A 230,686-nucleotide genomic window follows, 5' to 3' on the forward strand; every position below is an offset into this window, starting at 1 on the left:
AAGCGGTATTTGTATCACGTAAAACATGAGGATGTAAAGCAGGGTGACGATCATAACTTTTCCGGCGGCATTAAGCGCTCTGGAAATAACCATTGTGTATCCTAATAATACATAGGCGATGGAAATAATGTGAATGTAGGTTGTGCTGTTATCAATTACTTCGGGCACATCAGAAAAAATTCTGACAACAGGATCTGCCATAAAAATCCATCCAATTGCCACTGTAATCAAAAAGCACATATTGATCATGCCTGCTCTCCAGACCGATTTTTCGGCTCTTTCGGGTTGTTGGGCTCCTAAATTTTGTCCGGTTAAAATTCCCGCAGCATTTCCTATTCCCCAAGCCGGCGTAGTAACTATCGATGCAACGCGCTGTGCTATTATATAGCCTGCAAGAGCATTGCCTCCAAAATGAGAAACGATTTTGATCATAAACAGCCAGCTCGATGCAGGAATCAAATACTGGAGCATACCTCCAAAAGTAAGTCTGATTACTTTTTTAAAAGTTTCCTGATGAAGCGCCAGCTGCTCTTTTCCAATTTGAATAATGGTTGTTCCTTTAATCAAATGAAATGTCTGATAACAAACTCCTATAAAACGTGCCACCGCGGTAGCGATACCAACTCCTAATAGTCCAAATGCAGGTACTGGTCCCCATCCAAAAATAAGGAGAGGACACAAGAGAATATTTAATGCATTCGAAAGCCATAGCGTTCGCATTGCCATAGAGGCAGAACCGGCACCGCGAAGAATACCATTTAATGCAATACGGATTATAATAAAACCGCAGCTGGCAAACATTACTTTTGCATACAAACTCCCTTGTTCTATAACTGCTGGAGAAAGTCCTACCAGCCCAAGTATTTCATTACTCCATATAAAGCATATAATACTTATTAGAATACCGCAGATAACGCTTATGTTTATTACCTGCCCGGCTGTGATGCTTGCATCCTTAAAGTTCTGCTCGCCAACACGCCTTGCAATTAAAGTCGAAGCCGCAATGCTCAGACCAATTGAAACCGAATAAGAAAAGCTGATAACAGACTCTGTGGAACCCACAATAGAAACGGCTGCCGCGCCAAGTTTGCTCACAAAAAATAAGCTGGCACAAACAAAAACAGATTCCATTACCAGTTCTAAAACCATAGGAACGGCAAGCAATACAATTGCGCGATTAATACTGCCTGAAGTGAATTTTTTCTCTCGGCCTAATACAGCAGTAAAAAACAAATCAGTATAAGATTGAAGCCTTAAAACCACTACTTTCATGATTGGTGTTGTATTGTTTCGCTGATCTCTGTAAACTCGTTCATTTCATATTGCCTGATTACATAAAGCGGATTAGGCATTTTGCTTCCTTTTTTCGGCACGGCAAAACCAGTTTGTTCAGCATATCCGTTATTAAGAAGTTTCAAGCTGTTAATGTAAAATCGCTTAAACTCAGGCTCAAAAAGATTGTACTTTTCAAAGCGGTCTGTTAAATGCGGATTATCCTGTTTGTATTCTTCGATTGATCCTATAACGGTTTTCCAAAAAAGATGTTCATCATAATCCATATGAGTGTGTAGAATATCAGATAAGTATCTAAAAAAAGCATCAAAAACACCTATCAAAATAAACAAAGGTGTATTCTCTTTATTAGAGGATTGTATAAGACCGTCTTTAAGTTCATCTGGTAATTTTGCTTTGGCTTCTTCTGTTAAAACAATATCATCAACAAAATCTTTTATAATAATGCGTTGCGGAATTCCGTTTTTCATGACCAGAATAATATTCTCACCATGTGGCGTTACACATAAAGAATGCTGATAGTAAATATGGAGCAAAGGTTTTAAGTAGGCTTCCAGATATTGTTCCAGCCAGCTTTGCGTGCTAAGTCCGGAAACGTTTATAAGTTCCTGCAGAAAAGGAACGTCATTGTCATCGATATATAATAAAGACGCCATTGTCATTAGATTTTCTTCAGTTTTACGATATTTCTCGGCACTTTCTCTCCATAATGCGCCCAGCATTTCGCGATAATGATACGGACTGTCGGTTATGGAATTGTACTGCGGATGACGATACGAAACCGTAGCAACTTCTCCCAATAACACAACTTCTTTTTCCTCAAAATAAGGATCTTTATCAAGCATTTCTTTAACCCATTTTGTAACTCTTGGCGCAATATCCATTTGTTTTGGAGAGAGTCCGCGGATGTTTCCTGTACTCAAAATAGAGATTGCCGTTTTTACATAATGTTTAGAAGGATGACTTAAATTGAAGAAGGTTCGAATACTTTGCTGAGGCGAATATACATCGTCACTTTTACCCAAAATCACTAAATATTGGTTCGCGAAATCCTGATGAAACTGCAGTAAAATTTTATTGTTTAACTGCCATGGATGCACGGGTATAAAAACGTAATCTTCAACCACAAGTTCCATATTGCGGAGCTTTTCCTGAAATTTGTTATAAACTTCAACACCCAATTCATCGGCATAAAAATCATTAAAATTTATAGTTTCCAAAGCATTAAATGAGGCTCTTTTTTTATGAGCAGCAAGCCAGTACAAATCAGTATTTTTATTGGCTTCGGGAGCATAACTGTGATATTCGCTGTTGTTAAAACCAACACGTCCTTTATTCGCAATTACCCACGGATGACCTTCCATTTGATGTTCAATTGTCTGATAATCGGCTTGTGTAAGTGCAGCAGAACTCAATTTTTCTCTGGTATATAAATGTGCATCAGCATATAATGTATTGAGAAGTTCTTCTGTATATTTTGCCAATGTAAAGGAATCAATGCCAAAGGTTTTTTGCAATTCCATAAAAAAACAAAGAACATCTTTAGCAGGCGAGGCTGTTCCGTTTTCCCATCTTTGGATACTTTCTTTTTCAATATGCCAATATTCTAAAAGTCTTGGATAAGCTGAAAAAGTATAATAAACATCTGCAAGATCTGTTGTCAATTTAAAATGTGTAAGATCATCTTTACTGCCCATAATTTCAGGTTTGGCAACATCTTCATGCATTAATTCGGCTAAACTCTTAGCCAGCAGATTAAGATTTACCTTTTCCCAAACCTGAGCGGTAAAAACTTCTAAGTGTGGTATTGTTTCTATATTCATTTTAAATGCTATTAAATACTAATTTCGACTGCCTTTTCTGCAGCAATGCCCGAAAGATCAAAATCCTGAAAAGCAATTCTCTTTTCTAGTTTATATACTTCACGTTTTGCTACTTCATTAATGATATAAGAATTGCGGTAAGCGCCCATGCCTAAATCAGATGATATGTAGCTGTGCGTATGAATTTCTGCGTTTTGTACAAAAATTTCGCTGCCGTTAGTATCGATGGTGTAATTTCTTTTTACATCGTAACTGCCTGTCGAAGTTCTGCTGATGCGATGCTGAATATCTTTAAGAAATTGAGGTTCCTGATAATGATATCCCGTGCCTAAAATCACATAGTCAGCTTGGTCTGTAAACTTTTTGTGCTGTTCTACCTGTTCCAGATGCAGTTCATAATTATTGTGAATTCCAGCTGTTATATCATCCAATTGAATATTAGGTCTGATCTTTACACCAATATCATCGTTGTCTACACTAAGGGCATACATATAATCATAAATCTCATTCAACAAATCAAAGTTGACTCCTTTAAATTGTGATTTCTGACGATCCAGCATGACTTTTCGATCTGAAGACGACATTTGATGAAAATAGTCAATGTAATCCGGTGATGTATGCTCTAAAATAAGTTTAGAATATTCCATAGCAAAAAAGCGATCAGGACGGGAATACCAATTTAGTTTTAAGTTTTTAGGTCTGTTTTGAAGCAGATCAAAGAAAACTTCGGCAGCACTTTGTCCGGAACCAATTACAGTAACGGTATCCTGTTCTAATATTTCTTCTTTTCTAAAGAGATAGCTTGACGTATGACAAACTTTTTCCATTTCATTTAAATCAACAAAATCAGGAAGTATAGGCACAGTTCCAGTTCCCAATACTAATTTTTCGGCATAGTAAATTTTGGTCTGATCCTGATCTTTATGAAAAACATGCAGCTCATAAAGGCCGTCTTTATAATAAATTTCTCTTACGCTCGATGAAAAACGGCAGTTTTGCAGCTGTTTAATTACCCATTGGCAGTATAAATTGTACTCTTTGCGCAGGACGAAAAAGTTTTCACGGATGAAAAATTTATATAAGCGGTCTGTATTTTTAAGGAAATTTAAAAAACTGAATTTACTTGTAGGATCTGCCATAGATACACAGTCACATAAAAATGGAGTTTGAAGTGTTACATGGTCAAAAAGCAAACCTGGATGCCAGTTAAATTGCTCTCTTTGGTCAAAAAAAAGTGATGAAACGTCATCAACCGGTTCTAACAAAGCGGCTAAACCCAAATTAAAAGGTCCAATGCCAATGCCTATTAATGAATATACTTTACGATCTTCCATATTATTGGTTTATAAGATTATGTTCTGCTTCTGAGTTTATGATAATGTCTTTATTCTGCGGAAATTTTTCCCAATACCATTCGCGATAGCAGAAATTAAGATTTGAGGTTTTATGCGGCATTTCGATGACCTTATCGATTTTAAAGCCATGAAAAGCTTTGTTCATCATCGAAGCTCTGGAATCTACAGAACCTTCACCAACCATTCTGCCTACTTCACTTTGTGCAAAGACATAATCAATCATGCATTGTGTTGATGGTGAGACAAATTTTTGCTTAGGATCTGTCGGCGCAATAAATTGATGTGTTCCATAATCAGTAGGGAGAACATCATAATAATCACCCAGTACATCACGGGTCGGCCAGTAAACTTCAATATTAAAAGTGGGTTCGCCGTTGGCCATTCCTATGTAGCTGTACAAACCGTCACTCGGAAGAAGGGTTCTGTAATACGTTTCAAGTTCACGCAGAGGCCAATCCATTTTCCAGTTCGCTTTGGCGTGATCGCGATGAAACCATTCATGCAGCATTTCGAGATCATTTTCTAAATCAAGAGGACGCAGACTAATCGTTACATCTTCTTTAGGGAAATAGCGGTTGTAGACCAATTCTTTTCCTTTTGGATTTATCAATTGTTCTGAAAAAAAGCGTTTGTGTAAAACATTCGGAAAGTTGATACGTGTAACACCAGCCGGATTACCACCGCAGTCAATATCATTAAGTGCCGTAAGTAAATTGCCTTTTACTTTCCAATGTCTGCTTTCGAGAATAAACGTAACAAGACCGCTTTCGTCTTCTTTTTGCAAATCCTCTAAAGTGTCGTATAAAATAGTTAAGAGATTTTTTTCATCTGCAAGCTGGCTGGTGCCAAATGTATTTACAACTGCTAGTATATTGCCAACCCAGAAATAATGAAGCAATAAATTATACAAACGATCGTCTGGAATAAACATTTTTCCATTTTCAGACAAACCGGGTATAATCTCATTCAGCTGTTCTTCAAAAGATTTTCGGAACAAGAAACTTTGATTATCACGGAAAAATAGTTTTTCAGGCATAAAAGCCGCATCCAATTGTACAAGTGTGTTTTGCTGATGCCATTCGCAGAACATTCCCTGCTCATTGAACATTTTTACTACACCGCCCACAATAATATCGATGTATTTTTTAAACCAAAGTTCACTGGTTTTTTCCAGAGATAATCCGGTTTGCTGAGAAGCTTTTTGAATTACATTCTGCATTCTCGAAGGTTCTCCCAATATACTGTCCTGGCATAATGAAGCCAATAAACAGACATTCTTTTCTTTTTCGTTTATATTGATTTTAAACGGATTGTATCGCACACTGGTAGAAAAACTATCCAGTACATTTCCGTTATACGATACAGATATAAAGCCCGGATCGCAGATCAATTCGATATCTGGATAGGATTTCTTTACATTATCTCCCCAGGCTGTCTGCATTAGACGGGATACCTCATAACCTCTGTAAAGTTCATGATAATGATTTATGCGTTCTGCTCCGGTAATTTTTACATGGAGAGAAAATTTATACATATAATCGCTTTCATTATTATATACCGTTCTTACTGATGAGGTTGCTGTAAATTCTTTTCCAAATTCGCCTAAATCGATAAGCAGATTTTCTTTTACCAGCGTATCAAATGTGGTTTGTGATTTAAAATAAGCTGCTTCCCACGGATGAACGGGAAGTACTTTCCATTCTGCATATTTTTCCAGTAAATCGTGTACTTTTTTATCTCCATTGCTGGCTTCTACTACTGAATCTTTTGCAAAATCAGAAGGTAAAATATTGTCAACAGACTTTTCGGTAACCAGATTTGGATGTACTAAAAAATAATACAATTGAAACTGCCCGCCCGTTTCTGGCGCATATTTTAAAACTTCTGCTTCCGTAAAACCTTCACGTCCTTTTGTAAGCGGATGAAGTAAATGTCCTGCTGGAAACAATTGTTCAGCTTCTATAAAGGTCATTTCAGGTTTATTAAATTCCTGTCCCGAAGCTTGAAAATGCTCTAAAAACTGTGTAATTTTCTCTGTACTCAGCTGCATCCTTTTTTTGACATTTTTAGAATCTGCCAGCGGATACTGTTGTCTTACATGATTTGTAATTAATTCTAAAAGACGTTCTGCATCTATTTCTTTGATGGTTTCCATAGTAAGATCACGTTCCATTACCGGAAAATGATACAAATGTCTGAAGGTTTCAGATCTGTAACGTATTGGTGCATATACTTCAACTTTATCAACAGGAAAATCCAGTTTTAAATGAAGTTCATGATTGTACTTAGACATATATGATTTTAGTACAGGATCGTATTTAGGAATTCCTTCATAAAAACTGTTGTTGCCTAGTTCGCGAACACAACAGTTAAGTAAAATGGTAAACGTAATATCGACTGCTTCCTGAGCAATCTCTTTAGGAGAAGATGTAGTCATTTCCGTGTTTTTTTATAATTGAAAGGATATTATTGATGTGTGCGATTGTCGTTAATGGGTTCAAAATGGTAAACTTGAGATAAAAAATGCCATTTACTTTTGTGCTTGCCACTAGAACTTCACCGTTAAAAAACATTTTCTTTTTGATGTGTAAATTCATTTTGCAAGTATCTCCAGGCCAGCCGTCTAGTTTGTATCTAAAAACCAAAACACTTAAATCAGAATCTGTTAAGAGTTCAAAGTCTTTGTCGTTTTCCAGTATTTCAGCTGTTTGTTTGGTCGTTTCAATAATGGTATCGGTGTACTGCCCAAGTTTAGTTCTGCCCATATAACGCAGTGTACACCATAGTTTTAAAGCGTCAAAACGACGAGTGCTTTGTACCAGAGATTTGTTAATTTGTGCCGGAAGTTCATCGTAATCCTGTTCTTTAGGATTTAAATAATCGGCATGATGTTTTATGATATGAAGATGCTGTTTGTTTCTCACCATAAAAGCACTGCTGCAAATAGGCTGAAAGAAAGATTTATGATAATCAATTGTAACAGAATCAGCTTGTTCAATGCCGTTTAACAGATGTTTGTATGTATCTGTCAGCAATAACCCGCAGCCGTAAGCCGCGTCAACATGCATCCATAATTCATGTTCTTTTGCCAAAACTGAAATTTCAGATAATGGATCGATATTTCCGAAATCGGTTGTTCCGGCTGTAGCCACAATAGCAATAGGAATGTGGCCTTTTTCTTTTTCTTCAAGAATGGCCTCCTTTAATTTTTCAGCGTCCATTCTGTAACGGCTGTCTGTCACAACCTGAACAATAGACTGCTCGCCAAGACCTAGAATAGAAGCATTTTTTTGATTGCTGAAATGAGATTTCTCTGAAACAAAAATTCTGAATTTACTTGAATCCGGCGGACATCCATTTAATTTGATATTCCAGTTGAGGTATTTCAACGCAAAATAATCTCTGGCCAAAAGCAGTCCCATAAGGTTACTTTGTGATCCGCCGCCTGTAAAAATACCATCACAATCAGCATTGTATCCAATTTGTTCGCCAGTCCAGGCAATCAATTTTCTTTCTATAAATGTTCCGCCTGCGCTTTGGTCATATGTGTCTTGCGATGAGTTAATAGCGCTAATCAATACATCGGCCGCTAAAGCAGGAATTACAACAGGGCAGTTTAAGTGCGCTATATATTCTGGTAAATGATAAGCAGTGGCATGATTTACATAAATCTCATCTATCTCATCCCAAAGGGTTTCATAATCGTTAACGGGCTTATCTAAGTTTACAGCTTCAACTTTGTTCCTGATTTCATCAGGTTTAATACCGCTGAACGGGATTTTAGTATTTTCAAGAAAACCTGCTACACGTTTTTGAACTAATTCTATGGCATTGGCATATTCTGTTCCGGAATTTTCATGAAAAATATCCTGATAAAAATCGTCAGCGGTGCTTTTAACAAAGACATCCGGGGCATTGTCTAATAGGTTTTGCATAATGATAAGTTTTAGAATTGAGGTTATTTAAAATAAGTTACTTTGTTAGAAATCGGGGTTCTCTTTTTCTTGGATGGCTCAAGATCTTCTGGATAATAACCGACATAAATTAAACCGAGAGACTGCTCATTTTCGGCCAGATCAAATTGTTTTACGTAATCAACTGCACCTGCAGATGTACTCCAGTAACTCCCAATATCATGGGCAGTGCAGGAGAGGGCAATGTTTTGAACGGCACATGAAACGGCGGCAACTTCTTCCCATTCGGGCAGGTTAATTTTAGTATTGCGAACCATTACAACGCCAATAGCACAAGCTGAATTAAGCGGATATTCTTTTAGCAGATTGTACTTTTCCTCAGCTTCATCAGCAGAAAACTTTTCAAAATAAAAATCCCTGTAATAATCTGCCAGAAAAGATCCCAGCTGCTCTAAATAACGATCCTTAAAAACAATAAACCTCCATGGTTCGGTCATTTTATGGGTAGGCGCATAGGTCGCATTTATTAAAATTTCATTTAATAATTCATCGGGTATGTTCTGCTTTATAAACTCATCCGCATAAACACTTCGCCGTGTGCGGATGATTTTTGAAATATTTTGTCTATGTGTAAAATCCGATGCCTTGATTTTACTAGGTTTAGTGCTAATATTCATATTTTTTTAATAAATTTTTTAAGAAAATTCTTTTTTAAATTATAAAAATAAATACATTTGTAAGTAGATTTTATTTAGAATGAATAAAAACAGTAGGAACAAATGTAGAGATTAATCTTTATAAAAAAAATAAAACAGAAAAAAAATTATACGAAATTCTCTACATTGCCAAAATGTTATGGAATGATGTTTTATTTGTATATAGCTTGATTTTTAACGGTTTGTGTTTATTATTTGTCCCAATTTTTGTTAACTATTAAATAAACTAAAAAAATGAAATCACAATCATTAATTGAAGATGAGATACCAGTAAAAGAAAACTATGCTTATCAAATTCCTACAAGCCCGCTGATAGTGGAGGTTACGCCTCAGGAAAGAAACATTTTGTCTAATGTGGGCGCTTTGCTGGAAAAGGCATTTAAGAGCTATGAAAACCCAGATTATATAGAAGCGCTTCATCTGTATTCTTTTCAGCTTCTTCCAGAAAGAATAGCCAGAATTTTAAGCCGTTTTGGAACAGATTTTTCAGCTGACCAATATGGCGCTATTATTTTTAGAGGTCTTCTTGAAGTAGATCAGGATCATCTGGGACCGACTCCCGCGAATTGGCAGAGTGCTGATTACTCAAAACTCAATAAATACGGCTTTATTTGTTCCTTGCTGCATGGTGCAGTTCCTTCAAAACCGGTACAATATTATGCGCAGAGAAAGGGCGGGGGAATCCTTCATGCTGTTATTCCAGATGAAAATATGGCAGCTACACAAACAGGTTCGGGATCAAAAACAAATTTGTATGTTCATACAGAAGATGCTTTTCTTTTACATCAGGCTGATTTTTTAAGCTTTCTATATCTGCGAAATGAAGAAAGAGTTCCTTCTACACTTTACTCAGTAAGGTCGCATGGTAAGGTGAATAAGATAATGGAAAAGCTTTTTGATCCAATTTATCAATGTCCTAAAGATGCTAATTATCAGGAAGAAATTAATGATGGTCCGCTGGCTTCTGTTTTATATGGAAATAAAAAGCTGCCTTTTATTAGATTTGATGCTGCGGAGCAGATATTTAATGAAAAAGCCGGACAGACTCCAGAAGCTCTTTACAATTTAACAGAGTTTTGGAATGAGGCTAAAGAGCTGATTAATAGTAATTATATCCCAGATTCAGGTGATGTTATATTTGTGAATAATCATTTGTGTGCTCACGGAAGAAGTGCTTTTACAGCAGGGCAGAAAGAGGAGAATGGTAAGCTTGTACCATGTGAGAGACGACAAATGTTAAGAATGATGAGCAAAACCAGTTTAATTCATATAAGATCAATGACACATACCGATGATCCGTATTTTGTTATGGAAGAACATTTGGGAAAAGTTTTTGATCAGGCTTAACGGCTGAACTCAATTAATAAAAAAGAGATGTCAAACTATATTTGATATCTCTTTTTATATTAGTAAAAATGAATTTAAAGTTTTTGTATTCAGATTGTTATTATTTAATAATTTACATCATTTTTCCTTCTTTGGCATATTCTTTTTTAATTCCCTGAAGTAAATGATTAAGGTTGATGCTTTCATTTTTATCTTCTAAAGTTCTCAGGCAGGCATATTGAATAATATTGACAATATTAGCGCCGGTAATATCGTATTTTTTTGAAAGTTCATTAAGATTTACATCTTCAGCAATCTTAATTCCCTTAGGCAGATTATTTTGCCAAAGCTGTAAACGCTCGCCATAAGAAGGTACTTCAAACTCAATTATAGATTGAAATCTTCGGGTAAAAGCAGCATCAATATTGGTTTTGAAATTAGAGGCCAAGATTACTAATCCAGGATGATTTTCTATGCGCTGTAATAAATATGAAACTTCCTGATTGGCATATTTATCGTGAGCATCCCTGACATTGGTTCTTTTTCCAAAAATAGCATCGGCTTCATCAAAAAACAGAATCCAGTCTTTATCTGACGCTTTGTCAAAAAGAGAAGACAGATTTTTTTCGGTTTCGCCAATATATTTCGAAATTATCATCGACAAATCAATTCTGTAAACGTCTCTTTTTGTGTATTTTCCTAACAGAGAAACCGTAAGCGTTTTTCCTGTTCCCGGTGCGCCGTAAAACATAACTCTAAAACCGGGTTTTATTTTGCTTTTCATGTTCCAATCGTTAAATAGGATTTCGTTGAATTTAAGCCAGGTTTCGATTTCTTTAATTTGGTTTAAAGTGTTGGAATTGAGTACTAAATCGTTCCAGTCTAATTGAGTTTCTATTAATTGTGCTGGGAAAACACTGCTTAGCTGTGGTTTCAGAATTTTTCCGGTTATAAATTTTTCGATGTATTCGTCCTCTAAAATCAGCAGACCGCTAAGTTTAGGTTCACCATTGGGAACAGAATCTATTTTGATAATTCCTTTTTGATAAAGAAAAGACTGATTGTGTAAATAATTATAGAATAAAATTCGGTTATCGAGATCATTTCCGGCAATTAAAAACTGAGCTGTTTCTCCTGTTGGCAAAATACCGCGGTGATTTTTTGTTTTTATGCCGCCAAATTCGGGTAATTCACCACCGTTAGGTAAATATTCGGCAATAATCGAACTCAAAAAATCTGGCTTCACGTGAGGAACAAGAGCGAGTCCCAAAATTAGAATATCAATTTCGGTTAGATTATTTTCGATAATAAATTCGTCAATAAAACCATTTGAATCAATTTGATTTAAAACAGGTTTTTCCATTGGATTTTCGACCTGAAAAAGAGTATCAAGCTGAAATACGAATTGGTTTTTGATATAGGTAAATACATTTTCCATCTTTCTATACTAATGATTCGATTGAAAAAAAATCAAGTTTTGATTGTTTATAATTTCTGATTTTGTTCATGACAGCATTTCCATTATTAGAACCGCCGGCATTGGTGTTGCCTTCAATAGTTTCTATGGTATCAGCATGAACAGCAGTTACAATTCCGGTGTGAATCCAGTCGTTTGGTGTTTTTTGAAGAAGAAATATATCTCCTGGTTTTATCAAAGCCGAATTGGTTCTGGCAGTTTGATAACGGGTCAGTATCTTTTTCTGAAGACCAGTTGTGCCCACAGTATCACAGCTGTAAGTTAACGGCATTAGAATTTTAAAGTTTTTTCCCTGAATAGATACCGCCTGATCGATAATGGCCTGAACAAAACCCATACACCAAAACCATTCTGTTCCTTCATTTCCATCCATATAACTTCGAACCCATGGCCCCGTATTACTTTGGTTATTTATGACAAGTTCAAAAGGATGATTTTTAAGATGATTTTGTGCTGTATTTAGAATTAATTCCCTCAGATTGTTTCCGGATATTGGACTTTCAAAAGCTTTTTTGAGAGGCGACACGAGTTTATCAAACAGGTTTTGATCTACATTTCCGGTTTGAGGCAGACCATTGACTTTTTGAAAATTCAATACTGCTTTTTCTGTTGCCGGACCAAAATCGCCATCAATATCGGTTGCAGTTCCAGAGTTTGGATTCTGCATAGCAAATAAATTAAGCCAGGACTGAATTTTTTCAACGTCTTTCTTGTTATTATTTGCTCCTTTTCTTTGTTGTACCGCTTTAATAAGCAGTTCTTTTTGGTAGAATGTTTTTTGCATGATTAAAGTTTTTAGAAGTTACTGCATTACTTTTTCGTTCATGAAATCATATTTCTTTTTTTAATTGTCTTTATTAAAAATCATTTTAACTGAATTTTGAATTTCTTCAAACTTACCTATCAAAAAAAGTTCTTGCCATTTTGTTAAACCTTTGGTTTCTATTATTTTATCGAAGTATTCATCTATTGATAAATTTAAATTACTATAGCCATATCCGGATTTAAAATAATATAACTTATCTTTGATTTGATTATCAGTTTGTTTAAAAAATGCAATTTCTGTTTCATCAGAATTAAAATAATCAAAGGGTTTGGCCATCAGCATAAACTTGTTTTGTTCTTCATCATTACTTTCATTAAAGCGCCTCATCCAATACTCTTGATAGTTTTTTAGGTTTAAAAATTGGTCAATGTCAACAATATTGATTTCACCAAATAAATCTAAATCTCCATTTGCAGAATCCCATTGTATTTCTACACTTCCAATCTTATTGTAAAATGCCTTTATTGGGTCTGCGATGATTACATTATTTTCTTCTTCTAAAAATTTAATATAATGTTCAGGATAACCTGATTTTATTGAATACTTAGTAATATTTATATTCTTGTTTAAAATGAGTTCATTGATTAAACCAGAAATTGCTAAGAAATAATTTTTACTTTCCATAAATTCTAAATTTGAATTGTATATGTTGTTGTTCCTATAGTTATTGTTGTTCCATTTTTGCTTGTAAGTAAAGCAAAGTCTGAGATTGCGGCATCACTAGAATAACGCATTGAATTTGTTCCTTCTGTGGCTAAAGTTCCATAAACAGCATTGAGTGAGGATTGACTGTAAGGTAAATTACTTAAAAATCTTCTCGAATATGCTAGTTGTAGTCTTCTACCTATTCCTCTTCCAAATATTTCAGTAAATTCAGTTATAGAAGCACTACGTAAATTTAAAATTGCTGGTCCGGATGAGCTAGAGCCAGTTAGTGAAGGAGGTGGGTTTATTGGCCCTGACAGCCATCTGTCAACAGATCCGATAGGTGTTGTTTGTCCTGCTGGCGTAACGCTGCATTGCTGCCATTCAATAGTTATACTGCTTGGGAAATTTTGCATAGGTGCAGGATGATAATCAACTTTGGTTTCGTATTTCAATACTTTGTCAGCGTTTGCTGGATCTCTTAATTTGTTTAATGCTCTTTGTTCAATTTGTGCGACAGGAGTGTTAACAGAATTATCTGCTGGAACAAGATTATTTGGATCATTTCCTGGGCCATGTAATCTATCTGCAATAAGATGCATTCTATTCCAGCTGCGAATATCAATTAGTGAAGCTCTGTCTAATAAAGTTAACTGGTCCCAGCCTGGAGGGAAATTTGCTCCACGTCCAGGTGCTGATCCTACAGTATTACCAGGAAGAGTGGTTAAAGGATCAGCTTTAACAAGGGTTGGTCTTCCATTTGATGATGATGCTACTTGAAAATGGGTTGTAATTGCATTTTGGCCTGGTGCAAGTCCTAACGATTGTAAATCATCTTTAATCAATTTTAATTTATCCCTTAATTCACGCTCTTTAGCTTGTTTTGTTGCTGCTGGTGTTGGCGGTGTTGCATTTTCAAGTGCATAAAGCTGGCCAACAATAACATTTGCCGCGTTATAATTTTGTCTTGCATTTGAAATTTTAGTTAATTTTTCAGTTTTTTCAGGGCTGTCTGGAGTAGTTTGAGTTTCTGTCTGTTTAGTGTTTAAAAAATCTTCTAAACGCTGTCTTTGGCTGTATATGTTTATTACTCTCTGTCCATTTTGCTCTTCGATTTTGATAGTGTGGTTTTCTCCGTTAGAAAATGTAACAGGTGTGTTGAATCCTAACCAGCCAAAAATAGCATCTCTCGCACTTGCACCCATTGCCATAACCCTGTCTAACAATGCCATTCCAGTATCAACTGCTTTATTCACTAACCAAGTCAGTGCCTCATCAACCATTTGACGAACAGCAATAAGCATTTCGCCAATTCTTGCCCCAATACCAGTTAAACCAACCTGATTTGCCAAGAAACCTATTACGACAGGCATGGCTTGTCCCATGGTTCTTTCCAGATAATCTGCGGCTGTGGCGACATTGCCTCTTGCAAGATCGGCTACACCATTGACAAACGAGTTGACAACTTCCAGCATTTCACGCAGGTATTTGATAAAACTTTGTATCGCATTAAAAAACGCCATAGCACCGTTTATCACGGCCATAATTCCCGTTGGGTCTAACATGCTTAAAAGTCTGGCAGTAATTCTATTCACAATACGTTCCATGACAAAGTTTTTCACGGCATCGAGAACGGTATTCCATAAATTGCTAAGCTGTTCTTGTATTTTGTCCCAAATGGCAGCCATACCGCGTTCCTGTACATCTTTAATGAATGTCCAGATACCTTCGAGTGTATTAATCATACTGCGGATTCTGGCTACTCTTGCCGGGCCAATGCGCGGATGTGCGGCTAGTTTTTCCCAGATTTTTTCCATCGAGATATTCAGCACTTCCATAATCCAGGCAATAACACCTTTTAAAGAGAAATCAGTCAGCACCGGAATATTGGCATCTTTCAACTCGCTCATTAACCAGCCGGTTACACCATTTATTAAATGCGTAACAATATTGTCAAAGAACTGTACAAATCCTTGTTTAAGCGCTCGCAGTATATTTTTCAAGAAACCAATTGGATCTTTCTTAATGTCATCAATTGCTTCTAAGGCTCTAGTAATGATGTTTCCTATAAGATCGAATGGGAAATTCATGATTTCGAGAATGGCCATAATTACGATTCGAACAATTTCTGCCACAAAAGCAATTAGTCGGCCTATAGGTTCTCCAAATTTCTCAATGATTCTCATGAACGCATCTATCGGATGAATGAGGTCATCAATAGTCATAGAATCCCAAATATCAGTAAAGAGCTGTATGATAGATTGCGGCGTCATGTTGAGTGTCGCTACTGCGGCTTCAATTTCGCCTGTAATTCTGGCTATTGCGCCAGATTCAACCATTTGTGCATATTGTTCTTCACCGCCATCCATAAGGCTCATAAAGCCTTTTATCATATTGGGTACAGTGCGGGGTACGACTTCTTGTGTAAAAGGATCTTTTCCGATGATTACTTTAACAAGCGAATAACCTCTTACCGTTTTGGCCTGATCAGAAAGCCATCCTAATAGTGAATCCTTAACAAGTTCTAAAACTTTTAATGCTACGCCCGAAGCAAAATCCCAAACTCTTTGTAAAAATCCTCCAGCCTGAACAGCAAGTGCCGAAAGGTTATCGCTGATATTGGCAAGATTCGAAGGCTGAATAGCATTCCAGGCTGTAGTTATGAGTCCGCGGAGTTCACCTAATAGTGAATTGAAAGTTCCAACTTGCGTATCAAGCCAGTCGGCCGTTTTTTGCAGCGTGCCTTTTTCGCGCATTTGCTCAAGCTCAGTCTGCTTGTCTATCAGCAATAAGAAATCTTCTAATATTTCTACAGTTGTGGCAGTAACTTCTTTGTCACGCAGGGGATCGTATTTGATTATTTTTTTGAGAAGTGAATAGGCTTTGTTTTCGGCCAATAATGGTTCTGCAACTTCAATCAATGCTTCTTTTATCCAGGTTATGATTTGATCAACAAGTGAAGATGCGAAAGTAGTTACCCGATTTACCAAGTCATTAAATTTGGTTCTAACAACATCTATAAAAGTTGAAACTGAAGATTCGTCCCAAGCATCCTTAACCAGTTGGAGTAACGCATCCATACTTAGCCCTAGTTCACTCAAACGACTGTTGACCCAGTCAAAAACACGATCAATAATACCATATTCCTGTAATTTATCAAATATGGCTGTTCCAAAAGGAATCAATCCCATAAATCCTTCAATAAGATTGACGGCATTTCTTTCGACATTTACGTCATTCAAAGGATCATAACCCGCTACAACTGTAAGCAGTGTATAACCGGGAACATGTCTAACGTTGTCTTTTATAAAATCAGGAATCGCAAAGGACAATAATGATCCCTGAATCATTTCGGGAGCAGGGGAGACTGGTTCCGGTTTTTTTCTAATTGCAGCTCCCTGCTGTACAGTATGTGTTAATTCATGGGCGAGTAAATGCTTGCCGTCTTTTGAATTTGGATTGTATTTTCCTTCGTTAAAATAAATATTGTTTCCTGTTGCAAAAGCCTGCGCACCTAATTGTTTGTTCATTTGAACAGCATTAGAATCATTGTGAATACGGACATTGCTGAAATCAGCTCCGATGCCTGATTCCATTTCGGTTTTTACTTTTCCGGATAGAGGAGAGCCTCCGCCTTTACTGCTGTTTAATTTGGATTCTAAATTAGAATTATCACTAGGGCTTGCATCCCCGGAAGGACTTTTTTGCAGCTGCTTTTCATCGTCTTTGGCTTGTTTTTCTTCTTCTTTTTTCTTTTGTAGATTTTCTTCTTCTCCTTTATTTTGAATTAAAGGTTTGGGTGAAATTATGTTTTTTGAGGCAGTTTCTGTTTTTTTGACTTCTGTCTTATTCTGAATTTTTTCCTCTTTTTTCTGAATTTTTTCTTCCAGCTTATGCTGAATTAACGTTTTTGAGGCAGAAAAAACCGGATTGGTTTCTCGTTTTTCTGTTGTTCTGGAATCGAGTTTGTTTTGTATTAAATCCTCTTTTAACTGTACAACGGGTGTTATGGTTTGGGCTGCGGTTTTTTGCTGTACGTCTTTATTTTGCTCTTCTTGTTTTTGAACATCGCGCGCTAATTTCTTTTGCATTACGGGCGACGGCGAAAAGAAAGATTCAGTTTTTGCCGTTTGTTTATTGGCAGCTACCTGGTCAGCAACTCTATCGGCTTCAATTTCAAATTTATCGTTAGATTTTCCTATATTCAATTTTGCCTGAATGCCAAAAAAAGATTCCTTCCCCTTGTCATGGTGTGACGAGGAGTGCGAAGGATTCGTATTCGTTTTTTTGGTTAAAACTGGCATATTTGATTATTATATTTTATAGAAAATCATTTCGTTATCAGGTTGCATCAATGTCAACTCTTCCTGCTAAACTGCAATGTGTTGGATCGCCATTATATCCGCTTAAGACAATTTCTACATAATAAGTGCCATCAGTTAAATTAGAAACCGAAGTACTTCCTCCGGATAATGAAATTGAGGCGCTATGTTCTTTGCTGTCTATCAAAAATCTTTTTCTATATATATTTACTTCTATTGTGCTGGCAATATCCCTGCATCTTGGCGGACCATCCCAAGCTAAATTTGATGTTACTGTAACCGTTCCGCCATTACTAACAGTAAAATTATTAGACTCTCTTACCTGAGTTGTCCATCGGCTTATGTTCCAGGGCATTGTAGATAATTGAAGCATGTCCTTTTTTTGAACATTATTTTGGGCTTTACTTCCTGTTTGCTGTATTGTATGTGTAAGTTCATGCGCAAGCAAATGTTTACCTTCTTTAGACTCCGGGTTGTATTTTCCTTTATTGAAATAAACATCGCTGCCGTGTGTAAAAGCCTGTGCGCCCAGCTGTTCGCTCATTTGTACAGCTTTGCTGTCTGTGTGGATGTTTACATCGCTGAAATCGGCACCAAAACCAGATTCCATTTCCTGCTTTGTGTTTTTGTCCATAGCACTGCCGCCGCCTTTTGAGCTGTTGAGAGTATTTTCGACTCCTTCATTTACTGATTTTGATTCCTTAAACTTTGCCTGAACTGGTTTTTCGTCTTTTTTTTCTTCTTTCTTCTGAACCTTTTTGTCTTCGTTTTCGCAATCGGCACATTTTTTCTGCACTTTCTTGTCTTCTTCTTTTTCTCCCTTTTTCTGTACTTTTTTATCTTCTTCCTTATCGGATTTCTTTTGTACCTTTTTGTCTTCCTCTTTTTCTCCTTTTTTCTGTACCTTTTTATCTTCTTCCTTATCCGATTTCTTTTGCACTTTTTTATCTTCTTCTTTTTCTTTGCCCTTTTTTTGCAGAGGCTTTTCTTGTGCTAAATCTTGTTTTTGAACCGTTGAAATGGTTTCTGAAATAGGTTTTTGCTGTACAGCGTTTTCACTTTTAGATTGCAGTAAACCTCCTGTATTACGTTTGTTAACTACTTTGTCTGCAACATTATCTGCTTCAGTTTCGTATTTGTCTCCAACAGTGCCTGTGGTCAGCTTTTTTTGAACTTTTGGTCCAAAAAAAGTAGAAGGAGAGTGATTAACTGCTTTTTTTTGTTCAAATTCTCTCATGATTAGTCATTTTTACCATTTTGGATTACTAATTTGTTTCACTAAACAAACTGTGCATTACTCGCCACAATACCTTCTTTCTCTAATGCATTTTTTATTTGCCTGTACCAATACGGAAATATTTTAAAGAGCCGAAGTTCAATCTCGTCAACAACATATTTGTCATATTTTTTCATTCCAAAAAAATGAGAATACCCAATAGTATCTGCATATTTTCCCTGCTCTCTTATATTTTCTCCTTTCAATAGGATTGTAGGATTATTGTTTTTATAATTCAAGAGTGAGGCAAGAGTATATTGTTCTATTAAAATGCAGGTTTCATAACCTTCTTGTTTCAATACAGAAAAGCTTTGCCGGTTTTCTAAGTAAATTTTCTCCAAATCATAATAGCTTTTTATAAATTCATCGCGGAGCCTGAGATCATTAAAACCAAATATGCCGCAGTTATAGGAATAGCCTAAATTGGTATTCCAATAAGGTAATTTATTGGTGTATCTGGTAAATAATTCTACCTGTTTCCTGTAATGCATTTCATAAGTATCTTCCCTGCGTTCTACTATTACATCATCAAAACTAAAATCTATTTTTTTCCTGATAAATATGTCCGTGTCTATATGAACAAATGGTTTTGTCTGCAGTTCCATAGCATTAATTTTAGACTTCATCCAAAGCTCAATTTTATTCTCATTTTGAACTTTGGTAACAGCACAAGGAAGCATATACAGGAATTTAAAACCTATTTCATCTACATAAAGTTCAATTTCATCATACCACAAATGGCTGTATAAAATACTTAGAGCCGTCATGTAGATTGTTTCCTTTAGTTTGTCTCCCATATTCCATCTGTTATTCATTATAGGAAGCACATCAAGGCTGTAAATCATCTTGTGTCGTTGTTTCATATATAGCTTTTTATAGTTTTTTAAGCGATGCCTTCTTTTTCTAAAGCACTTTTTACTTCTTTGTACCAATACGGAAACAGTTTAAAAAGCCTGTTTTCTATTTCCTGAACAATGTCTATCCGGTATTTTTTTTGACCGGCAATGTGTGTGTAGCCAATTCTGTCTGCAAGCTGGCTGTTTTCGAATAAGTTTTTTTTCCAGAGCAGTAATGTTGGTTTAATATTTTTATGATGTAACAATGCGGCCAGATTATATTGCTCTAAAACAATACAGGGTTCTATTCTTGTTATTCCCGGATTATTATTTTTAATAAAAATTTCCTCTAAAGCATAGTAGGCTTTTAAAAACTCGTCCCGAAGTTCTAAGTCTCTAAAACCTAATACGCCGCAATTAAATGCATATCCCAGATCTGGTTTCCAATAATCTAAATCCTGAGTGTATTGATTAAAAAAATCCAGACGATATTGATACATACTGTACAGTTCGTAATCATTTTGTTCAACAATCACTTTATCAAAATCAAAGTTTATTTTCTTTTTTATAAAGGCATCATTATCAAGGTGAATAAAAGGTTTTGTTTGTTTTTCCATAACATCAATCTTCGATTTCATCCAAATTACAGAGTCTTCGTTGCTGCTGATTTTAGTCACCCTGCACGGAAGCATATACAAAAACTTATATGCAGTCTCGTCAGCATAAAGTTCAATATCCTTATACCATAAGTGGCTGTATAATATGCTTAGAGCTGTAGAATAAATCGTTTCTTTAAATTTATTGCCTTCGTTCCATCTATTATTGCTGATAGGAAATGCATCTAAGCTGTAAATTATTCTAGGCTCTTCCTTCATAAAATATTTTTTTTAATTGTATGAATTAAGTTTTTCTCTTCCAGAAAAGTCACATTGTTGTACAAAGAAGCTTTTCGGCTGTGTTTGTACAGTCGTCTCCATTGATAATCGACACCCTTAACTTCTGAGGTGTTGAGATGTATTTCGGTATTATGGTTTTTTTTACTTTCTTCAAACGAGGTATGCCAGACCATTTTACCCAGTAAAGGTGATTGTATATAGGTTGAATTGGAAAAATCCCTTGGAAAACTGTCTATATTAATTGAATTTTCTCCAACTCTGAAAATATGCACTAACGCTTCGCCATTTTTTGTTTTATAGTATTTGGAGAGATATTTTTTTGTTTCCAATTTGCTGATCATGGGCTGTAAATCCAGTTCGTTTTCAAAAATCAGATCTATATCATTAATGGTAATGTCATAATATTCGCGAAGATTGAGATAGTCTGCAACACCTCCGCAAAAGACTACTTTTGACATGTTTACATTATTGAATAAAAATTCTAACGCCATTTGCTGAAAGCTGCGAATGTTTTTTTTATCGTATTCTAAAAAAGAGGTGTTTTCAATATTCATGTTTTCAATTTTTACCAGTTAACATATATGATTCGTTTTTTCCAAGCCAATTTTATGATGCTCAAATTCCAGCTTAATTTGTCTAATAAAACATCTTGTGTTTTTCGCTCCATAGTTATTACAGGGCTTTCGTCTCCATTACTGTTCAGTTTTCCGGGACGCTGTAAAAATTCGTTTTGAAGCAATTCTGCCGATGATGTTTTCATTACATCCCAATTGCTCAAAACGGCTTCCAGCATTGCAGCAGCTTCTTTTTTCATTTCTTCAGAGAGTACAATGTTTCTTTCAATAGACTCGTTTATTGTAATATTGCATAAAAACTTTTCGAAGACCATAGCGTTTTCATAATCCTGTTCTTTTCCTGTGGCTGTATAGTGCAATAGGTGTGCGGCAGTTTCAGGATTATTGATAGTATTGTCTTTATTGAGCAGTTTACAATTTTCAAAAAGAGATTTCAAAAAGGGATGAATTAATACTAAACCCGCATTGTCGACATATAATTCGCTAATAGCTTTGTCTGCTATTTGTTCGTTTCTGCCTTTTTCTTTTTCAAAAGAAGATTCTTTTTTATCGATTACTTCTTCGTGGTTATTTGGTGTTTTTTCTTTTGATTGATTTGATAAGGGTTCGATATCTTTATTGCCATTGTTAACGGGCGTATCTTTATCTTTCAATACAATCAAATCAGGATCAGACGTTGTTTTTTCCTCAATTTTCCCTTTTTCTATTTCTGCCTTATTTTCTATTTCTTTCTCAGGTTTTATTGATGTTTGGTTTTTTGTGGAAGTTTGTATTCCTGTTTCTTTTTCTTTTAAAATGACTTTGTCTAGTTTTTTTTCGATAATCAAAACAACAGCATCAAGATCAGCCAGTAATTCCAATTCGTTTTGGTTTTCTGTCTGATTTTCAATTTCTTTTAGAAAAAGCGCTTTGTATTCTAAAAAGCTGTCTTTTTTATGAAATTCAAATACACTTTGAATTAATCTGGAAAGCTTTTGTTTTACAGTTGTATGGTTTGTTTCCAAAAGATTTAAAACAACTATTTCCCACATTAAAAATCTTTGATTCGGAATCAATTGATTTTTTGAAATACTTGTTTCAATCTGTTTTTTTATCGCTTCAATCCTGATTATTTTGGCACTATTCCCGGCACTATTTTTTTTAAGTACAATTCCTTTTTTAATAATGGTTACAATTTGGCTGTCACTAAATTGTTTGATGAACCTTGTTCTTGCAATTGGTTTCTGCATTGCATTTGCCCATTTAAAAGAGAAATTTTTATTATTCAGGATTTCGTTAAATGTTTTATTATCAATTATTTTAAAATCATTATTTAAAGTTATCCACCAAGGATTTGTACCTGTTTCCAGAAAATGAAAAAAGCCTTCTATTTCTTTTTCCTGCGGGTTGATGCGTTTATAGCCTTCAATATTTTTTTCTTCTTTTTCAAAAACTTCTTCGACTTGTCTGCTGATTTTTTTAAGAATCTGTTCTTTGAAATCTTTAAAATCCAAATTTTGATTTATGGCAATATCAAGGTTGAGTTTGTCTAATTGTATGCTGTGTGAAGGATTTTTTAAATCCAGTTCATTAAAGTAATTTTCTAAAATCGAGAATATTTCCTTTTGTAAAAACACATCAATATTGTCCTTGAGATAATATCCTTTTTCTTTAGAATTGGTATTTATCTCAAGGAAAACTTTATTGATAATATGTTTATTTGAACTAAGCACCAGCGGTAAGGTTTTCTATTTGTATGTTTAAGTTTGACAGGATAAAATCAATTTTTGCAAATACTTTTGTCATGCCGGACAAGAACTTTTTCAATGATCCGTCTGTATCTGTGTTGAATTTTATTTCTAGAAAACTTTTAAATAAATTGGTAAATAGAGATGATGTTCGCGTAATTTGTTCTTCAAATGCTTTAAGCGTTTTTGCATCCTGACATCTCAAAATAGTATAAAACAAGGAAGTATTCAGCGATATAAGTTTTTGTACCGCAGTAATCTGCTCAGCGTTCTGCGCTCTTACAGCAGAGGCAGTAACTGTCGATATAAAGTTGAAATATTCCTGTGTAAATAATTCAGGTAATTTATCATTTAAGGTACCGCTGATGTAGCTTTCAAGGTCATTTTGAACTTGTATAAATCTGTTTTCGGTTTCAGTAATGAAGCTGTTAGTTTGTCTGCTGAACTTATTTAAAGCAGAAATTTCTTTTAAATTAGAAATGGTTTCAATTGAACTTTTAACAAATTGTCCTGCACTTTCAAGACATGCATTTACTTCAACTGGTTTTTTAATCTCAATTAGTCTTGGACCATCGTTTACGGAGCCGCATTTGCCTTCCGCAGTTAGTAAAACAGAAATGGAAGATTCATTAAATAAAGCAATTGGTCTTGTGATTGGATCTTTTTTATCTGTTTTTATTATTTCCTTATTGATATCCCAAGTATAAGTTGCTGCATTTATCGAGTTGTTGATTAAGGTTAGAATTCCTGCCGCATCTATATTGAAAGTAAAACTTGCAGTAGGAAGGTCTAAAAGTGTAATTATAAGATTAGATGGTTTGCCGTCTATAAGAATGTTTACGCTTGCAGCACCCGGAGGTACATCGGCTGGATTAAACCGAACTATTCCTCCTTTTGTTATTGTAACACCATCGCCGGAAATAACAGCCCCTTTTATATTTGGTTCAAGAGTAAGTACAACCGGTTTTTCGTTTCTGCAAAAAGATATTCTGTTTGTTAATTTACCATCTATAAGTACTTTTGGATCTTCAATTTCAAAACTCACAGGATGAGTAACCTGAAAACCGCAGTTACCATTATCGGCATTCAGCGTAACATCAAATGTGAATTTCTTTTGCGATTCACCATTGTATTTGTAAATGTGTTTTATTTCGGTCTTGTCGTCAGTAACAGGATCGGTTTTGTCTCCAAAATTCCAGGTAAATTTATTACCTGCAAGATTGTCTCCTGTTACGGTAAAAGTAACTTCGGTTTCGCTGATTCCAGAAGGTTTTAAAGGAACTGCGATAAAATCGAATTTTGGTTTTTCGAAAATGGTTATCTTACAGTCAGTATCAAAATTGTTAACGGTAAAGGTTATCGTTTGACCAATTAACTCTTTGCTGACTAAATTTGGATCAAAAACAAGTACTCCCAATTCATTTACAGCTATTCCTCCGTTTTGATCTGGTCTGACATTAGCTTTTACAAATCCTCCAGCTGGAGATACTTTAAACGGCAGAGGAGGTGTTTTGCTGTCAAAACAAATTTTATCTACAGGTAAAGTAAGTCCAATATTGTTTTCATCACAGCATAGATACGGCAGTGAAAAATCGGCAACAATTGGATTTAAAATCGGGATGCCTTCAGCAAATTTTTCAAAGTCTCCCGTTAAAGAAGGTCTTCGGGTGTTATAATAGTAATAATACGGTACTTTTTCTTCCAGATAAATCATAATGAAAGTGCCGCCGGGAACTACGCCTGCTTTATGCTCGTAACCGTGGTTTTTGTTGAGGTAATACTGGGTGAAATTTTGAATGGTTTTATCCAGTTCATTAGCATTTACAGCCAGAATCATTATGTTGAATCCGAGACCGTTATCTAATCTAATCTGCTGAATCGCTTTTAGTGCTTCTTTGTAGTTGCGTCCCTGATGACCTTCAATTCTATAAAAGTCACTGTCAAGATGTATTTCGAGCGGTTTTTTAGTATTTAATAAATCATCGTGGTAACTAACATTGTTTCTTTGTAATCCTAAAATGGTTTTATCAAAATCCCAAGCTTTAATAAGCGAGTCGTTTACATTGTTGTAAAACGGAATGGCTTTTTTGCCCAATTTGCCCATTTGCAGAGAAGGTGTAATTTTTATAAAATCATATACTGGATTGTAGTTTTCTAATAATTCAGCAGTTCGCAAAATAAGACTGTACATTCTTTGTCTGGCTGTGTTTTCACCATAACATATTTGTATTTCATCTTTTACGTCTTTTTCTTCTGAATTTTTATCATCTGCAAAACAGTCATTACAAGTGCTACCGTTTCCTTCTGTAAGCAGCGATGATTTGTAAAAATCATGACGAAATTCAAAACAAGGTTCTGTTTTTATTAATTCGCCCAGGATTAAATGTTTTGGAAAAGCATTAATATCAGGTGAACAATAACTATCGTTTATGTTGAGTAAAAGTGCTTTGGTTTCGTTGTAAGTATCAACCAGATCGTTAAGCAGATCATATCGATATTGAAAATCGGGCGGAAGCACGGGGCCTCCTTCAAAATTAAACAGCTCAGATATCTTTTTTTGAACAGCATCCAGAACCAGAGGCATATTTAAACCTGTTAACAGCTTATTGTAACCATCCTGCAAGTTCTTTACAACATTGTTTTTGAAAATTCCTTTGGTAAAATTTTGTTTTATTGCTTCAAGATGAGCAAAATCTTCTTTTTTTAGTACAATTCTGTTTGATTTTATGTCTGGTAATGTATGATACAAATTGACATAATTGGTTTTGCCAATCATGCTGTCATGACTCATTATTTGTGCGGCAACGGCTTTACTGACAATTAAAACTTTATAATTGCCCACAATTTCCAATCCTTGGTTGTCACAAGAAAGACTCACGCAAAGGTCAGATTCTTTTTCATACGACTCCAGATACAAAAGAACTACGGCTTCTTTAAACTCAAATTTTGTATTTGTGTTAAATTCTGCTAAAGCAAAATAAGGGTCTTTTTCTTTTTTTTGCTGTTCTTCTGTCAATAGCTCAAAAAGAGGCAGTTGTTTGTTTGATCCATCACAAAAAAAGGGTTTATAAGCCGCTTTTGTATTATCATAGATTTTGCAGTGCGTATAGGTTTTGGAATCAAAATCGATTTTTTTGTTTCCTAATACATCTGCCTGATATAATTTAAAAAGATCACCATCAGTAGTTATACCAGTTCCCTGCGTTATTGTAATTGTTTTTTGAGACTCATTATAAGCGGGATAAAGTCCGCAAACTATACCAACGCCGCTCAGGTAAATGCGGGACAGGCGGTCCTGGTCGTCAAAAAAATCTACAACCTCATTAAGGTTTCCTTCTGTAAGTACCTGATTTTTTGTAAATCTACGGTATTGTGTTGTTATTGTTGAAAGTTTTGCTGACATGGCAATAGTTTTTATAGTGATCCTAAATTTGTTTTTCCTAGTATAATTTTATCTGACAATCGCTCGTTTTCATCACTGCAGTCAAATAGTCGTCCTGTTGGGTAAACATTATCCAGACTGGTTAATGCTTTTATAAAGCTGATTAATTGCGGTTCCGGCTGTTCCTGATTCAAATTTGTTTTGGCGAATAAATAGTCTTTATAGGTTTTTTCAAATTGAATAAGCTGGTTTTCTGCGGGATCTTTTACATCCTTTTCCCTGTAGCCAATCCAGCATATTTTTGCCAGAACGTGAGCCGGTAATTCTTCTTTAATTATTTTTTCTATATAATTTCTAAAATCGGTGTTGGCAAATCGCAGTGTATATCCCGGCAGTACTACGCTCACGCGATAGGAGTAAGGATCTATCGGTTCGCAATCACCGCACTCATCGGCGCAGATTGGCATGAAGGTATCTGGATTTACGGTTATCTGGTTTACATCCGGGCGAAGCATCATGTGCTCTACCAAAAACATTCCTTCTTCGGTAAAATCTTCTTTCATGAACTGAATTAAGTCCAGAATTGATTTTTCTAAATCCGCCAGATTAGTATAATATTCAAATCTGCGGGCAATAATGCGGTCTGGATTTTTCTTGTCATTAATTGCCGGATTTATAATGTCATAAGAATATTTTCCGGCATCTGACTGCTGTATTAAAATATTGTCGATAATGGACAAATCTTGTATTGTGCCGTTTTTAAAAGCTTCTTTTATTTTGTATTCGCGAGTCTGAATAATCTGTAATACAGCAAAATAAAGCTCTTTATTTGCAGCAGAAGTGTCAAAGTATTCAGCTGTTGAAGAAAGCACAATTTCATTATGAGTATCCAGAATACGCCATCTATAAACTGATTGATTATCTGAATCAATAAAATTGTACATTTCGACAAACGAATTAGAAAGATTCCTGCGGTTGTAATTTCGAATACCAATCAATCTCGAAATCCTTTTTTCTGCTCCCGAAACATTATTGGTATTCCATAAATTAGCAGTGGGCTGTTTGTAATAATCAAAGGCATTGCCACGCTCTTTGCTTACTACTTTATAATCTTTCAAAAAGTTTTCTTTGTCACGCAGTACTACCTGATCTGTAGTATTGCCGTAAATGGTTTTATTGACAAATACGTATTCTGAGAAATTTTCGGCAAAGCGGGACAAAAGATGGTCTAAAATTTTATTTCTTCGTTCAATAGTATTATCCTGCTGGTCAAAAAGCAGTTCTGTAATGCTGTCATCCGTGTAATTTTCATATCCGTTTACAATGTCATCAGCTCCTTCAATGTCTTTGACAACCTGAGTAAAAAGGGTTCGGGTTAAATTTCCGCTTACCGAAAGCAATTCGCTTATCTGACCCAGTTGTTTAAAATAACTTCCTAATATCTGGTCAAAAAATAAAAGATATCCTTTTAATTGTTTTGCTTTCGATTTGCGTTCAACAGATGCTCTGGAAGGAAGTCCAACTTCGCCAATACCATAAGTTTCAGGAAAATCATTTTGTATGGTGGTATAAAAATCGGTGTTAAGATATTCGCCATTTGGCACATCTAATTCTTTATCCTGACTGGCGTTGGTTGTAGCTTTGTCTTTTTCGGCTTTTATGGCATCTAAATAAATTTTTACCTGAGCCTGATTGATATTCAAAGGCAGTAATCCTTTGTTGTAATTGAAAACACTTTTAGCACAAATAACGGGTTTCTGGTAAGGGGCAAGACAGATAAGCCATTTGTTTTCCAAATCATCACCGCCGCAATTTCCTAAAGAAATATCTTTAATTAAAATTACATCCGGCACCGACATTATTATTCTCATAATATCTGAGAGGCGCACTTCGTTTCTCAAATCGGCTGTAAGGAGTTCTTCTGTATCAATAAAACCATTTTCTAAAGATGGACCGTCGAAGATTTCCAAAGTTGAATATCCTTTGTCAATCATTTGTTTGAGAGAATAAAAATTGACGGTTGTCGATAAGTAGCTTTCGAGAGCATGAATGACATTGGCATGAACCAGTTCTTCATCGGCTTCTGTATCAACTTCGATATCGGCACATATTTTTATAGGGTAGTCTACTACTTTTTTGATATCGACAAGATCTTCACAAAGGTTTCTGTTTGCATGATACTGCTTTCTTATTTTTTCTTTAACAGCTTCTATTTCTGAAGGTTTTGAGCTTTCAAAATCTACATAAAGATCATATAAGCCGTTGATGTCAAAAGATTTTCTTAGATTTCCCGGCAGATTTTGATAATCCTTAATGTCATAAGAAAGCTGATTTTTTTTGCAGTCCACATAAACTGTTTTCTCATGTTTGGCAAGCCAGCAGTTTCGAACGCCTTTTATGTCTATAAATAGTTTTCGGTAATCATTTTGTGTAACAGGACTTGATGACAATACTTCTGAAGCTTTAAAAAATTGTTTTGGAATGCCTTTATCGCTGTCATCAGACGCTAATATATTTTCTATCGGAAGATTGAGTCTCATGCCAAGATCAGAAATGGCGTAGCAAAGCATCTCCAGCATCGTAATACCCGGATCGTGCTCGTTAAAATCAGTCCAGAATTTACTGCCAAAAGACTCGATATATTCGATTCCTTTTTTTCTTAGATAAAAGAAATCCAAATCGTCCTCTGATGCTGATTTTTTAGGAATGGTGATATGTTGGTCTAGTAGCGGCATTTTTCAGGTTCTTCTTGAGTTATTTTTTTGCAAGTGTCTATTTTGGTACTGATAATATGGTTTTTAACAGAGACTAAAATGTTTTTTGGACTTGATGGTGACAGTGTAGTTTGAAAATCTAAAAGAGGTACATTGGCATCATTGTTTTCTGTATCGTCTAGGACTTTTGGATGTTCCTTATCTGTTTTTTTATCGATATAGATTGCCATTTCAAGCGTGGATAAGAAATCTACGTAATATAAATTTTCGATATATTCGATAACAATACTGCGCTGCAGTTCGACTCCAAATATGATTTGTTTAGAGGTATCAAATGCCCAGGGCGATAAAAATTTTATAAGATCTTCGTTGAGCTGCTTTTTATAAAAATTCTCATCGTATTGCGGATAAAACTTTACATTCAGTTTTATGATCACTTTTTCATAATCGGGGTTAATTACTTTTGCAGATACCTGCATGGAGTTTTTAGAATTAATAAAATTCTCAATGCTGTTCAACACAGCGGTGCTTACTCTTGGCTCATAAATATCAAATACATTTTTGTCTACAATGTCCTGAATTACAACCAGCGTTACTTTTCCCGGAGATAAAAACGAAGTTTCTGTACCCGAAATAAAAGTATGGTTAAGGCATTTTACTCTAAAAACATTTGGAAATTCCTGTAAAATAAGATGTTCATAATCCCAAAGTGTTATTGCTCTGTTTTTGTGGCGCAGGCGTTCGCTTACACGCAGATAATAGGAGGGATCTGACTCTAATGGTTTTCCGTCAAACGAATTAAAAGGCTGTTCGACGCTTTTAATCTGCGGTACTCTGGTAATTAATTTTGATATTGTTTTGGCAGGTAATGTGCTGTCTAAATGTGCTAAATTATTGTTGTTGTCAAAAAACTGGGCGGTAACAACCTGAGTTTTTACATCGATAACTTTGCAGACGGCATCGTATTTTTTGTGCATTTTTGCTTTTACCCAAATGGTATTAGCCGGAAACAGCGTATTGTCATTTGTTGCCTGTTTTGGAATGCCAAATTTTACGATACCTGATTTTAAAAAGTTATCGATGCCATTTACCAAAATATCCTTATCCAGATTTTTCCAGTAATTATCGCATAATATGTACCATTCAACTTTTTGTTTTCCTATAAAAGTGGGCACTTTGGTGTTTTCGCTTCCTTCTAATATTTGAAATAATAGTGAAATTTGCTGTAATGTTTCGGCATCCTGAAGTCCGATATAAAATTCGCCTCCATCGCAATAATCCGGAACCAGACAATTGGTAATTGGTGCAGCTTCTAAAATTTCTTTATTGATGGCTTGCTGTTTCAAATAAGAATGCTCTTCGCGCTGGCCAAAAGGAGCTTCATGAAACAATTTTATTCGGTTAGATTCGTAGGCAGAAACCTTAAAATCAATAGTTTCCTCAGCAGAATAATTCAGGCTTATGCTTTCTGCAACGGGTGTATAAGGTTCATTTGGAATCGGGGTTGACGGATCTTCTGCCACATTTAGTATGGCCAAAGTATAGATCTTCGGAAATAACGAATGTAAAAATGATTGATTTAAGGTCAATCGGATAGGACCGCTTTTGCCAAGTTCATAGGAGCCTTTTACATTTACTTTAGTTTCAAATACCTGATCCTTATCATCATCTACAAATAATTTGACCGCTTTATCTTGTTCATCCCAAACTTCTTTGTTTAAAACAGATAATGTTGCTTTAAAATAGCCGTCTACAACAATAGGGTCGGCTGTGTTTAATGTTCTTGAAGCATTAGCTGCGATTGCAGGTTCTGATTCTGGAGCGGTTCTTTTGGCAATTCCATCTTCAGGCTGGTTGATATTCATTCTGGCATTACTTGTTATTTGGGTGAATATCGCTGTATTGAAAATGTCTTTACTGATAGTTTCAAGAAAACTTTTTTTGTAGGCAGCATAATGCGTTTCAAAAGACAGCGGCGTGTTTTTCCACTTTATGTTAATTTCTGCGTCTGTCCATTTTTTAGAAAAAATTTCAGGATAATTTATTATAAAAGAACTGTTTTTTTCAGGCTGGGTTGTAAAAGGGAAAAAGGGTTTTGCCGCATTAAGCAGTCCGGTATCACTTTCTAATACTAGAGATTTTACATCCTTTACTTCAACTTTTGCCGTAATGCCGGTTATTGCTTTTGTAACTAAAGCTCTAAAAAGAGTATGTCCTTTTTGATCTTGCGTATTAATCAAAAACCGAATTACAGGCAGTTCTGTCGAGAAAAATTCGCCTAAAATTTTCTGATCGTAGTTCACAATTGCCGGATTATCTTTGGATATCTGAAAAACTAATCTTAATTGATTGCCGCCAATGTTTGAAGATTGATTTACATTTTTAAAAGCAATCGCTGTGCTGAGTTTAAAATTTCCAATCCATCCTTTTTTTCCACTATATAAAATGCTGATGTTTTCCAAAAGATCAGCTGTGTCGAATGGATGATGAAAACTTAAATCTCCATCAAAAGTTATGGTGATGTCAATGTTTCTGTCTCCTTCTTTAAGATTAAATAATTCTGAAGCTATTGCAAAACCTAACTTGGCATCGCTTAATTCCGGGTATTTCTTTTCCTCTGTGGTGTAGCCAAAAGGAAACCAATAAGGTGCGTCTTCTTTTAAAGGTTCTCCTTTTCCGTCAAGAGAATTGGCAATTTCGCTGTATTTTATTTCGCCTCGATCAACATCATTATATACACTTTTCAGGTAGGCTATATTGGCTTTATTGGCAATAAATTCTTCTATGGTTTTGTAGATTAATTTTTTACCGTCGGGATCTTTTCCTGCGTCAAGTTCTGTGTTAGCAGCGATTTTTTCTTCGGCAATTTTTTTTGCCAGTTCAAAAATAATATTGACTTTATCTGCTTTTGCAGGCAGTTTTTCAATTTGAAGTATGTCTTTATAGAAAAAATCTAAATGCTTTTTTGTGATGAGATTAAGTTTGTTTTGGGATAATTCCAATAATTTAAGGAAACACACAAACAAGGTTAGGTGAGGAGTAAGGTCCTGATTGATATTGGCTGTTGATAATGTTTTAGTAATGCTTTCTTTTAAAACAGCATATTCCTTTTCGGTTCTTTTTGGGATGCCATCCGGATGATTCTCTTTTGAAAATCCAAAATAGCTGAAAAATTCCTGCCAATTGCCTTCTGGCGTTTTATCGTTATCGGTCTCGAAAAAGTTGACTTCTTTGGCAAAATTATACGCAAATAACAGCCAGTCTTCAATAGTAAAATCATGAAGTTTTAAGTTGCCCGGCTCTAGTGCATCACTAAAGCGTTCTTCCTGGTTGACTCCATTTCTTTTAAAAATAACATTGTCTATTTGGCTGTTGGTACTCATTGCTTATAAACTTTAAATATTAGTGCCTTCTCCTTTGTAAAAGGGATAAACAAGATTGCTTCTTGAGTTTGTGCTTCTTATTCTGTAATCGATTATGACTAATAATTCTCCTTCTAAATCATCACTTTGCGTGATGTCGATTTTTTCAACATCAATTCTTGGTTCGTAATATAAAATCGCTGTTTTTATAAGTTCAGAAACATAGGTTTTGAGTGTTCTGTCTAATGTTTCAAAAAGCAGTTCATCCATATTACAGCCATATCTGGGCAGCATAATACGTTCACCGATTTTGGTAGAAAGCAATATCTCCAGACTGCTTTTAATGTCTGTCTCGTCAGATGTCATTACGACCGCTTTATTGTTCTTTTTGAACTCTGGCGGAAAACTCCATCCGGTACCTAAAAAAGCTTCTTTATTTTCCATGATTAACCTATTAAAACCGTTGGGCATCCTATTACAATTGTGCCTCCATGTGCGGTTGAATCTCCCATTCGTGCTGCTGGTTTTCCTCCAATCAGCACTGTACTGGAACCCGCAATGATACTATCCGGCGGACCTGTACAAACAATCATATCTCCCAAACAGGCTGCAGGCTGACCGCCTATTAAAACTGTAGGCGAGCCTGGCGGTAAAATTGGTCCGCCAACATGAGGAACAGTTGCTGTTACCATTGGGCAGACATGCATATCGTTAATTCTTGCGGCCGGTAATCCCATAATTATAATTATTAAGTTAGCTGTAATTATTTAACACATAGAAACATAGTTCTCTGCAGCTTTAAAAAAGGCGTTTCACTAATTTAAATGCACATATTGCAGCTATGTGTGGAAACTGGTTTCTTTTACTTTCTTTTTTCGACATAAAAAACTATGTTTCTATGTGTTTAAAAGATTTTTTAAATTAAAAGGAATAGAAATAATTTAATTTATCTGTACAATACTGCCTTTTACAATCGCCACTGCTGCCGATGACATTTCTGCGCCGGCATTGCCTTCGGCTTTAAATTGGGCAGTTGCTTTTAGATTTACATTCATGCCTTCAATTTTTACATCACCAGTTGCTTTTATTGAAATATCGCCCGCACTTTCCATTTTTATTCCTGCACTGTCAATTGTAATGATGTTCGAATTTTCGTCTTCAATAACTATTGAACCTTTGTCTTCGTCGAGTGTTATTTTTTTGCCTGCCGGAGTTTCAATAGCTATCGATTTTTTATCATCGTCAAAGAGCACTTTCATTTCACTTCTTGTAAAAATCCCTTTTTGATGATTATCGTCGGTTGCTTTTAGAGGAGCGGGTTTTGCGCTGCTGTGAAGCATTCCCAATACAATAGCATCATTTGGATCTTCGTTGATGAAACCGATAATTACTTCGTCTTCAATTTCCGGCCTGAAAAAAGTACCTCTGTTATCACCCGCGTCTAAGGCAGCTATTCTGCACCAAATACCTTGTTCATCATTATTGATAATTGGGATTTTAACCAAAATTCTGTCTTCACCATCGGGATCATCCTGAAGCTGGGTTACAATACCAATATGCAGTCCTTTTATGGATGGAATTATTCCTGAAGCCGACGGTGTATTGACATCATACGTTTCAGAAAACCATTCGGGATTTAATCCAAACTGCACGTTAACCGTCCAGTTTCCGTTTGCAATTTCATGGAAAACTCCCGTAATGTATGCTTTGCCGTTAAAGCGGTCTCCAACGCCTTCAAGCGTGATAATGGTGTTGGGTTTGACTGCGGGAATGCCTTGAAATTTTACTCTTCCGCGAACTTTTGAAAGCTGTTGGAATAATAATTTTGCATCGGCCCAATCTTGTAATTCAGTATCGGTAACATGACCGCCGTGGCGCAATTCTAAATTTTCAAGCTTTACTATATCAGATAAATCCGAAGAAGATAAATTTCCGTTTAGACTTACGCTTGGATCTTTGGCTTCAATTTCTAATAATTCCTGATTGGATGCATTCCAGCTGTAAGATGAAACTTTGGCAAACTGATTTCGGGCATCAATTTCAGCATCAAAATCAAGCATGCTCGAACCAAAAGCAACCGTTTCGACTGGTTCAGAAGTTAAATCTGGTTTTTTAATCGAAATTTTGCCATTTTCAACAAAACATAATTTTCCGTTTGCCTGCGCACGAGACACAATAAAATCCCAATCAGAAGTATTGTACTGTACTAACTCTTTGTGGCTATAATTAGTGCTTTCTACGTCTTTTTGCAATCCGTAAGTGCCTATAATGTCTTCAAAAGCGTCACTGTCTTTTACGTCATAAAAATATTTGCTTTTTCTGCCAATAGTCAGTTTTACCGCTTCGTCTTTGCATTCTACAATTAACAGGGAAGAATTATCTTTTATTTTTATGGAATGTTTTACCACAATTCCTTTGTAAATGGTTTCTTCATCACTGTGATAGCCCGCTTTTATTTCTATTTTTTTTCCCGGAATAAGCAAATCTTCATTGCTTAATTTAAAATCTTGTGCGGATGCATCTCCATCGGTTAAAACAATCTGCGCCATAGGTATTCTGTTCACCTCATTATGAACAACAATGCTCATAACCTGATAAACACCAGATAGTTCATTTCCTTCAATGAGCAGTTTGTGCGTAACTAAATCTGCACTTTTACTGGTTTGTATGACGCCGCTATTGTTCATCTATTGTTGTTTTTGCAGTGGAGGAAAAAATATTTTCTGGCCGATTTTTAATTTTCTGAAATTGATAAGTTTGTTGGCTTTTGCTACTTCGAGATAATATTTTGAATCGCCATAGATTTTAAAAGACATTAAAGGAAGCGTATCGCCCGCTTTTACAATTCTGGTATGCGTTAAATCTGGAGATTGATTGTTTTGCTGTTTTGCTCTTAATTCATCTTCAACGACACCTTTGAATTTTCCTTTTGCAATGGCTCTAATGGGCGTGCCATCTGGTCTGAAAAGTTTATACTCAATGGTCATTTCTGTGAGAGATCCTTTGAATAAAAGGCTTCCCCAGGCAATTTTTAAATAGTTTGGCTTATGTTCTGTGCCATTGTATTCTAAAATTACTTTTCTAAAATGCTCAATGTCTTCAATAACACCATTTTCTGTACTTTCTTTTCCGGCAATAACGCCAGTTCGGTCAAAAACAAAATCCAGTTCTAGTTCTTCGGGAGCAATTGCTGTAAACCTTGGTGCAGGACTGCTCGTTCCGGCGGCCTGAGTTGTATCTTGCTCGATTTTGTAATGAAACGTATATTTTTCGGGATTCATCAAAGTAACAAACTCTTCAATATCCGAAACAGGATTGTTGAATTGCGGATCGCTGTACGCAATAATCTTCAGTTTTTTTAATTCACCAGTTGTCATATCAGCGTTCTTTTTTACGTTCAATAATTTTCATTACTTGCTCGACACATTCAGCCACAGTATCTTTTTCATTTTTAGATGAAGATGAAGCAGCTGGTTTTGCACCCGAATTTGAGCTTTCGTTCACGTTTATTTTAATGTGAAGCTCTTTGATTTCAATTGGCATGATAAAATTATTTTTTATGAAGGGTGAAATAATTATAAGCAAGCTCAAAGCTTTCAACAACAATTTTGCTTTCCAGAGCACTAAAATCTTCAACTGCCCATTTTACGGGATAAGCATGTACCACTTTCCAGTGCATTAAAGGCTCATGATTCTGATTTAAGAGTTTTACAGTTAAATCGACGGGTTTAAACTCGAAATTTTCTAATGCTTTCCGGCACCATTCAATTACGTCAGAATCAATAAGAATTCCTCTTTTTAAAACCAAATTGGGATATTTGGTTTTTACAGGAAGTTTGTGTTTGAATCTGTTTTCTCCACCCTCGACAATTTCTTCCGTTTCAAGATCTACGGAGAGTCCTGATACGGATTGAAATTGATGGTCTTTTTCTTTCGTGCCCAGCTGATCAAATTCAACCAGAAAATGAAAACCTACGGGTGGATAATAGTTAGCCATGATTAGTCATTTTGAATAGACAAACCTTCATGAACCAATTCAATTGACTCGATGGCTACTTCGTTTCCATCGGCTTTTAAATCAGTTGACTGCACTTTTGTAGGCCATGCATTTTTTACTTTCCAGGTAATCACGGGTTCGTGTTCCTCGTTAAGTAATTTGATGGTAATATCCCTTCTTTCGATGGTGTTTAGTTTTACGGTATTCCACCATGCGTAATATTCATTATCGCTTTTAAAAGTGCCTCTTTTCATGGTAATGTTAGAGTACTTCTGCATGCCCGGCATTTTGATTTTGCTGTATTCCGGACTTGCACCCTGACGGTACTCAATAACTTCGGTTTCTACATCTAATCCGGAAACTTCTGTAAAACCTATTTTTGTTCCTCCCCAGTCAACTGAGAAATGAAACTTTGGTAACGGATAACTCATGATCTATATTTTTTAATGATGATTTAATTAAGATTCCTGCATTTTGTGAGAGAAACGAAGAATAATGAACTCAGCCGGACGAACTACTGCCAAACCAATTTCGATTATCATTTTACCGTCTAAAATATCCATTGCAGACATGGTTTGTCCCAATCCAATTCGTACATAAAAAGCTTGTTCTGGTTTGGCTCCTGCCAAAGCTCCGGCTCTCCATTGAAGAATTAAGAAATTCTCAATCATAGCTCTTACTCTTATCCAGGTATTGGCATCGTTTGGTTCAAAAACAAACTGTTCGGTTGCTTTTTTAATCGATTCTTCGGCCATATTAAAGAAGCGGCGAACGGGTACATAACGCCATTCACTATCATTACCGGCTAAGGTTCTTGACCCCCAAACCAAGGTTCCTTTGCCGGTAAATGTTCTGATAGCATTAATTGATTTACCTGCCACAGTATCAACATTTAAGTTGTCCTGAATGGTATTTGTTATTTTAACGGTTGGTTGTATTACATAATTCAGGCTTACATTTGCAGGTGCTTTCCATACGCCTCTGTCTCTGTCAACCCTTGCATAAACTCCTGCAATAGCAGAGCTTGGCGGAAGTGTAATTGGCAGATTGTAAATTTCAGTAAGTATCTTATTAAAAGTCGCATTGTCGATACTTTCTAAAGTGCTTAATTTTCTTCCGTTTAATTCCCCGTTATTGACATCTTTTCCGCTCACAGATTTAATTGCATCTAAAAGCGTAAGCAGATTTGCTTTAATACCAGAAAAATTGTTTGCAACTAACGTAATATCGTTTTGAGTGTTCAAATCAGTATAGTCAACCAATTTTTTTAATTCCTTATCAAAACTTACAGTGTCAGTTGATATAATTTTAAGCAGTTTTGCTGCTGCATTCTCGTCCTGTATTTTTTTCTTTAATGTTTTCAGGTTTTTATATACAGAGTCAATTTTATTTGAACCAGAAAAGTTAGCATTAAATGCAGTCAAAGCACCTGTAATGTTATTTGCAATAACCGCATCTTCATCAGATATTGTGCTGATAGCAGCATTTGCTTCGTCGTTGAGTGAGTTTCTTAAAAGAGATAAACTTTCTAGAGAAGTAAGCAGATCATTTAGTTTGGTCATGAAAGCCGTTTTTTTGGCAGGATCGCTTACGAAAGTTCCGCCAAGATCAAAGCCGGTTGCATCATTGCTGTACATTTGTAAAAACAAATCGCTTATTTGACCAGAAATGTTAAATGGAGCAACAGCAGTAACGTCAACCAATTTTGCTACAGTTGCGTCAATTCCTGTAGTTGCATTTTCAATAGGAGTTAACCCTGCAGCGATTTGATCGTAAGCTTTTGCTGTATAAGAGTAATGTTTTAAAATAATTTTAGTGCTGTCAAAAGCATAATCCAGAATGGTTTCCAGATGAGGATAATAAACAGCTCCGTATTTAATAGTGTCTTTTTCAGAGCTGATTTTATTTCTCAAATCATCTATATTAGGATCTGTCGGGCTTGATTCATCGTAACTTAAAGTATCGATTAAAGTAAATCTGTCCTGAAGATTCTGGCACTGCATTAAGGCACTGTTGTATAATCCGTAGAAATCAGTTGTCGTTATGCCTCTTACTTGTGTTGCATCCGGAAATACAATCAGAGTTGGTTCGTCTACCTTTTCTAATTCTGCTAATCCGTCGTTTAATGCAGCGCTGTTGTTAATTGCTGCAACCGGAGTATCTGTGTCATCTAAATCATTTCCATAACGCCCAACCGAAATAATGTAGCAGGGACCGCCGCCATTTGCAAAGAACAGCTGCAAAGAATAATACATTAAAAAAGGCTGTTTTGCAGTTGGCTGATCGACAACAATAGTTCTTGTGTCGCCATTATCGCCCGAAACATCATTAATGGTAACACTAATTGTTGTTTCTGGTTTTGCAAAGCCAAAAAAGCGTTCGTATTCTAAAAGAGACGTTATTCTTGTTGGTGTTAATTTCAAATCTCCATTAATCTTGTTTGTGGCTTTTTCTGTATAGCCGATAAAACAGGGAATCGCTGTCTCTACCTGGGCAACAGAAGGGGGAAATTTTACGATTTCCTCAACATATACTCCAGGCGTTTTGTAAGTTGTTGCCATAATTGATTTGTTTTTTAATTATTAAATAAATATTTCCGAATAGTAATCACTATTGATTTTTGTTATTGATTTTACAGATGGATTTGGATACTGGCTTTCTGCCGGCTGTGCAGGCGTAAAATCCGTAAGCGGGTCAATTTCTACAAAACCGGAGCGTGTTAATGGTTTTGCGGCGTTGGTTTTAATTTCGGTTCCTGCTTTACGGTTAATGTATTTCCAAAGCGTTTTCCGATTATCAAAATGAATTTTAAAATTCGGGCTCAGCATTTTGCCCAAATTATTTACAATATTTCCAGAGCTGTTGTCGCCCTTTGCGGTTAGAGAAATAACGCCAAATACATTTTGCTGTTCTGACGGTTCCAGTGCTGAAACTAAATAAGCAGTAGTTTCTTCAGATACTAAATATGCATTTGAAATAAGTTTATTGTCACTTATTTTTGGAAGATATTCAAACGAAACGGGTTCAGTTAATGGTTTTACATTACTGAAATGATATGCCTGAGTAAGAGCAAAATCAAGATTAGTATAATTTTCAAAGTGATAATCATTAATTTTAATTAAAAACGTAAGGTTCAGATTTGCAGGGATTTTTATAAATGGTTCAAATTCATCTTTTACTTTAGTATATATTCTAAAACCTGTTTTGGTTTTTTTGAATGTCATTTTATAGTTTTTAAGTACAGTATTGGTTTCTAAAGTGGGTATTAGTACCAGGAATGCATCTGTATTAAACTGCTGGAGCATTTTTTGTTTGTCAGCATTTGTCATACTGGCAAAAGTTTCTTCTCCGTTATTGAGAAAATAATTATGAAGAAACGTTACTTCAAACAACAATCCGTATGTGGCAGCAAAACTCATTGTTGATCTTTCTTTTTAGTTATACCGGTAAATTCGCCAATAAGCTGTCCTTCAGCCTGTACAATATTGCGTTCAATTTGTATCAGGCTTACTTTATATAAAGCCGATGGAAGCTGTTTGCCGCCCAATGTTCCCCATATATAATTTAGTTCTTCAAAAGTGGGAGTGTAGAGTTCAACCGTAAATCTAAAATTGTCTACATTGCTCATTGCGCTGCTGTTTCGGTTATAAATGGTATTGGCTTGTGTAAAAAGTTTTTTTCCCTGAAAAAATTCTATGATTTTTGAAATATCATTAAGAGAATTGATATACTTATCTCTATTAGCGCTAAACAGCAAATACAGGTTTAAATTGATAATGCTGTTTCTGTATATTGTTTTTGTATTTTCGACTGTATGATTTGGGAAGTTTTTTAAAGCAGCTTCTTCGTGAATATTGATTAACGTAAGAGCTACGCCATCTTTTAAAGGATCGTCTATATCATTACTTTGCGATTCTAAAAAAGCGATATTTTCTGGTACAACAGTTTTCTCTAACCCAATTTCTTCGAGATAGTTATTTACTTGTTCTGCAATTATTTGTATTACTTCAAAAATCATCTTTTGATAAAATTGTATAAGTATTAAATGAAATAGTATGAAAACGAATATGATTCATGGCGCAGATTGTAACTAGAATGGGGCTTCTGACTGTGCTTTTAAGATTTGACTAAATTATATAAATGCAGAGGTACCAGAAAAGGGGAAAATTCCCCTTTTTTAATTTATTTAACATATTGGTTTTTAGTTAGTTGTGTTTTGTTTTTTCAGCCTTTTAAAATCGGCCTGTTACCAGCCGTCAGTTTGGTTTTTTAAAGCTTAAAATATTTACATTTGATTGTGACAGATGAGACAGAAAGAAGTTTGTGTGATTCCTTTTTTAACTTATCTTCGCTGTTTATACATTTTTTGAATACATTTAAATACCTTAAAATCTAATCTGTGAAAAAAAATCATGATGCCGTAGAAGAAACTCAGCTTAAACGCGGGCTGACTAACCGACACATTCAGTTAATTGCCTTAGGCGGATCTATAGGAACAGGTCTTTTCCTGGGCATTGGTCCGGCGGCCGTATTGGCAGGACCTTCGGTTATTTTAGGATATGCTATTGCCGGAATTATCGCTTTCTTTATTATGAGACAGCTTGGCGAAATGGTTGTCGAAGAACCTGTGTCTGGAAGTTTCAGTTATTTTGCCTATAAATACTGCGGTTCTTTTGCGGGTTTTGCATCGGGTTGGAATTATTGGATTTTGTATATTCTCGTTAGTATGGCCGAACTTACAGCCATTGGCGTTTATGTGCAGTTTTGGTGGCCCGAAATTCCGCTTTGGGCATCCAGCTTGTTTTTCTTTTTGGTTATTAATGCTTTAAATTTTGCTTCTGTAAAAGTATACGGAGAAACAGAATTTTGGTTCTCAATTATAAAAGTTGCCGCCATTATTGCCATGATTCTTTTTGGTACATATTTATTAATAAGCGGTACAGGAGGAGAACACGCCAGTATTCATAATTTGTATAACGACGGTGGTTTTTTTCCAAAAGGAGTTTTTGAGAAAACGGCATCAGGAGATTTTCAAGGGTTATTGTCGGCAATGGCTTTGATTATGTTTTCTTTTGGCGGTTTAGAACTTATTGGAATTACCGCTGCCGAAGCAGAAAATCCAGAAAAAAACATTCCTAAAGCAACCAATCAGGTTATTTATAGAATCCTTATATTTTATGTTGGCGCATTGGTCATTTTATTTGCTTTGTCGCCGTGGAGACAAATTACAACAGACAGCAGTCCGTTTGTAATGGTTTTTCAAAACTTAAACGGAATGGAGTTTGAACTTTTTGGAAACAAAATATTTTTTACAAGCCTTATTGCAAATGTCCTTAACTTAATTGTATTAACTGCAGCTTTATCTGTATACAACAGCAGTGTGTACAGCAATTCCAGAATGTTGTTTGGTTTAGCAGATCAGGGTAGTGCTCCTAAGTTTTTAAAGAAGCTCAACAAACAATCAGTGCCGGTTAATGCTATTTTAGTTTCATCCTGTTTTGCCGCTGTTTGTATTTTAATAAATAAAGTAATTCCAGAAGAAGCTTTTAGTATTTTAATGTCTTTAGTAGTTTCTTGTCTGGTTATTAACTGGGTTATGATTTCATATACACACCTTCAGTTTAGACGTGCCAAAGACAAGGAAAACACAAAAACGAAATTTGCTTCTATATTTTATCCCGTAAGCAATTATATCTGTTTCATATTTTTATTGGGAATTTTATCCATCATGTGGATGACGAATATGAAGATATCTGTAGAATTAATTCCTATTTGGCTGTTGATTCTTTTTGTGTTTTATAAGGTTTTTAAAAAGAAAAATGACTAAGTTTTTACTATGATTGTTCTTCTATATAAATTTGTAGATGATCTTTGGAGACTGGCTTTTGATCGTCCAAAACAAAAAGAGCTGCCATTTACTCAAACAATTAGTGTAGTACAATATCCTGATAGAATTTTATTTGAAACCTATTATAAAATAATTAACTCATATTCTATAAGATCAAAAGAAATTACAATACTAGAAATCAATTCATCATCTTTTGAAATTGGTAAAACAATTCACAAACATCTTGATTTATCCAAAACTATAAAGAAATTTACAGATAAGGATAGAAAAGAAAATGATGAGGCTTACAAAAAAATTACAGGATTAAAATCTATAAAAGCTCAGATGAAAGATTCGCTTTATGTATCTATTAAGCGCCAAAATAATCAAATTACATTTTCGCCAACAATCAATGGAGGTACAGCTGGTAATCGAAAAGGATATCAATTTTTAAACGAAGAAGAAATTGTAATTGGAGATAATGAAGATTTCGAATCAATGGGAAAAGCACTAAAATTAGCATTGAAAAAATGTAGTTAAGCTTACTTAAATTTATGCCTCCCGCTGGCGCGAGCGTCTCGCTCGTGCGCTCAATGCACAAAATTATTTTAAATTATTTCTATAGATAATTATCGTAAACGTATTTGTTAATTAAAAACTTACGTTCACGAGCGAGACGCTCGCGCCAGCGGGGAGAATAGGTAATTTTTATGACATTGTTCATGTATAAAATTTGGCAAAGTTATTAATATAAAGAAAAAGCAAGCTACATTAAGTAGCTTGCTTTTTTAAATTACTATGGACATTCAGGCAAACTAAGTAGATTATTGCTTGTAGTACTATCATTTGCGGTTTTTAAATATTTGTATCCCGCAGAACTAATTGCAATTATAACGTTAACTCTGTTGTTTCCTTGACCTACATAAAAGTTCCATTTGTTAGATTCAATAGCTGAAATTGCTTCCGATTGACTGATTTTCCAACGGCTTCCGTTGTCATTAATACCACCGATATTCACGATTCGTTCATGAATATTTGTTCTATCAGATTTGTTTATACATCTGATCTCATGTAATGTTGCCATAACTAAATAATTTAAGGTTAAAAATCAAATTTATATTTTAGTGTTGGCTTCATATTACGGTTTTCCATATTTAGAATTAATTGAATAGCGATCGTTCCAATATGCAAAACGATAGCGTAAAAATTCTTTCTACTCGTTCCTATATTAAAAGAAAGGGTGTAATGTATTTATGTTAGGATAATTTAGGACACAGATTACAAATCCGCACATTTAGAATTAAAACTAATGATATCTATTTAAAGGAGTAGCTAGAATGAAATGCTCATATTTAAATGTCATAAATTGTTTATAAGTTATTTCAAGAGTAATGTACTCATCGTTTAATTGAATAAGTATACCCTCGTAGAAATTTTTTTCATAATTACCACCGGTAATTATAATAGCAATTAATTCGTTTATTTCATGCCTAAGTAAAGATGTAATAGCATTCATAATTTATGAATTAAATTTTATAAATCTTTATTATGTTGTTGATTTTTAATTGGTTAAATGTACGTGTTTTGAGTGATTTCCCAATAAGTATAAATACTGTTTTTGATTGCTTGTTAGTGTAATTTACTTCTTTATTTATTTATTATTCTTGCAGGCAAGAGTTTAAAAAACAGTAGAAATACGTATTGTATTGTAATATAAAATAGTTGTTTATTTGAGAAATTAAAAAATAAAGTTATGGATGAAACAACAGGAATTGTTCTATTATCTTATGATATAAACGATAAATGGGAAGATATTAAAAATACTCTAATTCATGAATATCGATATTCGGCTGTAGCATTAGATATAAGTAAAGTTTATTCTTTACCCAATACAACTTTACGTCATCAAAATAAACAAGTTTCGAGAGCAATAAAGGATATTGAAGAAGTTTGCATGAGACACAAGGTTACTCTTGAAAAAGCTGTTGCGGTTTTAATCTCTGAAGTAGCTTATTACAATGACAAATCATTATTTGTTAGGAGTAATTAAGGGAAATATTTTTGAAGAATATAAACTTTATTCGAAATAAAATGAGCTAATATAAAAATGAAAGAATTGATAACCACATTTTTCCATTCGTCAAATGAAAGATTGAAAAATCCTTTAATTTTTTCATTTTTAATATCTTGGATTGCTTTTAATTGGAAGTCAATTTTGACATTATTTTTATCTGATAAAAAAATTGAAGGAAGGATCTTGTATGTTACTGAAAATTTTAATAAAACTGAATCGACTATATATTATCCTCTAGCCTTTAGTTTAGGTTATGTTCTTTTTTTGCCATATTTTACTTGGCTAATTGAAAGTTTAGTGCGTTATGCAAAAGAAGGTCGTAAAGAAAACCTTTTAGATGAACAATTATCAGATTTAAAAAGTAAACAAAAAATAGCAAAAGAAGAGAGAAAATACGAACAAGAAAGGGCAGGAAATATTGAGATTTCTGAATTAAATACTAAGATAGATGATCTGACAATTGCAAATGAGGAAAAGCAAAAAACTATTGAAAGTCTTAGAATTGATTTGACTGAATTAAAAAAAGAGAAAAATAAACTTGAACAATATATTAGTTTAGAAAGTCCTGATAATGAAGAATATTCAGAAGAAAATAAAAAAAGCTTAGATGAGGAATATGAAAGTTTTTTGAAAACTGAAGTTTCTACTTATTTTGAACATATTGGTACCGAAATTAGCCAATTTAAGTCAATTCCAAAAAATACTGATCCAATTATAATCGAGAAGCTTTTATATAATGGATTAATTAGAAAAGTAGAGGATATAGAAAGTCAAAGAATTTATTATTTATTAACACAGAAAGGCAAATACTTTTGGAAAAACTATGTGTTATCTAAAAGTATCATATCTAAACATGAACTAGATTATCAGGACGATTTACCGTTTTAAAATAAAACTTCCTATACACAAATGTCTCTTGACTTTGTACTTATAATTTCCAAAACAAAAAAAGAGACTTTTGAAGTCTCTTTTTAATATATTTTTATAAACAATCATTTCCCAATCAATTTCTCCAACCTCACCATCATTTCCTCTTTCTCTTTCAACATCCTTTCATACAAATCAATTTTTTCTTCGTGAAGTTTTAAAATTTCTTGCAATGGATTAACATTATAAGTACCACCAGAATTACCGATGAATGCTTCATCATGAAAAGTATTAGAAATAATATTGATCGCTTGTTCTTCATCAAAATTCTGAAAAGCTTCAACAGGAATTTTCAATACAGCAGAAATTTGTTTCAAGAGGTTTTCTTCAATTACATCTTTTTGCTCGAGCATAGAAATTTTCTTTTGGTTCCAGTCTTCGCCCAGATCATAAGCCAAAGCTTCCTGCTTGATGTTAAGCATTTCTCTAAAACGTTTTACGTTTCTTCCCTGATGTATTTTCTGTTCCATAACGAATATTGATTTTTCTGAAGATTCAAAGATAAAGCCATTTGGTTTAAAATCGTCAGTTTCAAAGATAAAAAAATATTTCAAAAAGAGATTTTATTTGTAAGAATATTATATCTGTATTTCGAATACGTTATCCTTTTAAAAGCACATTACTTTGCCGGTAAATTTAAATGTTCTGACTATGAAAAAGGAAAAAATACTATTAAAAAACTGCTCTTGGGCAGGATATGTAACAGGAAATGCGTTTAAGGCAATTGATGATTTTTTTGCTTTTGCACATCTCGATTATTACAAACAAAATTTAAGTGAAGCCGTAATTTTGAGTTATAAAAAAAACATCTACAAAGAAAACAATCCTTCTGATGCTTTTGTTTTTTATACGGCTTTAAACTTTTTTACTAAAGTTTGTTACTGTCTGCAAGGCAAAAGCAAAAAATGGAAACTAAAAGAATCTCTGCGCTGCGAAAAAGTTTTTCATCTTTCATCTCTCACAAAAGTAGAATACGAGAATCCTTTTATAGTATTTCAAAAAGCATTTGATGAAATTGCGCTCGAAAAGTTTGAATTTTTTCTAAGTCAAATTCTGGAACATTCATTATCTCCTTTTGCCGGAGATCCAGAATCTGACATGGCGACACCTTATATTCATTTTATCAAAATGCTCGATGCAGCAGAATTAATACGAGAAAGGGGAGTTGAAAAAATCAAGAAAACGGTTGAGATTGATACAGAATAACATTATTGTCTAAACTTAATAAAAGCCAAAAAAAAATCTGCAGCAAGTGCAGATTTTTTTTTATTTAATACTACAGCTGTTATTCTGCAGCTACAATATTTACGGTGTTTAATGCGACATCATTTAGTAAACAGTCTGCTTCTTTTTCTTCAGCAAGTGTTTGAGTCAGCAATTTTGCAGCATCGTTTTCTCCCAGCGTTTTTGCAAATGCTGCAAGAGTTCCATAAGTTGCAATTTCATAATGCTCGATTTTTTGTGAAGCCGCAATAATTCCTGCATCACGAACTGCTCCAGGCTGTGTTTCTTCCAGAATACTGTCGCCTTCTTTAAGTAATCCTGCCATTGCTTCGCATTTTTTTCCTTCTGCTTTTTCACCAAGCAGTTCAAAAACTTTTTCAAGTCTTTTTACCTGATTTTGTGTTACGGCATGATGTTCTTTGATAGCAGAAGCAAGAGCTGCATCTGTAGCATTGTTCTGCATTTTTGGCAGCGCGCCAACCAGGGCATTTTCTGCCCAATAGATATCTTTAAGGCTGTCAACAAATAAAGCTTTTAATTCTGTGGCAGCATCGGCTGCAGGCTGTACAATTCCATCGTTAGGAGTTTTGTCTGCAGGTTTTGTATTATTTGGTTTTTCTGAATTTTTCATAGTTCTCTTATTTAGTTTTAATTGTATAGATTTGGTTCGCGTTCCCAAAATCTATGTTTTCCCATTGCTTGTATAAAATCTTTTGCAAATTTTTCACTTGCAGCTTCTTTAGTAACAATAAGCCCCTCATCATCATTAGTGATTTTAGATGCGAAATTTGCGGCACTTAATATAGAAACAGCTCTTCCATCGGCTCCAATTACTTTGCAGTGTTTGTAAGCATCACTTAAAAATTCATTTACTTCATCGCTTTCTGCCAAAACAGTCAACCCAACTCCATCTGGTATATAAACAGCATCAAACAATACCGATGATGCGGTAAGAAAACTGAAATCTGCGTGAATTTCCCCATCAGTATCCGAAATTACAGCTCCTAGATGCGGTGCCACAATACAGCCTTTTGCATCTTCCTGAAGCAATGCTTTTTTCATGTTAGATACTGCAGCTTCAGAAACTCCGTCGGCACAAATAATAGCGACTTTTCTTGATGCAATCGTTGGCGAATTAACTGGGTTTTTCAGCATGCTTAATGCATCAGATGATTTTACAGACTGCTCGACTGTGGTTGATTCCTGTTTTCCGTTTTCATTTTCAGGAGATACACCGTGATTCAGCGGTTTTTCTAAAACAGGAGGAACCGTTGCCCCAAGTCCAATGGCTACTTTTTCGGCCAGTTCTTGGTCTACTTGTGATAAAAGTCCAAGCATTCTTATTCTTATGGCTGTGGTTTCGACTTTTCCCAGTTCAAAACGAAGTGCTTTAACAATATGGCTTTTTTCTGCAGGGGTCTGGCTGTTGAAGAATAATTTTGCCTGCCCGAAGTGATCATTAAAACTTTCACTTCTTTCTCTTATTTTATGCGCATCGATGCGTTCATTAAAACTGGCAAATCCTCCTTCTGCAATTTTTGCCTGATACGGACAGCCGCCTCCAAGAGAATTAGGATGATAACTGACACGTCCGGTATTAATTTCCTGACGCATATGTCCGTCACGCTGATTATTATGTACAGGCGCTACGCTGCGGTTAATAGGGATTTCATGAAAATTAGGACTTCCTAATCTTGAAAGCTGTGTATCTGTATACGAAAACAGACGTCCTTGTAATAAAGGATCATTTGTAAAATCGATTCCAGGCACTACATGTCCGGGGTGAAAAGCAATTTGTTCTGTTTCTGCAAAAAAGTTGTCGGGGTTTTTGTTCAAAACCATTCTTCCAATAATAGTTACAGGCACCAGTTCTTCCGGCACCAGTTTAGTAGGATCCAGCAGATCAAATTCATATTTATTTTCATCTTCTGATGGAATGATCTGAACACCTAAGTCCCATTCCGGAAAGTTTCCTGCTTCGATTGCTTCCCAAAGATCCTGTCTGTGAAAGTCGGGATTTTTTCCTGAAATTTTCTGTGCTTCATCCCAGGCCACTGCATGAGTTCCTAATTTAGGTTTCCAGTGAAATTTTACAAACACAGATTCTCCTGCTTCATTGATTAACCTGAAAGTATGCACTCCAAAACCTTCCATCATACGGTAGCTTCTTGGAATAGCACGGTCAGACATCGCCCACATGATCATGTGCATGGATTCTGGCATTAGTGATATAAAATCCCAGAAAGTATCATGTGCAGAAGCGGCCTGCGGGATTTCGTTGTGTGGTTCTGGTTTTACCGCATGAATAAGGTCTGGAAATTTTGATGCATCCTGAATAAAGAATACAGGCACATTATTTCCAACAAGATCATAGATGCCTTCCTGCGTGTAAAATTTAACCGAAAATCCGCGCACATCACGTGCCAGATCTGTAGAACCACGAGATCCTGCAACTGTAGAGAATCTTGTAAAAACGGGAGTTTTAAGACCTTTTTCCTGTAGGAAACCTGCTTTGGTCAGTTCCGGTATTGGATTAGTGACTTCAAAGAAGCCATGTGCACCAGATCCCCTCGCGTGTACGATTCTTTCAGGAATTCTTTCGTGGTCAAAATGTGTGATTTTTTCTCTAAGAATAAAATCTTCCAGTAAGGAAGGACCTCTTTCTCCTGCTTTAAGAGAATTATTGTCGTCGTTAATCTTGACGCCCTGATCGGTGGTCAGAAACTTATTCGTGCCGTCTGATTTGTTGATCAGCAGATCTCGCTGCTTTTCATCCTGAAAATTTTTCATATGAGGTAATGTTATTAGTTAAAAATAGAACCTGAAAAGAAGTATAGAAATGCAGCCTCAATAAACTGTAAATCATTTTTCAGGCAATCAAATTTACCTCTACTATAATTGATTCAGTTATAGAATTACAATCTCATTTTACAGAATTAACGATTTTAAGTTATTGATATACAATTGTTTGTTTTTGTTTTGGAAAGTGTAATAATATAATAAAGCAGTACAATGATATAAAGTATTCCAATAAAGCTTGTATACCTTTAATTTCAAATTGGATATAAATAATACTATTTTTAAAATTAAATACTATGTTTAAAAAAGGCGAGAAAGTGCAGCAGGAATTTGGCGCACAGGTAATGAAAGTTATTGGTTTTGAACCGGACTTGATAGAGAATGTTGTCACAGAATGGGAGGATGAAGAAGGGACAATTGTAAAAGGAAAATTTATGGAATCTCAGTTGCAGCCTGCGGAAGATGAAAATCAGTAGTATGCAATTTTTTACACCTAAAATCATGAAAAAATTTTTACGCAATAATGGGCTTTCAATTTGTTTTTTGTTATTGTTTGCCGGCTCTTTTGCAGGACAGATTTTATTTGGATTTGCAGAACACAATAAAGATCTTTTAGAAGACGGTGCGCCGCAAATTACTCTATTTTCGTATTTCTCTACAGGACATTTTATAGAATCTACATTTGAAAATTGGGAAAGTGAATTTTTGCAGATGGCTTTGTTAGTGGTACTGACCATTTTTTTGCAGCAGAAAGGTTCTTCAGAATCTAAAGATTTAGATAAAGAAGAAGAAGTAGACAGAGAACCATCTGCTAAAAGAAAAAATGTTCCATGGCCAGTTACAAAAGGAGGGTTGATATTAGCTGTGTACAAGCATTCTCTAAGTATTGCTTTGTTTTTATTGTTTTTTATTTCAATGGCCGCACATTTTTACGGCAGTTTAAAAGATGAAAATGAGCAGCTCGCATTAAAAGGTCTGCCTCTTGAAACTGCCTCTGCATATATAAGAGATTCGCGGTTTTGGTTTGAGTCATTCCAGAACTGGCAGAGCGAATTTTTGTCGGTTTTTGCTATAGTCATTTTTTCCATTTATCTGAGACAGATCGGTTCTTCGCAGTCTAAACCTGTAGATGCTCCCCATATGCAGACAGGAGAATAATTTTACAAAAAAAAATCGATTATTGATTAAAGAATAAAGTGACGTTTTTTTACAAGTTTTTTCTGAATTTAAAGAGTTTTACTAATATTAATTTTCTACATTTACATGAATATCCAAATATCACAACAAATGCAGAACAATCTCCTGGCAAGCTTGAAAGAGCACCAAAACAAATTATTGACCACATGGTCTCAGCTTTTACAAGCAAACGGATCTACTGATGGAGCAACAGAAGAAGAAGAATCAAAGGAGTTCGCCGCTCTTTTTCTAGATGCTTTACAGCATTCAAACGGAAATACTGAATCACACGAATTTGAAAAAGTTCATGACTTGTTAATTGGAATTTCAAGTTCCAGAGGCAGACGTGGTTTTTCTCCCCGCGAAAATGCACAATATCTGATTGCTTTTAAAGAAGCAGCTTCTAAAATTCTTTCAGAAACAGCAACTGATTCTACAGAATTATACAACGCTAATTTGCAATTATCTACGCTGCTGGATAACATGACAATCTTAACTTTTGAATCGTATATGAAAGGACGTGAAGATGTCATTTCAAGACAGATTGACGAGATTAGTGAGATTTCGACACCGGTTATCCGTGTTTGGGATGGTGTTGTGGCACTTCCTATTATAGGAACCCTTGACAGTTCCAGAACACAGGTGGTAATGGAAAATCTTTTGCAGCAAATTGTAGATACAGGCAGTTCTATTGCCATACTTGACATTTCAGGTGTGCCGGCGGTAGATTCACTTGTAGCACAGCATCTTATAAAAACGGTGAGTGCAACGAGATTAATGGGAGCAGAGTGCATAATCAGCGGTATTCGCCCTGAAATTGCACAGACTGTTGTGCATTTAGGAATAGATCTTACTGGAATTATTACAAAAGCTTCGCTTGCAAGCGCTCTTCAAACAGCCTTTGAAATGTTACAGCTTACGGTTGTGAAAAGAAAATAACGAATTAAGATTACTGACATGGAAAGAATTCCAATACTCAAGATGGGAGATTTTCTGCTGGTTACCATACAGGTTGATTTGTATGACCAATTGGCTGAAAATCTTGAATCTGATTTAATAAATACTATAAACAAGAACAATTCAAAGGGCGTTTTGATTGATATATCAGCAGTTTCCATTATCGATTCCTTTATGGGAAGGATTTTGGGAAATATCGCCGTTATGTCAAAAATTATGGATGCACAGACAGTAGTGGTGGGCATGCAGCCTGCGGTTGCTATTACACTGGTTGAACTTGGATTATCTTTAAACGGTGTTATTAGTGCTTTAAATGTTGAGAAAGGCATGGATTTGCTTCGCGCGAAAATGTACAATGGCGATAACGAGGAGCAGACGTATGACGACAGCAACGAATAAAGAAGAACTGCTTATTGTAAAAGAGCAGGATGTAGTTCCATTACGCAACCGCGTAAAGGAGTATGGCGTAAAAATTGGAATGAGTATTTTAAATCAAACCAAATTGATTACTGCTACAAGCGAACTTGTCCGTAATCTTCTCAAATATGGAGGAGGAGGAAAGGTGATTATAGAATCTGTAAGCAACGGCCGTGATCTTGGAGTACGCGTAACTTTTATTGATAAAGGACCGGGCATAAAAGATATTTCTCTGGCCATGCAGGATGGCTACAGCACCGGAAAAAGTTTAGGCCTTGGCCTGCCGGGCACAAAAAGGCTGGTGAATGAATTTGATATACAAACAGAATTAGGAAATGGTACAACCGTTACTATAATAAAATGGAAAAATGGATAATACTTTTTCCGTTTACAAAATTGATGATCGGAGCCTTGTCGCGTTCATCAAAAGAGAAATACATAATTTAGCACTTCAGTTAGGATTCAAACCGCACAGAGCTGCTGAAACCGATATTATAATTGCCGAACTTACTTCTAATCTTATTAAATATGCAGGAGGCGGTGACTTGTTGTATCGGTCACATCATAATGGAAGCTGTAATGAGATAGAAATATATTGTCTTGATAAAGGAACTGGTATTGAAAATATTACCAAGATAATGAAGGACGGTTATTCTACCTCGAGCACATTGGGACAGGGAATTGGTGCTATTAAAAGATTAAGCAATGATTTTCAGATTTATTCAATGCGCGGATGGGGAACTGTTCAATATATTAAAATTTGTGATAAAACTGATCTTTGCATTCCAAATTCCAATACAGGGTTGGATATCTCGGCATTAAGCGTAAACTATCCCGGTGAGCGCGTGTGCGGAGATGGATATCATATTAAATATACCAGAAAAGGTTTCCAAATTTTTGTTGGAGACGGATTAGGCCACGGGGCAAATGCTCACGAAGCAGTAGAACAGGCAGTCAGGGCTTTTAAGCTATGCGCTGAAAATGATCCTGTAGCAGTGCTTCGTTATGTTCATGAACATGTTAAAAAAAGCAGGGGACTTGTCGCTACTATTGCAGCTGTTGATTTTGAAGCAGAGACCTGGAATATCTGCGGGATAGGTAATATAAATACACGTATCTACAACGGACTTGATAATAAAACCTATACCCCGTATAATGGTATTATAGGTCACAATATTCCCCGTACGATCAATAGCACAGTTGTTCCTTATCAAAAACATCAGATTATTATCATGCACAGCGATGGGCTTCGAACAAGATGGAATTTAAGCGAACTTAATTCTATAATTAAACAGAGTCCGGCCATTATTGCCTCTGCCTTGTATAAAGACAATGTGAGAGGAACTGATGATGCTACGGTTCTGGTTGGAAAAATTATTTAAGGCTTTATGAAGGAAATTGTAAAAATTAATCTAGACAATGAAATGGACCTCATACTGGCTCATAAACGGTCAATGAAAATTGCTGAAATGTGCGGTATGCCGCTTTCGGCTCAGACCCGTTTTTCTACAGCTGTTTCAGAAGTGGCACGATGCTCCATTGCCAATGGGAAAAATTCTGTGCTGGTTTTGGGAATTAATACCATTAGAGCAAGCCACAAAGAAATAATGGCCGTGCTTACCGATAAAGTCGATCTTAAAAAATGCAATCCTGAAGCCTATAAATATGCTGCCAAAATATCAGGCAATATAGAATATAATTATGCTGACAACAAATCAGTAACAACTTTAAGCCATCAAGTCCCGTCACCCGGGCTTCTTTCAGATGCAAAGATCAATACTCTGGCAGATTATTTCAAATACGAACCGCCAATTTCTGCTTATGATGAAATCAGAAAAAAGAATATTGAGCTTGTAGCACTTTCAGAAAAGCTGGGAGAAAGTGAGAACAGGTATAGAAACTTAGTGGATACAATTCCCGTTTTAATCTGCATCGTCAATGACCGAAACATGGTGCTGCTGGCAAATAATGCATTTGAATTTTATCTAAAAGTTCCTTTACTTTCTTTTGACAAAAAAAGCCTGAGCGCATTTATACATCATGACGATGTACAGCTGATTATTGAAGGATGGAGTAATGCAAAAAAAAACAGAGGAGATTTTTCTGCCGATATTCGTATTAAAAAAGAAGACATTTATATTTGGCATAATATTTCTATTATGCCAAATAAAGCCGAAGATGGTTCTGTAGGCAGCTGGCTTATTTATTTTGTAAATAATAATGCCCAAAAAATGATTGTTGAAGCGCTGAAGGATAATTCAGAGCTTAGAAAAATTCAGCTTGAGCTGGAAAGTGCCAACTCAAAATTACAATTCAAAAACAAGGAACTGGAACAGTTTGCCTTTATAACAAGTCATGATCTTCAGGAGCCGCTGCGAAAAATCATGATTATGATTTCAAGAGCTGCAGAACATTTGACCGAGCAGCAGAAAACGCTTTATTATTTTGATAAAATTACGATGGCAGCCGGCAGATTATCTAATTTGATTTCAGACGTTCTTAATTACTCCCGTGTCAATAATCATGATAAATTTACTGCAGAAGTTGATCTTAATGATATCGTTGCACAGACTTTAGAAGATTTGAGTCTTATTATTGAAGAAAAAAAAGCCGTTGTAAATTTAAGTCCGCTTCCAGCTGTTAATGGAATAGGGAGCCAGCTGCGCCAGCTGTTTTATAATTTAATAAATAATGCATTAAAATTTAATACAGCACACCCGGCAGTAAATATATCGTACCGTCTAATTTCAGCCCAAAGCAACACCTCTTTTGATCCTCAGGCTCCGTCAGGGAATTTTCATGTAATTTCAATTGAAGATAATGGAATTGGAATGGACAGCGAATATTCAGGACGAATTTTTGATATGTTCCAGCGCCTGCACCAAAGGGATCAGTACAGCGGGAATGGTATTGGGCTGGCCTTGTGCAAACGTATTATTGAAAACCATAACGGAACCATTAATTTTACCAGTATACCAGGAAAGGGAACAACTTTTTGGATCTACCTGCCAAAAAATTAAAGCTTGTATTTTATAGTCTTACGCCTGTTTATCAATTTATATAAGAGATTTTAGCCAGCGATTGTATTTTTTCTATCTGCTTTAAATGTCTTATAATATGATTAATGTAAAATTCAAAAGTATCGCCTAGTTTTAGAGTGATTAATCTTGAGATCGATATTTTAATTTTTACTTTGTTTAAACTTACATTTCGCGATTGTTTTAACAAATCAAGCAATTTGAACTGCTGCTTTATAAATTGGTCGACAACCGTTTTGTCAAGTTTTTCGTTTAAAGGATTTTTATCCTTAAAAGTTTTCATTTTGTTTAATTTTTCGTTAGGCAGCATGCTTTTTGCAAAGTAACTCCCTATTAATCCGCTTTTAAATTCAATTTCAGAACTGCTGTCAGCATTTTTGATTTTGTTTTCTATTTCCGGCAGATAAAAATTCCCGTACCTGTTTAAATGTTCCAGGCATTCGAGAATGTTCCAGGAAATTTCATCTTCTTTCCAGGTTAATACATTTAAATCATACCTTTTTAGTTTTTCCGCTTCCTGTATAATCTTTTCTGTCTGCTCTAAAAGAGCCGTAATAAATTTTTCTGACTGCATAAATTTAATTTTTATGTAAAGGTCAAAAAATAGATTTTATAAATCTTGATTGAAATCAAGACTTTTTCAGGCGTGATAAAGTTTCAGGACTCATTCTTAAATAATTTGCAATGTGCCTGTTTGGAATTTCCTGAAAAAGCTGCGGACTTCGTTTTAAGACTCTTTCATATCTTTCTTTCGGCGAATTTTTCAGAAGGTCAATTTCGCGTTCCAGCTGTTGGACTCCAAGATTTTCCAAAATTTCAATCCATAAAATCTGGTTGTTTTTCAAGGCTAAAAATTCATTAATCTGTTTTTTGGTTATCACTTTTAAAACTGTTTTTTTTATGGCTTGAATGCACAAATTAGAAGGTTGTTCCGTTAGAAAAGAATCAAGTGCTACGATTAAGTTTCCTGTATATCCAAATCTAATGTTTTGTTCATCGCTGCCATCCAAAACAAAAATTCTCATGCTGCCGCTTTCTATATAGTATAAATTGCTATCTATACTGCCATTTACTTTTAGGAATTCATTTCTATTAATGGTTACCTCTTTGTCTGAAAGCGCTATGATTTCTTTCATTTTGTCTTGTTTGTGGGTTAGGGATCAACTCTGATGACAAAAATCTATAATTAGATTTATATCACATCATAAATTTAGTTTTCTTTCAAACGGAATTTACTGAATTTCAAAATTAATAGTTGCTGATAGTATTAGAAAAAATCCGTAAGGCATAAATAATTCAAACTTAAAATAAATGATATCATGTAATTTATAGATAAGATTCTGTAAGAGGCAGATCTTTATTTGATTTAAATTTATGTCTGGAATGCAAAAATGTGAAAGTATAGGATAAAAAGCTGAATACTGCATTTCATCTTCAGGTTATCAGGTGTCAAACACATCATAAAAAATAGAAATACTGCTGTTAGATATCAGTGGTTTTTACTTGAAGATAATAATCCGAACCTTATAAAATGTAAATTCAATGACCGCCAACAATAAAAAACGTATTGCAATTATAGGAGGAGGTCCAAGCGGACTTTTTGTATATAAAAGATTGGTTGAATCTGGAAAGAATAATTTTGAAGTAGAGATCTTTGAACGTAAAGCACAGCTTGGTTCAGGAATGCCATACAGCAGTGAAGGTGCAAACAATGAACATATTACCAATGTTTCCGGTAATGAGGTTCCGGATATTGTAATTCCAATGTCTGAATGGGTTCACATTGCGCCTCCGGAACTTCTTGAAAGATTTAAAATTAATCCGCATAAATTTAACGATTACAAAGTATTTCCCCGATTGTTTTTTGGGGAATATCTTGCTGCACAATTTGAAATGCTGATCGAGGCGGGATCTAAAGCCGGAATCAGTTCAGAAATACATTTTCAAAGTGTAGTAACTGATATTAAGTATGATACAAAAAGCAGTACAGTAGAGATTCAAACCGAAGCAGGGCAGACAAAAGTATTTGATTCAGCTGTTATATGCACTGGACATAACTGGCCGAGAACTCATGAAGGAAAAATTCCGGGTTATTACGATGCTCCTTATCCTCCGCAAAAACTAGTGCAGAAGTTTAATCATACTGTTGCAGTTAAAGGCTCTTCTTTGACAGCGATAGATGCAGTGAGGACTATTGCAAGAAACAATGGTTCATTTGAATCAGACAAAGACGGGAACTTACTTTTTACTTTATTCCCTGAAAGCAGCGAATTTAAAATTATGATGCACTCGAAAAACGGTATGCTTCCTGCTGTACGATTCCATCTGGAAGATTCGCGGCTTTTCAATGATTCTTTATTAACCAGTGATGAAATAGAAGATCATAGAAAAAATAATAATGGTTTTTTGTCGCTGGATTTTGTATTTGAAAAGAATTTTAAAGAGATATTCCGTGACAGGGATTATGATTTTTATGAACGCATCAAAGATTTATCAATTGAAGATTTTGTTGAAGAAATGATGAAACTCCGCGAGCGTTTGGATCCCTTCCTGCTTTTAAGGGCTGAATATGCCGAGGCAGAAAAATCAATTAAGAGACAGGAATCGATTTATTGGAAAGAGATGCTTGGTGTGCTTAGTTTTGCCATGAACCATCCTGCAAAATATCTTTCAGCAGAAGACATGCAGCGGCTGCAGAAAGTCCTCATGCCGCTTATTTCAATTGTAATTGCCTTTATTCCGCAGAAATCCTGTGAAGAACTTCTCGCTCTTCATCATGCAGGTGTGCTTGATCTAATTTCTGTAGGCTCTGACAGTACAATAGAACCCCAGCTTAACGGCGGAATAGTATATCACTTCAGTGATGATGATCAGAAAAAACATTCAGTTTATTATAAAACATTTATTGACTGTGTAGGCCAGCCTCACCTTGAATACAATAATTTTCCTTTTAAATCACTGTTGTCACAGAAAGCCGTAAGTCCTGCACGTTTAAAATTTAAATCGAACCAAGCCGGTCATGCTGCCTTTATACTCAATGAGAATTTAGTAGAAAAAGATGAGGCTGGTGACTATTTTATGAATGTTTCAGGCATAGCCATAAATGACAATTTTCAAGTTATTGATCAGTACGGAGCCTATAATAAAAACCTGTACATTATGGCGGTGCCGTACATAGGCGGACTTAATCCTGATTATTCTGGCTTAGATTTTTGTGAAGCAGCTTCAATGCAGATTATTCAGAATTTCTTGCAGGATTAATTAATTTCTAGTCTTTTCTTGACTTAAAAATCAATACTGTAACTGATTTGCTGTAATCAAACAATTAGGCATGGAAAACATAAAATCAAAGAAATCACACTAAGGAACTTTTAATAAATTAATGTCTTAATTAGTAGAACACTGTTCAGACGGACATCATAACTATAATACGAAAAATCATGTACAAACACACTATTATATTCAAAACAGGGCAGTTGCTGCTTCCTGAAAAAACTGATCTCCATTTTGTCACAGATTTGCTGCACGTTGGACAGCTTGAACTTGATTATATAGGGAGCACCGCAGCCGTAAACAATAAAAATGCTGAAGAAGCCACGCTGCTGGTATTCCATTTTAATACAGATCAACAGCTGGATTACAGCATGCAGGAATCAGAAATTAACCATCTGCTGTCAGAGCTGCTTAAAAATGGGAATCCTAAAATCAGCACAAGCGGCAATGACATAAAGGTTGATCTTTAATATGGTATTAAAGAATAACTGATTAAAAACAGTAAACGCAGGAACTTTAAGAGATTATTAAAAAAAGAATAAAACTCGGGAGGCTTGCATGGACTGAAGAAGGAAAATTTTTTTTATTACCAAAAACACGTTGCAGATTATAATCTGCAACGTGTTTTTGCATAAATAACAATTAAGAAGGTAAAAATAGGAATAAATTTACAAGTGTTTAGTTTCTGAATTGGAGTACCAAATTAAATTAAAATCTTAAAAATTTTTCCAATGAGTGTATCAAAAGAAATCAAAAGAAATTCTGTCTTATTACTTTTATTTATACTAGTAATTTTTACAAACACTGCAGCGCAGGGCAATAAATCAAAACCCAACATCTTAGTCATTTTTGGAGATGATATAGGACAAACAAATATCAGTGCTTACTCCTTTGGGTTACTTGGTTATACAACACCAAATATTGACAGATTAGGCACAGAAGGTATGAAATTTATAGATTATTATTCTGAGAACAGCTGTACGGCTGGCAGGGCATCTTTTATAACAGGACAGAGCGCTAAGCGAACAGGACTGTCAAAAGTTGGTATCCCAGGTGCTCCAGTTGGATTACAGGAACGTGATATTACAATAGCACAGGCTCTTAAACCCTTAGGCTATGCAACTGGGCAGTTTGGTAAAAACCATCTTGGCGATCGTGATGAATTTCTTCCAACCAATCATGGGTTTGATGAATTTTTTGGAAATCTTTATCACTTAAATGCGGAAGAGGAACCAGAAAGACCCTATTGGCCGAAAGATGATCCTGCTTTTCTTAAATCTTATGCTCCTCGCGGTGTTCTTCATACGTATGCAGGAGGGAAAATTGAAGATACAGGTCCTTTGACTACAAAAAGAATGGAAACTATCGATGATGAAACTACTGCAGCTTGTATTGATTTTATAAAAAAACAGGCTCAGGGGAATAAACCATTTTTTACCTGGATGAATTTTACAAGAATGCATCTTTTTACTCATATTCGTGAATCAATGAAAGGGCAGAGCGGAATGAAAGGAAATGATTATGCTGATGGTATGATCGAAATGGATATGAATGTTGGAAAGATACTTCAAGCATTAGATGATTTAAAAATTGCAGAAAATACGATCGTTATTTTTACTACAGATAATGGCCCTAACCAGTTTTCATGGCCAGACGCTGCTACAACACCTTTTAGAAGTGAAAAAGACTCTAATTGGGAAGGAGCATTTCGTTCTCCCGCTTTTATTCGCTGGCCGGGTAATATCAAGGCAGGAAGCACTTCTACTGAAATAATTGCGGCGCTTGACTGGTTTCCTACACTCTTAGCTGCAGCTGGAGATACCAATATTAAAGAACGTCTGTTAAAAGGAACGTCTGTTAACGGCAAAAATTTTAAAGTACATTTGGATGGTTATAATCAATTGGATTATCTGACTGGAAAACAGCCAAAGGGAAATAGGATGGAATTTGCTTATTTTAATGATGATGCCGAATTAGTAGCATACAGATACGGAGACTGGAAAGGCGTTTTCAGGGAACAAAAAGCTCCGGGAGGATTCAAAGTATGGTATGAGCCATTCACTGACTTAAGAATTCCTAAACTGTTTAATCTAAGAATGGATCCCTATGAAAGAGCAGATATCGTTTCTGATCAGTATGATGATTTTAGAACTAAGAATGCATATTTAATGGGAGAAGTAACATTTCAGGCGGCGGCATTTTTAGAAACTTTTGTTGAATATCCGCCTAGCCAGCTTCCTGCGAGTTTCTCACTTGATCAGGTTGAAAATGCCGTAAATAAAAAGATAGAAGAAGGCATGAGAAAAAATAAAAAATAGATTACTGAAAAAATCCAAACAATACAGACTCCAGAAATAATTTAATTTTTGGAGTTTTTTTTATGTATAAATGTTTCTTTAACATCTGTTTTTTTGTTTTAAAGATTTAGTAAATATCTTTCCAATTTCAATTTTTGCAGTATCTCAAATTGCAAACGAATTAATTTCATCCTCTTCATTTTTAATTCATGTCTCAATAATTTTATTGTGACCAGTCAACTGTTGTTTTTCCTGAGCATTTACAGTAAAAATAGAGTAAAGAAATACCTGCTGAAAGGAGAAATAAAGATTTCATATAGTTTAGAACAAAAAAAGTGATTTCTCCCTAAAAGGTTCCATTGCATTTTTGCTTTGTATTATAAAAAGAAACTGTATAAAATGTCTATGCTTTTGATTGATAAATCCATCTTATAGAATCACATTATATATACATTTATTTTTCAGTTCAAATCCTATTATTCCATACTGAATTTTATTGAACAAGATTATTAATTATTGGTAATAGATTTTTGTTTTTATTGGGAGATTACCTGTTTAATCTCCCTTTGTTTTATGGTAAGATGATTTGAGATAATAATGATATCCAATTTATATGAAAAGAGAGAATTTTAAAATTAAAAAGAGCAATTGCTTAAAATTGCCCTTAATGTTTTTTTTGCTGTTATTTTTTTATGGCAGTAAAGGGTACTCCCAGAATAATGAAAAAACAAAAAGTGCTGCAGCAGTTATAGAAAGACTTGTCGGCCGTCGTGTCAATGAATTTGAACTGCATATTGTTGAAAACAACAATGAAAACAAAGATTGGTTTGAAATTGAAACTACAAACAATCTTGTAAAAATTAAAGCTTCAAATAACACCACAATCTGCTATGCCGCATACAACTTTCTGCGAGATATTGGAGCTGTTTTAGTGAGCTGGGAAGGAAACAGAATCAATCTTCCAAAGTCATGGCCTAAATATTCCAAAAAAGGAGACACTCCGTTTCCGTATAGGGAATATCTAAACGCCTGTACTTTTGGATATACCACGCCTTGGTGGGATTGGAAACGCTGGGAGCAGGAAATTGATTGGATGGCACTGCACGGAATTAATCTCCCAACCGCAATGGAAGGGCAGGAAGCAGTATGGCAGGAATTATGGAAAGAATACGGATTAACCAGCACGCAGTTAGAAAGTCATTTTGCAGGACCTGCATTTTTGCCATGGCAGCGCATGGGAAATATAAACAGTCTCGAAGGACCATTGCCGCAAGAATGGTTCAGTAAAAAAGAAGAACTGCAAAAAAAGATATTAGAAAGAATGCGCGCTTTAGATATGCATCCTGTTGTGCCGGCTTTTAGCGGTTATGTTCCAAAGGCTTTCGCCGAAAAACATCCCGAAGCCAAAATAACCGAACTCAATTCTTGGTCTGGCGGTGGTTTTGAAAGTACTTTTCTGCTCGATTCAAAAGATCCTTTGTTTAAAAAAATTGGAAAACGTTTTATAGAAATCTATATCAAAATGTACGGAAAGTCTAATTTTTATTTAGCCGATTCTTTTAATGAAATTGAACCGCCGGTTTCTGAACATAATAAATATGAAGAACTTGCCAATTACGGGAGTGCCATTTATGAAACTATTGAAGAAGCCGCTCCGGGAGCTGTTTGGGTAATGCAGGGATGGCTTTTTGGGGATAACAAAAATTTCTGGACAAAAGAAGCTACAAGCGCCTTTCTAAGCAAAGTACCCAATGACCGATTAATGGTTCAGGATTATGCCAATGATAGATATAAAGTATGGGAAAATCAGGAAGCATTTTACGGCAAACAATGGACTTACGGATATGTACATAATTATGGAGGATCAAATCCGGTATATGGAGATTTAAATTTCTACAAAAATGAATTAGTAAGTCTGCTCAAAAATCCGCATAGGGGAAATGTGGTTGGCTACGGCGCGATGCCCGAAGGATTAAACAACAATTCTATTGTTTATGAATTTATTTATGATCTTCCGTGGAGTAAGGGAGAGCAGTCTGTTAAAGACTGGCTTACAAATTATTTAAACGCAAGGTACGAACAAAAGACATCTGATTCTGTTTTTAAGGCTTGGGAATTATTATTAGAATCGGTTTACAGTACCAAATACTGGGAAACCAGATGGTGGAATGACAGGGCTGGAGCTTATTTACTGTTTAAAAGACCAACGGCGACAATTACAGAATTTAAAGGAAATCCCGGGGACAAGAAAAAACTAAAACAAGCTTTGGACATTTTAAAAGTGGAAGCTAAAAAATACGATAAAAAGAACTTTATACAATATGATTTAATCGATGCATCAAGACATTATTATTCACTTTCTATAGATGAAGACTTAGTTGAATGTGTAAAAGCCTATCAGCAAAAAGACATTACAAAAGGCGATCAGTTATTTAAAATTATAGAAAAGCAAGTTTTAGAAATAGATAAATCAATGTCTGGACAACCGCTAAACAGCTTGAATTATTGGGTTAAGTCGGCATCAGAATATGGAAGCACACCTGAAGTTTCTAAATTATACGTAAAAAATGCTAAAACATTAATTACACTTTGGGGCGGAGAAGGTCATTTGAATGATTATGCATCACGATCATGGCAGGGAATGTACAAAGGCTTTTACTGGCCAAGATGGAAAATGTTTTTGACAGCTTTAAAAAAGACTGCAGTCAATAATACACCATTTGATGAAACAAAAGAAAGAGAAGAAATTAAAAATTGGGAAATAAAATGGACAAAAAACAATTAAATGAAATCTCTCAATTGTAAATAATACGTAAATAAGCAGAAATAACAATCAACTGAAAACTAGAATGAAACAACAACAAACCATAATCTTAAAATATATGAAATGAAATTTTACGAAATCGATTAATTAGTAAGTTTTTAATTATAGAAATTTATAAAAATAACTTAGCGAACCCTTATTATCATTGACTTTATTGAAATTATCCATGTTTATGAATAACTTGTCCATTTGTTAACATTTCTTTACCATTAATTTCGTCAATACTATTTAACCAATTAACCAAACATTAAAATGGAAAAACTTAAACTTTTATTATTAGCCTTATTCTTTGGCTTCTCCATTAATACCTGGGCACAAAAAACAGATGTGACTGGTGTAGTTTTAGATGACAAAGGAATTCCACTTCCAGCCGCTAACGTACTAGAAAAAGGTACGAGTAATACTGTAACGACAGATTTTGATGGGAAATTTAAAATTTCGGTTTCAAACAAAAATGCAACTCTGGTATTTTCTTTTATAGGATTTGAAGATCAGCCAGTAAAATTAGACGGAGCAAAAACAAATCTTTCCATAAAGTTACAATCAGGAACTACTAACTTAGAGCAAGTTGTAGTAGTAGGTTATGGTAAAGGTTCTCGTAAAAACTTAACTACAGCTGTAACTTCTATAAAAGCAGATGAATTAAACCGAGGTGCTATCAGCGATGTTGGACAGCTTTTACAAGGTAAAGTTTCTGGTTTAAATATTTCGTCCAGCGGCGACCCTACAAAAACGGCTTCGGTAGTTTTACGTGGTGCATCTACATTAAATAGTTCGCAAGGTCCTTTTTATGTAATCGATGGAGTTCCTGGAGTAGATATTTCAATTATTTCTCCAGATGACATTGCTACGATCGATGTTTTAAAAGATGCCGCTGCAACAGCTATTTATGGTAACCGTGCTGCAAATGGCGTAATCATGGTAACTACAAAAAGAGGAAGTAAAGACAGAACACAGATTGCTTATAATGGATATTATGGTTTTGAAGAAGTTTCGAACGAACTGAATATGATGAATGCAGATCAGCTTAGAGCTTTTACGACTAAAAACAATCTGAACTTTACGCCGGAAAATGATAAAGGAGCTAATACAGACTGGCAGAAAGAAATTTTAAGATCAAGACGTGCCGTATCCAGCAGTCATAATATTTCGATGAGCGGCGGCGGCGAGCACGGAAATTATACGGCAAGTATTACTTCGATCCAAAAAGAAGGAGTATTGTTAAAAAGTGATTTCTCTCGTGTTATTGCCCGTTTATCTGTAGATCAATATGCTTTTGATGATAAACTTAAAATAGGTCTTAATGTTACCAACTCAACAAGTAATTATACCAATGTTCCACAACGTAATACAGTACTTTTACAAGCGGTAAGCCACCTTCCGGTTTCACCGGTAAGAAATCCTGACGGAAGTTTTTTCGAAAACTTTGTAAGCACAGGATATTTTAACCCAGTTGCTTTAATCGAGCATGGAACAGACGAAACAAAAACAAATAATCTTGTTGGAAACATTACTGCAGAATTAAAACTTCCTTGGGGTTTTACGTATAACTTAAATGTGGCACACCAAAGATTATCTACATCTCATGGAGAGTTTTATGACAGTTATTATTCAAGATACAATAGTGCGAATTTTTACAACAACCCAGATCCGCCTCAAACAAAAACATTAATTAATTTTGGTGTAAATGGTTCTGCACTAAGAAATTCGTATGATAATACAAACAACATTGTTGAGAGTTTCTTAAACTGGGATAAAACTTTAGGCGGCCATAAAATAAAAGCTGTTTTAGGATATTCATGGCAGGAAAACACTTATGGTGACGGATTCCAGGCAACTGCAACTAATTTTCCTGTAGATAATGTTGGATACAATAATCTTGCTTTGAGCAACTATACTTCTGTAAACGGATATGTTGTAAATTTTGGAGACAGTAAAGCGTATCAAAAAACACGTTTAATTGGAGAATTCGTTCGTTTAAACTATGGTTACAAAGACAAATACCTTTTACAGGGAACATTGAGAAGAGACGGAGGTTCTATGTTTGGAGCTAACAACCGCTGGGGATTTTTCCCTTCTGTGGGTGGAGCCTGGAGAGTTGACAAAGAAAACTTCATGAAAAATCAAAACTTCTTTACTGACTTAAAATTCAGAGGAAGTTATGGTGTAACAGGAAACTCATCAGGATTTAATGCTTATACAGCACAGTTTATCTCAGGAAGTGTTGGAACTTTTTATTACAACGGACAGCAAATTGGAGCTTACGGGCCAAATCAGGCAGCAAATCCAGATTTGAAATGGGAAAAAACAGCAACAGCAAATATTGGGGTTGACTTCTCTATCTTAAAAGGAAAAATTACAGGTTCTGTTGATGTTTACGACAAGAAAACAACTGATATGATTTTTAACTATGCTGTAAATCCAGTGCTTGTGCCAGTAGGAACAATTGTAGCAAACGGAGGAACAATGTCTAATAAAGGTATTGAGGTTAGTTTAGGAGCAACACCTGTAAAAACGGCAAATTTCAGCTGGTCTACCAATTTGAATCTGGCAAGCAACAAAAACAGAATCGTGAAATTGACAAATCCGTTATTTATTGGTGGAGATTCTATCAGAAGAGTACAGCCTGACGGAGGCGGACAAACAGGAAGTACTTTACAGATTTTTAAAGAAGGAAAACCTCTTGGACAGTTCTTTACCCTTAAATATGCAGGAAAAGATGCAAACGGTGTTTCACAGTACTACGATAAAAATGGAAATTTAACAACAACACCATTAAACGGAGTAGATTATCATTATGTGGGAGATGCACAGCCAAAACTATTATTAGGATGGGGAAATACGTTTACTTACAAAAAGTTTGATTTAAGTGTGTTCTTTAGAGGAGTATTCGGAAACAAAATTTTCAATGCAACACGTGCCGATTTATTTAGGCCAAGTACCGCAATGACCACAAATATTTTGGTTGATGCTCAGGACGAATCGCCAAATGATTTGAACTCTTATAAATACTCGTCAAGATTTATTGAAGACGGAAGTTATTTAAGATTAGACAACATGACTTTAGGGTACAATTTTGGTAAAGTCGGGAAATTTATACAAAGCGTTCGTGTTTACGAAACGATAAATAACCTTTTTGTAATTACCAAATATTCAGGAATTGATCCGGAAGTTGAACAAGGAGGAACCGCTCCGGGTGTAGATTCGAACAACTTTTATCCTAAAACCAGAACTTTTATGTTTGGTTTAAACGTAATTTTCTAAAAAGTAAACTGAAATTATCATGAAAAATATATTAAAATATCTTGGACTCCCAGTACTTGCAGCTGGTTTGTTATGGTCGTGCGAAGATCTTGATGTGCCTATTACAACGCAGTTAACACCAGAAGTTTTTCCTCAAAATTCAACACAATATATTCAGACAACCGGGCCGGTTTATGCTGCGTTTAGAGGTGAGTTTTCATTTGCCTGGTGGTGGTCGCAGTCGCTGTCTACAGACGAAGCAATACTTCCGGCAAGAGGTGGAAACTGGTTTGATAACCGAAATTATATTGCGATGCATTTTCACGATTGGAATGCAGATAACGGAATCGTTGGCAGTCTTTGGGACTGGACTTCAAAAGTTATTGGATTAAGCAATCAATCCATTTCAATTTTGAACCAGTCAATGCCGGAAGGATCAGATAAAGCAACTCTAATTTCTGAATTAAAAACCATGCGTGCCATTTCGTATTTTATGATGATGGACAGCTATGGAGATGTACCGTTAGACACTGTTTACGGAGATTTTACAGCTCATGCTAAAACACCTAGAAAAGAGGTTTTTAATTTTATTGAAAAAGAATTAAAGAAAGCAATTCCAAATTTGAACGCCGCATCTGGAGTTACAACTTACGGAAGACCAAATAAACAAACTGCCAATGCAATGCTTGCAAAATTATATTTGAATGCATCAGTGTATACAGGAACAGAACGTAACAACGATTGTATTGCAGCTTGTGACCAGGTAATTAATTCAGGATTATATTCAATTGAGCCAAGAGCGACTTACCTTCAGATGTTTTACCCTAACAACGGACCACAGATGAAAGAGTTCATTTTTGCGATTCCTTACGATCCTGCAGCCGTTACAGTAGGTTTCAACGGACAGATGTATCATGCACGTTATGATGTGCCACGTTCTGAAAGAGCAAAATTTGGTCTGCCTTTTACGCCTAGTGCACCTAGAAGTACCCTGCCAGAATTTTATGCTTATTTTAATGATGCGAATGACATTCGTAATAAACAATGGCTGACAGGTTTACAATACATGAATGATGGTGTAACACCTGTAATGGTTACAACAACTAAAAAAGGATACGATCAGTTTTACACGGGATCAGACGGAAGCGCAGCTTATACCTATCAGGTTAATTTGACGCCAAATATTATACCGCGCCAGAGTGCTACGCTGTTTGATTTAGGAAATGACGAAATTGCCTGGAATATGGGATATAGAAATATAAAATTCTATCCGGACAATACATCAACAAGCCGTAATCAAAATAATGATGTACCGTTTTTACGTTATTCAGATATACTTTTAATGAAAGCAGAAGCCATCTTACGCGGCGGAGCAGTAACACTGGGTCAAAGTTCAGATGCGCTGGTAAATATGGTTCGTTCTAACAGAACTACATCTGCAGCGTTGAGCGGTGTAACTTTAGAACAGCTTTATCAGGAAAGAAGCCGAGAATTTGCTCAGGAAGCTTGGCATAGAAATGATATGATCCGTTTTGGAAAATATGAAGGAGCATGGGGATACAAAACAAATACAGATGTTTACCGTCGTGTTTTCCCAATCCCAACAAATGCAATGGTTTTAAATCCGGCTCTAACTCAGAACGACGGATATTAAGATAACAATTTAGTTTAGTACGCGCCTTGTCAGCATTTTAATTTTAAAAGGAGAGGAGAGCAAAACTCTTCTCCTTTTTTACTAAGGTAAACTGATTTCGTAGTTGCTCATGAAAATCAGTTCAGTTTTTGTTTGTTTGAATGAACACAAAGCTTAGTTGAATGTCGTTTCGGAAAAATCATTGAAAGATTAAGCTTTGTAACATTCTTTAAGGTACTGTTTTGAGAATTTATTGTAATTCTCACAGGAAATCCTTTGCCTTAGATTTTCGATTCAAAAAAAATCAAAACAAACAATCCTGCTCAAAATCACTATTGCCCCATCAATACAAGAATAATGGAATTAAAAAAAATCTATACAATAGGACATATTGCAATAAGTCTAACACTTATTTTTTTAGTGTCATGCAGCGCCCAGAAAAAACTTTCTCTGCAAAAGAAACAAATTTCAGATATGGTTTATCCGCTGCTGGACACCGAAAATTCAAGATGGTTTTACTTTTCATCAGCAAGCCGTCCTTTTGGTATGGTAAATTTAAATCCCGATACAGAAATTAAAGGAGATTGGGGAGGCGGTTATAAATATACGACAGATACAGTTAAAGGTTTCAGCCACGTACACGAATGGCAGATGTCGGGTGTATCCGTAATGCCTGTAACCATTTCACAGGAAAATAAAAAAACTGTTTTCAAAGATTTTTACTCCAAATTCAGTCATGATACAGAAATCATAACACCAGGATATCATTCATTAAAACTCGATCGATATCAAATAACAGCAGAATTAACCAGCACACCAAGAGTTGGTTTTCATAAATATAGATTTCCCGAAAAAGCACAAAAAGCAGTTCTTTTTAATTTGAACACAATTTTGGGACCCTGCGAAAACACAAATGGCAAATTAGAAAAAAACAATGATTTTGAATTTTCAGGATCTTTAGTTTTAAGTACTAATTTCAGACGCCCAAAACCATTGACCGTATTTTTTAAAGTTAAAACAAGTGAGCCAATTTCTTCTGTCGAAAAAGACGATGTTACAGGAAATTATTTGATTCATTTTGATAAAACAAAAGAACAACTCTTAATGAAAGTCGGCATTTCTTATACCTCAATTGAGAATGCCAATAACAATATTGAAACAGAATTACCGCATTGGGACTTCAATAAAACAACTGCCGATTCTCGAAAAGAATGGAGCAACTTGTTAGGAAGAATAAAAATAGAAGGCGGAACAGAAACTGATCAAAGAAGATTTTACACTGATTTATGGCATGCTCTGCAGGGAAGAAAAATGATTAGTGATGCAAATGGAGCCTATCCTGATAATACAGGAGACATATTCAGGGTAGGACATTTGCCTTTAAAAGCAGACGGAAAACCAAAATTCAACCACTATAATTCAGATGCTTTTTGGGGAGCACAATGGACCATCAATAATCTTTGGGGATTGGTATATCCCGAAATTATGGAAGAATTTGTGTATTCGCTGATGCAGTATTACAAAGATGGAGGAATAATCCCGCGCGGGCCTTCTGGAGGAAATGATACGTATGTAATGACAGGAGCTTCGACAACACCCTTTATTGTCAGTGCAATTCAAAAAGGAATTGTAAAAGAAAATCTGGAAGAAATTTACATCGCACTCAAAAAAAATCATATCGCCGGCGGTATTATGGAAAAAGCCGGATATGAACACAATACTAATATTGGCGGAGGCTTAAAATATTATTTAGAAAAAGGATATGTGCCGTATCCGCTTCCAGACGGCAATTTCGGAAGCCACGAAGATGGTGCAAGCCAGACTCTGGAATATGCATATCAGGATTGGACTTTGGCACAGTTGGCTAAAAAACTCAATCATGAAAAAGATTATCAATATTTCATGAAAAGAGCCGAAAACTATAAAAATGTTTTTGATGCTCAAATAGGCTGGATGCGTCCGAAAAATGCAGACGGGAAATGGCGGGAAAATTACGATCCGTATCAATACGAAAACGGATTTATAGAATCAAACGGCGCGCAGTCAACGTGGTTTGTACCGCATGATATTTTAGGTCTGGCTGATTTAATGGGAGGAAAAGAAAAAGCAGCGGCAAAATTAAATGCGCAATTTGAAACCGCTAAAAAACAAAATTATACTTCTGGCACATCACACGATGGAGAATTACACCCGGAATTTAGCAGAATTCCTGTAAATTTCGGAAATCAGCCGTCTATGCAGACTTCTAATATCTTCACCATTTTAGGAAGACCAGATTTAACACAATATTGGACAAGAAACGTTGTAAAAGAAACCTTCAGCGGTTTATCGCCAGCAACAGGTTACAACGGAGATGAAGATCAGGGATTAATGGGAAGTCTGAATGTTTTGTTGAAATTAGGTTTGTTTCAAATGAACGGAGGAACAGACCAAGATGCTGTTTATCAAATAGGAAGTCCGATATTTAATAAAATTACAATAACATTAAATCCAAAATATTATTCAGGAAAAACATTTGTTATTAATGCTAAGAAAAATAGTCCTGAAAATGTGTATATCAAAGACCTAAAATACAACAATAAACACGTAAAAGACTTTACACTAACCCATAAAGAGATTACAAACGGCGGTGAACTGATCCTGCAGATGTCAGCAAGAAAGTAAAATAAAGAAGCAATGAAAATATACAGTAAAAATATACTTTTAGGAATATCACTTTTATTTGCGATAACTTCTTATGCCCAAAAAACAGTTTACCAATATGTAGACCCCATGATTGGATCTGAAGGAGTCGGCAGGGTTTTTATCGGGCCTTCCTGTCCGTACGGAATGGTAAAACCAAGTCCTGATTGTACAGTAAGTCCAAACAGCGGATGGCTTCCAATACCTAAAGAAATTACAGGATTCAGTCAGGTGCATGTCAGCGGAACCGGCGGCGGTCCAAAATACGGGAACATCTCAATTATGCCGTTTTCCGGAGCTTTAGATAAAATGGATCAGACTTCTTTCAGAGCAGAAGAAAATGTAAAATTGGGGTATTATGAAACGGTTTTCAAAGAAAACAATATTAAAACAGAAATAACGACTGGAGAAAAAGTTTCATTTTACAGAATAACCTATCCTAAAAATCAATCAAAAGAATTAAAAATTGACCCTGGATTTTTCCTTGGAGAAGAAAAGATTCCAGATGCCAGAGAAGCACAGCAGTTTGTAGGTTCTCAGATCGAAATAGTTTCAGATACCGAAGTAAGAGGTTACAGCCGAATTCGAGGAGGATGGAATAACGGACGTGCTTATACGGTTTATTTTTGGGCCGTTTTTGATCAGCCAATTGCAAAATATGTCACTTTTAAAGACGGTAAGTTTTACAACAATCAAAAAGCACAGTTTGATTCAGGAAAGAAAACCGGAGCATTGCTTTCTTTTGGAAATTCAGGAAAAGAAGAATTGAATGTCAAAATTGGAATTTCATTTTTGAGTGAATTAAAAGCCAAAAACAATATAGAAGTCGAAATCCCGCATTGGAATTTTAATACCGTTTTAGCCGCTTTAGAAAATAAATGGGAAGACTTATTAAACAGAATTAAATTATCTGATGATACTCCTTTGGAATACAAAAAAATGTTCTACACAGGTTTGTATCATACCATGATTATGCCGGTTGATCGTACAGGCGAAAATCCGTTATGGACCAATGATGAACCGTATTATGATGATTTTTATACGATTTGGGACACCTTTAGAACTTCAAGTCCGTTAATTACTTTAATAGATTCTAAGCGTAAAGTAGATATTATCAACGCGATGCTGAATATTTACAAACGCGAAGGATATATGCCAGAAGGAAGAAGCGGCAATGATAACGGACGAACTCAAGGCGGTTCTAACGCTGAGGTTGTAATTGCTGATGCTTTTGTAAAAAAACTAAAAGGAATAGATTACGAACTGGCTTTACAGGCTATGATTAAAGATGCTACAGTACCGCCCGGAGGAAATGAAGAAAGAGAAGGAAGAGGCGGACTGATAGATTATCTTAAATTAGGTTACGTTCCGTACGGCACAGATCGCGCAGGAAACCGAACAATCGATTACTCGTACAACGATTATAATATTGCCACAGTAGCCAAAGGTTTAGGAAAAACAGAATTATATAATCAATACATGAAACAGGCCGAAAGCTGGCAGAATTTATGGCGTGCCGATTATGAAAATAACGGCGCAAAAGGATTTATAATGCCAAAAGACAAAGACGGAAACTGGCTGGATGATGTCGTTTTCGGAGAATCAAAAATCCAAAAACCGACTTTCAAATATACACCTGTCATTATCGAATCGCCTTGGTATGTCTGTCATTGGTGTGTATTTTTCTACGAAGGAACTTCTTGGGAATATTCATTTAGTCTGCCGCATGATATTCCGGAATTAGTTAATAAATCAGGAGGAGAAAAAGCATTCGAAAAACGATTAGACATATTCTTCGATAATAATTTATTCAATGTTGCCAACGAGCCCTCATTCTTAACACCGTGTTTATACCACTGGATTGGGAAACCGTATTTAAGCAGTGATAGAATCAGAACCATTATCAAGGATAATTTCAATACATCAAGAGAAGGTCTTCCCGGCAACGACGATTCAGGAGCAATGTCTTCTTGGCTGGCTTTCCATATGATGGGATTGTATCCAAATGCGGGACAGCCTTATTATCTAATCAATACACCTTTGATTAAGGAAGTATTTGTAAAATTAGAGAACGGTAAAAGTTTTAAAATCACCACTAAAAAAATGAGTGATAAAAACAGATATATTAAAAGTGCTTTGCTAAACGGAAAACCATACAACAAAGCATGGATTTTACATGACGATATTAATAATGGAGGAGAACTGATTTTAGAAATGGATTCGAAACCTTCGGCTTGGGGAACAACAATTTTACCACCAGCAAAATAAAAATGATGAGTAAGATGAAAAATATATTTTTAGTTATTGTTTTCTGTGCCATTTATCAAGCTACAATCGCACAGAATTATGTTCCAACATTGAAAAATAACACCCAGCTGCATTATGTCTGCAAACTGCACGGACAAACCAGAACTTTACAGCTTACGGCCGAAATGTCAAAAAACGCATTGGCTTTTAAACTAGAAACAAGAGGCGTAAATAGTAAAATAGTAATGCTTCCTGAAGCAGTAAAAAACGGAAATGCTTTGAGTTTTAATCAGGGAGAATATGCGCCGGTTTTGAACTTAGAATCAAATGAAACGTTTTTTATGATTTCGCAGTCGGCTTATCAGGATTTGATCAAAAACAATTCATTTGTGTACAATAACACGACTTATGTTCTCGATAAAAGCGAAGATAAAAATGGAATTTCAATTGATGGAAAAACAGTTGATGCACTGCACGTAAAAGCACAGATAGACGAAACTGAAATGTGGATTATCAAAAATCCGGAGTTTCCTTTGATCTGTAAAATCATCAAGAACCCATTAGGAATTAATCCAACATTATTAAAAGTAGTAGATTAATAAAATTGGGATTGTTTTTCAAACACATAGAGACATAGGTTTCAATGCTTGCTAAAGGCGTATCACTTGCATAAATTCACATATAAGCTATGTGTTAGAAACTTAGTTTCTTTTTGCCATCTTTTTAGACAATTTAAAACTATGTTTCTATGTGTTTAAAATAAATTTAGTAAAAAAGAGGAAAAATATCAGTTAAAGAAATTTCACATTTTTAGTATTAATTGATAATTTCCAAACAATAGATATAATTCTTAGTAGATTGTTGAAAGTTGTTTTTAAATTTACAGGAATTACACTTAAACTTATAATATTTTAAATTATGAAACTATCTATCGTAACCTCTTTACTTTTTTGCTGTGTTTGTTTTGGACAGAATAATACAGACAACAGTTTGTATATGAAGTCAGACAAAATTACATATCTAACAGATATCGGCTCAGAATCAGGAGATTTATATAAAACAATCGGACATCACGGTCCGGCAGTTGAAAACGAGTGGATGGCATTGCGAATTTACTTTAGCGATAAAGTAGCAATTGACGTTTATTCTAAAGCCAGACCAGGTTTAGAATTAAGAAAAGCAAATTGGTACCCAACACCAGAACAGCAAAAAGAAGGCTGGGGAGCTGATTATTATAAAGTAGCTTCAACTGTTGGTTTAGGAGGAGTAAAACTTTGGGACGGAGAAAAAGTTGTCCCTTTAAATCCGGTAACCAATCGTTTGGCAAGAGTAGGGAAAACAGATACAACTTCCTGGATGGAAATGATTTCAAGAGGAGTGCCTTACAAAGGAAAAAAAGTAGACATTTTAGTTCGTGTCACAGTATTTTCAGGTAAAAGAGAAGCAAAAGTAGAAGCTGTTTCTTTAACTGGAGAAAAAGTACAATTTGCCACAGGAGTAAATTACTTTAAAGATTGTGCAACGAAAAAAGGTGCAGATTATATTGCAGTTTGGGGAAAACATCCGGAAGATGTGGCAGCTGAAATTGTTGAAGTTGGAGGAGCAATTAAATACAATCCGAAAGATTTTGAAAAAACTACAGACGACGGAACGCAGTATTTATTGATTTCTAAACCAGCAAAGAACTTAGAAACAACCATTTTATCTTCATGTGCAAGAGAAACAGAACTAAACACTTTAGATAAATTGGAAGCATACATTAAAAAATAATAGAATTATTCTTTAAGCAAGAACGCGGATTAAACGGATTTACTTCGTAAAGACGCGGATAAAAACGGATAATCTATTTATATTTTTTAAAAGATTAATAAAAACCGATTTTATCCGCGTCTTCGCGTTAGCGAATCTGTTTAGTCCGCGTCTGATTTTACAGGTTTTCTATTTTTAAAATAGGACAAATAAAGGATAATCATAAAAATAAAACCAACAAAATACATGTTTAGAACATCGGCTATACTAGTACTATTATTCTTTTTATATTCCTGCAAATCACAGCAGAACACTAAAAAAGAAGTTCAGATTGCTTTTATAGCTGATGCTCATTTACAAGACATTTTTGCCAAATTTGAAGACAGCAATTATCAGGGAATTCCAAATCCGGTAACGGGCGAATATGCCAATATCCGAACCATGAATTCGCAATTGCATTCGACCCGAATTTTCAATGAAAATTATTTCGCCTTTTTAGAAGCCTTAAATGACATTGTAAAAAGAGGCATCAAACAAGTCGTGCTTCCGGGCGATTTCAGCGACGATGGACAGCCTGTTCAAGTTCGCGGACTGCGAAAAATACTCAATGAATATTCTCAAAAATACGGACTTTCATTTTATGTAACCACAGGAAATCACGATGTGGTAAGGCCCTTTTCGCAGGATGCTGTTAAAACTGATTTCTTGGGTAAAGACGGAAAAGAACAGATTATCAGCAGTTCTCCAGATAATTTCAATAAAAATAAAACAGAACTCGAACCCATAATTACAGTCGATATAAAAAACTGGGGCTACAAAGAAACCATTAACGAAATGCGTGATTTTGGTTTCTTTCCAAAGAAGAGTGATGTGTATTGGGAAACTCCTTTTTCTAATTACAGCTATGAAAATTATAATTTTGGGGAAGCTCAAAAAGAATCCGTTTTAGAAAAAAGAACGTATCTAATAAAAAATACCAATTTGTATCTGCCAGATGCGAGTTATTTGGTTGAACCAATAAAAGGAATCTGGCTTTTGGCGATAGATGCAAATGCGTATGTTCCGAATGAAAAATTATCAGGAAAACCAAATGATCCGCATGATTTTTCGGGAGCGAATACAGGTTACAATAACGTTCTCATTTATAAAAATCACCTTTTAAATTGGGTCAAAAAAGTTGCCGCGGAAGCAAAACAAAAAGGAAAAGTGCTGATTGCTTTCAGTCATTATCCAATGATTGATTTTAATGACGATGCTTCGCCTGAATTAAAACAGCTTTTTGGAGCCAATAAAATGCAATTGCAAAGAGTTCCTGATGAAGAAGTCGCACAGCAATTTGCCGATGCCGGAATTCAGATTCATTTTGGCGGACACATGCACATCAACGACACCGGTGTTAGAACATCGGCAAAAGGAAATACATTGTTTAATATCCAGACGCCTTCGCTTGCAGCGTATATGCCGGCTTACAAAATATTGACCATTCATACTAATTCTGATCTCGAAGTAGAAACGGTTGTCATTGGCAAAGTCAATAAATTCAATAGTTTATTTCCTTTTTATGAACAAGAATATGCTCATTTAAAAGAAATTAAAAGCAAGGATATTTGGAATAATGAAATTCTGAAAGCCAAAGATTATGAGGATTTTACCAATTGGCATTTAAAAGAATTAGTGCGTTTGCGTTTTTTACCGGAAGATTTTCCGGCCGAATTTTTAAAATCAATTGTAAACCTTTCAGGAAAAGATTTATTGCTGATTAATAATGATAAAACCGAGATTGATTCCCTTTTGAAATCCAATTCTTTCACAATTTCTGATTTTGAATCGTGGACAGGATTTGATATGATTTTCGATTTTTACCGACTAAAAAGCGCCGATGAACTGGCCTTTTCAAAAATTGGAAAGAAAAGATTAAAACAATACGAACTGATATGCAGTCAGTTAAAAAAATCAAACGATCCTAAATTGGTTTTGTGGGCAGCAATATTCCTTAAAACCATGAACGGCGAGCCTTCAGATCATTTTAAAATTGATTTAAAAAACAACAAAATTGATAATTTATCTGTTAAATAATTTTGATATTTATTAAATCAAAAAGATTAAATTGCATTTATAATTTATTTCCATGAGACTAAAATCCCTTTTATTATTCTTGCTTTCGGCATTTTTTTATCATTCGTATTCACAGAATATAAAATTTGCGCATTATAATGATAATAACGGGTTGTCTCATAATTCGGTACGTCACATTGTACAGGATAAAAAAGGTTTCATGTGGTTTGGAACGTTTTCAGGGTTAAATCGTTTTGACGGTTATCAGTTCAAAAATTACATGAGTTCTACGCCTGGAAAAAACAAATTATACAATGATGACATTACGGCTTTAAAACTGGACGAAAAAGCCAATCAGTTATGGATTGGAACCCGAAAAGGATTAACGCTTTTTCAAATGGATACCCATGTTTTTACTACTTTTTTCCATAAAAAAGAAGATCCAAACAGTCTCCCGGATGATGAAGTCAGATCGGTTTATGTAGATAAATTCAAAAGAATCTGGGTAGGAACCAAGACCAAAGGAGTTTACTTATTCTTTTTGCAGGAAAACCGATTTGAAAAAATTGATCTAAAAGGTTTTGATTATGTAAAAGAAATTTTTGAAGACAAAAAAGGTAATATCTGGGTTGGAAGTTATGAAAAAGCGGGTGTAGCCAAAATTACTCTGGATACAAAAGGAGCAATTGTCAGAATTAATAATTACACGCTTTCTGTTCCAAATTCGAATATAAAAAATCCATATCTGAATTTCATCTACGAAGATGCCAAATCGGATATTTTTATCGGAACCCGTGAAGGATTGTATAAACTGGATAAAGCAAGCGATAAGTTTGTTAATCTGTATATTGACAATAAACAGGTTAGAGGTGCTTTAGGACCTTATTTTCTTTCAGTTGCACAAGCTCCTGACGGCAAATACTGGGTTGGTACTCTAGGCGGATTATTGGTTTGTGATCAATTAGAAGACATTCAAAATGGAAATTACAAATGGTATTATTCAATTTTATCAGATGATACTTCGCTGGTAGATAACCTGATTTCGGCACTTTATTTTGATGCTTCAGGCGTTTTATGGATTGGTACAGAAGACGGATTGGATAAATACGACCCTTATGAAAATCAGTTTACTTTAAACAAAGACATATCACGTTCTATTGGTAATCAAGCTCCTAGAATTAGAGGTTTTGCCAAAACGTATGACGAAAAAGTGATTGTTGCAACTTATCACAACGGACTTTTTATTTCCAATACAAAAGATTCGAAGCCGCTGCACAATACCGGTAAAGATATCGCGAGCATTTATTCTGATGACGGAAAGATTTTTTACTGCGGTCTTTGGGACGGAAACATTTTGGTGTACAACTACACTTCAAATTCTTCAAAGGAAATTAAAGCAGGATTCGAAAAATCGCCTGTTTTTGCTTTTTCTAAAATTACACCACATAAAATGATTGTAGGTTCATTTGGAGAAGGAGCTGTAATTCTCAATACTAAAACGCTTCAAGTCGAAACGTCAAGTAAACTTTTACCTAATTTTCAGATTAATGCGATAGAAAGAGATGCCAAAAACAACGTTTGGTTTGCCACAGAAACCGGAGTGGTGAAATACAATATCAATTCAGGAAAAATAGAAACCTATTCGTCACTTTTTGTCAAAGAAAAAGGAGTACCGCATGATGAAAATGTAAGCGATGTTTTAGTAGATGTAAAAGGAAAAATCTGGGCATCAACCCGTTTCGGATTGTGTTTGTTTAATCCGAAAAAGAATGAATTTGAACCTGTAAAAAATCTTAGAGAGCTTTCAGGAAAATGGATTACGGATATTCTTTCGGATGCCAATGGAAATCTTTGGCTCAATATCAACAACAATAATATTGCTTTTGTAAAATCCAATCTAAAAGATATTAGTATTTACCATGTAAACAGCGGTAACAGACTGGACGTTTTTAGTTCGAGCGGTTTCTTTTATTTTAATAATTCGAATATTTTTCTGGGAGGTAAAAACGGAATTATTTCTTTTTCGCCGCCGGCAATGAAAAGAAACAATTGGTCGCCACTGCCTGTAATTTCTGAATTTAAAATTCAGAACGAAGAAGTTTTTCCTGAAATGGAAATCAATGGGGAAATTCCGCTTTCAAAAGACCTCAATTATGGTAAAGAAATAGAATTAAGCCATAAAAACCGAAATTTCTCTCTTCAGTTTTCAGCTCCGTCTTTTGCAAATGAAAAACTTAATAAGTTTCAGTACATGCTGGAAGGTTTTGATAAACATTGGATTACGGCAAATAGTACCTCAAGAATAGTTCAGTATACCAACCTTTATCCGGGAAATTATACTTTTAAAATCAGATCCAGCAACAGCGACGGATATTGGAGCAAAACGGTTTCTTATAAAATAAAAATTCTGCCTCCTTTTTGGCTTACACCGACTTCTTTTTTAATGTTCTTTGCGATTTTATTTGGTGTCTTTTATTTCATTAGAAAAGAAATTAAAAACCGTATACGTTTAAAACAAGAACTGCTTACCGAGAAAGTAAACAGAGAGCATGATATAAAATTAAACAATGAGAAATTACGTTTCTTTACCAATATTTCGCATGAATTAAGAACGCCTTTAACCTTGATTTTAGGTCCGGCGAAACAGCTTTTAGACGAAAACAGCAACGCAACAGATTATGAAAAAAGCCGATATAATCTAATTTATCAAAATGCCAGCAGATTATTGAATCTTGTGAATCAGGTTTTGGATTTTAGAAAAGCACAGTCAGGCGAATTAAAGCTGAAAGTGACTAAAACGGATATTCTGGCGTATTCAAAAAATATCTTTGATTCCTTTAAGGAAATGGCTTATAACAAAAAGATTAAACTCAATTTTATTACCGAAGATGACGAAATAAACGGCTGGCTGGACAATGATAAATACGATAAAATCCTGTACAATCTTTTGTCGAATGCCTTAAAGTTTACCAACAAAAATGGAAACGTAGATTTATATGTTCGACTGAAAGACACAGTTGAAGATATTCTTGTCATCGAAGTTACCGATGATGGAATTGGGATTCCGTTAAAAAGTCAGGAGAAAATTTTTAAACGTTTTTATCAGGCGACCAATAGTAAAGCCAATAATACTGGTTCTGGAATTGGTTTGTCTTTAGTAAAATCTTTAGTGGCAATTCATAAAGGAACTATTTCTGTAGAAAGCACACAAGGAAAAGGAAGCACATTTAGAGTGGAAATTCCGATTGATCGTGAGTCTTATGAGCATAAAGAAGTATTTGAATATGCACTTAAAAATGACAATCTGAGCATGCTTATTCCTGAAAAAGCGGCGAAGAAAATTATTCAAAACACCGATTTAAAAGAAAAAATATTAGTAATAGAAGATAATAATGAACTTAGAAAATATCTGGTAGATTATTTGTCTGATTATTACAAGGTTTATGAGGCAGAAAACGGATTGGAAGGTTTAAAAATCTGCCGACAAATAAAACCTATTTTATGCGTTACCGATGTCATGATGCCGGTTATGGACGGATTGGAATTTTGCCGTGAGCTTAAAAATGACGAATTCATAAGTCATATTCCGGTTGTAATGCTGACGGCCCTTTCTGAAAATATGGACAAAGTAAAAGGCTATGACACTGGAGCTGATGGCTATTTGGTTAAACCTTTTGAGCCTTTATTGCTTAAAACGGTTATAGAAAATATGATCAAATCGAGATTAGAGCTCAAACAAAAATTCTCTGGCGAAGTAGAAAGTAAAGTCAGTATGCTGACGCACTCGCCAATAGATGAAGAATTTATGGAAAAAGTGACGAATCTAATCAATGATAACCTAAGTGAAGTCGATCTTTCGACAGATTTTCTGTGTGATAAATTGGGCGTAAGTTCTTCAAAATTATACAGAAAAATTAAAGAACTAACCGATTTAGCGCCAAACGAATTTATTAGAACTATTCGTTTAAAAAAATCAGCAGAACTGCTTAAAACGAAAAAATATAATGTTTCGGAAGTAACTAATTTAGTTGGGTTTAATGATCCGCTTTATTTCAGTCGCTGCTTCAAAAAACAATTTGGTTTCCCACCTAGTAAACTGATTAATTAGTTTTTTTTGCCACGAATTACACTAATTTTCACGAATTTATATGAGATTAATCTTTGTCAAAGTTTTAAACTTTGACAAAGATTTTTTTAGATTATCAAAAACATAACCCGTGGTTTCAACCACGGGGACACAATGCATATCGACAATCTAATTTTCCTTACAACGTTTCCCGTGGTTGAAACCACGGGCTATATTTGAAATACAAATCTTCAATCTTGTCATCCTGACGAAGGAAGGACCACACTCGAAAATCGAACAACATTGGCAATTTCCTATATAGAAATTCTAATATAATTTCGACTTCCATAAAATGACAAAAAAACAAACTTTCTTGATTTTAGATCAATTAATCGGTAAAATTCTTACAATAATAAGAATTATCCATGTTTTTGATGTATTAATCCATTTTGAACGGAATACGTAATTCTATTTTTGTCTTATTAACTTTTAACTATAACCCTTATGAAAAAGCATATAGACACAGACAATCCGTTGAAAAATTTAGATGAGTGGGAAGATGATTTGTTAATGCGATATCCTGACCCTTCTGAAGAAAATGAAAGTGTAAAAGAAAAGCAGAAAGAAGAATTTAGAAATTATGTTGATTCTGAAAGAGTAGAAACGGTTAAAGAATTTTACAGGATAAACCATACCTACCAAACTTATGACTTTGTATGCAGTAAAGAACAAGAATTTCTGCAATTTAATAGAAAAGAAATGTCAATCTGGGAAGCTGTCGAGTTTTTAAACACGCTTGTAGACGACAGTGACCCAGATATTGACTTAGACCAGACACAGCACCTTTTACAGACTTCTGAAGCTATTCGTGCTGACGGTCATCCGGATTGGTTTGTACTGACAGGTTTTATTCATGACTTAGGTAAAGTTTTATGCTTATTTGGAGAACCGCAATGGGCAGTCGTTGGAGATACTTTTCCGGTTGGCTGTGCGTATTCGGATAAAATTGTGTATTCAGAATTTTTCAAAGAAAATCCAGATTATACAGATGAGAGATTCAATACTAAATTTGGAATCTATACTGAAAACTGCGGATTAGATAACGTAAAAATGAGCTGGGGTCATGACGAATATTTGTATCAGATTATGAAAGATTATCTGCCAGATCCAGCCTTATATATGATTCGTTACCATTCCTTTTATTCTCAGCATAAAGAAAATGCGTATGCACATTTAATGAATGAAAAAGACATCGAAATGTTTGACTGGGTACGAAAGTTCAATCCGTATGATTTGTACACAAAAGCTCCCGTAAAACCAGATGTAAAAGCATTACTTCCTTATTATAAAGAATTAGTTGCGAAATATCTGCCTGAAAAATTGAAGTTTTAAAAGTTTATTTAAACACATAGAAACATAGATTTTTTGAGTGTAATAGTATTAATTAAAAGAAACTAGTTTCCCACACATAGCTATGTTTTTTGTAATAAATGAAATGCCTTTTTATACAAAGAAAAACTATGTTCCTATGTGTTTAAAAAAAAAATATCATCTAGCTATCTAAAACCAAAATAATGCAGAAAACCAAAATATTTTTTATGAGCTTGTTAATTCTTTTCACAGCAGGAATTTCAGCTCAGGAAAAAGACCATAACGATTGGGAAAATCCTGAAGTATTTCAAATTAACAGAGAACCAGCCCGCGCTGCTTTTCTTCCTTATGCAGATGAAAGTTCTGCTGTAATGGATAAATATGAAAATTCGCCTTGGTATTTTTCTTTAAACGGTACATGGAAATTTTCCTGGTCGCCAACGCCAGACGAGCGCCCGAAGGATTTTTACAAAACAGATTTCAGTACGCTGCATTGGAAAGATCTTCAAGTGCCTTCTAATTGGGAACTGCACGGTTATGGCGTGCCAATTTATACTAATATCACGTATCCATTCGAAAAAAATCCGCCTTTTATCAATCATTGGGATAATCCAGTAGGGTCTTATAAAAGAGATTTTGTGCTGCCTCAAAACTGGAAAAACCGACATGTTTTTCTTCATTTTGAAGCAGGAACTGCAGCAATGTATATTTGGGTAAATGGAGAAAAAGTTGGTTATACAGAAAATACCAAAAGTCCGGCAGAATTTGATATTTCTAAATATTTAAAACCAGGAAAAAACAATCTGGCTGTAGAAGTGTACAGATGGAGCGATGGTTCGTATCTGGAAGATCAGGATATGTGGAGACTTTCTGGAATAGACAGAAATGTGTATTTGTATAGTACTGAAGATGTTCGCATTTCAGATTTCTTTGCAAAACCAGATTTAGATGCGAAGTATAAAAACGGAAGTTTAAATGTGGATGTAAGTTTGAAAAATCTGACTTCGACTTCAGTTAACAATCAAAAATTAGTTGCAAAATTAGTTGATGCTTCAGGGAAAAATGTATTCACTAAAGAAATCAATGTCAATTTTGAAGCATCAAAAGTTCAGACAATCAATTTCGCTCAGAATGTATCAAGTCCAAAATTATGGAGCAGTGAAACCCCCAATTTATACACTCTGCTTTTGACTTTAAAGAATCAAAAAGGAGAAATTATAGAGACGGTTTCAACACAAATCGGGTTCAGAAAAGTAGAATTAAAAGGCGGTCAGTTATTGGTAAACGGAGTTAGATTGATGGTTCATGGCGTAAATATTCATGAGCATAATCCAGAAACGGGACATTATCAGGATGAAGCAACGATGATGAAAGACATCAAAATGATGAAACAGCTGAATATCAATTCCGTTCGCTGCAGTCATTATCCCAACAATATTTTATGGGTAAAACTATGCAATAAATACGGTTTGTTTTTGGTCGATGAAGCCAATATCGAAAGCCACGGAATGGGAGTAGAGGGTCAGCCTTTAAAATGGATGAATCCAAAAACGAATCCGGGCTATCTTCCAGAATGGAGAGAAGCACATTTGGACCGAATTTACAGCCTTGTTGAAAGAGATAAAAATATGCCGTCTGTAATTATCTGGTCATTAGGTAATGAAAGTGCTAATGGACCTGTTTTTCATGAAGCATACAAATGGATAAAAAAGAGAGACAATACCAGATTGGTTCAGTTTGAGCAGGCAAAAGAAAACGAAAACACAGATATTGTTTGTCCGATGTATCCAACAATCGAATACATGAAGGAATATGCGGCACGCAAACAAGTTTCACGTCCATACATTATGTGTGAGTATTCACATGCGATGGGAAACAGCAGCGGGAATTTTCAGGAATACTGGGATATCATTCGCGGCAGCAAAAATATGCAGGGCGGTTTTATCTGGGACTGGGTAGATCAGGGATTTCAAGGAGTTGACGAAGCGGGCCGTAAATATTGGACGTATGGCGGTGATATGGGAAGCCAGAATTACCTAAACGATGAAAATTTCTGCCACAACGGATTGGTTTATCCAGACAGAACACCGCATGTTGGGGCGTTTGAAGTCAAAAAAGTATATCAGGATATTTTATTTAAAGCGATTGATATCAAAAATGGTGTAATCGAAATTAATAATGATTTTGGATTTACAAACCTGAATAAATACAACTTTAGATACGAAGTTTTAGAAAACGGAAAAGTAATTAAAGAAGGAACTTTTAATGTTGCTTTAGATCCAAAAACGAAAAAGCAATTCAAACTTGATTTACCAAAATTGCAGTCAAAAGCAGGAATAGAATATTTACTGAATGTTTTTGCTTACACGAAAACAGGATCTGAATTATTGCCGCAAAACTTTGAAATTGCCAAAGAACAATTTGTAATCGAAGACGATAAGTATTTCGAAAAATCTGAAAAAGTAAATACTGCAAAAGTTCAGGACGAGAAAGATCAGTTTGTTTTGACATCGGATAATGTAACGGTTAAAATCAGTAAAATGACTGGATTGATTTCGTATTACAGTTTAAAAGGCGAAGAATATTTCAAACAATATCCTGAACCTAATTTCTGGAGAGCACCAACCGATAATGATATTGGAAATAAAATGCAGATTAGAACCAATGTATGGAGAACGGCTGGAAAAAATACCTCTTTAGAAAGTATTGAGCAGACAGAAGAAAATGGTCAAAAATATATCGCAGCAAAATTAAAACTAAATGATGTGGGTTCTGATTATACCATCAAATATGCATTGGCAAATGATGGAGCTTTAGAAATTCAGGCTTCGTATAAAAAAGGTGCTAATCCTGTTCCTGAATTACCGCGTTTTGGAATGATTTTTACTTTGAAAAATACATTAGAGAATCTGGATTATTACGGAAGAGGACCTTTAGAAAATTATCCGGACAGAAAAACATCATCTTTAAAAGGAATTTACAGCAGTAAAGTTGCAGACCAATATGTGCCTTATACACGCCCTCAGGAGAATGGATACAAGACCGATATACGCTGGTTCAAATTAACAGGCAATTCAGGAAATGGATTGGAAATAAAAGGTCTGCAGCCTTTAGCTATGAGTACTTTGAATAATTATCCAAGCGATTTTGACGGAGGAATTTCTAAAAAGAATATTCATTCCAGTGATATTACTCCCAGAAATGAAGTTGTGGTCTGTGTTGACTTAACCCAGCGCGGACTTGGCGGCGATAACAGCTGGGGATTACCGCCGCATGAACAGTATGTATTAACAAAGAGTGAATACAGCTACGGATTTATTATAAAACCACTTTAAAAATAACCTGTTGCTTTAGTTTTCAGTCTCAGTTTTCAGTCACATTTGGTACTGAAAACTGCGGCTGTGACTGAAGACTAACCCAAAAGCGAATACTAAAAAAATGAATAACACTACAAATGGAAGACTAATCTCTTTAGATGTGCTTCGCGGATTTGTTATGTTTTGGATTATGAGCGGCGAACATATTATTCATGCTCTGGCTAAAGCAGCACCAATTCCTATTTTTATCTGGATGTCTTCGCAGCTGCATCATGCGGAATGGAATGGAATTACATTTTATGATATGATTTTTCCTGTCTTCTTGTTTGTTGCCGGAGTTTCTATGCCTTTCTCTTTCGAAAAGAAAATAAAATTAGCAGGAGTTAAGGAACCAAAAGATCTGCCTAAAGCCGAAAAGCGTAAAATCTATTTATCAATGCTGAGAAGAACCTGTATTTTACTGGTTTTAGGATTTGTTGTAAATGGATTATTGCGATTTGATGGATTCGATCAGACCCGCTTTGCGAGTGTTTTGGGAAGAATTGGACTGGCTTGGTTTTTTGCAGGAATCATCTATTTGAATTTTGATTTCAAAAAACAGTTAATCTGGTTTTTCGGAATTCTCATTGGATATTATGCTGCAATGAAATGGATTCCGGTTCCCAATTTTGGAGCAGGAGTTTTAACCAAAGAAGGTTCATTGGAAGGCTATATTGACCGCTTGTTTTTACCAGGAAGACTCCATAGTACAGTGTACGATCCGGAAGGAATATTTTCGACTATACCGGCCATTGCAACAGCTTTATTAGGCGTTTTTATCGGAACATTTTTAAAAGCCAAGTGTCCTTTTTCTATAAATATCAAACTGCTTTTAATGGCACTTGCAGCTGTAGTTTTAATTATTGCAGGTTTAATATGGGATATTAATTTTCCTATCAACAAACATTTGTGGACCAGTTCTTTCGTATGTTTTGTTGGCGGATTCAGTATTTTATTTTTTGTTTTTTTCTATGTAATAATTGATTTACTGGGTTTTCAAAAATGGGCATTCCCATTGGTTTTAATTGGCTCAAATTCTATTTTGATTTACATCGCTGCAGAAGGTTCTGTCGATTTTAAGCATACAGCAGATTATGTTTTTGGCGGCCTTATACAATACACGTCAATTATTTGGCAGCCTTTTTTTGCTGCTTTATCAGTAACCGTCGTACAGCTTTTGTTACTCTATTTTTTATATAAAAAGAAATGGTTTCTCAAGATTTAGAAATCTTAATATATTTTTTAAACACATAGAAACATAGAGATTTATGACGCATTAAAATACAAAAAGAGAATAATAAGAAACTAGTTTCTAACACATAGCTATGTGAATTTATAACAAATGAAATGCCTTTGTAGAGTTTCGAAAGCTATCTTTCTAAGTGTTTGAAAATTATTAAGCTCTATTTTAAAAATACATTTTACTATCTAACCACACAATAACCACACATTATGAATGTATTACAAACCGCAGATTACATTGTTTTCTTCATATACTTTGTCATAGTCACAGCCTATGGAATGTATATTTACAGGAGCAAAAAAACAGCAGCAACGAGTTCAAACGAATATTTTTTAGCCGAAGGTTCTCTGACCTGGTGGGCAATTGGCGCTTCTTTGATTGCTTCTAATATTTCAGCAGAGCATTTTATAGGCATGAGCGGTTCTGGATTTGCCATCGGACTTGCGATTGCTTCTTACGAATGGATGTCGGCTGCTACTCTAATTATCGTAGCCATGTTTATCCTGCCCATTTATCTTAAGAATAAGATATTTACTATGCCGCAATTTCTTGCTAAAAGATACAGTGGCACCGTAAGTACGATCATGGCAATTATCTGGCTGTTGATTTATGTTTTTGTCAATCTTACTTCCATTATTTATTTAGGTGCTTTAGCTATTTCGTCTATTGCACCGGTTAGCTTTCAGTTTTGTGTTATCGGTTTGAGTTTATTCTCTGTTATTGTAACTTTAGGAGGAATGAAAGTCATAGGATATACTGATATGTTTCAGGTTATTGTGTTAATTCTTGGAGGATTAGTAACCACTTATTTGGCATTGACTTTACTTTCAGATCAGTTTGGTTTTGGAAAAGACATTCTAAAAGGTCTTGCTGTGATAGCAGATCAGGCGCCAGATCATCTACATATGATTTTAGACGAATCCAATCCGCATTATAATGAATTGCCGGGAATGTCAGTTTTGGTTGGCGGTATGCTAATCAATAATCTGGCATATTGGGGATGTAATCAATATATTGTTCAAAGAGCTTTAGGAGCTGATTTGAAAACCGCAAGAAAAGGAATATTATTTGCGGCTTTCCTAAAATTATTAGTGCCAATTATTGCCGTTTTACCTGGAATTGCCATGTTTGTAATGCATCAAAACGGAACATTTCAGCAGGAAATGGTGGATGCGGCAGGAGTTTTAAAACCAGATCATGCATATCCAACTTTAATGAATTTACTTCCTGCCGGATTAAAAGGTGTTGCATTAGCGGCTTTAACAGCGGCAATTGTTGCTTCTTTAGCAGGAAAGGCTAATAGTATTTCGACTATTTTTTCTTTAGATATTTATAAAAAATACTTTAATTCTCAGGCATCAGAAAAAAAACTGGTTCGCACCGGAAGATGGTGTGTAGTAGTTTGTATGATTATCGCGGCTTTTGTGGCGCCAGCTTTAAAAACTTTAGATCAGGCGTATCAGTTTATTCAGGAATATGTAGGTTTCTTTTCACCGGGAGTTTTAGCAATTTTCTTGTTGGGAATGTTTTGGAAAAAAACAACGCCATCTGCTGGGCTCGCAGGCGCATTATTGACGGTGCCGATTGCCGCAGTTTTAAAATTCCTGCCGATGTGGACAGAAGGTGCTTTCCCTGATTATCCTTTTTTAGATAGAATGACTATTGTTTTCTTTATGATCGTATTCATAATGGTTGGTATTAGTTTAGCAAAACCAGCATCTGAGGAAGAGTCTGAAATTCATAAAATAGAAGTAGATAAATCAATGTTCAAAGTTTCTTCTGAATTTATTGTAGGTTCCTTTATTATCAGCGGAATTTTGGTGGCTTTGTATACTGTCTTCTGGTAAATTTTATTGCCACAGATTATTAAGATTAGAAAGGATTTTTTTCACGCAGATTCTGCAGATTTTGGCAGATTAAATTAGATTTCTTTTAAAAAAATCCGTGGAATCTGCTTAAATCTTTTTAAATCTGCATGAAAAACTTAGTAATACTATCGAGAATAAAAATTAAAATGATAATCAATGAAAAGAAATTTTAAAATCATACTGTTGATATTTTGTATTTCCTTAACTGTTTCGGCACAGAAAGTATTTGATATTAAAAAATACGGAGCTGTAGGAGATGGAAAAACTTTAAATACAAAAGCAATCCAAAAAGCCATTGATGCAGCCAATAAAAGTAAAGGCGGAAAAGTTCTTTTTTCTAAAGGCACATTTCTGTCTGGAAGTATCGTTTTAAAAAGTGATGTGGAGTTGTTTTTTGAAGACGGCGCTGTTTTATTAGGAAGCACAAATCCAGAAGATTATCCAAAATACGAAGGAATCAGAGCTTTAATTATTGCAAATGAATCCAAAAATATTGCGGTAAACGGAAAAGGGATTATAGACGGACAGGGAAGAGAACTAGCTTTGGCAATTGACAGTCTGCATCATACAGGAGTTCTAATTGATCCAAAATACAATTACAGAAGAATGCGTCCTGAAGATGGAAGAGGAAAATTGATTTCGTTTGTAAAATGCGATTCGATTACGATGACTCAAATTACCTTGAAAAACAGTCCAGGCTGGGTACAGTGTTTTACAGCATGTAAAAATATCGTAATTGATTTTATGAAAGTTGATAGCAGAGCCTATTGGAACAATGACGGAATTGATGTTAACGGCTGTGAAAATGTTCGAATAACCAATTGTAATGTAAATGCCGCCGATGACGGAATCTGTTTAAAATCGGAAGTGCCGGGATTGCACAATAACAATATTTATATCGGAAATTGTACCATAAGATCAAGTGCCAATGCTGTAAAATTTGGAACAGGTTCTTACGGAAGCTTCAAAAATATAACCATAGAAAATATAAAGGTTTTTGACACTTTTAGATCGGCGGTTGCAATTGAATCTGTTGACGGAGGGGAAATCGAAAACATTAAAGTTTCGGATATTACCGCTGTAAATACAGGAAATGCAATTTTAATTCGCTTAGGACACCGAAATGGAGAAAAAGCTGGATATATCAAAAATGTATCCGTTAAAAATGTGAAAGCGCAAGTTCCGTTTGGGCGTCCAGATATTGATTATGATATGCGCGGACCAGAAGTTGATTATTTCCATAATCCGTTTCCGTCTTCGATTGCAGGAATTCCGGGACATTTGATCGAAAATGTGACCTTAGAAAATATTGAAATTATTTATCCAGGAAAAGCTTCAAAAGGAATGGCATATCATCCGTTAAGCCGATTGAAAGATGTCAAAGAAAACATAAACGGTTATCCTGAATTTACAATGTTTGGAGAATTGCCTTCTTGGGGATTTTATGTGCGCCATGTAAACGGAATCGAAATGAAAAATATTAAATTGATTCTGGATAAAGAAGATTTCCGTCCGGCTTTCGTTTTTGATGATGTGAAAGATTTGACGATGAAGGAGATTGATGTTCCTTCTGATAAAATGAATCAGATTGTTTTTAAAAATGTTTCATCAAGCAATTTGGACAGTGAATCTTTAAAACGAAAAATCGAACCAGAACAAAATAAGTTTGAATTGCCAGCGCGTTGAGAGTTAGACACAGAGGCACAAAAACTCAAAGTTTTTTGCCAATGATTGTAAAATTTTGTTTCACGCAGATTTAAAAAGATTTAAGCAGATTTTTTTTAAAGAAATCAAATAAAATCTGCCCAAATCTGCAAGATCTGCGTGAAAAAAAACTTAGCGAGATTAAAAAAATAAACCAAAAACTTTGCGAAGTATATCTCAGATAAAGTTTTTAATACATAAATAAAATGAAAAAGAAATCCATAATTGCGATCCTAATTTTCTGTATTTCCTTAACTGTTTCTGCACAGAAAATCTACGACGTTAAAAAGTACGGCGCAAAAGGAGACGGAAAAACCAACGATGCAGCAGCCATTCAAAAAGCAATTGATGAATGCAGTAAAACAGGCGGAAGAGTTTTAATTCCGGCACCGTTTACGTTTTTGGCAGGACCTTTTGATGTAAAATCAAAAGTAGATTTACATATCGAAGCCGGAGCTAAATTATTGGCAAGTCCCGATGAAAAATTATATACCAAAAGTGCTTTCAGAACCAATCCCGGAGAAGGAACAATTTGGATTGGAGGTGAAAATGTTGAGGATTTTACCATTAGCGGCAGCGGCAAAATAGACGGAAACGGAATTTCTTTTATGGGTGAAGAACAGGAAGATGCTTATGTACTGAAACCTTTTAATGTCTTAGATCCAAGACCTCACGTTTTGACGATTATCGGCGGTAAAAATATTAGAATTCATGATGTGCATATCGGAAATTCAGCCTATTGGACGATTCATTTAGTGGGTTGTAACGATGTTGTAATCAGCGGGATTACTTTACTAAATAGTTTGAAAGTCCGCAATAGCGACGGAATAGATTTGGATCATTCCAAAAATGTTCGAATCAGCGATTGTTATATCGAAAGCGGTGACGATTGTATTTGTTTAAAAAACCGCAGAGAGTTTGAAGAATTCGGTGCCTGCGAAAATATTACGGTTACCAATTGTACCATGACCAGCAGCAGCTGTGCCATTAAAATTGGTTCTGAAAATATGGATGCGATCAGACAAGTCGTTTTCAACAATTGTATCATTAAAAACAGCAATCGCGCTTTAGGAATTCAGAATCGTGATGAAGGAACAGTAAGCGATGTTATTTTCTCCAATATTATTGTTGAAAGTAAATTAAATACAGATACTTGGTGGGGAAAAGCAGAACCGATTTATGTAACTGCTTTCAGCAGAGCAAAAGGAAATCATAAAGATGCGAACTGGCGTTTTCCGAAAGGTGCAACAGAAGGAAAAGTGGGCGAAATCAAAAATATTTATTTTTCTAATATTCAGTGTACTGGGGAAAATGGCGTGTTTGTAAGCGGCGAATCTAAAGATAAAATCCAGAATATTGTTTTTGATAATGTGAGTGTTTTTATGGATAAAACAACTTCTTTTCCTGGAGGATTATACGACAGACGTCCGGCTAATGTTGAAGGTTTTGTAAAAGGGAGTACTTCTGGATTTTATTTTGAAAATGCAGAACGCATTAAGGTTCAAAACTGTACCGTACAATGGGGAAAAAACAAACCAGATTATTTTAAATATGCTGTCGAAAGTAAAAATGTAGATTCTTTAATTATTACTAATTTAGACGGACAGGCCGCTTTTCCTGAAAAATTAGAAGCCGTAAAAAAATAAGTATCTGACTATTTCCAAAAAACTATGAAAAATAACCTCCTTTCTAAATCCATTTTTGGCTGTTTATTGTTGAGCAGTCTTTATACAAATGCACAAAAAGCGAATTTAGAAGTTGATGCTTCTAAAACGATTACTAAAATCCAGCCCACTATGTTCGGACTGTTTTTTGAGGATATCAATTTTGCTGCAGATGGCGGATTATATGCAGAAATGATTAAAAACCGCTCTTTTGAATTTGATAAACCAATGATGGGGTGGGAACAGCCGAATACCAAAAGATCTTCTTTAAACAAAGAATCAGGTAGTGCTTTGCCAATTAATCTTTCGAAGGAAAAAAACAATACTAATTTTTGCAGAGTTGAAATCAACAATGACAAAGGTTACGCATTAATAAATGAAGGTTTTAGAGGAATGGGAGTTAAGAAAGATGCTAAGTACAACCTTTCTTTAAAAGCGGCCAATCATAATGGAGCGATAAAAAAAATCATTTTCCAGTTAATTGATAAAGATCAAAAAGTGATTGGAGAAACGAGCATTGTTCCAAAATCAGAGCAATGGACTAATTATACTTCGCAGTTTACAGCTGCTCAAACCGAAGCAAAAGCAAAACTAAAAATCACTTTTGAAGGAAACGGAACTATCGATCTGGATATGGTTTCGCTGTTTCCAGAAGATACTTGGAAAAATAGAAAAAACGGACTTCGTAAAGATCTTGTACAGCTTTTGTATGATGTAAAACCGGGATTTTTACGTTTTCCGGGAGGATGTATTGTCGAAGGCAGAACGCTTTCAGATCGTTATCAATGGAAAAAATCGGTTGGTAATATTGAGGAAAGAAAAACAATGATGAACCGCTGGAATGTCGAATTCAACCACAAACAAACGCCTGATTATTTCCAAAGTTTCGGATTGGGATTTTTTGAATATTTCCAGCTTTCAGAAGATATTGGTGCAGAACCGCTTCCAATTTTAAGCTGCGGTATGGCGTGTCAATATAATACTGGAGAATTAGCTCCTATGGACGAACTCGATCCGTATATTCAGGATGCTTTAGATTTGATTGAATTTGCAAATAGCGATGTAAGCACAAAATGGGGAAAACTCCGCTCAGATATGGGACATCCAAAACCATTTAATCTAAAATATATTGGAGTTGGAAATGAGCAATGGGGAAAAGATTACATTGACCGATACAAAGTTTTTGAAAAAGCTATAAAAGCAAAATATCCAAAAATAATAATTGTATCTGGAACTGGACCTTCTCCAAAAGGAGAACATTTTGATTATGCGATGACAGAACTAAAAAAATTGAACGCAGAATTGATAGACGAGCATTATTACGAAAGTCCGAAATGGTTTAGAGAAAATGCCGGACGTTATGATAATTACGACAGAAAAGGTCCAAAAATATTTGCTGGAGAATATGCGGCACAAAGTGTTTCAGGAGCGAATCCGAATAACAGAAACAATTGGGAATGTGCGTTTTCTGAAGCCGCTTTTATGACAGGATTAGAACGAAATGCAGAAGTGGTAAATATGACTTCGTATGCACCTTTAATGGCTCATGAAGACGCTTGGCAATGGACTCCGGATATGATTTGGTTTAATAATCTGCAGTCGTATGGTTCTGCAAATTATTATGTACAGCAATTGTTTTCAACCAATAAAGGAACAGATTTATTGAGTATTACGCAAGATGGAAAAGTTTTAATCGGACAGCATGATTTGTATGCTTCAGCAGTAAAGGATATCAATACAAAAGAAATTATTGTGAAATTGGTTAATACTGCTGCATCAAATCAGGAAATTACAATCGATTTGAAAGGAGCAAAATTAGGTTCTAAAGGAAGTATAATTACACTCGTAAGTTCGAATGTTCACGACGAAAATTCGTTTGCAGAACCTAAAAAAATAAGTCCGAAAACAAGTGAATATAAAATTACGAAAGGAAAACAACAATTGAATCTTCCTGCGTATTCGGTAACGGTTTTGAAACTGAAAACGATCTAAAATTAATATTCTTCCAGTTAAACCTAACAGGTTTTTAAAAAACCGATTCTTGATTCGAATTATCATTTAAAAATAAATACATGCCCAGCTATTCTCTTAAAAAAAAACTTTTATTACTGTTAACGCTGACAGGATTCTCTGTTACTGCGCAACAGGATTTAAAACTGCAATACAAGCAGCCTGCGGTTGAATGGACAGAAGCTCTTCCAATTGGAAACGGAACGCTAGGCGCAATGGTTTTTGGCCGAGTAGATTCAGAATTAATTCAACTAAACGAAGCGACTTTATGGAGCGGCGGACCTGTACAGAAAAATGTAAATCCAAATGCATTTCAAAATCTGGCTTTAATTAGAGAAGCGCTTAAAGCAGAAGATTTTGACAAAGCATATAATCTGACGAAAAATATGCAGGGCGCTTACAGTGAAAGTTTTATGCCTTTGGGAGATCTTTTACTAACGCAGGATTTAGGCGGCAAAAAAACGGATTCTTACAATAGAAGTCTGGACATTCAAACTGGATTAGCGGTAACCAATTTTAAAGCTGACGGCGTAAATTATAAAAGAGAAATCTTTGCATCAGCGCCTGCGAAATGTATTGTAATGAAACTTTCGGCAGATCAGCTTAAAAAACTTTCGGTTTCAATTGATGCTTCCAGTCTTTTAAAAAATCAAAAAGAAATACAAAATCAGTCATTGGTTTTAAAAGGAAAAGCGCCTTCGCATGCCGATCCGAATTATATTGATTACAATAAAGAACCTGTTATTTATGACGATCCAGCGGGATGCCGCGGAATGCGTTTTGAATTAATCGTAAAACCAATTGTAAAAGACGGAACGGTAAGTTATGAAGGAAACAAAATAGTGATTAAAAATGCTTCAGAAATAGTACTTTTTATCTCGGCGGCAACCAGTTTCAACGGATTTGACAAATGCCCCGACAGTCAGGGAAAAGACGAACATGCTTTTGCTGAAAACCCGATTAAAAAAGCATCAGTCAAAAAATATGATATTTTAGTTAAAGAACATCTTCAGGATTTCCAAAAATTCTTCAATAGAGTTTCTTTACAATTAAATGAAAAAGAAACCAATAAATTCAATCTTCCAACAGATATTCGTTTGGAACAATATGCTAAAGGAGAAAAAGATGCTGGATTAGAGGCTTTATTTTTTCAATATGGTCGTTATTTATTGATTTCTTCATCGCGTACACACAACGCGCCAGCCAATTTACAGGGAATCTGGAACAATAAATTGCGTGCGCCGTGGAGCAGTAATTATACAACCAATATCAATTTGCAGATGAATTACTGGCCTGTTGAATCGGCAAGCTTATCAGAATTGTTTTTTCCGCTTGACGATTTTGTAAAAAATGTTTCTGTAACCGGAGCCGAAACAGCCAAAAGTTATTATCATGCCAAAGGCTGGGTTTTGCATCATAACTCAGACATCTGGGCTACGACAAATCCTGTCGGCGATTTTGGAAAAGGAGATCCAATGTGGGCCAATTGGTACATGGGAGCCAATTGGTTAAGCAGACATTTATGGGAACATTATCAATATACAGGCGATACGGAATATCTTAAAAAAGTATATCCAATTATAAAAGGCGCCGCGGAATTTAGTTTAGACTGGTTACAGCAAGACAAAAATGGCTATTTGGTTACGATGCCATCGACTTCGCCGGAAAACAAATATTATTATGATGGAAAAAAAGGAGGCGTAGTGACAACAGCTTCTACTATGGATATTGGGATTATAAAAGATTTGTTTGAAAATACGAGTCAAGCTTCTAAAATACTAAATATCGACGCTGATTTTAGACAGAAAGTTGATAAAGCAGCCAATCAATTATTGCCTTTTCAGATAGGAGCAAAAGGGCAGCTGCAGGAATGGTATAAAGATTTTGAAGACGAAGATCCGCATCACAGACATACCTCACATTTGTATGCCTTGCATCCGGCTAATTTAATTTCACCGTTAAATACACCAGAATTAGCATTGGCAGCTAAGAAAACTTTAGAATTAAGAGGAGACGACGGAACGGGCTGGAGTCTGGCATGGAAAGTAAATATGTGGGCAAGACTTTTGGACGGAAATCATGCTTATAAATTATTCAAGAATCAGCTGCGATTGACAAAAGATAATGATCCAAAATACAAACGACAAGGAGGCTGTTATCCCAATCTTTTTGATGCACATCCGCCATTTCAGATCGATGGAAATTTTGCTGGAACGGCAGGTGTAATAGAGATGCTGATGCAGAGCCAGAACAATGAAATTCATTTGCTTCCTGCTTTGCCAGACGATTGGAAAGAAGGCGAAATTAGAGGAATTACAGCAAAAGGAAATTTCACTGTAAATATAAAATGGAACGAGGGTAAAATGAGCCAGACTAAAATGGTATCGAATAACGGAGGAACTTGTAAAATAAGATCTTCAGAACCCTTTATAATTGAAAAACTGAATATCAAAAGCGATAAATCATCTATTGGATATACGGCTGTATTTGAGACTAAGAAAGGCGCATCTTACATCATAAATCCTCTTCAATAATTTTTCATTTAATAAACTAAAAAAATACCAAAGTGTTTAAAAATAAGATCTTACTGCCCGTACTTTTTCTTTCGTGTTTTTCAGCGTTAGCACAAATTTCGTTTGGAGATGCAAAGAAAATAAATGACAATTGGAAATTTAACCTTCAGGATATTTCTGATGCTAAAAACGTCACTTTTGATGACAGTAAATGGAAACAAGTAAACGTACCGCACGACTGGAGTGTGAAAGGACAATTGAGTTCGACTTTGGCAAGCTGTACAGGTTATCTGCCAGGAGGAATTGCGTGGTATAGAAAATCCATAAATATTCCGCAGAGCAAAGCAGGCGAAAAAGTGTATTTATATTTTGAAGGCGTTTACAATAGAAGCGAAGTTTTTATCAACGGTCATTCATTAGGAAAACGTCCAAACGGATATATTTCGTTTGCTTATGATGCTACAGAATTCGTGAAATTTGGAAACGAAAATACTATTTCGGTTCGTGTAGATCACAGTCAAAGCGCCGATTCACGATGGTACAGTGGTTCTGGAATTTACAGAAATGTCTGGTTGGTTTATGCAAATCCGATTCATATTGCACAATGGGGCGTTTATGCCTATCCAGAAGTACAAAATGGAAATGGAGTTTTGAATGTTGAAGTAGAGGTAGAAAATAATGCTGCATCAAAAACGGCTTTAACCGTTGTAAATGAATTATTTTTTAAAGGAAAATCCATTGCAAAATCTTCTTCAAAAACAACCATTTTTGCTAATACTAAAGGAAAAATTGCAGCAAAAATCAACGTTAAGAATCCGAAGCTATGGGATTTAGAAAATCCGAATTTGTATCAGCTGAAAACTACGGTTTTACAAAACGGAAAAGAAATCGACAAAACTGAAACACAGACTGGTTTTAGAAGTTTTACGTTCGATGCCAATAATGGTTTTGCCCTTAACGGAAAATGGATGAAGATGAAAGGTGTTTGTCTGCATCATGATGCCGGTGTTTTAGGATCGGCAGTTCCAAGAGAAGTTTGGAAAACCAGATTAGAAACGTTGAAAGAAATTGGAGTAAATGCCATTCGTACGAGTCATAATCCGCAGGCACCCGATTTCTATGAACTTTGTGATGAATTGGGTTTATTGGTTTTGAATGAAGCTTATGACGAATGGGAGTTTCCAAAGCGCAAATGGTTACAAGGCTGGAATTACGGTACGCCGGGTTACGAAGGTTCGTTTGATATTTTTGCCGATTGGGCAGAAAAAGATTTGGAAGATTTTGTACGACGCGACAGAAACCATCTTTCGGTTTTTGCATGGAGTATAGGCAACGAAGTAGATTATCCAAACGATCCGTATTCGCATCCCGTTTTAGACAAAGGAAAAGAAGGCTTTGGACAGGCAACTTACGGTGGTTATAAAAAAGATGCTCCCGATGCGATGCGTCTTGGGGCGATTGCAAAACGTTTGGTTGCAGCAGTTAAGAAGTATGATAAATCGCGTCCGACAACGGCAGGTTTGGCTGGAGTAGCCATGTCTAACGAAACAGAATATCCAGGAGCTTTGGATATTACAGGATATAATTATACCGAAAGTAAATACCAGTCAGATCACGAAAAATATCCAAATCGTGTTATTTATGGAAGTGAAAATACACACGACATGCAGCCTTGGCTTTCAGTTAAAAACAACAAACATATTTTTGGGCAGTTTCTCTGGACAGGGATTGATTATCTGGGAGAATCGGGAAGATGGCCTTCTAGAGGATTTTATTCTGGTTTGGTTGATTTTGCTGGTGTTATCAAACCACGAGGTTATTTTCGCCAATCTTTATGGTCAGATAAACCGATGATATATTTGGGAACTTATCCGCTTGTAAATGAAAAAGATATTTCTAAAGATGCCTGGTCAATCTGGAATTACGAAGAAGGACAAAAAATACGCGTGGTTTGTTATACCAATGCCTCAAAAGCACGTTTAGAATTGAATGGAAAAGTAGTCGGCGAAACGAAATTATATGATGAAAAAACCGGCATTATATATTGGGATATTCCGTTTGCATCTGGAAAATTAGAAGCAGTTGGATTGGATAAAAATGATAAAGAAGTAAGCCGTTATGCGATTAATTCAACACAACAGCCTTTTGAATTAACGATTGCAGATAAAAATAGTACCATCAATAAAGACAAAGGGGTTGCGAAAATCATGGTTCAGGTAAAAGACCTAAACGGACTTCCGGTTATGCTTTCTGATAATGAAGTAACTTGTACGATTGCAGGTCCTGGAACTTTATTAGGTTTAGAAGCTGGAAACAACAGCGATATGACCGATTACACCGATAATGTTCAAAGAGTTTTTCACGGACATATTGCGGCTTATATTCAGGCAAATGGCGATTCGACAGAACCAATTAAAGTTAAATTTACAAGTCAGTGGTTAAAACCTGTAGAGGTTACTATTAATGTCAAATAATTTAAAAATATCTCATTGGCAGCTATGAAAAATAAAATCACATTGGTGTTAGGAATCATTTTGGTTTCGATTTCTTCACATTCGCAAAATAAATTCCAAAAAGAAGAATTCAAACAATGGGCACAAACACCGCCAATGGGCTGGAACAGCTGGGATTGTTACGGGCCGACAGTCGAAGAACACGAGGTAAAATCGAATGCCGATTATATGGCAAAAGAGCTTAAGAAATTTGGCTGGGAATATGTAGTAGTTGATATTCGATGGTTTGTCGAAAATGATAAAGCGGGAGGTTACAACCAAACCGATCCGAGATATGTTATGGATGAGTACGGGAGATATCTTCCGGCTGTAAATCGTTTTCCATCAGCCAAAGACGGACAGGGTTTTAAACCTTTAGCGGATTATATTCATAAAAAAGGATTGAAATTCGGAATCCATATCATGAGAGGGATTCCGAAAAAAGCAGTCGAAAACAAACTGCCGATAAAAGGAACAAACGGAATTACCGCAGACCAAGTTTATTCTACCGCTTTGCAATGTGAATGGTTGAGAGATAATTATACCGTTTTAGCAGACAAACCAGGTGCGCAGGAATATTATGATTCTATTTTTGAATTGTATGCGCAATGGGGCGTAGATTTTATTAAAATTGATGATTTATCACGACCTTATCACGAAGGCGAAATCAACTTAATTCGAAACGCGATTGACAAATGCGGCCGTAAAATTGTCTTGAGCACTTCGCCGGGAGAAACGCCGATTTCGGCTGCCTCACATGTAAGCACGCATGCTAATATGTGGCGTATGGTTGACGATGTTTGGGATACATGGCCGCATATAACACATTTAATGGATGTGGCTCAAAAATGGTATTCGTATATCGCTCCGGGAACTTGGCCGGATTGTGATATGATCCCGTTAGGAAGAATTTCAATCAGAGGCGAACGCGGAAAAGATCGAATGACCCGTTTGACAAAAGACGAGCAATATACTTTAATCACGTTTTTCAATATCTTTAAATCACCATTATTTTTTGGTGGTGATTTGCCCAGCAATGATGCTTTTACGCTTTCATTATTAACAAATAAAGAAGTCGTAAAAATGCACAACGAAAGCACAGATGTAAAACAGCTTTTTCAGAAAGATGGGAAAATTGCTGTTACTTCAAAAGCAAAAGATGGAAGTGTTTATCTCGCATTATTTAATATAGCTGATAATGCTTCTCAAAAAGTTTCTGTAAATCTTTCAGATCTTGGAATTTCAGGTTCTGTCGATGTTTTAAATATGTGGACAGGAGAAAAATCAAAGGTGAATTCAACAGAAATTGGTACCGATTTAAAACCGCACAGTTCTGTTTTGTACCAATTAAAAAGTAAAAAATAATGAAAAGATTGGTTTTCTATTTTCTGATATTAGCGAATTTTTTTAGTCCAGCGAAAGCTCAAAATACGGCAAGTGGAATTCCGCCCGTTCTTGCTGAAAAAGATTTGACGGCTTATTTATTTGTTTATTTTATTGGAAATAAAGTCGAAGAAGAAGCAGTTAATTATGCCGTAAGTACAGATGGTTATCATTATTACAGTCTTAATAATAACAAACCAATTTTAGACAGTAAAACAATCAGTTCAACAGGAGGCGTTCGTGATCCGCATATCCTGCGCGGTGAAGACGGCAAGACATTTTATATGGTTTTGACCGATATGACTTCTTCAAAAGGCTGGGACAGTAATCGTGCGATGGTTTTGCTAAAAAGTACTGATTTGGTAAACTGGAAGAGCAGTGTTGTTAATATTCAAAAAGCATTTTCGGGAAATGAAGATTTAAAACGAGTTTGGGCACCACAGACGATTTATGATGCAAAAGCGGGTAAATACATGATTTATTTTAGTATGAAACATGGCAATGAACTTGATAAAATCTATTACGCTTACGCGAATGCGGATTTCACGGCTTTAGAAAGTGCTCCAAGACTGCTTTTCGTTCCAAAATCAAAAGGCGCTTGTATTGATGGCGATATTATTCTAAAAGACGGTGTGTATCATCTTTTCTACAAAACAGAATCGGAAACGGCAGGCATAAAAACAGCCGTAACCAACGATTTGACTTCTGGAAATTGGACTGAAAATGATAATTATCTGCAGCAAACCAAAGAGAAAGTTGAAGGTTCAAGTATCTTTAAACTCAATAATTCTGATGAATATATTTTGATGTATGATTTGTATTCAAAAGGAAAATATCAATTTACGAAAACCAAAGATTTAGAAAATTTCACGGTTATAGATCAAGATGTCTCAATGGATTTTAAACCGCGTCACGGAACCATTCTTCCGATTACGCGTTCTGAATTGAAACGAATTACTGCAAAATGGGCAACGCCGTCGCAGCTTTCAAAAATAAATAACAATCCAGTTTTAGAAGGATATTATGCAGATCCTGAAATTCTGTATTCAAACAAAACTAAAAAATATTATATCTATCCCACAAGCGATGGATTTAATGATTGGTCAGGATATTATTTCAAAACATTTTCGTCTGATAATTTAGTAGATTGGAAAGATGAAGGTATAATTCTGGACCTAAAAAAAGACGTGTCTTGGGGAAACAGAAATGCTTGGGCACCATGTATTGTAGAGAAGAAAATCAAAGGAAAATACAAGTACTTCTATTATTTCACGGCGGCACAAAAAATTGGTGTTGCCGTTTCTGATCATCCAACAGGACCTTTTAAAGACAGCGGAAAAGCAATCGTTGCAGAAAGACCTCAAGGCATAAAAGATGGTCAGGAAATTGATCCGGATGTTTTTACGGATCCTAAAACAGGAAAAAGTTATTTGTATTGGGGAAATATGTACATGGCCGCTGCAGAATTAAATCCGGATATGGTTTCGCTAAAAGAAGGAAGTACTAAAATAATTGAAGTAAATAAAACTTTTAGAGAAGGAACATATGTAATTTACAGAAACGGTAAATATTATTTCTTTTGGAGTGAAGATGACACGAGAAGTCCAAATTACAAAGTCAGATATGGTATTTCAGATTCACCGCTTGGACCTCTTGAAATACCGCAGAATAATATTGTCATTCAGGGAATTCCAAAACAGGGAATTTATGCAACGGGACATAATTCAGTTTTGCAGATTCCCGGAAAAGACGAATGGTATATTGTGTATCATAGATTTTCGTATCCAACAGGTATTAAAATGGGTCGTGCGGGCGGTTTTCACCGAGAGGTTTGTATAGATAAATTAGAGTTTAATCCAGGAGGATCAATAAAGGAAGTAGTTCCTACTCATACTGGAATTGAAAAATTTTAGCAGTATAAAAAAGCACGCGGAATCTTATGATATCCGCGTGATAATTTTTTAAGACTTAATTGCACTAGAAAAGTATCTTCTTAGTAATTGTATTTCCATTATTCAGTATTGTTTTAACGAATAAAACTTGAGATCCTGACTCAATACTCGAAATCTCTAATTCTGCTTTTTCGATTTTTTGGACTATGTAAAGCAGCTTTCCTGCAGCATCAAAAACAGAAACCTGTTTTAAAGGTGAATGGTTAGATTTTATTTTTATGATTTTATTTTTTGAAGTAACAATAAGACCCAATGGGGAATTTTCAAAATTATCTAATCCCAAGTTTTTATCCGGACTGTAACTTAAAACAAAACGATCTGTAAAAACACCTGTTAGAGTAGAGAATGTATAATCTCCGCTTTTTAAATTATGAACAGTTCCGGTTTCTTTATCATGTAAATAAATAGCCCTGTTGTTTAATTCGCCTTCTACATGATCTATGGATATATTCATATCTCCCGTTATGTTAGATTTGTAGCCCAAAGGTATAGTATCTGCTGGGTCAAAGGGAACTGCGCGTCCTTGAATAACCAGTTTTTTATCATCGTTAATACTGTAAAAATCTGCATAGGGATTGGAGTCCATTGTGAGAGCATCATAATTATGATCCCATCCATTGGTCGCTCCTGTGATATAGGCGATCAAAATTTGTTTAAAAAGACCCTGTGTATTTGTTAAGTTAATCCATACCCGGTGTCTCTCGGTTTCAAATACACTTACTGATTTTGCAGGAAAGTCAGCTCCAAAGTTTTGAATGGATACAGCTTCGAGATTGACAGCACAATGAACAGGGAGAGGGGTCGAAAAAAGAATGGAATGAACAGGAAAAAGCAGTACAGATGATAAGAAAAGTTTTTTCATAATACGATAATTTAAATATTTAATAAAAGCTATGCGCTGATACCTTAGTTCTTTTAAAACTTTAAAAATTATCAATAGGAAAACCCAATAGAATAAATATTCTAAAACTAAAATTACAGATAAAATTATGTGTAGTTTTTATTCCTAAATTGAGATAATTTTTAAGTTTTCAATTAGTATTGGATCTGGAAAAGAAAAAATAAATGATTTATAATTAAACATTTAAAAAAGATGTTTTACATCGATTTTTTTTAATCTTTAGTCGATCACTCGAAATGTAAATATAAGATTTAAGCTATATTTTAAAGAGTCTGAATAGGAATGAAATATGAGTAAAAAGAATAAAATATAGTTTTAAAAAATATCTAATTGCCTTTTTATCAAAGCTTGGGAAATGAAATATCCTATGTGTATTATGCTCACCGCCAAAAAAATGATTAAATGAACATTTAATTTCTGCCCTATGCTGTTGATATTTTTAAGAAATTTTCACGGTCTTTGCGGCGTTAATTTATATATGCCAATAAAAACAGAGATGAAAGCCAAAGAAATTGAGATTCTTAAAAATAATGGGATAGATACTCTCTATCGATTGATTTTGAGATATGTACCTATTAGTGATGATGAATGGAAGTACTGCGAGAGTAAGTTCAGCAGCAGTTATTTCCCTAAAAAGACAATGCTTTTAGACCAAAATGAGGTCTGCGATAAAATTTTCTTTATTGCCAGCGGATTACTGCGTATTTATTTTTCTGATGAGAGAGGAGAAGAAAAGATATTTCATTTTTGTATGGAGGATACCTTTGCTACTGATTATGAGAGCTTTTTAAAGAATGTGCCTTCAAATTTTTCAATACAAGCTCTTGAGGATAGTGTAGTTATAATAATTACTCTTGAAATGCTGCAAAGTTTATACGCGACCCTTAGAAATGGTGAGAAGCTCGGAAGGCTTATTACAGAGGATTATTTTTTTATGCTCAATGAAAAAATCAAGGCTTTTTATATGCATTCTCCAATGGAGCGCTACAAAGCAATGAATATTCAGTTTCCCGGACTTATACAGAGAGTGCCTCAGTATTATATTGCTTCCTATCTCAATATTAGTCCTGTACATCTCAGCCGTTTGAAGTATACTTTGAAAAAAAAGCACCCAAACGGTTAACATTTGTTATTGCAGGAAAGCTTAAGGTTTATTTATTTGCGGTGACAGCTGATTTAGCATTTTAAATCAGTTGTGAATTTAATCGTAATAAAAATCCAAGTTTCATGTCCAGTAAAATAAATGACAATATAAAAATTATTAGAGAGCTTAAAAATTATACCCAGGAATATATGGCTTTAAGGCTTGGTATTACCCAGGCAGGCTACAGTAAGATTGAAAAAGGCTCCAGTACAGTAAGTTTTGAAAAGTTAGAAGAAATTGCTCTAATCTTTGAAATGGATGTGAGAAACATTATAAAGTTTGATATCAGTCTTTACCTTGACCCTGTTTTTGAGAAAAGCCCTGCTCCTGAAGAGCAGGGGATTCTTGTAAGCAGACTCTATAATGATAAGATTGATCTTCTGGAAAAACTGCTGGATAAAACTAATAGGGAACTAAATTTGTATAAAAATAAATTTGGCTGTCTTTGATGCTGTTTTTTTGAAAGCTGATCTGCAATTGGGGTGATGATTTTATCTGATCTAATTCTCAATTTGGGTGCCTTTGGCCACCAGACGAAACAAAGGTTCATATTTTTTCAGCTGAAGATCAAGATTTTGCTGGACTGGCACAGGACCAATGCTGCCCTGCAGACAGTATAATTTCTGGTCGTTAGAAAGCATAAACTGGAGCATTCGGACTTTCATATTATTGAGGGGTGAATCCAAAGTTTCCTCGATTTCAACCATTAAGCCCGGCATGTTGTCAATAGTAACCGGTTCTGTGCGGATAATCCTGCTTTGCGGAGGTATCATTTCCTTTACAGATTTTTCATTAAGGGAAAAGTTTTGATATTCTTCCGGCAGTTCATGAATTACGATCAGTATTTTTTCGTTTCCTGTCCCGTCACAGCTTGTAAACTGCTGCACTGCAGCGGGCATATCAGCTTCCTCAGCTGTCCAGCTTTTGGGTATAGGAAGTGTAAGTACGGTTTCTTCTGCTTTTGGATGACCTTCTGTAGTGAAGTTTATGGTATGGCCGTCGGTAATTTCTCTGTGAGGAGCGTCATGGTAGGCGAAGGAAATAATTCCTTTGTGAACAGCGGCATCTTGTTCGAATGCAATTTTGTCTTTGACATTTTCAAGAAATTCGCCTGCATATTCTTTCTTTTGAATCGGATTTTTCAGCTGTTCATTTATAAGTGAGTCGATGTGTTTTTCCAGACTCCTAAATTGCGAATCATCGAGTTCTTCGTCTAGAAAGTGTGCAATATTTTTCTCTGCTCTGCCAAATATGGCCTGAGTGCTTTTTTCCAGAGTTCTGACTTCTTTTGCAAAAGATGGAAACTGCATGGCGACTTTTGCCAGAGCAGCACTTTGGCCTTTTAAATGGGCGTAAGTCTCAATAGCAAGCTGTACTTTTGGTGAAAAGTGTTCCTGCGGATAACAAAGACATGTATACAAAAAGGTGAAAAGTATTGATATCGTTCTCATTGTCTGTTTTTTATTGTTCAAAACCATTCTGATAAGACCGCAATTTTAAGCACTGACAAAGCAATAATAGGTCTGAGAAAAACATCTCATAAACACAAAAATAAATTTTGAGAAAGAACTGTGTTTATATAATTTTTTCAGATTGTTATAAGATTTCTACTTTTATGTATACTTAGCATAGGAGCAGGAAGTATTATTACATATGTTTTTATTATTTGAAACCGTAACAGATTAAAATACGTAACTATAACAGCAGATTAAATTGTACAACAATGTTATATAAAAATATTTTACTTATTGATGATGACCCGGAGGATGCAGAAATATTCATGGAAGCTGTTCAAAAACTGAATAAAGGAGTAAAACTTCAATGGGCAGTAAATCCACAAAAGGTTTTTAATGAAATGCAGTCTGCAGAGCAGCTGCCAGATCTTATTTTTTTGGATTATAATATGCCCCTAATTAATGGAGGGGAACTGCTGGAAAAGCTAAAAAGTAATAACAGGCTTTCCAGTATCCCTGTAATTTTAATTTCAACCCCGTCTGAGGAATTCATGAAACTGAAGCTTGAACAAAATGCAATCATAAAGTACTTTAAGAAGCCTAACAGTTATTCAGAACTTATTGCGATACTCGATTCAATTTTATAATCAAAGCCATTTCTTTCTTTTAAACCAGAAAAAAATCAAAATAGATATAACAAACATTGATATAATGGTGAGAGGGTATCCAAAAGGCGATTCTAATTCAGGCATAAATTTGAAATTCATCCCATATATTCCCACTATAAAAGTTAGCGGCATAAAAAAGACCGAGAAAACCGTAAGGATTTTCATGACATCATTAGTTTTACGGGCAGAGAGGGAAAGATAAATATTGAGCAGGTTGTTGGCATCTTCCTGTACCTGATCATAGAGCAGGACCAGCTTGGTATGCAGGTCACGTACATCACGCTGCGCAGGACGTTCTTCTCCCTCGGCTTTGATCGAGTTTACCACTTCGTTGCTCAGCAGGAGCAATTTTTTGTAAAGCCCTGCACGGTTTTTCAGATAATAAATGTCTTCGATCATATCATCGGGTATATTTTTCTTTAAAAACAGGGTGGATTCATAAGAATCAATATCGGCAGATAGTTTCATGGCAGGTTCTTCAAATGAACGAAGGGCATCTCCCACAATATGTATGGCAATTCCTGAAGCAGATTTTATTCTTCCTGTACTAACCAGACTTTCCCTGATATTCTGAATCAAAGGCTGTGCACAGCGGTGTATGGTAATGATAAACTTATCAGTAAAAAACACGGCAATTTTGCTGCTCAGGCTTTGTATGGTGGGAAGTTTCTGTTTTTCGTCGTGCAGGAGCCTGATAATAAAAAAATGAGTATCATTATGCTCTTCATATTTTGGAAGATGATCTGGATCGAGCGAGTCGAGCAGGGCATAGGAGTTCAGGCTATATTTACTGCTGACTGATTCAATGTCTTGCTGTGTAGGATTGTATATATCAATCCAGGTGATCTCAGTACCTTTTATCTGACAGGTGCTTAGTGCCATAATCTTTTTTGTTTGTATGGTGAATTGGCAATAAGACGTATAAGACGGTATTCTACAATATTTTTCATCATGATTTTATAAGTAGAAATTTTTCTTTTTTTATTAATGTTTTTATTTAAAACCAGACAGGAAGTAAAACCTTTTGAAATCCTGATTCAAAAGGTTTTAAGAAACAATCAAAAAATCTTGTTTATAAGTGTTTATTGTTTGGTTTCAAGGTAAGATTTAAATCCTTTAATATCATCGCGTACGATTTTCTCAAAAATAGGGTTCAGCAGTTTTGCTGCACCTTGACCGGCAATTCCCAGAGGGGCACGATAAGATATGGTGATGTCTATTTCGGTGGTGTCTCTATGAGCTTTGAACAGTACTTTTCCAAAGTTTTTAACCGGCGCATCATGGGTAGACTGCCAGCTTAACATCTTTTCCTTTTGGTCTTTAATGATTTCCGCTTTCCAGTTCAGTGATCCAATGCCTGCTGGTCCTTTAGCGGTCCATTCTGATTGTGTACTATTGATTGTTTTCACTGATTCCAGATGGTTCATGAATTTTGGAAGATTCTCTAAGTTGCGCCAAAAGGCATAAACCTCACTAATAGGTTTATTGATAGTAATATTGGTCCTAATATTAACATTAGAACCTTTGTCATTTTTAAGATGATCTACAGCGCTGTAAATTGGGCAATAGCCGCTGATACCTCTGGCAAGCATGGCGCCTCCAGATGTAATCTGCAAAATGTTTTTCTTTTCCTGGGTCAAACCTTTGTACAACAGATAAGATCCTGCCGCTGTCATAAGGATGCGTTCAAATGGAGAAACATTTATATTGCTTTTTGAGCTTACTTTTCTATTGGATATAGTTGAAGTATGCATAGCTTATATTTTTAAGAATTATATACTGTTAACTGTTAGTTGCGGCGCTTCCTGTGCTTCCGGCACCTCCAGAATTGTTGTTGCCGCCTTCTTTTTCATAGCGGTCAGGATCTGTTCCGTCTTCGTCACGCTCTTCGCCCCAATCTCCTGTGTTGACATGCTCATTTGGATTCTTATCTGCAGCTGCATTTAACTGTTGGTGGTACGGACATTTTTGAAGTTCCTCATTGCTGTAATTATGTAAATTTTCCATGACTATTAAATTTTAAGTTTTTTAATAATCCTAAATTAAAACAAGATGATGCTTTACAGATTACATAGAAAATTATTTTTTTTATCAAATTACCATTGCATTGCAGACTCATTTTGGTAAAATTATTAGAAGTATAAAGTAATAAAAGCAATTACCGGAAGTATAACATTCTCAATACTTTTCTAATCTTTTAAAAAATAATATGGCATCAGATATAAAATGAGATTTGTAATATCTAAATTATGGTTTGTAATTATAATCAATATCATCAGAATCTGAATAGCCGTTAGATTGATTTTCTTCACCTAAATCATCAGGATCAATAAAGGGTTCATTTCCCACTTCCTGTGTATTAAAAACCGGAAGTTCTTTTCCCTCAACCCAGTTTAAAGCCTCCTGAAAACTTTCTTTTTTATAACATCGAAATTCGCCTGATACAATGTACCGAAATGAATTGGTAAAAGAAATTGCTTTTTCACATTCTGTTACCACAGCTGTACGATTCCATTTTCCAAGATTACGAAGTCCGATCAGAGTATCCTCAAGCCAGGCAGAAGTATTGAAATTTTCGACTTCGTTATCAATTAAAAATAAAAAATTGATCTCGTTGATTCGTTTCATTAAAGCTGTTATAGAGGGAATTATTACTGTTTTGTAATCATATGCCGTTATCTCACCGACAGTTCTAAAAGCAGCTGCGTTGTCTGATGTTTCAATTTTTAGGATCATATTGAATAAAAATTAAATCTATTTTTCTTTGGGGAACATTTTAGCTGCTTTATAAAAATCAGCAATGCTTCCTGGTTCAATTAAATAAGCTGAAGATGAGGCCTGATCTGCATGGTTACAATATCACATCTTTTGGGCTGGGAAAGGCAAAATAATGTACTCATTGCAATGTCGTATGCTTCAAGCATCTCCATTTTTTCTATCTTCTCTTCCTGTTCTGCATTGGTTCCGGGCTGCATGTCGCTTGTCACCGCTCCCGGTTCAATTAATGAAACTTTAATTCCTAATGGATTTAATTCCTTTCGCAGCGAAGTGCTGAATCCTCTTATAGCAGATTTAGTTGCTACATATATTGTACTTTTTGCTTCTTTACTTTCTGCACTCATCGATCCGATATTGATAATATGTCCTGATTTTTGCTGCTTCATCCTTGATGCTGCTTCCTGAGCAAATGCGAGATAACCGGTAATATTGGTATCTATAATATATTTATAATCATCATAGCTTTCGTTAGTTATTCCTGGAGCTCCCAAAGCAGCATTGTTGATGAGGATGTCAATGCCGCCGAGTTCATTGTCTGCTATTTCTAAGATTTTCTGTATATCTTCTTTTTTAGTGACATCTGCTGGAGTACCGTAAACTTCGCTTCCGGGAAATTGTTTTTGAATATCTGCAACGGCATCTTTGAAATCCTTTTCATCTCTTCCAAAAATCAGCACCCTGCCGCCAAGTGATACCAGTACATCTGCAATTGCTTTTCCTATTCCGGTTGTTCCTCCTGTTATCACTATTTTTTTATCTTTAATGTTCTGTCCAAAATAATCTGTTAATTTTTCCATTCTATATTTTTTTATAAAGTAATTACTATTTATTGTTTGAGTATTGCGCATTCTGCCATTTTGATACTTTGCCTTGATTCAATATTCCCATTTAATTTTAACCAGACCTCTGCCTGAAATTTTATAATCATGTATTTCTGCATCCTTGTGGAAAGCGCTGAGAAGTTCCTTATCCTGAAAGACAGTCATTTTAATACTTCTCTTACCCAATTTCAGTATTTTCAAATTGCAGCACATTTCCTTATCGCCGTCAAGATGGATGGTAATTGATTTTCCTGTCTTGCTTTGGTGCATAATGGGATAGTCGATAAAAATTAAAAAGTCTTCATCGATTTTGATGTATTGTCTTGGTACTACGCCAAATGCCATTCCGGCACCGTAAACTTCCTGACCTACCTGACCGCTTTTTTCCCAGCCATTGTAGAGATCTTCCAAAGGGATCCACAAATCATGCTGGAGCTCACCAGTTTTTACTTCATCAGAAAGCATTTCTTTCGGAAGTAAGGGAGGATAGTAGTAGGCAATCCTGTTAACGGCATATTTAACAAACTCAGGAATGAGTGTCTTTACTGCAGGCAGTAATTGCACATCTTCGGCCTGAATTAAATATTCTGATAAAGCGGCATATACTTCCAACTCTTCATATGCAGCAGTGTAAGGCGCATCATTGAGTGGAAATATCGAAAAGAAATTGGTGTAATTTTTTCCAAATCCATACCTGCAGTCATACAGCTGTACATTTTTAAATAGCCCGGCAAGACATATATAACTAAGATCGAGATATAATTTTTTTGAGGTAATTTTGTATAATTCTAACAAAGCGCCGGCAGCAAAGGCAGTATTATTGGCTTGGTATAAAATAGAAACGCCGAGATCCTCTAGCTTTTTTGCCGCTTTTTCAGCTTCTTTTAAATACCGTTTTTCTTTTGTGAGCTTATACACTAAAAGCATTAAATGAGCGTAGGAACCCGGAACATCATTTTCTCCTCCGGCTCCGGGTGCAGTTTCTTTTTTTATAATTTCCAGTGTTTCCATATTATAAAATACAGGCCATTTATAATCAAAATGATGGGCGGTCCTGATTACATAATCAATAGCATCCAATAGAAGCTGCTCAGCTGTTTTATTACCATGAAGCGCCAGTCTTGCCAAATTCATAAGCGGATGGTGGAGGTACCAGGAATCCATCACCATTTCTTTTTTCTGTTCTTCTGAGCCATCCAGTTGCTGCGCAAGAGAGGGAAGCCAGCGGTTTATACACTTTATTTTTGGATCGTAAAATGAAGGAAGTCCTTTAATTAAATCATCACACACCGGTTGTTTCTCGCCGCTCCATTTTTCATATTCTTTGAAAGGAATTAGTACAGCGAGCTGCACCATACTTTCAGCGGGAGTTTCATAATCGCATAAGTAGGCATTTAGATACGGGATTCCGTTTTTTTGAGTCCATGCACCCTTATTATTTGTTAAATCGGTAATTACCTTTTTTGCGATGTCGGGCCAGTTATTATATTCAATTTCGGGCTGTTGCAGCACTTTATATATCTTGACAAGATTGTTTAAAAAGTGTTCGCAAATGACAGCTGGTTTATTTACAACTTCAGTCTGCAGTATGACATAAGCATCTGAAAGGATAAAAGCTTTACCGGCAGGAAGAGGCAGTTTATCAGTGGATGGCAGCTGAAAACCAACTTCCGGCCATTTTCCGCCAACTGTATTTTTAGATTCAGTTTGAGTAGCTTCACAATATTCAGATAATGAGGTGAGATTTTGGAAATAAAAAAACGACCCGGTCTTAGGTTTTGTTATGCTGGCAAACAATAATCCTGAGCGGGATCCAAATTGTTCCATATGAATTATACCATTGGTATTTTCAACACTTCCATTTTTTGTCAGCGGAATAATGTCACGGGGCCAGAACGGTATCATCAACGGAACAGCAGCCGTAAATGTGGTGGTATAGTGTAAAACAGGCACTGCTGTATCCGGAAAATTTATGCGGACTTCATAACTCCCAAGTCTTGAATCCAGAATAACCACAATACTATCCTGGTCATCAAATAGATTGGATACCTCAAAACAGCTGTTCATGGCAAAAGCGGCACGAAAAGCTACTTTTCCGCCATTGGGCATAATGGCTGTAATCCAAAGAGAATCACCTGTGTTATAAAGCTGATAGGTAAAGGAACTAATTTTTCTTTCTAAAAGTATTTCACTATTTTCAATATCTGCCTGAGCAGTCGCGCTCCAAGGGGTAACTGTATGCATAATGATAAATTTAGTTCGTTATATAAAGTGCTTAGTAATAAGCATCAGCCGCATTTAGTTCCTGCGGTGGAATCAATCTGGTATTAAAGATAAATTCCCGCTATCACCGTACCGAAAGAGATAGCCATAAAGTAAATGAATAGTCCGTACCTGCGTAAAAATGCCTCCATGATATTTTTATTTGAAACAAATTTCAGCAGAACCATTAATTTTTTCTTTACATAATTTATATAACATTTTATAAGATTTTACCTAATTGAGGTTTAAGTAAAATTTCAAGAAAAGGAGTTTTTTGTTTATTATAAGTATTTGGTATGTGGATTTTTAAAGCGTATCCGGCAATCCGCATCAATGCTATTACGCGAACAATTACTGAAACCTCATTGTCTGCTTCGATTTCTGAGCAATGACTGCATTAAAGAAAATAATGGTTTTATTTTTAACGGAATAATTAATAAACTGGCCGCTTAATTGTAAATCTGTCTTTGGAGAGCAATTGAAAACTACCGTATAAAGAGTAAATATCTAAGCTCTTTTGATATAATCAAAATGTAAAGTCATATTAATGTAAGATATCTGCGGGGAATGTAATTTCAAAAACAGCACCTGTAGCTTCAGGTTTAACATAAATCATTTTCCCGTTATGGCGTTCAACTATTTTTTTGCAGAGTGCCAGTCCTAACCCGGTTCCTTCATACTCATCTTTCGAATGCAGTCTTTCAAAGACATTGAAGATTCTCAGGGAATTTTCGATTGAAATCCCTATACCGTTGTCCGTTATTGTAATTAGCAGTTTTTCAGAGTCAAAACTGCAGTCAATTTTGATATGAGAATCAAAATTATCACGAGAAAACTTCAGGGAGTTGGCAATAAGGTTATAAAACAGCTGATGGAATAAAATTTTTGACCCGTTTAAAAGAGGCATTTTTTTGTGCTCAATGACTGCATGTTTTTCGACAATTTTTATTTCAAGATCTTCCTTTATATTTTCAATAATATGGTTCAGGTCTACAACTTCGTTCAAATCCGGACTGCCGGCAGAGGAATAGTTTAATATGGAGTCAATCATTTCTGTGAGACGTGCAGCGCTTTTATTAATTTTATGGGCATACTGGCTCATTCTTGGTTTTTTATCATTATCTAAATCTTCTTTAAGAATATTGGAGAACAATAGCAATTTGCGAACCGGCTCTTTTAAGTCATGGCTGATCACGTGCCCAAACTGTTTCAGGTCATCATTAGAGCGTCTGAGTTCAAGTGTTCGCTGTTCCACCAGCTGCATAAGCTCCTGGGCATTTTCTTTCTGTACAGTAATGTCCTGAGCTATTCCTACGATAGTATTCTCCTTGTCATCACTCTCTGATAGTGAACCGGAAAATCGTATCCATTGCAGTTTTTTATTGTTTATAACCCTCAGCTCACAGTTTAAGTCTGCTGTTTCTGAGAGTGTTTCGAGTGCATTGTGCCATAACGCTATATCTTCCGGATGGATAAAAGACACCAAAGTATTGAGTGTAAACTCACGCTTTTCCAGTCCAAAAAAGTTTGTAAAACGTTTTGACCCTCTCATAAGACCTTTTTTGATATCTATTTCGAATATTCCAAGCTGTGAGGATTCAACAGCCAGTCTTAATTTCTTTTCAATTTCTATAGTCTGCTGCCGGGCAACGTTGAGTTCTGTTACTTCAGCGGCCGTATTCATTACGCCGTAGACTTCTCCTTCCGCGCCAAAAATGGGTGTAAAGTTGTAATTGAAATAGTGCGGTTTCAATTTGCCATTTACAACAATGTCAACTCGTGCATTTTTTGCTTCATATGATTTTCCAGTATACAGTACCTCGCGGAGCTGATCAAATATCTGCTGGTTTTCAAGTTCAGGAAGAATTTCTGTATAGTTTGTCCCTATCACATTAGGTCCTTTTCCATAGGTTTTAATCATGGACTGGTTTGCCAGTACAATTTTCATTTTATCTCCTGTGTATACTCCGATTGGAAAAGGCGCTGTATCTATAACATCACGTAAAACCTTTTCTCTTATTGATTCTGGAAGATCCATCATGCTGGCAAAAAATAATAATTAAATTTTAATGTGAAAGTTCTCAAAGGCAGGCTGCCGTACATCTGTGTGAGATACCAGAGACATCGCTTTGCTTATCAGTCTGGAAAGATGATTGTATTCCGAAGGTTTTGTAATGAAATAATTGGCGCCAAGCGAATACATTTTCTGAATGTCGTCGGGACTGTTACTGGTACTGAAAATAACAATTACATGGTTTTTTAACTCCGTTGAAGTTCTGATTTTTTCAAGACATTCGGGTCCTGATACTACAGGCATATTAAGGTCTAAGAAAATCATGTCCGCTTTTGGATGCGGCGGGCCCTCAAGCAGTGTTAGCAATGAACCCCCGTCATTTGAAACAGACAGCTTGACATCCGGAAAGTTAGTTTTAAAAACCTCGGAAAAAAAATCACAGTCATCTAAATCGTCATCTGCAAGCAGAATATGTTTAAATAATTTTTGAGTCATAATAATTTCATTATCATAGTTCTTCATTAGCATAAGCACAAATATGCAATTTAATAGCCCATAACGATGGGTAAATATATTCAGAATTTTTAATACGACCTATACTATTAATATAATAAGCCCGCTTAAAAAAGCTCGGCAATATTTTCAGATTCATGTTCTGAATCTGTAAAATTCCTGCCTTATGAAGAATAAATGCCTGATTAGGTAAGATAGATAAGAAGAATTATATGCTGAAAATGTAAATGACTTCATATTATGTATATAAGTTTATTGCAAAAATCAAAAATAGGTTAGTCTGTTTATTTTTACTTACATAATTCTGCGCTGTTTTTATATAATTTAAAAGTTTCAGATTGAATTTGTCAGTTATTTCTACTTGTTTCAAAGTATTAAATAGTAATGAATGATTTATAACAGGCTGCATTATAAATATTTAAATTATGTAATATAACTTATTCAATCTATAAACAGAGCATTTTTGTATTTGGTTAACTTTGCTTATAATGTTTTATTAATTGAATTGATACTGCTGTAAAGCGGATTGAAAATATAATTAGTGTAAAGTTTTTTTTATTTTTATATCCTTTAAGAGATTTAATATTTAAAAATTACCTTATTTATTATAACAAAATAATCATTATCAATTTCTTGAAAATATAAGCATTTACTAAAAAAAGAAATTATTCTTGATTACTTATTAATTTTAGAAATAATTTTCTCTTTCTCTTGTTTTGAAGAGAATGTATACCTAAATTTACTTACATCATTGCGGCTCAAAAATAGTGCTGTAATACTATATTAATATAAATGAATAGAAAGATAATTTTACTGGTGGATGATGATTGTGATGATGCTGAATTTTTTAAGTGGGCAATGGTTGGAACAGAAGAAAGTTTCGCCGTTAAATTTGTGGACAGCGGTGATGCTGCGCTGGATTTACTGTCCCAATTAGATTCACTGCCTGATTTGATATTATTGGATGCCGGAATGCCGAAAATGAACGGCTGGGAGTTGCTTAAGCTTATTAAGCAGGATCTGCGTTTTGGAGAAATACCAATTGTAATGATGGCAACTTCATCAAGAATGAAAGGTATTGACGATGCACATTCTTTAGGTGCGGAAGCATACATTGTAAAACCTTCAGACTTTGATGAATTAAAACAGATCATGCAGCAGCTTTGCATTGGTGTGCAGACAGATTTAAAAAGCACGCTGGCAGCCATGCGCTCAAATTTACCAGAAAATATTTATACATTTAATTGATACAATAAGCAATTATTTTAAATATAAAATATCGACAATTTTATAATTGTTGCAGTAACGTTACAGTTGTAGTTTCCAGCTCTAAAAGCATGAAGAGTGCTTTCTAAATTCAGTTATTAATGAAGTTTAAAGATATAGTTAACCGTGATTTGGTTACGTTGACCAATTGCGACCAAGAACCTATACATATTCCGGGACAAATCCAGCCGCATGGCTTTTTAATTGGGCTTACTAATGACTGGATAATAGACTATTGCACCAGTAATATTTCATCTTTCATTCCCCTAAGCCATACTCAGGCATTAGGAAATAAATTTGCAGCTGTTTTTGGCACACAAGCGCAGGAACGTATTTTTAGTTATATAAATTCAGATACGGTGCAGGATGTATTTCCTTTGGAAATAGAACTTCTTAACGAAAAGTTTCAGGTCAATATTCACAAAAGTGATGATATTTATGTTTTAGAAGCAGAACCTCAGTTCGACAAACAGATCCTGGCAGACGTTTATACACAGACTATCCAGTTTGTGACACAGATGAACAACACAAAATCGCTGAAAGATCTCTGTGCCCTGGTAGCAGAAGGCACAAGGGAAATAACTGGGTATGACCGTGTAATGATTTATCGTTTCGATGAACAGTATAACGGTGAAGTTTATGCAGAGAGCTGCAATAAAGATCTTGAACCATTTTTAGGATTGCATTATCCGCATACTGATATTCCGGTACAGGCCAGGGAACTTTACATAAAGAACCAGCTCAGGTTGATTGTAGATATTAATTATCAGGCAGTTCCTATTTTTACAATTGATGACAGCAAGGACAAAAACCTTGATTTAAGCCTTGCGATTTTAAGAAGCACATCGCCCATTCATGTTGAATATCTTAAAAATATGGGTGTCGGCGCAACGCTGACTATTTCACTTATACACCATGACCGTTTGTGGGGTCTTATTGCATGCCATCATTATTCGGAAAAGAATATTTCTCCTGCGGTGCGCCTTGCCGCAAAACTTCAGGGGCAGTTCATTACCTCGCAGATTGATATCCGGGAATCAAACGATGAAAATATTAATTCAAAGAAATCCATTGAAGCATTAGAGCGTTTAACAGCTCTTGATCTGCCGCTGTCTGAAGATTCCTTGAACGTTATAATCAAAATGCCCGAGCTGCTTGCCTTATGCAATTCAGGAGGAGTTTCGATAATGTTTCGAAATAAAATATACAGAAATGGCCTGACTCCGGAAGATGTACAGATAGAAGCTTTAGTGGAGCGAATAGAGAAGAAGAGAGCCGCCGAATTTTATACGACCAGAAAAATCAGCGATGATTTTCCTGAACTGGAAAGATCTTCCAATTTTGCCGGAGTAATTTATCATCCTCTTGGAAATTCCAATCACATCATCTGGTACAGGCCGGAAACTATCTCAGAAATTCACTGGGCAGGTGATCCGGAAAAAAGCATTGTTAAGGATGAAAAAGGGCTGCATCCAAGAAACTCATTTAATATCTGGAAAGAGACTGTTAAAGGACAGAGTACTATCTGGAGACAGTACGAAATAAATGCAGCAGCTAAATATGCCCATTCTCTTCATAATAATCTGATGATGATTCTGCTGAGTGAGGAAGAAGAAAGATACAGACTTCAAAGTGAAATCTTGAGAGAGACTAATTCTGAACTGGAAAATATAAACTGGATCAGTACACATGATCTTCAGGAACCTCTTAGGAAAATACAAATGATTACCTCCAAGCTGCTTTCTGAAAAAAAAGGCGACCGCGAAGATCCTGAATTTGATTCACTGGAACGTGTATCAAAATCTGCTGCAAGGATGCGTGGACTACTGCAGGATATTTTGAAATACACCCGTATTAAAAACACCAGAGAGGCGGCTGAAAAAATTGACCTTAATCTCATTTTTGAAGATACATTAGATGAAATCAGCGAAGCGATAACTGAAAATAATGCAGTTATTGAGTGTGAGAAACTTCCGGAAGTTAATGCAATTGGGTTTCTCATGAAGCAGTTGTTTTTAAATATTATTCAAAACTCCTTAAAATATGCTTCGCCTGACCGAGCACCTGTAATTAAAATTACCGCTTCGCAGGAGCCGGTACTTATAAAAGAGTTGTTTAATGTATATTGTTCCTGGGTTAAATTCTCGGATAATGGTATCGGTTTTGATCAAAAGTACGCAGATTCAATATTTAAAGTTTTTACAAGACTTCATACCCAGCAGCAATATAGCGGCTCTGGAATTGGACTGGCGCTGTGCAAAAAAATTATGCAGACATTAGGAGGAACAATTACAGCGGAGGGAAAAGTGGACCAAGGTACCTCCATTACCATTTATTTTCCCTGTGATTCGCAAGATACCCTTATCTAAAATTTAATATTTAACAAAATGCAGCCTGATTCCGGCTGGCAGAAAGATCAGATCGTAATGTTGAAATTTTCAAATGACGGCTGTTTGGTATGCGTCTCGGCCGCTAAAGACATGGCTTTGCTGATCAGCTTAACCAAATGCTGGTAATCAACCGGTTTGGTAATAAAATAGTTGGCTCCCATAGCATACATCTTTTCGATGTCAGAAGGGCTGCTGCTCGTGCTGAATATAATTACGATATGATTCTTTAGCTCAAGTGATGATCTGATTTTTTCCAGGCATTCTGCTCCTGATAGTATCGGCATGTTCAAATCTAAAAATATCAAATCGGCTTCCGGATTTGGAGGACCTTCAAGAAGATTGATTAAAGCGGCGCCGTCATTTGAAATGGAGAGTTTAACCTCTGGAAAATTCTCGTTGAAAACTTCAGAAAAAAAATCACAGTCATCCGGATCATCATCCGCTAATAAAATATGTTTATATGTTTTTTGGGTCATAATTCCTTGCTGCATTATGGCATTTTATCAAAGGTAAGATTTTTATGAATTTTGACAAATACCATAAAAATTGTGCAGCTTTTCTTCTAAAATTTGTGGACAGCCGTTCTACAATAGCAGCAGATTTCAAAAATACAGTTCTTTGCGGATGTAAAAAAGCCATATAGGGCAGTCCAGAAAGGTTTGGGCAGTATACAAAATAATATCGGAACTAAATATCTGTACCAGCTTTTGATATCTCTATATGAAAAAAATGTTATATATAGCGATGTTATATTTACATAATTTCCATTTCTAATATGGAAATTATGTAAAAAAAAGTTTTTAAAAATTATCTCTTCCACTAAGAAGGCCGCCTTTCTTTAAAAAGCGCCTAAAATCTACTCACCGGATTATTAAAAAGTATCAAATTCAGCTTAATTTTTATTGAAAAATAGTTTTATAATTATAGATATATTATTAACTTAAATATAGTATTTGATCGTTAAAAAGCAAAAAACATCGATGTAATGCCTTGTAAAAAGTATTCACATTTATTTTTTTTTGAGAATGGCCACTCAATTAACTGTTTTTTGCCAAACACTTTTCAAATACAATCTTTAATTTTAAATAACAGCGATAGCAAAAAAACTACTTTCATTTACGTATAAAAAAAGTTGTATTTTCAGAACATTGAGAATGTTCGTGATTTTCTATTGATGTTATTTAAATTTTAGAGAAAGTGTGCGCCGGCGCGTAATCCTTTAATAATTTTTAAATCAACACCTATGAAAAAACATTTCACCTCACCAAAATATTTTTTTATGCTATGGATTTTGCTGCTAGCTTCAAATCCTGTTAAATGTAATGTTTCACCAGTAAACATCGGATTTTTGAATTTTATAAAAAGTCCTTTTTCAAAGACATTTACCGCACCGGAAGACGAAAAACACCGTGTCTGGCTTAATTTAACAAATGACCAGGGGCTTTTCAAACAAATTTTAATAGGTTATATACCCGGAGCAACAAATGGATGGGATCATAATTATGATGCTCTGACCATGGATGCTAATAAATATGCTGATTTTTACAGCATTAATGAAGATAGAAAACTGGTTATTCAGGGACGGGCAGTTCCGTTTAACCCTGCAGATAGTATACCTTTGGGCTATAGATCCAGTATTATGGGGGATCTTAAGATATCTATTGATCATGCAGATGGTAATTTAACTGACGCTGATATTTATCTGCAGGATAATCAGACTGGCATTACTCATAACCTGAAATCCAGCTCTTACACATTTTCAACCCTTATTGGAACTTTTAATGATCGGTTTGTGATTAAATACGCCAGTAAAAACCTAGGACTTAATGAATTTAAAACAATTTCAGACACGTTTACAGTTGTTTCTAAAGGTAAGATCATTACTTTGAGATCAACTGATAAAACTCTACGAGAAGTTAATGTTTTTGATGTAACAGGAAAATTACTCTACAGTAATCAGAAAATTGGAGCCCGTCAATTAGAGATTCACAGCATTTACTCCGGCACTCAAGTTTTAGTAGTTAAAACTACATTAGGTAATGGAGACATAATAACCAGAAAAGTGCTCTTCTAATCTTTTTAAAGTAAAAAAAATGACCCGCAGATATCACTTGAGATTCTGCGGGCTTTTTTTATAAGATATGATTTCAAAAACTAGGGGCTGGCTAAAGTATTAAATGAGGATCTATTTAAAATAATATTCTTTCCGTAATTGTTTTATTTGAGGAAGCATCAATTCCGGTAACTTCGGCATACTTTACATTTGGTAACCAAAAAGATCCCCCTTCAATACGCACAAATATTTTTTCTAACTGTATTCTTTTCTGATTTACACTTACAAAAACATGATATTTTTGATCTTCCATTTTCTTCAGGGTTAAGGGAAACTTTTTATAGGATACAAATTGAAACTCAAACTCTTCATTATTTAATGTTTTACTTTCGATTCCATATGCAAATTTGCGTTGTATATAACTAAGATCTTTTTGTTCTCCCTTCTCAGCATATCGAATCCAGTAGGCTTTTATAGGATTGCTTTTGTTTATTTTTCCATTTTCCTGATAATTTAAGGCATACACAGCAGTGTTTGTATTGGGATCCCGCTGAATGTAAAACAGCATGTTATCTATATTCTTGGGTGTTGGAAAATTTAATGGTGATGGATTTTTAGATTGTGCCAGTAAATTTTGAGCCATTATATTTACTAAGATCGTTACAACGATTAGTGATTTTGTAAAATAATTGAAGGGTAATTTATTCATAACAAAATACTTATAATTTTATTTTAGTACATTTTGTTTTTTGTTTAACCTAAAAACCCAATATTTAATCAGCGGGTAATTAAATCCATATGAAACAAAACTATCTGTGATTAATCTTCCGATTCTGTAATCGATTTGAAATGTTTTTTGCAAAATAAGGGTGCCAAATGATTTTAATGAAATACTTCCTAGTACAACTACCGCAAATTTTAAAAGCTGACTATTGATATGACAGCTATACCCACATTGATCTTTAAATACCCAAAATCTATTGATGCTGAAATTGATAATTGCGCCAACAGTTGCTGAGATTAAAATAGAAAAGGTAAAATGCAGCTTAAATACTTCTGTTAATAGAATCATTAAGCTATAATCGGTAATACCGCCTAAAAATGCCGCAACTTGTGCCTGCAGAAAAGTTAAAACAGCTTTTTTCCTGAACATTTCAGCCTAGGTTTTTATCTTTTAAATCGCCCAGCTTTAAGAGTTTAATGCTGTCTATCGTATTAATTATAAATAATGCAATAGTGATTAAGCCTGCCAAATAGGTTATTGATCCAGGAAATAAAACTTCAATAATTAAAATTAAAGCAATAATAAATCTAAGTTCTGTTGGACCAACAAAGCCGGAATCGATACTATATTCATTTGTAATTTTATACCGTAACTGACTGATGATGATTGACCAGCCATACAATGTAACAAAAGCAAAGGCTAATACTTGTGTGCCATTTTTAGCATAAATGTAGTAGCCAAAGCCTATAAGTACAATACCAATCCAGTCGGCGATAATATCGAGTGCAAAACCATACCAGCGGCGCGGGGTATTTCTATAATAAGCCAATCTTCCATCTAAAGAATCGCCTAACCAATTTACAGCCAATCCAATAATACCCAAAAGCAAATACCAATCAGCCAGATAAGTTCCTAAAACAAAAGCTAAAAAAACGAATCCTGAACCAAGAGTTCCCATTAAAGTAAGCAGGTTTGGCGAAATGAATTTAGGCACTTTTGGAAGCAAAAATACAATCGTTAACTGTTCTGCTCTTTTTAAAACATTAGTCCGCTTGCGGTCTGAAAATGTTCTTTGCGCAATTGCATTATAATCCTCAACCTGTATTTCTTTTCCCATTATCAGCCCAATATTTGTAAACCTGACAGTATAGCCAATTCTACTTTTGCAATTTTCAATTTGATTTTTCTTTGCTTGCTTTTAAAAAAATCGGTGGTACTTTTTAGTTTACCTGATCTAACCAGATAACTAAATGCGAGAACAATCAGCATAATTATTTAACAATTCCTGCAAAACGCTGATAGAAAACCGTTGGACTATTCTCGTTTTTAGGAGCATATTTCCCTGCGATAATCGGAATATAAATAACTCTTCTTCTGCTTTCTTCGCCGCGGATAGATGATTGTGCAACTCTGTGCCACAAACGTCCATCGTGAATAGTTAAATCTCCAGCTTCGGGATTGATGGAAACTTCCTCTGGATCAGGTTGATGATCTAAAAAGTATTTTTTACGGAAAAGCATTTGATAAATACTTTGTTTATGTGTACCCGGAATGATTTTAAGACCGCCATTTTCAGGTTTTAAAGTACTTAAGTGAATACCCACATTTAGCATCGGGTTTAATTTTCCACCATAAAAAATATCTCTTAATCCATCTGTGTGCCAGCCCATTTTTGTAAACTTACTTTCCGGCCCGTTGATATAGTGATTGAAAACCATTCCGTCTTTTTCTTCAGTACCTAATCTTGCGCCATCGCCGGCCAATGGCAGTAAACCATTGAATCTTGGATCGAGTAAAAGACCGCTTAAGGTTTGATGATGCTGGTTAATAAAAGCAAAGCGCTGCACAATAGGAGAGCCGTCTAAATCCTTTCCGTATTTAATAGGAACACCGTTTACTTTTTGAAGATCATTGTCAATCCATTGTTGCTCTACTTGTTTCGAGGCTTCAATGATGGATGAAACAGTTTCCGGATTTATAAATTTTTTGAAATGGATAAAGCCATGTTCGTTAAAAAAGTTTATTTGCTCATTAGTTAATTGCTCAGCAAGGGTGAAGGTTTTATAAGAAGATACCATGATAATATAGATTTAATAAATGAAATAATATAGTTTGTAATTTTATCTAAAACAGAATAACAACAACAGCAACAACAAAACATTAGCATGTTGGCGTGCATTCGGTTTTCAGATAAACTAAACATATTTTTTCTATTATTTGACATACTCTATAGAATTAGTAGAATTTTATACAAACTTAATATAATTTTTCTTTTGCAAAGAATATTTTTTTGATTTTTTTTTGAAAAAAATTAAATTTTATAAATTCCAGCAGCGGTTTTTTCTATAAAAGCCTTTGGCAGTATACGATTAGCATAAACCGAAATGATATTAGTAAAACCCGGAATAACTTCTGATTTTTTGCTGAACATAGCTTTTACTGCCATTTTTGCAACTTCATCAGGCTGCATATTAAACTTTTCAGCCATTTTGTTTAAAGCACTTAAACCAGCTCTTGCAGCAAAACCAGTATCAACCGGACCCGGACTAAAACAGGTTACTGAAATTGAAGTTTGGGCAAGCTCGAAACGTAAGGCACGGGTAAATGATAAAACAAAAGCCTTTGTAGCCGAATAAACAGCCAGAGTAGGTACAGCTTGATATGCAGCAGTACTTGATATGTTTAAAATATAGGCTTGTTTTTGTTGTGAAAGTATGGGTATTAATAAATGTGAAAGTTCAACCACTACGTTCATGTTGAGCTGCATCATGCCAAGCTGATCGTTTAGGGAAGACGCACTAAAATCGCCCCACACACCATATCCGGCATTATTAACTAGAACTGCAACCGGATAATTATTACTTTTTATCCAATCGGTTATTTTTTGTGATGCGCCATTTATCGAAAGATCAATCGATAAATAAAAAGCATCGATGTTATACTTAACTTGAAGATCATCAGATAATGCTTTCAATTCATGATCACTTCTTGCAGCAAGCAGCAGCGGATAACCCTGTTTAGCCAATTCATGAGCAATAGATTTTCCAATTCCTTTACTGGCTCCGGTTATCAAGGCATACGGTTTAGTTTTATCGCTCATTGTATTAATTTAATTATCAAATATAAAGATTAATTCTAAACCTGATTTTAATAGTTTCACTTTTACAATATAGATTTTGACTTTTCTAATGCATTTACTTTTTTAGGCAGTTTGAGAAAAATAATAGAGTCCTCAAAGAAAAGAGATATTCTATATACATAAAGCAAATACTTTTTAAAGATATCAAAAGAGAAAAATTTGTTCAAGTATACACTATATGGATAGTAAGATTAAAGTTGTTTGATGAAATGTTATTGTCTGATTTTTAGATTGTTATATGTTTTAAATGTGTAAGCGGCTTGGTTAATTATATAACATTTAAGAGTTTAATAGATGTAAATTTGAAAAACAAACTAAAATCAAACATCATGAAAACGCTATTTAAAACTATCCTGTCCCTCTTCATACTTACAGCAGTACTTTCTTGTAAAAAAAGTCAATCTGCAACAGAAGATAATACCTATACTAACAGTGCAGACTCAACAGAAACAACAGTTGATACTGTAGGTCCAGATTCAGATTCTACTGCTCCAAGTACCAATGGAACAACAGGAGCAGTTGGCGAAGGATCGACAGGATCTGGGTCAGATGGTACGACGCAAAAAGGGACTACAAATATAAAAACAGATTCAACATCTAATAAAAAAGGCAGTAAGTAACTGCCCTGGTTGATTATTAATGTTTTTCTTTTTAAACCTGCAGCTATTGATGGCTGCAGGTTTATTTTTTTTATAATTACAGATTCAAAAAAGATGATATTTATAATAGTTTTGGCACCCTTAAAAGTAAACAGTTTTGATACTGAGACTCTGGCGGGCGGATTAGTTGAGTTTGCGGGAGGTAATATTTTTAGGTATGATGCAACGTTTTAATTAGAATATGCGTCTATGATTATGAAACATTAATTATTTACTATGACATTAAAATCGCAGAATTCCAGGACACTCTGGCTGGATTATCTAAAATCATTTATTACCGTGCTGGTAGTGGCTCATCATGCCTCGTTAGCCTATACAACTTTTGCATGGTTTGACAGCAGTGCTTACATTAATTCTACAACTCCAATTGTAGATCCTCAAAGATGGATAGGGATGGATGTATTTGAAAATTACAACGATATTTTCTTTATGTTTCTCATGTTTTTTATCGGCGGACTTTTTCTGGTAAAAAGCATAGAGAAGAAAGGTGTTTTGTATTTTGTAAGGGATAGAATTAAAAGACTCTTTATTCCATTTCTTTTTTTAGGCACAGTATTAATGCTTTTTTCTTATTTTCCAGCGTATTATCTCGCGCATCGTAGTACAAATATTTCAGATTATGTAATAGACTTTTTTACTATTGAAAATTGGCCTCCTGGTCCGCCCTGGTTTATAGGAGTGCTGTTTTTCTTTAATTTAATCATGGGATTACTGTATCCTTTTATAAAAGAAAAATTGAACAGAGGCTCTGATAAAGTTTCGTTTTTTACCAATCGCCCTGTATCTGTTTTTGCGGTTTTATTCTGCATTACTTTTATTTTGTATGTGCCTATAGCTTACTATATTGGGGCCGGAAAGTGGATTTCTTTCGGACCGCTTGATTTTCAGCTGAGCAGATTACCTGCCTATTTTGGTTATTTCGTACTGGGTGCTGTTGTAGGAAGCAGTGATTTTGATGCTCATATTTTTTCATACAGTTCGCGGTTTGTGGTGCAGTGGAAGCACTATTTTATATTTTCACTGATTCTTTACAGTGCCCTGACTTACCATAATGTGACCGACATTCTGGGCCGTTTTGTTGATAATGGAGTTATGCCTGAATTTTCAGCGTGGATGATTTATTACGCCTTATACGTTGGTACATGTAGGGCTGCTTGTATGGCTTTTATAGGTTTTTTTAAAACTATTGTAAAGCATAGTAACAAATTATGGAATTCTCTTTCTGAAAATGCATACCTGATTTATCTTCTTCATTACTTTTTTGTGATTTGGGCACAATTTCTTTTAATGAGATATGAAATACATGCATTAGGGAAATTTTCTATAGTATTTTTGTTTTCTCTTACAGCCAGCTGGACTGCTGCCATCTGTTTGCGAAAAATAAACATAGTAAAAAGATATTTGTAAGGCTTAGTTTCAATATAAAACAGAAAATAAGCTGGAGTGTGATCTCTATGATGATCAGATAGATATCGTTCTTCGGGCTTGTGATGAAGTCCATTTCTATGAGGTGCTTAAAAAGATAGTACCTCATTTTTCAACTGTTTTTAAATGGATTACTTAGAGACTCTAATATCATATAATCTTATCAGCTTTCATTCCGGAATCTTGTAAAATGCATCACTAGGCTGATTTTTCAAGATTTATGCAGTGGAAATTGTATAACGATGCGTAGAAATTGTATGAAGAGCTCCCATAGGAAGTTTTTAATTTAGCTGTATGAAATATAGGAATATTTTACTGGTGGATGATGATGCAGATGATGCCGAAATATTCGGCATGGCGCTGCATGCAATTGATCTGAAAATTAAATATTCGATCCAAAATAATGCACTTGATGCTTTAAAAATGCTGCAGTCTCCAAAAAAAACTCCTGATATAATTTTCTTGGATTATCACATGCCGTATCTTGACGGTTCTGAATTTCTTAAACTTCTGAGAAAAATAAAAGCAGTTGAAAAAATCCCCGTGGTGCTTTACTCGGGCCACTCCGGAGGTCTTGTAAAAGAAGCTGCTGCAAAATTCGAAAAAGTTCAGGTTCTAAAAAAGCAGCATAGTTTGAAAGATCTGACTGCTTTATTGCAACGCATACTTTTACCGGCTCAGGCTTCCTGATAAGGGTTGTTTCAAATACTCCAATTATTCATAATTAGGTAATACTCTAATTAATTTACTACACAATATTTTTGTGTGTGACGATGTTAAACTTTAAAGAAATATGAAAATGAAGAATGATAGAAAATATAAAAAAATTAAAACGGATTATATTGCTGCATCCAGAAAAAGAAAAGATATGATTATCAATGTAATGGTTTTATCCATTGCAGGTTTTATAGCGGTGCTTTTGATTTCAAATATAGTATAGCAGCGTTGTCTTTTTACGAAGTAGAATCGCTTCAATAGACATGCTGGTTACGCATAAATAAAGTTGTTTACAATATAAATGTAATGAGACTTATTCTGATAAGGATTTATATCGGATAAACGAAGTTTAATTGGTTTAACTTATGCCGAAAATTTCAATTAAATTGAATAATTGTGTTCAATGCGTTTTGAAACTACTGGTCAAATTATACAAAGTTGAGGGCTGATTAACCAATTTTCAATTTTTAGACTATTTCATTTTGCATGTAAACATTTGTGTCGTTTTCCCCACTGTTCCATTTGCTGAATTATCGGTCTTAATTCATAGCCAATTTCTGTTAACTCATATTCTACTTTAGGAGGGACTGCAGCATATACCATTCTCTTTATGATATTATCATGTTCCAGTTTCCTCAGCTGCAGCGTCAGCATACGTTCGGTTATATTTGGTATACATTTTTTTATTTCGCTAAAACGCATTTTGCCTTGTAGCAGCCAGGAACAAATTACAAGTGACCATTGGCCGCCAATTATGTTTGCTGCGTATACCTTTGAACACTCATCTTCTAAGATTTTCTTATTTTCAAAATTGGTGCTTGTAATCTTAACTTTCGACATAACTTACATTTTTGATAGTACCTTACAATTGGTTGTCAATAAAGCTAATATAACTTTTATGTTATAGCTTCGCAGAACTATTAGTTAATAATTTAAAGTTCAAAATTAAATCAAAAATGGTAACCATGAAAAAAGGCTTGACAAATATTTTATTAATGATGGCTGTACAGAACATTTATTCTCAAAATGAAAACCTAAATTTTAAAAAGACAATAAACATGAAAAACACATCTATATTAGTTAATGCAAACGAACATGTAAGAAAGGGAGAATACGAAGCATATTTATCGTATCTCACTGAAGATACCAAATGGGTCTTTGTAGGTGAGAGAACCCTTTTAGGAAAAGAAGCAGTAAGGCAGTATATAAAAGATTTTTACCTTTCACCGCCAGTATTTGATATGGAAAAAGCCATAGAAGAGGGAGACTTTGTAACTGCAACAGGAAACATTGCCTTAAAAAATGTGAATGGAGAATATGATCACTATTCATATTGTGACATTTGGCGATTTGATAATGGTAAATTAGCCGAATTAAAAGCATTCGTTATTGAGAAAAAATAAAAAATAACAGTTTCATAGGTTTGCGAATGAAATAGAAGAGGTGCGCGCCAACTTAACAGTATTCAAAATTAGTTTTATTGAAAGAGATTGTAAAAATCTAATTTATTTTCAGCCGGGCTTTGCTGTTCAGGTTAACAGCGGTATATTTGTTATGTGAAAGATTTACTGCCGGTTATAGATTATATTTCAAGATTTGTTGATTTAACGGATGATGAGAAAAATCATCTAGCCTCTTTTTTGAAAATAACTAAGGTAAAAAAAAGACAGTTTATAGTCCAGCCTGGTTTTGTATGCAAATATAAAAGCTATGTGGTAAAAGGAGCTTTCAGGGGCTATCTGGTAGATCATGAGGGAAAGGAACATACTTTGTCATTTGCTGTTGAAGACTGGTGGATTTCTGATTACAGCAGTTTGATTTATCAGGAACCCGCTACCTTGTTTATTGAAGCGCTCGAAGATTCCACTCTTATCCAAATTGCTTACGAAGATGAACAAAAAATTCTAGCGCAGATTCCAAAACTGGAAAAGTTTGAGCGTATCATCACTCAGCGGTCTCTGGCATTTCAGCAGAAAAGACTTCTTTCTAATTTTACGAAAACTGCAGAAGAGAGGTATGAGGAATTCATGAATAAATACTCAGTAATTGCTTCACGAGTGCCTCAATATGCACTGGCTTCCTATTTAGGCTTTAGCAGTGAATATCTAAGCAGAATCCGCAGCAGGAAATCCTCAAAAAGTTGATCTAGTTCAACCTTATTTCTTAAACCAGTTCATTTTTATTTCTGCTTTTCTACACCAGATTTGCATTGTCAATAAGACAATAATCTAAAATGAAATAAAATGAAAAATACTTTTTTTATTCTGCTATGCATGGTTTTCTCAGCGGGATGTGACAGCGAAAAAAAAACATCGGGTAGTCCAGCTCTTAAAGGCAGATATACTCTGACAGAAACTGGACTTTATCCTGAAGGGATTGACTATGATTTAAGCAATGAAAGGTTTCTGTTGAGCTCCCTTTATAAGGGTGCTGTCTATTCAGTAAATCCAAAAGGCGAAATGGCTGTTTTTGCATCAAGCAGTAAACTTGTTCTGCCTACAGGCGTTTTTACAGATGAAACCAGAAACCGATTAATAGTGGCTAATGCTGATTTGGGTGTATCGCAGAAAAGCACCGCTTCAAGTGCCGGAACAATTGCCTCGGTAAGTGTTTTCGATCTTTCATCAGGAGCATTAATTAAAGAAATTGATTTAAAAAATTTCACGCCAAATAAAGGTTCGTGTTTAAATGATATTGCGGTGGATAATGAAGGAAATATTTATATAACCGATTCGTTCGCTCCCAATATCTATAAAATTGATCTTAATTATAATGCGTCGATATTTGCCAGCAGTATGCTTTTTACACCCGCCGCTGATAAATTCGGATTAAATGGAATTGTTTTCCACCCAGACGGCTATCTGCTGGCAGTAAAAACAGATGAGGCTAAGCTGTATAAAATTTCTCTCCCTGTTCCGTCATCCGTTACTGAAGTGAAGGGAATGTCTTTCAGCTCTCCAGACGGTATTGAGCTTGATAAAAACAATAATCTTGTGCTGGTCGAAAACGGCCTAGGCCAGGGTACTGCATACACGTTTTCCAGCAGTGATAAATGGAAAACGGCCATAAAAATCAAGCAGACCAACATTGGAAAACAGGAATTTCCAACGACAGCGGCAATGGCATCAGATGGGAAAGTATATGTTGTGAATTCGAAATTAGGAGAACTTCTTTCGGGAGATCGATCGCAGTCAATTTACACAATTCAAAAAATAGACTGATTTAGAAAAGGTGCTTTAGCTTGTTTAGATTACATTACACACAAAAAAGCTGCAGACCGCCAAAGACTCATTTTGGCGGTCTGTAGTTTATTAAAAGCGAATAAATCTTATGTATAAAGCATTAAAACCTACGATAAAGTATAATAATTGTTGAGAAGAGCAATTTCTGTTGTGAAGCCTGCTCTTTAATTAACTGCTGATTGTGACTGCTTTTTCAAACCTTCCATGATGGCTTATTGAAATATCCTGCAATATATTTTGTGAAGAAACATCTAAATAAGGAATTCCATACTGATCTTTTACGATTGATTTTTTTTCAACCTCTATTACTTTATTCAGATCATCTAAAACGCTCACCGCTATGGTATGAATACTGTCTTTTGAGAAAAGGGTTTGAGTATAGTAGATGTTTTTCAAGCAGGTAACTTTTCCATTTATAGAATTCTGGTTTTGTGATTCTATCGTGCATATCAGCTTTTTAGGGATATATTCCCTTATTTTCGTTTTCCGATTATGTACTTTATAAGCGGCTTCTTTCATGCTCCAAAGTATCCAAAGCATACTTTCCGGATCTGTAGATTTTTCAATAAGCAATTGTTCCTCATCGTTAAATAGTTTTGCTATAAATCCCCTGCGCTGCCAATTGCTTTCCCTGCGGGTCTGCAGAATATCGATGACATCATTGCCGATCATTTTTCGGCCAGTTTTGTTTCTATGATTTCTACCGCCGTTTTTACGTCGAGCATACGCTCCATATCAGTGTTGTCAATCACAACATCAAATGTTTCTTCAATATCCAGAATAATGTCTACCAAATTAGCCGAATTGATGCTTAAATCATTTATGAAATCAGTATTTTCAGTAAGGTTTTCAAACGCTTGGATATTTGCTGCATATGGCTTTATAATTACTTTGAGTCGAGCTATAACTTCTTCTTTGTTCATACAATTATTTTTGAAATTTTTTAAATATTACACAGGCATTTACATCACCAAAGCCAAAACTTGCCTTGGCAATTATATTAGGTTTACAATCAATTGTTTGTAAGGGTATTTTTGAAGAGTTTATATGAGCACTTATTTCAGGATGAAGATCTTCACAATTCGTATTTCCAAAAACAAAACCTTCATAAAGCTGTAGTACCGCCGCGATGCTTTCTATGCTTCCCGCTGCGCTTAAACAGTGTCCTGTCATGCTTTTTAAGGAGTTTATATACGGAAAATCAGTTCCCTTCCGGTTTAAGGCTTTCGTCCAGTTTTCAATTTCAAGACTGTCCTTTGCAGTGGCCGTAAGATGTCCGTTTATGGCTTCTATATCATCGGCAGAAATACCTGAATTTTGGATGGCTTTTTTAATGCATTGCTGTACGGCACTGCTGTTAGGAGCGGTCATGCTTCCATTGCCGCGCTGTCCCCCGGAATTTACGTTACCGCCTAATATTTCAGCATAAATTTCCACACCGCGTTCTAAAGCACTTTCCAAATCTTCGATTACCAATGCTCCGGCGCCGCTTGCGGGTACAAATCCTGAGGCAGTAACACTCATGGGGCGTGAACCCTGCTCAGGTTTGTCATTAAATTTTGAACTGCAGACACGTAAAGCATCAAATCCTGCCCAAATGTAAGGTCCGCTGTCGCTTGTACTTCCTGCCAATATGCGTTTTGCCTGCCCGGATTGTATACGTTCGTACGCCATTATTATAGCTTCTGTTCCCGTTGCACAGGCAGATGAATTGGTGGTAACCTGGTTTCCGAGTCCCAGTTTCCCGCCAAGATAAGCACTGATACCGCTGTTCATGGTTTGTGCTACTACAGTACTGCCTAACCTTCGGGTTTGTAATTCATCTATCTTATAAATGCTTTCTCGGAATTTATCGATACCTGAGGTGCCAGATCCAAAAACAGTACCGCTGTCCCAATCCGGCTCTTCATTATTTTCTATTGGTAATCCGGCATTTTCCCAAGCTTCCATTCCTGCAATAACACCGTATAAAATACCCGTGCTGTTAAAACCGCGAAGTTCAAGTTCTGTAAAATATTTTGACTTGAGTTCTTCGGATATTTCAGGTTTACCCGCTATCTGACAGGAAAACTGGAGTTCCTCCAGCTGCTTGTCATGCCTGATTCCTGATATTCCATTTTTTAAAGCATGGCTGAAGGCAGCAATTCCAACGCCGTTTGGAGCTGCAACACCCAGACCTGTTATGACAACTCTTCTGCTCATAATTTATTGGTAATCATGCCCGACAGAATGCCTTTGCAGACTTCCTGCCCAGCTTGGTTTTTCATAATGACATCACATTTTAATTTTCCAAACCTGAAAAATGATTTTTGAGCAGTTACCGTTACTTTTTCATTAGGGTATACGGGTTTTAAAAACTGCATATCAGCTGAGGTAAATGCAATTACAGTATCTTTATTAAAAGCATCCCCCAGCAGATATATTCCAAGACAGACCATTCCAATCTGTGCCATAGTTTCAGTCAGGATCACGCCGGGAGTTACAGGATTACCTTTAAAATGTCCTCTGTAAAAATCAAGGTCTTCCTTAAAAGTATAAGTTCCGGTAATACTATTTTCATTCACATCAAGCAGTTCATCTACAAATAAAAAGGGCTTGCTGTAAGGCAGTCGTATTATAATATCCTGTACTGTCATAATTTATTTTCTAATTACCATTGCAATAAAACTCTTTGTGCCGAAAATCCGGGACCAAAACTAAGCATAAGTCCTTTTTCTCCCGATTTTGGATTTCCATCCATAATACGTTCTAAAACATATAATACAGTGGCACTCGACATATTGCCATACTGCTTGAGAACTTCTTTTGTATCGTCTATATTTTTTCCCAAACCTGCAAAAAGCGATTCAACAGTTGTCACAATCTTTTTGCCGCCGGGATGAAATATCATGTGGTCTATATCCTTGATTTCTAAATTGTTTTTTTGTAGAAACGGATGAATAATATCGTCAAAATTAGAAGCAATAGTGTCAGGAACTTCAATGTCTAAAACCATCTGTAGACCAGTATTGGTAAGTTTGAATCCCATCATGTGTTCAGCTTCATAAAAATGGTACATTTCTTCCTGTAGTATTTCCGGACCCGGATCATCTTCGTAAGAAGATAACAAACAGCACGCCGCACCATCTCCAAAAATTGCGGCACTGACAATATTAGGCATTGAAAAATCATCAAGCTGAAAGGTGGCAGTTGGTGATTCTACAGCTATGACCGCTGCGCGTTTTTGTGGATTTGCCTTCAGAAAATTTTTAGCATATATAATTCCTGATATACCGGCGGCACAGCCCATTTCTGTAACAGGAAGACGTACAATATCCTGCCTCAGGTTCATTTTATTGATGAGGTAGGCATCTAAGGAGGGAATCATTATGCCGGTACAGCTTACGGTAATGATATAATCCAGAGTTTTTGGATCCCAATCTGCTTTTTCAAGTGCTTTTTGAAGCACCTGCTCGCCCAATAGAATAACTTCACGCGTATAAATGTCATTTTTTTCTTCAAATGACGTGGCAGTAAAAACTTCTTGCGGCTCCATTATAGAATAACGTTTATCAACGGCGGCACCTTCAAATATTTTTTTTACTTTTTTTATAAAACGTTCATCCTGCCCGTCAAGCCAGCCTTCCAGCATAGGAAGTATGTCTTTGGTTTCGCGTGAATATTGCGGAAGCTGCTTGGCAGTTGTTACTATTTTTACACTCATTTGTTTATAATTATCCACTGGTAGCGAAACGCCCATTTCCAGTTTATGGTATAGTTTTTTAAATTCGTTTTTTTAGAAAATTCTTCCAGTTCCTTTTTCTTAAATCCTCTTAAAATTGATACCAGTCCATCTTTACGCGACATGCTGCTTAGATTAAAAATAAAACAGATCATTTCAAAAAGCCGATATGCCGTTTTACTTCGATGCAGGTCATTAATGATGATTCCCGCCGCGGCATTTTTCTTAAAGATAGTAATTATATTTAATATTTCATCATCTGTAAAATGATGCAGGGTAAGAGTGCATAAAACGATATCATACTTCACCATTTTAAAATCCTCACTAAAAATATCCATGCATTGGTATTCAATATTGGGATATGATGCAGACAATGTTTTGGCATAATTTATAGTAAAATCGTTGGCATCTATACCAATGATTTTAAATGTGTAATTTTTTCTTTGACTGAATCGTGCCAGCATACGAAGCATATCTCCATTACCGCATCCAATATCGGCAATTGTGATTGTTTTAGTGCGGTCCAGTTTTTTTAGTATTTTTTTTACGCCGTGAAGTGTTACTTTATTCCCGCCTAGTAATTGATTAATACGGGCAATTTGATCAAGGGCTTCTTTTAGATCTTTTCCCTGAAGAGAAAAATCATCCATTATTTCTGATTCCTGCGTTCTATATTGCGTGTTTATCGGCATTTAATTAATTGTTATAGGTTTTCCATGCGTTTGTTTGATAATCGATGCTAAAAGTTTGGGAAATGATGCAGTTATGGACGTGAATACACCAGTAATTGTTCTATGAGTCAGGATGCGCGCCAGAATTCGCCCCATCCATATTCTTTTACCAAAGTGTTTCTTCCATTCTTTAGTATATTTTTTCTCTAATACTTCGCGGGACGCTTTATCATCTGAATAATATTCCAAGATTAATTCTGATGCAATTTTAGCACTGTGAACTGCCATCGCCATTCCGTTGCCGCAAAGCGGATGAATAAGACCGGCAGTATCTCCAATCATTATAATATGGTTCTCTACCGCTTTTTTTTTCTCAAAGGAAATCTGGCTTATTGTAAGCGGTTTTTCAAAAAGAAGCGTACTATTTTCAAAAACAGCTTTAAGATGTTTGTTTTTGTAAAGTACACCCTCCTGGTAATCCTGAATATTTTTGTATTGTTTGAAAGTGGCATAATCTGCCAGATAACAAATATTTATAATATTGTTTTCTACTTTAGAAACACCGCAGTAGCCGCCTTTAAAGTTATGCAGTGCAACAAGATCATTATCTAAATTACCCGAGTAATGGGCTTTTACAGCCAGCCAAGGTGATTTTTTATGGAAAAAGCTGCGATCTAAAGCCTGATCTAAATTGGAACGTTTGCCAAATGCGCCCAATACAATTTTAGCCGTTAAAATTTGATTTGAAGAAGTAACGGTAAACATATCTTCATTGAATGAAACATCAATAACATTTTCTTTTATTATTAAACAGTGGTTTGCTATTGCTTTTTGATATAAAAAATCATCAAGTGCGTACCTGCTGATGCCGAATCCTCCCAGAGGAAGTTTTACTTTTGCCGCTTTTCCATTACTTGCAGTGAATTCAAATTTGGAGATGCTGGAGGGTTGAAGTTCTGTAACATCGGCGCCAAGCCAAGTTAGGTAAGGTAAAATTTCATTGGAAATATATTCACCACAGACCTTATGTCTGGGGAAATTAGATTTTTCGATAAGTATTACTTTTAGATTTTTTTGAGACAGGTGTATAGCCGCTGTCAAACCTGCGAGTCCGCCGCCAATAATTAATACATCTGCATTGATCTTCATACAAGCAATTTACGAAAAAAAGCATTTAAAGAAAAGAAAACAGAGCTGTTATTTCTAGTTGGAACTTTTTTAAACAATGGTGAGTTTATTCCTGAAAAAGAATTCTTGTATAGAGAAAAGCCGGTGTCTGTAAATTTTATTATAAGTATTTAGAAGATGTGAAAATTCTATATAACAAATATAAAAGCCCTCTCAAGTAAATGAGAGGGCTTTTTTAAAAAACAATAAACGGGTAAAAATATTTTTTTAATTACCAAAAGTATATCTAAGGGTAAATTGTGCCTGCCATACATCAAAGGTTGATGTGTTTTTTTGGAATGTATCTTTTATTAATGTTCTCATTCCATTTGTATCTGTTTGAGTAGCTAACTGATAAACAGGGATGTTTCCTGCAGCTGTTGAGTTGTAAGCCAGAACGTTTGGATTAGTTGCTCTTTGTGTAACTCCCCAGTCTTTATTAATCATGTTTGTAAAGTTTAGAATGTCTGCCCTTACTTGGAAAGAATTCTTTTTACCGCCTATTTTAATATAGATATCCTGAGTAACAGAAAGATCTAATCTGTGAAGCATTGGAAGGATAGCTCCATTTCTTTCTGCATACTGACCTCTTCTTGTGCGAAGGTATTTATCCTGGTTAATGTAAGCATCAAATGCTGCCTGCTGTTGTGCTTCAGTATAAGTAGTTACAACATTTGCACCATTTACAACATTAGTAACTGATAATGGAGCGAAACGAATTTCTGAAGCACTGTTTGGTATGTACATAAGATCATTTCCATTTACCCTGTCTCCATTCATATCTCCTCCGTAAGCATACGTAAATGGGTTTGCCTGTTCTCCAATATAACCTAAGTTAATAGAAGTAGCACCGCCTAAACCTTTACCATATTCAATTCTATAACCAAGGACCCCAACGATTCTATTTGGTGTATTGTTATTTGAAGCCGAAACAGCTAAGTCATTATTTCCGTTAATAGATCTTGCACCAGTCCATGAACCAGATGCGATTGATCCCGGAGAAATTAAATCTGTAGCTTCAGAATGAGTATAAGCAATCGATCCCCAAAGACCGTTTTGATATGGATATTCTAATTTAAAAGTAGTAGAGTAGAAGTATCCTTTATCAGAGTTTGTTAAAACAATTCCATTAGAAACATTATCATTAACTCTTGTTCCTGCATCATTTCGAAAGTATCTCGGTCTGTTATCAGGACCTCCGAAAGTTCCTGCCGGTGCATCAAAATTTGCGTTATAATAATGGATAGCGTTGATGTTTTTCTGGATGATTCCTTCAACTGTACCTACGAAACCAAAAGGAAGTTTTTGATCAACGGCCATTGTTGTTTTCCAAACCTGAGGATATTTGAATTTTTTATCTGTAAAAGCTAAATCAAAACTTGTAGGCAGGGTTGGAGTTTCTGGTGTAAAATATTGTGCAGGTCTAGGAGTAAAACCGTATCCTCCTGCAGCCAAAGCAGCACCGCTGACATCAACAAATCCTGTAAGAACACCATTGTTTCCAATTTGATTTGAAAGGTAAACTGATGGAGCTCTTCCTGTAAAAATTCCAGAACCTCCGCGCAGTAATGTAGAAGCATCTCCGTTTAAATCCAAGTTGAAACCAAGTCTAGGTTCAAATAAATATTGTGCATCAGGCATCTCTCCTGTATTGAATTTTTCTCCATTTGCAAAAGTCATTGCCGTTACTGTTGGATTCTCTAATGCTGTATCAGCAAACCAAACTCTTGAAGCTCTAAGACCAATACTTAATTTAAAGTTGTCGCTCAATTTAATCTCATCCTGAGCATATAAATCAAGTTTGTTTGATTTTAAAATCTGCATTGGTTCTTCACCGCCAGGTAAAGCAGAATATCTGTATTGGAAACGTGCAGGTGAAGTCGCTGTAGCCGAAGACGGAGCACCTCCATTTGCGGCAGATTGATCAGCTGCAGCATAAAAATCAGCCAAAGAGTTAAATACATAAACTCCGTTTGAACCAGAGAAAAACAAGTTGCTTGATTTGAAATATTCAAAATTAGCACCCAAAACAATAGAATGTTTTCCAATAGTCTTAGTTAAATTGTCTGTAAAGTGAAGCGTAGAGTAGCTAAGTTTATTACCTTGTGTAAAAGGATCTAAACCAACAGAAATATAAGTATTTGCTCCATTCTTGATATCAATCGTTGGGAATAAGCCGCCACCTTGAAGTCCTCTGTCTTCAATTTGTTTGTCATAACCAGCAATAAAGTTGTTGTACCAAGAGTTTCCAAATTTACTATTTAATTCTACCACAATAGATCTTGTGTTATCTAAAATAGTATAACCGCTGTTTTTATAAGACATAGCCAATACACTTGTTCTTCTGTTTCCAAAACCCAGCGAGTTTGAATTTGAAGTTAATTCGTCAGAAGATGAGTTATGGAATACATAACGAGCCGTAAGTTTATGATTGTCATTGATATTCCAGTCAATACGAGTCAGGAATTTTTTAGATGTTTTATTTGCATCATAATTTTCCCATGGACCTGTTTCATATCCAAATTTGTCTTTCATGTAATTTGAAAGTGTCTGCATTTCAGTGTAAGTCGGATTAGAAATCTGCGAACCTCCGGATGGAGAACCAGTAGATGTCCAAGTAGTAGCCGGGCTTATATTTTCGATCGTTTCGAAGTTACCAAAAAAGAATAATTTGTTTTTGATAATTGGCGCGCCAACACGTGCTCCCCATATTTTTTCATCAAATGTTCCAGGTTTGATGGTTACATCTTTTCCGGGATGAGTTCCAATAAAACTCTTTTTGTTATTTCTAAAAGAATGGTAAACAGAACCTTCAATTTCATTTGTACCGCTTCTGGTTACAGCATTAATACCTGAACCTAAAAAGCCAGACTGGCGAATATCAAAAGGAGCAATGTTTACCTGCAGCTGCTCAATAGCATCTAAAGAAATTGCTGTAGATCCAGTTCTTCCTCCAGCTTGTGACTCTGAGCCCAAACCAAATCCATTATTAAAAACAGAACCGTCAATTGTAAAATTGTTCAATCTTGAATCCTGTCCTCCAAAAGTACCATTGGCACCAGCATTTGCATTATATTTTGTTACAGAGTTTACAGATCTTGATCCTAATACTGGAACTGCTGTAATTTCTCTATTTGAAAACTGCTGTGATGCTCCAGTTCGGCCTTTGTTAAAGTTTCCTTTTGATTTTGTAGAAACCACAACTTCTTGAAGGGCATTTGATTCCTCTTCAATTTTAATGTTAACCGTTAAATTACTTCCTAATCCAACATTAATATCTGTTATTTCAGAAATCTTATATCCTACGTAACTAACTTTAACAGTGTATGGCCCGCCAGGTCTTAAACCTTGTGCAGAATAACCGCCGTCATAATCAGAAGTAGAAAAATACTTTGTACCAGTAGGTTTGTGGATAATTTCTACGGTAGCTCCCGGAAGTACTTCTCCTTTGGTTGATCTAACAGTACCTGACATAGCTGATCCAGTTACCTGTCCATGTCCTAATGTTGTTAGAAGAATAAACAAAACAAATAGAGTTTTTTTCATTTTGGTGTATAAGTTTATAATTTTTTTTGCAAAATTATAACATATAAGAAGGATGGTGTTAATACAATATTAACAAAAAGGTATTTTAAGTTTTCCTTTTAAATGAAAGAATTGAATTCGTATTTTGAGAAGTTTATAACTAAAAAATAGAATGCATAATAAAGATTTGCGGACTTTGTTCTGGAGTATAAAGGTATATCGATAATGGTGATTTGTATGGAACTAATAAAACGTAGTTTTAAATTGAAATTTAAATAGAATAATATAAATTTGGATTTTAATCATGTAAGCTGATTTTTCATACTATGATTATATTTGTCAGGTATGCAGCTTAACTGCTTTTTAAAGAAGAAATATGTCCTATAAAAATATACTTTTGATTGACGATGACAGCGACGATACACAGTTTTTTGTGGAAGCGCTGCAGGCGGTAAATAAAGAGGCGGTATGCCATACTTCAGAGAATCCAGCCAAAGCGCTGGAAGAACTTGAGACAGCAGAGCAGCTGCCAGACATCATTTTCTTGGATTATAATATGCCGGCAGTAAACGGGCTGGAGTTCCTAAGGCGCATGGGACAGATCGAACGTCTCAAAAATATTGAGGTTATTGTCCTTTCCACACCTCCCGAAGAAGTTATGGTGCCCTGGCTGGACCGTAATAATATCAGGGTAAAATACATCTCCAAGCCTGTTTATATCGAAGAGCTTCAGGAAATATTAAAGGAGCTGCTTTAAGCGGAACGGCATGATCTATACAGGTGTCAATACCGATAGATCTATCAAGATTATTCGAAAAATTTCGAAACCAATGCTGTATATTGTTTTAAGACAGTAATAAATCATCTTTCTAAAATTGAAGAGATAAAGGAGGCAAACTAAAAGTTGTGATTTATTTTTTTAGAGTTCTAACAGATAAATAAAATGTATAAAATCATTTAGATTTATTTTAAACTGATTTCTGAACTGCACCATCTTTTAGCTTTTAACATAAAAAATGTTTAATATTGCCTTTTTGATTAGCAACCCTTCAATTTAATGTCTGTTTATAACGAATATACTGATGATTTCTTATTGAATCTTCTTAAGGAAGATAATCAGTCAGCGTATACAGAGATTTTCGAGCGATATTCTAAACTTTTAATTAATCATGCGTATAAAATTCTTGAAAATCAGGATGAAGCAAATGATGTAGTTCAGGAAGTTTTTCTCTCAATCTGGAACAAACGTTATGAATTAAACATTACAGGTTCCCTTTCTTCTTATTTATACAAATCTGTAAAAAACAGAGTACTCAACCACATTGCTCATGAAAAAGTGGTTTCGCGTTATGCTGATTCAATTTCAAACTTTATAGAAGAAGATTATGTTTTTGCGGATTCGAATCTGCGAGAAAAAGAATTAGAAGCTATAATTACTAAAGAAATTGCACTGCTGCCTGAAAAAATGCGTGAAGTTTTTCTGTTGAGAAAAGTCGAAGAGCTTTCGTATGATGAAATTGCGCTTCAATTGAATATTACGGATAAAACAGCCAAACAACAAGTGTATAATTCTCTTAAAATTCTTCGAGAAAAGCTTAAATCTATGATGAATCTTTTTGTTTGGTGAATTATATTTATATTTTTTGTTAATTTTTTTGAATGATTTTCAGTTTTGTAACTCATTCGTTATTAAACAGAAAGCTAATATTTCTATTCATTTCTTAAAGATATAGTAATAATTTTTTAATTTTTTTTGTCATTGTCTATGACAAAATCTCTTTCTAACTGTCTTACTATTAAACAAGACAAAAATTTCGTGTAGTAATTATGAATAAAACCCAAATCTCAGAATTGCTTAAAAAATATCAAGAAAAAACTTTATCTGATGAAGATCAGGATAAACTTGATGCGTGGTATTTGAAAAAAGCGTCAAACAGCAATTTACAGCTTAATGAATACGAGCTGGAAGATAGTTACAAACTTCTAAAATCGAAATTACCGCTGCAAGAAGAAACTAAAGTAGTTCGTCTTTGGCCTCGAATAGCTGTTGCGGCTTCAATTGCTTTACTAATAGGTACAGGAATATTTTATTTTACACAGCCAAAAGAAGAAAACGTTCAGGTTGCCGCAAAACCACAGGAAATTGCTCCGGGAGGTACTAAAGGTGTATTGACACTTTCGAATGGAAAACAAATTGTACTTTCTGAAATTACGGCAAAAGATACTATTGCGCAAGAAGGAGAAGAAAATGAAGTAACAATCAAGATGAACGCAAATGGAGAAGTTACCTATATTATAAATCCAAATACAGACGGAGGTAAAGATGATAATTCATTCAACACTCTTTCAACACCAATAGGAGGACAGTATAATATTATTTTAGCGGATGGTACCAAAGTATATCTAAATGCGGTTTCTTCTATTAAATATCCAACACAATTCAACGGAGATAAAAGAGTTGTTGAGTTAGAAGGTGAAGCTTATTTTGAAGTAGCCAAAAACAAAAACAAACCTTTTATTGTAAAATCAAATAACCAGTCAATTGAAGTATTGGGAACACATTTTAATGTTCATTCGTATAATAATGAATCGGTTGTTAAAACTACTTTATTAGAAGGAAGCGTAGCTGTTACTTATAAAAATCAAAAAGCGATTTTGAAACCTGGACAGCAGTCTGATGTATCTGATAATTTTTCTAAAATTAAAGTAAAAGAAGTAGATCCGGAAGAAGCGGTTGCCTGGAAAAACGGCCGTTTCAAATTTGACAATGCCGATCTGAAAAATGTAATGCGACAGTTGGAACGCTGGTACGGAATAAAAGTAGAATACCGTGGGAATGTCTCTGATGTTCGTTTTAACGGAGGTACATTTAGAAATAAAAATTTGTCTGAAGTATTAAAAGTACTTGAGCTTAGTAATATAAAATTTAAGGTTGAAGGAAAAACAGTAATTGTAGATCCCTGATTTTAAGTTTACCTGAATATACTGTGACTATAAACTAAAAAACCAGAAGCAGTTGCGATGCTTCTGGTTGTTATGAAAGTGTATAGCCAGTATAAGTTGTCCACCTATTGTTTAACTATAACCAATGTAAATGTATGAAATTAAATTTACAACCAAAAAAACCTTACAAAAATCTTGGAAAAAAGATTCCCAGATTTAATTTTTCTACCTATTTAACCGTGTTTATAATGCTGTTTTTCAGTTATTCAGCACAAGCACAAAATGTTACCATCAATTTTAAAGATGCTTCTCTTGAAACAGTTTTGAAAGAAGTGGCGAAACAGGCCAATTATGAAGTTTTTTATACTCAAAAACTGCTTAAAGATGCTAAACCTGTTACGATTAATGTAAAGAATTCATCTTTAAAGGAAACTTTAAACCGAATTTTCAGCAGTCAAAATTTGAAGTACAATCTTGCCAATCAGACAATTGTAGTAACCGCTTCAAAAGATAAGACAGAAAGCTTGGGAAACGACCTAATCCGCGTAAGCGGAAAAGTTACCAATAATAAGAACGAATCTTTTCCGGGTGTAACAGTAACGTTATCAGGAACAAACAAAACCAGTATTACTGATTTTGACGGAAGTTTTACATTTGATAATGTACCCTCCAATGGAATTTTAGAGCTTTCCGGATTAACAATAGAAACAAAGTCTATCGCAATAAATGGCAGAAATACGTTAACCGTTATAGTTGAAGACAAAGTGGCTGCAATGAAAGAAGTGGTAGTTACAGGTTATCAGACTATTGCAAGAAGTAATTTTACGGGTGCAATTTCTAAAATTGATGAAAAAACATTAAACGAAAACATCAACTCTAATTTATCAAGCGCGATTGAAGGACGTGTTGCGGGTTTGATGTTTCAAAAAAATCCAAGCGGACTTGGTTCAGATCAGCCTATTTTAAGAGGAATTGGTACATTTTCTTCAGATCAAGTTGGTTACAGCCCGCTTGTAGTAATTGATGGTTTACCAACTGAGTTAACTTTGGATGAGATAAATCCATATGATATTGAAAGTGTAGACGTTCTAAAAGATGCGGCTGCAGCTTCTATTTATGGTTCAAGAGCGGCAAACGGAATTATCGTTTTAACTACCAAAAAAGGAAATGGTAAATTAAAAGTAACGATAAACTCAGATTTCTTTATTTCAGATAAACCAAATTTGAGAGATATGAATTATGCCTCAACAAGCGAAATGATTGATTTTGAACAGGCAGTTTACAATAGAGAAAGAGCCAGATTTGCAGACACTGCAACTATGTTTAGCAGTTATGGAGACATTGGAAACAGTAGTCCGAAATATTACAGTCCTCTTTATCAATTAAATAGAAATTTAGAAGAAGGAAAGATTAACAATGCTGCTTATAACAGCACTCTTGCACAGTGGAGAAAAAACGATTACAATAAAGATTATCGTGATAATGTTTGGCAAAATGAATTAAGACAGCGTTATAATGTTGCCTTTTCTGGAAGTACAAGTAAGCAGAATACTTATGTATCGCTTAATTATGACCAATCAAAAGGTCGTATAAAGTACAATAGCGGACGCAATTTTAACCTTTACGCAAAAAGTAGTTTTCAGGTAAATAACTGGTTAAATGCTACTTTTGGAGTAAATGGAACTTATAGTAATGAGGATGTTACAGAATACGATCTTGGCAATTATGATATTCAAAAACGATACGAGCGTATTACAGACGATAACGGAAATTTAGTTCAGTCTTCATTTTCATCAGTTAAAGATGGTTTTACTTCCAGCGGTGCTCTTAATCCAGCTATGGTCGAAAAACTGGCGGGTTTGAGTGGTTTTAAATCTACGAATTTTAATGTTTTAGATGCTCTTAAAGAAGGTCTTGAAGAACAAAATTCATTGAGCCTAAGAACTTTCGCTAATATTAAAGCTAAATTGTGGAAAGGTTTAAGTTATAATACCCAATTTCAATATGAGGTAAGAAAAAATGACAGGGAACAGTACTACGATATTAATTCGTATAGAATGCGTTATGCTATTAATGCATTAACAGGATATAATCCAACCACAAATGCATATACGTACGTTGAAGGTTTCTCTACAGGAGGACGATATAAGCAGTCAAGTTCTCAGGCGAGCAATTATTCTTTTAGAAATCAGTTAGATTTTAATCAAGAATTTGCAGATGGAAAACATTCTGTTAATGCCTTGGTTGGTACAGAAATGCGCGAAACTTTTCTTCCAAGATCAATCGAACAGGTACGTTATGGTTATGATCCAGTGACACTTAGTTCTGCTGTATTGAACAATCTTGCATTGAGTCAGACGGGAGTTCCTAGTTATATCTTCGGAAACAATAGAACGTTGTCAGCTTTAGGAAGAACACAGCAGGAAATTTTACACCGTTATTTTTCAATTTTCAGTACTGCGAGTTATACTTATTTATCTAAATATAATATTACAGGAAGTTACCGTATTGATAAAGCCGATTTATTTGGAGTTGATCCAAAGTACAAAAACCGCCCTTTATGGTCTGCAGGTTTAGGATGGAATGTCAGCAATGAAAATTTCATGAAAGAAGTTAAATGGGTAACTATGTTGAAATTAAGATCTACTTACGGAATTAATGGAAACGTAGATCAAAGTACAACACCTTATATAACGGCTACGAGAAGAAACGATAATTTATATCAGTCGTTGCAATATACAAACATCACGGCACAGCCAAATCCAATGTTGAGATGGGAAAAAACTCAAAGTACCAATGTTGGTATTGACTATAGCTTATTCCGTGCTAAATTAAACGGTTCTATCGATTTGTATCACAAATACAGCACTGATTTATTAGCCACTACAGATCTTGATCCTACAGTTGGAGCTTTATCAAGAAGAATTAATGCTGGAGCACTTTTAAACAAAGGTTTAGAATTTACGGTTGGTTCTGAATGGTATAATAATGGTAATTTCCGCATTAATTCAAATTTAGTTTTTGCCTTTAACGAAACAACTGTTAAAAAAGTAACAAGAGCACAAAGTACAGCTGCGTCATATGTTTCTTCACCAACTAATTTCTTTGTAGAAAATGATTTCTTCAATAGTATGTATGCTTACCAATATGGAGGAACGGTAAATGGCTATCCGTATGTTTTAGATGAAAAGGGCAATCCATCTATTACTTTTGATGCCAATGGAAATCCCATTTCAACAAGTATCAAATCGATTACCAATCCAGATGCTTTAGTAAATGTGGGAACTTTAATGCCAACTTATACAGGTTCATTATCACAACGTTTTTCTTATAAACAATTCGATTTGAACTTCTTATTTGTTTTCTCTGGCGGAAATGTAATGCGTAAAGAAACGATTGACATGAGTTCTGATGCTGTAAATCTTTCTGGTATTACAGATCGTTATACAGATGCAAATCCAAACGGGAATACTCGTTTGTATGTAGATTTCGACGAAAGTGTTAGAAATTATGCAGGAACTATAAGCAGTCAATGGAGAAATTCAACTGCAAATGTTGTAGATGGTGATTATATTAAATTGAGAAACATTTCATTTGGTTATAGTCTGCCTAAAGCTTTTGCAAATCGAATCAGTATAACATCGGCAAAATTTACTTTCCAGATGAATAATATTTGGTATTGGAGTGCTGCCGGAAATCGTATAGATCCAGAAGTTTACACTGTAAATTCTGGCACACGCAATTTACCATTGCCAAAAACATATTTATTTGGATTTAATCTTACTCTTTAAAAAATGAAAAAGATATATATAACAGTACTGTCTTGTATGATGTTAACGATTTCATCATGCGAAGATTACACGGAAATCACACCCAAAGGCGCTTTAGTTATCGAAACTCCGCAGCAATTTCTTGAATTAGTATCTCTGCCTGGACGTGGTTATCCTATTAACAACTTTCAATACTTATCAGACGATCAATGGATGAGAGAAGCCAATGTGATAGGAAGAACTCCAAACATTGATATCATTAATTTTACATTTGATGAAAGTGTAGATAGAGTTTCGTTAATAACTGGTTCTAGTTTTTATAATCAAGCTTACAGTTACATCAACCGATGGAACACTATTATTTCACTAGTAGATAATAGCAAAGGAGATGAAAATATCAAAAGATTAGCAAAAGCTGAAGCTAAGATTTACAGAGCTTATGATCACTTTTTATTGGTAAACACTTATGCAAAAGGTTACGATCCGCAGACTGCAGCTGCAGACGGCGGAATCTGTATCATGGAAAAATTTGACCTTGAAACACAGCCTTCAAAATCTACTGTGGCACAGGTTTATGATTTTATTCAAAGAGATATCGAAGATGCGTTACCTTATCTTGAGGAAAAACCTGTTGATGTTTATCATCCTTCTTTAGCATTTGCTTATGCGTTTAAAGCCAAAGTTCATTTGTTTAAACGTGAAATTGCACAGGCTCAGGCAGCAGCTGAAAAATCATTAAGCTATAATAATCAAATATTTGATATGGTAGCTTACAATAAACAAGGAGGCCCAACTGCTGCAGCTGTTCCGGCAGCAAATAATATTGAAGTATTGAGTTATATGTACATGACAGGGTATAACGAAATGAATTTCGGACAGCTTTATATCATCAGTCCGGAATTAAGAACTTTATTTGGAACAAATGACGCGCGTTTCAATTTATTTTTCAATACAACCAGTACAACCAATCTCGATCAAGGTTCAGGAACAGCGTATTGGGGCACACAGTACACACGATTTTTCTATCCTACAGTGGGTATGAAAACAACTGAAGTGTATTTAATTCTTGCAGAATGCTATGCAAGAGACAATAAACTTAATGAAGCAGTTGGAGTCTTAAATACCTTAAGAGCAAAACGTATTCTTTCGGGTACTGTAAATTTAACGGTTCCGGCTACAAGAAAAGAAACAATGGATTTGGTAATCAATGAAAGAAGAAAAGAACTGCTTTTCGGTTTTAACCGTTTCTTTGATTTAAAGAGATTAAATACAGAAACTGAGTTTGCTAAAACCGTTACAAGAGTATTTCCATTGGTAAACAAAACTGTTCCTCAAAAAACATATACATTACAACCCAACTCTCGATTGTATATTATTCCGTTTCCATTATCTGCTTTGCAGAAAAACCCGAAATTGACCCTAAACACAGACGAAAAACTTCCATTTTAATTTAGATGAAGAAATTATTTATAATGCTGATCATGCTGTCTTTTGGACAGCATGGTTTTGCCCAAACTCCGGAAAAAAAAGCCGACAGCACCAGCACGCAGCCAAAAGGAATGCAGGCTTACAATAAAGTGATCACAGATAAGGCCAAAAGCAAGTCGGGTCTTTTTATGGTAAGTCAGGTCGATACGAAATACTATTTTCAAATTCCAGACAGCTTGTTTAATCGTTATATGCTGGTAGTAACCCGTTATCTTTCGACTCCGGAAGGAATGGGAATTTTTGGAGGGGAGAAGGCCAACGAGCAGACTATTTATTTTGAAAAAGGGGCAAATAATACTGTTTTTTTAAGATCATTACAGTACAGGCAAGATGTTCGTTCTGCTGACTCGATGCTGGCAAAAGCATTGGCGGGAAGCAATGAAAATCCAATTGTTGCGGCTTTTCCAATCAAAACAACTAATCCGGATAACGGAAATGTGGTTATCGATGTAACCGATGTTTTCAAGAAAGACAACGCAATGTTTGCTATTGAAGGCAAAGAAAAAACAGAGAAAAAATTAACTTCTCTTGCCGATGATAAATCTTTTATTGAAAGTATAGATACCTATCCGATTAATATAGAAGTCAAGACAACAAAGACCTATACAAGTTCTACAGCAAGCAGCGGCAGTATTACATTGCGATTAAATACTTCAATTGTATTGCTTCCAAAAACGCCAATGCGTAAACGTTTTTTTGATGAAAGAGTAGGGTATTTTGCTAATAAATATGTTTTGTTTGATGATGATGAACAAAGCGCACAGAAAAAATTTATTGTACAGCGTTACCGTTTAGAGCCTAAAGAGAAAGACATCAAAAAGTATTTAAGAGGCGAATTGGTCGAGCCAAAAAAACAGATCATTTATTATATTGATCCTGCAACACCAAAAAAATGGCGTCCATACCTAATTGCAGGGATCAACGATTGGCAGAAAGCTTTTGAAGCTGCAGGTTTTAAAAATGCAATTATAGGTAAAGAATGGCCGGAAAATGATCCAGCAATGAGTTTGGAAGATGCAAGATATTCTGTAGTACGATATCTGGCTTCTGAAACACCAAATGCTTATGGTCCCAGAATCAGCGATCCGAGAAGCGGAGAAATTATGGAAAGCCATGTTGGATGGTATCATAATGTGATGAAATTAGTGCAAAGATGGTACATGATTCAGGCTGGACCATTAGATGCAAGAGCCAGAAAAATGCATTTGGATGATGAATTGATGGGACAATTAATTCGTTTTGTTTCTTCGCACGAAATTGGGCATACCATTGGTCTGCGTCATAATATGGGGGCGAGCAGTGCGACTCCTGTAGAAAAACTTCGTGATAAAAAATGGGTGGAAGAAAATGGTCATACCGTTTCTATTATGGATTATGCCCGTTTTAATTATGTAGCGCAGCCGGAAGATAACATTAGTCCAAAAGGAATTTACCCAAGAATAGGGATGTACGATAAATGGGCTGTAAAATGGGGTTATACCTATTATCCAAACGCTGAAGATGAGTTTGAAGAAGAAAAGATCCTTTCTAAATTAACGACAGACAGTTTAACGGCTAATCCTAAATTATGGTTTGGAGGAGAAGGAAAAGACGAAGATCCTCGCAGTCAGTCAGAAGATTTGGGAGACGATTCTGTAAAGGCAAGCGATTATGGAATTAAAAACCTAAAACGAGTAGTTCCAAATCTGGTTGAATGGACCTATCAGCCAAACGATGCTTACGATAACCTGTCAGATATGCATAAAGCAGTTGTATCGCAATATAGCCGCTATTTGTATCATGTATTGAAAAATATTGGCAATAATTATGTAACCAAAAGAACGGTTGACGAAAAAGGAGCGGTTTATCAGCCAATTCCAAAAGCAAAAGTAAAGGCAGCTGTTGATTATGTTGGCAGACAATTGTTTACAGCACCATTGTGGATGTATCCAAAGGAAATTGAACAGCTTATTCCGTTGAAAACGGCAGACCAAATATCAGATCAGCAGAATCAGGTTTTAAATATGCTTTTAAGTTCCGGAATGCTTTACAACATTAGCGTGAAAGCCATACAGTTTGAAGGAGCTTACACAGTTCCAGAGTTTTTAAATGATCTGGAACAGACGGTTTGGGTAAAATTCAGCGGTGACGAAAAACAAGATTTTTACAGAAGAAGTTTGCAGCGCGCTTATGTCGAAAAATTAGGCATGCTTTTACTGCCAAAAGAATTAGAGCCTGGAAAAGCAGCCAATACAGCGCAGCGCAGCGATGTGAGATTGTACGCGAAACAGCACTTAGTAAAATTAAGAGATGATGTTGTTAAGTTAATGAACGGAACATCAGGTTTAAGTAAAGATCATTACGAAGCAATCTTGATCGAAATGGACAAAATAGTTACAAAATTAAACTCAATTACAACGATATGAAAAAAGTATTAGTGATCGTATTCATCTTCTTAAGCGGTCTGACTCAGGCCCAGCTAACATCAAAACAAGAAGTAGCGCCAGAATTGGTTCAAAAAAGAGAAGAGCAGAAAAAGGAAATTACTAAAAATTATCTGGCTTTAAAAAACAGTTTAATTACTTCAGATAGTTTAGCGGTGGTAAAAAACGCAGAAGCTTTAAGGAATTCTTTAAAGAACTTCAAATTTAAAAAGCTGAGTTTAGAACAAATGAATGCAGCGACAATAACAAGAAAAGCAATTTCAGATTTAGCAGCTGAAATGGCATCAACTAAAAATATTAATAAACAGCGCAAAATTTTTGAAACACTTTCTGTGAAATACTGGGAAGCAGCTTCAAAATTCAAAGCAGCTGATGCAGCATTATACCTGCAGGTCTGCCCAATGACAGGTGCTGTATGGACAAGTGATAGTAAAGAAATTAAAAATCCTTATTATCCCAAAAATATGCTGACTTGCGGTGAAGTGAAAGCAAGTTTGTAGTTTTTTTAATTTGAATTAGTTTGATAAATACGGTATTCTGAAAGGAGCCGTATTTTGTCGTTTATCATATTTTTTTTAGTATTAGAAAAAAAATACAATAAAAGCCTCAAAATGCCAGACCGAAAGGTATAAAACCCTGAAGAGAACCTGCAGCCTATAAGGATGCTAAATTCTCTTCAGGTTTTTTTTAGTTTTTCAAGATTTTAAATCTTTTTATTTCAATCTAAGCTATTCCCAAGCGATTCAAGCTGCTTTACTATAAAGCTGATTCATGTTCAAAATCGAGTTTTATATCGTTTAAAGGCATAAAAACTCTGAAATAGCAACCAATAAGCAAGACATTAATTGTCTTCGTCTTCATCCTCGACAGCTTTTTCTTCGTCAAGGGTTCTTCTGTCTGCATCCGGATCACGCTCATCCGGGCGGGGATTTGGGTGTTTTGAAGTATCGCTATGAATACCGGTTGTGTCGTTTTCATGCTGGTTGATGGCCGGATCTTTTTTCTCCAAAAGTTCTGAATTTATGGAATCATCTGCTGCCTGATAGCTACGTTTGTCCTCATCGTAGCTGTCGTAATTTTCTCTAGACATAATTTTTTATTTTAGTATTAATATTAAAGTTTGTATTGTGTTTAATTGTTTTATTTATAATTTTTTAATTTTCCTTTATTCATCAAAAACTTTAATGCATATAATTGTGGAAAAATAAAACAATAGATCTCTATAATACTGCTTTTAGAAGTTTAAAGCTGTGATAATTTTGAAGGATCTGTTGCCTCTTCAATGGTTTTCCCTTCTGGATATTGATGGTGGCTATTTTGGCGGTCATCATGCCACGGACCGTCTTTCAAATGAACCGCTTCAGAGGCACTTTCTCTGGAAGGTGGATTTTCATTAAGGTGTTCAACTACCTCTTCTACAGATGTTCCGGCTGCCCTCACAGCATCTTTTAATATTTCCTCAGGTACATTTAACTTTTCAGCCCATTGCTGGATTTCGCTTTGTTCGGAGATATTAATTTGTGTATTATCTTCTTTTCCTGTTCTGTTTATATCTTCCATGATTTTTAATTTTAATGGTTTATTCAAAGTTACCATGGACAGGAAACATAGCCGTTATATTATAAAACAGGAATATTATAGGATTGCTATGATTTTCAATGATTTATAGTCAGCGTTAACTTTAAGATAATTGTTTTATAATTTCATTTGTAAGTATCATAAGTGCCAAAACATATATGCATTATTAAATTTATTAAGATGTAATAGCTCTTAATAAATTTTTTTATAATAAAATTTAGTACTGCCTTAAGAAAAACAAGTTAGTTTTACTAATTATAAATAATGAGGGAATTATTCATAGTAAAATTTGGAGAGTATTATGAGACTTTAAATGGCTTTAGTGGAATCAGAAAATTTTGTATTATACATTTAGTAATACAGTTTCGAACCTATTCTTATAGATTATTACTTCGCTGATTTTCACAATGCAATGCGCGATGATTCTGCCACAAAACTTATGTAGGATAAAAACTGTATAATTGGCTGCGCTTTTGTGGCAGAAAAAGTATCAAAGTTTACAAGGTTAAACGTATACTTTTACCGTAATAATTAACACATCTAATAATATTAGTAAACCTTAGTTATCATTTCATCTATAGGCAAACGAACTTTTTTCGTAGCTGCCATATAGTCTTTTTCCGAATCCCGATATCCTAAAGCGAGGATAACTGTAGAATGCAGCCCTTTTTCTTTCAAACCCAAAACGGCATCGATAGTGGCGGCATTAAATCCTTCGATAGGAGTAGCGTCCACTTTCAATTCTGCTGCAGCAATAAGTGCAGTTCCTAGTGCAATATAAGCTTGTTTGGCCGCCCAAAGCGCTTTTTGTTCTGTGTTAATAGCGCTGAAATAGGAATGCAGTCCATTTTTAAATTTTGATAAGGCACCAGCATCAAGACCTCTTTGTTTTTCTGTCATTGCCATGTATTCGTCAATGTAAGTCGAAGTCATATCATTAAATGCTGCAAAAACCAACAAATGAGAACAAGAGCTAATTTGTCCATTATACGAATCAGCACCTAATTTCTTTTGGATTTCCGGGTTGCTTACTACAAAAATACGGTAAGATTGCAGACCACAAGAAGATGCTGAAAGATTTATAGCCTCTAAGATCTGATCGATCTTCTCTTCTGTAACTTTAATGTTATTGTAAGCTTTTGCGGCGTAGCGCCATTTTAAATTTTCTATCAAATTCATTACTATGTCTATCTTAAATTTTGACAAAGATAAATGATATTGTTTTCTTTTTCGAGTTTTTAAAGTGCTCTGAGAAACTCCAAATAAATTATTTAAGGTCACTAAAGAATATTTATCTGTTTTTCTTCATTATTATATTTGTTTAAAGATTAATAATCTTTGAAAATATAGATTAAAAGAATAATTAACTGATTTTTTATATAAATAAAAATATTTAATCTTTTATATTCAAATTTGCAGGGTAAAAAAACTAAACATTGTCATCATATGAAAGCGAACATACAAGAAGATAGGGTACTAAACAAAAAGCAGAATATTGAAAGCATCCAGAATACAATCCAGAATGATTTTGCATTCGCCCTAAAGAGCACTTGTTTAGATGAAAACTATCACCCCTCAAGTGAAACGCGTTTGACAACCAATTTTGCAAATCTGGCTAGAGGAGGTAATCGCCGGCAAAACTTACGTAATGCCTTAAATATGATTAACAATCGATTCAATGCATTGGCTCATGTGGATAATCCAAAAGGGGATCGTTATCTTGTAGAACTTGAAATTATTACAGTAACGATGAGTATTGATGATAAGAATGGTAGTAACAATCTGCCGTTGATTGAAGTTTTAAAAACGAATATTTTTGACCGCAAGACCAGCCAGCGTATCGAAGGTATTGCCGGAAATAATTTTTCGTCTTATGTTCGTGATTATGATTTCAGTATTTTATTGATCGATCACAATAAAAATAAATCTACTTTCTCTATTCCTGAAAATTTTGGTGATTTGCACGGAAAACTTTATAAGTGTTTTGTCAATTCAGCCACTTATAAAGAGCACTTTAAGATGTCACCGATCATTTGTCTAAGTGTATCGAGCAACAAAACGTATACTCGCACTGAGTATCAGCATCCGGTTCTGGGTTTTGAGTATCTTCAGGATCAGTATTCTATCACTGATGAATATTTCTCTAAAATGGGCTTAAAGGTTCGTTTTTTCATGCCTGCAAATAGTGTGGCACCGATGGCTTTTTATCATTCCGGAGATTTACTTGCTGATTATACTGATCTTGGATTAATCAGTTCAATCAGTACGATGGAGACTTTCCAGAAGATTTATCGCCCTGAAATTTACAATGCAAATTCGGTGGCTGGGAAAATCTATCAACCTAGTCTTAAACATGAAGATTATTCACTTACCCGCGTGGATTATGACCGCGAAGAGCGCAGCCGATTGGCAGTTGAACAGGGTAAATATGCAGAAGAGCATTTCATTAAGCCTTACAAAAGTCTCTTGGAACAATGGTCTGCTAATTTTACCCTTTAATTGATTACAACGTCTTAAAATTATACTATTATGAAGAAATTATTATTACCTACCTCTATTGTTGGAAGTTTACCCAAACCTGCCTGGCTTGCACCACCCGAAAAACTTTGGTCACCATGGAAATTAGAAGGCGATCAGCTGCTTGAAGGAAAACAAGATGCGTTGCGCATTTCTTTGCAGGAACAGCAATTGGCAGATCTAGATATCATTTGTGACGGTGAGCAGACTCGCCAGCATTTTGTAACGACTTTTATCGAGCATTTAAGCGGTGTAGATTTTGAAAATCGTAAAACAGTAAAAATCCGTAACCGTTATGACGCGAGTGTTCCAGTGGTTGTAGGTGAGGTTGCACGTCAAAAAGCAGTTTTTGTTGAAGATGCTAAATTTTTACGTAAACAGACAAATAAGCCTATAAAATGGGCATTACCAGGTCCGCTGACAATGGTAGATACCTTATACGACGACCATTATAAAAGCCGTGAAAAATTGGCTTGGGAATTTGCGAAAGCACTCAATGAAGAAGCAAGAGAACTTCAAGACGCAGGGGTAGATATTATTCAGTTTGATGAACCTGCATTTAATGTGTTCTTTGATGAAGTAAACGATTGGGGAATGGCAGCATTAGAAAGAGCTATTGAAGGTTTGCACTGCCAGACTGCGGTTCATATTTGTTATGGTTATGGAATACAGGCCAATACTGATTGGAAAAAGACATTAGGTTCTGAGTGGCGACAATACGAAGAAATTTTTCCGAAAATTCAAAAATCTAAAATTGATATCGTGTCTTTAGAATGTCACAACTCCAATGTGCCTTTAGATTTAATGGAACTGGTTCGCGGTAAAAAAGTAATGGTCGGTGCCATTGATGTGGCAAAAAACACTATCGAAACACCAGAAGAAGTCGCTGCTACTCTGCGTAAAGCTCTTGAGTTTGTAGATGCCGAAAATCTTTACCCTTCTACAAACTGCGGTATGGCCCCGCTATCTCGGGACGTAGCCAGAGGCAAGTTAAGTGCCTTAAGCGCAGGAGCAGAAATTATACGCAAAGAACTTGGGATTTAGTCTCAATGTATTAATAATGATGTCCGTGCCTCCACGGAGGAATAATATTTAAAACACATTGAAGAAATTATTAGAAGTATTAAAAAAAGCAGGTTTCGACGGTTTCCTGTTAATGATAGCCACCATGATTCTGATGGCTTATTTTTTGCCAAAGCCAGGTATGGTCAAAGAACCTGTTTCGCTGGAGGAGATTGCCAACGCTGGCGTTTCCTTGATTTTCTTGTTTTATGGCATGCGACTGAGTGTTGATAAACTAAAAGCCGGACTTTCCAACTGGAAAATGCACATTGTCGTCCAGTTGACAACCTTTTTGTTTTTTCCGCTCCTTGTTTTGGCATTTCGCCCGTTGTTTGTCAATAATGGTTTCGAGCTGCTTTGGCTGGGTGTATTTTTTCTGGCAGCATTACCGTCTACAGTTTCCTCTTCGGTGGTCATGGTTTCGATCGCTAAGGGAAACATTCCCGCAGCCATTTTCAATGCAAGCATTTCCAGTTTGATCGGAGTAGTGGTTACGCCGCTCTGGGTTGGGCTGTTTATAGCTTCTGCGACAGGCGATTTTGATGTTACTCAAATCGTCATAAAATTGATTCTTCAAGTCTTGCTGCCTGTCATTATTGGCATAAGCCTCAATTCGCGTTTCGGCGCCATTGCCGAAAAATACAAGAAACAGCTCAAATATTTCGATCAGGCAGTTATTCTCACGATTATTTACACGTCGTTTTGCAAGTCATTTTCCGAACATCTTTTTGAAGGCTTCACCGCCCTTGAACTTGCCGGACTCGCTGCAGGGATGATGGCGTTGTTTTTTGCCGTATTCTTTTGTGTTGGAATACTCAGCCACCTGCTCGATTTTTCAGATGAAGACCGAATTACTGTCTTATTCTGTGGTTCTAAAAAGTCACTGGTACACGGCACCGTTATGTCAAAAGTACTTTTTCAGCACAGTACCATCACCGGCATCGTATTGCTGCCTCTAATGCTTTACCATGCCTTACAATTGATTGCCGCCAGCATCATTGCTCAGGGTATGGCTCGACGAAAAGAAGTATAATTTTGTTTATGGTTTGGCCCTTTATCTTTTTTTTCGATAAAGGGCACCAAAGATTACCGTTCCTGCTGTAAAAATAGTGCCTTTTAGATTTTTATACTGTGAACATAAACTTTGCAGTATGTTATGTTTTTAATTTTTATAAAATAAGATTTTTGTATTGTTTTTGGTTATATTTGAAGAATTTTATTCTGTTTTAGAAATAAATTAAACCAAAATATTCTATGGAACAAATAGACGATATCGATCTTCAGTTATTAAATATATTACACGATAATTCTAAATATACTGTAAAAGAACTTGCTAAGATGGTAAATCTTTCAGCATCGCCAGTTTTTGAGCGGATTAAGAGATTGGAAAACAGCGGTTACATTAAGAAATATATAGCCCTGCTGGATGCAGAAAAATTAAATAGAGGATTTATCGTTTTCTGTAATATCAAACTTAAACAGCACGATCGTAATATCGGGAATCAGTTTGTTAGTGATATTATGAAAATAGAAGAAGTTGTGGAATGTTACAATATATCAGGTGATTACGATTTTTTAATGAAAGTCTCTGCCAAAGATATGAAGCATTATCAGGATTTTGTGTTTAATAAATTGGGATCAGTTGAAAGTATAGGGAGTACCCAGAGTACCTTTGTTATGTCAGAGATAAAAAATTTGTATGGATAGTTCCGGGATTGTTTATTATTTGAAATTGGCAGACTTTTTTTATCTGTTGTGTACATTTTTTCCTGAAACAAGAACTTGATTTCCTCAAGGTTCTGCTTTTTCAAATTAAGTACAAGCAAAAATTATTTTGGAATTACGACTACAATTTATTGAGTTTATTTACCAGATAACTTATTATTTGTGCAATACTTTCAGCAGGAATTGAGAAATCATTTTCGATCCAATTTTTGATGACAGCAATACTTCCTTTTTCTCCAAATTGGTATGCCATTTCAGCAAAAGGCTTTACTTCGGCAGTAAGTTCTATTTGATTTTCAACTGGAAAATTATTCCGAACACTTCTAAGTATTCGCGACAGAATTCCGCTTCCATCCGCTTTGGTAAACACAATTTTACTCATCTGCTTATCGCTTTCCAGTAACTGGCAGCTGAGCAGTATCACTTCATCCATATTGGTGCTTGTACGCAAAACCGCTGAGAGTTTGTCAAAAACATCATCTTCTATTTCAAGCAGTATATCCAGCGGAATATTATAATGTCGATAAAATGTATTGCGGTTGACATCGGCTGCTTTACATAGTTCTGTTATGGTAATTTCCCTCAATTCCTTCTCGTTCAATAAACTAAATAATGCCTCATGCAATATTTTTTTAGTATACTGAACCCTTCTGTCTTTTCTTAAATCCATCACAAATTATTTTACATACGCTACAAAAACATTAGTCTTTGTTCGCTAATGTACAGTAACATCCTTTTTTGAAACAGCAAATATATTCGTCCTTGCTAGTTTTACGTAGTAATCAAAAAGAACACAACGTTAAATATTGAACATATTGTATAACAAATATAGCTTTTTCATCAAAATTTAAGCGGATTGAAGAGGATAAATGATAAATTAAAAAAAATGGAAAATAAGATATCACGAAAAAAAATACTGCTCACCGGTGCATCTGGAACCGTAGGAATTGAAACCTTGCAGCATCTGGTTAAGCATACGGATTATGAAATAACGGTTTTTGATCTAAAAACCCAAAATTCGGTGAAAAAACTGGCTCCCTTTCGATCTCGTGTAGAGATTATGTATGGCGATATCAGCAATCAACAAGAAGTGCTAAAAGTTGCCCAAAATAAGGATGTAGCTATCCATTTGGCAGCGGTCATTCCACCTCTTGCAGATATAGATCCAGAGATGGCTTACAGTGTAAATGTGAGAGGGACCGAAAATCTTATTTATGCTTTAGAGAAGAACTCACCAGATTGTTATTTGATTTTTAGTTCCAGTATTTCAGTTTATGGCGATCGAATGAAGAATCCCCAGATATGTATCACTGATATTTTGCAACCCAGTCCAGGAGATCAGTATGGAGAAACAAAGGTATTGTGTGAGTCCTTGATTAGGAAATCCAAATTATCATGGAGTATTTTTCGTCTGGCCGCTATTATGGGGAATCATAAGATATCCAAATTGATGTTTCACATGCCGCTGGATACGCCAATGGAAATCTGCACGCCAAAAGATACGGGTAGAGCTTTTGCTAAAGCAATTGAAAACCAAAAAAAACTAGAGAAGCAAATATTCAATTTGGGAGGAGGAGAGGATTGTGTTATTACTTATGAATCGTTTCTAGACAAAATGTTTACTGAATTTGGCTTAGGCGAAGCTGATTTTCCACAAAAGGCGTTTGCAGAGAAGAATTTTCACTGCGGGATTTTAAAAGATGGTGAAGATTTAGATAATATTCTGGGTTTTCGACAGCAAAATTTGAACGATTATTTCGAGATGGTCCGCCAGAAAATTCATCCTCTCCAAAAAAAAATCACCTTCATTTTTAAAAGTATTATAAAAAAATGGCTGCTCTCACAGTCAGAACCCTACCAAGCGTTTAAAAAAGGGAATGTAAAAAAAATGAATCACTTTTTTAACCAATTAGAGAAAGAGAAGCTAGAAAATGTTCTATTTTAAATACTAAATAATATAAGTTATGAAAATTAAAATGATAAGCTTGATAGTACTTTTAACAGTTAATTCGGCATTATTTGCACAACATAATTTCAGCGTTGAAGTATCGGGCGTAGAACCCGGCAAAGGATTTGTTTTTTTGGGATTGTACGATAAAGAGAAGGGTTTTCTTGATAATGAGTCACAGATTGCCACCGCAAAAGTAAAAGCTACAGAAAATAAAGTGGTCTACACGTTCAAAAACCTACCGGATGGCGATTACGCTATTGCTGTTTATCAAGACTTGAATAATAACGGAAAATGTGATAAAAATATGATTGGTTACCCGACAGAAGGATTTGGATTTTCTCAAAATTATAAACCAAGACTCTCAGCACCTAGTTTTGATCAGGTGAAAATTGCAATTAACCAGTATGCTAAAACCAATATTGTATTGATTAAATAAAAGACCCTTGCTGAGTTATGGGAATTAAATATTGTTATACTCAGCTGATCATGACTACATTATCTCTAACAACAAAGCAGTCCTATTATTTATTAAACTTCCCTGATCTTGTCACGGTGGTTTTTACCCCACTCAATCATTTCGGAGATCATATTGTGCAGCGTATCGCAATACACAGAAGCCGTATACTCAACGGTCGGAGGTGAGTCATCATAGACCCTGCGCAAAATGAGCTTGTTTAGTTCGAGTTCTTTAAGTTCCTTTGACAAGACTTTACTTGTAATGCCGTTTACACTCCGCTGTATGTCACGGAATCGGCTGTTACCCTGGTGCACAGCTGTCAATATGGGGAGTTTCCATTTCCCGCTTATCACGTATAGAGCATCCTGCAAATGCTTGATCTGCTGTGCATTTTCTGAATTATCTTTTTGTATATCTGGCATCCTTTAGGTAACTGGTATCTTTTGTAAACCAATTAGGACGTAAATTTACAAAAAATTAAATTATAAAAATATGAAAGATAAATCATTAATACTGGTAGCTGGCGCGGCAGGTACTCAGGGAGGAGCAGTGATTGAAGCATTATTAGCTAAAAATATAGCGGTGAGGGCTATTGTGCGAAATAAAAACAGTGAAGCTGCAAAAGCACTCGCTTCAAGGAATGTTGAATTAGCTGAAGCGACGTTCGATGATTTAGAAAGTCTGACTGAAGCCGCTAAAGGTGCAACAGGCGTATTCTCGATGCAGATGGGATCCCATCCTGGGAATAAAGGAGAGGAAACTAGACATGCAAAAAATCTGGTTGCCGCAGCAAAAGCCGCCGGGATTCAGCAGATAGTCCACACCTCTGTTGCCCGCGCGGGAGATCATCAAAACTTTGCGGACTGGGATAAAGGCAGGTGGGAGCCGCTTTACTGGGAAGAGAAAGCTGCAGCTATAAACGCTGTTAAAGATGCCGGATTTACTTTTTGGACGATCATAAAACCGCCGTTTATCATGGTGAATCTGCTTCCTCCTAAAAATAAATGGATGTTTCCTACTATTTCTGAGGGTAAAATAATTAGTCCAACTGCGCCGGATACAAAAATAGACTGGGTGTCTCCTGAAGATATTGGTCGTTTTGCAGCTGAGGCATTTGCAGAGCCTGACAAATTCAACAAGAAAGAATTCGCTATAGTGGGAGATTCACTTACAATGGGAGAGGTTGCAGATGCGCTTTCAAGCGTTACTGGTAAGCAATTTGAGGCCATTAGTATAACAGATGAGCAAGCCGTCGAAAGCGGATTGTTTAAATGGGGAACCGAAGCTTTTATCTGGCAGAATGTGGAAGGGTACAAAGTTGACCCTAAAGAAGCAGAAGGTTTAGGAATTGAGCCTGAATCGCTAAAAACTTACTTGGAGAGGAATAAATCCCTTCTTTTAGAAGCATATAGTAAATTAAAATAAACTGATTTGAAGAAATCAATTAATACTCTTTTTTAAAATTGAAAAACATCTTTTCGAAGATTTTTAAGGAAAGCTATTAGAATGTCTTCCGAATTCGCCCCGTAAATATTATTCAAAACAACAAAAAAGAGACTTTCAAGTCTCTTTTTTGTTTTAATATATCTTAAATGAATAATTATTTATTAATCAATTTTTCAAGCCTCACCATCATTTCATCTTTTTCTTTCAACATACGTTCGTATAAGGCAATTTTTTCTTCGTGCAATTTTAGCACTTGCTCTATGGGGTTAAATGTACAAGTGTCATTATTTTGATAACCAATTGAACCGTTGTCAAATGTATTAGAAATAATATTTATTGCCTTTTCTTCATCAAAATTCTGAAAAGCTTCAACAGGAATTTTTAATATTGCAGAGATTTGTTTCAGAAGGCTTTCTTCAATTACATCTTTCTGCTCCAGCATAGAAATTTTCTTTTGATTCCATTCTTCTCCCAGATCATAAGCTAAAGCTTCCTGCTTTATGTTAAGCATTTCTCTGAAACGTTTTACGTTTTTTCCCTGATGTATTTTCTGTTCCATAACGAATATTAATTTTTCTAAAGGCTCAAAGATAAAGCCATTTTTTGAATTAAAACCTAGTGTTTCAAAAATTAAAAAAAATCTCATTTCGTTAGAAATGGGATTTTTATTCGTGACGCCGACTAGACAAATTTCAACATTTTTTTGGATAATTTGAAGAAATTGGCTTATTATATGTAGTGTCTGTCTTTCATTGGCTTTGTAAATTTGGTTTTGATTTCCTGTGAGGGATTGCTGCTCAAGTGCATTTTTTATGTAAAATTTGTAGAAAAATGTTATATAATTATAAAGAAAAAAATCTGCTGAATAATGTAATATAGGTATTGTTTATTATTAATTATCTGTAATTTTAAACGATTAAATTAAACATAGCAAACTTTGTAATAAATAGAAAAATATGCTGCCGTCAAATATTTTACAAAAATTCAATGAATACTACAAAAATGACATTACACAGGATTTTTTAAATGAAATTGAAGCAACAGCAATGTACGTTGAAGTTCCTAAGGGTGAAATTTTATTTACAGCCGGTAACACAAAACAAATTTTCCTAATTATAAGTGGTAGTTTAGTACAATTCGTAGTTACGCCTGACGGAGGAGAAAAAGCAATTATGTTTCATACGGAGAGCTTTTTGCCTTTTGCAGGAAATTCTTTTATTGGAATTGATCATTCCTCTGTTAATCATTATGCAAAAGTTAATGAAGACATCAGAGCAGTTGTTATTCCTTATGATTTTGTTTCAAATGCAATTTTAAAATATCCATTTTACGCCAAACAGGTGTATCAAAACACATTGCTTTATATCCAAAGTCTTATACAATTTCAAAATCACCTCACAGGCTTAACCAGCTTAGAATTTTTAAAGTGGCTTTTAGAGCATTATGGTTTTCTGTTCCAGCGATTTCAATCGAAAGATATTGCCAGTTTTATGGGTATTACACCTACTTGGCTTAGCAGTCTAAAACACAAAACGTGTAGAACAACTTAAATTAGAAGTATAATGCTAGTGAAATCAAATTAATTTGATTTGAAGTATTCTTTTTATAACGAATTTGCATCATAATTTAAAATTAAATAAATATGGAAGATTTCGTAATAAAATTTGACTTTGCTTGGTCATGGATAGGTTTAGGAATGGCAATTGTATTTTTTGTCCTATTGTTTTTTACAGATTTGCTACGAAGCGATTTGAACAAACCTCGTTGGCAAGATGCAGGTTGGTATGCTTGGGTTGCGGCGCCAATGTATATGATTCATCAATTTGAAGAATATGCGCTTTATTATGATGTGCATTCTCTTCATCATCCTTTTGCGGATATGATTTGTCAAAAAGTAGGGTATGGAGTTTATCCAAATTGTCCAATTCCTTTACAGCATTATTGGCTTGTGAATATTATCTTATGATGGCAATGCTTGGAGCTTGGAAATTCTACAAAACAAACCCAATGGTTGCATTAGCTCCATATGGCCTCATTTTAGCTAACGGACTCCTTCATATTGGGGGTTGGCTATCATCGGGAAATCCTTTATATTATTATGTTAGCGGCGGTACAATTACCAGTATGTTTTTATTTATTCCTGTAACTATATTGATGAGTCGTGCTTGCTTAAAATGGAAAGTAATGGGTGGATGGGCAATGGCGGCAACTTTGACTGCAGGCTTAATTGGTCACATTATTTTATTTGGGGCATATGCATCACTTGATGCAGGAGGAGTTATTGCACTTTATATATTTGATTTTTTAGCAATGACATCACCTCTTTTATTGACTTGGTTAGCAAGTAAATGGCTTTTAAAACCAAAAAAATAGTAAATTATTATAGATTAAATGGTTTTTAACACCCCTTTATAAGCGAGAAAATTCTTTGAATCCTCCTATTTGTGTGAGCTTCTAGCTCTCAAAGGTTTATGTTGAAAGTGATAGTGAATAAATATACTAAACAGTTATGAAAAAGACATAAAAAATCCCATTTCTTTACAAATAGGATTTTTTTGTGACCTCGATGATACAAATTCCAAATCCTTTTATGCAATATTTAAAGAAATTGGCTTATTTTTAGGTAACTATGTCCAATCACTACTTACAATTATTTTGCCATAGTTTTAGGTGAAAAAATATGCGCTTCCATTTTATTGATACCAAATAATTTTGCAAATGCTTATGAATTTGATAAAATCAGTAAGTTTTATAATTGTGTTTTTATTTGAAATTTAATATTGTAAGAAAAATATTTAATATTCATTTAAATTTTTAAACTCTAAGTTTAGCATTATCAGAAAGTTAGAAAAAAGTTTCAAAAAAAAATAAAAAATAATCATAAAAAGCCTTGTGAATGCTGATAAACTGACTACTTTTGCACCCGCTTTGAGAGACAAGCGGAAGACAAAGAAATTACGTTCGTAGACATATTGAATTGACAGCCGTTTTAACAGAGATGTTAGAACAAAAGAAATAAGAGTAATAGAATCGAAAGATTCGAAATGAACCGATAGATATTCGTCGAGATATAATATTAAAATATACGATGAAGAGTTTGATCCTGGCTCAGGATGAACGCTAGCGGCAGGCTTAACACATGCAAGTCGAGGGGTAGAAGTCTTCGGGCTTTGAGACCGGCGCACGGGTGCGTAACGCGTATGCAATCTGCCTTTCACAGAGGGATAGCCCAGAGAAATTTGGATTAATACCTCATAGTATTATGGAGTGGCATCACTTTATAATTAAAGTCACAACGGTGAAAGATGAGCATGCGTCCCATTAGCTGGTTGGTAAGGTAACGGCTTACCAAGGCTACGATGGGTAGGGGTCCTGAGAGGGAGATCCCCCACACTGGTACTGAGACACGGACCAGACTCCTACGGGAGGCAGCAGTGAGGAATATTGGTCAATGGACGCAAGTCTGAACCAGCCATGCCGCGTGCAGGATGACGGTCCTATGGATTGTAAACTGCTTTTGTACGAGAAGAAACATCCCGACGTGTCGGGACTTGACGGTATCGTAAGAATAAGGATCGGCTAACTCCGTGCCAGCAGCCGCGGTAATACGGAGGATCCAAGCGTTATCCGGAATCATTGGGTTTAAAGGGTCCGTAGGCGGTTTAGTAAGTCAGTGGTGAAAGCCCATCGCTCAACGGTGGAACGGCCATTGATACTGCTGAACTTGAATTACTGGGAAGTAACTAGAATATGTAGTGTAGCGGTGAAATGCTTAGATATTACATGGAATACCAATTGCGAAGGCAGGTTACTACCAGTTTATTGACGCTGATGGACGAAAGCGTGGGGAGCGAACAGGATTAGATACCCTGGTAGTCCACGCCGTAAACGATGGATACTAGCTGTTGGGCGCAAGTTCAGTGGCTAAGCGAAAGTGATAAGTATCCCACCTGGGGAGTACGAACGCAAGTTTGAAACTCAAAGGAATTGACGGGGGCCCGCACAAGCGGTGGAGCATGTGGTTTAATTCGATGATACGCGAGGAACCTTACCAAGGCTTAAATGCAGACTGACCGATTTGGAAACAGATCTTTCGCAAGACAGTTTACAAGGTGCTGCATGGTTGTCGTCAGCTCGTGCCGTGAGGTGTCAGGTTAAGTCCTATAACGAGCGCAACCCCTGTTGTTAGTTGCCAGCGAGTAGTGTCGGGAACTCTAACAAGACTGCCAGTGCAAACTGTGAGGAAGGTGGGGATGACGTCAAATCATCACGGCCCTTACGCCTTGGGCTACACACGTGCTACAATGGCCGGTACAGAGAGCAGCCACTGGGTGACCAGGAGCGAATCTATAAAGCCGGTCACAGTTCGGATCGGAGTCTGCAACTCGACTCCGTGAAGCTGGAATCGCTAGTAATCGGATATCAGCCATGATCCGGTGAATACGTTCCCGGGCCTTGTACACACCGCCCGTCAAGCCATGGAAGCTGGGGGTGCCTGAAGTCGGTGACCGCAAGGAGCTGCCTAGGGTAAAACTGGTAACTAGGGCTAAGTCGTAACAAGGTAGCCGTACCGGAAGGTGCGGCTGGAACACCTCCTTTCTAGAGCCTGAGTGTTAGCAGTAATGCACGCTTGGGAAAAATGATGAAATTTAAAGGTTTTGAATTTTAGATTGTATTACTCTTGCTGTTAATTTAAAAAAAAATGATAAAAATTAAGTAAAACAGAGTCTCGTAGCTCAGCTGGTTAGAGTACTACACTGATAATGTAGGGGTCGGCAGTTCGAGTCTGCCCGGGACTACTTTTTAAGAATTGGCAATTAATAATTGTTGATTGCTAATTAAAAAGACTGAAAAGCTTAAAAAGAAGGAAATTCTAGAGTTGAAAGATTACGGATTACAAATAATTCCTAATTCATAATTCACAATTCATAATTAGATTGGGGGATTAGCTCAGCTGGCTAGAGCGCCTGCCTTGCACGCAGGAGGTCAACGGTTCGACTCCGTTATTCTCCACGATTTTAGTCATAAAGATTAAAGTCATAAAGTCCAAAGTGATTCACTTGGCGGCTTTTGACTTTTGATCTTCGGCTGGATAAAGTTCATTGACATATTGAGATAAGAAAATAATAAGAAAGTAGAAAGCGTTTTTTACAATTTTATTGTAAAAAACAAAAAAAAACGGTCTTGTTTTAAGTAACAAGATTGGTACAATAAGCAAAATAAGGGCGTATGGGGAATGCCTAGGCTCTCAGAGGCGATGAAGGACGTGATAAGCTGCGAAAAGCTGCGGGGACTGGCACACACAGATTGATCCGCAGGTATCCGAATGGGGCAACCCGCTATATTGAAGATATAGCACACCGATAGGTGGGCAAACCCGCTGAACTGAAACATCTAAGTAGGCGGAGGAGAAGAAAACAAAAGTGATTCCGTAAGTAGTGGCGAGCGAACGCGGATTAGCCCAAACCAGTGCTGTTACGGCAGTGCTGGGGTTGTAGGACCACGACATTTTATGCATGCAGAACCGGAAGTTACTGGAAAGTGACGCCATAGAGGGTGATAGCCCCGTATGGGTAATAAATGTAATAGATAGTGGTATCCTGAGTAGGGCGGGGCACGTGAAACCCTGTCTGAATTCGGCGGGACCATCCGCTAAGGCTAAATACTCCTGAGAGACCGATAGTGAACCAGTACCGTGAGGGAAAGGTGAAAAGAACCGTGAATAACGGAGTGAAATAGATCCTGAAACCATACGCTTACAAGCGGTCGGAGCCCTTTCGTGGGGTGACGGCGTGCCTTTTGCATAATGAGCCTACGAGTTAACGCTGCTGGCAAGGATAAGTACTTCAGGTATGGATCCGCAGCGAAAGCGAGTCTGAATAGGGCGCTTTAGTCAGTAGTGTTAGACGCGAAACCGTGTGATCTACCCATGGGCAGGTTGAAGCTGTGGTAACACACAGTGGAGGACCGAACCGGTTGACGTTGAAAAGTCTTCGGATGACCTGTGGGTAGGGGTGAAAGGCCAATCAAACTCGGAAATAGCTCGTACTCCCCGAAATGCATTTAGGTGCAGCGTTGGTTATAAAGTTATACAGAGGTAGAGCTACTGATTGGATGCGGGGGCTTCACCGCCTACCAATTCCTGACAAACTCCGAATGCTGTATAATGTTCACTAACAGTGAGGGCTTGGGTGCTAAGGTCCAAGTCCGAGAGGGAAAGAACCCAGACCATCAGCTAAGGTCCCCAAATATATGCTAAGTTGAAAGAACGAGGTTTGTCTGCCCAGACAGCTAGGATGTTGGCTTGGAAGCAGCCATTCATTTAAAGAGTGCGTAACAGCTCACTAGTCGAGCGGACGAGCATGGATAATAATCGGGCATAAGCATATTACCGAAGCTATGGATTTGCAAGTAATTGCAAGTGGTAGGGGAGCATTCTAACAGGGTTGAAGGTTTTTCGTAAGGAGGGCTGGACTGGTTAGAAAAGAAAATGTAGGCATAAGTAACGATAATGCGGGCGAGAAACCCGCACACCGAAAAACTAAGGTTTCCACAGCTATGCTAATCAGCTGTGGGTTAGTCTGGTCCTAAGGCGAACCCGAAAGGGACAGTCGATGGCCAACGGGTTAATATTCCCGTACTACTAATTACTGTGATGGGGTGACGGAGTGATGAAAGCGCCGCGAACTGACGGAATAGTTCGTTGAAGTACCTAGCTATAGGTCCTGTAGTAAAATGCGCAGGAACTGGTGAAATACGATAGTACTCGGAGTCTTCGGACAAAGAGATAGTGCGCCTAAGGGCTTCCAAGAAAAACCTCTAAACTTCAGGTAATTAGTACCAGTACCGTAAACCGACACAGGTAGTTGAGGAGAGAATCCTAAGGTGCTCGAGAGATTCATGGCTAAGGAATTAGGCAAAATAGACCTGTAACTTCGGGAGAAAGGTCGCCCTGAGCAATCAGGGCCGCAGTGAAGAGGTCCAGGCGACTGTTTATCAAAAACACAGGGCTCTGCAAAATCGTAAGATGAAGTATAGGGCCTGACACCTGCCCGGTGCTGGAAGGTTAAGAGGAGATGTTATCTTCGGAGAAGCATTGAATTGAAGCCCCAGTAAACGGCGGCCGTAACTATAACGGTCCTAAGGTAGCGAAATTCCTTGTCGGGTAAGTTCCGACCTGCACGAATGGTGTAACGATCTGGACACTGTCTCAGCCATGAGCTCGGTGAAATTGTAGTAACGGTGAAGATGCCGTTTACCCGCAGTGGGACGAAAAGACCCTGTGCACCTTTACTATAGCTTAGTATTGACCTTGGATAAATGATGTGTAGGATAGGTTGGAGACTATGAAGCGGCGTCGCCAGGCGTTGTGGAGTCATTGTTGAAATACAACCCTTTGTTTATCTGAGGCCTAACCCCGTGCTGCGGGGGACAGTGCTTGGTGGGTAGTTTGACTGGGGTGGTCGCCTCCAAAAGAGTAACGGAGGCTTCTAAAGGTTCCCTCAGTACGCTTGGTAACCGTGCGTAGAGTGCAATGGCATAAGGGAGCTTGACTGAGAGACATACAGGTCGATCAGGTACGAAAGTAGAGCATAGTGATCCGGTGGTTCCGCATGGAAGGGCCATCGCTCAAAGGATAAAAGGTACGCCGGGGATAACAGGCTGATCTCCCCCAAGAGCTCATATCGACGGGGGGGTTTGGCACCTCGATGTCGGCTCGTCACATCCTGGGGCTGGAGAAGGTCCCAAGGGTTGGGCTGTTCGCCCATTAAAGTGGCACGCGAGCTGGGTTCAGAACGTCGTGAGACAGTTCGGTCTCTATCTACTGCGGGCGTTAGAAATTTGAGTGGATCTGATTCTAGTACGAGAGGACCGAATTGGACTAACCTCTAGTGTATCTGTTGTCCCGCCAGGGGCACCGCAGAGTAGCTACGTTGGGAAGGGATAAGCGCTGAAAGCATATAAGCGCGAAACCCACCACAAGATGAGATTTCTTTTAAGGATCGTGGAAGATGACCACGTTGATAGGCTATAGATGTAAAGGCAGTAATGTCATAGTCGAGTAGTACTAATAATCCGTAAGCTTATGTACACCCTTTTCCCGGGCCGAAAGGCTCGGGAGGAAACTTTCTAAAACAAAACTTACTTTTCTTTATCTCAGTATGTTAAAATATTTGCTCGACGCAAGAGCAGTAACTAGTTAAAAGTAAATAGCAAAGAGTCTAAGCACTAATTACTATGCACTAAGCACTAATTACTAAAAACCTTAAGGTGGTTATTGCGGCGGGGCTCACCTCTTCCCATCCCGAACAGAGAAGTTAAGCCCGCCTGCGCAGATGGTACTGCAGTTTTGTGGGAGAGTATGTCGTCGCCTTTCTTTTAAAACCCTATCCAAATCGGATAGGGTTTTTTGTTTTTATTAATGGTTTCTTCTTTTATCTTATAAAATCGTAGTTTTTTGAAATTATAAAACAAGATAATATTGCGTAAGACGGCATTCTTATTACAGTAATTTTTTTTGTCATTCCTATGCTCATTTTTTTCAGCTTTCTAGTTTTATAATTCAAGACTTCAATATTCAGCTTTAATGAAGCGAGTTTTAGATTGTGTTGTATTTGTAAGAATTAGTAATTATTCTGTAATAATAATGGATTAATTTACAGTTATTTAGCTTTCTATTAATTAAAAAAAAGACTATTATGAAAGCAGCAGTTATACACGGACCAGGTTCTGTAAAGTATGATACAGTAGAGGATCCGAAAATCAATGCACAGGACGATATTATTTTAAAGATTACTTCTACGGCAATCTGCGGATCAGATCTGCATATTTATTCCGGTGCTATGCCTACAACTCCAATGGTTCTTGGCCACGAATTTATGGGCATAGTTGAGGAAACTGGATCAGCAGTTACACATTTAAGAAAAGGAGACCGAGTAGTGGTTCCTTTTCCAATCGCATGTGGCAACTGTTTTTTCTGTAATCATGATGTTCCGGGAAATTGCGAACATAGTAATCCTGAGCATTATGGACCTGAGGGTGGAATCCTGACGGAAAAGGGCGGGGCACTTTTTGGCTATACTGATCTTTATGGAGGTTATGACGGAGGACAGGCACAGTATGTACGAGTTCCATATGCTAATTATGGACCGCGTGTGGTGCCAGAAAATCTTACAGATGAGCAGGTTCTTTTTCTCACTGATATTTTTCCGACCGGATACACCGGGGTGGACTGGGGTGAAGTAAAAGGAGGAGAGACCGTTGCCATTTTTGGTTCCGGGCCCGTGGGAATCATGGCAGCGAAAAGTGCATGGCTTAGAGGTGCATCGCAGGTCATAATAGTGGATACTCTTCAATACCGTCTGGATAAAGCCAGGGTTTCCACAGGAGCAACAACTATTTTGTGGGAAGATCCTAAAGAAGTAGTACAGCAGATTAGATCCCTTACCAAAGGACGCGGGGCAGATGTGTGTATAGACGCTGTAGGATTTGAACCGGAACGAAGCTTAACCGATAAAATTAAGGCCACTATCAATTTTGAAAAAGGGTCTATTAAAGTGTTGGAGGCCTGTATGAGCGCTGTTAGAAGAAGTGGTATCGTTTCTGTTCTTGGCGTTTATCCGGTAAAATATGACAATTTCCCACTGGGACAATTTTTCGATAAAGGTATAATTTTAAAAGGCGGGCAGGCTCCTGCACACAAACATATCGATAAGCTTTTGCAATATGTGGTGGAGGGAAAAGTACAGTTGGATGACATTATTACCCACAGGTTACCGCTTTCTGAAATTTCACATGCATATGATATTTTCAATAAGAAAGAAGACGGTTGTGTTAAGGTAGTACTTGATCCATGGAAATAGTCAGAGGGCATATAAGTCCTTGTAGATTTTCGTACTAAAATACTTCTTTCTAAAAATCTGCAAGGACCTGCAGATTTTTTGTTTTAGCATCCAATAGAAATTGTCGGTGTTCTATGGGCACGTTATGATAGCAAGTGCATGATTTTTTTCTTAAATTTTCTTTAATAAGTCTCGAACCTAAACTCCTTAAGTGTTGATTTTGATGAAATTTTAATTTTCAAAGTACCTTGTACCACGATTCTGCCACAAAAATTATATTAAAGATTTAAATGTATTTAGTCACATTAAGGAAAAAATACTCCAGAAGCATAGGATTAGTGATATGATCATTAATATTCTCGACGTTCTTTCTCTGTACTTTGTTTTGCGGCAATGGGAAAAGAGAAACGCAACCACTGCCGAAAGAACAATATCTATTGTAGTAAGAAGGTAAGTATTTTGTAGGTAGTTCGGGAAAGAATTAAGATAAGCAGTTTTAGACTGCTCAAAGGTCGTATATTGACTACATATCAGAAACCACCAGGCCCTATCTACTAAAACTGCTGCAAGCATTACAACCCCAATAAAAAAAATAACAGATATGTTTTTTACTTTCATGATATTGTTCATTATATGTTTGAAACCAATGGCTTATGATATGCTGAAAAATAGTATCGAAGTAAAGTTACATAAAAATCTTATGTAAGTTTATTTGAAAAGTCTTTTTTAAGATGCATTGGAAAGTGCTGTTGGATTTCTTCCTGCTGTGCGTTTATATTTTTGATTTATATTAGTTAGTTGTTAGTTAGTTAGTTAGTTAGTTAGTTAGTTAGTTAGTTAGTTAGTTAGTTAGTTATGTTTTCTTTTATTCCTTTTTTTTGCGATTGTTTTTAGTATTGTTTTGGCCGGTGAAAGTGATGAAAGTTGAAGTAGGAAAGTGTATTTGAACGGTACTAAATTGAAAAACTTTAAAATTGCGGAATAAATTTGTCTTTCCATTTACAAATGGGAACTAGTGAAATGACATTCAAAAAAAAGCCTGTAAATCCATAAGGATAGTTGTCAGATTGTGAATGATTTAATTCGATTTTGTATGGTGCGGGTTCGAGTGCTGTTCCCGCTACTAAAACAAAAGCTTCAGAGAAATCTGGAGCTTTTGTTTTGAAATATTCTAAAATAACTTTACGTTCACGAATGAAACGCTCATTACGGTGAAAGAAGTCTAAACAAAGTAAAAAAAAAATCTCTTCAACCCAACCTTTTTCAATTTCATAACATCTATATATTATAGTAGGAAATTTTAAAACTTAAATCTCATTTTTATTTTTAATTTGACAATCAATTTCTGAAGTGTTTCATTAAAAATAAAATTTCTAATTTTCTTAAAGCGAATAAAACTTAGATTTAACAGCATAAATCAATTACGAAAGCACATATGAAAAAAGTTATCTACTTATTGTTTTGCCATTTAACTCTTCTGACATTTGGACAAGAGTCTGCTCCAAAAAGCAAATTAATCAGAGGTTTTGTTTTTGATAACTCCGAATATGCAAGGATTTCTGCCAGCTGTTGAAGTTCCAATTGGAATAATAGGAACGGGGAGAAAAACAAAAACAGACGATGATGGCAAATTTGAAATTGAGGCAAAAGAAGGTGACATGTTAATTATTCTAGGAGACTTTATTAAAACCAAAAGATTTTAATTACAGATAAAAACTGCTATGAGTTTAATCTAGGTACAGTGACCGGCACTGGATTGATTTATTTTCAAAGTAAAAAAGCCGCTAGACAAACTACTAGATTCTATAATAAATTAGTGAAAAAATTATTGAAAAAGATTGAAAGTGGGTTTTATGATTTTGCTGATTAAAGCCAATTAATAAACATTCATTCAACAAAATATATGCAACCTATGAAAACAATAATTTTAATATTCCTAAGTATCTTTTCAATCGCAAATGGTCAAATCAAAAGTTCCAATACCGCAGTAAGAGATTTTTCTTTAAAAATTCCTGAAGGCTATACCAAACGTAAATGGGTGGAATCATATCCCGGTTGTGGCACTCCATATTACACATTAGTACCAAATGCAGAGAACTACGATTATAATTTTTATAAAAAAGGAAATAGAGTTTACTACCAAGGGATATTAACAAATATTGATGGCAGTAGCTTTAAGAGAATTGGGCCTGAGTATTTTAAAAACAATACCAATGTTTATTATTATAATACATGGAAATCAGGTTTGCAGAAAATTGAAAGCATCGATGCGGCTTCAACAAATTATTCTGATTGGTTTATTGCTGACAAAAACTATTTATACATTAAAACTTCAAAAGTAATTGAGAGTAAAGATTTAAAACTAATATCAGATTATATAATTTACAAAGAAGGTGTTTCTATAATAAATAATGAGAAGAATTTCCTTAAAGAAAAATATTACTTATTCAAAAATATTAAAGGATATTGGATCGTCAAATCTTCTGATATTGTATCTTACAATTTTCTAGGAAAAACTTATAGTCATAAATGGGATATCGTTTATAAAAAAGAAAAAGAAGCAGAAAAAAAAGAAATAGAAGAAGCCCTCTATAGCACTACAGATGTAGATGTTCTACCTAATTTTCCTGGCGGAATAAGTGGATTTAATGGTTTTGTAAATAAAAATTTCAAAGTGGAAGAAAAAGATCTAAAAGGAAAAATTTATTCAACCTTTATAATTGAAAAAAATGGAACTTTATCTGACATAAAAATCCTTCGAGATCTTGGTTATGGAACCGGAAAAGAACTCATTAGAGTTTTAAAACTATCTCCTAAATGGAGCCCAGGAATTAAAGATGGAAAAAAAGTAAGATGCTTTTATTCGATACCTTATACGGTAAATAAATCACTTTGATTAAATTATATATATTCTTTTCAAATCATCAATAAAATGGTTCGAGAATTGTTCCATTAGGCTACTACTTTAAAGTAAAAGCCTGAGAAATCTATATTTCTCAGGCTTTTTTGCGGTTCGAAAAATCTTGTTTCAATTGCTTAAATTTTTAAACTCCTCCAGTTACAAGCAAATTTGGTTCGAGTCCCGTTAAGTTAAACTTCCAATTACAATTGATTTTTTTCGTAAAGCAAAAGTCATAAATAATCAACTTAGTCACAACCTTTTCACAATTTCAAGCATCTGTACTTATGAAGAGCAATTTATTCGTCAAAAATTTTTTATTATTATTAATTTGATGAAATAAATTTCTTTATTTTAGAGAGAATAAAGAAATTCTGAAAAATTAAAATAAGAGACAAAAATATAAAATATTGATTTTAAAATAATTAACCTCAAATCAATTCAATAATTCCAAACTATGAGGCTGTTGTTTGCCTTTTTTTTATTCCTAATTTATTAAGTTTTTGCGCTCAAACAAAAAATAAACATGGCATAAAAATTTATCTGGAACATGCAAAAACAGTAAAAAAAATCTTATCTCTCCAACCTTTTTAGATTTTAACGCATCCATATAATAAAGAGAGCCTAAAAAAACACAATACATACCACAACATGAATAAATATTACTTCTTAGTATTATCAATTATATTGATTTCAAATTTAAGCTGTGCACAAACTCCAGATTCTTTTTCTATAATAGATCCTGTTGTAGATAATACTTTAGTAATAAATCCTAATGCTGGTTTTGAGGTTCCGCTTTATATCAAAAATAAAAACTATATTGTTTTTCAAAAGAATACCAGTGAAAGAAAAATTCTAAAAGATGCAGATGTTGAATCTTTTAGATTTCCAAGATTCAATAAATATGGTCTTTTTGCTTTAGACAAAAATGGCGTTTATTATAATGGAGATTTTATAGCAATTGATACAACAGGTTTTAAAATTATTGCCGAAATCAGGAATACAGATTACCTTGTTCGTCCGGATTTAGTGTGGAAAACAAAGTGTAAACTTTTTAAAAACAATATCGAAATCAAGGAAGATATTGATGTCGAAAGTTTCATATCGACCGATTTTTCAACACTTTATTTTAAAGACAAAAATCATCTTTATTACAATTTTAAAAAAATAAAAAAGGCTGATGTAAATTCAATTTCAGAAACTTTTAATACCGTCATCTATGATAAAAATTATATTTATATAGATGGTGAGATTGGGTTGCATAACGGGGATACTCTTCGGCCTGTAAATCATTATTTAATGAAAACTTCAACCGACGTATTAATATTAGGAGGCAGGTCAGTTGTTCCAAATATTGATGCAAAAACTATTCGACCATTGTCTAAACATTATTCTATAGATAAGAATTTTGTATATTATGATGACAAAAAAACGGCACTAACAGCAAAAAATCCAGAAAATATTAAAGTTTGGGATCAGTTAAACAGCAGTTATATTTCTGATGGTAAAATGGTGTATTCGGGCGCAAATTTTCCATTTACTTCAGTTGACGCTAAAACTTTTGGAATGATTCCATCTTCATATCTATCGGTGCATTAATAAAATAATTAAAAATAAGAATGTCGAAATATTAGCCATTATAACAGGCTACAGACTTGGTTGCGGTTCAGATACAACTCCAGTATCTGATTATTATCTTCTTAAAAATGATGAAGGATATTGGCTCGCTCTAATTTCAAATGTTGTTAAGATTAAATATTTAGGCAATGAACCCATTGAAGGGACAGGAAATATTGGCACTTTATATACTGCTCCGGCAATAATCACGCCCGGAACTATAGACGAAAACAAAATTTATAATAAAGCAGAACTCGATGTGCTGCCAGATTATAAAGGTGGAATGGCTGCAAAAGTGAAATTTATAGATAAAAACTTTAAAGCACCAAAAGATGACGGAGAAATACTTCAGGGAAAAGTTTATTTGTCTTTTATAATAGAAAAAGACGGCACAATTACGAATCAAAAAGTATTAAGAGATTATGGTTATGGTTCTGGTCCAGAAGCTTTGATAGTTTTGAATAAAATGCCAAAATGGATTCCAGGACAGATAAAAGGAAAAACAGTTCGATGTCTTTATTCTACTGTTTTCCTTATTCATAAATAAATTATAATCAGAGTTTATTATCCCTTTTTATGCTTGAAAAACCATATTCTGTTTTTCCATTTTTTATAAAAGAAATATTTATGAAAAGAATACTATTCATTATTTTGTTTTGTTGCGCGCCACTTAATTTGTTTTCACAAACAATAACAGGATATACCTTAATTCCTGATGCTAATTTTGAAAAGTCCCTGATAGATATGGGATATGATTCTGGTAAACCTGACGGAAAAGTATTAACGACTGTAATTTCTAAAGTAAAATCACTAAATATTTCAGAAAAAAGCATTTCAGATTTAACTGGAATACAAGATTTTGAAGTATTAGATGATTTAACCTGTTTCGGAAATAAATTAACAAAACTGGACCTCAGCAAAAATACCGTCTTAACCTTTTTATCCTGTAGCAATAACAAACTAAAATCATTGAATATAACAAAAAACACTATTCTAACTCACTTGTTGTGTTATGATAATGAATTGAAAGCTTTAGATGTAACGCAAAATGCAAAATTAAATCAGTTAGATTGTTCCAACAACAAATTAGCAACTTTAGACCTGAGTAAAAATACTGTCTTACAATATTTAATGTGTTCCAAAAATCAGTTAACCTCTTTAAACTTGAATAAAAATAGCACTTTAGAGTATTTACAATGCTCTAATAATGAATTGGCTTTTCTGAATTTAAGCCAAAATTCAAATTTGATTACTTTGGAATGCAATAATAATAAATTAACCCAGTTGAATTTAACTCAAAATATTAATCTAGGCTCTATACAATGTCAGGAAAATCAATTGACAGCTATAAGTTTTTCAAAAAATAATAGCCTTACTGAAATTAACTGTTCCAATAATCAATTGACTGCATTGGATCTTAGCACTAACAAAGCTTTGACTGGTTTGGGATGCAGTAAGAATCAGCTAAAAACATTGGATTTATCAAACAGTCTTTCTTTAAAAGGTTTTGATTGTTCTAAAAATCAATTAACTGATTTGAATATTAAAAATTGTCCTCTTATAAGTTATATGTTTACTGAGGAAAATCCTGATATAAAATGTATTAGTGCAGATTTTGATGGAACACCTTATCATGTCAATGATGTTTCAGACTTTTCAAAATGCAAAATAATATGCGCAGAAATCGAACCTGGATACACGGTGATTCCAGATCTTAATTTTGAGAAAGCTCTTATTGCACTAAAATATGATTCTGGTGAACCAGACGGAAGAGTCTTTACAGCAAATATTGCCTCGATTACAGATTTGGATGTTTCCAATAGACAAATCCAAGACTTGAAAGGTTTGGAAGATTTTGTCGCTTTAAAAACATTAGATTGCTCTAGAAATAGCATTGAAAATCTGGACATTACCGAATATAAAGCTTTAACAAAACTAATTTGTACTAAAAACCTAATAACTTCCTTAATTGTAAACAAAAATAAAAATTTAACTGCGCTTTACTGTCAGGAAAATTATCTTAATACTTTAGATATTTCGGGAAATAAGGTGCTAAAAGAACTAGATTGTGAATCTAATAGTATCGATTTAGATGTTTCGAATAATAAAGCACTGACTTTATTAAATTGTCAGCGCAATCACATGACTTCTTTAGATGTTAGCCAAAATAAAGCGTTGATTAATTTGAATTGTGATTACAACAACTTAAAATCTTTGAAATTGTCTAAAAATAAATTGCTAACCAATTTAAATTGTGATGGCAATAAATTAACAACTTTAGAACTTTCAGAAAATAAAGTACTGACTACCTTATATTGTAACAATAACTTATTAACTGACTTAAGTGTTACTAAAAACACTTCATTAATCGAATTGGGCTGTCATGCGAATCAAATAACAAACCTCGATTTATCTAAAAATTTACATTTAGACTATATTCGATTGTCAATCTAACAAAATATCAGATTTAGATGTCTCTAACAATATTGCTTTGAAAATTTTGCGATGTGACAGCAATAAATTAACAGCTTTGAATTTATCTAAAAATATAATTTTAGATGAGTTGTTTTGCAGTAATAATCTCTTATCTGTTTTAGACACAAACCTGAACCCAAAATTAGAAAAAATTGCTTGTGCAAATAATCGACTGACAAACCTTGATACTTCTAAAAATAAAGACTTAAAAATGTTGTATTGTAATGAGAATAAATTAAAAGCATTGGATATAAGTCTAAACAAAGTACTGAATAATTTTAGCTGTGTATCGAATCAACTAACGACTTTGGATGTCTCTAAAAATACAGTTTTATGGTATTTAAATTGTAGTTCAAATAAACTAACTAATTTGGATCTGAGTAAAAATACTCTTTTAATTCATTTTGAATGCAACTCTAATCTATTGAAAACTTTAGATATCACTAAAAACACAGCTTTAAAAGAATTTCGTTGTCAGCAAAATAAACTTGACAATTTAGATCTGTCTCACAATCTGCAATTGATGAGAGTTTCATGTGAAGAAAACAAGATCAAAACTTTGGATTTATCCAAAAACACAGCATTGCTTGATTTAATTTGTTCTTCGAATGAATTGACTTCTCTTAATCTCAAAAACGGAAATAATAGCACAATATCTTATGTTTCTGCTCTTAAAAATGATAACCTTAAATGCATTCAGGTTGATAACGTAGATTTCCCTTCTTCCCGATGGTTTAAAGATTCTGGTGTTGATTTTTCTACATCATGTCAATAGAACAAAAATTATCATTATAAAAAAAGCTCCAGATTTCTCTAAAGCTTTATACTTGTAGCGGGAAGCATTAAATTATCTAACCTATTTTTTGAAGATTTTTATAAAATTGTTAGCTAAGAATATTATCTATTATTGAAGATAATTAATCTCTTAATTATAGAAACTGAAATTAAAAAAAATGAATATCCATGCACTACTTACCAATTGTGATTTAATTGTCAATTGCTCACTAAAATTTACCAATTATTGATATAATCAAATAATGGCAGTCCCTTATTAGGTTGCAGAGTAAACAATTTGAGATGTTTTGCAGGTAAAGAGCCAATTCTTAGAATCAATTTTGCTTTTCTTAAATCTTTTAAGCTTTTTTTGTACCCTGATTTTTCCAAGGGACTCTCATACTAAATATCTTGGAAATTAAATCTACATCACTAATCAATATTTCAAACAAATCTTTTTGTATTTTATTATATAAAATGTTGCCATAGAGGTATTCATCTAATTTCAAAGAGTGTTTAAATTTCTGAAAAGAAACCCCAGGATTAATATCCTTAAAATACTCTTTTATTTTAGATTCATAAACTTCAGTCATTATTGAAGAAACAAAAATTATTTCTTCACATTTTGGATTTTTTCCTTAAAACTTGTAGACTCCTCGATATTACTAAAAAGAAAATACCTTTCTTCTTTTGGAGATTTAGGCTTTCCATTTTTTAAGTTGTTAAATTCTATTAAGCTTTCGATATTTGAATGTTCTCTCATATAATATTCAAAAGCTTTTGTTGTTTGAGAACCAGAAATAGCAACATCAGTTATTATTATAATTTTTTTACTGTAACTGAAGCAGTAGTACATACTAGAGAACGTAAAGATAAGGATTGGGATATTCTTCATGGAAATAAAGCGGCAAAACCATTTTTTGGCAGAAATGAAGTCCCGATTGTTTTCATAACTGCATTCTTAGATAAAGTTCTTTAGTCATTAATAATTAACAGCTTAAAATGAAACTACCCATTATATTGTTCTTCTCTCTTGTGCTTTTGAATCTTTTAAGTCTCTATTTCCTAATAGGTCTTTTTGGAGGTGAAGGATTACGGGAATTTACAGTAAAGATATATTACGAGGAGGGTCACACCCGTGTTATTGTTTATCTCTTTTATATTACTGTTCTTTTTAATCTTTAAGCTCTGTTTTATTTTGGAGTGAGACGATTTTTTAAGGAGTAGCAGGGGCAGTTTCTTTAGGCTGGTGAAATAACAAGGCCATGCTTAAAGATTTAATGAATACTAAAATAAAACAACTATCTGAGATTGGGGCAGCTGTTTATATGGTTAAAAAGGATGCGGTAAAGTTTCCTTTGGGGGAATTTACTGAAATGCAGGACACTGTAATGCTGCTCATTAAATCAGGCACATTTGTAATACAAATAGAACAAGACATTCAATATTTAGTACCGTTTGATTTAATGGTTTTTCCAAAAGGATCTCGGTACCGAGAAATAGAAGCTGGAGAAAAACTGAAGTTTTATTTCATAAGCTTTCCTAATGATCATATTCATTTAATAGAAAAGCAGTCTTTTGAAGATTTATGGAGCAAAAAAGTATTTAAAATCAATCTGGATCAAACCGATTACCTTGTGCTGTCCCTAATATGCAGGCTACTTCAGGCTGAAGGCAATGTCGTGAAATCTGATGATTTTGCTATTGAGCTCAGACGTATAAGTTCTAATCTGGTACTCGTCGAGCTGAAACTTATTTATGCAAAATATATTGCTTCTGCTGTACTGCATATATCCAGAGCGGAAAAGGTGGCCATGGAGTTCTTAACGGTGCTGTCTATACACTGCCGTAAGCACCATACCGTCAAATTTTACGCCGGGACGCTGTACGTTACTCCCGTTTATCTCAATAGAGCAGTCAAAGAGGTCACGGGTAAAACTGCCAAAAGGCTGATAGCAGAATCGATTCTTGCTGAAGCAGTCACTCTGCTTGAGGAATCACCGTTTACAATCGCTGAAATAGCAGAAGAACTGGAATTTAGTTCTTTGTCAGCATTTGATGTTTTCTTTAAAAACTTAATGTCCTGTACGCCGTCAGAATATCGTTCAAATGCGGTAGAGAAATTTAAGAGTCGTTAGTCTTAACTGTTAACTGCAATTAAAATATGAAAATGATGAACCATAACTATCCTTTAGAATGGCTGGATGCTTTGATACTGGTGCATTTTAACCCCGTTAAAACAGATCTGAGCCAGATGTCAGAAGCTGAACTGGCTGTTATTTCAGAACATGCTGTAAAAGAGTCGGGGAGGATTCAGGTAAGGATTAAAAATGAAATATTTGCCCTTCGACGAAAGAGGGAGATTCGGCTTTTGGTCAGAAAGTATCATTCGACCTTAATTTTTCTCTTGGATACGATGCTGGACAATCAAAGGCACAGTGTATTTCAGTTACCGTCTGTATCAGAAACTGCCGAGCTTATTATTAAATGTCTGGACGAGCTGTTGTCGTTTTTGGAGCAGCGGTTTTCCAGTTATCTGAGTTTAGATGAGCGGGTTCCGACCACCTATCTGCTGGTGTCCAGAAAAGAGCTGCAACTGAAATTAAAAAAACTTCAGAAAAGAAAAGCGGAAAATAATGAAATGAATTTGGTTTTAAATGTGGTGATCAAGGAGGTACTAGAATCATTTTCCATGCAGGAAAGAGACAGGATAACATTTCGCCAGATGCTCTATGAAAGAACGCTCTTAGGTGAATTGTTGCTGGTCGATGATTTCAAAGATCAGGGAGTGTTTTCTGCGCTTGATCAAACACTTATTGGGTTGAATTTTAATAGTTCCGTTTATATAAACCTGCTCATCAAACGTCTGGTTTCAAAAGTGGAATTGGAAGAAGATATTGCCGGAAAACTCAGTCTGCTTTCTTTTTATTGGAAGGAATTCAATCAGATTTATTCCAATGAAAAACTGTTTTTTAAGGCAGGGATGCAGCATCTTAAAACAGTTGTCGGCAGCTGGTTTGAAAATGAAATCCAATATCTGGAAAAGCAGCTGGAAATTTTAGCAGTCAGATCTAAAGAGGCTGGGGGAGATGAGAAAAAAGAAAATAAGCTGGAATGTGATCTTTCTACCGATCAGATTGGAATTATTCTGCGGGCTGCTGATGAAGCACGGATTGTGAAATCCAGATCCATGAGCCTTGTATTTCAAAGGATAGTACCGCATCTGTCAACTGCCTTTAAAAGAAATTTATGATATCAGTCCGTCAGAAGCAAATCCTATAATGCAGAGGAGAATGATAAGAACATAGCCATACATACTCTGGAGAAAATGATTAAAAAGATTCGTTCCTACTGAACCCGAAATGATCTGCTGTTTTATGAAACAAAACAGCATAAGTAACGTCTTATACTGGGAATGGATTTTTGTATCCATCGCTCTTAATTGTAAAGAACATTAAAACTAAAAGCTATGATGACTTTAATTGCTATATTTTTTCCCTCGCTGTCATTTCTGCTTCGCGGAAAACTGTTGACAGCCCTGCTGTGCTTGATACTGCAGATCACTCTGATCGGATGGATTCCGGCAGCAATCTGGTCTGTGGTGTCCCTTCAGAATTCAAGGGCAGACAGACGCAATTCAAAATTGATACGGGCGATGAGATCGAAATAAAATAAGCTTAGTCAGGCAAGTGAAGCCTCTGGAAACATTTTTGTTTTCAGGGGCTTTTAATTTACAGTTATATATCATTATTTCTCGGAAGGAAATTATTTCCATTTTCCTTAGTGCTTTGATGGCAAAATTTTTTGCATGGCCTTCAATTGTAAATGCAGTCGAAACTTCTATTTATATCTCGATTATAGATAATTGTTTATAGATTTTAAGATATCATTGTGCGCTTTATTTTCCAAAGTTTAAATAAATAGTAAAAAAACTGCAAAATGAGGAATCCCGTAAAAAAAATATAAAATCCTTTTGTTTATTTGCGCGCGTGATTGTACTCAGAATTTTAAACGAATAAACGTGAAATCAAAAGCTATATATCTTGGAATTACCGCAGCCTTTTGCCAGCTTCTGGCTGCACAGACATTCGAACCGCATAATTCAATAAATTTTGGCAGTGTTAATGACGGACGTGATGTTGCCGACGGTATCACTTGGTACAGACCAGAGCCGCGCGACTATGACTGAAACCCCTTCCGCCCAGCAAATAGAAAAGAACGGGTTGGTGGTGACTTTGTATATGATTGAAATGAAGAAAGAGAATGAAAGACAAAACGAAGAAATAAAAAAACAAAATAAAGAAATCGAATATCTTAAAACCAGAAAATGAAAAAGCTGCAATTTACGCTGTTTTGTATAATAATAGTTTTTAGCATACAAGCGCAAACTCTAAATCCTACTTATAATATTGTATCTCCAGGAGCAGCAGATGCTTTTAAAGGAGGATATACTTTCTCATATTCATCGGCGGGTACTCCTTGGAATGGTTCACTTATTAGTTATGGGGGAGCGTCAAACGGTTATGATACACAAATTAGTTCTGATTATGGAGCAAACCGTATTTCTTTTAGAACAAGAAATGGTGATTACAATTACTGGAATCCATGGAACGAACTCGTAACTTCTCTAGGTGACAATTACTTGGCAGGAAATCAAAACATTGGAGGGACTTTATCAATAGGTGTTTATCAATCTACTTCGTCGTTTTCTGTGGGGAATAACCATGGTGTTAAGATGTCAGTTGGAAATAGTGCATGGAGCAATACATCAATAATAGTAACAGGCTATACAGTTGATACGGGAGATTTTACAGATCTTAAAGTGCCTGGTTATCTCTCTAATAGTGCTTCCGTTCGTATTCTGCGAGATGGAAATGTTGGTATAGGAGTTATTAGACCTACAAATAAACTAGATGTCAACGGCACAGTCCATTCCAAAGAGGTAAAAGTAGACATGACAGGCTGGTCCGATTTTGTTTTTAAAAGAGAATATAAACTGCCGACATTGGAAGAAGTGGAGAAACATATAGCCGAAAAAGGTTATTTAGAGAACATTCCAAGCGAGAAAGAAGTTTTGGAAAATGGAATTAATCTTGGGGAAATGAATGCAAAACTGCTTCAGAAGATTGAGGAACTGACTCTTTACATGATTGAAATGAAAAATGCGAATGAAGCACAGAAAGAGCTTTTAGAAGAGCAAGATCAAAGACTATTTAATTTAGAGCAAAAAATAAACCAACTTTCAAAATCAAAATAATGAGAAATCCCTTTTATATTTTAGTAACTTTCTTTTTCTTTATTACTGCGCATTCCCAAACAACAATTAATCAAAATGGTTTACAAACCACGGTAATACAGGGTTTAACTTCTACAACCCCTGAAGCAAAAAGATATGAAATAGCAAATATTGGATATAATTCTTTTCATTGGCAAAATGGCGGTATTATTATTATAGAAATCTACCAAAAATTTTTCTCTACTGACTATAAAAAATATGTTCTGCAAAATGGATACGGCCAAGGTATTAATTCTGGTTCTGCAGTTCTTAAATTAATTGAAAATCAAGGAGATCAATCTTTGGGAAAAATAACGTTAGGAACTCCGATTGATATAAGTTCTTCTTATGGAGGCTACATAAATAAACAGCTTCCTGTTTTTTTTGATGTTCAAAATTATGGTTCATATAATATTAAGATTTCTTATCAGCAGCAGAAAGTAGATACTGTTACTGATTTTAATCAGATTAAAATTAATGAATCTCCTACTGGCACAACCATTTCTAACTTTACGGTTTCCAATCAATTGAATTACGATGTTACTTCAAATGGTTTGTTGCGAATTAGCGGTATCGGAGACCATTATATTCAAAATGGCAGAATTGGAATTGGAACTATATCTCCTGATGAAAAATTAACAGTAAAAGGTAAAATACATGCACAGGAAGTTCGTGTTGATATGCTTGGACCGTTAGTTCCTGATTACGTCTTTGAAAGTGATTACAAACTTAAATCTCTTGAAGAGGTTGAAAGTTACATTAGAGAAAACAAACATCTTCCTGAAATTCCATCAGCCAAAGAAATTGAAAGAAACGGTTTGATGCTGGCCGAAATGAATATGGCTCTCTTAAAAAAGATGGAAGAAATGACTCTGTACATTGTGGAGCAAAATAAAAAAATAGTAAGTCAAGGAAAAAAAATTGAAGAATTAGAAAAAGAAAAAGATTCTATGAAAGATTTAGCAGCTAGAATTTTTAAAATTGAACAACAACTAAAATAATCTTACTGGAATTGAATTTGTATGGGATTGAAATTAAGAAAGATGAAAAAACAAATGAAGAAATAAAAAAGATTAAACCGAGTGGCATTCCAGAAAGTGAAATTAATTTTTGGAATGTTTTTTCTTTTAGCAGTGAAATGGGGAGTTACAGCCCAAAATGATTTGCCGCTTTCAGGCAATGTAACTATGGGGGTTAAACAAAGTTATGCCGGTAATTCAATATTTTTTTAATGGATTAGGATAAAGTCATTTAGTTAGAACTGAATCTTAAGGTGACAGTAAGAATGGAAATACATGACTTAGAATATATTTAGCAGATGATTGGATTTATGATCAGGGTTTGAAATTGAATTTAAAAGAGTATAGTCGGACGAAACTTCAAGAAGCTGAAAACCATATTGTTGAGAATGGCCATAAAGAAAATATTCCAAATGAAGAGAAGTGCTGAAAAACGGAATTAATCTGGAAGAAATGAATGTAAAAACGTCTTCAGAAAATTAAGGAAATGATGTCCCGCATTATTGAGATAAAAAATAAATTATGTTGATAAAAAAAGATAAACAAATTAGAAGAGTAAGTATGAAAACGAAAGTATACATTTTTTTAGCGGTGTTTTGTTATTGGGCGGTGAATGCTCAGATACACACTCCCTCAGGTATTATCCAGGGAACTTCAGGTAATGCTAATGTTGGTATTGGTACAGGGAGTCCAATGGCAAAACTTCAAGTTGACAACGGTAATATATTGGTTCGAAATTTTGCAAACGTTGATAATCAATCAGCAATTATGATTGCCCATTCAATTAATATTACCAATTACGATACATTTGGGACATCGGTGCGTACAATCACTGAAAGTGCAGGATATAATACATATGGTTTGCAATTTTTTACCCAGGAAACTCACGCAACTGGACAAACCGAAAAGTTGAGAATACTTGGAAATGGTAATGTGGGAATAGGTAAAATGAATCCAACAAATAAATTGGATGTAAACGGAACCATACATTCAAAAGAGGTAAAAGTAGATATGACAGGCTGGTCAGATTTTGTATTTAAAAAAGAATATAAGCTGCCAACACTTGAAGAAGTTGAAAAACACATTACTGAGAAAGGGCACTTAGTAAATATTCCAAACGAAGAAGAGGTTTTGAAAAACGGGATTAATCTCGGGGAAATGAATGCTAAACTTCTGCAGAAAATTGAAGAACTTACTTTATATGTAATTGAGCAGGGGAAAAAAAATGAGAAACAGGCTGGTGAGATTGAATTCCTAAAGAAGAAATTATTGAGAATTGAAAAAGTTACTAACTCAAAATAAACCATATGAAAAGAAAAATTACCTTTTGTTTTTTTGCATTTTTTTCAATTTTGGCGGCTGGCCAAATTTATACCTCAAGCTTAGCGGTTAATATTTCAAATAGCTCAGGAAGCGTTGTTAGGATTGGGATAGATACCCTTTCTGGTTGTTTTTTCTCACTAATATAAATAAACGATATGAAATTTATTGCTTTCTTCTGCTGCTTGATAAGTTTAATTGTCAAGGCACAAAACACTAATATATTTCCTGCCAGTCCTAATGCTTCTTCATTAATTGAATATGTAAACCTTCCAGTGAGTCTGGATACAGGAATTCCCACTATCAGTTATCCTCTCTTGTCTATTAAAAATAATGATATTGAGGTTCCTATAAGTGTATCGTATCATGCAGCCGGGATAAAAGTTAATGAGGTGCCAAGCTGGGCGGGAACTGGGTGGACCTTAAATTCGGGAGGTGTTATATCACGTGTTATTGCTGGTATGCCAGACGATGTAGATAACGGCTTTATAGGGCTTAATCAAAAAGGAAAACTTGTAAATCAAAATTGGGATGCGGTATATATCAGAAGTGCAAATAATAGAGTAGTAGATACTGAGCCGGATATTTTTTATTTTAATTTTTTAAATTTTCAAGGGAAATTTGTTTTTACTGCTGATGGGGACATAGTGATGCTGCCCCATCAGGATTTAAAGATTCAGCCTCCTTTGGGCCCAAAAAAAGTTGATAATTACTGGACAATAATTGATGGTCAAGGAAATAAATATAAATTCGGAACAACACCGGCTTCAATTGAAAAAATTGGAATTACAACTACCTTTAATACTGGTGGAAATATTGACACTGTAACTGCTGCACCAAGAGTATCTTCATGGTACCTTTGCGAAATAGAAAGTGCCACAGGGGATAAAATTACTTTTGAATATAAAAGTGGCAGCCCATATTCATTTGAGAGTAAATCAGAGTCTAGGACAGCGAAGTATTTTCCGGGAAATCCTGTAATAAATTCTGTCCAGTTTATAACTGTTACTAATACAGTTACAAATCCAGTCTATCTGGACAAAATAGTTTCTGCTAACGGATATGTAAAATTTAATTCATTGTCACTGCGTGAGGATTTGATTAACAGTTATAAGATTGATAATATCCAGTTAATAAATAAAAATGCTTCTGTTGTGAGAAAAATTAATTTTAATCACAGTTATTTTGCATCTCCAGGATGCACTAGTCCGGATTGCAAACGTCTTAAACTTGATGGTATTTCGCAGGAATCATCCCTGGCAACACAACAGCTTTATCAATTCCAGTATAACCAAAACGTACTTTTACCAAGCAGAATGTCGCCGCAGATTGATCATTGGGGATACTTCAATCAAAATGGCGAAACAATTCTTAATACAGGAAACGCACTTAACAGGGCTCCAAATTTTGAAGGAACTAAAGCCAATATACTTCAGAAAATAACATATCCAACCGGCGGAAGTATTTCGTTTGATTTTGAATTAAATGATTTTGATGCATCCGGTGCTAACTCACCAACGGGTGGATTGAGAATCAGTCGAATAACAGAGAATTTTAAGTATGGCGGTGCAGTAGCCAGAGATTATATTTATAGAAAAGGAAATTCGGCATCCAGCAGCGGAACAAGTTACGCAACTCCAAAATATACTTCAGATGGAGTAGTTATCAGTGATGGCCATAACTGGAGTTTCTATAAGATGTCATCACATTCATTACGACAGCTATTTGATCTTAATGGTTCGAATGTGAAATACGAAGAAGTAAAAGTGAGATATCCTGATAACAGTTCTGAAATTAATTTTTTTACAAGCTTTTTAACTAATCCTGATATAAGAAACCAGATTGATTACAGACGATACAGAACAGATATTAATACTCTGTATAGTGTTCTGGATATTAATCCTTTTGAAGAACCTTTTTCTCCACCTTCAGTTAATAATTTTAATGAAAGAGGCTTTCTAACAAAGAAAATCTATAAAAATAGTTTAGATAAGACTGTTTATACTCTTGAGAATACCTATAAAAAAATAAATCCTTCCGGTCAGTACCAGTCTTACGGATTTTCCATTTCGCAGTTTGCTGCTAACAGCAGTGGAACTGAGCAGGTATTTAATATCGGAAAGTATACTTTTAAAAATGATATTTATGTACTCGATAAAACAAGGGAAGTGAAATATGATCTGAATAATTTAACAGCCGGTACTGAAATTAATACAGAATACAGCTATTCAGCAGAATTTCCAACTTTAAAAACAACTGAAGTAATGACAAATAGTGATGGTAAAAAGCATAAAAGCGTCTACAAATATTGCTTTGACATATTAAATGAAAATGGGATGGCTGTATTAAAGCAGAAGAACAATATCATGCTTGCTGTGCTGGAAAGCAGGTTTGTAGACGACATCGACATTTATAACAAAAAAATCTATTTCGATACTGCCGCAGGTTATTTGAATAACGGGGGTATGCCTTTAGTTAGAGAAGTTAAAGAGAATAAAACCAGTGACAAAAACAATAACATTGTTTTTGAAAAATATGATATGGAAGGCCGTCTGCTTCAGTTTAAACAGGCTGATAATGTATCAACATCTGTTATTTGGGGATACAATAATGAATATCCAATCGCAAAACTCGAGAATATTGCATACAATGAAATTCCATCTGATTTAATTGCTCAGTTGAAGACTAAATCGAATGGTTTTATTCAAAGTGAATTAATGGATGCCTTTACAAATTTGAGAAACAGCCCAGTTTTAAATAAAGGACTGATAACTACTTATACTTATGCTCCTCTCATAGGTGTGACATCAATCACTGATCCGAAAGGTTATACCACGTATTATGAATACGATGAATTTAACCGCTTAAGGAGCAGCAGGGATGCGGCAGGGAATATTATTGCAGAGAAGAAATATAATTATAAACAATAAATATTAGAGGTATGAAAAAATATTTGCTTATACTGTTTTTATCTTTTGTTTATTGTTTTGGTGCTAAATCTCATAGGGAGGATTCACCAGTTTTCAATAATAATTGTATATCGGTTCAATATCCAGATTTTTATCAGGAAATACTATCCCGCAATTTAGTAACCAGTAATGATTCAGGAGATAGTGCTTACGGCTATATCGAAATTTCAAATAACTATTTGACTGTGAATTTTGAATCAGTGTGGAGCTCAAACCAATCTTATGTCACCGGTATTGTTGCGTCAATAAATACGACACTGCCTAATATTTTTTTAGGACCTATTTACAGCGGAGGACAGGAAACGGGTTTCTTTGCCAAAATCGAAGATAATAATTTAGTAGTATATTCACTTACACCGAATTATTCTTATTTCAATAGATTTAATTTAGGTTTTAGTATTGATTTAAGTTGTATGCAAAATTGGTATTTTGATGGTGATGGTGATGGATTTGGAAATGCAGATTCAAATCCTATAACAGATTGTTATCAGCCGGCGTGGAATTATGTACCAAATAATCTGGATTGTAATGACCAAAATCATTTAGTGTCGGCAGCAAAAAGCTGGTATTTAGATGCTGATAACGACGGATATGGTGATCCCGGCCAGGGACCTGTAATTCAATGTGATAAACCTGCAGATAATTATGTAGACAATAATCTAGATCTGTGTCCTTTTGAATACGGACTCTCTTCAAATGGATGTCCTGATGGAACGTTTTATATTAACGAAAATTACATGCGTACCATTTCTCCAACAATACCAGTAAACACAATTGAAGGGCTTGCCGCCACCAATAAATTAGATGATATTATATATTATGATGGTCTTGGCCGCCAGATGCAGAAGATCAATATAGGCGGGGGTGGAAACGGGGAAGATATAGTAACCCCTTTTGAATATGATATATATGGAAAGCAGACCAAAGAGTATCTGCCGTATGGGAAGACCACCAATGGAGGAATTTACATGACTAATGCTCTGGAGAGTGTACAGCAGTTTTACAATACTGTTAAGTACGAAAACTCTTCAAATCCCTATAATGAAAAGCAATTTGAAATTTCTCCATTGAACAGGGTATTAAAACAAGCATCATCGGGAGATTCATGGAAATTAGGTTCTGGTCATGAAATGAAATTCGAGTATCAGACTAATATAACCGGAGAAGTTAAAATGTTCAATTCCGTATCTACATGGAATGCTGCTCAAAACATTTATGATATTTCGTTATCTCTGTCAGAAAATGTTTATTACACAGCTGGTGATTTATATAAAAATATTACCAAAAATGAAAATTGGACAGCTGGTAAAAACAATACGACAGAGGAATTTAAAGATAAAAAAGGAAGGGTGGTGCTTAAGAGAACCTACGCTGATTATAAGGATAATATAGGAAACATTATTTCTTCTCAAAAAGTTCATGATACTTATTATGTTTATGATATTTATGGAAATCTATCCTATGTATTACCTCCTAAGGCGGTTGATTTATTGGGCAGCATTACAAACCTCCAGGCAGACATAATTTCTATGGCAACTGTTACTTCTGCAAATCCATTACATCTTAAAGCGGGTAATTCCATTCTTCTGAAAGCAGATCCAAACGATCCTTCTAAAGGATTTCATGCGGTTGCAGGCAGTACTTTTTCAGCAGTGATAGATACCAGCACCCAGACTGTTTTAGATGATCTGTGTTATCAATACAAATATGATTCACGAAACAGATTGGTAGAAAAAAAGATGCCTGGTAAAGAATGGGAGTTCAGTATTTATGATAAACTTGATCGTGTGATTTTAACCCAGGATGGCAATTCAAGGCTTCAGAACAAATGGTTTTTTACTAAATATGATGCTTTTGAACGTTTAGTGTATACAGGTGAATATACCAAGCTGATTACCAGGACAGCATTGCAGGGACTGGCAGACAATAGTTCTGTTTTATATGAGACAAAGACACAAAGCACTACTATAAATAATACAATTGTATACTACAGCAATTCTGCTTTTCCAACTGACGATATTGATTTGTTGACCATAAACTACTATGATGACTATAATTTTGATATCGATGGAGGAACGCCGGAAAATGTAGGTATTCTTGCACCAAGTAATCAGGTTAAATCATTAAGTACCGGAAGTAAAATACGCGTTCTGGGTAAACCTGATTGGATTACCAATGTTATATATTATGATAATAAAGGACGAGATATCTATAATTATTGTAAAAACAGCTACCTTGGAGCTGTCCATAAAGTCAAGAAAGAGCTCGATTTTGTTGGTAAACCGACACAAACCATAACTGAACATGTAAAAGAAGGAACGACGCTAACTGTTACGGATGTATTTACTTATGACTCTGCCCGCAGATTAAAAAAACAAACCCAGTCGTTAAATGGCAGTGCTGCTGAAGTTATCTGCGAAAATTTTTATGATGATGTAGGGCAGTTGATAAAAAAATCAGTAGGAGGCAAAAACAATCAGGCACGATATCAGAATATTGACTATACATACAATATCCGTGGCTGGTTAAAAGGTATAAATGATTCTAGTACAGATAATGGTGCTATTGCATTAGGTACAGATGATCTTTTTGGATTTAAGATTAATTATAATAATCCGACAGATGCTTTAAAAGCTTTATATAATGGGAATATAAGCCAGACATTTTGGAAAATGCAAAATCAAAATTCGGACATTAAAAACTATACTTACACTTATGATGCCCTAAATAGACTAACAAATGCTGTCTCGCAAGACAGCGGCAGGTATAATGAAAGTTTAACCTATGATGCAAACGGAAACATAATGAGTTTGATTAGAAACGGTTATAAGGATGCCGATGCATTGCAGGCGGGGATTATGGATAATTTGACATACAGCTATGATAACGGCAATAAACTGCTCAAGGTTGATGATAGTTCCGGAAGTATGGAAGGTTTTAAAAATGGGGGCAACAACGGAGAAGATTTTAGCTATGACAGAAATGGAAATGTAAAAACGGATGCCAATAAGGGAATCACCGGTATCACATATAATCATTTGAACCTGCCTGTTGACATAACTTTTTCTCAAGGAACTATTCATTATGATTATGACGCTTTGGGGACAAAACTAAAAAAGACCGTAAATGATAACGGGACCGTCACCGTAACACAGTATGTTTTTGATTTTCAATACGAGAAGCTAGGAAGTGGTATCAATGAATTAAAATTTTTTCCACATAATGAAGGTTATATCAAAAAAACTAATGGAATTTATAGTTATATTTATCAATATAAAGATCATTTGGGAAATGTGCGTCTTAGTTATGAGAATATCAGTCTGACCGTTACGCCGTCATTACAGATTGTGGAAGAAAATAACTATTATCCTTTCGGTTTAAAACAAAAAGTGAGGGGAGAAGTAATTAATCAAACTGTTTACAAATATAAATACAATGGTAAGGAGCTCCAAGACGAGCTGGGGCTTAACTTCTACGATTACGGAGCAAGGAATTATGATCCAGCTCTTGGGCGTTGGATGAACATTGATCCTCTAGCTGAAAAAATGAGAAGGTATAGTCCTTACAACTATGCTTTTAATAATCCAATATTTTTTATTGATCCTGATGGAATGGCACCAAGTGATATTATATTTTTATCCCGAAATAAAGATGGCTCAACAAAGGAAGAATTAAAGTATAGAAATGGTAATTTTTATCATAATGGAGGAAAAGGAGCAAGATATGATCCAAAAGAAGGTAATAAAACATTAAATACGGTACTTTCAGCTTTCAGGAAAATTGAAGGATCTAACGATAAGGTTTTAAAAGCAGGGCTTTTTGTATTGGAAAATTCAAAACAAACTCATATCATTGGTGAAAAAATGGGTAACGAAAAATCAAATTTTGTGACAACTCAGTTTCATGAAAAAGATTTTGAGAATTACCAAGCAAACGAAGATGTAAAAAATAGCAAACCTGTTGATACTGCAACATTTTTTGATTTTTCAAGTGAAGATAAAAAAAATTTTGAAAGACAAGAAGGAGTTCCTGATTCCGATTTTACAACAGTTGTTCATGAAATGAGGCATATGTTTGATTATGATCGTGGAAAAATGGCCGATTCTGTCGGAAAGCAACACGAAAAAGATCCAGCTGAAAAACGAGCTGTTGATTTCGAAAATAGAGGAAGAGCATTAATTAATTTACCAAAAAGAACAACTTATGGAGGTTTACCGTTCAATCTTAATTAGAATTTTATTTACAGTAATAATATTATCTTCTTGTTCAAAAGAAAAAGGAATAAACTATTATGATTTATATTCAATTGAAAAAAAGCAAAATGAAGCTATTAAAGTAAACTACTATATGTTATTCTGTGCGAATAATACGCAAATATGTCAGGTCGATGCATCGGAAATTTATTATTCATATATGAAAAACAAGATTTCTGGCGCATATGATGATTATTTTAATGCCATATTAAATCATAAGCTATCTATGGAGGTAGATTTAAAAGATCATGTTTGTTTTACAATCAATAAAGTTATTGAACAAGATTATAAAAATTTAAATAGAAATGACTTTTTAAAAAAATATGCTTTTATTAGTGCAGATAAAAAAAGGTTTTTAATAAATAATAAAATAAAAGAGAATGATGGAGTTTTAAATGTAGCTTATTTTCTCTTTAAAAATGGATTTGGAATAACCTTTGATGATTATTTAGGTTCGTATTATGTTAACGATTTTACTCAAAATTAGCATATTAAAATATAATTAGTCAATAGCAGAGTATACTTTAGGTGGGTAGTGTTTCAAAGTTAGTGATATGATATTTTGAAATTCTAACCTTTTGAAATTGAAAAGTTTTTAGAAATAAATAATTTAAAGATGAGCAGTAATGCTCATCTTTTTTGGTTTAATATTGCCTTAAATGAGATAAAATGAGTAAAAATGCGACATAGTGTTCTAAAGTTAGTGATGGTATGAATTGTCCAAAATATAAAGGCAAAAGGTTATTAAAAAGGGGAGAACAAAAAATAATAAACAGCAGTACTATTGTAAAATGTGCTCGTACCGTTTTATAGAATATTATACAAATCAACCTTATAAATTAGAGATTAATGAAAAGATTGTTCAATTAACCAAAGAGGGATTAGGAATAAGAAGCACTGCAAGAATACTGGAAATATCAGCCACAACATTATTGAAAGAATCATCTCAATTGCCACAAGCATTGTTAAGCCAAGTATCAGTAGAGACAAAACTTATTAAGTTGATGAGCTGTGCACTTATATTAGGCATAAGAAAAATTACATCTGGCTGGTTTATGCTTTGTAAAAGAATTCTAAAACAGTTGTGAGTTTTAATGTTGGAAAACGAACCAATAAAACCTTGAACCATGTTTTGGAAACTTTGAAATTATCAGAAGCAAAAAAGATATTTACTGACAGACTTAAAAACTACAGGTATCTGATTGATGAGGAAATGCATTCTGTCAAGCGTTTCGATACAAGCCATATTGAAAGGAAGAATTTGACACTTAGAACTCATTTAAAAAGATTAAATCGACGGACAATTTGCTTCAGTAAAAGTTTAGTGATTTTTACTGCTGTTTAAGATTTATTTTTGGATTTAAGCAGTAAAACAGTAAGTTTATCCTGCAAAATCATGTTCTTAGAATAGTTTTATTTAACAAGTAAAAACTTGTAAAAATAGTCATAAACCCTTATAAGTATAAGTACAACGGGAAGGAGCTTCAAAACGAGCTGGGACTTAACTTTTACGACTATGGTGCACGTAATTACGATCCAGCATTAGGCAGATGGATGAATATTGATCCCAAAGCTGAACAGATGAGAAGATTTAGTCCATATAATTATGCTTTCAATAATCCAGTCATATGGACTGATCCTGATGGAATGAGCCCTCTAACAGACTTTTACAATCTCAGGGGTAAACTAGTTAAGCACGTCGAAGATGGCAGTAATGCAAAAAAAATGGTTTTGACTACAAGTAAAAAAGAAGCAGATGTAAATAGTGCAATTGAAAAAGGTCACGTGGTAAGTACTTTTTCAAATTCAGAGAGCGCTAAAATGAAAGGAATCTACGATTTTGCGTCTGGGGATAAAACTCAGACAGAACAAGGCTTTATACGTGGCACAAACGGAGAATCAAAGGTTGTTACAGGAACAAAAGCAGGAGAAGTAAGTAACGTTCAATGGAAGGACGCTAAGGCTGACTTAGATTCCAAAGGCAGTACTACAATATCAGATATACATTTGCATCCAAATACATATGATGCTTCTGGAAATGTCACTAGTTATGGATTACCAAAAGGTTCGGCTGAAGATGTCAAACCTTCAAATAATAGAGGGTATACTGAACCGTCAGTTGTTTTAGGGTATAAAGAAGAAGTTCAGCCTTTACCATCTGGACAAATTGGAGGTACTCCTGAGGTAAAATTTACACCTACTGCAGGATTTTATGATACTCAAAACAACCCGATTATTACTATAGAGTTTTCTGATTTACAAAATGCAATTAAAAAAATTAATACTCCATGAAAAAAATCTTTTTAACGATAATAGCTGTGATAATTACTTCTTCTTGCAATACATATTTAGATCACGGTAAAAAAATACATACTGATTATATGGATTTTTATTATATGGATAGCTATAATGAATTCATTTATAAATCAAAGATCAAATCAACAGCTGACAAAGAAATATATTATCCAACTAGTTTTAAAGTAAATCTTCCAAAGAAAATTAAAAATTGGCAGATTTCAAGTAATGAATTTTATTTTGAATATGATAATAAAGAGATAATTTATATTTATTCAGGGTATAAAAACGAGGGTTCGTCAGGAAAATGGACGCTCCGTGAGACTAATGACAATGAGATTTATAAAAGAATAGATCCTTACTGGAACAAAAGAAAATATGATGAAGATGCTTTAAAAAATGGATATTCTGGTAGAACTTCAAAGGCTTATACTGACGATAAAGTGATAATACTTTTATATAATGTTAAACTAGAAAATTTCGAAAATTACTTGTCGTTAATTAAAACTTTTAAGTATTTAGATTAACGTAAATTGTACATTAGCATTCAAAATTTCTCACTTATATCTAAAAAAACCACTCTTATTCACAGAGTGGTTTTTATTTTTTTCTTAGTACTGTCTTTAATCCAAAAAGGCACTTTCATATCGCGTTGTCATTTTATCGGCAATCAAAAATGGTATGATTATTTAGTACGAGCGGTTACAGAGTTGCTCAGAATTCGACGTTTACATCGGCTAAAAATAAAATTCTTAGTGCTGATCCAACTATTGAGCACAGCATTACTTTAACAAACTCTGCAAGTGGAACAATATACGAGACCGAAATGAAAAATGGTACATGCTATAATGTTGAAGCTGTAATGGTAAGGCAGGGAGCTTTTGCCGTTCTGCATAACCATCCTGATAATACGCCTCCCTCATCAGGAGATATATATGCCATTTTGCAGATGTATAATAATAACAATCTTATCCGGACAACGTATATTTTTACGGGAGGTGAGACCTATGCAATAGTACTTGTAAATCCTAATGAGGCCAAAGCATTTGTGGCCAATTATCCTGCTGATATAACACCGGAATACTCTCCTGAATTTCCTGAACCTTTATTTGACCTATTAGATCTGGGGAAGGTGCGAGGATTAGGAGATTCAAATGAAGGAAGATCTACAGCAATGAACCATATGCTGGAAAAATATAATGCCGGAATAACTATTATGAAAGAAAAAAACGGCAAATTTACGCCTTTAAAAGCAACAGAATATATTGATAATGATGGTGTAACCCGTAACAGATTTGCACCATCACCATGTAATTAATAAAAACTAACAATATGAAAAATACAATCAAAATTATTCCGGCATTACTACTACTATTAATTGTAAATACAAGCTCTAAGGCGCAGCAACTGGTTCAGACTCCCAATGATGTAAATAAATTAAAAGAAAATGAACAGCTTTTTATTAATAAGCCTTTAAAAAACCTGTTGAAAGAAATTAAACCAGAGTTGAAATTGGTAAGAGCAGAAATAGACCAGCATTCTTATTTTTCTTTCTATTTTATATCACACGATGAAGTACTTAGACTTCCCACAGACAGTATTCCATTGGGATTTTATGTTTACATTAAAGAAACATTAGACTGGGATATTAATAAGAGATCGAAAGAAACACAGTACAAATGGACTAAAGAAGATTTAGAAAAATATGGAAATCTTACCGTTACCAGAATAAAAATAAGAGGTAAAGTCAAATAAGATTTTAAAATTCATTTTTAAGCCCTTAATCAAATTGTGATTAAGGGCTTTTTTTATGATGCTGTCGTATGGGAATTTTAAAGTGTAGTTTTTGTTTGTAATACTTTGTTTTTTTATCTGTTATTATAAAGTCTTGTGAGTGGTAGAAATAAATTTTTTACAACTAGCTGTGAAAAACTTTTAAGGATTTTTTTTGAAAATAATCTTTTAATTATCGTAAGCTAAAACGTCTTGTAGTGCTAGAATTAAAATTAGAGAATTTTTAAGCTAAGCAAAAAGGCTAGATTGAATTGTATCTGCGATGGCTGGACAAGTATTGGATTAATACTCTGTCCAGGAAGCAGCCGTCAACAGATTGAATTACTTGAAATGCATAAAGACTTAACTAATTTGATCCTTTTACAATATTCATTTTTTATTTAATCCAGCCTGCCGCTTTTCTCCATTCATTGAATTTGTGTTTTCTTTCTTCAAAATCTACAGGCGGGGTCTGGTTTTCATTTTTTATCCTATTTCTAATAATTTCAGTCTGTTCTTCTAGGGAATTAAGACCAATTTTTTCTCTTCTGCGATTAACTTTTTGGATGTCGTCAAAAGTACTGGGACTTAATTGTCCTGCTATATCCCAATCAAATTGTGTTCCATAAAGCTGAGCGTGGTCTTCAAAAACAGCTATTCTGTCTGTCAGGTAGGCTAAATGCTTTGAATCTGCCTTATTCTCATTAACGGCATATTCCAATAAGTTAAGACACCTTTTTAAAAATCTGGGCTGTGCAATGGCATGCTGTATAATTAACCACGCTGCTTCACTTGCTTCTTTACCGACTTTGTCAATGCTGGGGTATCCGATTTTATCAATTATGGCTTCTAAAATCAGTGCGTTTTTATTATGCATGGCCTCCATTTCCTTGTTGTAACCTTCTGAAAGGTCGCCGCTTTGCAGGAGCCTATCCCTGAGTTCTAAATCATTGTTCTTTAAATTAATAATTCTACGGCCAGCCTCTTTATAGTTCATTGATGATCTGATTTTAAATTTAACAATAGGATATATAAAATTACGAAAAAAATGCTGGGGATATCGGATAATTTCGGGAACGAAATGATCTAAACCGCTGAAAAAATAGTAGTTCAGGCTGGATTGTATCTAACAGTTCTTCGATTCTTATTTTTGCTTTGTCATTCGATCTCGACTGGATTCAAACCAGTGCTTTTCAGTGGATACTTGAAGCTTCTACGGTAGATATTGGTTGTTAGTTAGTTAGTTAGTTAGTTAGTTAGTTAGTTAGTTAGTTAGTTAGTTAGTTAGTTAGTTAGTTAGTTAGTTAGTTAGTTAGTTAGTTAGTTAGTTAGTTAGTTAGTTAGTTAGTTAGTTAGTTAGTTAGTTAGTTAGTTAGTTAGTTAGTTAGTTAGTTAGTTAGTTAGTTAGTTAGTTAGTTAGTTAGTTAGTTTTGTTTTACACTGTTTTATCTTTTATTTTGAACAGTTAGAGAGATTGGTTGGAATAGCAGGTTTCGTATTTATAGATTGCTATTTGATTTTGTTATCAAACATTAACCCTGGAGTTAGGGTAATATAGTTTAGAACCTAAAGCCGAAAATCTTTGATTTTATTACGTTTACAGTTTTCTAAAACTGCAGGTGTCACGATTTTGCCATAAAACTCGAACTAATGGCTTTTGTAATTTTTTGCCGTATACAGTTTCGAACCTAAACTCGCCAGACCTTGTTTTTTCTGGATTTCTAGTTTGCAAAATATCCATGTGCCACGATTCTGTCACAAAACTTAGAATGGTCAAATATCTTTAAAAGCCGCCTTAACGTTTTGTGGCAAAATTGAAGGCAAATCCACTCAATCTGTTGATTGTTTTGAACGAGTACCCTTTTACTTGTATAAACTAAATCAAAGCGTTTGCAATGTGGCTTTTTAGATACTCACTACTTAATAAAACGTAATAAGAACCTTTTTTTATTGCCCGCTTTACAAACGCTACAATTATCTTTTAAATATTATGCAGGCACTCGTTGCATACGAGCACCAGAGGAATAAAAAAATCACTAACCGAATACTCCGTTGATCTGCGATAACACCCAACTGAAACCTCCGCCTGCCAAATTCACATAACAGGTTTGTCCACTGAATGCAATAATAGTTCTACCCGCCGGAGCAGTCACCTGAAAATTTTGTGTATCAACTACATTGGGATTAATGGCGGCGGGATAACTTGTGCCGTTGATGGTGATTTGAACTACCACATTTTGTCCGTACCAGTAGCCTGTTACGTAACTGAAAGCGGTGAGGCCATTTGTGAGATTGATCGGATTATTCGCATTGCCGCCATCACCGCCGTGTTGTAATAGTTGTACCACATACGAGCCGTCGCTGCTGGCATTGGTACATTGGATGGCATCCACAACATCTCCGCTGCGGATAACGATACTTTGAATAATTGTAGGAGTAGTTTGCGCATTCAAGATGGCTCCATCGTCGAACACAACCACATCGGGCTGGCCGGTCAGGTATGGTCGCATCAATAGCTGCTGACTTTGCTCGAAAGGCCAGTTGGAAGAATCAAGCCGCCAGCTCATCATAGTTTGGTAGGGGTATTGCTTACTCTGGTACTGAATCCCAGCAGCGTATTGCTGAGAAGCATAAAGCGCAGTGACACCACTTTCTAAATAAGCACCGAATCCCAATAGATCGGCATTGATGCCGTGTGCAATAAATACGCTGGGATCGCTAACCCAGTAACTTTGCAAATTGAACACATCCACATTGGTATTCACAGCATCCGCATTCAGGTTGTTGACATTCCCGGACTGGTTAGAACTCGCCGAAATGGCCAGATAATAGGTATCCCCAAAAGCCTTACCCAATGCGTTGAGCAAGTGGCCGCATTGCTTATCAGAGAGTTGGCTCGTGGGCTGCTCCCAATCAATGTCGAAACCATTGAGGTCATTGTCAGCCAGAAAGCTGGCAACATTGGCTGCAAAAGTGGTCAGCAGGGCGGGGTCGTTGATGATCGTTTGCAGATCGCTGGTGATTTCTTGGGTATAGGCCAGTAAAGCAAATATGGTGATGTCCGGGTTTTGTGCACGGGCATCTAAAACCTGTTGTGCAAGATATGTGTTACTGGTTTGCAGGGTCGGACTGCTGGGGTTGCTCATATCCACGCCAAACCAGCCGATGCTCAGGTAATCAAGGGTGCTGTATATCCCGTTGAGCTTAATAGAACTAAAATTGCTGTTGGGTGAGCTGTAGGACGCGTTTGCTGGATGCAGCTCATTAGTCAGCCACGCACCGACGGCGCCGGTAAATTTTTTTTTGCTTTTCATATGATTAGAATTTTAGAGTTTTATACCTATTTTTTAATTTCTTTATTAAAAATACCAACTAATAGACTTTATAATGAAAAAAATGTAATGAGTACGATTTTCTAATGTATGAGCAAGCATAATCTTGCAATAAGATGCAGTCAATTATTGTAAACGATTTGGAAGAAGAATTAAAGGTTAAGAATCAAAAACACAAAATTAGATTATAAAATAAACACAAATTTGTCTTATGGATTTTTAAAAGACTGAATTTTAGAATTGCTGTTTAAAGAAGCTCCTTTAGAAGAAGTATTCAAGGAGTTAGAAAATTTATTTCTTCAAAATACAATTCCAAATAGAGGCGCAACAGCGCGAGAACGGCTTTGCTTTCGATGACGATCTTAAACTGGATATCCTTGAAACAGTTTTTGATCAAGTAGATGGCCATGAATCTGATGGTCATGATTATCGCGTAACACAATCCGAAAAAGTATAAGATAAAAATCGGGCAAAGATGGATTTTAAAGAGCCATGCAATAGCGGCAATTTTAAACTGAATACCCATGATCAAAATTTTTTAATACAGTTTCTAACCTGATCTTCTTACGTATTGTTTTTGCTGAATTTCTTGGTTTCTAAAACTGCAGGTGCCACGATTTTGCGACAAAATTTAAATTACTAAACATTTATAAAAAACGGTTCTAGTTTTTGCACCCAAAAAATAGCAGTTCCGCTTTTAAACAAGAAAATAAATGATGCTTTTCTGGTTTCTATTTTTTTTAGGGATGTAGTTTATACAGCCGTATTCATTTAAATCCTTTATGCACCTGTGATACGTGGCAGAGGAGTTTTTTTTACATCATAAGGGGCTGTATTTATAGAATAGCGGTCAGGTGATCAGGGGGCAAGTTATATTATTTTAGGTTTAAATGTTGTTTTTCAGGAGCTTTTCCCGCTATCCGCTCTAATCTTTTGCTCCGAACCCCGGCGCAGAAGGATTTCTGCTTCTATCGGGGCTGGGGCTCTTGAGGAGCCCTGTTTTGGATTGTGAAACAGGTATTCGAACCCAATTGTGCAGCTGCTTATCAATACAGGATTTTCGTTTTCCTCAAAATAGCAAACGCCGCAATGATCTCATGAAACTGTTATCGCTAAAAGTCAAAAAAACAAATAGGTTTATGGCTCAAGAAGCAGAAAATCGATTTGGTTGTTGTGCAGGTGGAAAAATCGTAAGAATAAAAGCCAGCTCATTGTAAAATATTATTTCAATAACAGTGAAAGCTCTCAGAAATGAGAGTTTTTTTTATTGATACAATGGGAATTTTTTTACTTTTGAATCGAAATTTAACCAAAAACAAAATTTATGAAAAGAATACTTTTTAGTATTGCCTTATTTTCTTCTGTTTATTTATCAGCGCAAACTGTGATTGTTGAGGAAAAATATGAAAAAAAGAATGAACCCACAGGATATAGATATCTTCCTAACTCTAAAAAGCTTGTAATTTTTAAAGGAGAAACGGCGCCTGTAGGTATTTTGGATGGTGAAACCATTTTTTTTGTGACAAAATCTGCCTATAGTTTTGATGAAAAGGGCAGCAAATCTGCTTTGTTTGAAAATGAAAAATTAGGCAATTGTACATTCTCTGTAACTGAAAATTCTTTTAAGGCTTATGGAGGCGATAAAATATCAACTAGATCAGATTTAAAATATTATCTAAACAATGTTTATAATGGCAGTATTAAGAAGGATGATATTAAAAAAATAAACAATAATTATTTTGGAGCTGTAAATAGTAATAATCAATTTAAACAGAGATTAGGAGAGTCTTTAGGCAGTCTTTTTTTTTATAGTACCTTTTATAATTCTTTTAATGATTTTTATGATTTGGGCTTTACAAATCAGAAAGGGAAAGACAAGATTAATTTTGAAAAAGATGAACTTTATTTAGAGGTTTTTGATTTAAAAGCCAACCAGAAAAACAGAGTAAAATTAGACACTCCTAAATTAGATTTATTAAAAGGAAATTCATTAATTGAATCAACGGAAGGAGTGACTTTTAGCTGCAGAATAAAAACAAATGATACTTTTGATATGGTTACAAAATCAATTTCAAACGATCTGAATGAAACTGCTATTTATAAAACTACTTATGATATGCAAGGTAAGAGGATAAAGGATACAGCGTTGAAATTAAATTTAAAAGACAACTTTTTTGTTTTATCTTCCTGTGGTGCCGGTTATGTTGACAATTTTGTTTGGGATGTACAGGCAGTCAATAATTATTACGAAGATTCTAATGGCGATATATATGTTTATGGAATCTATACCAATAAAAAATCTAAAATTCATAAAGGTTTTGACCCTGTTGGATTCTATATTTTTAAGTTTGATAAAGATGGAAATAAAATATGGGAATCTATTAATCCGCTTAAAGATAAATATTTTGAAGATGTATGCTGCGGTTTGAGCTTCAAGCTGAATTTATTTGAATACAATGGAAAACTGCTTTTTACTAATTCTGTAAATGAAGCTACTGAGTTTTCTAATTATGCCGTTGTAGATAAAACTTCTGGTACTGTATTGAAAATGAATAGAGTAGATTATAATAATACAACAAGTTTCGCTAGAACAAGAGCTTTCATTAACAATACATATGATAAAAGGGATTTGAAGAATAAAGCATTTTCACCTGTTTCGTTTGTAGCGATGGATCTTAGTCCAACGATGGATAGCTATTTAAAAACAATTCCCAGTAAGGGAAATGCAGTTTATTTTGAAACCATTTTTTCTAATCAAGGAATATGGCTGATAGAAACGGATAACAAAGAATATTATAAAGTTCTTTTATTTAAAGATTAAAAAAAGTTCCAATTTTGCAGTCATGGCCGGAAGAAATTCCGGCCATTTTTGGTAGTGGTACAGATTAGGTGTTTTATAATTTAACCATTTTTGTGATTGAAAAGGAATCTAAAATTTTAATTATTGAATAGAAATAGATACGTCCAGCATTGAACTGCCCCAAATAGTGTCTAATTTTTTTGGGGCAGTTCAAATTTGGGAGCTTTTTTATTTGCTATCTAAATATTTTATAATATAAGATTAGAGAAACGCTATGCAGCTTACCTTCTAAAGAAGGTCCCGTATAAGTATTTGTCTCAGAGTAACTGTCTGTTTGAACATCACTTAATAAATTAGACAGTCCAAGATTATATTTTAAAGCAAGCCTAAATTTGTTGTAACCTCCAGTTAATCCAAAAGAGACTCCATAATTCAATTTATTAATATCTGCCAGACTGTTTTCAGTAAGCCTGTAAGGCAGATAATATTGATCATTTGCATCTTCCTTAGCATCAAGCTGACCAGTATTTGCAGAAATATAAACACCTGCTGAAGGACCAAAATAAAATTTATCTTCGTCAGGAGTTATAATATAATAATTCATATTAAAACCAACATCAAAGCTGTGTAAAATATATTTTGCTTGACGAACAGTTAAAGCCTCAGAATTTACGTAGTCTAATTTTAATGCATTACCGCTTATTAAAGTAGTGATTTCATAATTAAAACTTTCGTGATATCCCATATTAAAAGTAAGTCCTGCATTATAGCTTATATTAGAATCTGCAAGTAAGTCTTTGGAATCAAGCATGGTTTGATTCATTCCTAAGCCAAAAGAAAATCCGCGGGGAACTTGCGCATGGATGGAAACAGTAATAAAAAATAAAATAAATAAATGTAATTTTTGTATCATAATTGTAATGTAAATATTAGTTGCATTTTAAATAAACAGGCGAATCAAAAAAACCAAGAATATCCATAAAATATTCGTCATTAGTATTAAAGGATTCCATTCTCTCAATAACTTTCGGACAGTTTTGAAAATTTCTTTTAATCAATTCCGGCACCTTCTTCCTTAATCCGACATTATCCGCACTTTTGCTGGTTCCTTTAAAATAAAGAGTTTCAATAATATTGTCACCTAAATCTAAAACCAAAACATCATAATAAGTTATTGTAGAATAAAGGCTTTTACCTTGTTTTGTTGTTACTGCAGTAACCAGACAAACCAATCGTTTGTCCACATCATCGGCTAGAACAAAGTAACCTTTTTGTTTCTTTTTAATTTTAAAAGATTTAAAAACATACTGCCCGAAAGAGGCATAATCTAAATCTTTGTAGGTTATGTACTTTTCCCATGTTTTTCCTGGAACTACATATGAAATTCTCTTATCTATATTTATGACCTGAAAATCAGTAAACTTATCAGATATTTCTATTTTAGTTCCATCTTTTTTTAGAATGAAAGAATTTTGAGAATAAGAATTCAAACTAAAAAAGAATACTAAAAAAAATAAATTCTTCATTATTATCATTTTAATTGATTAAACTAGTTTTCAGTAAACTTGGTTGATGCTGTAAACTCTTTTTGATTATTGTTACTCTTTATATTTGCAAAAGGGACATCACAAAAAGTAACCATAAATTTTCCATTAGAAAAAGAAACAGACACATCTCCAGAAATAGCTTGATAATATAAAATAGAATTCCAGTTAAAATCAACATGAACTGTATTAGCAGTGAGAGCAGCAGATGAATTTACTATTGTATAATTACCCGTTTTAGGAATATCATTTCCTTTAAAAAACACATTTAAATTAAGGTCAAGATTACCTGTATTCAAAGTATAACTATTCTCTGTAGTACCATGTCCATCAGTATAGTGCGGAATAAATGTTTGTTTTCCAAACGGAGCATTTACAAAAGTCATCTCATAATTATTAACAGCACATGTCGTAACATTTTTTATTACAGTAACTTCTGTTGCTAATTCTTCTGTTTTGCAAATTCCAATAGAGGTTACAAGTTTATATTCGCCGGACATATCTGCTGTAGAAGCAGAAATAATGGGATTCTGAACATTGGATTCAAAACCATTTGGTCCGGTCCAGTAATACGCTGCCCCTTCAATTTTAGGTGTCTTTAACATAATTGGGTCACCCGAAATAATTGGTGAGTTACTGCTGATAGTAGTTTTAGGAAGTATACATCGCATCTCGCCTTTCTCAACACAACTTGAGAATAAAATCCCAATTCCTATGATTGGAAATAAAAAGCTTTTAGAGTTCATTATAAATAATTAAATGTTAAAAGCACGAAAGTAATTTAATACTTATTAAAAAAAACGATTTATTTATTTGTATTTTTAAAATATTAATATCACCATGAACCCAATTTTAATTGTCTTTTTAGTAATAGCTTTTTTTATTGGTTCTGTCGCATTTGGAATACTTTTTAACTTTGGTTTTTCAAAACTAACAAAAAATGAATACTAAATGTCATTGTTACCCAAAACACATAATTCTTCAGGCCGTGTATTTCAAATTAAGATTTACAGTTAGTTATCGGGATGTTGAGGAGATCATGAAAATGCGAGGAGTTTCTGTTGATCATGCCACAATCCAACGTTGGGTTTATAAGTTTGCGCCTTTGCTTGAGTCCGAGTTGAAGAAGAGAAAGGGCAAAGTGGGGGTGAGCTGGAGATTAGATGAGACCTATATCAAAGTTAAAGGTGTTTGGTGTTATTTATATAGAGCAGTAGATAAATTAGGCAATACAGTAGACTTTCTTTTGACAAGAAAAAGACAGAGAATGTGCGCTCAGTCTTTTCTAATTAGAGCAATTAGTAATAACTGCCGGCCAAAAGTTATAAACATTGATAAAAGCGGTTCTAATACTGCAGCTATCAAAGTCTATAACAAACGTTCGTTCTCAAAGATAAAAATCCGGCAGTGTAAATATCTCAACAATATTGTAGAACAGGATCATCGTTTTATCAAGTGGCGCATACAAAACGGATTAGGCTTTAAAAGTTTTGAATCGGCTCGACGAACATTGAGCGGAATTGAAGTTGTGCATATGTTGAGAAAGAATCAGATGGTTAGTCCAGGGATAACTATGTTTAAATCATTCTGTAAATTGGCCGTTTAATTTTAAAATTGGTTAAATTCTTATATTTGATTCTGGCAGATGCGACAGAACCAAAGTTTTTACTTTCTGCTACATGGAATGCTCCTGAAGAAAGTTTCAACAATCCAAATCAGCCTCTTTGGAAAGGCAAAAGCGCCGATGATGCTTTGTCTAATATAGGTGCAAATTATTCATTTGTTGGCTATACTGTACTTCCGGGGTTATTGCTACGATGTTTTTCATAACAAGCATATCAAAGAAGATTTGGAAAATTATCCGAAATATTTGAAAAAAGTATTTGGCCTTTAAACTATTAATCAATCAAAAATATTTAAATAAAATTAAAATGAGTACGACAAAAAAAGTTCTATTAATCAATACACATTTAACGTATCCTAACTGGAGCGAAGGCAAACTGAATGATTCATTCAACCAAAAGGCTAAAGAATTTTTCGAAACTAACAATTTTGAAGTTTTGGAAACCAAAGTGGAAGATGGTTATGATGCAAACGAGGAAGTTGAAAAACATCTGGAAGCAGACATTATCATTTTGCAAACGCCCATCAATTGGTTTGGAGCGCCTTGGATCTATAAAAAATATGCGGATGAAGTTTTCAATAGCGGACTAATGAGCAAAAAATTTCTTAGCGATGATGGGCGAACAAGAGAAGATCCATCTCGTCAATACGGAACTGGTGGACACTTACAAGGCAAGAAATTCATGGTTTCTGCAACATGGAATGCGCCTAAAGCAAGTTTTGATGATGTGAATCAGGTTTTGTTTCAAGGTAGAAGTACGGCGGATGTTTTAATTCAAATTACAAGTAATTATCGTTTCTGTGGTGTAGATGTAGTAGCAGATTACAACTGTTTTGATATTTTTAAAGACGGAGATATTGTTGGAGATTTAGAAAATTACCCAGCCCATTTGAAAACGGTATTTGACTTATAAAATTTCGACAACAAAAGATATTAAATAGAATTTAGATGGAAAACCCAAAAAAAGTATTGCTAATTAATACGCATTTAACTTACCCGAATTTTAGTGAAGGCTTATTGAATGGGTCATTTTATCAGAAAGCGAAAGAATTCTTCAAAGCAAATAATTTTGTAATTTTGGAAACAAAGGTGGAAGATGGTTACGATGCTGAGGAAGAAGTAGAAAAACATTTGCAGGCAGATATTATCATTTTGCAAACACCCATCAATTGGTTTGGGGCACCCTGGATTTACAAAATATGTTGATGATGTATTCAGCAGTGCAGGAATTAGTAAAAAATTTCTTGAAAATGATGGAAGAGCAAGAGAAGATCCATCCCGACAATATGGAACTGGAGGATATTTGCAAGGTAAAAAAATTATGGTTTCTGCCACTTGGAATGCACCTAAAGCAAGTTTTGATGACCCAAAACAAGTTTTGTTTCAAGGAAGAAGTACAGCAGACTTCTTTATACCAATTACGAGTAATTACCGTTTTTGCGGTGTAGATATAATTCCAGATTATAACTGCTACGATATATATAAGGACGGGGATATTAGTAAAGATTTAGAAAATTATCCTATCCACCTTAAAGAATTCTTAGTGTAATATTAAAATCATTATAAATGAAAAAGTTAATCCATAATTTGCAGAGCAATTATCCAAATAGTTTATTCTTGTATTTAATATTTGCATCAATGTTTTTAACTTTCAGCAATATGTCAGCTCAAAAAAAAGATAGGATGGTTCGTCTTTCGGAAATTGAAATTTACCCTGAATATTTATCCGAATATAAAGCCATATTAAAAGAGGAGTCTTCGGTTTCAGTAAAATTAGAACCTGGTGTACTGGCAATATTTCCAATGTATCAAAAAAATGATTCAACGCAAGTAAGAATACTAGAGATCTATAATGATAACGATGCTTATCAATCGCATTTAAAAACACCTCATTTTCAAAAATATAAAACAACCACAATTAAAATGGTTAAATCATTAAAATTGGTAGACATGAATATAATAGATTCCGAATCAATGAAAATGCTGTTTAGAAAAATGATTGAATAAATATATTATAGATGATTTTAGAAAACTTAATTTCTGCCACATTCTATGTGTTCGAATCCTGTTACCTGTTAGGTTATCGCAATTTAAATTTAAAATTTCTCTTTATTTTATTGGGATTATATATTTTTCTCTAAACTATTTCCTTATTTTTAGTTTTTTTTAAAAGGAAACGAAAATAAAAAATTCGCTAATATATTGATTAATATTTTTTTTAAAAAAAATGGCGTCAATTGTCTTCAATTGGCGCCATTTGGCTGTGGTGACAGCAACAGGACAAATTTCTATAAATTTTATGGAAGATTTGAAGAGATTGGCTTACTACTGGTAAAGGCTGTATTTCATTAGCTTAAAGAATTTGGTTTGGATGTCCTGTTGGGGATTGATTGAAAAATGTAGTGTCAAAAAGCAGATAGTTAAATTCTTTAATTAAAAACTTCCTTAAATTTTTGCGTCAAAAAAGATATCCACTCCAAATCTCATATGCTACGAATTTGCCACAAAATTTGATTTACTGCTTTACATATTTGTTATGAGTAAAGTTTTATCTATTTTGTTATTCGATTATGATATCAAATGTTTAAACATGAAAACAATTTAATTTTTAGACAACAGATCATCAAAGAAATCAAAAATAAAAACCTCCAGAATCAAAATGTAGACTGGAGGCTTTTATTTAAAAAATCAGGATATATTTAAGATTTGATAAATTCTAAAATATCGTTATTAATCGTTTCTGCCTCTGTAGTCGGCATACCGTGAGGAAATCCAGGATAAGAAATTAGTTTTCCGTTTTTCAAAAGAGCAGCAGCTTTAGGTGCCTGATTATATGGAACAATCTGATCATCTTCTCCGTGAAGAACTAATACAGGTATGTCTAAACTTTTTAAATCTTCTGTGAAATCGGATTCAGAGAAAGCTTTAATACCTTCATAGTGAGCCAGTACAGAACCCATCATTCCTTGACGCCACCAATTGTGTTTGATACCTTCTTGAATTGTTTTTCCTTCGCGGTTCCATCCGTAGAAAGCGATTGGGAAATCATAAAAATATTGTGCTCTGCTAAATCCCGTTCCTTCTCTAATTTCGTCAAAAACAGACAATGGGACACCATCAGGATTTGCCTCATTTTTGATCATGATTGGCGTAACAGCACTAATAATAATGGCTTTAGAAACACGTCCTTTTCCATATTTTGATGCGTAGCGAATTACTTCCCCTCCGCCAGTTGAGTGGCCAATATGAATCGCATCTTTTAAGTCTAGTGCTGCGGTCAATTCTGCTACGTCTGCAGCATAGGTTTCCATATTGTTGCCTTCAGAACTTTGACCAGAACGACCGTGTCCGCGTCTGTCGTGAGCAATAACTCTATATCCTTGTTTTAAGAAAAACATCATTTGCGCATCCCAGTCGTCTGCTGATAAAGGCCATCCGTGGTGAAAAACGATAGGTTGTCCTGTTCCCCAATCTTTATAATAAATTTCTGTTCCGTCTTTTACTGTAATTGTGCTCATTTTTTTGGTTTTAAGATTAATAAAATTAAGAGTATCCTAATTTTGGTATTGTCGTTAAATTCTAAGTTTTTATCATTTTTTATTTGACTTAGATTTCTTTGACAAATTTATATAGGAAGAGTAGAGCAGTCTATTAACCTAGATTAAGTAATGAATTGTAACAGCGCTATTACTATTTTTAATCTAAATAAATGCCTCAAAAGTCTTCGCTAACTTATTTTTATTTGAAAAGAATTATATGTGTTTTATCTTTTCGTAGATGGCGGGATCGTGTTTTTTTACTTTTATTTTCACGTATTTAGAAGCTGGCATATTACTTTCTTTCACCACATTATTTACAGAAACCAAAACATTGGTTTCAGGAAAATAAGTGACTGTATTTCGCTCTGGAATTTGATAAGATACGATAAGGAATAAAGGCGCAATTCTTTCAATGCCATCATTATAATTAAAGAGATCTACTTTGTCTCCCGCTTTAAATCCTGCTTTATCAATATCATTTTGATTCATGAAAATAACACGGCGTTCATTTTTTATTCCTCTATAACGATCATCCATACCATAAATAGTAGTATTAAACTGGTCATGGGTACGAGTTGTGGCCATCATGTATTCATCTGGAGCTAATTCATTATCTGGAATTTCTGTTAAAGTAAATGCCGCACGATCAGCAGATTCTTTAGCAGTAAATTGACCATGACGAGGAGCATTAGGCAGATAAAAACCGCCTTTTTCGCGAACTCTACTATTGTAATTTTCAAAACCCGGAATGCAATTTTCAATAGCTTCTCTCACATCATCATAACTGTCATGATAACGTTTCCAATCGATAACTGATTTTTCTCCAAGAACAGCCATCGCCATTCGGCAGACAATTTGAGTTTCGTTTATCAACTGATCCGAGATAGGTTTAAGCACGCCTTTTGAAGACTGCACCACGCCCATAGAATTTTCTGTACTGATAATCTGCACTTCACCATTAACGATATCCATATCACTTCGGGAAAGTGTAGGAAGGATAAGAGATTCTTTTCCATGTATCAAATGGCCTCTATTGAGTTTTGTCGAGACACAGACCAGCAGTTTCAGTTTTCTAAATGCTTCTGCGGTATAAGTAGTATCTGGTGCCGCCGATAGAAAATTACCGCCCATACAGAACATAAATTTTACTTTCTCTTCATGAATCGCTTTTATCGTTCCAACCACATCATAACCGTGAATTCTCGGGGGATTAAATCCAAAGTAATTTTCAAGACGATCTAATTGCTCATTTGTAGGTTTTTCATCAATAAGCATGGTTCTGTTTCCTTGAACATTACTGTGTCCGCGAACGGGACAGACTCCTGCGCCGGGTTTACCAATACTTCCTTTAATCAATAAAATATTGACAATCTCTCGGATCATATCGACACCATTTGGCTGCTGGGTAAGTCCCATTCCCCAGCAAATGATAATTCTTTTTTTGAAAGCCAGTATTTCTGCAGCTTCGATAATTAAATCTTTTGGAACTCCAGATAGAAAGGCAAGATGATCCAAGTCTAAATTTTCAAACTGTTTCTCAAAATTTTCAAAACCAGTTGTTTTGTCTTTAATAAATTCATGATCAAAAACTTCACCTGGGTTTTTCTTTTCCAATTTAATTAGCAAAAGTTCAATAGCTTTTAAAAGTGCCATATCGCCGTTTATTTTTATCGGAAGAAAAAGATCGGTAAGTTTTCCGCCTGATCCAATTATCCCTTTTATAGCCTGTGGATTATGGAATCCCATTAATCCAGCTTCGGGTAACGGATTAACCGCAATAATTTTTGCACCATTTTTTTTGCCTTTTTCTAAAGCGCTCAGCATTCTCGGAGCATTCGTTCCTGGATTTTGTCCGATTATTACAATCACATCGGTATCATAAAAATCTTCTAAAGTAACAGTTCCTTTTCCAATTCCGATTGTAGTTTTCAAAGCCGTTCCAGAGGTTTCGTGGCACATATTGGAACAATCTGGCATATTGTTGGTTCCAAATTCTTTTGCAAAAAGCTGATAAAGAAAGGAAGCTTCATTACTGGTTCTTCCCGAAGTATAAAAGGCCGCTTCATTTGGAGATTCAAGTGCCTTTAAATGTGAAGCAATTTTTGTAAAAGCTTCATTCCAACTTATGGGTTGATAATGTGTGCCGCCAGCAGGTAAATACATCGGTTCGGTCAATCTTCCCATTTTTCCAATTTGGTAATCGTCTAATTTTGAAAGACTGTAAACAGAGTTTTCTTTAAAGAAAGCAGCATCAACTTTTTTGGTTGTAGCTTCTTCAGCTAAAGCTTTTGCTCCGTTTTCACAATATTCGCCCAATGGAGATCGATCATCATCAGGATCTGGCCATGCGCAGCTGGAACAATCAAAACCTCCCATTTGATTCATTTTAAATAAAGCTTTTCCGCCTCTTAGAATGGTTTTATCTTCTATAAGATCGCTTACCGCAGCCATAACCGCAGGAACGCCGGCAGCCCATTTTTCTACTTTTGTTAATTTAAGTTTCGAAAGCTGGTACGGATTTTCTGCATCAGGTAATTTATGAGTTAAATCATCTGTTTTTTGTTGTGGATCTTTCTTCATTGTATTATGGTTTAATGGCTATTGTGTTACGATTACGGTTTGTTCCGATGAGTTGTATATATTCAATCGATTTTCTTTTAGAAATCCTAAAAGTGTAATATTAAACTCTGCCGCTAGTTCTACGGCCAAACTGGATGGAGCGCCAATAGAAGCAATAATAGAAATTCCCGCCATTGCTGCTTTTTGGATTAGCTCAAAACTTGCTCTTCCGCTTAGAAGCAAAATATGTTCATTTAATGGCAGCGATTGATTTGCAAGAGATCTTCCGATCAATTTGTCTAATGCATTATGTCTTCCAACATCTTCAGTTAAAAGAATCAAATCGCCTTGAATATTAAAAAGCCCTGAGGCATGAAGACCGCCAGTGGATTCAAAATCGCTTTGAGCAATTCTTAATTTTTTGGGTAATTGATAAAAAATAGATGCATGAATCTGGATCTGCGGTCTCATCAAATTTCCAAATGGGCTTACCGTTTTTATAGATTGAATAGAACTTTTTCCGCATACGCCACAACTTGAAGTCGTGTAGAAATTTCGATCTGTCTGCATCAAATTTGGAGTAAAACCTTCTTTAAGATCGACCTGAACAATGTTTTGTTTTTGTGATAAGCAATTCATTTTTATTGAAAAAGCATCTTGAATATCTTCAAAAGAAGTAATAATTCCTTCTGTAAACAGAAAACCAATCGCAAGATCAATATCATTGCCCGGAGTTCGCATGGTAACCGAAATATTCTTTTGAATTCTCTCTGAATTAGAACCGTAAGAAAGCCTGATTTCAAGAGGTTCTTCAACAGAAAGCGTATCTAAAAACGATAAGGTTCCGTTATTTTCTATTCTTTGGACACTTACGTGTTTGATGGAAACTAATTCCGTATAATTTATTTCCATGATATTGTAATTGAAGTTCTTACGTAAATTTAATTAAAAATAGATTCAAAAAATATACTTTCATTCATTAATTGAGAGCATACTATTCGATTTTTAGATTTAATTTTTGAACTATTTATTTCACGATTTCACTCATCAGTTGCAAGAGATCTTCTGCGCCTGCGTTAAATTTTCTACCATTGACAAAAAAAGAAGGTGTGCCATTTACACCGCTTAAAATGCCACTTTCAAAATCAGAATCTACTTTTGCGGCAAGTTCAGATTTTTTAATATCGACATTGAATTGATGTGGATCTAGCTCCAATTTCTCTACTAATTCTAATAAAAAAGGTTCACTTAGAAGTCTCTGATTTTCGTAGATGGCGTCATGCATTTCCCAGAACTTTCCCTGCAATGCCGCGGCTTCTGCCACAATTGCTGCAGGACGGGCGTATTGATGCATTTCTGATAACGGAAAATTTCTAAAAACAAATTTTATCTGTTTGCCGTATTTCTGCATCATTTCTTTAAGAATAGGATAAGCTGCACCGCAATAGGGACATTGATAATCTCCGTATTCTACGATTACTATACTAGCATCTTTTTTTCCTTGTATATGATCAGTTTTACTGACCGCTGGTTTTAGTGACATAATTAATTAGTTTTATAGTTTTTCTAAAGCTTCCAAAATACCATCTGCTCCTGGGTTTATAGCCATTGGCGAGAGATAACTCCATTGTATAATTCCTTCTTTGTCAATTACAAAGAGGGCACGATTGCATTCGCCTTCTTTCTCATTGTATACACCATATTTTTTTGAAGTGTCTCCTTTTGGTTCGAAATCAGCCAGTAAAGGAAAATGCAGATTTCTAGATTGAGAAAAGGCCATGTGACACCATTTACTATCTACAGAAACACCGAAAATTGTAGCATCATATTTCTTGAAGTATTTCTGCATTTCGTTGTAAAGTGCCATTTGGTCGCTGCAAACTGGACTCCAGTCGGCAGGATAAAAAGCTAAAATCACGTTTTTTCCTTTAAATTCTGATAAAGTGATTTTTTGATCGGGTGTTGCAAATAAGGTAAAATCTGGCGCAACGTCATTTTTCTTCAGCATAAGATTTATTTTTAAGGTTAAAGTCAGTAATCGGTAGCAAAAATGCACAAGCAAGTAGTAATGCAGCAGGCAAAATAAGTGTCCAATTTTTGAATAACGGAAGTATAATTGGTACAACAGATGCCCCTAGCAAAAAGCCAATCCATAATAGTAAAAGCCGTATAGCATTGAGTTTATAAAACTTCCGACTGTTTTTATTTCGGGAAAGACTTAACATTGCTGTATTTCTAGCCAGACTATTCAAAGTTCCCGTCACGAAATCGGTATTTATTTTTTGACTTCCAACAGACGTTACAATGGTATTCATAACACCAGTTGAAAAAAGAATGATAGGTATGGACAATCCGTTGTTTATCGTATAATAATTGGATGCCATTGTATAGACAATCAATATGCCTGAAACGATATAAAATGGCAGTGTCTGAATTTTGGATTCTCTCCACAACGAAATGCAGGTTCCAGCATATATTCCGAAGAAGAAAGAGCCAATTATCGTTAAAGACGAAAGAAGTACATTTAGTTTGCCACTGGATAATGCGATTCCCAATTGTGTGCTGTTTCCGCTTATAAAAGAGACATATACTTTCCATTTTAGGAAACCGGCAGCATCAAGAAAGCCTGCAATAAAGGCTAAAAATATGGCAAGTTTCTCCTGCGATCTAGTTTGTTCAGACGAATCTATGAACTGTGTTTGGACATCCATAATACTTATGATTACGGTTGAATAAACAGTTTGTTTTTAGGAAATTTTTCAATTTCGCCTTCTTCCAAACCAAAATTGGTTACCACGACATCTTTTGGATTTCCTGCAAGCCATTCGCTTAAATCAATAGATTGATAGGTGCCACTATTAAATCCAATTAAGATTTTACAAACGGTATTTCCAGTATTTTTAATGTAATGTCCTGCACCCATTGGCACATAACCGACATCTCCAGCGTTGAATTGTTCGGTAACGACTGTGCTTTCTGCTAAGAAAACAGACATTTCGGCTTGACCAGAAATATAATATTGCCATTCATCAGCATTGGGATGCCAATGCATTTCTCTTAAAGCGCCTGGCTGTAATTCTATAATAGATCCCGCCATTGTGGTACTGATAGGAAATTCTTTGCTTGTTACCAATCTTTGCAAACCGCCACCGGGAATTATTCTAGGCTGTTGAGAATGCAAGGGATAACGGTGTAAGTTGGTTAATTCGATATCTGATTCTTCAGGTCGTGAAGCGGCAGTAAACGATAATTCGTCAGGAACAATCCCGGCTGCGAAATAGGCTTCTTTTTGAGGTAATGCGGCTACTTCTTCCAAAGTAATTCCCAAGTTTTGAGCAACAATTTCTGGTGGCATGCAGGATACAAAATCGGTAACGCTGAAAGTGTAATCTTCGGAAAAATTACCATTATCAAAGATTAAAATAAAATGACACTCTTCTGTTCCGGTTGCTTGGATTGAATGCCCGTATCCTTTTGGAAAATACCAGACATCGCCTGGTTCAAAATTATCAGTGTAGCTTTTGCCATTTGGATGAATAATTGTTGTGCGCACAGTTCCAGAAATAACATAAGCCCATTCTGCTGCATTTGCGTGCCAGTGTAATTCGCGCATACTTCCCGGCTGTAGTCGCATGGAAACTCCTGCAATGCCAATAGAAGCTGGAAAATCTTTTACGGAAGCTCCTCTTGTTGTACCGCCGTCATTAGTGAGTGGTTCTTTTTTTTCTAGTTCGTATTTGAAACTTAATAATTCGGTAGTCATAATAATAGCTTTTTGATGATTAATTGTATTGGTTTTTAATTCTATTGTAAAGCTATTGAAGATATATGCTGAGTATAGTTTGAATTCGTTAAATGGGCAAAATGAGTCGTTGAATTTAGTAAGAGAAACTTTAGGAATAATTTGAAGCTTTCTGATTGTAGAGGATTTGTTTCTTTAGAGTTTAAACCAAAAAAAATCACTGCAAACTACAGTGATTTTTGATTTTATAATGAGGGAAGTTTTAATTATTTATAAAGCCATTTTTTGATCAGTTTGGTATAATTGGGCATTACAACAAATACCATTAAAAAGACTATGATGCCCGAAATTATTAATCCATCAAAATAATGATTTGACGGTACTTTCAAAAATCTCAAAAAGGGGAGTGCCAATAAAGGAATTAAAAGGGACAATGGATAAATAGCAGACCATGTTACAAGAAATTGTTTCCAGCGAACAGGAACTTTGTTTCCTTCGTTTTCTGCATTAAAAAGAAAATCCAAACCTGATTTTATCTGGTAGTTGTCATTTTTTCTGAATAATGGATTCGCTTTTTTAATGAGCATTTTGCGGTCTTCCGATTCCATCCAGTATTTAAGGCTTTCAATAGTGTCAAATCGAATGATAACCGTGTAAACAAACGTTAAATGCGGAATTGGCCGTACGATCTGCAAATCGATAAAACCATTGGAGTGTTTGGTAATGGGAACAATTTCATCCAGCCATTTTTCATATTCCTGTTCTTTTCCATCCAAAATATGGTGCGTAATAACAACAGATGCGCCTTGATTTTCCATATTACTATTTATTTTTGCTTGAGGTTTAAGTTTTATTCGGACTAATTATCGAACTAAAATAATTTTGCCCGTATGACTGCCATCTTCTAATAATCGATGTGCATCAGGAGCTTCGGTAAAAGGAAAGGTTTTAAAAATAATCGGTTTGAATTGTTTTGACTCGATTAATGGCCAAACGTTTTTCTGCACTTCTTTTGCTAGCTGTTTTTTAAAATCATAGTCTCGGCTTCTTAAGGTACTTCCGGTAATTGTTAAACGTTTTATCATTAGTTTCCAAATATCCAGATCTACATGGCTGCCGCTTACGGCATTAATATGAACTAATCTGCCTTCGGGTTTTAGGATGTTTACATTTTTACTCAGGTAATTACCGCCAATCATATCTAAGATGACATCGACTCCTTCTTCCTGCAAAACGGTTTCAAAATCTTGGGTTTTGTAATTGATATAAGAAGCAGCGCCAAGATCGAGACATTTTTGGCCTTTTTCATCAGATCCTACTGTTACAATTACATGAATGCCAAGAGAATTGGCAAGCTGGATTCCTGTAATGCCAATGCCACTATTACCGCCGTGAATCAAAAGAGTTTCTCCAGATTTTAGGTTTCCTCTCTGAAAAACATTTGACCACACTGTAAAAACTGTTTCAGGTAAACTTGCTGCTTCAGCAAAAGTCAGTCCAGCTGGAATTGGCAGGCATTGACCTTCCCGAACGCTTACATATTCTGCATAACCACTGCCAGCAAGAATAGCACAGACTTTATCACCAATTTTTAAATTGGTAACATCTGGTCCGCATTCGACTACAATTCCAGAAACTTCCAAACCTGGAATTTCAGATAAAACTCCAGCTGGTGCAGGATAATTCCCTTCACGCTGGAAGATATCAGAGCGGTTTAAACCTGCTGCTTTAACTTCTATTAATACTTTGTCTCCGCTTACTTCTGGAGTTGGATAATCCTGCAGTTTAAGTACATCTGGAGCTCCAAATTGAGTTATAACTATTGCTTTCATTTGGTTTGCGATTAATGTTTTTTGTTTAATTGTTCTGTTCTTTTCCAAGTGAGTTTATGAATGACCAAACGTGAATTGCTTATAAATGGTTTCTCTGTTTCTAAATGAAGCAATCCATCTTTAAAAAGAACTTTTCTGTTTTGTGTCTCATTTCTCCAATTTTCAAAAAGTGAAACAGACATGGTATGGCTGACTATTTGTTTTTCATCATCAGTTTTGAAGGGACCAGAATAGGCGAGATAAGGAGGACTGTCTTTTGTGTCAGAATGTTCAAAATCAGTATTCATTATTTGTGCCGACATATAGCCGTCACTGTTATAAATAATAATGCCTTTTGGTTTGGTTCCCATCGGATTTGTAATTTTTCCTTCCCCTAAAGGTACTTCAATCAATTCAACTAATGTCCAAGAACCGATTAGTATTTCAAACAAATTATTTTTCATAATACTCAAAATAATAAGAGCGCACATTGGTGCGCTCGATTTCTATACTATTAAAAAGGCTGATTGTATTTGCCAGTTAATGCTTTGTTTTCTATACTTTTAGCAAAATTTGGAGTTTCTTCATGATTGTGTGCATCAGAAGCAGCTTGTCTTGAAGCAGCAGCGCTAGCTAGATCTACTCCGTGTTCTTTTAAGTATTCAAACATTTCTGGTGTTGCAGTTGCATGAATCTCATTGGTGTAAAGGCAAGTATTTTCATCAATTTTAGTTACTTTAAGTTCCCATAAAACCTGGACTTTAGTACGTCCATTTTTAGTAATAGAATCTGAAATAGACAACATACGGCAATAATCTGGACGATGAACTGTTGCCACATAATGCTGTACCATTAAAGCATCGCCAATTGTTTCTACATTAATAGACATGGGTTCGCCCTCGTATGTGCTGGTAATTCCTGCACCAATATGCTGAATTGAGCAACGTTGGTATTCTGCATCCGGAAGGTTTAAAAGCCAGTCTGCAATATTTACTTTTTCAATAGGAGCATTAATAACTGCGGTAACTGCTGAGTGTGATAATGCGTTTTCTTTGGTTTGGATGATTTCCATGATTTCTTGGTTTTAAATGTTTAACTGAAGTAAATTTACTGCCTTATATTTGTGTAGCATTCCACTATTCATCGAATGGGCAAAAACACTCGTTTAAAGAGCGAAATCAATCGTTTGTTGTTATCATAGATCTGTATTTAATGCGTTTCCCGAGGTTGAAACCTCGGGCTATGTTTTAAAATTGGAACGAAAAATCATCTCAATATGGGTAAACATAGCCAGTTGTTTCAACCACTGGAACACAACGATAATTACGCCTGTAATCATGAATGTATGATTATTTAAATGGGCATTTTATACAGCTATATTTTAAAATGAAAAAAAACAAAAAAGACCGCCTTTTACAGACAGTCTTTCAATTGAATAATATGTAGTAAGATGGTTTTTCTTGAATATAAAACGAGCTCTTGTCTTATTTATTTTATAGTGATTCTAAAAAAACTTTAGCCTCTAAGAGTGACGAGTTTAGAATCTTTTCGACATCATTTAAAATCTGCTGTAAAGTTGCATTTTGTTCTGCAGCCAATTCAAGAATATCTAGTTTTTCTTCTAAAAAAGGCAATAGTCCCATTATAGCAGCACTTGATTGTAAGTCATGTGCTCTAAGTTTCACCATTTTAAAATCTTGATTTTGATAAGCCGTCATAAGCTGTTCCAAATGTAGTGGCACATTCTCAATAAACTGTTTGGTCACAGTTTGTTCAAAAGCTTTATTGCCAGCGCTTACAGATTGCATATACGAAAGATCTATATGTTGAAAAACAGGATCAGATTGTATAGCGTTTGTTTCTTCGGAATTTGATTCTTTTAGTCCAAAAGCAGCAATCAGTTTAAAAAGTTCTTCTTCTTTTATAGGTTTTGAAATGTATTCGTTCATTCCTCGGCTCAAACATCTTTCTCTTTCGCCAGGTAGTGCATGTGCTGTCATGGCAATTATGGGAATATCCAGTTTTAAGATTTCTCTAATTTGCTGCACAGCCGTATATCCATCCATTTGAGGCATCTGTAAATCCATTAATACCAGATCACAATCTTTTTTGCTTAAATATTCTACTGCTTCCAAACCGTTAGAAGCCATTTCAAAATCAACATTCCATTGAGAAAGCAAATGTTTCATTAAACTCTGATTGATCGCGTTGTCATCTACAACTAAAACTCTCAAAGCAGTATTTGAGATATCTTTAAAGTGGTTAATATTGGCAATAGGTTTAGAAGTGAGCTGTTCTTTAGCAATATCATACGGAATATAAAAGCTAAAGGTTGTTCCTTTTCCTTGTTCACTTTTTACTTCAATATCACCGTTTTGCAATAAAATCAGTTTTTTTACTATTGATAATCCTAGGCCAGTCCCACCGTAATTTCGAGTGGTAGAATCTTCACCTTGATTGAATCTTTCAAAGACTTCATTTAGCTTTTCTTTATCAATTCCAATTCCCGTGTCCGTAATTTTAAAGCCTACAATGACCTTGTCTTCATGTTGTAGTTTGTTATAGACCTCAATGCTTACAGATCCCTGATGGGTAAATTTTATGGCATTTCCAATGAGGTTTACCAATATTTGAGTTAATCTGGTGGCATCACCAATTAAAGTATCAGGAATCGAAGTATCGACTTTACTGGAGATGGTTAATTTTTTTTCTTTTACACGTTCTGAAAAAAGCGTTTCAACCGAATCCAATAATCCGTTGATGCTGAATATTCCAGGCGTAATGCGCATCATTCCAGCCTCAATTTTAGATAAATCGAGTATGTCATTAATAATGGTCATTAAATTTTCGCCCGAACGCTGAATAGAATTCACAAATTCTGCGGAAGTTTCATCCAAAGGCCTTTTCTGTAATAAATTGGTGAAACCTAAAATACCGCTAAGCGGCGTTCTGATTTCATGACTCATATTAGCCAGAAAATTTTCTTTGGTCTGAGCAGCGATGGATGCTTTTTTTTCTGCAATATCCAATTCTTTGATCAGAAAATGTTGTCTTCTAAATTGGCGCATAATATGATACCCTATCACGGCACCACTCAAAACTAGTAAAACTAATAAAGAGATGTCATAAAGTTTTGCTCTTCGACCCATTTCCAGACTTAGATTTCGCAGTTCAACCATACGCAATTGACGCTTATGGTAAATTTTAGCTGTAATATCGGTAATCTCATTAGAAATTATTCTGGCTTTAGGATTGGCAATGGAGCTCTCATCATCCATATTGCCTAAAGAATCGTAACGGTGGAGCAATTTTCCTTTCGTTACCATTTTATCCTGAGCCAAAACTCCGAGTCTTTGTATTAACTTTTCCTCTTCAGGATCGGCATTATCTACAGAAAGGGAATCGAGAAAATTTCTAATCTGCCTGATCTTTTGATCGATTCCTTCTAAATGTGTAGTGTCATTAGTAGCGATCGAAGCTCGGATTCTGCTTTCAACCCCCAAAATATCGCGGTCAATTTCTCTTAAATGATTGCTGGAACGCAATTCATTTAAAAGGGTATTATTATTTCGTATGAGTTCTTTAGTATTTTGAGCCGAATTAATTTGTACAGCAATCAATAATATACTGCATAAAATAAAACTGCTGATTATAAAATAACTAAAGCGTTTGTTACCCATTACGGTAGACGTATTTATCATATAAATAAGTGTAAATGAAATTGTATGATCTTAATTCAATAAGATAGCATTCTAGTTTACGCAGCAGAAAAAAGACATTTAGAATACATTCATTCTAGTGTTAAGTGCTTTTCTGTAAGCATCTGCAACAGGAATAAATTTTTTGTTAATCATAATACCTCCGTCTTGTAAAGTGTCAATTTTACCAATAGAAACAATATAAGAACGATGTACTCTAATGAAATCATCTTTTGGCAGACGTTCTTCGGCAGTTTTCATTTTGCCGTGAATGGCAAACATTTTTTCTTTGGTGTAAAACTTTACATAATCTCCCATTGCTTCAGCATAAAAAATATCATCTAGTTTTAGTCGTCTGGTAATATTAGAATCTCTAACGAATAAAAATTCTTCTTTACCAAATTGTATATTTTCTTTTCTGCTCTCACTGATAGACTGTGCTTTACTTACTGCCTGTAAAAATCGGGCAGGAGTAACCGGTTTTAGAATATAATCTGCGATATTCAATTCAAATGCCTCCAGCGCATATTCTTTTTTAGAAGAGGTAAAAATGATGATGATATCTTTCCCTGCGAGATTTTTTGTCAGCTCAATTCCTGTCATCTCGGGCATTTCAATATCCAAAAAAATTAAATCTACCTGATTTTCCTGTAAATGATGATACGCTTCAATGGCGTTAGAATATTCGTTTACAACAGTAAGATTCGGAATTTGTTTCGCCAAATGAGATAAAGTAGTTCTTGCAATATCATTGTCATCAACAATTAACGCTTTCATGGTATTTGGTTTTGGTTTAGACAAATATACTTATTCCTTGTTATTTTATCTAAAGTAAGAGCGTATCATCCATGCCATTTCTTCATGAATTTCTATTAAACCAGTAATAAAATCGCTTGAACCATAATCTTTGTAATCATCGGCAAAAGGAGTAATGTTGCCACGAATAAATTCAATGATGCTTTCATGGTCTTGCAATAGATCTTTCATAAATCCTAAACCATCGTTTGTTCTTTCACTGTATTCTGTAAGATGCGTCAGTTCAATATAAGATTTTAAGGTTGCAGGTGCGTAGTGGCCAATTTTGCGCATACGTTCAGCAACGCTGTCAATGATTTCATCTAGTTGTTTGTACTGATTTTCAAAGAAGATGTGATTCGCATGAAAATTATCGCCTGTAACATTCCAGTGTGCATTTCTGGTTTTGGTGTAAAGTACAAATTCATCTGCTAACAGTTTTGCTAATTCATTAGAAACAGCGTTTGTGTTTTTTTCTGTAATACCAATGGTTGCTTTCATAATCGTAAGTTTTTAATTTATAAGCAGTAATGCTTTGTTTTCTTATGTAAAGGTCTTTAGAAAACTTCTTTAAAAAGTATGATTTTAGGTAAACAGGCAAAATGAATCGTTGAAATGAAGAAGGTGTCCTTTTAAGTAGTTTTTAGGTTAAAAAACTCCAGTATTTTTTAATGACAAATTGGAAACATAAATTAATATTAGTGTATTGGATAAGAACAGAATTTATTAAAAAATAAATTTGTAATAGAATTTACTACTACTACTTTTAATTGAAGATTCACAAATTTTATAAACCATGAATTTAGAACAAGAAAAAGAGTTTGCGGCAAAAGAAGCAGTTAAATTACTAACTGATAATATGATTGTGGGATTAGGTACAGGTTCAAGCTCTGTTTATGCAATAAGAGAAATTGCAAAACTTGTCAGCAATGGCCTAAAAATAAAAGCGGTACCAACTTCTAATAAAACTAAAGAACTTGCTGAGGCTTTAAATATTCCTTTGATTGATATTAATTTGATAAATTCAATAGATATTACAATTGATGGAGCAGATGAATTTACCTCTGACTTAATTTTAATCAAAGGCGGTGGGGGTGCATTGCTTAGAGAAAAAATTGTAGCCTCATTAACAAAACAAGAAATTATAATAGCGGATTCATCAAAAGAAGTAAAACAAATAGGAAAATTCAAAGTCCCAATTGAAGTAATTCCATTTGCTTCAAATTATATTTTAAGTCAAATTAAAATATTAAATGGTATTGGAAAAATTAGGATGGAAGGAGATAGACCATTTAAAACAGATCAGGCAAACAATATTATAGATGCTGATTTTGGCATCATTTCTGATCCTGCTTCTTTATCTAAAAAGTTAAATGATATTAATGGAATTGTTGGACACGGAATATTTATCGGTCTGACAAGTAAAGTTATCATGGGAAAAGGAGATTCAACCATAATTTTTGATTAAAGCGGAATATTCAATTTAATAGTTTTTTATGTGAGCTTCTTTTTTACAAAACCGCCTTAAGTTTATGTGGCAAAAAAGGTTTCCACTCCATAAAGCGAGTTGTCGTTGAAAATCATACAGATCTATTTTACTTTAAAAAGCCCGGGCTCTAATAAATAGGTATCCATTTATTTTCAACTTATAATATTCTTTGAGCAATTATTATATTTAAATTTAACTTTGTTTAAAACAATTTAAAATATGGTAGAATTGGAAATGTATAAAGAAAATCATTATTCTGATTTAAATTATGCCTTAAATGAAGAACAGTCAAAGTTTACTTATACTATTGACTATTGTATAAATGAAAGAAATGATCTGGAAGATCGAAATAAAACTATTGTGACGATTTTAGAAGATAAAGCTCCAGCTGGTTTTTTTATTTTAGATTTCGGCAATGATAAATTAGAATTAAAAAATAATGATTCGGCAATTCTTTTAAGATCACTTTCTGTTAATCCCAATACGCAAGGTAAAGGAATAGGAAAAAGATCCATGTTGCAGCTTAGAGGCTTTGTAGCACAATATTTTAGTAATGTAAATGAAGTTTTGCTATCAGTGCATAAGAATAATATATCTGCAAGTAAATTATATTATTCTGTAGGATTTGTTGATACTGAATTCGAAGTTTTAAGTCCTGCCGGCGAGGTTTTAAGTGTACTGTCACTTTCCATATAGATATATCGCGGCTACTCGTTAATTATTTGCGGCAGAACAGCAGGAAGTTCCAGCCAGATTTAGCCATAATGCTTTGACTTAAATTATCTTTAAAAACTGCTTAAGTTTTTTGTGGCATAATTAAGTGCTGTCAGTTGTAATATGTTATCTGGATGTACGGATTTAATTTACCGGTTAATATCCGCTATCGCTTTTTCCTGTGAGGAGAAACACAGTGGAGATAATACAGATTGTGCCTATCCAGTCAACATAAGTAAAGGGTGTTTTCAGCCAGATAACCGATAAGATAACTGCAACAAGCGGTTCGGCTGAAGCAAGTAAACTTGTTTTTTGTCCCCCTATCAATTTAACTGCATTTAGATAGGAATAGAATGCTATTAAAGTTCCGAAAATGATTATAAAAGCCACTGTTGACAAGGTATAGATATCCCAAATTCCTTCTGCCTGCCAGGGGGCTTTTATAAAACTAAATGCTACTCCGCCGATAAGCATTCCCCAGCCAATAACAGCTGCAGAGTTATATTTAGCGAGCAGATTTTTTGGCTGCAATGTATAAATGGCTAAAGTCACTGCCGAAGCGATACCCAAAAATAGTGCAGTAATAGAAATTGAAAGAGTATCAATTCTTCCATGAGTTACTAAAAGGAAAGTTCCGGTTAGAGCCAATAGTATTGCTGTAAATTCCAGATTAGTTGGAAATCTTCTGTATTTAAGAGCTAAATATACTGCAATTAATATCGGACCAGCAAACTGTAGTACTGTTGCTGCATTAGAGTGCTTTATAGCTGCAAAATAGGTATACTGGACACCAAGCATACCAATTATGCTGAAAACTAGTAATTGAATGAGATCTTTTTTATTACTCAATATAGAAAAAATATTACTGCCGGTTACGTGAGCCAGGATTAAAAGGCCGCTTCCTGAAATAAGCAGTCTAACTGTAATTAGCCATTCTACATTTATATTTTTTTCCTGAAATAAATACTGCCCCAAAGTTCCGCCTACTCCCCAGAAAGCCGCAGCTATTATCCCTAAAAAAAATCCCTTTTTAATTTTATTTTTCATTTTATAATTATTTAGCTTGCAAAATTAGTTCGAAATACACTTGATTTTATCTTATATTTATGCGCTAATTTGCAATTTTGTTTCATTAAAATCTATTTGGAAATGTTAGATGCTTTAGACCATTAAATTTTAGAAATTATTCAGAGAAATAATCTCACACCTCAAAGGGATATTGGTGAACAGATAGGGCTGTCTGCAGCAGCGGTACAGCGCCGGATAAAAAAAATGCGAGAGCTCGGCATTATCCAAAATGATTTTTCTGTTATTGACAGAGAAAAAATAGGCAGTAACGTCACTATACTTGTGGAAGTTTTCTTGGATAGCGAAAAAATTGAAGTTGTTGATGAATTTAAGAAAATATTCAAATCAGTTCCGGAAATACAGCAATGCTACTATGTAACAGGTGAATCGGATTTTTTTCTGGTAATTGTTGTGCCTTCAATGAGCTATTACGAAAGCCTTACCCGCAGAATCTTCTTCGGAAATAAAAACATCAAACGTTTCCGTACAGTAGTGGTCATGGGCATAACTAAAAGCAGTCTGGAAATTCCGTTGAGCGTACTAATATCAAATTAAATAAAAAATAAATATCCGTATCTCATTATGTTATAACACACTAAATTTTAAGTTTGTTTTATTCTACATGTAAATATGTATTTTTTTGCATTTTGCTTCTTTATTCACTGTCATACTAAAAAAATAAAATAAAAACACAAATGGATAAAAGTTAGTCTATTTAATAGCTAAATGAAAAAATGGCGCCAATTGTCTTCAATTGGCGCCATTTGGCTTGTTTTGACCCCGACGGGACAAATTTCAACATTTTTTTGGATGATTTGAAGAATTGGCTTATTATATGTAGTCGCTTGTCTCCCAGTGGCTTAATGAATTTGGTTTAGATGTCCTGTTGGGGATTGAAGGAAAATGCAGCTTCAAAAAACAAATCGCTAACCTCTTTTATTAAAACCGCCTTAGCTTGTGTAACAAAATTGGAGGCAGTTCTACACCTGCGAGGGCGTCTTCTGTCATGCACATTCCAGCCCAAATTTATTGTGGCAAAAAAAGCAGCAGCTATGTAATATATACTATAGATTTAATTCAAGTTCTTTTAAAGCATTTTTAATAAATCCTTCCTTATCAGCATTCATCTGTGCCAGCAATTCCTTTCTTTTTTCAGGAATGTCGGTATACTTTTCTGCCCAAAGATTAATTTCAACAATTATTGGAATTAAATCCACTCCTTTCTGTGTCAATTGATACAATACTTTGGCTTTGCTGTCGGGATGCTCCAGTTTCTGAATAATTCCGTTTTCTTCTAACGAAAGCAGCCGGGCAGCCAAAATGTTAGTTGCGATCTTCTCATCAGATTTTGCCAATTCGCCATAGGTGCATTTTTTTTTAAGCATTAAATCTCTAACAATCAACAGCGACCACTTGTCACCAAAGGCTTCAAGTGAAAAACTTACCGGGCAGTCTGATCTCTTTTTTTGAGTTTTCATAAAATAAATTTAAAACCACTTGTTTTTTGCAAGTAAATGTATTTATATTTGCACTTGCATTTTGCAAGCAAATATAGAAATAATAAACTAAATAGAAAAATTATGGAATTAAAAGGTAAGACAATTTTGATTACAGGCGGCTCTGCCGGAATCGGATTAGAGGCTGCAAAACAATTTATTACAGAAGGCGCTAAGGTAATTATTACAGGAAGAGATCAGAAAAAATTAGATCTTGCCAAAAAAATGCATCCATCCATTACGACCATTAAAAGTGATGCGTCCAGCCAGGAAGCTGCGGTTGCTTTGTACAATCAAATTAATGAAATAGGTGGTATCGATATACTTTATAACAATGCCGGAATTATGAATGGCCAGGATAATTTAGGTTTCAGTAATTCAAAACATTTTGAAAAAGCTGCCATAGAAATTAATACTAACTACTTAGGAGTTATTCTCTTAAATGATCTTTTTCTGGATATGCTTAAAAGCAGAAAAGAAGCAGCTATTATCAATACATCATCGATATTGAGTTACACGCCGTCTAATCTTGTACCGACTTATTCAGCATCAAAAGCTGCGGTACGTTTTTATACAGAAGCATTACGAGATCATTTACAGATAATTGGAAGCAGAATAAAAATATTTGAATTATTGCCGCCGTTGGTAAAAACAAATATGTCTGAGGGAATGGAAGGTAAATCGATAACACCAGATGTGCTAATTGATGCTTTAATAAAAGGATTAAAAAACAATACGTACACTATTCGTGTTGGCGATACAAAAGCGATTTATCTGTTAAATAGATTTTTACCAAAGTTAGCTTACAAGTTATTGAATCATAAAGGTATTACGGCCAGATTGCAATCTTAATTTGTATAAAAATATTTAACTGAATAAAAAATGAACAGCGTTCATTTTATTTTATATCTTTGTCCTTAGTAAGCCTTGAATAAAATAAGTATGAGTACAATTGATAGAAAAGCAAAAGAAAAAGAAGCTTTAAAAGCCCTTATATTAAAAGGTGCTAAAAAGCTTTTTGTTGAAAAAGGAATCGAACATACTACCATAAGAAACATTGCTGAAGAAATTAACTACAGTGTAGGTACTGTTTATGTTTATTTTAAAGATAAAAATGATATTCTCCATGATCTTCATACAATAGGTTTTCAGGAATTAGATAGTTATTTTATGGAGTTATATACTATAGAAGATCCGAAGGAAAGATTAAAGAAAATGGGATTAACGTATATCAAATTTGCCATCGAAAATTCTGAAATGTACGATTTGATGTTTAATCTAAAAGCTCCAATAGAATTCCTGAAAGACTCCGAGAATGAAGATTGGGACGAAGGATGTACAGCATTTGGATTAGTTAAAAAAACTATTGAAGAATGTATTAACAAAGGTTATTTTAAAGGCCATAGTGTAGAGCCGCTGGCATTTATGGTTTGGAGTTTGGTACATGGTATGTGCTGTCTGGAAATTCACCAGAGAATTAAAAATGTAAATTTTATGAATCCGGATACCATTTTGTATGACGGATACAATGAATATTTAAAAATGATAGAAAAGCTTTAAAAATTTTTTTGCTCAAAAAAATGAACGATGTTCAAATAATAAACAATGTATAATAAATGAAAATTAAACTAACTTTTGCAATACTCTGTCTAGGATATTTAGGGTATGCACAGAACAAGCTGGAAACTTATATACAGACCGGCTTAAAAAATAACGAAGTAATAAGGCAGCATAATTTTGATATTAATAAAAGCATGTATGCCTTAAAAGAAGCACGAGCTTTATTTTATCCAACAGTTTCCCTAAATGGAAGTTACACCAAAGCTGAAGGCGGAAGGACAATCGATATTCCAATTGGAGATATGCTGAATCCGGTGTATAGTACTTTAAATCAGATTACCAATTCTAACGCTTTTCCAATGTTAGAAAATCAGTCGGTCTTGATAAATCCGGATAATTTTTATGATGCTAAAATTCATACCACGATGCCATTGCTGAATTTTGAAATTATTTATAATAAAAGAATAAAAACCCAGCAAACGACGCTTCAAAAAATAGAACTCGAAATCTATCAAAGAGAGTTAGTAAAGGAAATTAAAATTGCCTATTACAAATACCTGCAATCGGTTGAAGGAATTAAGATTTATGAAGATGCCCTGGCTTTGGTTAAAGAAAACCAAAGGGTAAATCAGGCTTTATTTAAAAATGAAAAAATAAACCGGACTGCCGTTTTACGAAGTGATAATGAGGTGATCCGCATTCAGGCCAATTTAGAAACCGCCCGACAAACCAGTAATAATGCAAGATCGTATTTTAATTTTTTATTGAATCAAAAACTTGATACCGCAATAGAAACTGATCAGAGTGAAGCACCGCCAATAGAAGTACTTTCAGAAAATACCCAAAATAGAGAGGAGTTGCAAAAGCTCACTCAGGCAAAAGAAATAAACGAAAATGTAAGCAAGTTGACCAGCTCATACTGGCTGCCAAAAGTAAATGGCTTTGCCGATTTCGGAATTCAGGATTTTGATTTTGAAGCAGAAAAAAACTCACGCTACTATTTTGCCGGAGTGGGGCTGGAGTGGAATATCTTTTCGGGAAACAAAAACAAATGGAAGCTGAAACAAGTTGAAGAAGACAGTAAAAAAATCATTTCACAAACTGATAATGTAAAACAGCAGTTACTGCTTCAGTTTCAGGTTTCACAGAACAATCTAAAATCGGCTTTAGAGCAATTTTATGCTGATAAAAATCAAAAACAGTCGGCCAAAAAGTATAATGACGACATTACTAAGTTGTATAAAGAAGGTCAGGCGATTTATAT

189 protein-coding genes, 2 tRNA genes, 3 rRNA genes and 2 pseudogenes (2 of these 196 cut by a window edge) are annotated in these 230,686 nt (G+C 35.0%); 108 read left to right on the forward strand and 88 right to left on the reverse strand.

Annotated features, from left to right (window positions below):
* The 6 genes in view from PQ462_RS10165 to PQ462_RS10190 are tightly spaced (at most 23 nt apart) and all read right to left on the reverse strand, a layout consistent with a single transcriptional unit that may run on beyond the window.
* Positions 1–1,272 carry the 5' portion of an MATE family efflux transporter gene (locus PQ462_RS10165; RefSeq protein WP_274253367.1) on the reverse strand. It extends 135 nt beyond the left edge of the window, so only the first 1,272 of its 1,407 coding nucleotides appear in the window; its start codon is at positions 1,270–1,272; the stop codon falls past the left edge of the window.
* Entirely contained in the window at positions 1,269–3,116 is a 1,848-nt protein-coding gene (locus tag PQ462_RS10170; protein WP_274253368.1) for an IucA/IucC family protein, read from the reverse strand. The genes PQ462_RS10165 and PQ462_RS10170 overlap by 4 nt, the downstream gene beginning before the upstream one ends.
* A gap of 11 nt (positions 3,117–3,127) precedes the next feature.
* The gene (locus tag PQ462_RS10175) at positions 3,128–4,450 is read right to left on the reverse strand and encodes a lysine N(6)-hydroxylase/L-ornithine N(5)-oxygenase family protein (RefSeq protein WP_274253369.1); all 1,323 of its coding nucleotides are present in this window, start codon (positions 4,448–4,450) and stop codon (positions 3,128–3,130) included.
* A 1-nt stretch (position 4,451) separates the two neighbouring features.
* Entirely contained in the window at positions 4,452–6,908 is a 2,457-nt protein-coding gene (locus PQ462_RS10180) for a GNAT family N-acetyltransferase (RefSeq protein WP_274253370.1), read from the reverse strand.
* Positions 6,889–8,406, reverse strand: coding sequence for a pyridoxal phosphate-dependent decarboxylase family protein (locus PQ462_RS10185; protein ID WP_274253371.1), 1,518 nt, complete (start codon positions 8,404–8,406; stop codon positions 6,889–6,891). Before PQ462_RS10185 ends, PQ462_RS10180 begins: the two co-directional genes overlap by 20 nt.
* Positions 8,407–8,429: 23 nt before the next feature.
* On the reverse strand, positions 8,430–9,062 hold the full coding sequence (locus PQ462_RS10190) for a nitroreductase family protein (protein WP_274253372.1): 633 nt from the start codon (positions 9,060–9,062) through the stop codon (positions 8,430–8,432).
* Positions 9,063–9,335: 273 nt separating this feature from the next.
* Between PQ462_RS10190 and PQ462_RS10195 the strand changes: the two genes are divergently transcribed.
* Positions 9,336–10,448 (forward strand): taurine catabolism dioxygenase TauD, encoded by a 1,113-nt coding sequence (locus PQ462_RS10195; protein WP_274253373.1) that lies wholly within the window; start codon positions 9,336–9,338, stop codon positions 10,446–10,448.
* A gap of 112 nt (positions 10,449–10,560) precedes the next feature.
* Here the strand turns inward: PQ462_RS10195 and PQ462_RS10200 are convergent, their stop codons facing one another.
* The 22 genes from PQ462_RS10200 to PQ462_RS10305 form a co-directional block, all read right to left on the reverse strand.
* Entirely contained in the window at positions 10,561–11,865 is a 1,305-nt protein-coding gene (locus PQ462_RS10200) for an ATP-binding protein (protein WP_274253374.1), read from the reverse strand.
* Between the two features lie 4 nt (positions 11,866–11,869).
* Positions 11,870–12,688, reverse strand: coding sequence for a peptidoglycan-binding protein (locus tag PQ462_RS10205; protein ID WP_274253375.1), 819 nt, complete (start codon positions 12,686–12,688; stop codon positions 11,870–11,872).
* 60 nt (positions 12,689–12,748) lie between these two features.
* Positions 12,749–13,354: a hypothetical protein gene (locus PQ462_RS10210; protein WP_274253376.1), complete on the reverse strand. Its 606-nt coding sequence runs from the start codon at positions 13,352–13,354 to the stop codon at positions 12,749–12,751.
* 5 nt (positions 13,355–13,359) lie between these two features.
* Positions 13,360–17,679: an eCIS core domain-containing protein gene (locus PQ462_RS10215; RefSeq protein WP_274253377.1), complete on the reverse strand. Its 4,320-nt coding sequence runs from the start codon at positions 17,677–17,679 to the stop codon at positions 13,360–13,362.
* A 37-nt stretch (positions 17,680–17,716) separates the two neighbouring features.
* A complete protein-coding gene (locus PQ462_RS10220; RefSeq protein WP_274253378.1) occupies positions 17,717–18,934 on the reverse strand; it encodes an eCIS core domain-containing protein in 1,218 nt (405 codons plus the stop codon).
* Positions 18,935–18,975: 41 nt separating this feature from the next.
* Positions 18,976–19,836 carry a DUF6734 family protein gene (locus PQ462_RS10225; protein WP_274253379.1) on the reverse strand — a complete coding sequence of 287 codons (861 nt, stop codon included), beginning with the start codon at positions 19,834–19,836 and terminating at the stop codon, positions 18,976–18,978.
* Positions 19,837–19,856: 20 nt separating this feature from the next.
* Positions 19,857–20,684 carry a DUF6734 family protein gene (locus tag PQ462_RS10230; RefSeq protein WP_274253380.1) on the reverse strand — a complete coding sequence of 276 codons (828 nt, stop codon included), beginning with the start codon at positions 20,682–20,684 and terminating at the stop codon, positions 19,857–19,859.
* Positions 20,681–21,259 (reverse strand): hypothetical protein, encoded by a 579-nt coding sequence (locus tag PQ462_RS10235; RefSeq protein WP_274253381.1) that lies wholly within the window; start codon positions 21,257–21,259, stop codon positions 20,681–20,683. Before PQ462_RS10235 ends, PQ462_RS10230 begins: the two co-directional genes overlap by 4 nt.
* A gap of 11 nt (positions 21,260–21,270) precedes the next feature.
* On the reverse strand, positions 21,271–22,992 hold the full coding sequence (locus tag PQ462_RS10240; RefSeq protein ID WP_274253382.1) for a contractile injection system tape measure protein: 1,722 nt from the start codon (positions 22,990–22,992) through the stop codon (positions 21,271–21,273).
* Positions 22,985–26,410: a hypothetical protein gene (locus PQ462_RS10245; RefSeq protein WP_274253383.1), complete on the reverse strand. Its 3,426-nt coding sequence runs from the start codon at positions 26,408–26,410 to the stop codon at positions 22,985–22,987. The genes PQ462_RS10240 and PQ462_RS10245 overlap by 8 nt, the downstream gene beginning before the upstream one ends.
* An 11-nt stretch (positions 26,411–26,421) precedes the next feature.
* Entirely contained in the window at positions 26,422–29,124 is a 2,703-nt protein-coding gene (locus tag PQ462_RS10250; RefSeq protein ID WP_274253384.1) for a hypothetical protein, read from the reverse strand.
* The gene (locus tag PQ462_RS10255; RefSeq protein WP_274253385.1) at positions 29,112–32,486 is read right to left on the reverse strand and encodes a baseplate J/gp47 family protein; all 3,375 of its coding nucleotides are present in this window, start codon (positions 32,484–32,486) and stop codon (positions 29,112–29,114) included. The genes PQ462_RS10250 and PQ462_RS10255 overlap by 13 nt, the downstream gene beginning before the upstream one ends.
* A gap of 12 nt (positions 32,487–32,498) precedes the next feature.
* Positions 32,499–32,909 carry a GPW/gp25 family protein gene (locus PQ462_RS10260; protein WP_012025143.1) on the reverse strand — a complete coding sequence of 137 codons (411 nt, stop codon included), beginning with the start codon at positions 32,907–32,909 and terminating at the stop codon, positions 32,499–32,501.
* A gap of 2 nt (positions 32,910–32,911) precedes the next feature.
* Entirely contained in the window at positions 32,912–33,202 is a 291-nt protein-coding gene (locus PQ462_RS10265) for a PAAR domain-containing protein (protein ID WP_274253386.1), read from the reverse strand.
* Positions 33,203–33,406: 204 nt separating this feature from the next.
* A complete protein-coding gene (gene vgrG / locus PQ462_RS10270; RefSeq protein WP_274253387.1) occupies positions 33,407–35,152 on the reverse strand; it encodes a type VI secretion system tip protein VgrG in 1,746 nt (581 codons plus the stop codon).
* A complete protein-coding gene (locus PQ462_RS10275; RefSeq protein ID WP_012025140.1) occupies positions 35,153–35,842 on the reverse strand; it encodes a CIS tube protein in 690 nt (229 codons plus the stop codon).
* Between the two features lies 1 nt (position 35,843).
* Positions 35,844–36,008 carry a DUF5908 family protein gene (locus PQ462_RS10280; RefSeq protein WP_274253388.1) on the reverse strand — a complete coding sequence of 55 codons (165 nt, stop codon included), beginning with the start codon at positions 36,006–36,008 and terminating at the stop codon, positions 35,844–35,846.
* A 7-nt stretch (positions 36,009–36,015) separates the two neighbouring features.
* Positions 36,016–36,462 carry a phage tail protein gene (locus PQ462_RS10285; protein ID WP_149207499.1) on the reverse strand — a complete coding sequence of 149 codons (447 nt, stop codon included), beginning with the start codon at positions 36,460–36,462 and terminating at the stop codon, positions 36,016–36,018.
* 2 nt (positions 36,463–36,464) lie between these two features.
* A complete protein-coding gene (locus PQ462_RS10290) occupies positions 36,465–36,893 on the reverse strand; it encodes a phage tail protein (protein ID WP_007806487.1) in 429 nt (142 codons plus the stop codon).
* A 27-nt stretch (positions 36,894–36,920) separates the two neighbouring features.
* Complete coding sequence (locus PQ462_RS10295) at positions 36,921–39,023, reverse strand: phage tail sheath C-terminal domain-containing protein (protein WP_274253390.1); 2,103 nt, start codon at positions 39,021–39,023, stop codon at positions 36,921–36,923.
* A gap of 21 nt (positions 39,024–39,044) precedes the next feature.
* Entirely contained in the window at positions 39,045–39,881 is an 837-nt protein-coding gene (locus PQ462_RS10300) for a hypothetical protein (RefSeq protein ID WP_274253392.1), read from the reverse strand.
* The gene (locus tag PQ462_RS10305; RefSeq protein WP_121361374.1) at positions 39,878–40,480 is read right to left on the reverse strand and encodes a DUF4255 domain-containing protein; all 603 of its coding nucleotides are present in this window, start codon (positions 40,478–40,480) and stop codon (positions 39,878–39,880) included. The genes PQ462_RS10300 and PQ462_RS10305 overlap by 4 nt, the downstream gene beginning before the upstream one ends.
* Before the next feature lie 381 nt (positions 40,481–40,861).
* On the opposite strand from PQ462_RS10305, the gene PQ462_RS10310 reads away from it, so the two are divergent.
* Complete coding sequence (locus tag PQ462_RS10310; RefSeq protein WP_274253393.1) at positions 40,862–42,289, forward strand: amino acid permease; 1,428 nt, start codon at positions 40,862–40,864, stop codon at positions 42,287–42,289.
* 9 nt (positions 42,290–42,298) lie between these two features.
* Positions 42,299–42,829 (forward strand): contact-dependent growth inhibition system immunity protein, encoded by a 531-nt coding sequence (locus PQ462_RS10315; protein ID WP_274253394.1) that lies wholly within the window; start codon positions 42,299–42,301, stop codon positions 42,827–42,829.
* A gap of 256 nt (positions 42,830–43,085) precedes the next feature.
* Here PQ462_RS10315 and PQ462_RS10320 read toward each other — a convergent pair whose 3' ends face one another.
* Positions 43,086–43,373, reverse strand: coding sequence for a DUF3892 domain-containing protein (locus PQ462_RS10320; RefSeq protein ID WP_274253395.1), 288 nt, complete (start codon positions 43,371–43,373; stop codon positions 43,086–43,088).
* Positions 43,374–44,042: 669 nt separating this feature from the next.
* On the opposite strand from PQ462_RS10320, the gene PQ462_RS10325 reads away from it, so the two are divergent.
* Positions 44,043–44,339 carry a hypothetical protein gene (locus PQ462_RS10325; protein WP_274253397.1) on the forward strand — a complete coding sequence of 99 codons (297 nt, stop codon included), beginning with the start codon at positions 44,043–44,045 and terminating at the stop codon, positions 44,337–44,339.
* 57 nt (positions 44,340–44,396) lie between these two features.
* Complete coding sequence (locus tag PQ462_RS10330) at positions 44,397–45,251, forward strand: hypothetical protein (RefSeq protein ID WP_274253398.1); 855 nt, start codon at positions 44,397–44,399, stop codon at positions 45,249–45,251.
* A gap of 104 nt (positions 45,252–45,355) precedes the next feature.
* Here the strand turns inward: PQ462_RS10330 and PQ462_RS10335 are convergent, their stop codons facing one another.
* On the reverse strand, positions 45,356–45,760 hold the full coding sequence (locus tag PQ462_RS10335) for a helix-turn-helix transcriptional regulator (protein WP_274253399.1): 405 nt from the start codon (positions 45,758–45,760) through the stop codon (positions 45,356–45,358).
* A 181-nt stretch (positions 45,761–45,941) separates the two neighbouring features.
* Here PQ462_RS10335 and PQ462_RS10340 point away from each other — a divergent pair, with 181 nt between their 5' ends.
* The gene (locus tag PQ462_RS10340) at positions 45,942–46,496 is read left to right on the forward strand and encodes a hypothetical protein (RefSeq protein WP_274253400.1); all 555 of its coding nucleotides are present in this window, start codon (positions 45,942–45,944) and stop codon (positions 46,494–46,496) included.
* 79 nt (positions 46,497–46,575) lie between these two features.
* Here the strand turns inward: PQ462_RS10340 and PQ462_RS10345 are convergent, their stop codons facing one another.
* Together PQ462_RS10345 and PQ462_RS10350 are read right to left on the reverse strand one after the other, a co-directional pair.
* Entirely contained in the window at positions 46,576–47,145 is a 570-nt protein-coding gene (locus PQ462_RS10345) for a ferritin-like domain-containing protein (RefSeq protein ID WP_121361363.1), read from the reverse strand.
* A gap of 17 nt (positions 47,146–47,162) precedes the next feature.
* A complete protein-coding gene (locus tag PQ462_RS10350) occupies positions 47,163–49,304 on the reverse strand; it encodes a catalase (protein ID WP_012025127.1) in 2,142 nt (713 codons plus the stop codon).
* A gap of 305 nt (positions 49,305–49,609) precedes the next feature.
* Between PQ462_RS10350 and PQ462_RS10355 the strand changes: the two genes are divergently transcribed.
* From PQ462_RS10355 to PQ462_RS10385, 7 genes are all read left to right on the forward strand, one after another.
* Entirely contained in the window at positions 49,610–49,789 is a 180-nt protein-coding gene (locus PQ462_RS10355; protein ID WP_012025126.1) for a hypothetical protein, read from the forward strand.
* A 25-nt stretch (positions 49,790–49,814) separates the two neighbouring features.
* Positions 49,815–50,471, forward strand: a complete 657-nt coding sequence (locus PQ462_RS10360; RefSeq protein ID WP_274253402.1) for a DUF6766 family protein — start codon at positions 49,815–49,817, stop codon at positions 50,469–50,471.
* A 129-nt stretch (positions 50,472–50,600) separates the two neighbouring features.
* Complete coding sequence (locus PQ462_RS10365; protein ID WP_274253403.1) at positions 50,601–51,428, forward strand: STAS domain-containing protein; 828 nt, start codon at positions 50,601–50,603, stop codon at positions 51,426–51,428.
* Positions 51,429–51,446: 18 nt separating this feature from the next.
* Complete coding sequence (locus tag PQ462_RS10370) at positions 51,447–51,845, forward strand: STAS domain-containing protein (protein WP_012025123.1); 399 nt, start codon at positions 51,447–51,449, stop codon at positions 51,843–51,845.
* On the forward strand, positions 51,826–52,239 hold the full coding sequence (locus tag PQ462_RS10375; protein WP_012025122.1) for an anti-sigma regulatory factor: 414 nt from the start codon (positions 51,826–51,828) through the stop codon (positions 52,237–52,239). Before PQ462_RS10370 ends, PQ462_RS10375 begins: the two co-directional genes overlap by 20 nt.
* Positions 52,232–53,245: a SpoIIE family protein phosphatase gene (locus PQ462_RS10380; RefSeq protein ID WP_274253404.1), complete on the forward strand. Its 1,014-nt coding sequence runs from the start codon at positions 52,232–52,234 to the stop codon at positions 53,243–53,245. Before PQ462_RS10375 ends, PQ462_RS10380 begins: the two co-directional genes overlap by 8 nt.
* A gap of 6 nt (positions 53,246–53,251) precedes the next feature.
* Positions 53,252–54,883 carry a sensor histidine kinase gene (locus PQ462_RS10385; RefSeq protein ID WP_274253405.1) on the forward strand — a complete coding sequence of 544 codons (1,632 nt, stop codon included), beginning with the start codon at positions 53,252–53,254 and terminating at the stop codon, positions 54,881–54,883.
* Positions 54,884–54,914: 31 nt separating this feature from the next.
* Here PQ462_RS10385 and PQ462_RS10390 read toward each other — a convergent pair whose 3' ends face one another.
* Together PQ462_RS10390 and PQ462_RS10395 are read right to left on the reverse strand one after the other, a co-directional pair.
* Complete coding sequence (locus tag PQ462_RS10390) at positions 54,915–55,475, reverse strand: DinB family protein (RefSeq protein WP_274253406.1); 561 nt, start codon at positions 55,473–55,475, stop codon at positions 54,915–54,917.
* Between the two features lie 55 nt (positions 55,476–55,530).
* Positions 55,531–56,037, reverse strand: a complete 507-nt coding sequence (locus tag PQ462_RS10395; RefSeq protein WP_274253407.1) for a Crp/Fnr family transcriptional regulator — start codon at positions 56,035–56,037, stop codon at positions 55,531–55,533.
* A 406-nt stretch (positions 56,038–56,443) separates the two neighbouring features.
* Between PQ462_RS10395 and PQ462_RS10400 the strand changes: the two genes are divergently transcribed.
* From PQ462_RS10400 to PQ462_RS10510, 23 genes are all read left to right on the forward strand, one after another.
* Positions 56,444–58,162 carry an FAD/NAD(P)-binding protein gene (locus tag PQ462_RS10400; RefSeq protein ID WP_274253408.1) on the forward strand — a complete coding sequence of 573 codons (1,719 nt, stop codon included), beginning with the start codon at positions 56,444–56,446 and terminating at the stop codon, positions 58,160–58,162.
* Positions 58,163–58,341: 179 nt separating this feature from the next.
* Entirely contained in the window at positions 58,342–58,644 is a 303-nt protein-coding gene (locus PQ462_RS10405; protein WP_121361354.1) for a hypothetical protein, read from the forward strand.
* 261 nt (positions 58,645–58,905) lie between these two features.
* Positions 58,906–60,492, forward strand: coding sequence for an arylsulfatase (locus PQ462_RS10410; RefSeq protein WP_274253409.1), 1,587 nt, complete (start codon positions 58,906–58,908; stop codon positions 60,490–60,492).
* A gap of 646 nt (positions 60,493–61,138) precedes the next feature.
* Positions 61,139–63,256 (forward strand): alpha-N-acetylglucosaminidase, encoded by a 2,118-nt coding sequence (locus tag PQ462_RS10415; protein ID WP_274253410.1) that lies wholly within the window; start codon positions 61,139–61,141, stop codon positions 63,254–63,256.
* Between the two features lie 291 nt (positions 63,257–63,547).
* Positions 63,548–66,559 (forward strand): SusC/RagA family TonB-linked outer membrane protein, encoded by a 3,012-nt coding sequence (locus tag PQ462_RS10420; protein WP_274253411.1) that lies wholly within the window; start codon positions 63,548–63,550, stop codon positions 66,557–66,559.
* A 19-nt stretch (positions 66,560–66,578) separates the two neighbouring features.
* Complete coding sequence (locus PQ462_RS10425; protein WP_274253412.1) at positions 66,579–68,192, forward strand: RagB/SusD family nutrient uptake outer membrane protein; 1,614 nt, start codon at positions 66,579–66,581, stop codon at positions 68,190–68,192.
* Between the two features lie 336 nt (positions 68,193–68,528).
* Positions 68,529–70,835, forward strand: a complete 2,307-nt coding sequence (locus PQ462_RS10430) for a GH92 family glycosyl hydrolase (protein ID WP_274253413.1) — start codon at positions 68,529–68,531, stop codon at positions 70,833–70,835.
* A gap of 12 nt (positions 70,836–70,847) precedes the next feature.
* Positions 70,848–73,121 (forward strand): GH92 family glycosyl hydrolase, encoded by a 2,274-nt coding sequence (locus PQ462_RS10435; RefSeq protein WP_274253414.1) that lies wholly within the window; start codon positions 70,848–70,850, stop codon positions 73,119–73,121.
* Positions 73,122–73,135: 14 nt separating this feature from the next.
* Positions 73,136–73,699: a hypothetical protein gene (locus PQ462_RS10440; protein ID WP_274253415.1), complete on the forward strand. Its 564-nt coding sequence runs from the start codon at positions 73,136–73,138 to the stop codon at positions 73,697–73,699.
* 319 nt (positions 73,700–74,018) lie between these two features.
* Positions 74,019–74,870 carry a DUF4861 family protein gene (locus PQ462_RS10445; protein ID WP_274253416.1) on the forward strand — a complete coding sequence of 284 codons (852 nt, stop codon included), beginning with the start codon at positions 74,019–74,021 and terminating at the stop codon, positions 74,868–74,870.
* A 225-nt stretch (positions 74,871–75,095) separates the two neighbouring features.
* A complete protein-coding gene (locus PQ462_RS10450) occupies positions 75,096–76,925 on the forward strand; it encodes a metallophosphoesterase family protein (protein ID WP_274253417.1) in 1,830 nt (609 codons plus the stop codon).
* A 52-nt stretch (positions 76,926–76,977) separates the two neighbouring features.
* A complete protein-coding gene (locus tag PQ462_RS10455) occupies positions 76,978–81,012 on the forward strand; it encodes a hybrid sensor histidine kinase/response regulator transcription factor (protein WP_274253418.1) in 4,035 nt (1,344 codons plus the stop codon).
* A gap of 462 nt (positions 81,013–81,474) precedes the next feature.
* Positions 81,475–82,362 (forward strand): inositol oxygenase family protein, encoded by an 888-nt coding sequence (locus PQ462_RS10460; protein ID WP_121361347.1) that lies wholly within the window; start codon positions 81,475–81,477, stop codon positions 82,360–82,362.
* Between the two features lie 206 nt (positions 82,363–82,568).
* Positions 82,569–85,676: a glycoside hydrolase family 2 TIM barrel-domain containing protein gene (locus PQ462_RS10465; protein ID WP_274253419.1), complete on the forward strand. Its 3,108-nt coding sequence runs from the start codon at positions 82,569–82,571 to the stop codon at positions 85,674–85,676.
* A gap of 103 nt (positions 85,677–85,779) precedes the next feature.
* Complete coding sequence (locus PQ462_RS10470) at positions 85,780–86,922, forward strand: acyltransferase family protein (protein WP_274253420.1); 1,143 nt, start codon at positions 85,780–85,782, stop codon at positions 86,920–86,922.
* A gap of 227 nt (positions 86,923–87,149) precedes the next feature.
* Positions 87,150–88,787 carry a sodium/sugar symporter gene (locus PQ462_RS10475; protein ID WP_274253421.1) on the forward strand — a complete coding sequence of 546 codons (1,638 nt, stop codon included), beginning with the start codon at positions 87,150–87,152 and terminating at the stop codon, positions 88,785–88,787.
* 177 nt (positions 88,788–88,964) lie between these two features.
* A complete protein-coding gene (locus tag PQ462_RS10480) occupies positions 88,965–90,494 on the forward strand; it encodes a glycoside hydrolase family 28 protein (RefSeq protein ID WP_274253422.1) in 1,530 nt (509 codons plus the stop codon).
* A gap of 224 nt (positions 90,495–90,718) precedes the next feature.
* Entirely contained in the window at positions 90,719–92,158 is a 1,440-nt protein-coding gene (locus PQ462_RS10485; RefSeq protein ID WP_274253423.1) for a glycoside hydrolase family 28 protein, read from the forward strand.
* A gap of 24 nt (positions 92,159–92,182) precedes the next feature.
* On the forward strand, positions 92,183–94,168 hold the full coding sequence (locus PQ462_RS10490; RefSeq protein ID WP_274253424.1) for an alpha-L-arabinofuranosidase C-terminal domain-containing protein: 1,986 nt from the start codon (positions 92,183–92,185) through the stop codon (positions 94,166–94,168).
* 80 nt (positions 94,169–94,248) lie between these two features.
* On the forward strand, positions 94,249–96,720 hold the full coding sequence (locus PQ462_RS10495; RefSeq protein WP_274253425.1) for a glycoside hydrolase family 95 protein: 2,472 nt from the start codon (positions 94,249–94,251) through the stop codon (positions 96,718–96,720).
* A gap of 32 nt (positions 96,721–96,752) precedes the next feature.
* Positions 96,753–99,173 carry a sugar-binding domain-containing protein gene (locus PQ462_RS10500; protein ID WP_274253426.1) on the forward strand — a complete coding sequence of 807 codons (2,421 nt, stop codon included), beginning with the start codon at positions 96,753–96,755 and terminating at the stop codon, positions 99,171–99,173.
* 24 nt (positions 99,174–99,197) lie between these two features.
* A complete protein-coding gene (locus PQ462_RS10505; RefSeq protein WP_274253427.1) occupies positions 99,198–100,556 on the forward strand; it encodes a glycoside hydrolase family 27 protein in 1,359 nt (452 codons plus the stop codon).
* Positions 100,556–102,487, forward strand: coding sequence for a family 43 glycosylhydrolase (locus PQ462_RS10510; RefSeq protein ID WP_274253428.1), 1,932 nt, complete (start codon positions 100,556–100,558; stop codon positions 102,485–102,487). The genes PQ462_RS10505 and PQ462_RS10510 overlap by 1 nt, the downstream gene beginning before the upstream one ends.
* Before the next feature lie 64 nt (positions 102,488–102,551).
* Here PQ462_RS10510 and PQ462_RS10515 read toward each other — a convergent pair whose 3' ends face one another.
* Complete coding sequence (locus tag PQ462_RS10515) at positions 102,552–103,388, reverse strand: T9SS sorting signal type C domain-containing protein (protein ID WP_274253429.1); 837 nt, start codon at positions 103,386–103,388, stop codon at positions 102,552–102,554.
* A 535-nt stretch (positions 103,389–103,923) separates the two neighbouring features.
* Here PQ462_RS10515 and PQ462_RS10520 point away from each other — a divergent pair.
* Both PQ462_RS10520 and PQ462_RS10525 read left to right on the forward strand, forming a co-directional pair.
* Positions 103,924–104,550 (forward strand): Crp/Fnr family transcriptional regulator, encoded by a 627-nt coding sequence (locus PQ462_RS10520; protein ID WP_274253430.1) that lies wholly within the window; start codon positions 103,924–103,926, stop codon positions 104,548–104,550.
* A gap of 104 nt (positions 104,551–104,654) precedes the next feature.
* The gene (locus PQ462_RS10525) at positions 104,655–105,020 is read left to right on the forward strand and encodes a helix-turn-helix transcriptional regulator (protein WP_274253431.1); all 366 of its coding nucleotides are present in this window, start codon (positions 104,655–104,657) and stop codon (positions 105,018–105,020) included.
* Positions 105,021–105,071: 51 nt separating this feature from the next.
* Here PQ462_RS10525 and PQ462_RS10530 read toward each other — a convergent pair whose 3' ends face one another.
* Positions 105,072–106,022, reverse strand: coding sequence for a hypothetical protein (locus tag PQ462_RS10530; protein ID WP_274253432.1), 951 nt, complete (start codon positions 106,020–106,022; stop codon positions 105,072–105,074).
* A 272-nt stretch (positions 106,023–106,294) separates the two neighbouring features.
* Here PQ462_RS10530 and PQ462_RS10535 point away from each other — a divergent pair, with 272 nt between their 5' ends.
* Positions 106,295–106,672: a response regulator gene (locus PQ462_RS10535; protein WP_274253433.1), complete on the forward strand. Its 378-nt coding sequence runs from the start codon at positions 106,295–106,297 to the stop codon at positions 106,670–106,672.
* Here PQ462_RS10535 and PQ462_RS10540 read toward each other — a convergent pair whose 3' ends face one another.
* From PQ462_RS10540 to PQ462_RS10575, 8 genes are all read right to left on the reverse strand, one after another.
* Positions 106,673–107,575: a magnesium transporter CorA family protein gene (locus PQ462_RS10540; RefSeq protein ID WP_274253434.1), complete on the reverse strand. Its 903-nt coding sequence runs from the start codon at positions 107,573–107,575 to the stop codon at positions 106,673–106,675.
* 200 nt (positions 107,576–107,775) lie between these two features.
* Positions 107,776–108,447 carry an SRPBCC family protein gene (locus tag PQ462_RS10545; RefSeq protein ID WP_274253435.1) on the reverse strand — a complete coding sequence of 224 codons (672 nt, stop codon included), beginning with the start codon at positions 108,445–108,447 and terminating at the stop codon, positions 107,776–107,778.
* Between the two features lie 28 nt (positions 108,448–108,475).
* Positions 108,476–108,700, reverse strand: coding sequence for a hypothetical protein (locus tag PQ462_RS10550; protein WP_274253436.1), 225 nt, complete (start codon positions 108,698–108,700; stop codon positions 108,476–108,478).
* 240 nt (positions 108,701–108,940) lie between these two features.
* Positions 108,941–109,429: an STAS/SEC14 domain-containing protein gene (locus PQ462_RS10555; protein ID WP_274253437.1), complete on the reverse strand. Its 489-nt coding sequence runs from the start codon at positions 109,427–109,429 to the stop codon at positions 108,941–108,943.
* A gap of 80 nt (positions 109,430–109,509) precedes the next feature.
* Complete coding sequence (locus tag PQ462_RS10560) at positions 109,510–110,268, reverse strand: SDR family oxidoreductase (RefSeq protein WP_274253438.1); 759 nt, start codon at positions 110,266–110,268, stop codon at positions 109,510–109,512.
* Between the two features lie 78 nt (positions 110,269–110,346).
* Positions 110,347–112,536 carry a hypothetical protein gene (locus PQ462_RS10565; protein ID WP_274253439.1) on the reverse strand — a complete coding sequence of 730 codons (2,190 nt, stop codon included), beginning with the start codon at positions 112,534–112,536 and terminating at the stop codon, positions 110,347–110,349.
* A 562-nt stretch (positions 112,537–113,098) separates the two neighbouring features.
* Entirely contained in the window at positions 113,099–114,595 is a 1,497-nt protein-coding gene (locus PQ462_RS10570) for a PAS domain-containing sensor histidine kinase (RefSeq protein WP_274253440.1), read from the reverse strand.
* Between the two features lie 18 nt (positions 114,596–114,613).
* On the reverse strand, positions 114,614–115,063 hold the full coding sequence (locus PQ462_RS10575) for a response regulator (RefSeq protein ID WP_274253441.1): 450 nt from the start codon (positions 115,061–115,063) through the stop codon (positions 114,614–114,616).
* Positions 115,064–115,873: 810 nt separating this feature from the next.
* On the opposite strand from PQ462_RS10575, the gene PQ462_RS10580 reads away from it, so the two are divergent.
* Both PQ462_RS10580 and PQ462_RS10585 read left to right on the forward strand, forming a co-directional pair.
* On the forward strand, positions 115,874–116,329 hold the full coding sequence (locus PQ462_RS10580) for a response regulator (protein ID WP_274253442.1): 456 nt from the start codon (positions 115,874–115,876) through the stop codon (positions 116,327–116,329).
* Between the two features lie 158 nt (positions 116,330–116,487).
* Positions 116,488–118,716, forward strand: a complete 2,229-nt coding sequence (locus PQ462_RS10585) for an ATP-binding protein (RefSeq protein WP_274253443.1) — start codon at positions 116,488–116,490, stop codon at positions 118,714–118,716.
* A gap of 47 nt (positions 118,717–118,763) precedes the next feature.
* On the opposite strand, the gene PQ462_RS10590 is transcribed toward PQ462_RS10585, so the two are convergent.
* Positions 118,764–119,228 (reverse strand): response regulator, encoded by a 465-nt coding sequence (locus PQ462_RS10590; protein ID WP_274253444.1) that lies wholly within the window; start codon positions 119,226–119,228, stop codon positions 118,764–118,766.
* 752 nt (positions 119,229–119,980) lie between these two features.
* On the opposite strand from PQ462_RS10590, the gene PQ462_RS10595 reads away from it, so the two are divergent.
* Complete coding sequence (locus tag PQ462_RS10595) at positions 119,981–120,811, forward strand: T9SS sorting signal type C domain-containing protein (RefSeq protein WP_274253445.1); 831 nt, start codon at positions 119,981–119,983, stop codon at positions 120,809–120,811.
* Positions 120,812–120,926: 115 nt separating this feature from the next.
* Here the strand turns inward: PQ462_RS10595 and PQ462_RS10600 are convergent, their stop codons facing one another.
* The 5 genes from PQ462_RS10600 to PQ462_RS10620 form a co-directional block, all read right to left on the reverse strand.
* A complete protein-coding gene (locus tag PQ462_RS10600; RefSeq protein WP_274253446.1) occupies positions 120,927–121,499 on the reverse strand; it encodes a DUF4833 domain-containing protein in 573 nt (190 codons plus the stop codon).
* Positions 121,500–121,517: 18 nt separating this feature from the next.
* The gene (locus tag PQ462_RS10605; RefSeq protein WP_274253447.1) at positions 121,518–121,943 is read right to left on the reverse strand and encodes a GtrA family protein; all 426 of its coding nucleotides are present in this window, start codon (positions 121,941–121,943) and stop codon (positions 121,518–121,520) included.
* Between the two features lies 1 nt (position 121,944).
* On the reverse strand, positions 121,945–122,631 hold the full coding sequence (locus tag PQ462_RS10610) for a CDP-alcohol phosphatidyltransferase family protein (RefSeq protein ID WP_274253448.1): 687 nt from the start codon (positions 122,629–122,631) through the stop codon (positions 121,945–121,947).
* Positions 122,632–122,785: 154 nt separating this feature from the next.
* Positions 122,786–123,592: a phytanoyl-CoA dioxygenase family protein gene (locus PQ462_RS10615; protein ID WP_149207130.1), complete on the reverse strand. Its 807-nt coding sequence runs from the start codon at positions 123,590–123,592 to the stop codon at positions 122,786–122,788.
* A 233-nt stretch (positions 123,593–123,825) separates the two neighbouring features.
* On the reverse strand, positions 123,826–124,614 hold the full coding sequence (locus PQ462_RS10620; RefSeq protein WP_274253449.1) for an SDR family NAD(P)-dependent oxidoreductase: 789 nt from the start codon (positions 124,612–124,614) through the stop codon (positions 123,826–123,828).
* 368 nt (positions 124,615–124,982) lie between these two features.
* On the opposite strand from PQ462_RS10620, the gene PQ462_RS10625 reads away from it, so the two are divergent.
* The 4 genes from PQ462_RS10625 (at position 124,983) to PQ462_RS10640 (ending at position 127,677) form a co-directional block, all read left to right on the forward strand.
* Entirely contained in the window at positions 124,983–125,273 is a 291-nt protein-coding gene (locus PQ462_RS10625) for a hypothetical protein (RefSeq protein WP_274253450.1), read from the forward strand.
* Positions 125,274–125,528: 255 nt separating this feature from the next.
* Positions 125,529–126,719, forward strand: a complete 1,191-nt coding sequence (locus tag PQ462_RS10630) for an acyltransferase family protein (protein WP_274253451.1) — start codon at positions 125,529–125,531, stop codon at positions 126,717–126,719.
* 312 nt (positions 126,720–127,031) lie between these two features.
* Entirely contained in the window at positions 127,032–127,427 is a 396-nt protein-coding gene (locus tag PQ462_RS10635; protein ID WP_274253452.1) for a response regulator, read from the forward strand.
* Between the two features lie 109 nt (positions 127,428–127,536).
* Positions 127,537–127,677: a hypothetical protein gene (locus tag PQ462_RS10640; protein WP_274253453.1), complete on the forward strand. Its 141-nt coding sequence runs from the start codon at positions 127,537–127,539 to the stop codon at positions 127,675–127,677.
* 254 nt (positions 127,678–127,931) lie between these two features.
* Here the strand turns inward: PQ462_RS10640 and PQ462_RS10645 are convergent, their stop codons facing one another.
* Complete coding sequence (locus tag PQ462_RS10645) at positions 127,932–128,294, reverse strand: winged helix-turn-helix transcriptional regulator (protein WP_274253454.1); 363 nt, start codon at positions 128,292–128,294, stop codon at positions 127,932–127,934.
* Between the two features lie 125 nt (positions 128,295–128,419).
* On the opposite strand from PQ462_RS10645, the gene PQ462_RS10650 reads away from it, so the two are divergent.
* From PQ462_RS10650 to PQ462_RS10660, 3 genes are all read left to right on the forward strand, one after another.
* Entirely contained in the window at positions 128,420–128,857 is a 438-nt protein-coding gene (locus tag PQ462_RS10650) for a nuclear transport factor 2 family protein (RefSeq protein WP_274253455.1), read from the forward strand.
* A 153-nt stretch (positions 128,858–129,010) separates the two neighbouring features.
* Positions 129,011–129,598: a Crp/Fnr family transcriptional regulator gene (locus tag PQ462_RS10655; RefSeq protein WP_149207116.1), complete on the forward strand. Its 588-nt coding sequence runs from the start codon at positions 129,011–129,013 to the stop codon at positions 129,596–129,598.
* Between the two features lie 99 nt (positions 129,599–129,697).
* Positions 129,698–130,675 carry an L-dopachrome tautomerase-related protein gene (locus PQ462_RS10660; protein ID WP_274253456.1) on the forward strand — a complete coding sequence of 326 codons (978 nt, stop codon included), beginning with the start codon at positions 129,698–129,700 and terminating at the stop codon, positions 130,673–130,675.
* 189 nt (positions 130,676–130,864) lie between these two features.
* Here the strand turns inward: PQ462_RS10660 and PQ462_RS10665 are convergent, their stop codons facing one another.
* The 8 genes from PQ462_RS10665 to PQ462_RS10700 form a co-directional block, all read right to left on the reverse strand.
* Positions 130,865–131,368 (reverse strand): 4'-phosphopantetheinyl transferase family protein, encoded by a 504-nt coding sequence (locus tag PQ462_RS10665; protein ID WP_274253457.1) that lies wholly within the window; start codon positions 131,366–131,368, stop codon positions 130,865–130,867.
* The gene (locus PQ462_RS10670; protein WP_274253459.1) at positions 131,365–131,619 is read right to left on the reverse strand and encodes an acyl carrier protein; all 255 of its coding nucleotides are present in this window, start codon (positions 131,617–131,619) and stop codon (positions 131,365–131,367) included. The genes PQ462_RS10665 and PQ462_RS10670 overlap by 4 nt, the downstream gene beginning before the upstream one ends.
* Before the next feature lie 4 nt (positions 131,620–131,623).
* The gene (locus PQ462_RS10675) at positions 131,624–132,898 is read right to left on the reverse strand and encodes a beta-ketoacyl-[acyl-carrier-protein] synthase family protein (RefSeq protein WP_274253460.1); all 1,275 of its coding nucleotides are present in this window, start codon (positions 132,896–132,898) and stop codon (positions 131,624–131,626) included.
* Positions 132,895–133,332, reverse strand: coding sequence for a 3-hydroxyacyl-ACP dehydratase FabZ family protein (locus PQ462_RS10680; protein ID WP_274253461.1), 438 nt, complete (start codon positions 133,330–133,332; stop codon positions 132,895–132,897). Before PQ462_RS10680 ends, PQ462_RS10675 begins: the two co-directional genes overlap by 4 nt.
* A gap of 14 nt (positions 133,333–133,346) precedes the next feature.
* Positions 133,347–134,399: a type III polyketide synthase gene (locus tag PQ462_RS10685; protein WP_121361077.1), complete on the reverse strand. Its 1,053-nt coding sequence runs from the start codon at positions 134,397–134,399 to the stop codon at positions 133,347–133,349.
* Positions 134,396–135,109, reverse strand: a complete 714-nt coding sequence (locus PQ462_RS10690) for a methyltransferase domain-containing protein (protein ID WP_274253463.1) — start codon at positions 135,107–135,109, stop codon at positions 134,396–134,398. Before PQ462_RS10690 ends, PQ462_RS10685 begins: the two co-directional genes overlap by 4 nt.
* Entirely contained in the window at positions 135,110–136,237 is a 1,128-nt protein-coding gene (locus PQ462_RS10695) for an NAD(P)/FAD-dependent oxidoreductase (RefSeq protein WP_274253464.1), read from the reverse strand.
* A 246-nt stretch (positions 136,238–136,483) separates the two neighbouring features.
* A complete protein-coding gene (locus tag PQ462_RS10700; protein WP_274253465.1) occupies positions 136,484–139,801 on the reverse strand; it encodes a TonB-dependent receptor in 3,318 nt (1,105 codons plus the stop codon).
* Positions 139,802–140,156: 355 nt separating this feature from the next.
* Between PQ462_RS10700 and PQ462_RS10705 the strand changes: the two genes are divergently transcribed.
* From PQ462_RS10705 to PQ462_RS10735, 7 genes are all read left to right on the forward strand, one after another.
* The gene (locus PQ462_RS10705) at positions 140,157–140,537 is read left to right on the forward strand and encodes a response regulator (RefSeq protein WP_274253466.1); all 381 of its coding nucleotides are present in this window, start codon (positions 140,157–140,159) and stop codon (positions 140,535–140,537) included.
* Between the two features lie 300 nt (positions 140,538–140,837).
* On the forward strand, positions 140,838–141,407 hold the full coding sequence (locus tag PQ462_RS10710; RefSeq protein WP_274253467.1) for an RNA polymerase sigma factor: 570 nt from the start codon (positions 140,838–140,840) through the stop codon (positions 141,405–141,407).
* Positions 141,408–141,607: 200 nt separating this feature from the next.
* Positions 141,608–142,744: a FecR family protein gene (locus PQ462_RS10715; RefSeq protein WP_274253468.1), complete on the forward strand. Its 1,137-nt coding sequence runs from the start codon at positions 141,608–141,610 to the stop codon at positions 142,742–142,744.
* Between the two features lie 227 nt (positions 142,745–142,971).
* A complete protein-coding gene (locus PQ462_RS10720) occupies positions 142,972–146,514 on the forward strand; it encodes a SusC/RagA family TonB-linked outer membrane protein (protein ID WP_274253469.1) in 3,543 nt (1,180 codons plus the stop codon).
* A gap of 3 nt (positions 146,515–146,517) precedes the next feature.
* Positions 146,518–147,942, forward strand: a complete 1,425-nt coding sequence (locus tag PQ462_RS10725) for a RagB/SusD family nutrient uptake outer membrane protein (RefSeq protein WP_274253470.1) — start codon at positions 146,518–146,520, stop codon at positions 147,940–147,942.
* A gap of 5 nt (positions 147,943–147,947) precedes the next feature.
* The gene (locus PQ462_RS10730) at positions 147,948–150,386 is read left to right on the forward strand and encodes a zinc-dependent metalloprotease (RefSeq protein ID WP_274253471.1); all 2,439 of its coding nucleotides are present in this window, start codon (positions 147,948–147,950) and stop codon (positions 150,384–150,386) included.
* Positions 150,383–150,904 (forward strand): DUF3347 domain-containing protein, encoded by a 522-nt coding sequence (locus tag PQ462_RS10735; protein ID WP_274253472.1) that lies wholly within the window; start codon positions 150,383–150,385, stop codon positions 150,902–150,904. Before PQ462_RS10730 ends, PQ462_RS10735 begins: the two co-directional genes overlap by 4 nt.
* Before the next feature lie 341 nt (positions 150,905–151,245).
* Here the strand turns inward: PQ462_RS10735 and PQ462_RS10740 are convergent, their stop codons facing one another.
* The 3 genes from PQ462_RS10740 to PQ462_RS10750 form a co-directional block, all read right to left on the reverse strand.
* On the reverse strand, positions 151,246–151,494 hold the full coding sequence (locus tag PQ462_RS10740; RefSeq protein ID WP_274253473.1) for a hypothetical protein: 249 nt from the start codon (positions 151,492–151,494) through the stop codon (positions 151,246–151,248).
* Between the two features lie 152 nt (positions 151,495–151,646).
* Positions 151,647–151,991, reverse strand: a complete 345-nt coding sequence (locus tag PQ462_RS10745; protein WP_274253474.1) for a DUF3606 domain-containing protein — start codon at positions 151,989–151,991, stop codon at positions 151,647–151,649.
* Between the two features lie 540 nt (positions 151,992–152,531).
* Complete coding sequence (locus PQ462_RS10750) at positions 152,532–153,161, reverse strand: nitroreductase family protein (protein ID WP_274253475.1); 630 nt, start codon at positions 153,159–153,161, stop codon at positions 152,532–152,534.
* A gap of 267 nt (positions 153,162–153,428) precedes the next feature.
* Between PQ462_RS10750 and PQ462_RS10755 the strand changes: the two genes are divergently transcribed.
* The 4 genes from PQ462_RS10755 to PQ462_RS10770 all read left to right on the forward strand — a co-directional run bounded on the left by PQ462_RS10755 (position 153,429) and on the right by PQ462_RS10770 (position 157,268).
* Positions 153,429–154,481 (forward strand): DUF1852 domain-containing protein, encoded by a 1,053-nt coding sequence (locus tag PQ462_RS10755; protein ID WP_274253476.1) that lies wholly within the window; start codon positions 153,429–153,431, stop codon positions 154,479–154,481.
* 30 nt (positions 154,482–154,511) lie between these two features.
* Entirely contained in the window at positions 154,512–155,543 is a 1,032-nt protein-coding gene (locus PQ462_RS10760; RefSeq protein ID WP_253784733.1) for a methionine synthase, read from the forward strand.
* 58 nt (positions 155,544–155,601) lie between these two features.
* On the forward strand, positions 155,602–156,594 hold the full coding sequence (locus tag PQ462_RS10765) for a bile acid:sodium symporter family protein (RefSeq protein ID WP_274253477.1): 993 nt from the start codon (positions 155,602–155,604) through the stop codon (positions 156,592–156,594).
* 221 nt (positions 156,595–156,815) lie between these two features.
* Entirely contained in the window at positions 156,816–157,268 is a 453-nt protein-coding gene (locus PQ462_RS10770) for an Lrp/AsnC family transcriptional regulator (RefSeq protein ID WP_095929232.1), read from the forward strand.
* Positions 157,269–157,407: 139 nt separating this feature from the next.
* On the opposite strand, the gene PQ462_RS10775 is transcribed toward PQ462_RS10770, so the two are convergent.
* Positions 157,408–157,956, reverse strand: a complete 549-nt coding sequence (locus tag PQ462_RS10775) for a TetR/AcrR family transcriptional regulator (RefSeq protein WP_274253478.1) — start codon at positions 157,954–157,956, stop codon at positions 157,408–157,410.
* 216 nt (positions 157,957–158,172) lie between these two features.
* On the opposite strand from PQ462_RS10775, the gene PQ462_RS10780 reads away from it, so the two are divergent.
* Both PQ462_RS10780 and PQ462_RS10785 read left to right on the forward strand, forming a co-directional pair.
* Positions 158,173–159,231 carry an NAD-dependent epimerase/dehydratase family protein gene (locus PQ462_RS10780; protein ID WP_274253479.1) on the forward strand — a complete coding sequence of 353 codons (1,059 nt, stop codon included), beginning with the start codon at positions 158,173–158,175 and terminating at the stop codon, positions 159,229–159,231.
* A 19-nt stretch (positions 159,232–159,250) separates the two neighbouring features.
* A complete protein-coding gene (locus tag PQ462_RS10785; RefSeq protein ID WP_274253480.1) occupies positions 159,251–159,673 on the forward strand; it encodes a DUF2141 domain-containing protein in 423 nt (140 codons plus the stop codon).
* 92 nt (positions 159,674–159,765) lie between these two features.
* On the opposite strand, the gene PQ462_RS10790 is transcribed toward PQ462_RS10785, so the two are convergent.
* Positions 159,766–160,116 carry a winged helix-turn-helix transcriptional regulator gene (locus tag PQ462_RS10790; RefSeq protein ID WP_035644047.1) on the reverse strand — a complete coding sequence of 117 codons (351 nt, stop codon included), beginning with the start codon at positions 160,114–160,116 and terminating at the stop codon, positions 159,766–159,768.
* Positions 160,117–160,186: 70 nt separating this feature from the next.
* Between PQ462_RS10790 and PQ462_RS10795 the strand changes: the two genes are divergently transcribed.
* Positions 160,187–161,119 carry an NmrA/HSCARG family protein gene (locus tag PQ462_RS10795; protein WP_274253481.1) on the forward strand — a complete coding sequence of 311 codons (933 nt, stop codon included), beginning with the start codon at positions 160,187–160,189 and terminating at the stop codon, positions 161,117–161,119.
* 175 nt (positions 161,120–161,294) lie between these two features.
* Here the strand turns inward: PQ462_RS10795 and PQ462_RS10800 are convergent, their stop codons facing one another.
* A complete protein-coding gene (locus PQ462_RS10800; RefSeq protein ID WP_274253719.1) occupies positions 161,295–161,699 on the reverse strand; it encodes a helix-turn-helix domain-containing protein in 405 nt (134 codons plus the stop codon).
* A gap of 397 nt (positions 161,700–162,096) precedes the next feature.
* Between PQ462_RS10800 and PQ462_RS10805 the strand changes: the two genes are divergently transcribed.
* The 12 genes from PQ462_RS10805 (at position 162,097) to PQ462_RS10860 (ending at position 175,480) form a co-directional block, all read left to right on the forward strand.
* On the forward strand, positions 162,097–162,690 hold the full coding sequence (locus PQ462_RS10805; RefSeq protein WP_274253482.1) for a Crp/Fnr family transcriptional regulator: 594 nt from the start codon (positions 162,097–162,099) through the stop codon (positions 162,688–162,690).
* A gap of 92 nt (positions 162,691–162,782) precedes the next feature.
* On the forward strand, positions 162,783–163,106 hold the full coding sequence (locus PQ462_RS10810; RefSeq protein WP_274253483.1) for a hypothetical protein: 324 nt from the start codon (positions 162,783–162,785) through the stop codon (positions 163,104–163,106).
* Positions 163,103–163,513 carry a hypothetical protein gene (locus PQ462_RS10815; protein WP_274253484.1) on the forward strand — a complete coding sequence of 137 codons (411 nt, stop codon included), beginning with the start codon at positions 163,103–163,105 and terminating at the stop codon, positions 163,511–163,513. The genes PQ462_RS10810 and PQ462_RS10815 overlap by 4 nt, the downstream gene beginning before the upstream one ends.
* A gap of 712 nt (positions 163,514–164,225) precedes the next feature.
* Positions 164,226–165,739 (forward strand): 16S ribosomal RNA (locus tag PQ462_RS10820).
* A 126-nt stretch (positions 165,740–165,865) separates the two neighbouring features.
* Positions 165,866–165,939, forward strand: a tRNA-Ile gene (locus tag PQ462_RS10825).
* A gap of 140 nt (positions 165,940–166,079) precedes the next feature.
* Positions 166,080–166,153, forward strand: a tRNA-Ala gene (locus tag PQ462_RS10830).
* A gap of 195 nt (positions 166,154–166,348) precedes the next feature.
* Positions 166,349–169,232 (forward strand): 23S ribosomal RNA (locus tag PQ462_RS10835).
* Between the two features lie 175 nt (positions 169,233–169,407).
* Positions 169,408–169,517: ribosomal RNA gene (gene rrf / locus PQ462_RS10840) — 5S ribosomal RNA — on the forward strand.
* Together the 16S, 23S and 5S rRNA genes with 2 tRNA genes alongside form the textbook arrangement of a ribosomal RNA operon.
* Before the next feature lie 322 nt (positions 169,518–169,839).
* The gene (locus PQ462_RS10845; protein ID WP_274253486.1) at positions 169,840–171,003 is read left to right on the forward strand and encodes a zinc-dependent alcohol dehydrogenase; all 1,164 of its coding nucleotides are present in this window, start codon (positions 169,840–169,842) and stop codon (positions 171,001–171,003) included.
* A gap of 1,526 nt (positions 171,004–172,529) precedes the next feature.
* Positions 172,530–172,685 (forward strand): hypothetical protein, encoded by a 156-nt coding sequence (locus tag PQ462_RS10850; protein WP_274253488.1) that lies wholly within the window; start codon positions 172,530–172,532, stop codon positions 172,683–172,685.
* Positions 172,686–172,894: 209 nt separating this feature from the next.
* Complete coding sequence (locus PQ462_RS10855) at positions 172,895–173,878, forward strand: energy transducer TonB (protein WP_274253489.1); 984 nt, start codon at positions 172,895–172,897, stop codon at positions 173,876–173,878.
* A gap of 654 nt (positions 173,879–174,532) precedes the next feature.
* On the forward strand, positions 174,533–175,480 hold the full coding sequence (locus PQ462_RS10860) for a DKNYY domain-containing protein (protein ID WP_274253490.1): 948 nt from the start codon (positions 174,533–174,535) through the stop codon (positions 175,478–175,480).
* A 93-nt stretch (positions 175,481–175,573) separates the two neighbouring features.
* Here the strand turns inward: PQ462_RS10860 and PQ462_RS10865 are convergent, their stop codons facing one another.
* Positions 175,574–175,732, reverse strand: coding sequence for a hypothetical protein (locus tag PQ462_RS10865; protein ID WP_274253491.1), 159 nt, complete (start codon positions 175,730–175,732; stop codon positions 175,574–175,576).
* A 25-nt stretch (positions 175,733–175,757) separates the two neighbouring features.
* On the opposite strand from PQ462_RS10865, the gene PQ462_RS10870 reads away from it, so the two are divergent.
* The 3 genes from PQ462_RS10870 (at position 175,758) to PQ462_RS10880 (ending at position 178,748) form a co-directional block, all read left to right on the forward strand.
* Complete coding sequence (locus PQ462_RS10870) at positions 175,758–176,045, forward strand: energy transducer TonB (RefSeq protein ID WP_274253492.1); 288 nt, start codon at positions 175,758–175,760, stop codon at positions 176,043–176,045.
* Between the two features lie 80 nt (positions 176,046–176,125).
* A complete protein-coding gene (locus tag PQ462_RS10875; RefSeq protein ID WP_274253493.1) occupies positions 176,126–177,952 on the forward strand; it encodes a leucine-rich repeat domain-containing protein in 1,827 nt (608 codons plus the stop codon).
* Between the two features lie 37 nt (positions 177,953–177,989).
* The gene (locus PQ462_RS10880) at positions 177,990–178,748 is read left to right on the forward strand and encodes a hypothetical protein (protein ID WP_274253495.1); all 759 of its coding nucleotides are present in this window, start codon (positions 177,990–177,992) and stop codon (positions 178,746–178,748) included.
* Between the two features lie 358 nt (positions 178,749–179,106).
* Here PQ462_RS10880 and PQ462_RS10885 read toward each other — a convergent pair whose 3' ends face one another.
* The gene (locus PQ462_RS10885; RefSeq protein WP_274253496.1) at positions 179,107–179,340 is read right to left on the reverse strand and encodes a hypothetical protein; all 234 of its coding nucleotides are present in this window, start codon (positions 179,338–179,340) and stop codon (positions 179,107–179,109) included.
* Between the two features lie 194 nt (positions 179,341–179,534).
* Between PQ462_RS10885 and PQ462_RS10890 the strand changes: the two genes are divergently transcribed.
* The 17 genes and pseudogenes from PQ462_RS10890 to PQ462_RS10970 all read left to right on the forward strand — a co-directional run bounded on the left by PQ462_RS10890 (position 179,535) and on the right by PQ462_RS10970 (position 197,633).
* The gene (locus PQ462_RS10890; protein WP_274253497.1) at positions 179,535–179,726 is read left to right on the forward strand and encodes a hypothetical protein; all 192 of its coding nucleotides are present in this window, start codon (positions 179,535–179,537) and stop codon (positions 179,724–179,726) included.
* A gap of 286 nt (positions 179,727–180,012) precedes the next feature.
* On the forward strand, positions 180,013–180,885 hold the full coding sequence (locus PQ462_RS10895) for a helix-turn-helix domain-containing protein (RefSeq protein WP_274253498.1): 873 nt from the start codon (positions 180,013–180,015) through the stop codon (positions 180,883–180,885).
* Positions 180,886–180,911: 26 nt separating this feature from the next.
* The gene (locus tag PQ462_RS10900; protein ID WP_274253499.1) at positions 180,912–182,000 is read left to right on the forward strand and encodes a hypothetical protein; all 1,089 of its coding nucleotides are present in this window, start codon (positions 180,912–180,914) and stop codon (positions 181,998–182,000) included.
* 219 nt (positions 182,001–182,219) lie between these two features.
* The gene (locus PQ462_RS10905) at positions 182,220–182,417 is read left to right on the forward strand and encodes a YqaE/Pmp3 family membrane protein (RefSeq protein ID WP_274253720.1); all 198 of its coding nucleotides are present in this window, start codon (positions 182,220–182,222) and stop codon (positions 182,415–182,417) included.
* Positions 182,418–182,859: 442 nt separating this feature from the next.
* On the forward strand, positions 182,860–183,078 hold the full coding sequence (locus tag PQ462_RS10910) for a hypothetical protein (protein WP_274253500.1): 219 nt from the start codon (positions 182,860–182,862) through the stop codon (positions 183,076–183,078).
* Positions 183,075–184,004 carry a hypothetical protein gene (locus PQ462_RS10915; protein ID WP_274253501.1) on the forward strand — a complete coding sequence of 310 codons (930 nt, stop codon included), beginning with the start codon at positions 183,075–183,077 and terminating at the stop codon, positions 184,002–184,004. The genes PQ462_RS10910 and PQ462_RS10915 overlap by 4 nt, the downstream gene beginning before the upstream one ends.
* Complete coding sequence (locus PQ462_RS10920) at positions 184,004–185,023, forward strand: tail fiber protein (RefSeq protein ID WP_274253502.1); 1,020 nt, start codon at positions 184,004–184,006, stop codon at positions 185,021–185,023. Before PQ462_RS10915 ends, PQ462_RS10920 begins: the two co-directional genes overlap by 1 nt.
* A 579-nt stretch (positions 185,024–185,602) precedes the next feature.
* Positions 185,603–186,343: a hypothetical protein gene (locus PQ462_RS10925; RefSeq protein WP_274253503.1), complete on the forward strand. Its 741-nt coding sequence runs from the start codon at positions 185,603–185,605 to the stop codon at positions 186,341–186,343.
* 5 nt (positions 186,344–186,348) lie between these two features.
* Entirely contained in the window at positions 186,349–186,510 is a 162-nt protein-coding gene (locus PQ462_RS10930; RefSeq protein WP_274253504.1) for a hypothetical protein, read from the forward strand.
* A 9-nt stretch (positions 186,511–186,519) separates the two neighbouring features.
* Positions 186,520–189,291, forward strand: coding sequence for an RHS repeat domain-containing protein (locus PQ462_RS10935; RefSeq protein WP_274253505.1), 2,772 nt, complete (start codon positions 186,520–186,522; stop codon positions 189,289–189,291).
* 11 nt (positions 189,292–189,302) lie between these two features.
* Positions 189,303–193,562: an RHS repeat domain-containing protein gene (locus tag PQ462_RS10940; protein WP_274253506.1), complete on the forward strand. Its 4,260-nt coding sequence runs from the start codon at positions 189,303–189,305 to the stop codon at positions 193,560–193,562.
* Positions 193,534–194,070, forward strand: coding sequence for a hypothetical protein (locus PQ462_RS10945; RefSeq protein WP_274253507.1), 537 nt, complete (start codon positions 193,534–193,536; stop codon positions 194,068–194,070). The genes PQ462_RS10940 and PQ462_RS10945 overlap by 29 nt, the downstream gene beginning before the upstream one ends.
* 224 nt (positions 194,071–194,294) lie before the next feature.
* Positions 194,295–194,947 (forward strand): annotated as a pseudogene (locus tag PQ462_RS24040) (IS1 family transposase).
* A 91-nt stretch (positions 194,948–195,038) separates the two neighbouring features.
* Positions 195,039–195,233: pseudogene (locus PQ462_RS24045) on the forward strand (RHS repeat domain-containing protein); the annotation flags it as partial.
* Between the two features lie 638 nt (positions 195,234–195,871).
* Positions 195,872–196,405 (forward strand): hypothetical protein, encoded by a 534-nt coding sequence (locus PQ462_RS10960; protein WP_274253509.1) that lies wholly within the window; start codon positions 195,872–195,874, stop codon positions 196,403–196,405.
* A 299-nt stretch (positions 196,406–196,704) separates the two neighbouring features.
* Positions 196,705–197,196, forward strand: a complete 492-nt coding sequence (locus tag PQ462_RS10965; RefSeq protein ID WP_274253510.1) for a hypothetical protein — start codon at positions 196,705–196,707, stop codon at positions 197,194–197,196.
* A 14-nt stretch (positions 197,197–197,210) separates the two neighbouring features.
* Positions 197,211–197,633, forward strand: a complete 423-nt coding sequence (locus tag PQ462_RS10970; RefSeq protein WP_274253511.1) for a hypothetical protein — start codon at positions 197,211–197,213, stop codon at positions 197,631–197,633.
* A 415-nt stretch (positions 197,634–198,048) separates the two neighbouring features.
* Here the strand turns inward: PQ462_RS10970 and PQ462_RS10975 are convergent, their stop codons facing one another.
* Positions 198,049–198,648: a DUF6624 domain-containing protein gene (locus PQ462_RS10975; protein ID WP_274253512.1), complete on the reverse strand. Its 600-nt coding sequence runs from the start codon at positions 198,646–198,648 to the stop codon at positions 198,049–198,051.
* A gap of 1,039 nt (positions 198,649–199,687) precedes the next feature.
* Positions 199,688–200,965 carry a glycosyl hydrolase family 18 protein gene (locus tag PQ462_RS10980; RefSeq protein WP_274253513.1) on the reverse strand — a complete coding sequence of 426 codons (1,278 nt, stop codon included), beginning with the start codon at positions 200,963–200,965 and terminating at the stop codon, positions 199,688–199,690.
* Between the two features lie 1,342 nt (positions 200,966–202,307).
* Between PQ462_RS10980 and PQ462_RS10985 the strand changes: the two genes are divergently transcribed.
* Positions 202,308–203,804 (forward strand): hypothetical protein, encoded by a 1,497-nt coding sequence (locus PQ462_RS10985; protein ID WP_274253515.1) that lies wholly within the window; start codon positions 202,308–202,310, stop codon positions 203,802–203,804.
* Between the two features lie 214 nt (positions 203,805–204,018).
* On the opposite strand, the gene PQ462_RS10990 is transcribed toward PQ462_RS10985, so the two are convergent.
* The 3 genes from PQ462_RS10990 to PQ462_RS11000 are packed head-to-tail and all read right to left on the reverse strand — an operon-like array spanning position 204,019 to position 206,073.
* Positions 204,019–204,696 (reverse strand): outer membrane beta-barrel protein, encoded by a 678-nt coding sequence (locus tag PQ462_RS10990; protein WP_274253517.1) that lies wholly within the window; start codon positions 204,694–204,696, stop codon positions 204,019–204,021.
* 16 nt (positions 204,697–204,712) lie between these two features.
* Positions 204,713–205,309, reverse strand: a complete 597-nt coding sequence (locus tag PQ462_RS10995) for a hypothetical protein (protein WP_274253518.1) — start codon at positions 205,307–205,309, stop codon at positions 204,713–204,715.
* A 23-nt stretch (positions 205,310–205,332) separates the two neighbouring features.
* On the reverse strand, positions 205,333–206,073 hold the full coding sequence (locus tag PQ462_RS11000; protein WP_274253519.1) for a hypothetical protein: 741 nt from the start codon (positions 206,071–206,073) through the stop codon (positions 205,333–205,335).
* A gap of 194 nt (positions 206,074–206,267) precedes the next feature.
* Here PQ462_RS11000 and PQ462_RS11005 point away from each other — a divergent pair, with 194 nt between their 5' ends.
* The 6 genes from PQ462_RS11005 (at position 206,268) to PQ462_RS11030 (ending at position 208,958) form a co-directional block, all read left to right on the forward strand.
* On the forward strand, positions 206,268–206,933 hold the full coding sequence (locus tag PQ462_RS11005; RefSeq protein ID WP_274253520.1) for an IS6 family transposase: 666 nt from the start codon (positions 206,268–206,270) through the stop codon (positions 206,931–206,933).
* Positions 206,934–206,941: 8 nt separating this feature from the next.
* The gene (locus PQ462_RS11010) at positions 206,942–207,157 is read left to right on the forward strand and encodes a hypothetical protein (RefSeq protein WP_274253521.1); all 216 of its coding nucleotides are present in this window, start codon (positions 206,942–206,944) and stop codon (positions 207,155–207,157) included.
* Between the two features lie 101 nt (positions 207,158–207,258).
* Positions 207,259–207,864 (forward strand): NAD(P)H-dependent oxidoreductase, encoded by a 606-nt coding sequence (locus tag PQ462_RS11015; RefSeq protein WP_274253522.1) that lies wholly within the window; start codon positions 207,259–207,261, stop codon positions 207,862–207,864.
* A 35-nt stretch (positions 207,865–207,899) separates the two neighbouring features.
* Complete coding sequence (locus tag PQ462_RS11020; protein ID WP_274253523.1) at positions 207,900–208,157, forward strand: NAD(P)H-dependent oxidoreductase; 258 nt, start codon at positions 207,900–207,902, stop codon at positions 208,155–208,157.
* Positions 208,126–208,500 (forward strand): NAD(P)H-dependent oxidoreductase, encoded by a 375-nt coding sequence (locus PQ462_RS11025; protein ID WP_274253524.1) that lies wholly within the window; start codon positions 208,126–208,128, stop codon positions 208,498–208,500. Before PQ462_RS11020 ends, PQ462_RS11025 begins: the two co-directional genes overlap by 32 nt.
* A 17-nt stretch (positions 208,501–208,517) precedes the next feature.
* Positions 208,518–208,958, forward strand: a complete 441-nt coding sequence (locus PQ462_RS11030) for a putative quinol monooxygenase (protein ID WP_274253525.1) — start codon at positions 208,518–208,520, stop codon at positions 208,956–208,958.
* Between the two features lie 692 nt (positions 208,959–209,650).
* Here the strand turns inward: PQ462_RS11030 and PQ462_RS11035 are convergent.
* From PQ462_RS11035 to PQ462_RS11100, 14 genes are all read right to left on the reverse strand, one after another.
* Positions 209,651–210,469, reverse strand: a complete 819-nt coding sequence (locus tag PQ462_RS11035) for an alpha/beta fold hydrolase (RefSeq protein WP_274253526.1) — start codon at positions 210,467–210,469, stop codon at positions 209,651–209,653.
* 234 nt (positions 210,470–210,703) lie between these two features.
* Positions 210,704–213,070: an FdhF/YdeP family oxidoreductase gene (locus PQ462_RS11040; RefSeq protein WP_274253527.1), complete on the reverse strand. Its 2,367-nt coding sequence runs from the start codon at positions 213,068–213,070 to the stop codon at positions 210,704–210,706.
* Between the two features lie 18 nt (positions 213,071–213,088).
* Positions 213,089–213,961, reverse strand: coding sequence for a formate dehydrogenase accessory sulfurtransferase FdhD (fdhD, locus tag PQ462_RS11045; protein WP_274253528.1), 873 nt, complete (start codon positions 213,959–213,961; stop codon positions 213,089–213,091).
* Positions 213,962–214,076: 115 nt separating this feature from the next.
* Positions 214,077–214,592, reverse strand: coding sequence for a DsbA family protein (locus tag PQ462_RS11050; RefSeq protein WP_274253529.1), 516 nt, complete (start codon positions 214,590–214,592; stop codon positions 214,077–214,079).
* Positions 214,593–214,604: 12 nt separating this feature from the next.
* Positions 214,605–215,057, reverse strand: a complete 453-nt coding sequence (locus tag PQ462_RS11055) for a redoxin domain-containing protein (RefSeq protein WP_274253530.1) — start codon at positions 215,055–215,057, stop codon at positions 214,605–214,607.
* Positions 215,041–215,760: a YoaK family protein gene (locus PQ462_RS11060; protein ID WP_274253531.1), complete on the reverse strand. Its 720-nt coding sequence runs from the start codon at positions 215,758–215,760 to the stop codon at positions 215,041–215,043. Before PQ462_RS11060 ends, PQ462_RS11055 begins: the two co-directional genes overlap by 17 nt.
* An 11-nt stretch (positions 215,761–215,771) precedes the next feature.
* Positions 215,772–216,812, reverse strand: coding sequence for a cupin domain-containing protein (locus PQ462_RS11065; protein WP_274253532.1), 1,041 nt, complete (start codon positions 216,810–216,812; stop codon positions 215,772–215,774).
* A 245-nt stretch (positions 216,813–217,057) separates the two neighbouring features.
* Positions 217,058–217,609, reverse strand: coding sequence for an antibiotic biosynthesis monooxygenase (locus PQ462_RS11070; RefSeq protein WP_274253533.1), 552 nt, complete (start codon positions 217,607–217,609; stop codon positions 217,058–217,060).
* Positions 217,610–217,654: 45 nt separating this feature from the next.
* A complete protein-coding gene (locus tag PQ462_RS11075; RefSeq protein ID WP_274253534.1) occupies positions 217,655–218,623 on the reverse strand; it encodes an NAD(P)H-quinone oxidoreductase in 969 nt (322 codons plus the stop codon).
* 11 nt (positions 218,624–218,634) lie between these two features.
* Positions 218,635–219,066, reverse strand: a complete 432-nt coding sequence (locus PQ462_RS11080) for a lipocalin-like domain-containing protein (protein WP_274253535.1) — start codon at positions 219,064–219,066, stop codon at positions 218,635–218,637.
* Between the two features lie 50 nt (positions 219,067–219,116).
* Entirely contained in the window at positions 219,117–219,674 is a 558-nt protein-coding gene (locus PQ462_RS11085; protein ID WP_274253536.1) for a hypothetical protein, read from the reverse strand.
* A 421-nt stretch (positions 219,675–220,095) separates the two neighbouring features.
* Positions 220,096–222,303: an ATP-binding protein gene (locus PQ462_RS11090; protein WP_274253537.1), complete on the reverse strand. Its 2,208-nt coding sequence runs from the start codon at positions 222,301–222,303 to the stop codon at positions 220,096–220,098.
* 78 nt (positions 222,304–222,381) lie between these two features.
* The gene (locus PQ462_RS11095) at positions 222,382–223,077 is read right to left on the reverse strand and encodes a LytR/AlgR family response regulator transcription factor (RefSeq protein ID WP_274253538.1); all 696 of its coding nucleotides are present in this window, start codon (positions 223,075–223,077) and stop codon (positions 222,382–222,384) included.
* Between the two features lie 45 nt (positions 223,078–223,122).
* Positions 223,123–223,596 (reverse strand): Dps family protein, encoded by a 474-nt coding sequence (locus PQ462_RS11100; protein WP_274253539.1) that lies wholly within the window; start codon positions 223,594–223,596, stop codon positions 223,123–223,125.
* Positions 223,597–223,891: 295 nt separating this feature from the next.
* On the opposite strand from PQ462_RS11100, the gene rpiA reads away from it, so the two are divergent.
* Together rpiA and PQ462_RS11110 are read left to right on the forward strand one after the other, a co-directional pair.
* Positions 223,892–224,563 (forward strand): ribose-5-phosphate isomerase RpiA, encoded by a 672-nt coding sequence (gene rpiA, locus PQ462_RS11105; RefSeq protein ID WP_035644100.1) that lies wholly within the window; start codon positions 223,892–223,894, stop codon positions 224,561–224,563.
* 240 nt (positions 224,564–224,803) lie between these two features.
* Entirely contained in the window at positions 224,804–225,280 is a 477-nt protein-coding gene (locus PQ462_RS11110; protein WP_274253540.1) for a GNAT family N-acetyltransferase, read from the forward strand.
* Between the two features lie 174 nt (positions 225,281–225,454).
* On the opposite strand, the gene PQ462_RS11115 is transcribed toward PQ462_RS11110, so the two are convergent.
* A complete protein-coding gene (locus PQ462_RS11115; RefSeq protein ID WP_274253541.1) occupies positions 225,455–226,345 on the reverse strand; it encodes a DMT family transporter in 891 nt (296 codons plus the stop codon).
* A 138-nt stretch (positions 226,346–226,483) separates the two neighbouring features.
* Between PQ462_RS11115 and PQ462_RS11120 the strand changes: the two genes are divergently transcribed.
* Positions 226,484–226,921, forward strand: a complete 438-nt coding sequence (locus tag PQ462_RS11120) for an Lrp/AsnC family transcriptional regulator (protein WP_274253722.1) — start codon at positions 226,484–226,486, stop codon at positions 226,919–226,921.
* A 509-nt stretch (positions 226,922–227,430) separates the two neighbouring features.
* On the opposite strand, the gene PQ462_RS11125 is transcribed toward PQ462_RS11120, so the two are convergent.
* Positions 227,431–227,844 (reverse strand): winged helix-turn-helix transcriptional regulator, encoded by a 414-nt coding sequence (locus tag PQ462_RS11125; RefSeq protein ID WP_274253542.1) that lies wholly within the window; start codon positions 227,842–227,844, stop codon positions 227,431–227,433.
* 102 nt (positions 227,845–227,946) lie between these two features.
* Between PQ462_RS11125 and PQ462_RS11130 the strand changes: the two genes are divergently transcribed.
* The 3 genes from PQ462_RS11130 to PQ462_RS11140 form a co-directional block, all read left to right on the forward strand.
* Positions 227,947–228,714, forward strand: coding sequence for an SDR family oxidoreductase (locus PQ462_RS11130; protein ID WP_274253543.1), 768 nt, complete (start codon positions 227,947–227,949; stop codon positions 228,712–228,714).
* Between the two features lie 90 nt (positions 228,715–228,804).
* Entirely contained in the window at positions 228,805–229,422 is a 618-nt protein-coding gene (locus PQ462_RS11135) for a TetR/AcrR family transcriptional regulator (RefSeq protein ID WP_274253545.1), read from the forward strand.
* Positions 229,423–229,478: 56 nt separating this feature from the next.
* Positions 229,479–230,686, forward strand: the 5' portion of a protein-coding gene (locus PQ462_RS11140) for a TolC family protein (protein WP_274253546.1). Its footprint extends 124 nt past the window's final position; only the first 1,208 of its 1,332 coding nucleotides appear in the window; its start codon is at positions 229,479–229,481; its stop codon lies beyond the right edge, outside the window.

The organism is Flavobacterium sp. KACC 22758, from assembly GCF_028736135.1.
GTDB lineage: Bacteria > Bacteroidota > Bacteroidia > Flavobacteriales > Flavobacteriaceae > Flavobacterium > Flavobacterium johnsoniae.

Bases quoted from the DNA above. Each gene is read 5' to 3' on its own strand.
- PQ462_RS10170 (WP_274253368.1), bottom strand. From the start codon at position 3,116: ATGAATATAGAAACAATACCACACTTAGAAGTTTTTACCGCTCAGGTT.
- PQ462_RS10175 (WP_274253369.1), bottom strand. From the start codon at position 4,450: ATGGAAGATCGTAAAGTATATTCATTAATAGGCATTGGCATTGGACCT.
- PQ462_RS10180 (WP_274253370.1), bottom strand. From the start codon at position 6,908: ATGACTACATCTTCTCCTAAAGAGATTGCTCAGGAAGCAGTCGATATT.
- PQ462_RS10185 (WP_274253371.1), bottom strand. From the start codon at position 8,406: ATGCAAAACCTATTAGACAATGCCCCGGATGTCTTTGTTAAAAGCACC.
- PQ462_RS10190 (WP_274253372.1), bottom strand. From the start codon at position 9,062: ATGAATATTAGCACTAAACCTAGTAAAATCAAGGCATCGGATTTTACA.
- PQ462_RS10195 (WP_274253373.1), top strand. From the start codon at position 9,336: ATGAAATCACAATCATTAATTGAAGATGAGATACCAGTAAAAGAAAAC.
- PQ462_RS10200 (WP_274253374.1), bottom strand. From the start codon at position 11,865: ATGGAAAATGTATTTACCTATATCAAAAACCAATTCGTATTTCAGCTT.
- PQ462_RS10205 (WP_274253375.1), bottom strand. From the start codon at position 12,688: ATGCAAAAAACATTCTACCAAAAAGAACTGCTTATTAAAGCGGTACAA.
- PQ462_RS10210 (WP_274253376.1), bottom strand. From the start codon at position 13,354: ATGGAAAGTAAAAATTATTTCTTAGCAATTTCTGGTTTAATCAATGAA.
- PQ462_RS10215 (WP_274253377.1), bottom strand. From the start codon at position 17,679: ATGCCAGTTTTAACCAAAAAAACGAATACGAATCCTTCGCACTCCTCG.
- PQ462_RS10220 (WP_274253378.1), bottom strand. From the start codon at position 18,934: ATGAGAGAATTTGAACAAAAAAAAGCAGTTAATCACTCTCCTTCTACT.
- PQ462_RS10225 (WP_274253379.1), bottom strand. From the start codon at position 19,836: ATGAAACAACGACACAAGATGATTTACAGCCTTGATGTGCTTCCTATA.
- PQ462_RS10230 (WP_274253380.1), bottom strand. From the start codon at position 20,684: ATGAAGGAAGAGCCTAGAATAATTTACAGCTTAGATGCATTTCCTATC.
- PQ462_RS10235 (WP_274253381.1), bottom strand. From the start codon at position 21,259: ATGAATATTGAAAACACCTCTTTTTTAGAATACGATAAAAAAAACATT.
- PQ462_RS10245 (WP_274253383.1), bottom strand. From the start codon at position 26,410: ATGTCAGCAAAACTTTCAACAATAACAACACAATACCGTAGATTTACA.
- PQ462_RS10250 (WP_274253384.1), bottom strand. From the start codon at position 29,124: ATGCCGCTACTAGACCAACATATCACCATTCCTAAAAAATCAGCATCA.
- PQ462_RS10255 (WP_274253385.1), bottom strand. From the start codon at position 32,486: ATGAGTACCAACAGCCAAATAGACAATGTTATTTTTAAAAGAAATGGA.
- PQ462_RS10260 (WP_012025143.1), bottom strand. From the start codon at position 32,909: ATGGAAAATAAAGAAGCTTTTTTAGGTACCGGATGGAGTTTTCCGCCA.
- PQ462_RS10265 (WP_274253386.1), bottom strand. From the start codon at position 33,202: ATGGGATTACCGGCCGCAAGAATTAACGATATGCATGTCTGCCCAATG.
- vgrG (WP_274253387.1), bottom strand. From the start codon at position 35,152: ATGAACAATAGCGGCGTCATACAAACCAGTAAAAGTGCAGATTTAGTT.
- PQ462_RS10275 (WP_012025140.1), bottom strand. From the start codon at position 35,842: ATGACAACTGGTGAATTAAAAAAACTGAAGATTATTGCGTACAGCGAT.
- PQ462_RS10280 (WP_274253388.1), bottom strand. From the start codon at position 36,008: ATGCCAATTGAAATCAAAGAGCTTCACATTAAAATAAACGTGAACGAA.
- PQ462_RS10285 (WP_149207499.1), bottom strand. From the start codon at position 36,462: ATGGCTAACTATTATCCACCCGTAGGTTTTCATTTTCTGGTTGAATTT.
- PQ462_RS10290 (WP_007806487.1), bottom strand. From the start codon at position 36,893: ATGAGTTATCCGTTACCAAAGTTTCATTTCTCAGTTGACTGGGGAGGA.
- PQ462_RS10295 (WP_274253390.1), bottom strand. From the start codon at position 39,023: ATGGCAACAACTTACAAAACGCCTGGAGTATATGTTGAGGAAATCGTA.
- PQ462_RS10300 (WP_274253392.1), bottom strand. From the start codon at position 39,881: ATGAGTTTTGCTGCCACATACGGATTGTTGTTTGAAGTAACGTTTCTT.
- PQ462_RS10305 (WP_121361374.1), bottom strand. From the start codon at position 40,480: ATGATTTTTGAAGTAATACAAATAATTGCAGAACAAGTAAATAACTAT.
- PQ462_RS10315 (WP_274253394.1), top strand. From the start codon at position 42,299: ATGATTGTTCTTCTATATAAATTTGTAGATGATCTTTGGAGACTGGCT.
- PQ462_RS10320 (WP_274253395.1), bottom strand. From the start codon at position 43,373: ATGGCAACATTACATGAGATCAGATGTATAAACAAATCTGATAGAACA.
- PQ462_RS10325 (WP_274253397.1), top strand. From the start codon at position 44,043: ATGGATGAAACAACAGGAATTGTTCTATTATCTTATGATATAAACGAT.
- PQ462_RS10330 (WP_274253398.1), top strand. From the start codon at position 44,397: ATGAAAGAATTGATAACCACATTTTTCCATTCGTCAAATGAAAGATTG.
- PQ462_RS10335 (WP_274253399.1), bottom strand. From the start codon at position 45,760: ATGGAACAGAAAATACATCAGGGAAGAAACGTAAAACGTTTTAGAGAA.
- PQ462_RS10340 (WP_274253400.1), top strand. From the start codon at position 45,942: ATGAAAAAGGAAAAAATACTATTAAAAAACTGCTCTTGGGCAGGATAT.
- PQ462_RS10345 (WP_121361363.1), bottom strand. From the start codon at position 47,145: ATGAAAAATTCAGAAAAACCAAATAATACAAAACCTGCAGACAAAACT.
- PQ462_RS10350 (WP_012025127.1), bottom strand. From the start codon at position 49,304: ATGAAAAATTTTCAGGATGAAAAGCAGCGAGATCTGCTGATCAACAAA.
- PQ462_RS10355 (WP_012025126.1), top strand. From the start codon at position 49,610: ATGTTTAAAAAAGGCGAGAAAGTGCAGCAGGAATTTGGCGCACAGGTA.
- PQ462_RS10360 (WP_274253402.1), top strand. From the start codon at position 49,815: ATGAAAAAATTTTTACGCAATAATGGGCTTTCAATTTGTTTTTTGTTA.
- PQ462_RS10365 (WP_274253403.1), top strand. From the start codon at position 50,601: ATGCAGAACAATCTCCTGGCAAGCTTGAAAGAGCACCAAAACAAATTA.
- PQ462_RS10370 (WP_012025123.1), top strand. From the start codon at position 51,447: ATGGAAAGAATTCCAATACTCAAGATGGGAGATTTTCTGCTGGTTACC.
- PQ462_RS10375 (WP_012025122.1), top strand. From the start codon at position 51,826: ATGACGACAGCAACGAATAAAGAAGAACTGCTTATTGTAAAAGAGCAG.
- PQ462_RS10380 (WP_274253404.1), top strand. From the start codon at position 52,232: ATGGATAATACTTTTTCCGTTTACAAAATTGATGATCGGAGCCTTGTC.
- PQ462_RS10385 (WP_274253405.1), top strand. From the start codon at position 53,252: ATGAAGGAAATTGTAAAAATTAATCTAGACAATGAAATGGACCTCATA.
- PQ462_RS10390 (WP_274253406.1), bottom strand. From the start codon at position 55,475: ATGCAGTCAGAAAAATTTATTACGGCTCTTTTAGAGCAGACAGAAAAG.
- PQ462_RS10395 (WP_274253407.1), bottom strand. From the start codon at position 56,037: ATGAAAGAAATCATAGCGCTTTCAGACAAAGAGGTAACCATTAATAGA.
- PQ462_RS10400 (WP_274253408.1), top strand. From the start codon at position 56,444: ATGACCGCCAACAATAAAAAACGTATTGCAATTATAGGAGGAGGTCCA.
- PQ462_RS10405 (WP_121361354.1), top strand. From the start codon at position 58,342: ATGTACAAACACACTATTATATTCAAAACAGGGCAGTTGCTGCTTCCT.
- PQ462_RS10410 (WP_274253409.1), top strand. From the start codon at position 58,906: ATGAGTGTATCAAAAGAAATCAAAAGAAATTCTGTCTTATTACTTTTA.
- PQ462_RS10415 (WP_274253410.1), top strand. From the start codon at position 61,139: ATGTTTTTTTTGCTGTTATTTTTTTATGGCAGTAAAGGGTACTCCCAG.
- PQ462_RS10420 (WP_274253411.1), top strand. From the start codon at position 63,548: ATGGAAAAACTTAAACTTTTATTATTAGCCTTATTCTTTGGCTTCTCC.
- PQ462_RS10425 (WP_274253412.1), top strand. From the start codon at position 66,579: ATGAAAAATATATTAAAATATCTTGGACTCCCAGTACTTGCAGCTGGT.
- PQ462_RS10430 (WP_274253413.1), top strand. From the start codon at position 68,529: ATGGAATTAAAAAAAATCTATACAATAGGACATATTGCAATAAGTCTA.
- PQ462_RS10435 (WP_274253414.1), top strand. From the start codon at position 70,848: ATGAAAATATACAGTAAAAATATACTTTTAGGAATATCACTTTTATTT.
- PQ462_RS10440 (WP_274253415.1), top strand. From the start codon at position 73,136: ATGAAAAATATATTTTTAGTTATTGTTTTCTGTGCCATTTATCAAGCT.
- PQ462_RS10445 (WP_274253416.1), top strand. From the start codon at position 74,019: ATGAAACTATCTATCGTAACCTCTTTACTTTTTTGCTGTGTTTGTTTT.
- PQ462_RS10450 (WP_274253417.1), top strand. From the start codon at position 75,096: ATGTTTAGAACATCGGCTATACTAGTACTATTATTCTTTTTATATTCC.
- PQ462_RS10455 (WP_274253418.1), top strand. From the start codon at position 76,978: ATGAGACTAAAATCCCTTTTATTATTCTTGCTTTCGGCATTTTTTTAT.
- PQ462_RS10460 (WP_121361347.1), top strand. From the start codon at position 81,475: ATGAAAAAGCATATAGACACAGACAATCCGTTGAAAAATTTAGATGAG.
- PQ462_RS10465 (WP_274253419.1), top strand. From the start codon at position 82,569: ATGAGCTTGTTAATTCTTTTCACAGCAGGAATTTCAGCTCAGGAAAAA.
- PQ462_RS10470 (WP_274253420.1), top strand. From the start codon at position 85,780: ATGAATAACACTACAAATGGAAGACTAATCTCTTTAGATGTGCTTCGC.
- PQ462_RS10475 (WP_274253421.1), top strand. From the start codon at position 87,150: ATGAATGTATTACAAACCGCAGATTACATTGTTTTCTTCATATACTTT.
- PQ462_RS10480 (WP_274253422.1), top strand. From the start codon at position 88,965: ATGAAAAGAAATTTTAAAATCATACTGTTGATATTTTGTATTTCCTTA.
- PQ462_RS10485 (WP_274253423.1), top strand. From the start codon at position 90,719: ATGAAAAAGAAATCCATAATTGCGATCCTAATTTTCTGTATTTCCTTA.
- PQ462_RS10490 (WP_274253424.1), top strand. From the start codon at position 92,183: ATGAAAAATAACCTCCTTTCTAAATCCATTTTTGGCTGTTTATTGTTG.
- PQ462_RS10495 (WP_274253425.1), top strand. From the start codon at position 94,249: ATGCCCAGCTATTCTCTTAAAAAAAAACTTTTATTACTGTTAACGCTG.
- PQ462_RS10505 (WP_274253427.1), top strand. From the start codon at position 99,198: ATGAAAAATAAAATCACATTGGTGTTAGGAATCATTTTGGTTTCGATT.
- PQ462_RS10510 (WP_274253428.1), top strand. From the start codon at position 100,556: ATGAAAAGATTGGTTTTCTATTTTCTGATATTAGCGAATTTTTTTAGT.
- PQ462_RS10515 (WP_274253429.1), bottom strand. From the start codon at position 103,388: ATGAAAAAACTTTTCTTATCATCTGTACTGCTTTTTCCTGTTCATTCC.
- PQ462_RS10520 (WP_274253430.1), top strand. From the start codon at position 103,924: ATGAAAGCCAAAGAAATTGAGATTCTTAAAAATAATGGGATAGATACT.
- PQ462_RS10525 (WP_274253431.1), top strand. From the start codon at position 104,655: ATGTCCAGTAAAATAAATGACAATATAAAAATTATTAGAGAGCTTAAA.
- PQ462_RS10530 (WP_274253432.1), bottom strand. From the start codon at position 106,022: ATGAGAACGATATCAATACTTTTCACCTTTTTGTATACATGTCTTTGT.
- PQ462_RS10535 (WP_274253433.1), top strand. From the start codon at position 106,295: ATGTTATATAAAAATATTTTACTTATTGATGATGACCCGGAGGATGCA.
- PQ462_RS10540 (WP_274253434.1), bottom strand. From the start codon at position 107,575: ATGGCACTAAGCACCTGTCAGATAAAAGGTACTGAGATCACCTGGATT.
- PQ462_RS10545 (WP_274253435.1), bottom strand. From the start codon at position 108,447: ATGCATACTTCAACTATATCCAATAGAAAAGTAAGCTCAAAAAGCAAT.
- PQ462_RS10550 (WP_274253436.1), bottom strand. From the start codon at position 108,700: ATGGAAAATTTACATAATTACAGCAATGAGGAACTTCAAAAATGTCCG.
- PQ462_RS10555 (WP_274253437.1), bottom strand. From the start codon at position 109,429: ATGATCCTAAAAATTGAAACATCAGACAACGCAGCTGCTTTTAGAACT.
- PQ462_RS10560 (WP_274253438.1), bottom strand. From the start codon at position 110,268: ATGGAAAAATTAACAGATTATTTTGGACAGAACATTAAAGATAAAAAA.
- PQ462_RS10565 (WP_274253439.1), bottom strand. From the start codon at position 112,536: ATGCATACAGTTACCCCTTGGAGCGCGACTGCTCAGGCAGATATTGAA.
- PQ462_RS10570 (WP_274253440.1), bottom strand. From the start codon at position 114,595: ATGATGGATCTTCCAGAATCAATAAGAGAAAAGGTTTTACGTGATGTT.
- PQ462_RS10575 (WP_274253441.1), bottom strand. From the start codon at position 115,063: ATGACTCAAAAATTATTTAAACATATTCTGCTTGCAGATGACGATTTA.
- PQ462_RS10580 (WP_274253442.1), top strand. From the start codon at position 115,874: ATGAATAGAAAGATAATTTTACTGGTGGATGATGATTGTGATGATGCT.
- PQ462_RS10590 (WP_274253444.1), bottom strand. From the start codon at position 119,228: ATGCAGCAAGGAATTATGACCCAAAAAACATATAAACATATTTTATTA.
- PQ462_RS10595 (WP_274253445.1), top strand. From the start codon at position 119,981: ATGAAAAAACATTTCACCTCACCAAAATATTTTTTTATGCTATGGATT.
- PQ462_RS10600 (WP_274253446.1), bottom strand. From the start codon at position 121,499: ATGAATAAATTACCCTTCAATTATTTTACAAAATCACTAATCGTTGTA.
- PQ462_RS10605 (WP_274253447.1), bottom strand. From the start codon at position 121,943: ATGTTCAGGAAAAAAGCTGTTTTAACTTTTCTGCAGGCACAAGTTGCG.
- PQ462_RS10610 (WP_274253448.1), bottom strand. From the start codon at position 122,631: ATGGGAAAAGAAATACAGGTTGAGGATTATAATGCAATTGCGCAAAGA.
- PQ462_RS10615 (WP_149207130.1), bottom strand. From the start codon at position 123,592: ATGGTATCTTCTTATAAAACCTTCACCCTTGCTGAGCAATTAACTAAT.
- PQ462_RS10620 (WP_274253449.1), bottom strand. From the start codon at position 124,614: ATGAGCGATAAAACTAAACCGTATGCCTTGATAACCGGAGCCAGTAAA.
- PQ462_RS10625 (WP_274253450.1), top strand. From the start codon at position 124,983: ATGAAAACGCTATTTAAAACTATCCTGTCCCTCTTCATACTTACAGCA.
- PQ462_RS10630 (WP_274253451.1), top strand. From the start codon at position 125,529: ATGACATTAAAATCGCAGAATTCCAGGACACTCTGGCTGGATTATCTA.
- PQ462_RS10635 (WP_274253452.1), top strand. From the start codon at position 127,032: ATGAAATATAGGAATATTTTACTGGTGGATGATGATGCAGATGATGCC.
- PQ462_RS10640 (WP_274253453.1), top strand. From the start codon at position 127,537: ATGAAGAATGATAGAAAATATAAAAAAATTAAAACGGATTATATTGCT.
- PQ462_RS10645 (WP_274253454.1), bottom strand. From the start codon at position 128,294: ATGTCGAAAGTTAAGATTACAAGCACCAATTTTGAAAATAAGAAAATC.
- PQ462_RS10650 (WP_274253455.1), top strand. From the start codon at position 128,420: ATGAAAAAAGGCTTGACAAATATTTTATTAATGATGGCTGTACAGAAC.
- PQ462_RS10660 (WP_274253456.1), top strand. From the start codon at position 129,698: ATGAAAAATACTTTTTTTATTCTGCTATGCATGGTTTTCTCAGCGGGA.
- PQ462_RS10665 (WP_274253457.1), bottom strand. From the start codon at position 131,368: ATGATCGGCAATGATGTCATCGATATTCTGCAGACCCGCAGGGAAAGC.
- PQ462_RS10670 (WP_274253459.1), bottom strand. From the start codon at position 131,619: ATGAACAAAGAAGAAGTTATAGCTCGACTCAAAGTAATTATAAAGCCA.
- PQ462_RS10675 (WP_274253460.1), bottom strand. From the start codon at position 132,898: ATGAGCAGAAGAGTTGTCATAACAGGTCTGGGTGTTGCAGCTCCAAAC.
- PQ462_RS10680 (WP_274253461.1), bottom strand. From the start codon at position 133,332: ATGACAGTACAGGATATTATAATACGACTGCCTTACAGCAAGCCCTTT.
- PQ462_RS10685 (WP_121361077.1), bottom strand. From the start codon at position 134,399: ATGAGTGTAAAAATAGTAACAACTGCCAAGCAGCTTCCGCAATATTCA.
- PQ462_RS10690 (WP_274253463.1), bottom strand. From the start codon at position 135,109: ATGCCGATAAACACGCAATATAGAACGCAGGAATCAGAAATAATGGAT.
- PQ462_RS10695 (WP_274253464.1), bottom strand. From the start codon at position 136,237: ATGAAGATCAATGCAGATGTATTAATTATTGGCGGCGGACTCGCAGGT.
- PQ462_RS10700 (WP_274253465.1), bottom strand. From the start codon at position 139,801: ATGAAAAAAACTCTATTTGTTTTGTTTATTCTTCTAACAACATTAGGA.
- PQ462_RS10705 (WP_274253466.1), top strand. From the start codon at position 140,157: ATGTCCTATAAAAATATACTTTTGATTGACGATGACAGCGACGATACA.
- PQ462_RS10710 (WP_274253467.1), top strand. From the start codon at position 140,838: ATGTCTGTTTATAACGAATATACTGATGATTTCTTATTGAATCTTCTT.
- PQ462_RS10715 (WP_274253468.1), top strand. From the start codon at position 141,608: ATGAATAAAACCCAAATCTCAGAATTGCTTAAAAAATATCAAGAAAAA.
- PQ462_RS10720 (WP_274253469.1), top strand. From the start codon at position 142,972: ATGCTGTTTTTCAGTTATTCAGCACAAGCACAAAATGTTACCATCAAT.
- PQ462_RS10725 (WP_274253470.1), top strand. From the start codon at position 146,518: ATGAAAAAGATATATATAACAGTACTGTCTTGTATGATGTTAACGATT.
- PQ462_RS10730 (WP_274253471.1), top strand. From the start codon at position 147,948: ATGAAGAAATTATTTATAATGCTGATCATGCTGTCTTTTGGACAGCAT.
- PQ462_RS10735 (WP_274253472.1), top strand. From the start codon at position 150,383: ATGAAAAAAGTATTAGTGATCGTATTCATCTTCTTAAGCGGTCTGACT.
- PQ462_RS10740 (WP_274253473.1), bottom strand. From the start codon at position 151,494: ATGTCTAGAGAAAATTACGACAGCTACGATGAGGACAAACGTAGCTAT.
- PQ462_RS10750 (WP_274253475.1), bottom strand. From the start codon at position 153,161: ATGAATTTGATAGAAAATTTAAAATGGCGCTACGCCGCAAAAGCTTAC.
- PQ462_RS10755 (WP_274253476.1), top strand. From the start codon at position 153,429: ATGAAAGCGAACATACAAGAAGATAGGGTACTAAACAAAAAGCAGAAT.
- PQ462_RS10760 (WP_253784733.1), top strand. From the start codon at position 154,512: ATGAAGAAATTATTATTACCTACCTCTATTGTTGGAAGTTTACCCAAA.
- PQ462_RS10770 (WP_095929232.1), top strand. From the start codon at position 156,816: ATGGAACAAATAGACGATATCGATCTTCAGTTATTAAATATATTACAC.
- PQ462_RS10775 (WP_274253478.1), bottom strand. From the start codon at position 157,956: ATGGATTTAAGAAAAGACAGAAGGGTTCAGTATACTAAAAAAATATTG.
- PQ462_RS10780 (WP_274253479.1), top strand. From the start codon at position 158,173: ATGGAAAATAAGATATCACGAAAAAAAATACTGCTCACCGGTGCATCT.
- PQ462_RS10785 (WP_274253480.1), top strand. From the start codon at position 159,251: ATGAAAATTAAAATGATAAGCTTGATAGTACTTTTAACAGTTAATTCG.
- PQ462_RS10790 (WP_035644047.1), bottom strand. From the start codon at position 160,116: ATGCCAGATATACAAAAAGATAATTCAGAAAATGCACAGCAGATCAAG.
- PQ462_RS10795 (WP_274253481.1), top strand. From the start codon at position 160,187: ATGAAAGATAAATCATTAATACTGGTAGCTGGCGCGGCAGGTACTCAG.
- PQ462_RS10800 (WP_274253719.1), bottom strand. From the start codon at position 161,699: ATGGAACAGAAAATACATCAGGGAAAAAACGTAAAACGTTTCAGAGAA.
- PQ462_RS10805 (WP_274253482.1), top strand. From the start codon at position 162,097: ATGCTGCCGTCAAATATTTTACAAAAATTCAATGAATACTACAAAAAT.
- PQ462_RS10810 (WP_274253483.1), top strand. From the start codon at position 162,783: ATGGAAGATTTCGTAATAAAATTTGACTTTGCTTGGTCATGGATAGGT.
- PQ462_RS10815 (WP_274253484.1), top strand. From the start codon at position 163,103: ATGATGGCAATGCTTGGAGCTTGGAAATTCTACAAAACAAACCCAATG.
- PQ462_RS10845 (WP_274253486.1), top strand. From the start codon at position 169,840: ATGAAAGCAGCAGTTATACACGGACCAGGTTCTGTAAAGTATGATACA.
- PQ462_RS10850 (WP_274253488.1), top strand. From the start codon at position 172,530: ATGCAAGGATTTCTGCCAGCTGTTGAAGTTCCAATTGGAATAATAGGA.
- PQ462_RS10855 (WP_274253489.1), top strand. From the start codon at position 172,895: ATGAAAACAATAATTTTAATATTCCTAAGTATCTTTTCAATCGCAAAT.
- PQ462_RS10860 (WP_274253490.1), top strand. From the start codon at position 174,533: ATGAATAAATATTACTTCTTAGTATTATCAATTATATTGATTTCAAAT.
- PQ462_RS10875 (WP_274253493.1), top strand. From the start codon at position 176,126: ATGAAAAGAATACTATTCATTATTTTGTTTTGTTGCGCGCCACTTAAT.
- PQ462_RS10885 (WP_274253496.1), bottom strand. From the start codon at position 179,340: ATGACTGAAGTTTATGAATCTAAAATAAAAGAGTATTTTAAGGATATT.
- PQ462_RS10895 (WP_274253498.1), top strand. From the start codon at position 180,013: ATGCTTAAAGATTTAATGAATACTAAAATAAAACAACTATCTGAGATT.
- PQ462_RS10900 (WP_274253499.1), top strand. From the start codon at position 180,912: ATGAAAATGATGAACCATAACTATCCTTTAGAATGGCTGGATGCTTTG.
- PQ462_RS10905 (WP_274253720.1), top strand. From the start codon at position 182,220: ATGACTTTAATTGCTATATTTTTTCCCTCGCTGTCATTTCTGCTTCGC.
- PQ462_RS10915 (WP_274253501.1), top strand. From the start codon at position 183,075: ATGAAAAAGCTGCAATTTACGCTGTTTTGTATAATAATAGTTTTTAGC.
- PQ462_RS10920 (WP_274253502.1), top strand. From the start codon at position 184,004: ATGAGAAATCCCTTTTATATTTTAGTAACTTTCTTTTTCTTTATTACT.
- PQ462_RS10925 (WP_274253503.1), top strand. From the start codon at position 185,603: ATGAAAACGAAAGTATACATTTTTTTAGCGGTGTTTTGTTATTGGGCG.
- PQ462_RS10930 (WP_274253504.1), top strand. From the start codon at position 186,349: ATGAAAAGAAAAATTACCTTTTGTTTTTTTGCATTTTTTTCAATTTTG.
- PQ462_RS10935 (WP_274253505.1), top strand. From the start codon at position 186,520: ATGAAATTTATTGCTTTCTTCTGCTGCTTGATAAGTTTAATTGTCAAG.
- PQ462_RS10940 (WP_274253506.1), top strand. From the start codon at position 189,303: ATGAAAAAATATTTGCTTATACTGTTTTTATCTTTTGTTTATTGTTTT.
- PQ462_RS10945 (WP_274253507.1), top strand. From the start codon at position 193,534: ATGGAGGTTTACCGTTCAATCTTAATTAGAATTTTATTTACAGTAATA.
- PQ462_RS10960 (WP_274253509.1), top strand. From the start codon at position 195,872: ATGAAAAAAATCTTTTTAACGATAATAGCTGTGATAATTACTTCTTCT.
- PQ462_RS10965 (WP_274253510.1), top strand. From the start codon at position 196,705: ATGAAAAATGGTACATGCTATAATGTTGAAGCTGTAATGGTAAGGCAG.
- PQ462_RS10970 (WP_274253511.1), top strand. From the start codon at position 197,211: ATGAAAAATACAATCAAAATTATTCCGGCATTACTACTACTATTAATT.
- PQ462_RS10975 (WP_274253512.1), bottom strand. From the start codon at position 198,648: ATGAACTATAAAGAGGCTGGCCGTAGAATTATTAATTTAAAGAACAAT.
- PQ462_RS10980 (WP_274253513.1), bottom strand. From the start codon at position 200,965: ATGAAAAGCAAAAAAAAATTTACCGGCGCCGTCGGTGCGTGGCTGACT.
- PQ462_RS10985 (WP_274253515.1), top strand. From the start codon at position 202,308: ATGAAAAGAATACTTTTTAGTATTGCCTTATTTTCTTCTGTTTATTTA.
- PQ462_RS10990 (WP_274253517.1), bottom strand. From the start codon at position 204,696: ATGATACAAAAATTACATTTATTTATTTTATTTTTTATTACTGTTTCC.
- PQ462_RS10995 (WP_274253518.1), bottom strand. From the start codon at position 205,309: ATGAAGAATTTATTTTTTTTAGTATTCTTTTTTAGTTTGAATTCTTAT.
- PQ462_RS11000 (WP_274253519.1), bottom strand. From the start codon at position 206,073: ATGAACTCTAAAAGCTTTTTATTTCCAATCATAGGAATTGGGATTTTA.
- PQ462_RS11005 (WP_274253520.1), top strand. From the start codon at position 206,268: ATGAATACTAAATGTCATTGTTACCCAAAACACATAATTCTTCAGGCC.
- PQ462_RS11015 (WP_274253522.1), top strand. From the start codon at position 207,259: ATGAGTACGACAAAAAAAGTTCTATTAATCAATACACATTTAACGTAT.
- PQ462_RS11020 (WP_274253523.1), top strand. From the start codon at position 207,900: ATGGAAAACCCAAAAAAAGTATTGCTAATTAATACGCATTTAACTTAC.
- PQ462_RS11030 (WP_274253525.1), top strand. From the start codon at position 208,518: ATGAAAAAGTTAATCCATAATTTGCAGAGCAATTATCCAAATAGTTTA.
- PQ462_RS11035 (WP_274253526.1), bottom strand. From the start codon at position 210,469: ATGAGCACAATTACAGTAAAAGACGGAACAGAAATTTATTATAAAGAT.
- PQ462_RS11040 (WP_274253527.1), bottom strand. From the start codon at position 213,070: ATGAAGAAAGATCCACAACAAAAAACAGATGATTTAACTCATAAATTA.
- fdhD (WP_274253528.1), bottom strand. From the start codon at position 213,961: ATGGAAATAAATTATACGGAATTAGTTTCCATCAAACACGTAAGTGTC.
- PQ462_RS11050 (WP_274253529.1), bottom strand. From the start codon at position 214,592: ATGTCACTAAAACCAGCGGTCAGTAAAACTGATCATATACAAGGAAAA.
- PQ462_RS11055 (WP_274253530.1), bottom strand. From the start codon at position 215,057: ATGCTGAAGAAAAATGACGTTGCGCCAGATTTTACCTTATTTGCAACA.
- PQ462_RS11060 (WP_274253531.1), bottom strand. From the start codon at position 215,760: ATGGATGTCCAAACACAGTTCATAGATTCGTCTGAACAAACTAGATCG.
- PQ462_RS11065 (WP_274253532.1), bottom strand. From the start codon at position 216,812: ATGACTACCGAATTATTAAGTTTCAAATACGAACTAGAAAAAAAAGAA.
- PQ462_RS11070 (WP_274253533.1), bottom strand. From the start codon at position 217,609: ATGGAAAATCAAGGCGCATCTGTTGTTATTACGCACCATATTTTGGAT.
- PQ462_RS11075 (WP_274253534.1), bottom strand. From the start codon at position 218,623: ATGAAAGCAATAGTTATAACTCAATTTGGAGCTCCAGATGTACTTAAA.
- PQ462_RS11080 (WP_274253535.1), bottom strand. From the start codon at position 219,066: ATGAAAAATAATTTGTTTGAAATACTAATCGGTTCTTGGACATTAGTT.
- PQ462_RS11085 (WP_274253536.1), bottom strand. From the start codon at position 219,674: ATGGAAATCATCCAAACCAAAGAAAACGCATTATCACACTCAGCAGTT.
- PQ462_RS11090 (WP_274253537.1), bottom strand. From the start codon at position 222,303: ATGATAAATACGTCTACCGTAATGGGTAACAAACGCTTTAGTTATTTT.
- PQ462_RS11095 (WP_274253538.1), bottom strand. From the start codon at position 223,077: ATGAAAGCGTTAATTGTTGATGACAATGATATTGCAAGAACTACTTTA.
- PQ462_RS11100 (WP_274253539.1), bottom strand. From the start codon at position 223,596: ATGAAAGCAACCATTGGTATTACAGAAAAAAACACAAACGCTGTTTCT.
- rpiA (WP_035644100.1), top strand. From the start codon at position 223,892: ATGAATTTAGAACAAGAAAAAGAGTTTGCGGCAAAAGAAGCAGTTAAA.
- PQ462_RS11110 (WP_274253540.1), top strand. From the start codon at position 224,804: ATGGTAGAATTGGAAATGTATAAAGAAAATCATTATTCTGATTTAAAT.
- PQ462_RS11115 (WP_274253541.1), bottom strand. From the start codon at position 226,345: ATGAAAAATAAAATTAAAAAGGGATTTTTTTTAGGGATAATAGCTGCG.
- PQ462_RS11125 (WP_274253542.1), bottom strand. From the start codon at position 227,844: ATGAAAACTCAAAAAAAGAGATCAGACTGCCCGGTAAGTTTTTCACTT.
- PQ462_RS11130 (WP_274253543.1), top strand. From the start codon at position 227,947: ATGGAATTAAAAGGTAAGACAATTTTGATTACAGGCGGCTCTGCCGGA.
- PQ462_RS11135 (WP_274253545.1), top strand. From the start codon at position 228,805: ATGAGTACAATTGATAGAAAAGCAAAAGAAAAAGAAGCTTTAAAAGCC.